At 43.1% G+C, this 230,686-nt stretch carries 212 protein-coding genes, 2 tRNA genes and 1 riboswitch (2 of these 215 only partly in view); of the genes, 93 read left to right on the top strand and 121 right to left on the bottom strand.

Translation table 11 applies throughout. The features are described 5' to 3' along the window. From FPZ43_RS04945 to FPZ43_RS04990, 10 genes are all read right to left on the bottom strand, one after another. On the bottom strand, positions 1 to 378 hold the 5' end (the start) of the coding sequence (locus tag FPZ43_RS04945; RefSeq protein ID WP_146380748.1) for a TIGR01777 family oxidoreductase. 549 nt of this gene lie to the left of the window's left edge; the window shows 378 of its 927 coding nt (coding positions 1-378); it begins with the start codon at positions 376 to 378; its stop codon lies beyond the left edge, outside the window. After that, a complete protein-coding gene (locus tag FPZ43_RS04950) occupies positions 368 to 1,204 on the bottom strand; it encodes a thiol-disulfide oxidoreductase DCC family protein (protein ID WP_146380749.1) in 837 nt (278 codons plus the stop codon). The genes FPZ43_RS04945 and FPZ43_RS04950 overlap by 11 nt, the downstream gene beginning before the upstream one ends. A gap of 60 nt (positions 1,205 to 1,264) precedes the next feature. Continuing rightward, complete coding sequence (locus FPZ43_RS04955; RefSeq protein ID WP_146380750.1) at positions 1,265 to 1,771, bottom strand: GbsR/MarR family transcriptional regulator; 507 nt, start codon at positions 1,769 to 1,771, stop codon at positions 1,265 to 1,267. 110 nt (positions 1,772 to 1,881) lie between these two features. Further along, positions 1,882 to 2,277 (bottom strand): GlcG/HbpS family heme-binding protein, encoded by a 396-nt coding sequence (locus FPZ43_RS04960; protein ID WP_146380751.1) that lies wholly within the window; start codon positions 2,275 to 2,277, stop codon positions 1,882 to 1,884. Positions 2,278 to 2,364: 87 nt separating this feature from the next. Next, positions 2,365 to 3,867 carry a cryptochrome/photolyase family protein gene (locus FPZ43_RS04965; RefSeq protein WP_146380752.1) on the bottom strand — a complete coding sequence of 501 codons (1,503 nt, stop codon included), beginning with the start codon at positions 3,865 to 3,867 and terminating at the stop codon, positions 2,365 to 2,367. A gap of 126 nt (positions 3,868 to 3,993) precedes the next feature. Then, positions 3,994 to 7,131, bottom strand: coding sequence for an efflux RND transporter permease subunit (locus FPZ43_RS04970; RefSeq protein WP_146380753.1), 3,138 nt, complete (start codon positions 7,129 to 7,131; stop codon positions 3,994 to 3,996). Positions 7,132 to 7,186: 55 nt separating this feature from the next. Beyond that, positions 7,187 to 8,281 carry an efflux RND transporter periplasmic adaptor subunit gene (locus tag FPZ43_RS04975; protein ID WP_146380754.1) on the bottom strand — a complete coding sequence of 365 codons (1,095 nt, stop codon included), beginning with the start codon at positions 8,279 to 8,281 and terminating at the stop codon, positions 7,187 to 7,189. Positions 8,282 to 8,314: 33 nt separating this feature from the next. After that, positions 8,315 to 9,589 (bottom strand): TolC family protein, encoded by a 1,275-nt coding sequence (locus FPZ43_RS04980; RefSeq protein ID WP_146380755.1) that lies wholly within the window; start codon positions 9,587 to 9,589, stop codon positions 8,315 to 8,317. Between the two features lie 87 nt (positions 9,590 to 9,676). Then, a complete protein-coding gene (locus FPZ43_RS04985) occupies positions 9,677 to 11,044 on the bottom strand; it encodes a sensor histidine kinase (RefSeq protein ID WP_146380756.1) in 1,368 nt (455 codons plus the stop codon). Between the two features lie 6 nt (positions 11,045 to 11,050). Continuing rightward, positions 11,051 to 11,728 (bottom strand): response regulator transcription factor, encoded by a 678-nt coding sequence (locus FPZ43_RS04990; protein ID WP_146380757.1) that lies wholly within the window; start codon positions 11,726 to 11,728, stop codon positions 11,051 to 11,053. An 80-nt stretch (positions 11,729 to 11,808) separates the two neighbouring features. Between FPZ43_RS04990 and FPZ43_RS04995 the strand changes: the two genes are divergently transcribed. After that, the gene (locus tag FPZ43_RS04995) at positions 11,809 to 12,795 is read left to right on the top strand and encodes an SDR family NAD(P)-dependent oxidoreductase (protein WP_146380758.1); all 987 of its coding nucleotides are present in this window, start codon (positions 11,809 to 11,811) and stop codon (positions 12,793 to 12,795) included. Next, the gene (locus tag FPZ43_RS05000; protein ID WP_146380759.1) at positions 12,792 to 13,580 is read left to right on the top strand and encodes an SDR family NAD(P)-dependent oxidoreductase; all 789 of its coding nucleotides are present in this window, start codon (positions 12,792 to 12,794) and stop codon (positions 13,578 to 13,580) included. The genes FPZ43_RS04995 and FPZ43_RS05000 overlap by 4 nt, the downstream gene beginning before the upstream one ends. A 304-nt stretch (positions 13,581 to 13,884) precedes the next feature. Here FPZ43_RS05000 and FPZ43_RS05005 read toward each other — a convergent pair whose 3' ends face one another. Beyond that, positions 13,885 to 14,682, bottom strand: coding sequence for a DUF3108 domain-containing protein (locus FPZ43_RS05005; protein ID WP_146380760.1), 798 nt, complete (start codon positions 14,680 to 14,682; stop codon positions 13,885 to 13,887). Between the two features lie 189 nt (positions 14,683 to 14,871). Here FPZ43_RS05005 and FPZ43_RS05010 point away from each other — a divergent pair, with 189 nt between their 5' ends. Then, a complete protein-coding gene (locus FPZ43_RS05010; RefSeq protein ID WP_146380761.1) occupies positions 14,872 to 15,891 on the top strand; it encodes a sensor histidine kinase in 1,020 nt (339 codons plus the stop codon). After that, on the top strand, positions 15,888 to 16,598 hold the full coding sequence (locus tag FPZ43_RS05015; RefSeq protein WP_146380762.1) for a LytR/AlgR family response regulator transcription factor: 711 nt from the start codon (positions 15,888 to 15,890) through the stop codon (positions 16,596 to 16,598). Before FPZ43_RS05010 ends, FPZ43_RS05015 begins: the two co-directional genes overlap by 4 nt. Before the next feature lie 17 nt (positions 16,599 to 16,615). Here FPZ43_RS05015 and FPZ43_RS05020 read toward each other — a convergent pair whose 3' ends face one another. Both FPZ43_RS05020 and FPZ43_RS05025 read right to left on the bottom strand, forming a co-directional pair. Then, the gene (locus FPZ43_RS05020; RefSeq protein WP_146380763.1) at positions 16,616 to 17,635 is read right to left on the bottom strand and encodes an asparaginase; all 1,020 of its coding nucleotides are present in this window, start codon (positions 17,633 to 17,635) and stop codon (positions 16,616 to 16,618) included. A gap of 35 nt (positions 17,636 to 17,670) precedes the next feature. Continuing rightward, the gene (locus FPZ43_RS05025; RefSeq protein ID WP_146380764.1) at positions 17,671 to 18,438 is read right to left on the bottom strand and encodes a TatD family hydrolase; all 768 of its coding nucleotides are present in this window, start codon (positions 18,436 to 18,438) and stop codon (positions 17,671 to 17,673) included. 109 nt (positions 18,439 to 18,547) lie between these two features. On the opposite strand from FPZ43_RS05025, the gene FPZ43_RS05030 reads away from it, so the two are divergent. Then, a complete protein-coding gene (locus tag FPZ43_RS05030; RefSeq protein WP_146380765.1) occupies positions 18,548 to 18,880 on the top strand; it encodes an SHOCT domain-containing protein in 333 nt (110 codons plus the stop codon). A 79-nt stretch (positions 18,881 to 18,959) separates the two neighbouring features. On the opposite strand, the gene FPZ43_RS05035 is transcribed toward FPZ43_RS05030, so the two are convergent. From FPZ43_RS05035 to FPZ43_RS05045, 3 genes are read right to left on the bottom strand one after another with little or no spacing between them, the layout of a single operon-like run. Beyond that, entirely contained in the window at positions 18,960 to 19,940 is a 981-nt protein-coding gene (locus tag FPZ43_RS05035; protein ID WP_146380766.1) for an FKBP-type peptidyl-prolyl cis-trans isomerase, read from the bottom strand. Positions 19,941 to 19,998: 58 nt separating this feature from the next. Then, complete coding sequence (locus tag FPZ43_RS05040; protein ID WP_146380767.1) at positions 19,999 to 20,961, bottom strand: FKBP-type peptidyl-prolyl cis-trans isomerase; 963 nt, start codon at positions 20,959 to 20,961, stop codon at positions 19,999 to 20,001. A gap of 8 nt (positions 20,962 to 20,969) precedes the next feature. After that, entirely contained in the window at positions 20,970 to 21,980 is a 1,011-nt protein-coding gene (locus FPZ43_RS05045; protein ID WP_146380768.1) for a DHH family phosphoesterase, read from the bottom strand. Between the two features lie 181 nt (positions 21,981 to 22,161). On the opposite strand from FPZ43_RS05045, the gene FPZ43_RS05050 reads away from it, so the two are divergent. Continuing rightward, positions 22,162 to 22,581 (top strand): nucleoside-diphosphate kinase, encoded by a 420-nt coding sequence (locus tag FPZ43_RS05050; RefSeq protein ID WP_146380769.1) that lies wholly within the window; start codon positions 22,162 to 22,164, stop codon positions 22,579 to 22,581. 182 nt (positions 22,582 to 22,763) lie between these two features. Continuing rightward, entirely contained in the window at positions 22,764 to 22,925 is a 162-nt protein-coding gene (locus FPZ43_RS19225; RefSeq protein WP_186461766.1) for a hypothetical protein, read from the top strand. Positions 22,926 to 22,927: 2 nt separating this feature from the next. Here the strand turns inward: FPZ43_RS19225 and FPZ43_RS05055 are convergent, their stop codons facing one another. Both FPZ43_RS05055 and recF read right to left on the bottom strand, forming a co-directional pair. Beyond that, entirely contained in the window at positions 22,928 to 23,218 is a 291-nt protein-coding gene (locus FPZ43_RS05055) for a DUF721 domain-containing protein (RefSeq protein ID WP_146380770.1), read from the bottom strand. Further along, positions 23,211 to 24,311: a DNA replication/repair protein RecF gene (gene recF / locus FPZ43_RS05060; RefSeq protein ID WP_146380771.1), complete on the bottom strand. Its 1,101-nt coding sequence runs from the start codon at positions 24,309 to 24,311 to the stop codon at positions 23,211 to 23,213. The genes FPZ43_RS05055 and recF overlap by 8 nt, the downstream gene beginning before the upstream one ends. 205 nt (positions 24,312 to 24,516) lie before the next feature. Between recF and FPZ43_RS05065 the strand changes: the two genes are divergently transcribed. The 6 genes from FPZ43_RS05065 to FPZ43_RS05090 all read left to right on the top strand — a co-directional run bounded on the left by FPZ43_RS05065 (position 24,517) and on the right by FPZ43_RS05090 (position 28,903). Next, the gene (locus FPZ43_RS05065; protein WP_146380772.1) at positions 24,517 to 25,188 is read left to right on the top strand and encodes a tetratricopeptide repeat protein; all 672 of its coding nucleotides are present in this window, start codon (positions 24,517 to 24,519) and stop codon (positions 25,186 to 25,188) included. 157 nt (positions 25,189 to 25,345) lie between these two features. Further along, entirely contained in the window at positions 25,346 to 25,846 is a 501-nt protein-coding gene (gene ribH, locus FPZ43_RS05070; protein ID WP_146380773.1) for a 6,7-dimethyl-8-ribityllumazine synthase, read from the top strand. Between the two features lie 227 nt (positions 25,847 to 26,073). After that, positions 26,074 to 26,403 carry a bacillithiol system redox-active protein YtxJ gene (ytxJ, locus tag FPZ43_RS05075; protein ID WP_146380774.1) on the top strand — a complete coding sequence of 110 codons (330 nt, stop codon included), beginning with the start codon at positions 26,074 to 26,076 and terminating at the stop codon, positions 26,401 to 26,403. A 198-nt stretch (positions 26,404 to 26,601) separates the two neighbouring features. Continuing rightward, positions 26,602 to 27,480 carry a lipoyl synthase gene (lipA, locus tag FPZ43_RS05080; protein ID WP_146380775.1) on the top strand — a complete coding sequence of 293 codons (879 nt, stop codon included), beginning with the start codon at positions 26,602 to 26,604 and terminating at the stop codon, positions 27,478 to 27,480. Positions 27,481 to 27,506: 26 nt separating this feature from the next. Beyond that, positions 27,507 to 28,058 (top strand): RNA polymerase sigma factor, encoded by a 552-nt coding sequence (locus FPZ43_RS05085; RefSeq protein ID WP_146380776.1) that lies wholly within the window; start codon positions 27,507 to 27,509, stop codon positions 28,056 to 28,058. A gap of 2 nt (positions 28,059 to 28,060) precedes the next feature. Beyond that, positions 28,061 to 28,903: an anti-sigma factor gene (locus FPZ43_RS05090; protein ID WP_261381005.1), complete on the top strand. Its 843-nt coding sequence runs from the start codon at positions 28,061 to 28,063 to the stop codon at positions 28,901 to 28,903. A gap of 251 nt (positions 28,904 to 29,154) precedes the next feature. On the opposite strand, the gene FPZ43_RS05095 is transcribed toward FPZ43_RS05090, so the two are convergent. From FPZ43_RS05095 to porV, 4 genes are all read right to left on the bottom strand, one after another. Further along, complete coding sequence (locus FPZ43_RS05095) at positions 29,155 to 30,660, bottom strand: NAD(P)H-hydrate dehydratase (protein ID WP_146380778.1); 1,506 nt, start codon at positions 30,658 to 30,660, stop codon at positions 29,155 to 29,157. Between the two features lie 155 nt (positions 30,661 to 30,815). Continuing rightward, positions 30,816 to 33,662, bottom strand: a complete 2,847-nt coding sequence (uvrA, locus tag FPZ43_RS05100; protein WP_146380779.1) for an excinuclease ABC subunit UvrA — start codon at positions 33,660 to 33,662, stop codon at positions 30,816 to 30,818. 178 nt (positions 33,663 to 33,840) lie between these two features. Then, on the bottom strand, positions 33,841 to 34,323 hold the full coding sequence (gene ispF, locus FPZ43_RS05105) for a 2-C-methyl-D-erythritol 2,4-cyclodiphosphate synthase (protein WP_146380780.1): 483 nt from the start codon (positions 34,321 to 34,323) through the stop codon (positions 33,841 to 33,843). Next, a complete protein-coding gene (gene porV / locus FPZ43_RS05110) occupies positions 34,323 to 35,489 on the bottom strand; it encodes a type IX secretion system outer membrane channel protein PorV (protein ID WP_146380781.1) in 1,167 nt (388 codons plus the stop codon). The genes ispF and porV overlap by 1 nt, the downstream gene beginning before the upstream one ends. A 226-nt stretch (positions 35,490 to 35,715) precedes the next feature. On the opposite strand from porV, the gene FPZ43_RS05115 reads away from it, so the two are divergent. The 10 genes from FPZ43_RS05115 (at position 35,716) to FPZ43_RS05160 (ending at position 43,446) form a co-directional block, all read left to right on the top strand. Beyond that, positions 35,716 to 37,341, top strand: a complete 1,626-nt coding sequence (locus FPZ43_RS05115; RefSeq protein WP_146380782.1) for an SUMF1/EgtB/PvdO family nonheme iron enzyme — start codon at positions 35,716 to 35,718, stop codon at positions 37,339 to 37,341. A gap of 204 nt (positions 37,342 to 37,545) precedes the next feature. Beyond that, entirely contained in the window at positions 37,546 to 38,019 is a 474-nt protein-coding gene (locus FPZ43_RS05120) for a ribonuclease H-like YkuK family protein (protein ID WP_146380783.1), read from the top strand. Between the two features lie 86 nt (positions 38,020 to 38,105). Continuing rightward, entirely contained in the window at positions 38,106 to 38,468 is a 363-nt protein-coding gene (locus FPZ43_RS05125) for a hypothetical protein (RefSeq protein ID WP_146380784.1), read from the top strand. Positions 38,469 to 38,494: 26 nt separating this feature from the next. Then, positions 38,495 to 39,334, top strand: coding sequence for a sulfurtransferase (locus FPZ43_RS05130; RefSeq protein ID WP_146380785.1), 840 nt, complete (start codon positions 38,495 to 38,497; stop codon positions 39,332 to 39,334). Positions 39,335 to 39,424: 90 nt separating this feature from the next. Beyond that, complete coding sequence (locus tag FPZ43_RS05135) at positions 39,425 to 39,892, top strand: SRPBCC family protein (RefSeq protein WP_146380786.1); 468 nt, start codon at positions 39,425 to 39,427, stop codon at positions 39,890 to 39,892. A 138-nt stretch (positions 39,893 to 40,030) separates the two neighbouring features. Further along, a complete protein-coding gene (locus tag FPZ43_RS05140; protein WP_146380787.1) occupies positions 40,031 to 40,711 on the top strand; it encodes an SIMPL domain-containing protein in 681 nt (226 codons plus the stop codon). A gap of 116 nt (positions 40,712 to 40,827) precedes the next feature. After that, the gene (locus FPZ43_RS05145; RefSeq protein WP_146380788.1) at positions 40,828 to 41,070 is read left to right on the top strand and encodes a hypothetical protein; all 243 of its coding nucleotides are present in this window, start codon (positions 40,828 to 40,830) and stop codon (positions 41,068 to 41,070) included. A gap of 86 nt (positions 41,071 to 41,156) precedes the next feature. Beyond that, the gene (locus FPZ43_RS05150; RefSeq protein ID WP_146380789.1) at positions 41,157 to 41,573 is read left to right on the top strand and encodes a hypothetical protein; all 417 of its coding nucleotides are present in this window, start codon (positions 41,157 to 41,159) and stop codon (positions 41,571 to 41,573) included. Positions 41,574 to 41,761: 188 nt separating this feature from the next. Next, the gene (gene bshA / locus FPZ43_RS05155) at positions 41,762 to 42,898 is read left to right on the top strand and encodes an N-acetyl-alpha-D-glucosaminyl L-malate synthase BshA (protein ID WP_146380790.1); all 1,137 of its coding nucleotides are present in this window, start codon (positions 41,762 to 41,764) and stop codon (positions 42,896 to 42,898) included. Positions 42,899 to 42,957: 59 nt separating this feature from the next. Continuing rightward, positions 42,958 to 43,446 carry a hypothetical protein gene (locus FPZ43_RS05160; RefSeq protein WP_146380791.1) on the top strand — a complete coding sequence of 163 codons (489 nt, stop codon included), beginning with the start codon at positions 42,958 to 42,960 and terminating at the stop codon, positions 43,444 to 43,446. Positions 43,447 to 43,574: 128 nt separating this feature from the next. Here FPZ43_RS05160 and FPZ43_RS05165 read toward each other — a convergent pair whose 3' ends face one another. Continuing rightward, on the bottom strand, positions 43,575 to 44,711 hold the full coding sequence (locus FPZ43_RS05165) for a lactonase family protein (protein WP_146380792.1): 1,137 nt from the start codon (positions 44,709 to 44,711) through the stop codon (positions 43,575 to 43,577). A 156-nt stretch (positions 44,712 to 44,867) separates the two neighbouring features. Beyond that, positions 44,868 to 46,289, bottom strand: a complete 1,422-nt coding sequence (locus tag FPZ43_RS05170) for a pseudouridine synthase (RefSeq protein WP_146380793.1) — start codon at positions 46,287 to 46,289, stop codon at positions 44,868 to 44,870. 235 nt (positions 46,290 to 46,524) lie between these two features. Here FPZ43_RS05170 and FPZ43_RS05175 point away from each other — a divergent pair, with 235 nt between their 5' ends. Then, entirely contained in the window at positions 46,525 to 47,322 is a 798-nt protein-coding gene (locus FPZ43_RS05175; protein WP_146380794.1) for a lytic transglycosylase domain-containing protein, read from the top strand. A gap of 90 nt (positions 47,323 to 47,412) precedes the next feature. Here FPZ43_RS05175 and FPZ43_RS05180 read toward each other — a convergent pair whose 3' ends face one another. The 7 genes from FPZ43_RS05180 to FPZ43_RS05210 all read right to left on the bottom strand — a co-directional run bounded on the left by FPZ43_RS05180 (position 47,413) and on the right by FPZ43_RS05210 (position 56,442). Beyond that, complete coding sequence (locus tag FPZ43_RS05180) at positions 47,413 to 50,820, bottom strand: glycosyltransferase (RefSeq protein WP_146380795.1); 3,408 nt, start codon at positions 50,818 to 50,820, stop codon at positions 47,413 to 47,415. A 53-nt stretch (positions 50,821 to 50,873) separates the two neighbouring features. Then, positions 50,874 to 51,032 (bottom strand): FeoB-associated Cys-rich membrane protein, encoded by a 159-nt coding sequence (locus FPZ43_RS05185; RefSeq protein WP_146380796.1) that lies wholly within the window; start codon positions 51,030 to 51,032, stop codon positions 50,874 to 50,876. A gap of 60 nt (positions 51,033 to 51,092) precedes the next feature. Continuing rightward, the gene (locus FPZ43_RS05190) at positions 51,093 to 52,286 is read right to left on the bottom strand and encodes a hypothetical protein (RefSeq protein WP_146380797.1); all 1,194 of its coding nucleotides are present in this window, start codon (positions 52,284 to 52,286) and stop codon (positions 51,093 to 51,095) included. 108 nt (positions 52,287 to 52,394) lie between these two features. Further along, positions 52,395 to 53,219: a type 1 glutamine amidotransferase gene (locus FPZ43_RS05195; RefSeq protein ID WP_146380798.1), complete on the bottom strand. Its 825-nt coding sequence runs from the start codon at positions 53,217 to 53,219 to the stop codon at positions 52,395 to 52,397. 76 nt (positions 53,220 to 53,295) lie between these two features. After that, entirely contained in the window at positions 53,296 to 54,393 is a 1,098-nt protein-coding gene (locus FPZ43_RS05200) for a carboxylate-amine ligase (protein ID WP_146380799.1), read from the bottom strand. A 121-nt stretch (positions 54,394 to 54,514) separates the two neighbouring features. Continuing rightward, complete coding sequence (locus FPZ43_RS05205; RefSeq protein WP_146380800.1) at positions 54,515 to 55,630, bottom strand: ATP-grasp domain-containing protein; 1,116 nt, start codon at positions 55,628 to 55,630, stop codon at positions 54,515 to 54,517. Positions 55,631 to 55,734: 104 nt separating this feature from the next. Next, complete coding sequence (locus FPZ43_RS05210; RefSeq protein WP_146380801.1) at positions 55,735 to 56,442, bottom strand: esterase family protein; 708 nt, start codon at positions 56,440 to 56,442, stop codon at positions 55,735 to 55,737. Between the two features lie 128 nt (positions 56,443 to 56,570). Between FPZ43_RS05210 and FPZ43_RS05215 the strand changes: the two genes are divergently transcribed. Beyond that, a complete protein-coding gene (locus FPZ43_RS05215; RefSeq protein ID WP_146380802.1) occupies positions 56,571 to 57,383 on the top strand; it encodes an alpha/beta hydrolase in 813 nt (270 codons plus the stop codon). Positions 57,384 to 57,518: 135 nt separating this feature from the next. Here FPZ43_RS05215 and FPZ43_RS05220 read toward each other — a convergent pair whose 3' ends face one another. Both FPZ43_RS05220 and FPZ43_RS05225 read right to left on the bottom strand, forming a co-directional pair. Further along, positions 57,519 to 58,031: a hypothetical protein gene (locus FPZ43_RS05220; protein WP_146380803.1), complete on the bottom strand. Its 513-nt coding sequence runs from the start codon at positions 58,029 to 58,031 to the stop codon at positions 57,519 to 57,521. Then, entirely contained in the window at positions 58,024 to 58,974 is a 951-nt protein-coding gene (locus FPZ43_RS05225; RefSeq protein WP_146380804.1) for a hypothetical protein, read from the bottom strand. Before FPZ43_RS05225 ends, FPZ43_RS05220 begins: the two co-directional genes overlap by 8 nt. Before the next feature lie 323 nt (positions 58,975 to 59,297). On the opposite strand from FPZ43_RS05225, the gene typA reads away from it, so the two are divergent. The 9 genes from typA (at position 59,298) to FPZ43_RS05270 (ending at position 72,104) form a co-directional block, all read left to right on the top strand. Next, complete coding sequence (gene typA, locus FPZ43_RS05230; RefSeq protein WP_146380805.1) at positions 59,298 to 61,109, top strand: translational GTPase TypA; 1,812 nt, start codon at positions 59,298 to 59,300, stop codon at positions 61,107 to 61,109. 175 nt (positions 61,110 to 61,284) lie between these two features. Beyond that, entirely contained in the window at positions 61,285 to 62,601 is a 1,317-nt protein-coding gene (locus FPZ43_RS05235; protein ID WP_146380806.1) for a flippase, read from the top strand. Next, the gene (locus FPZ43_RS05240; RefSeq protein WP_146380807.1) at positions 62,598 to 63,245 is read left to right on the top strand and encodes an FkbM family methyltransferase; all 648 of its coding nucleotides are present in this window, start codon (positions 62,598 to 62,600) and stop codon (positions 63,243 to 63,245) included. The genes FPZ43_RS05235 and FPZ43_RS05240 overlap by 4 nt, the downstream gene beginning before the upstream one ends. A gap of 24 nt (positions 63,246 to 63,269) precedes the next feature. Further along, entirely contained in the window at positions 63,270 to 65,693 is a 2,424-nt protein-coding gene (locus FPZ43_RS05245; protein WP_146380808.1) for a gliding motility-associated C-terminal domain-containing protein, read from the top strand. 10 nt (positions 65,694 to 65,703) lie between these two features. Then, positions 65,704 to 66,477 (top strand): class I SAM-dependent methyltransferase, encoded by a 774-nt coding sequence (locus tag FPZ43_RS05250; protein WP_146380809.1) that lies wholly within the window; start codon positions 65,704 to 65,706, stop codon positions 66,475 to 66,477. Positions 66,478 to 66,664: 187 nt separating this feature from the next. Next, positions 66,665 to 67,882 (top strand): acyltransferase family protein, encoded by a 1,218-nt coding sequence (locus FPZ43_RS05255; RefSeq protein ID WP_146380810.1) that lies wholly within the window; start codon positions 66,665 to 66,667, stop codon positions 67,880 to 67,882. Between the two features lie 27 nt (positions 67,883 to 67,909). After that, the gene (locus tag FPZ43_RS05260) at positions 67,910 to 69,211 is read left to right on the top strand and encodes an acetylxylan esterase (RefSeq protein WP_146380811.1); all 1,302 of its coding nucleotides are present in this window, start codon (positions 67,910 to 67,912) and stop codon (positions 69,209 to 69,211) included. 11 nt (positions 69,212 to 69,222) lie between these two features. After that, positions 69,223 to 70,065: a hypothetical protein gene (locus FPZ43_RS05265; RefSeq protein WP_146380812.1), complete on the top strand. Its 843-nt coding sequence runs from the start codon at positions 69,223 to 69,225 to the stop codon at positions 70,063 to 70,065. A 14-nt stretch (positions 70,066 to 70,079) separates the two neighbouring features. Beyond that, positions 70,080 to 72,104, top strand: coding sequence for a tetratricopeptide repeat protein (locus FPZ43_RS05270; RefSeq protein ID WP_146380813.1), 2,025 nt, complete (start codon positions 70,080 to 70,082; stop codon positions 72,102 to 72,104). Between the two features lie 203 nt (positions 72,105 to 72,307). On the opposite strand, the gene FPZ43_RS05275 is transcribed toward FPZ43_RS05270, so the two are convergent. The 3 genes from FPZ43_RS05275 to ileS are packed head-to-tail and all read right to left on the bottom strand — an operon-like array spanning position 72,308 to position 76,675. Beyond that, positions 72,308 to 72,913 carry a lipoprotein signal peptidase gene (locus tag FPZ43_RS05275; protein ID WP_146380814.1) on the bottom strand — a complete coding sequence of 202 codons (606 nt, stop codon included), beginning with the start codon at positions 72,911 to 72,913 and terminating at the stop codon, positions 72,308 to 72,310. Beyond that, on the bottom strand, positions 72,914 to 73,291 hold the full coding sequence (locus FPZ43_RS05280; protein WP_146380815.1) for a TraR/DksA family transcriptional regulator: 378 nt from the start codon (positions 73,289 to 73,291) through the stop codon (positions 72,914 to 72,916). Next, on the bottom strand, positions 73,292 to 76,675 hold the full coding sequence (gene ileS / locus FPZ43_RS05285; RefSeq protein ID WP_146380816.1) for an isoleucine--tRNA ligase: 3,384 nt from the start codon (positions 76,673 to 76,675) through the stop codon (positions 73,292 to 73,294). A 226-nt stretch (positions 76,676 to 76,901) separates the two neighbouring features. On the opposite strand from ileS, the gene FPZ43_RS05290 reads away from it, so the two are divergent. The 3 genes from FPZ43_RS05290 (at position 76,902) to FPZ43_RS05300 (ending at position 79,905) form a co-directional block, all read left to right on the top strand. Continuing rightward, a complete protein-coding gene (locus FPZ43_RS05290) occupies positions 76,902 to 78,542 on the top strand; it encodes a M28 family metallopeptidase (protein ID WP_146380817.1) in 1,641 nt (546 codons plus the stop codon). A gap of 85 nt (positions 78,543 to 78,627) precedes the next feature. After that, positions 78,628 to 79,695 carry a YbjQ family protein gene (locus tag FPZ43_RS05295; RefSeq protein WP_146380818.1) on the top strand — a complete coding sequence of 356 codons (1,068 nt, stop codon included), beginning with the start codon at positions 78,628 to 78,630 and terminating at the stop codon, positions 79,693 to 79,695. 18 nt (positions 79,696 to 79,713) lie between these two features. After that, positions 79,714 to 79,905, top strand: a complete 192-nt coding sequence (locus tag FPZ43_RS05300; protein WP_146380819.1) for a hypothetical protein — start codon at positions 79,714 to 79,716, stop codon at positions 79,903 to 79,905. Here FPZ43_RS05300 and FPZ43_RS05305 read toward each other — a convergent pair. Next, entirely contained in the window at positions 79,895 to 80,671 is a 777-nt protein-coding gene (locus FPZ43_RS05305; protein ID WP_146380820.1) for an SDR family oxidoreductase, read from the bottom strand. The genes FPZ43_RS05300 and FPZ43_RS05305 overlap by 11 nt on opposite strands. Positions 80,672 to 80,741: 70 nt before the next feature. Between FPZ43_RS05305 and FPZ43_RS05310 the strand changes: the two genes are divergently transcribed. Both FPZ43_RS05310 and recO read left to right on the top strand, forming a co-directional pair. Then, positions 80,742 to 81,098 carry a diacylglycerol kinase family protein gene (locus FPZ43_RS05310; protein ID WP_146380821.1) on the top strand — a complete coding sequence of 119 codons (357 nt, stop codon included), beginning with the start codon at positions 80,742 to 80,744 and terminating at the stop codon, positions 81,096 to 81,098. Positions 81,099 to 81,100: 2 nt separating this feature from the next. Continuing rightward, positions 81,101 to 81,826: a DNA repair protein RecO gene (gene recO, locus FPZ43_RS05315; RefSeq protein WP_146380822.1), complete on the top strand. Its 726-nt coding sequence runs from the start codon at positions 81,101 to 81,103 to the stop codon at positions 81,824 to 81,826. 89 nt (positions 81,827 to 81,915) lie between these two features. Here recO and FPZ43_RS19230 read toward each other — a convergent pair whose 3' ends face one another. Further along, positions 81,916 to 82,188: a hypothetical protein gene (locus FPZ43_RS19230; RefSeq protein WP_186461767.1), complete on the bottom strand. Its 273-nt coding sequence runs from the start codon at positions 82,186 to 82,188 to the stop codon at positions 81,916 to 81,918. Between the two features lie 61 nt (positions 82,189 to 82,249). Here FPZ43_RS19230 and FPZ43_RS05320 point away from each other — a divergent pair, with 61 nt between their 5' ends. Then, positions 82,250 to 83,476 carry a CotH kinase family protein gene (locus tag FPZ43_RS05320; protein WP_186461768.1) on the top strand — a complete coding sequence of 409 codons (1,227 nt, stop codon included), beginning with the start codon at positions 82,250 to 82,252 and terminating at the stop codon, positions 83,474 to 83,476. A gap of 17 nt (positions 83,477 to 83,493) precedes the next feature. Here FPZ43_RS05320 and FPZ43_RS05325 read toward each other — a convergent pair whose 3' ends face one another. The 5 genes from FPZ43_RS05325 to FPZ43_RS05345 all read right to left on the bottom strand — a co-directional run bounded on the left by FPZ43_RS05325 (position 83,494) and on the right by FPZ43_RS05345 (position 87,885). Then, entirely contained in the window at positions 83,494 to 84,249 is a 756-nt protein-coding gene (locus tag FPZ43_RS05325) for a hypothetical protein (RefSeq protein ID WP_146380824.1), read from the bottom strand. A gap of 72 nt (positions 84,250 to 84,321) precedes the next feature. Then, on the bottom strand, positions 84,322 to 85,416 hold the full coding sequence (locus FPZ43_RS05330) for an AI-2E family transporter (protein WP_146380825.1): 1,095 nt from the start codon (positions 85,414 to 85,416) through the stop codon (positions 84,322 to 84,324). Between the two features lie 65 nt (positions 85,417 to 85,481). Then, complete coding sequence (locus FPZ43_RS05335) at positions 85,482 to 85,724, bottom strand: hypothetical protein (protein ID WP_146380826.1); 243 nt, start codon at positions 85,722 to 85,724, stop codon at positions 85,482 to 85,484. Positions 85,725 to 85,980: 256 nt separating this feature from the next. After that, positions 85,981 to 86,886: a glycosyltransferase family 2 protein gene (locus FPZ43_RS05340; RefSeq protein ID WP_146380827.1), complete on the bottom strand. Its 906-nt coding sequence runs from the start codon at positions 86,884 to 86,886 to the stop codon at positions 85,981 to 85,983. Between the two features lie 48 nt (positions 86,887 to 86,934). After that, positions 86,935 to 87,885, bottom strand: coding sequence for a TIGR01212 family radical SAM protein (locus tag FPZ43_RS05345; protein ID WP_261380990.1), 951 nt, complete (start codon positions 87,883 to 87,885; stop codon positions 86,935 to 86,937). 143 nt (positions 87,886 to 88,028) lie between these two features. On the opposite strand from FPZ43_RS05345, the gene FPZ43_RS05350 reads away from it, so the two are divergent. The 4 genes from FPZ43_RS05350 (at position 88,029) to FPZ43_RS05365 (ending at position 90,846) form a co-directional block, all read left to right on the top strand. After that, a complete protein-coding gene (locus FPZ43_RS05350; RefSeq protein WP_146380828.1) occupies positions 88,029 to 88,421 on the top strand; it encodes a DoxX family membrane protein in 393 nt (130 codons plus the stop codon). Between the two features lie 104 nt (positions 88,422 to 88,525). Continuing rightward, positions 88,526 to 89,083: a DUF6932 family protein gene (locus tag FPZ43_RS05355; protein WP_391563960.1), complete on the top strand. Its 558-nt coding sequence runs from the start codon at positions 88,526 to 88,528 to the stop codon at positions 89,081 to 89,083. Next, a complete protein-coding gene (locus tag FPZ43_RS05360) occupies positions 89,080 to 89,994 on the top strand; it encodes a hypothetical protein (protein ID WP_146380830.1) in 915 nt (304 codons plus the stop codon). The genes FPZ43_RS05355 and FPZ43_RS05360 overlap by 4 nt, the downstream gene beginning before the upstream one ends. A 282-nt stretch (positions 89,995 to 90,276) precedes the next feature. Then, complete coding sequence (locus tag FPZ43_RS05365; protein WP_146380831.1) at positions 90,277 to 90,846, top strand: pentapeptide repeat-containing protein; 570 nt, start codon at positions 90,277 to 90,279, stop codon at positions 90,844 to 90,846. A gap of 65 nt (positions 90,847 to 90,911) precedes the next feature. Here FPZ43_RS05365 and FPZ43_RS05370 read toward each other — a convergent pair whose 3' ends face one another. Next, positions 90,912 to 91,976 (bottom strand): branched-chain amino acid aminotransferase, encoded by a 1,065-nt coding sequence (locus tag FPZ43_RS05370; RefSeq protein ID WP_146380832.1) that lies wholly within the window; start codon positions 91,974 to 91,976, stop codon positions 90,912 to 90,914. A 108-nt stretch (positions 91,977 to 92,084) separates the two neighbouring features. Beyond that, a complete protein-coding gene (locus tag FPZ43_RS05375; RefSeq protein ID WP_146380833.1) occupies positions 92,085 to 93,038 on the bottom strand; it encodes a tryptophan 2,3-dioxygenase family protein in 954 nt (317 codons plus the stop codon). A 158-nt stretch (positions 93,039 to 93,196) separates the two neighbouring features. Beyond that, positions 93,197 to 93,268: riboswitch (Fluoride riboswitch) on the top strand. 152 nt (positions 93,269 to 93,420) lie between these two features. On the opposite strand from FPZ43_RS05375, the gene FPZ43_RS05380 reads away from it, so the two are divergent. After that, positions 93,421 to 94,611, top strand: a complete 1,191-nt coding sequence (locus FPZ43_RS05380) for a voltage-gated chloride channel family protein (RefSeq protein WP_315897959.1) — start codon at positions 93,421 to 93,423, stop codon at positions 94,609 to 94,611. Positions 94,612 to 94,686: 75 nt separating this feature from the next. After that, positions 94,687 to 95,157 (top strand): universal stress protein, encoded by a 471-nt coding sequence (locus FPZ43_RS05385; protein ID WP_146380835.1) that lies wholly within the window; start codon positions 94,687 to 94,689, stop codon positions 95,155 to 95,157. Between the two features lie 145 nt (positions 95,158 to 95,302). Here the strand turns inward: FPZ43_RS05385 and FPZ43_RS05390 are convergent, their stop codons facing one another. Beyond that, on the bottom strand, positions 95,303 to 96,595 hold the full coding sequence (locus tag FPZ43_RS05390; protein WP_146380836.1) for an HAD-IB family phosphatase: 1,293 nt from the start codon (positions 96,593 to 96,595) through the stop codon (positions 95,303 to 95,305). A 252-nt stretch (positions 96,596 to 96,847) separates the two neighbouring features. Here FPZ43_RS05390 and FPZ43_RS05395 point away from each other — a divergent pair, with 252 nt between their 5' ends. From FPZ43_RS05395 to FPZ43_RS05420, 6 genes are all read left to right on the top strand, one after another. Next, a complete protein-coding gene (locus FPZ43_RS05395) occupies positions 96,848 to 97,393 on the top strand; it encodes a YciE/YciF ferroxidase family protein (protein WP_146380837.1) in 546 nt (181 codons plus the stop codon). 186 nt (positions 97,394 to 97,579) lie between these two features. Continuing rightward, entirely contained in the window at positions 97,580 to 98,038 is a 459-nt protein-coding gene (locus FPZ43_RS05400; RefSeq protein WP_146380838.1) for a ferritin-like domain-containing protein, read from the top strand. Positions 98,039 to 98,193: 155 nt separating this feature from the next. Beyond that, a complete protein-coding gene (locus FPZ43_RS05405; protein ID WP_146380839.1) occupies positions 98,194 to 98,928 on the top strand; it encodes an acyl-CoA desaturase in 735 nt (244 codons plus the stop codon). Between the two features lie 204 nt (positions 98,929 to 99,132). Next, positions 99,133 to 100,389, top strand: a complete 1,257-nt coding sequence (locus tag FPZ43_RS05410; RefSeq protein WP_146380840.1) for a pyridoxal phosphate-dependent aminotransferase — start codon at positions 99,133 to 99,135, stop codon at positions 100,387 to 100,389. 53 nt (positions 100,390 to 100,442) lie between these two features. Then, entirely contained in the window at positions 100,443 to 101,153 is a 711-nt protein-coding gene (locus FPZ43_RS05415) for an SAM-dependent methyltransferase (protein ID WP_146380841.1), read from the top strand. 4 nt (positions 101,154 to 101,157) lie between these two features. Further along, a complete protein-coding gene (locus FPZ43_RS05420) occupies positions 101,158 to 102,753 on the top strand; it encodes an FAD-dependent monooxygenase (protein ID WP_146380842.1) in 1,596 nt (531 codons plus the stop codon). Here FPZ43_RS05420 and FPZ43_RS05425 read toward each other — a convergent pair whose 3' ends face one another. The 9 genes from FPZ43_RS05425 to FPZ43_RS05465 all read right to left on the bottom strand — a co-directional run bounded on the left by FPZ43_RS05425 (position 102,754) and on the right by FPZ43_RS05465 (position 108,439). Beyond that, positions 102,754 to 103,452, bottom strand: coding sequence for a LytR/AlgR family response regulator transcription factor (locus tag FPZ43_RS05425; protein ID WP_146380843.1), 699 nt, complete (start codon positions 103,450 to 103,452; stop codon positions 102,754 to 102,756). A gap of 5 nt (positions 103,453 to 103,457) precedes the next feature. Continuing rightward, positions 103,458 to 104,669, bottom strand: a complete 1,212-nt coding sequence (locus FPZ43_RS05430; RefSeq protein ID WP_146380844.1) for a sensor histidine kinase — start codon at positions 104,667 to 104,669, stop codon at positions 103,458 to 103,460. A 73-nt stretch (positions 104,670 to 104,742) separates the two neighbouring features. Next, positions 104,743 to 105,342, bottom strand: a complete 600-nt coding sequence (gene miaE / locus FPZ43_RS05435; RefSeq protein ID WP_146380845.1) for a tRNA-(ms[2]io[6]A)-hydroxylase — start codon at positions 105,340 to 105,342, stop codon at positions 104,743 to 104,745. 38 nt (positions 105,343 to 105,380) lie between these two features. Next, positions 105,381 to 105,689 carry a type II toxin-antitoxin system RelE/ParE family toxin gene (locus FPZ43_RS05440; protein WP_146380846.1) on the bottom strand — a complete coding sequence of 103 codons (309 nt, stop codon included), beginning with the start codon at positions 105,687 to 105,689 and terminating at the stop codon, positions 105,381 to 105,383. Continuing rightward, entirely contained in the window at positions 105,680 to 105,859 is a 180-nt protein-coding gene (locus FPZ43_RS05445; protein ID WP_146380847.1) for a hypothetical protein, read from the bottom strand. Before FPZ43_RS05445 ends, FPZ43_RS05440 begins: the two co-directional genes overlap by 10 nt. Positions 105,860 to 105,888: 29 nt before the next feature. Continuing rightward, on the bottom strand, positions 105,889 to 106,464 hold the full coding sequence (gene nadD, locus FPZ43_RS05450) for a nicotinate (nicotinamide) nucleotide adenylyltransferase (RefSeq protein WP_146380848.1): 576 nt from the start codon (positions 106,462 to 106,464) through the stop codon (positions 105,889 to 105,891). A gap of 46 nt (positions 106,465 to 106,510) precedes the next feature. Continuing rightward, entirely contained in the window at positions 106,511 to 106,879 is a 369-nt protein-coding gene (locus FPZ43_RS05455) for a four helix bundle protein (RefSeq protein WP_146380849.1), read from the bottom strand. 24 nt (positions 106,880 to 106,903) lie between these two features. After that, positions 106,904 to 107,509 carry a guanylate kinase gene (gmk, locus tag FPZ43_RS05460; protein WP_391563962.1) on the bottom strand — a complete coding sequence of 202 codons (606 nt, stop codon included), beginning with the start codon at positions 107,507 to 107,509 and terminating at the stop codon, positions 106,904 to 106,906. 54 nt (positions 107,510 to 107,563) lie between these two features. Then, entirely contained in the window at positions 107,564 to 108,439 is an 876-nt protein-coding gene (locus FPZ43_RS05465) for a YicC/YloC family endoribonuclease (RefSeq protein WP_261380991.1), read from the bottom strand. Positions 108,440 to 108,625: 186 nt separating this feature from the next. Between FPZ43_RS05465 and FPZ43_RS05470 the strand changes: the two genes are divergently transcribed. Then, a complete protein-coding gene (locus FPZ43_RS05470; RefSeq protein WP_146380850.1) occupies positions 108,626 to 109,354 on the top strand; it encodes a hypothetical protein in 729 nt (242 codons plus the stop codon). A gap of 90 nt (positions 109,355 to 109,444) precedes the next feature. Here FPZ43_RS05470 and rnc read toward each other — a convergent pair whose 3' ends face one another. The 3 genes from rnc to FPZ43_RS05485 are packed head-to-tail and all read right to left on the bottom strand — an operon-like array spanning position 109,445 to position 111,691. After that, on the bottom strand, positions 109,445 to 110,170 hold the full coding sequence (gene rnc, locus FPZ43_RS05475) for a ribonuclease III (RefSeq protein WP_146380851.1): 726 nt from the start codon (positions 110,168 to 110,170) through the stop codon (positions 109,445 to 109,447). Between the two features lie 10 nt (positions 110,171 to 110,180). Continuing rightward, positions 110,181 to 111,434, bottom strand: a complete 1,254-nt coding sequence (gene fabF, locus FPZ43_RS05480; protein WP_146380852.1) for a beta-ketoacyl-ACP synthase II — start codon at positions 111,432 to 111,434, stop codon at positions 110,181 to 110,183. A gap of 20 nt (positions 111,435 to 111,454) precedes the next feature. Continuing rightward, positions 111,455 to 111,691 (bottom strand): acyl carrier protein, encoded by a 237-nt coding sequence (locus FPZ43_RS05485; protein ID WP_031266521.1) that lies wholly within the window; start codon positions 111,689 to 111,691, stop codon positions 111,455 to 111,457. A gap of 144 nt (positions 111,692 to 111,835) precedes the next feature. On the opposite strand from FPZ43_RS05485, the gene FPZ43_RS05490 reads away from it, so the two are divergent. Beyond that, entirely contained in the window at positions 111,836 to 112,261 is a 426-nt protein-coding gene (locus FPZ43_RS05490; RefSeq protein ID WP_261380992.1) for an IPExxxVDY family protein, read from the top strand. Positions 112,262 to 112,332: 71 nt separating this feature from the next. Then, positions 112,333 to 113,769 carry a pyruvate kinase gene (gene pyk / locus FPZ43_RS05495; protein ID WP_146380853.1) on the top strand — a complete coding sequence of 479 codons (1,437 nt, stop codon included), beginning with the start codon at positions 112,333 to 112,335 and terminating at the stop codon, positions 113,767 to 113,769. Positions 113,770 to 113,867: 98 nt separating this feature from the next. Here pyk and FPZ43_RS05500 read toward each other — a convergent pair whose 3' ends face one another. From FPZ43_RS05500 to FPZ43_RS05515, 4 genes are all read right to left on the bottom strand, one after another. Beyond that, positions 113,868 to 114,380 carry a thioredoxin family protein gene (locus tag FPZ43_RS05500; RefSeq protein WP_146380854.1) on the bottom strand — a complete coding sequence of 171 codons (513 nt, stop codon included), beginning with the start codon at positions 114,378 to 114,380 and terminating at the stop codon, positions 113,868 to 113,870. Between the two features lie 119 nt (positions 114,381 to 114,499). Then, on the bottom strand, positions 114,500 to 114,754 hold the full coding sequence (locus FPZ43_RS05505) for a hypothetical protein (protein WP_146380855.1): 255 nt from the start codon (positions 114,752 to 114,754) through the stop codon (positions 114,500 to 114,502). A 188-nt stretch (positions 114,755 to 114,942) separates the two neighbouring features. After that, positions 114,943 to 115,689 carry a class I SAM-dependent methyltransferase gene (locus FPZ43_RS05510; protein ID WP_146380856.1) on the bottom strand — a complete coding sequence of 249 codons (747 nt, stop codon included), beginning with the start codon at positions 115,687 to 115,689 and terminating at the stop codon, positions 114,943 to 114,945. Further along, positions 115,689 to 116,222 (bottom strand): serine acetyltransferase, encoded by a 534-nt coding sequence (locus FPZ43_RS05515; protein WP_146380857.1) that lies wholly within the window; start codon positions 116,220 to 116,222, stop codon positions 115,689 to 115,691. The genes FPZ43_RS05510 and FPZ43_RS05515 overlap by 1 nt, the downstream gene beginning before the upstream one ends. Positions 116,223 to 116,323: 101 nt before the next feature. Here FPZ43_RS05515 and FPZ43_RS05520 point away from each other — a divergent pair, with 101 nt between their 5' ends. Continuing rightward, positions 116,324 to 117,604, top strand: a complete 1,281-nt coding sequence (locus tag FPZ43_RS05520) for a glycosyltransferase family 4 protein (protein ID WP_146380858.1) — start codon at positions 116,324 to 116,326, stop codon at positions 117,602 to 117,604. Continuing rightward, a complete protein-coding gene (locus FPZ43_RS05525) occupies positions 117,601 to 118,350 on the top strand; it encodes a glycosyltransferase family 2 protein (RefSeq protein ID WP_146380859.1) in 750 nt (249 codons plus the stop codon). Before FPZ43_RS05520 ends, FPZ43_RS05525 begins: the two co-directional genes overlap by 4 nt. A gap of 98 nt (positions 118,351 to 118,448) precedes the next feature. Here FPZ43_RS05525 and FPZ43_RS05530 read toward each other — a convergent pair whose 3' ends face one another. The 4 genes from FPZ43_RS05530 to uvrB all read right to left on the bottom strand — a co-directional run bounded on the left by FPZ43_RS05530 (position 118,449) and on the right by uvrB (position 123,937). Further along, on the bottom strand, positions 118,449 to 120,941 hold the full coding sequence (locus FPZ43_RS05530) for a hypothetical protein (protein WP_146380860.1): 2,493 nt from the start codon (positions 120,939 to 120,941) through the stop codon (positions 118,449 to 118,451). 92 nt (positions 120,942 to 121,033) lie between these two features. Further along, complete coding sequence (locus tag FPZ43_RS05535; RefSeq protein WP_146380861.1) at positions 121,034 to 121,330, bottom strand: hypothetical protein; 297 nt, start codon at positions 121,328 to 121,330, stop codon at positions 121,034 to 121,036. Positions 121,331 to 121,339: 9 nt separating this feature from the next. Next, on the bottom strand, positions 121,340 to 121,600 hold the full coding sequence (locus FPZ43_RS05540) for a DUF4834 domain-containing protein (protein ID WP_146380862.1): 261 nt from the start codon (positions 121,598 to 121,600) through the stop codon (positions 121,340 to 121,342). A gap of 309 nt (positions 121,601 to 121,909) precedes the next feature. Continuing rightward, positions 121,910 to 123,937, bottom strand: coding sequence for an excinuclease ABC subunit UvrB (gene uvrB, locus FPZ43_RS05545; protein WP_146380863.1), 2,028 nt, complete (start codon positions 123,935 to 123,937; stop codon positions 121,910 to 121,912). A gap of 279 nt (positions 123,938 to 124,216) precedes the next feature. Between uvrB and upp the strand changes: the two genes are divergently transcribed. From upp to FPZ43_RS05565, 4 genes are all read left to right on the top strand, one after another. Beyond that, on the top strand, positions 124,217 to 124,861 hold the full coding sequence (gene upp / locus FPZ43_RS05550) for a uracil phosphoribosyltransferase (protein WP_146380864.1): 645 nt from the start codon (positions 124,217 to 124,219) through the stop codon (positions 124,859 to 124,861). A gap of 64 nt (positions 124,862 to 124,925) precedes the next feature. Continuing rightward, the gene (locus FPZ43_RS05555; RefSeq protein WP_146380865.1) at positions 124,926 to 125,621 is read left to right on the top strand and encodes a YjjG family noncanonical pyrimidine nucleotidase; all 696 of its coding nucleotides are present in this window, start codon (positions 124,926 to 124,928) and stop codon (positions 125,619 to 125,621) included. Next, positions 125,618 to 126,151 (top strand): DinB family protein, encoded by a 534-nt coding sequence (locus FPZ43_RS05560; protein ID WP_146380866.1) that lies wholly within the window; start codon positions 125,618 to 125,620, stop codon positions 126,149 to 126,151. Before FPZ43_RS05555 ends, FPZ43_RS05560 begins: the two co-directional genes overlap by 4 nt. 262 nt (positions 126,152 to 126,413) lie before the next feature. Beyond that, positions 126,414 to 127,268 (top strand): UDP-2,3-diacylglucosamine diphosphatase, encoded by an 855-nt coding sequence (locus FPZ43_RS05565; protein WP_146380867.1) that lies wholly within the window; start codon positions 126,414 to 126,416, stop codon positions 127,266 to 127,268. Here the strand turns inward: FPZ43_RS05565 and FPZ43_RS05570 are convergent. Continuing rightward, positions 127,265 to 127,690 (bottom strand): hypothetical protein, encoded by a 426-nt coding sequence (locus FPZ43_RS05570; RefSeq protein ID WP_146380868.1) that lies wholly within the window; start codon positions 127,688 to 127,690, stop codon positions 127,265 to 127,267. The two genes, FPZ43_RS05565 and FPZ43_RS05570, sit on opposite strands and share 4 nt — an antisense overlap. A gap of 147 nt (positions 127,691 to 127,837) precedes the next feature. On the opposite strand from FPZ43_RS05570, the gene FPZ43_RS05575 reads away from it, so the two are divergent. From FPZ43_RS05575 to FPZ43_RS05630, 12 genes are all read left to right on the top strand, one after another. Then, the gene (locus FPZ43_RS05575; RefSeq protein WP_146380869.1) at positions 127,838 to 128,824 is read left to right on the top strand and encodes a glycosyltransferase family protein; all 987 of its coding nucleotides are present in this window, start codon (positions 127,838 to 127,840) and stop codon (positions 128,822 to 128,824) included. Positions 128,825 to 128,885: 61 nt separating this feature from the next. Further along, on the top strand, positions 128,886 to 129,872 hold the full coding sequence (locus FPZ43_RS05580; RefSeq protein ID WP_146380870.1) for a DUF6427 family protein: 987 nt from the start codon (positions 128,886 to 128,888) through the stop codon (positions 129,870 to 129,872). A gap of 45 nt (positions 129,873 to 129,917) precedes the next feature. After that, a complete protein-coding gene (gene purQ, locus FPZ43_RS05585; protein WP_146380871.1) occupies positions 129,918 to 130,610 on the top strand; it encodes a phosphoribosylformylglycinamidine synthase subunit PurQ in 693 nt (230 codons plus the stop codon). Then, positions 130,610 to 131,353: a type III pantothenate kinase gene (locus tag FPZ43_RS05590; RefSeq protein WP_146380872.1), complete on the top strand. Its 744-nt coding sequence runs from the start codon at positions 130,610 to 130,612 to the stop codon at positions 131,351 to 131,353. Before purQ ends, FPZ43_RS05590 begins: the two co-directional genes overlap by 1 nt. Further along, positions 131,346 to 132,668 (top strand): hypothetical protein, encoded by a 1,323-nt coding sequence (locus FPZ43_RS05595; protein WP_146380873.1) that lies wholly within the window; start codon positions 131,346 to 131,348, stop codon positions 132,666 to 132,668. The genes FPZ43_RS05590 and FPZ43_RS05595 overlap by 8 nt, the downstream gene beginning before the upstream one ends. 20 nt (positions 132,669 to 132,688) lie before the next feature. Continuing rightward, positions 132,689 to 133,252, top strand: coding sequence for an LPS export ABC transporter periplasmic protein LptC (gene lptC, locus FPZ43_RS05600; RefSeq protein WP_186461769.1), 564 nt, complete (start codon positions 132,689 to 132,691; stop codon positions 133,250 to 133,252). A gap of 108 nt (positions 133,253 to 133,360) precedes the next feature. Further along, on the top strand, positions 133,361 to 135,457 hold the full coding sequence (locus tag FPZ43_RS05605; protein WP_261380993.1) for a peptidylprolyl isomerase: 2,097 nt from the start codon (positions 133,361 to 133,363) through the stop codon (positions 135,455 to 135,457). A 71-nt stretch (positions 135,458 to 135,528) separates the two neighbouring features. After that, positions 135,529 to 136,044 (top strand): DUF2480 family protein, encoded by a 516-nt coding sequence (locus FPZ43_RS05610; protein WP_146380876.1) that lies wholly within the window; start codon positions 135,529 to 135,531, stop codon positions 136,042 to 136,044. A gap of 44 nt (positions 136,045 to 136,088) precedes the next feature. Beyond that, positions 136,089 to 136,871, top strand: a complete 783-nt coding sequence (locus tag FPZ43_RS05615) for a DUF3108 domain-containing protein (RefSeq protein WP_146380877.1) — start codon at positions 136,089 to 136,091, stop codon at positions 136,869 to 136,871. Between the two features lie 8 nt (positions 136,872 to 136,879). Further along, complete coding sequence (locus FPZ43_RS05620) at positions 136,880 to 137,443, top strand: DUF3109 family protein (RefSeq protein ID WP_146381129.1); 564 nt, start codon at positions 136,880 to 136,882, stop codon at positions 137,441 to 137,443. Between the two features lie 76 nt (positions 137,444 to 137,519). Next, positions 137,520 to 138,656 carry a GDP-mannose 4,6-dehydratase gene (gene gmd / locus FPZ43_RS05625; protein WP_146380878.1) on the top strand — a complete coding sequence of 379 codons (1,137 nt, stop codon included), beginning with the start codon at positions 137,520 to 137,522 and terminating at the stop codon, positions 138,654 to 138,656. Positions 138,657 to 138,679: 23 nt separating this feature from the next. Beyond that, the gene (locus FPZ43_RS05630) at positions 138,680 to 140,296 is read left to right on the top strand and encodes a gliding motility protein RemB (RefSeq protein WP_146380879.1); all 1,617 of its coding nucleotides are present in this window, start codon (positions 138,680 to 138,682) and stop codon (positions 140,294 to 140,296) included. A gap of 339 nt (positions 140,297 to 140,635) precedes the next feature. Here the strand turns inward: FPZ43_RS05630 and FPZ43_RS05635 are convergent, their stop codons facing one another. From FPZ43_RS05635 to tilS, 3 genes are read right to left on the bottom strand one after another with little or no spacing between them, the layout of a single operon-like run. Continuing rightward, the gene (locus tag FPZ43_RS05635; protein WP_146380880.1) at positions 140,636 to 141,016 is read right to left on the bottom strand and encodes a hypothetical protein; all 381 of its coding nucleotides are present in this window, start codon (positions 141,014 to 141,016) and stop codon (positions 140,636 to 140,638) included. A 19-nt stretch (positions 141,017 to 141,035) separates the two neighbouring features. Further along, on the bottom strand, positions 141,036 to 141,524 hold the full coding sequence (locus FPZ43_RS05640; protein WP_146380881.1) for a hypothetical protein: 489 nt from the start codon (positions 141,522 to 141,524) through the stop codon (positions 141,036 to 141,038). Further along, a complete protein-coding gene (gene tilS / locus FPZ43_RS05645; protein WP_146380882.1) occupies positions 141,521 to 142,855 on the bottom strand; it encodes a tRNA lysidine(34) synthetase TilS in 1,335 nt (444 codons plus the stop codon). The genes FPZ43_RS05640 and tilS overlap by 4 nt, the downstream gene beginning before the upstream one ends. 51 nt (positions 142,856 to 142,906) lie before the next feature. On the opposite strand from tilS, the gene FPZ43_RS05650 reads away from it, so the two are divergent. Further along, entirely contained in the window at positions 142,907 to 145,477 is a 2,571-nt protein-coding gene (locus FPZ43_RS05650; RefSeq protein ID WP_186461770.1) for an OstA-like protein, read from the top strand. Positions 145,478 to 145,481: 4 nt separating this feature from the next. On the opposite strand, the gene FPZ43_RS05655 is transcribed toward FPZ43_RS05650, so the two are convergent. Next, complete coding sequence (locus tag FPZ43_RS05655; RefSeq protein WP_146380884.1) at positions 145,482 to 146,057, bottom strand: non-canonical purine NTP diphosphatase; 576 nt, start codon at positions 146,055 to 146,057, stop codon at positions 145,482 to 145,484. A 2-nt stretch (positions 146,058 to 146,059) separates the two neighbouring features. Then, positions 146,060 to 146,638 carry a hypothetical protein gene (locus tag FPZ43_RS05660; RefSeq protein WP_146380885.1) on the bottom strand — a complete coding sequence of 193 codons (579 nt, stop codon included), beginning with the start codon at positions 146,636 to 146,638 and terminating at the stop codon, positions 146,060 to 146,062. A gap of 154 nt (positions 146,639 to 146,792) precedes the next feature. On the opposite strand from FPZ43_RS05660, the gene FPZ43_RS05665 reads away from it, so the two are divergent. Next, positions 146,793 to 148,172, top strand: a complete 1,380-nt coding sequence (locus FPZ43_RS05665; protein ID WP_146380886.1) for a peptidylprolyl isomerase — start codon at positions 146,793 to 146,795, stop codon at positions 148,170 to 148,172. Between the two features lie 5 nt (positions 148,173 to 148,177). Beyond that, a complete protein-coding gene (locus FPZ43_RS05670; RefSeq protein ID WP_146380887.1) occupies positions 148,178 to 149,140 on the top strand; it encodes an AAA family ATPase in 963 nt (320 codons plus the stop codon). A gap of 17 nt (positions 149,141 to 149,157) precedes the next feature. Here the strand turns inward: FPZ43_RS05670 and FPZ43_RS05675 are convergent, their stop codons facing one another. From FPZ43_RS05675 to mutL, 6 genes are all read right to left on the bottom strand, one after another. Continuing rightward, positions 149,158 to 150,024 (bottom strand): hypothetical protein, encoded by an 867-nt coding sequence (locus tag FPZ43_RS05675; protein WP_146380888.1) that lies wholly within the window; start codon positions 150,022 to 150,024, stop codon positions 149,158 to 149,160. 78 nt (positions 150,025 to 150,102) lie between these two features. Beyond that, a complete protein-coding gene (cysS, locus tag FPZ43_RS05680) occupies positions 150,103 to 151,593 on the bottom strand; it encodes a cysteine--tRNA ligase (RefSeq protein ID WP_146380889.1) in 1,491 nt (496 codons plus the stop codon). Between the two features lie 185 nt (positions 151,594 to 151,778). Then, positions 151,779 to 152,900 (bottom strand): endonuclease/exonuclease/phosphatase family protein, encoded by a 1,122-nt coding sequence (locus FPZ43_RS05685; protein WP_146380890.1) that lies wholly within the window; start codon positions 152,898 to 152,900, stop codon positions 151,779 to 151,781. Next, the gene (locus FPZ43_RS05690; RefSeq protein WP_146380891.1) at positions 152,890 to 153,774 is read right to left on the bottom strand and encodes a rhomboid family protein; all 885 of its coding nucleotides are present in this window, start codon (positions 153,772 to 153,774) and stop codon (positions 152,890 to 152,892) included. The genes FPZ43_RS05685 and FPZ43_RS05690 overlap by 11 nt, the downstream gene beginning before the upstream one ends. Before the next feature lie 45 nt (positions 153,775 to 153,819). Next, on the bottom strand, positions 153,820 to 154,533 hold the full coding sequence (locus FPZ43_RS05695; RefSeq protein WP_146380892.1) for a rhomboid family intramembrane serine protease: 714 nt from the start codon (positions 154,531 to 154,533) through the stop codon (positions 153,820 to 153,822). 31 nt (positions 154,534 to 154,564) lie between these two features. Then, positions 154,565 to 156,424, bottom strand: a complete 1,860-nt coding sequence (mutL, locus tag FPZ43_RS05700) for a DNA mismatch repair endonuclease MutL (RefSeq protein WP_146380893.1) — start codon at positions 156,422 to 156,424, stop codon at positions 154,565 to 154,567. A gap of 267 nt (positions 156,425 to 156,691) precedes the next feature. Here mutL and FPZ43_RS05705 point away from each other — a divergent pair, with 267 nt between their 5' ends. Together FPZ43_RS05705 and FPZ43_RS05710 are read left to right on the top strand one after the other, a co-directional pair. After that, positions 156,692 to 158,323 carry an amidohydrolase gene (locus FPZ43_RS05705; RefSeq protein ID WP_146380894.1) on the top strand — a complete coding sequence of 544 codons (1,632 nt, stop codon included), beginning with the start codon at positions 156,692 to 156,694 and terminating at the stop codon, positions 158,321 to 158,323. After that, a complete protein-coding gene (locus FPZ43_RS05710; protein ID WP_146380895.1) occupies positions 158,310 to 160,133 on the top strand; it encodes a serine hydrolase domain-containing protein in 1,824 nt (607 codons plus the stop codon). The genes FPZ43_RS05705 and FPZ43_RS05710 overlap by 14 nt, the downstream gene beginning before the upstream one ends. Positions 160,134 to 160,304: 171 nt before the next feature. On the opposite strand, the gene serS is transcribed toward FPZ43_RS05710, so the two are convergent. Next, a complete protein-coding gene (gene serS, locus FPZ43_RS05715) occupies positions 160,305 to 161,576 on the bottom strand; it encodes a serine--tRNA ligase (RefSeq protein ID WP_146380896.1) in 1,272 nt (423 codons plus the stop codon). 110 nt (positions 161,577 to 161,686) lie between these two features. Between serS and rsmI the strand changes: the two genes are divergently transcribed. Further along, positions 161,687 to 162,406 carry a 16S rRNA (cytidine(1402)-2'-O)-methyltransferase gene (rsmI, locus tag FPZ43_RS05720; RefSeq protein ID WP_146380897.1) on the top strand — a complete coding sequence of 240 codons (720 nt, stop codon included), beginning with the start codon at positions 161,687 to 161,689 and terminating at the stop codon, positions 162,404 to 162,406. Between the two features lie 328 nt (positions 162,407 to 162,734). Next, entirely contained in the window at positions 162,735 to 164,339 is a 1,605-nt protein-coding gene (lnt, locus tag FPZ43_RS05725; protein ID WP_146380898.1) for an apolipoprotein N-acyltransferase, read from the top strand. 3 nt (positions 164,340 to 164,342) lie between these two features. On the opposite strand, the gene FPZ43_RS05730 is transcribed toward lnt, so the two are convergent. Genes FPZ43_RS05730 through FPZ43_RS05750 form a run of 5 tightly spaced genes read right to left on the bottom strand, consistent with a single transcriptional unit; the run spans position 164,343 to position 171,154 of the window. Beyond that, complete coding sequence (locus tag FPZ43_RS05730) at positions 164,343 to 165,197, bottom strand: N-acetylglucosamine kinase (protein ID WP_146380899.1); 855 nt, start codon at positions 165,195 to 165,197, stop codon at positions 164,343 to 164,345. Next, a complete protein-coding gene (locus tag FPZ43_RS05735) occupies positions 165,194 to 165,577 on the bottom strand; it encodes a response regulator (protein ID WP_146380900.1) in 384 nt (127 codons plus the stop codon). The genes FPZ43_RS05730 and FPZ43_RS05735 overlap by 4 nt, the downstream gene beginning before the upstream one ends. 40 nt (positions 165,578 to 165,617) lie before the next feature. Next, the gene (locus FPZ43_RS05740; RefSeq protein ID WP_146380901.1) at positions 165,618 to 166,937 is read right to left on the bottom strand and encodes a TolC family protein; all 1,320 of its coding nucleotides are present in this window, start codon (positions 166,935 to 166,937) and stop codon (positions 165,618 to 165,620) included. Between the two features lie 4 nt (positions 166,938 to 166,941). Continuing rightward, on the bottom strand, positions 166,942 to 170,064 hold the full coding sequence (locus FPZ43_RS05745; RefSeq protein ID WP_146380902.1) for an efflux RND transporter permease subunit: 3,123 nt from the start codon (positions 170,062 to 170,064) through the stop codon (positions 166,942 to 166,944). Between the two features lie 7 nt (positions 170,065 to 170,071). Beyond that, positions 170,072 to 171,154: an efflux RND transporter periplasmic adaptor subunit gene (locus tag FPZ43_RS05750; RefSeq protein ID WP_146380903.1), complete on the bottom strand. Its 1,083-nt coding sequence runs from the start codon at positions 171,152 to 171,154 to the stop codon at positions 170,072 to 170,074. A gap of 234 nt (positions 171,155 to 171,388) precedes the next feature. Between FPZ43_RS05750 and FPZ43_RS05755 the strand changes: the two genes are divergently transcribed. The 3 genes from FPZ43_RS05755 to FPZ43_RS05765 all read left to right on the top strand — a co-directional run bounded on the left by FPZ43_RS05755 (position 171,389) and on the right by FPZ43_RS05765 (position 174,207). Further along, on the top strand, positions 171,389 to 173,188 hold the full coding sequence (locus tag FPZ43_RS05755) for a M61 family metallopeptidase (RefSeq protein WP_261380994.1): 1,800 nt from the start codon (positions 171,389 to 171,391) through the stop codon (positions 173,186 to 173,188). Positions 173,189 to 173,361: 173 nt separating this feature from the next. Further along, positions 173,362 to 173,517 carry a lmo0937 family membrane protein gene (locus FPZ43_RS05760; RefSeq protein ID WP_146380904.1) on the top strand — a complete coding sequence of 52 codons (156 nt, stop codon included), beginning with the start codon at positions 173,362 to 173,364 and terminating at the stop codon, positions 173,515 to 173,517. Between the two features lie 9 nt (positions 173,518 to 173,526). Next, entirely contained in the window at positions 173,527 to 174,207 is a 681-nt protein-coding gene (locus FPZ43_RS05765; RefSeq protein ID WP_146380905.1) for a PAS domain-containing protein, read from the top strand. A gap of 64 nt (positions 174,208 to 174,271) precedes the next feature. On the opposite strand, the gene FPZ43_RS05770 is transcribed toward FPZ43_RS05765, so the two are convergent. Together FPZ43_RS05770 and FPZ43_RS05775 are read right to left on the bottom strand one after the other, a co-directional pair. Continuing rightward, positions 174,272 to 176,233 carry a M56 family metallopeptidase gene (locus FPZ43_RS05770; protein ID WP_146380906.1) on the bottom strand — a complete coding sequence of 654 codons (1,962 nt, stop codon included), beginning with the start codon at positions 176,231 to 176,233 and terminating at the stop codon, positions 174,272 to 174,274. A gap of 2 nt (positions 176,234 to 176,235) precedes the next feature. Continuing rightward, a complete protein-coding gene (locus FPZ43_RS05775; RefSeq protein WP_146380907.1) occupies positions 176,236 to 176,607 on the bottom strand; it encodes a BlaI/MecI/CopY family transcriptional regulator in 372 nt (123 codons plus the stop codon). Positions 176,608 to 176,740: 133 nt separating this feature from the next. Here FPZ43_RS05775 and FPZ43_RS05780 point away from each other — a divergent pair, with 133 nt between their 5' ends. Further along, positions 176,741 to 178,144, top strand: a complete 1,404-nt coding sequence (locus tag FPZ43_RS05780; RefSeq protein ID WP_146380908.1) for an MBL fold metallo-hydrolase RNA specificity domain-containing protein — start codon at positions 176,741 to 176,743, stop codon at positions 178,142 to 178,144. Positions 178,145 to 178,196: 52 nt separating this feature from the next. Here the strand turns inward: FPZ43_RS05780 and FPZ43_RS05785 are convergent, their stop codons facing one another. The 6 genes from FPZ43_RS05785 to FPZ43_RS05810 all read right to left on the bottom strand — a co-directional run bounded on the left by FPZ43_RS05785 (position 178,197) and on the right by FPZ43_RS05810 (position 183,463). Continuing rightward, a complete protein-coding gene (locus FPZ43_RS05785) occupies positions 178,197 to 179,141 on the bottom strand; it encodes a hypothetical protein (RefSeq protein WP_146380909.1) in 945 nt (314 codons plus the stop codon). A gap of 12 nt (positions 179,142 to 179,153) precedes the next feature. Further along, positions 179,154 to 180,614, bottom strand: a complete 1,461-nt coding sequence (locus tag FPZ43_RS05790; protein WP_146380910.1) for an MBOAT family O-acyltransferase — start codon at positions 180,612 to 180,614, stop codon at positions 179,154 to 179,156. 85 nt (positions 180,615 to 180,699) lie between these two features. After that, entirely contained in the window at positions 180,700 to 181,380 is a 681-nt protein-coding gene (locus FPZ43_RS05795) for an SGNH/GDSL hydrolase family protein (protein ID WP_146380911.1), read from the bottom strand. Beyond that, on the bottom strand, positions 181,377 to 182,024 hold the full coding sequence (locus tag FPZ43_RS05800) for an SGNH/GDSL hydrolase family protein (protein ID WP_261380995.1): 648 nt from the start codon (positions 182,022 to 182,024) through the stop codon (positions 181,377 to 181,379). Before FPZ43_RS05800 ends, FPZ43_RS05795 begins: the two co-directional genes overlap by 4 nt. Positions 182,025 to 182,080: 56 nt before the next feature. After that, a complete protein-coding gene (lipB, locus tag FPZ43_RS05805) occupies positions 182,081 to 182,818 on the bottom strand; it encodes a lipoyl(octanoyl) transferase LipB (RefSeq protein WP_146380913.1) in 738 nt (245 codons plus the stop codon). A gap of 6 nt (positions 182,819 to 182,824) precedes the next feature. Next, positions 182,825 to 183,463: a 4'-phosphopantetheinyl transferase family protein gene (locus FPZ43_RS05810; RefSeq protein ID WP_146380914.1), complete on the bottom strand. Its 639-nt coding sequence runs from the start codon at positions 183,461 to 183,463 to the stop codon at positions 182,825 to 182,827. A 382-nt stretch (positions 183,464 to 183,845) separates the two neighbouring features. On the opposite strand from FPZ43_RS05810, the gene dcd reads away from it, so the two are divergent. The 3 genes from dcd to FPZ43_RS05825 all read left to right on the top strand — a co-directional run bounded on the left by dcd (position 183,846) and on the right by FPZ43_RS05825 (position 187,244). Further along, a complete protein-coding gene (gene dcd, locus FPZ43_RS05815) occupies positions 183,846 to 184,382 on the top strand; it encodes a dCTP deaminase (protein ID WP_146380915.1) in 537 nt (178 codons plus the stop codon). A 71-nt stretch (positions 184,383 to 184,453) separates the two neighbouring features. Further along, positions 184,454 to 186,901, top strand: a complete 2,448-nt coding sequence (locus tag FPZ43_RS05820; RefSeq protein ID WP_146380916.1) for a TonB-dependent receptor plug domain-containing protein — start codon at positions 184,454 to 184,456, stop codon at positions 186,899 to 186,901. 61 nt (positions 186,902 to 186,962) lie between these two features. After that, positions 186,963 to 187,244 (top strand): ATP-dependent Clp protease adaptor ClpS, encoded by a 282-nt coding sequence (locus FPZ43_RS05825; protein ID WP_146380917.1) that lies wholly within the window; start codon positions 186,963 to 186,965, stop codon positions 187,242 to 187,244. A gap of 118 nt (positions 187,245 to 187,362) precedes the next feature. Here the strand turns inward: FPZ43_RS05825 and FPZ43_RS05830 are convergent, their stop codons facing one another. Then, positions 187,363 to 187,593 (bottom strand): hypothetical protein, encoded by a 231-nt coding sequence (locus FPZ43_RS05830; protein ID WP_146380918.1) that lies wholly within the window; start codon positions 187,591 to 187,593, stop codon positions 187,363 to 187,365. A 137-nt stretch (positions 187,594 to 187,730) separates the two neighbouring features. After that, positions 187,731 to 187,808 (bottom strand) — tRNA-Val (locus FPZ43_RS05835). A 127-nt stretch (positions 187,809 to 187,935) separates the two neighbouring features. Between FPZ43_RS05835 and FPZ43_RS05840 the strand changes: the two genes are divergently transcribed. Further along, positions 187,936 to 189,195, top strand: coding sequence for a site-specific integrase (locus tag FPZ43_RS05840; RefSeq protein WP_146380919.1), 1,260 nt, complete (start codon positions 187,936 to 187,938; stop codon positions 189,193 to 189,195). Positions 189,196 to 189,480: 285 nt separating this feature from the next. On the opposite strand, the gene FPZ43_RS05845 is transcribed toward FPZ43_RS05840, so the two are convergent. From FPZ43_RS05845 to FPZ43_RS05870, 6 genes are all read right to left on the bottom strand, one after another. After that, complete coding sequence (locus tag FPZ43_RS05845; RefSeq protein WP_146380920.1) at positions 189,481 to 189,984, bottom strand: hypothetical protein; 504 nt, start codon at positions 189,982 to 189,984, stop codon at positions 189,481 to 189,483. After that, positions 189,984 to 190,313, bottom strand: coding sequence for a hypothetical protein (locus tag FPZ43_RS05850; protein ID WP_146380921.1), 330 nt, complete (start codon positions 190,311 to 190,313; stop codon positions 189,984 to 189,986). Before FPZ43_RS05850 ends, FPZ43_RS05845 begins: the two co-directional genes overlap by 1 nt. A 2-nt stretch (positions 190,314 to 190,315) precedes the next feature. Next, positions 190,316 to 191,605: a hypothetical protein gene (locus FPZ43_RS05855; RefSeq protein WP_146380922.1), complete on the bottom strand. Its 1,290-nt coding sequence runs from the start codon at positions 191,603 to 191,605 to the stop codon at positions 190,316 to 190,318. A 21-nt stretch (positions 191,606 to 191,626) separates the two neighbouring features. Continuing rightward, positions 191,627 to 192,250 carry a hypothetical protein gene (locus tag FPZ43_RS05860; protein ID WP_146380923.1) on the bottom strand — a complete coding sequence of 208 codons (624 nt, stop codon included), beginning with the start codon at positions 192,248 to 192,250 and terminating at the stop codon, positions 191,627 to 191,629. A gap of 489 nt (positions 192,251 to 192,739) precedes the next feature. Then, positions 192,740 to 193,531: an N-formylglutamate amidohydrolase gene (locus tag FPZ43_RS05865; RefSeq protein ID WP_146380924.1), complete on the bottom strand. Its 792-nt coding sequence runs from the start codon at positions 193,529 to 193,531 to the stop codon at positions 192,740 to 192,742. A gap of 426 nt (positions 193,532 to 193,957) precedes the next feature. Beyond that, positions 193,958 to 194,152, bottom strand: coding sequence for a hypothetical protein (locus tag FPZ43_RS05870; protein ID WP_146380925.1), 195 nt, complete (start codon positions 194,150 to 194,152; stop codon positions 193,958 to 193,960). A 451-nt stretch (positions 194,153 to 194,603) separates the two neighbouring features. Between FPZ43_RS05870 and FPZ43_RS05875 the strand changes: the two genes are divergently transcribed. Next, positions 194,604 to 194,843 carry a helix-turn-helix domain-containing protein gene (locus FPZ43_RS05875; RefSeq protein WP_146381131.1) on the top strand — a complete coding sequence of 80 codons (240 nt, stop codon included), beginning with the start codon at positions 194,604 to 194,606 and terminating at the stop codon, positions 194,841 to 194,843. A gap of 263 nt (positions 194,844 to 195,106) precedes the next feature. Here FPZ43_RS05875 and FPZ43_RS05880 read toward each other — a convergent pair whose 3' ends face one another. From FPZ43_RS05880 to FPZ43_RS05915, 8 genes are all read right to left on the bottom strand, one after another. Continuing rightward, positions 195,107 to 196,315 (bottom strand): hypothetical protein, encoded by a 1,209-nt coding sequence (locus tag FPZ43_RS05880; protein ID WP_146380926.1) that lies wholly within the window; start codon positions 196,313 to 196,315, stop codon positions 195,107 to 195,109. A gap of 632 nt (positions 196,316 to 196,947) precedes the next feature. Further along, positions 196,948 to 197,640 (bottom strand): M48 family metallopeptidase, encoded by a 693-nt coding sequence (locus FPZ43_RS05885; RefSeq protein WP_146380927.1) that lies wholly within the window; start codon positions 197,638 to 197,640, stop codon positions 196,948 to 196,950. Continuing rightward, positions 197,633 to 200,809 (bottom strand): type I restriction endonuclease subunit R, encoded by a 3,177-nt coding sequence (locus FPZ43_RS05890; RefSeq protein WP_146380928.1) that lies wholly within the window; start codon positions 200,807 to 200,809, stop codon positions 197,633 to 197,635. The genes FPZ43_RS05885 and FPZ43_RS05890 overlap by 8 nt, the downstream gene beginning before the upstream one ends. Next, entirely contained in the window at positions 200,806 to 202,071 is a 1,266-nt protein-coding gene (locus FPZ43_RS05895; protein WP_146380929.1) for a restriction endonuclease subunit S, read from the bottom strand. Before FPZ43_RS05895 ends, FPZ43_RS05890 begins: the two co-directional genes overlap by 4 nt. After that, positions 202,068 to 203,648: a type I restriction-modification system subunit M gene (locus tag FPZ43_RS05900; RefSeq protein WP_146380930.1), complete on the bottom strand. Its 1,581-nt coding sequence runs from the start codon at positions 203,646 to 203,648 to the stop codon at positions 202,068 to 202,070. The genes FPZ43_RS05895 and FPZ43_RS05900 overlap by 4 nt, the downstream gene beginning before the upstream one ends. A gap of 88 nt (positions 203,649 to 203,736) precedes the next feature. After that, complete coding sequence (locus tag FPZ43_RS05905; RefSeq protein ID WP_146380931.1) at positions 203,737 to 204,456, bottom strand: hypothetical protein; 720 nt, start codon at positions 204,454 to 204,456, stop codon at positions 203,737 to 203,739. Between the two features lie 398 nt (positions 204,457 to 204,854). Continuing rightward, positions 204,855 to 204,932, bottom strand: a tRNA-Val gene (locus FPZ43_RS05910). 142 nt (positions 204,933 to 205,074) lie between these two features. Next, positions 205,075 to 205,386: a hypothetical protein gene (locus FPZ43_RS05915; RefSeq protein WP_146380932.1), complete on the bottom strand. Its 312-nt coding sequence runs from the start codon at positions 205,384 to 205,386 to the stop codon at positions 205,075 to 205,077. A gap of 427 nt (positions 205,387 to 205,813) precedes the next feature. On the opposite strand from FPZ43_RS05915, the gene FPZ43_RS05920 reads away from it, so the two are divergent. Together FPZ43_RS05920 and FPZ43_RS05925 are read left to right on the top strand one after the other, a co-directional pair. Then, complete coding sequence (locus tag FPZ43_RS05920; RefSeq protein WP_146380933.1) at positions 205,814 to 206,485, top strand: ferritin-like domain-containing protein; 672 nt, start codon at positions 205,814 to 205,816, stop codon at positions 206,483 to 206,485. Positions 206,486 to 206,507: 22 nt separating this feature from the next. Further along, the gene (locus tag FPZ43_RS05925; protein ID WP_146380934.1) at positions 206,508 to 207,347 is read left to right on the top strand and encodes a ferritin-like domain-containing protein; all 840 of its coding nucleotides are present in this window, start codon (positions 206,508 to 206,510) and stop codon (positions 207,345 to 207,347) included. 70 nt (positions 207,348 to 207,417) lie between these two features. On the opposite strand, the gene FPZ43_RS05930 is transcribed toward FPZ43_RS05925, so the two are convergent. Next, positions 207,418 to 209,367, bottom strand: coding sequence for a DUF6600 domain-containing protein (locus FPZ43_RS05930; RefSeq protein WP_146380935.1), 1,950 nt, complete (start codon positions 209,365 to 209,367; stop codon positions 207,418 to 207,420). Positions 209,368 to 209,545: 178 nt separating this feature from the next. On the opposite strand from FPZ43_RS05930, the gene FPZ43_RS05935 reads away from it, so the two are divergent. Continuing rightward, positions 209,546 to 210,508 (top strand): isopenicillin N synthase family dioxygenase, encoded by a 963-nt coding sequence (locus FPZ43_RS05935; RefSeq protein ID WP_146380936.1) that lies wholly within the window; start codon positions 209,546 to 209,548, stop codon positions 210,506 to 210,508. Positions 210,509 to 210,611: 103 nt separating this feature from the next. On the opposite strand, the gene FPZ43_RS05940 is transcribed toward FPZ43_RS05935, so the two are convergent. The 9 genes from FPZ43_RS05940 to miaB all read right to left on the bottom strand — a co-directional run bounded on the left by FPZ43_RS05940 (position 210,612) and on the right by miaB (position 220,836). Continuing rightward, positions 210,612 to 212,039: an L-serine ammonia-lyase gene (locus FPZ43_RS05940; protein WP_146380937.1), complete on the bottom strand. Its 1,428-nt coding sequence runs from the start codon at positions 212,037 to 212,039 to the stop codon at positions 210,612 to 210,614. Positions 212,040 to 212,130: 91 nt separating this feature from the next. Next, positions 212,131 to 212,919 carry a mechanosensitive ion channel family protein gene (locus FPZ43_RS05945; RefSeq protein WP_146380938.1) on the bottom strand — a complete coding sequence of 263 codons (789 nt, stop codon included), beginning with the start codon at positions 212,917 to 212,919 and terminating at the stop codon, positions 212,131 to 212,133. A gap of 346 nt (positions 212,920 to 213,265) precedes the next feature. Beyond that, entirely contained in the window at positions 213,266 to 214,903 is a 1,638-nt protein-coding gene (gene groL, locus FPZ43_RS05950) for a chaperonin GroEL (protein WP_146380939.1), read from the bottom strand. 74 nt (positions 214,904 to 214,977) lie between these two features. Continuing rightward, positions 214,978 to 215,265 carry a co-chaperone GroES gene (locus tag FPZ43_RS05955; RefSeq protein WP_146380940.1) on the bottom strand — a complete coding sequence of 96 codons (288 nt, stop codon included), beginning with the start codon at positions 215,263 to 215,265 and terminating at the stop codon, positions 214,978 to 214,980. Positions 215,266 to 215,503: 238 nt separating this feature from the next. Then, positions 215,504 to 215,851, bottom strand: a complete 348-nt coding sequence (secG, locus tag FPZ43_RS05960) for a preprotein translocase subunit SecG (protein ID WP_146380941.1) — start codon at positions 215,849 to 215,851, stop codon at positions 215,504 to 215,506. Between the two features lie 12 nt (positions 215,852 to 215,863). Further along, the gene (locus FPZ43_RS05965; protein WP_146380942.1) at positions 215,864 to 217,480 is read right to left on the bottom strand and encodes a hypothetical protein; all 1,617 of its coding nucleotides are present in this window, start codon (positions 217,478 to 217,480) and stop codon (positions 215,864 to 215,866) included. Positions 217,481 to 217,504: 24 nt separating this feature from the next. Beyond that, on the bottom strand, positions 217,505 to 218,029 hold the full coding sequence (locus FPZ43_RS05970) for an LptE family protein (protein ID WP_146380943.1): 525 nt from the start codon (positions 218,027 to 218,029) through the stop codon (positions 217,505 to 217,507). 7 nt (positions 218,030 to 218,036) lie between these two features. Continuing rightward, entirely contained in the window at positions 218,037 to 219,272 is a 1,236-nt protein-coding gene (locus tag FPZ43_RS05975; protein WP_146380944.1) for a sigma-54 interaction domain-containing protein, read from the bottom strand. Between the two features lie 157 nt (positions 219,273 to 219,429). Next, on the bottom strand, positions 219,430 to 220,836 hold the full coding sequence (gene miaB, locus FPZ43_RS05980) for a tRNA (N6-isopentenyl adenosine(37)-C2)-methylthiotransferase MiaB (RefSeq protein WP_146380945.1): 1,407 nt from the start codon (positions 220,834 to 220,836) through the stop codon (positions 219,430 to 219,432). Positions 220,837 to 220,980: 144 nt separating this feature from the next. Between miaB and FPZ43_RS05985 the strand changes: the two genes are divergently transcribed. After that, entirely contained in the window at positions 220,981 to 222,789 is a 1,809-nt protein-coding gene (locus FPZ43_RS05985; protein WP_146380946.1) for an AsmA family protein, read from the top strand. 65 nt (positions 222,790 to 222,854) lie between these two features. On the opposite strand, the gene sov is transcribed toward FPZ43_RS05985, so the two are convergent. The 3 genes in view from sov to FPZ43_RS06000 are tightly spaced (at most 58 nt apart) and all read right to left on the bottom strand, a layout consistent with a single transcriptional unit that may run on beyond the window. Then, positions 222,855 to 229,988 carry a T9SS outer membrane translocon Sov/SprA gene (gene sov, locus FPZ43_RS05990; RefSeq protein ID WP_261380996.1) on the bottom strand — a complete coding sequence of 2,378 codons (7,134 nt, stop codon included), beginning with the start codon at positions 229,986 to 229,988 and terminating at the stop codon, positions 222,855 to 222,857. Between the two features lie 58 nt (positions 229,989 to 230,046). Beyond that, the gene (gene ruvA / locus FPZ43_RS05995) at positions 230,047 to 230,631 is read right to left on the bottom strand and encodes a Holliday junction branch migration protein RuvA (protein WP_146380947.1); all 585 of its coding nucleotides are present in this window, start codon (positions 230,629 to 230,631) and stop codon (positions 230,047 to 230,049) included. Positions 230,632 to 230,634: 3 nt separating this feature from the next. Beyond that, positions 230,635 to 230,686: the final stretch of an NADP-dependent malic enzyme gene (locus FPZ43_RS06000; protein WP_146380948.1), read on the bottom strand. It continues 2,258 nt past the right edge of the window; only the last 52 of its 2,310 coding nucleotides appear in the window; its start codon lies beyond the right edge, outside the window; its stop codon occupies positions 230,635 to 230,637.

The following is a 230,686-nucleotide window of genomic DNA, read 5'->3' on the forward strand; positions in this document are numbered from 1 at the left end:
GTCTTCAGCATGGCGGTAAATAGTGGCAGATGTAATGTTGATCCACAAGGCGGGTGGTTGCCGTAAACCTGCAACAACATTCCCCAGCAATCTCGTAGGCACCAGCCTTGAGCTAAAAAGCTCGCCGCGATTGGCTTTGGTGTATCGGCAGTTAACATTTTTGCCGCACAGGTTTATCAGCAAATCGGCACCTTCCAATTCATCAACCCAGGCGCCTGCGGTTTTACCATCCCAAACAATGGTGCTGATATTACCTTCCGCAATTTTAGGCTTGCGACTAAGAATGATAACCTGCCCGGCTTTGTCTTTATAATAGTTAGCCAATACCCCGCCCAGGTAACCGTTACCGCCGGCAAGTATGATTTTCTTATACAGCATGATTAATAGTTTCTAGATAAAGAATCACGATTAAAATCAGGGCACGATAAAATGCCCAGCTAATGGTTGGCAACCAGCCTATTGCCAAAAGCTTACTACGGCGGATATGCTCTAAAAACATCAGCCCCGCCACCAGCATAAAGTAGCTTGCATACATCACAGGATGATTACCCGTTAAGCCGCTTATCATCACCACGGGCAGCAGCAGCAAGCCACCGGCAAAAGATATGGTCATCATATTACCTAAATATTCCCAGCGTTTTTTGGGATCAGCGAAGCTGATAACCATACCCTGAAAAAAGATCTGCCCGCCGCAAATTAAAGCTTCGCGATACAAACCGCCTACCGGCATAATGCCGCCAAGCAGTGGCGCATAGTATGTTAAAATTAATGAGGTTATTGCCCAGGTAAAAATTAAATAGGCCACGCGATAGTGCAACTTAAAAGTGGGTTGCAATGCAAATCCATCGCCTGCGGTGGGGATGATAACGCGCCGGTTGTATGAAATGAAACTGTAAACCTTAATCATTAAAAAGGCAAAGGGCCTGAAATTAAACAGGGGTTTTAATACCGGCAGGGCGTTTCCTATTACCTTAAAAAGGCTGTGCACGCCATAAGTTACTTCGCCGGTAGTTTTATTTACAAGTGCAATTTCGTTAACGGCACGCTGCCTGTCAACCATGGGGCAGGCTTCGGCCTGCAGGGTTTGGTAGGCCGCCCTGCCATCTTCATCAAGCATGTTTGCGCCTATAAAAGCGTTGGTGTAGAGCCTGCACATAGGGCATTCGGCATCAAAAAGTATAAGGTGATTTGCTAAGGTTTTCATTATATAATTATTATTATTATATTTTCAATAAAAAATGAAATATCAAATCATAAAAAAATGTTACTGGAACATTTTAAAAATCGAACCCCAAAACCAGTTTTCCTCTGCCTTAAGCATAGTTTCTAAAGTTTTGTCGACGTTTTTTGCCATCTTATTTATATCGGTAACTGATTTTTTAAATGTTTTGTAATCTTCATCATGGCTGTCGCCATCAACCTTAGCAAGCTCGTCAAGCACCTTTAATACCGGCTCCAGTTCGCGTTTGCGGCGCTCTTTTGCTACCTGGCGGGCAATGTTCCAGGTGTTTTTATCAGCATAAAAATATTCTTTGCGTTCGCCGGCTTTGTGGCGTTTTTCAACTAAGCCCCACCCCATTAACTCGCGCAGGGTCATGTTGGCATTACCTCTGGATATGCTCAGCTGTTCCATAACCTCTTCGGTTGTAAGCTCGGTAGGTGTAAGCAACAATAAGGCATGTACCTGTGCCATAGTACGGTTTACACCCCACTCAGAGCCTAATTTACCCCAGGTTTCAATAAACTTTAATTTTGCTTCAGGTAATTCCATATACAAATATAATAACAATATTAAACTTTCAAAACTTTTTGAAAGTTTATTTAAAAATAAAATTTATTTAATTAAAAAGGCCTCCCGTAAATCAGGAGGCCTTCGGTATGTTAAATTGCTTCGGCACCGGCAGTGGCCACTTCATGATCCTGATCTACCGACCCGCCAGATACACCTATTGCCCCGATAATTTTATCGCCGTCCTTTAACAATACCCCGCCCGGGAAGCTGATAAGGCCGCCGTTTGAGTGTTCGATGTTGTAAAGGGGACCGCCCGGCTGCGAAAGTTTTCCAATCTCGCCCGAGTTCATGTCAAAGAAACGTGCCGTTTTTGCTTTTTTAATAGCAATATCAACCGATCCAAGCCACGCATTGTCCATTCGGTGGAATGATACCAGATTGGCACCTTCGTCTACAATGGCAATATTCATTGGTACGCCAATGGCCGCTGCCTTCTCTTTAGCTGCCTGCGACAGTTTTTCTGCCTGTTCTAATGTAACGCTCATATAATTTCTCTTTTGGTATAGTTGTACATGAGCAACAGGCGCGGCGTTGCTATGTTTTTGGCATTTAACACCTTAATAGGGTAAATATCAATCCTTATCAAGCTGAGTAAGAAAATCTTCTGCTGCTTTCAGGTGTGCCTTTTGTTTTGATGCATCCATTTTATCGAATGTGTTAACCAGCATGCCCAGGCGCGGGTTTTGCGTGAAAAAGTTACGGTGCACGTGCATAAATCGCCAAAAAAGGCCATCCCAAATTTGCTGCCATGGCCCTTTGGCCCAATCGCCCATTTTAAGCAGGTAATTACTACCGCTTATATATGGCTTGGTCATCATGAGGCCACCATCGGCAAATTGTGTCATACCGTAAGTGTTGGGCACCATTACCCAATCATAGGCATCAATATACATTTCCATAAACCAGCGGTAAACCTCATCTGGGTCAAATTCGCAAAGCAACAAAAAATTACCCATCACCATTAGCCGTTCAATATGATGGCTATAGCCCGTCGCCAACACTTTTTTAATAACGGTATCTACAGGTAAAATGCCGGTTTCGCCTTTCCAGAATGATGACGGAATTTTGCGCTTAAAGCCCCAATAGTTTTTTGTGCGCTGCTTTACACTTTCGCGTTCGTAAACTATATGGATAAACTCGCGCCAGCCCATTACCTGCCTTAAAAATCCCTCAACCGAGTTTAGGGGAATGTTATTCTCGGCGGCGAAAGTAATGGCACCATCTATAACCTGCTGCGGGCTTAGCAAGCCTATGTTAAGCATGGGCGTAAGCACCGAGTGGTATAAAAAACTCTCTTTAGCCACCATGGCATCTTCATATACCCCAAAGTGATGAAAACGTTGCTTGTAAAATTGCTGCAGCCAGGTTTCTGCATCCTTAAAATTAATAGGGTAAAAACTTTCTCCGCCGCCGAAGGGCGATGCGGTTGTGCCGTAATTATCAGGATAATGCTTATTAACCCAAACGCGGGCATCTTTTATATATTCATCAGCGGCCGGCACATCCAAAACCGGTACCTGCTCGTTTTTGGGAAATTTTTTGCGGTTATCGCTATCGTATGTCCACTTGCCGCCAAGCGGTTTGTTATCTGCCTCCAACAAAAGATTGCGCTGCTTACGCTGTTGTATGTAAAAATCGGTTTGGAAGTATGTACGCTTGTTATCAAAAAAATCAGATACTTCATTTGCATCATTGAGCCAGTTAGGGCTGCGGTATTTGGTTAGCTCAATACCATGAGCTGCGGCGGCCTTGTTCAGGCGGCTATCCAGCCAATCATCAGCAACGTGGCCATAGTGTATCTGATCTACGCCCTGCTTTGCCAGGTAAGGTATTAACTTGCGGATATCGCATAACTTGTCTGTCGCTTCAATATAGTCAACCGCTACGTTTTTTTCGCGCAGGTAATCAGCGTAAAACTGCATGGAAGCCCGGTGCAGCACCAGCTTTTGCTTATTGAAGTTATACTGATTAAAAAACAACTCCTCCTCCACCAGGTACACCTTGCGCGAAGGCTTTACTGCCGGATGTTTATTAAATAGTTGATGCGGAAATATAAGGGTTACAGCAGTATCCATGCTGTATGCAACAGGCTAATTAACAAGCTTGTTTTTGGTGCAATAAAAAAGGGGAGTTGCTGCTCGCCAGCCCACTCCCCTCCGCTGCATACACACTAACAATACACAGCGCACATTTTTAATATTTTAAGCGTTAATAGCGCCTATATTTTTTAGAAGTTTGCGGTTTTTGCGGTTATGCATAAACCTGTAAACAACCGCATATATTACCGGCAATATCAGTAAAGTGAGTATAGTTGATGTTACCAAACCACCAATTACCACAATGGCAAGCGGCTTCTGAGTTTCGGACCCGATACCTGTTGATATAGCAGCCGGCATTAAACCTATAGCAGCCATCAAAGCAGTCATTACCACCGGGCGCACGCGCGATATTACACCTGTGAGGATAGCCTGATCGAGCTGTAAACCTTCTTCAAGATTTTTACGGAACACCGATATCAGGATTACGCCGTTTTGGATACACACGCCAAACAATGCAATAAAGCCAATACCTGCCGATATACTGAAGTTGATACCGGTAATGTGAAGGGCCAGGATACCGCCAATTAGCGCGAACGGCACGTTCATTACAACCAGGATGGCATCTTTCGCGTTACCAAACATGCTGTAAAGGATAAGGAAAATTACCAGCAAACATATTGGCACTACGTGAGATAGCGTTTTTGATGCCCTGATCTGGTTTTCGAACTCACCGTTCCAGGTAAAGCTGTAGCCTTGGTCAAGCTTAACGGCTTTGCCTACCTTTTGCTGCGCCTCGGCAATGGTGCTACCTAAATCGCGACCACGAACAGAGAATTTTACAGCTATGTAGCGCATGTTGTTGTCCCTGAAGATGAAGGCCGGGCCGGTTAATTCTTTAATCGTCGAGATCTCTTTGATGGATATTTTGGAGCCGCTAAGGGTTGGTACCATCAGGTTTTCAATTTCTTCCTGGGTTTCCCTGAATTGTTTTTGGTAACGAATACGGATATCAAACTTGCGTTCGCCCTCATACAGTTGGGTTGCAGCTTTACCGCCTATGGCCATTTCAATAACCGCGTTGGCATCGGCAGTGGCAACACCATATAAAGCCATTTTACGCTGATCGAGCTCAATCCGGAACTCGGGCTGGCCAAGGTTGCGCAATATGCCCAAATCTTCTACGCCTTGCACATGCTTTAACGTAGCCATTACCTGGTTAGCCTTTTTATCTAATACGTTAAAGTCAGAGCCAAAGATCTTCACTGCCATTGATGCGGGCACACCGGCAACTGCTTCGGCCACGTTATCAATAATTGGCTGCGAGTAGTTGAAAATGATACCCGGGAAAACGCTCAGCTTTTTATCTATCTGCGATATAAGCTGCTCCTCGGTAATTTTGCGTTTCCATTGTTTTTTGGGCAGCAAATCCACCTGGATTTGTACGTTGAAGAAACCTTTCGGGTCGGTACCATCATTGGTACGGCCAACCTGCGAGAGCGTTTGCTTCACTTCAGGGAAGGTTGATAATATCTCCCGCATTTTATCAGTAACCTTAACAGAATTTTCCAGCGACGTACTCATCGGCATTTGGGCGGTTACCCAAAGTGCGCCCTCGTTAAGCTGAGGCAAAAACTCCGTACCTAAAAACTTGGCCGAGAAAAACGTAAGTGCCATAAAGCTAATAGCAACTATAAGGCTAAGCTTTTGGTTGTGGTAGGTATAATTGAACATGCGGCGAATACCGTTCTCAAAAAATATCACCACACGGTTGTGTTTTTCTTTTACGTTTTTGCGAAGCAATATACTTGATAGCGCAGGCACCAGCGTAAGCGTGAAAAGCAATGCACCTAATAAGGCAAAACCAAGTGTGTATGCCAGCGGCGAAAACATCTTACCCTCCACCTTTTGGAAAGCAAAGATTGGCACCAAACAGGTTATAATGATAAGCTTTGAGAAGAAGATAGATTTACCCATCTCGGCCCCAACGCTTTTGAACAAGCCAAGTTTGGCCAGGCCATTAAACTTTTGCATGCCCACCTCTTTGGCCTTATGATCGAGCGCCACGAATATCCCCTCAACCATTACCACCGCGCCATCTATAATGATACCAAAATCTACCGCACCCATAGAGAGCAGGTTGGCTGTCATGCCCTTTATACGCATACACATAAAAGCAAAAAGCAAAGCCAGCGGAATGATAATGGCCACGGTAAGCGTTGTACGCCAGTCTGCCATGAAAAGGAATACAATAACCGTTACAAGCACTATACCTTCCAGCAAGTTGTGGATAACTGTTTCGGTACAAAACTCCATCAGGTTGGTACGGTCGTAAAAGGTGTCGATCTTTACATCCTTTGGCAACACGTTATCGTTCAGGTCGGCAACCTTGGCACGGATGCGGGTAAGCACATCTGCAGGGTTCTCGCCTTTACGCATCACCACAATACCTTCAATTACGTCATTATCTTTATCGCGCCCTACCTGACCTAACCTTGGCAAGCCGCTTTCTTTAATGTCGGCAACGTTGCGGGCAAGGATAGGCACATTGTTTACGTTCTTAACAATGATGTTTTCTATCTCGCTGATGTTGTTTATCAAACCTATACCACGTACCACGTATGCCTGGTCATTCTTTTCAATTACATCGCCGCCTACGTTAATGTTACTACGGTTAACGGCGTTGAAAACATCAAGCGCTGTGAGGCCGTATTTTTGCAATAGTGCGGGGTTAACACTCAGCTCGTAGCTTTTTTCCTCACCGCCAAAGCTGTTAACATCGGCCACGCCGGGTAATGATTTAAACTGACGATCGAGCACCCAATCCTGTATGGCAGTAAGCTCATGCAACGATTTGGTTTTGCTGCGTAATGTGTAACGATAGATTTCGCCTGTTGGGCCGTATGGTGGCTGCACCTCCGGCTTTACGCCATCGGGCAGGTCGGCGTTACTTAAGCGACTTAGTACCTGTTGTCGTGCGAAAGAGTCGTCTACATCATCATCAAAAATGATACGCACGTATGATAAACCGAAAGATGATGTAGTACGCAGGTTAGCCTTTTTTTGCACGGAGTTTAAAACGGTTTCCATCGGGATGGTTATCATTTTCTCCACCTCTTCGGCACTGCGCCCCGGCCATTGGGCTATGATGATTATTTGTGTATTGGTAACGTCCGGAAAGGTTTCAATAGGGGTATTTAAATAACTCCAGACGCCCAATACAGCCAGCACACCAGTCATGAAGAACACCATAGCACGGTGCCTCAGCGAAAAGTGTATTATATTTTTAATGAGCTTGTTCATTTACTTATATGTTGTAGTAATGATCTTAATTGTTGTGAATGCTGCGGATTTGCTATTACTCTTCTGTTAAAGCGTTGTAAAGCAATAGCTGGCTTTTTGATACTATCTTTTCGCCGGGTTTAAGGCCGCTGGCAAGGTAGGTTACACTATCAACCGTTTTAATGGGCACTACTTCGCGCACCTTAAGGTTGCATTTGGAGTTGTACAGCACCACAAAGTTTTTCGCGTTATCAAATATTACTGATGACGCCGGTACCGATACCGAAGTGCTTGGCTCCTTATTAGTGATCACCACATTGGTAAACATTTCCGGCTTGAGCAACAGGTCGGGGTTGGTTAGGGCTATACGCACCTTCATTACTTTATTGTCCGGATCAAGTACCGAACTTACCTCGTCAACCTTACCGTAAAATGCCTTATCGGGATAAGCTAATACAGTGATCTTGGCATCGTACCCCTTTTTAACTTTAGCAATATCGGTTTCGAACACGTTGGCCCAAATCCAAACATCTTTCATGTTTGAGATGGTAAACAGGCTGCTGCTGTTATCCGGGCGAATAAAGTTGCCCGTAGCGATATTCTTTTCAACTATATAGCCATCACTTGGTGCTTTTATAACCAGCGTGCCGCTAGCATTGGTGTTACCACCTCCGTTAATGGCTATCTGGTCGCGCACTTTTGAGTTGGCTGCTACAGATTTATTGTAGTTCTCTTTTGCTTCGGTATAGTCGCGCTCGCTTGATATGCCGCTTTTGTAAAGGTATTCGGCTTGTTCCAACTGGCGTTTAGCTATGGCAAGGTCGGCACGGGTTGATGTAAGGTCGGTGTAGTTACCGGCAACATCCGCACTGCGAATGATGGCAAGTGTTTGGCCCTTGCTTACCTTATCGCCCAGGGATACTTTTACGTCTGTAACCTGCCCGCTTGCAAACGGGAAAATCTTAACCACTTTATTTTCATCGAATGACACCTCGCCACTAAGCGAAAGTTCATCCTGCATGGCGGTGGTTTTCGCCGTATCTATCTTTATCATTTTAGCCAACGAGTCGCTCACGCAAACTTGTTTAGCTTCCATGGTACCGGTCTTTTTCTCCTGGCAGGCGCTCAGGCCAATGGCGGCAGCAGCAATATATATTAAAGGCTTTTTCATTATCGTATTATAATGTTGTTAGTGTTTTGCTTGTTATTGAGGGGTAATTATAGTAGTGCCAACTGCGTAGTTGACATCGGCAATGGCTTTTTGCAGGTTAACCTGCTGCTGCATCACCTTGATCTTGGTTTCGCGGTACGAGTCAAAAAAGTCTACAAACTCCTGCAAGCTTACCTGCTTAAGCTGATAGCCTCTCTGCATACTGATGTACAATTTGTCGTAGTTTTTTACAAAGTCAGTTTGGCTCTGGTTAAGCAGTTGCTGGCTTAAACGGTATTGGTTAACCGCCGAGTAAACATCATTTTTAAGCTGTAACTCGCTGTTTTTTAAGGTATATTCCTGACTTTGGGCAGCCAGTTTTGCGTTTTTAATATTGCCCTGATTGCGGTTAAACAAAGGAAGAGGCAAACTTACTTGCAGGCCCACGTAATTGTTGGCGTAACTGCTGTGCTGGTCAAAAGCGCTACCAATGGTAACATCCGGCACGGCTAATGCTTTTTGCAATGCCAAGTTATGGTTGCTTTGGTCTAACTGATAACGGTTAGCCAGATAATCGCCTCGTGTTGAAAGCGCTTGCTGCGTTAGGGCAGCGGCATCTAACGTAGTATCGGCGTTGTTATAAGTTACCTGCGGGGCAATAAACTGGCGCTCGTTTGCAACAAGTAACGTTTTAAGTTCGGCCTGTAAATCATTTATCTGGCGGTCAATCTCTACAAGATCATTTTCTAAACCAAATGCCAATGCCTTTAAGCGCACCACATCTTTCAAGGAGTTGTTGCCGGCCTCGTATGATTTCTGAATTGCATTTACCATGTTATTTGCCGATGCAATTTCTGTCTGGTAAATTTTGCGCTGATCTATGAGGTTGGCCACCTGTGTAAAATCAAGCAACAGGTTGTAGCGCAGGTTACGCATCAAATCGTTAAACTGGGCCTGTTGTATTTGCACCCCATCTTGTGCCACCTGCACTTGTTTACCGCGTTTGCCAGCAGTTACAAATACTTGGCTCAATTGCACAAATATTTGCCCCTTACCGTTGCTATGGTCAAAAAACTTTTTGTTGGCGTCCGTAATGTTCTGGTCGGTGCTTATTACAGGGTTGTCCCAAAGTTTGGCCTGCTGTATTAATGCTTTTGCAGCATCAACATTATACTTTTGAGCAATAAGCTCCAGGTTGTTGTCCAGGAAGCTTTTTTCGGCTTCCTTAAAGGTAACCCGTAAGGTATCTGTTTGCTGTGCGTAAGCGCCGCGGCCTGCAAAAATTGCTATGGCTAAAAGTGCGGCGAAACGGATATATTTAACTGACATCGGTTATAATAAGATTGATGATTCAAAATTATTTTAACAGAATTAGAGGCAGATTAAAACAGAATTAGAATGAGATTAGAATTTGAATTACCTGTTGCGAGCGGCAAATTCAATAATAAAGGTACTGCCTTTAAATCCGTTCGACAGTACTTGTATACTGCCGCCAAACAGTTCAATGATTTTGCCTGTGATGTATAAGCCAATACCGCTGCCGCTGATGGAGCGGTCTTTATTTACCCGGTAAAACGGGCGAAAGATTTTGGCTTTATCGGCTTCGCTTATGCCCGGACCTTGGTCTGCCACAGAAACTTTTACAGTGCCTGCACCAGCCTCAAAATTTAAGGTTACCGGCTGGGGCGCCGAATATTTAAAAGCATTATCAATGATATTGTTTAGGGCAATATATAACATTGATTTATGTGCAGATATGGTAAGCAACTCTTGATCTTCGGGCATGTCGCCAAATTGAACCTTGAGCATACCGGGGCCTTTTTTAACAGCCCAATATTCATCAAGCTCCCATATCAATTCATCAACACGCACCGGGCTTAATATGGCCTGCGTGTAGTGCAGATCAACCTGGGCAAGCTCCATTAAACTGGTAATTGTTTCCTGCAGGTGGGAGCCGTCAGCAGCTATAGACCGTAGCACACGCTCGTACTCTTTGGCATCGCGTGGCTTATCAAGGGCTACATCCACCTCGCCCATTATGCTGGTTAGCGGCGTACGCAACTCATGCGATGCATTGGCAACAAAGGTCTGCTGCAGCTCAAAGGCATTTTGAAGATGCTCGAGCAGGCGGTTAAAATTGTCTATCAACTCGTATATCTCGTCCTTGCTTTTTACCTGGCCTACCCTGAGGTGCAGGTTGCTTGATCGTATACTGCGGATCTCGGTAACTATCTTATCAACCGGCGACAGCGCCTTTTGGGCAAACATGCGCCCGGCAAAAAACAAGCCTGTACCAAAAATTATGAATAAGATACCTGTAAGCTGGCCAAGTTTTACCATACGCCGGGTAGATCCCTTGTCTACGGCAGATGCCAGTATAACAAAGTTTCCCTGGTTATCGTGGTAATAGTGCCCTACTACCTTCTTTTTTCCATCCTCGTATTGTATACTTCCCTCTTTACGTACCTGGTTGATAATATCTTTTGACCAATAGATATTATGTTTCATATCAAAGGCCGAGATATTATTATCGTCGTAGATACGGATGATCTCGTCGGGCAACTTTTCCAGGTATTTTTGCTGCACCTGTATCATGGAATCGGCAGCAAGTTCGTCGGCTTTAAGGTATAGTTGCGACGCAAGGTTGGTGCGGTCGGTAAGGCGCTTATAAAAATCGGCAGTAAAAAAAGAGAATACGGCTATGTAGATAGAAACCAAAACCAGCAACAAAGCCCCCGAACTGATGAGCGTAAAATATAACGATAGCCTGGTTTTGATTTTCATTAGCGCCTAATCTTTTAAGATATACCCCATACCTATAACTGTGTGGATAAGCTTTTTATCAAACCCCTTCTGGATTTTATTGCGCAGGTAGTTTACATAAACATCAACCATATTGGTGCCGGTATCAAAGTTAATACCCCATACGCGCTCCATAATAAACTCGCGCGACAGCAGCTTGTTAGGGTTTTTGATGAACAGCTCCATTAAACTGTATTCTTTGGCGGTAAGGATAATTTGTTTACCATCCCGCTCGGCGGTTTTATCCCAGGTATTAAGCTTAAGCCCGCCAAAGGTTATGATATGCCCGTCGCCGTCTGCCAACTTTTTACGCCTCAGCAAGGCTTCTATCCGGGCAAGTAACTCGTTAAAATGAAATGGCTTTACCAGGTAATCGTCCGAGCCGGATTGCAGGCCGTTTACTTTGTCGTCAATGGTACCAAGTGCACTCAACATCAGTACAGGCAGCTGCGGTTGGCCTTTACGCAAAATGCGGCAAAACTCCACACCGCTCATGCCGGGCAGCATTACATCCAATATAACAAGGTTATAATCCTTGGCGGCAACAAGTTCCATAGCGGCTTCTGCCGATGATGCTACATCTACCTCATAATCATGCTCGTTGAGCCCCTTCTTTATAAAGGAAGATACTTTTTCTTCGTCTTCGACCAGGCAAATGCTATTCATTTTTTACAAAACTCCCGTACCTATTTTGGATAAATTGTTGTAACTACGTAGCGGTAAAGTTAAACTTTATTACAAAGCTTATGAAAATATTAGTTACAGGTGCCACCGGTTTTATAGGCAGGCAACTGTGCTTAAAACTGGCACAAGCCGGTAACCACGTTATTGCGCTTTGCCGCAATACGCAGCACCCCTATCTTATACCGCATGCCAACATAGCCCCGATCAAAGGCGACATTTTAGATACAGCCAGCCTTAAAGCAGCTATACAGGATTGTGACCAGGTATACCACACAGCAGCTATGGCCAAAATGTGGTGCCGTAACCCAAACGAGTTTTATGATACCAATGTTACAGGCACTATTAATGTAATGGAGGCTGCAAAAGCTGCCGGCATAAAACGCATTGTATATACATCAACCTGCGGCGTTTGGGGGCCTACGCTAAAGCACCCCATGACGGAAGACGACCCGCGGGTAGTTGGTTTCCCGATAGCTTACGAGCGTACCAAATACCTGGCCGAGTTGGAGGTAAACAAATTTGTGGCTAATGGCCTGGATGTGGTTACGGTTAACCCTTCGCGCGTTTTTGGCGAAGGCCCCGTTACAGATAGTAACAGTGTAAGCAAAATGGTTGGCGGGTATTTAAAAGGCAAATGGCGCATCATCCCCGGTGATGGGTCGCAGATATCAAACTATGCTTACCTTGATGATGTGGTTGACGGCCACATCTTGTCAATGGAGAAAGGACTTACAGGAAACCGATATATTTTGGGTGGCGAGGACAAAAGCTTTGATGAGTTTTTTGCCACGTTGAAAGAAGTATCGGGCAAGGAACTTGGTATGATAAAAGTTCCGCAAAAGGTTATAAAGTTTTACAGCCGTATTGAGGCGCTAAAGTCACAACTGACCGGCCTGGCACCCTTCTTTTTACCTGAATTTGCCGACCGTATAAATTTCAACCAAAAATACAGTAGCCAAAAAGCTATCGACCACCTGGGCTATCGCATAACGCCATTTGCCGAGGGCATGAAACGCACTGTTAACTTTTTACGCAATAACGCCAATTGAAACCGCTACTTACCGCTATAGTTACCGGAGCCAGCGAAGGGCTGGGGAAAGCCTTCTCTGTTGAACTGGCCCGCCGTGGTATAAACCTGCTGATGGTTTCGTTACCGGGTACAGGTTTAAATCATTTGTCTACCTATCTGCAAAAAAGTTTCGATGTAAAAGCAGATTACCTGGAGCTTGACCTTACCTTGCAAGAAAGTTATACCGGGATATTTGATTACTTAAAACAAAATAACACCACAGCCCATATCCTGATCAACAACGTTGGCCTGGGAAATTGGGATTGGTTTATCGATAAGAGTACCGCCTTTTATAAAACGCAGCTTGAGCTTAATGTAATGACACCCGTAATGCTTACCCGAGTGTTTTTGGGCCAGGTTGATGATAGCGTAACATCGTACATTTTAAATGTGGGCAGCTTGGGCGGTTTGTTTGTTGTGCCTAAAAAAGCAACTTACGGCGCAAGCAAAGCCTTTATAGCCTACTTCACAAAATGTATGCAGCTGGAACTGCATGGCCGTAACGTTAAAATGAGCCTGCTTAGCCCTGGCGGTATCAATACCAAACCCGAGCTGCTAGTAATGAACCAAAAGCTGAAAGGCATAGCGGCCGCAACAATTTTTGAGGCAGAAGATGTTGCCCGCATAGCTATCGACGGTTTGTTTAAAGGCAAAAAAGAGATTGTACCCGGTGCCGCCAATAAGTTTTTAGTTACGCTGAATGGGCTGCTTCCCGCCTTTATAAAAAATGCTATTGTCAAGAGGAAGTTAAAGGATCATGGGTAAATAACATGTCATTGCGAGGAGCGCAGCGACGTGGCCATCTCCTCGCTATACATCTACCGGAATTATTTTCTGCTCGGCTCTAATACTCAATTTACGGACGGCAGTGCTACGACTCAAGCCTGTGATGTTACTTTCTTTTCTCTCAAAAGAAAGTAACCAAAGAAAAGTCGCGGCTTGGTAAAGCCCTTTCAAAGTTTCTGCGTTAGCAATGCCTGTGCTACCCGTGCGTTACACTATGCCGCATTCAGAACTGTTACGTTAAGCTTGTGCTCACAATAGCTATTACTCATATTATTTACACGACTTACTTTCCACTTATCCGCTGTAGTATATTAAAGGCCGTAGCAGGTAGCTTTACTTTGTAGCGGTAACCGCCGGGGAAAACATCTTCTTCCTTGATAAACTCATGTCCTTTTTTGGTGATCCAGAATGTTTGGGTGGCGTGCTGGCCTTTAAAATCACTTTCGTTTACCAGTTTCCAGCAATCAACTTTATGATTATCATATGTGGCAATCACTTCACTGCCCGATACTTTGTAAATGGTAAATTCGGGTTTGCCAAAGCCGGCATCATAAAAGTTTATGGCAAATGTTTTGCCGGCAGCAAGCGGCAGCATTTCAAAGGTTTCTATATCAAGGTTCCAGTTGTAGCAAGGCTCGGCAAAAATAATGGCAAATCCCTTTTTAGTATTATTGGCAACAGTATCGGCGCCGGTAACTTTATCTGCTGCCCAATTAAACGCTTTATTTTTCCCGGCAACGGTTTCCGAATGATAGATTGGCGAAAAATCACTCACTCGGTTAACTGAATATCCCGACCGATAGCTCAGCGTATCGCTGCCAAACCAATTTTGCGTTGTTACGAATACATTTTCGCCGTTGCGCTTTTGCACTTGTGTGTTGCGGAGCCATAGCCAGTATCGCAATGTTTTGGGAGATTGCGGCATTTGGAAATAAACCAGGTATTGGCGCATGCCAGGCTTCAGGGTTGATGTATTGAGGCGCTTGTCTTTTAGCCTGATGGTGTCTGTCTGGGCAAAGCCTGCCGATGCCGTTAAAAGTAAAAAGGCAACGGTTAAAAATTTAAATTGTGATGTGTTCATGTTAATGTGATGATTGATTACCGGTCGCAAATCTGCTTTTATTAGTAAGCAGTCGTGCATCAATTCAATTAAAGGGCATATATTTTTAACCATTGATCTGAGGATACACATTCAGCCATCCGTTGAATAATTGCGGCAAAGCGTTTAAGAATGTGCCGTGGCATATTAAAAGCTTTGTATTTTTAATACGTGAAAATTTTGAATAGCAAACCAACGCTGATACAGCTGCAATGGCTTATATGGGGATTTGTTTTTTTAGCAATTGCCCTATCGCTTATGCAAATGGATGGGTTTGGGCAAGCTGTTGTTTACGCTTTACTGAATACCTGCTTTTACGCGGCCATAGTTTATGGTAACATTTCATTGCTTTATAAACGTTTATATCAAAAGGGTAGAAAATTCATTTACGTCATTGCTACGGTTGCGTTTTTGTTGGGCATAGCAGCAATCAGAATGGTTGTTTCGTTGTGGGTTTACAATGCACTTTTTGCCAAACAGCCCGAGCATTTGAGTATAAAGGCCTATCTGAGTACTTTATTTGGCGGGCTTATGGTTTTTATTTTGAGCTTCGTGTTCAGGATTGCGATAGCATACTTTACGCTGAAGCGGCAGGCAGACGAAATTATAGCGCAGCGCACAGAGGCCGAACTAAATCTTTTGAAATCGCAGGTTCAGCCCCATTTTCTATTTAATACGCTCAACAACATTTATTACGAAGCTTACCTTGAAGCACCCCGCACCGCTGCACTGATTGAGCGGCTGAGCGACATTATGCGCTACTTTGTTGACGAAAGCCCCAGACAGCAGGTCAGTCTTGCCACGGAAGTTCAGTTTTTGGAAAATTACATCGCGCTCGAAAAAATCAGGATCAGGTTTAATGTAGACATCAATATTGCCGGGCAGTACCACGCCAGTACACTTGTGCCGCCCATGTTATTAATGACCTTCGTTGAGAACGTATTTAAGCATGGCATTGATAAAAGCAGTGAGTTGAACAAAGTAGACATTCGGCTTGATCAGAAAAACGACAGGCTGATCTTCAGCGTTGAAAATACATTATGCGCCAATCCCTCAACAGGCACCACAACCGGTTTCGGTTTAGCCAATTTGCGTAAACGCCTCGTATTACTTTACGGTAACAACTTTGAATTGTATACGTCAAACACCGGTAACACATTTATTGCTACCTTAAATATCCCGCTTGCATGAGCCTCCGCTGCATTATTATAGATGACGAACCAAATGCAGTAAACCTGCTGGAAGTTTTAATTGGCCAGACAACTCAATGGCAATTAGCAGGCAAGTGCTACAACGCTTTGGAGGCGCTCGACTTTTTAAGAAAGCACCCGGTCGATTTTATCTTTCTTGACATTAACATGCCGCATTTAACAGGTATGGAACTTGCCGGATTACTACCGCCCGTAACGAAAATTGTTTTCACTACAGCCTATGCCGAATACGCGGCGGAAAGCTACAGCTATAACACCATAGATTACCTGCTGAAGCCTATAACCCTAAAACGCTTTTTAGCAGCACAGCAAAAGATTGAAACTGCTTTTGAAAAAACCACACCAATGCAAGTGCAAATGGTAGACAATGAGCCGGGTTATTTCTTTGTAAAATCGGGCAAAACGTTGCAGCGTATTTTGCTGGATGATGTGTTGTACTTTGAGGGCGAAAAGGAATATGTGCGCCTGGTTACCCCCGCCAGCGACTTGTTGATATACCGCCGCCTTAAAGACATTGACGAGCAGCTAAACCTGCCTTTTGTAAGGGTACATAACTCTTATATTGTCAACTCAAAGCATATCAGCAAGGTTCAGGACAACCATATATACATCGGCACAAAACAGATACCTATAAGTGATAAGTTTAGGGATAGCTTTATGGATATCATAAAAAAGAAAATATTTTAAGCCGGGGTAAACGGTACCTATGCTTCGGTAAGTTCGCCGCGCAGGTCCATTTCCAGGTAACGCTTAACTTCTTTCGGGTCGTTCAGCTCGCCTAGCAGGTACATCATCTTGGTTACGGCCGCCTCAAAAGTCATGTCATAACCGCTGGCCACACCCATATCTTTCAGCTCCTTGCTGGTTTCGTAGCGTCCAAGTTCAACCGTACCTACCTTACACTGTGAAATATCCAAGATAACTTTACCGCTATCAATAGCCGCTTTCAGCAGGTCAACAAACCACTGGTCTGTTGTGGTATTACCTGCACCAAAAGTTTCCATAACAATACCCCGCACATCGGCAGATAAGATGGAAGATACTACCGTAGGGCTAATTCCCGGATACAATTTTAAAACCGCAACATCGCTCACCAACGTGTTATGCACTTTAAGCGTGCCCTCTCCGGGTTCACGGATATCGTTCACGCTAAAACGCAGGTGCACGCCCGACTCGGCCAGGATTGGGTAATTGGGCGAGCGGAAAGCCTCAAACTTTGATGAATTGTATTTGAACGCCCTGTTACCGCGAAAAAGCTTATAGTCGAAATAAATACACACTTCCGGTACACGAGCCCTATCGTTCTTTTTGGCTTTGGCAATTTCAATAGCCGTCATTAGGTTTTCCTTGGCATCGGTACGTACCGCGCTTATGGGCAATTGCGAGCCTGTAAATATCACCGGCTTGTTCAGGTTCTGCAGCATAAAACTTAACGCAGATGCACTGAAAGCCATCGTATCCGATCCGTGTAATATCACAAAGCCATCAACCTTTTCGTAATTGGCCTCAATCAAAGCAGCAAGCTCCGCCCAAACCTGGGGGTTCATGTTAGATGAATCGATAATCTGCTCAAACGAGTGTACCTTAATTTTACAATTAAGTTTCTCAAGTTCGGGCACGTTATCCATTATCTGCTCAAAGTTAATCGGCACCAATGTTTTGCTTATGGGGTCGCTCATCATACCGATTGTCCCTCCGGTATAAATGATAAGGATCTGGCTCATTAAATCAGGTTTATTCAATAAAAATACGCTTTTATTTACACACCAAATATCTTCTTTGAATTTTGGGTAGTAATATCAGCAACGTTATAAATTGTGGTTTGGTGCAACTGGGCCACTTTATCGGCAATGTAAGTTAGGTAAGAGCTTTCGTTAGGTTTACCCCTGTAAGGCACTGGTGTAAGGTAGGGCGAATCCGTTTCGAGCACAATATGCTCAAGGGCAATATCAGCCACAACCTTATCAAGCCCCGAATTTTTATAGGTAACAACACCGCCTATGCCAAGGTAAAAGCCAAGATCAATTATTTTATTGGCCTGCTCAAGCGTGCCAGTAAAGCAATGAAAAATACCGCGCAAAAGTTCGTCCTGCTCATCCAGCAATACCTGGTAAACCTCGTCGAACGCATCTCGGCAGTGTATCACAATAGGCAGTCGCAACTGCTTGGCCCACTTTATCTGCAGTTTAAATGCTTGTATCTGCTCCTGTAAAAAAGTTTTATCCCAGTAAAGGTCTATACCTATTTCACCGATGGCATAAATCGGCTGTTTGTGTAAAGCTGGCTGCATCAATGCCAGCTCATGCTCCCAATTTTCCTTAACAGAACATGGATGCAGGCCAAGCATAGCATAGCAGTTATCCGGATAGGCGGCTACCAAATCAAACATCAGCGGGATGGATGCAGTATCAACATTTGGTAAAAAAAGCCTGTTTACATTGCTATCAAAACAGCGCTGCATTAAAGCTGCGCGCTTTTCTTCAATGGTTTCATAATACAGATGGGTATGTGTATCAGTTAACAGCATGCTGCAAAAGTAAAAATATAGTTGTCTTTGTTTTAAAATAAACAGCTTAAACGATAGGGAATTTTAACGCAACACGTATTTTTAAGTACTTATCACTTAAGCTGCACTTATGAGCGGATTAGGAGCTCCGGAAATTATATTGATTATGGCTGCATTAGCCATATTATTTTTACCCGCCTACCTTGGCTATGTAGCAGGTTCGAAACGTACAATTGGCGGCCCGGCCGGTTTGTTGCTTGGCCTGTTCTTTAGCTATATCGGGCTCATTATAGTTTACATTTTGCCCATAACGCAACCTGTATATTATGATTTTGGTCATCGCCAGCCGCAGTCTTCATCCGCAGATGAGATAATGAAATACAAAGAACTTTATGATAGCGGTGCAATTACCGAGCAGGAATATAACACACAAAAAGCGCGGATACTTAATAGTAACAGGTAATTAAATAACTACAGATAATAAAAAAAGCCACAGCGTTTATAAACACTGTGGCTTTTGCTTTTACAGAACGCTAACGCTATTAATTTTTTCGTTTTACAGCACTGCGCTTTTTAACCGGTGCTTTGCCTTTAACACCTCTTTTTGTAGCCGGGCTAACCGCAGCTTTTTTAGGATGCGTTACCTTAACAAGTTCCACGTCAAAAACCAGCGTACTGTACGGTGCAATGGCACTGCCCCCGCCGCGCTCGCCATAGGCAAGTGCCGATGGGATGATCAACTTAGCTGTGCTGCCTTGATTTAGTAACAACAAACCTTCGTCCCAACCGGGTATTACGTTACCAGCACCTACAACAAATTTAATTGGCTCATATGTGCGGCCGGGCTGCTCAAGCCCGCCTGCCTTTGCAACAGATTCAATGCTTGAGTCGAACAGCTTCCCATCTGTAGTGCGGCCTGCATAATTTACCTCAACCGAGTCGCCGTTTACCGGCTTAATACCCGTGCCAACTTTAGTGATAACATATTTTAAGCCCGATGCAGTAGCTTTAGGCATTAGCTTTTGCTGTGCTATATAGGCATCAGCAGCTGCCTTTTCATCGGTCTTCAATTTTTCCAAACCTGCAGTACGCTCGGCCATGGCCTCATCAAGCGTTTGCACCTTCACTATCTTGATATTGAAAACTATGCTGCTGCCTTTTGCCATAAACGGCGGGCGCGCTTCTTCATGACCCTTAAAAACCGAATCGGTAGGTACGCGTACAATTGCACTATCGTTAACGGACATCAGCGGAAATATATCCATCAGGTCGCCAATGTTTGATGACGGGCGCACCTGTGTTTTTACCGGTTGGCCCTGCGCATAGGTGCTAAATAAGGTTGAATCCTTATCCGTTTTTTGAACAGCGTGGAAGGTGATCACATCATTCTGCTTGATCTTAACGCCCTGGCCCGATCCAATGATCTGGTATTGTACGCCTTTGCTTGTTTTGCCTGCTACCTGTGCATTTGCAGCCATGCCGCCAAGCAAAAGTAAAGCAATAGTATATATGGTATTTTTCATATGCAATAAAAAAGCCTTCCGGTTTTTACATCCCGGAAGGCTAAAATCATTTTCAAAATTATCTTACTGCCGGCGGCTGCGGAGCAGTTGTTTTTGGAGCGTTAGGGTTTGGCTTTACAATGTCAACCACTTCTACCTCGAACATAATAGGTGTAAACGGCGGGATAGCACCACCGGCTGCACCCTGCTCGCCATAGGCAAGCTCTGATGGTACTACGTAAGTTACTTTGGCACCTTTGTTAACCAATAGCAAACCTTCGTCCCAGCCTTTTATAACACGGCCGGCACCAACTGGTACGCGTATAGGCTCAAATTTACGCTGCGGATCAACCGGTTGTTTAGCCTTAACCAATTCATCTTTAATGTTGGTATCAAACACTTTACCATTCAGCATTTTACCAACGTAGTTTACAACAGCAGTGTCGCCAACTGCAACGTTTGCACCGCTTCCCGGTTTGGTAATAGCATAGTATAAACCGTCGGCAGTTTTGGTAGCCTTGATGTTTTTATCGGCAATGTATTTCTGGATTTTTGCCGGTTCAGCTTTTTTAATTGCTTCGGTTTGCACTTTGAAGTAATCGGAGATACGACCCTGGAAAACAGCATCAGACAAGGTACCTTTAGGAATAACCTTTTCTACCTTTACTTCATAAATAACAAATTTACCTTTGATACCCGGTGGCCTTGGGCCTTTTTTAAACATGGTATCAATGCTCAGTTTTATGGTTGCACTATCGCCTTCGCTTAGCAGCATAATACCCTGGCTGATGTCGCCTTTCTGAGCTGGTTTTTGCATCAACTGTGGCAACGGGCGGCCCATATCATAAGTGCTTCCCAAAACAGAATCTGCTTCGTTTTTAAGTGTAAGGTTTACTGCAACAAAGTCGCCTTCTTTTATAGTAGCGCCTGGCTTGTCGGTATGTATGTTATATAACAAACCGCCTTCGCCTTGTTTAAAACCGCTTTTGCAACTTGCAAAGCTTAAGGCTGCAAGGCCAATTAACATTAAGTTCTTTCTCATTTTATTTTTTACTGTATTAAAAGCTTTTTATACTCCGGTAGGATAGATTTAAATTTTGCAATGGTGTCATCTAAAGAAAGGGTTGACTGCCCGCCTGCCGCATTACGGTGGCCGCCGCCATCAAAGTACCTTTTGCAGATGTCACTTGCCGGGAACTCCCCTTTTGAACGCAGGGATAATTTTACCTTGTCGCGCCTGTCAACTATAAAGGCGGCAAGGCGTATGCTGCCAATTGATAGGGCATAGTTTACGATACCTTCAGTATCGCCGGTATTGCTATCATATTTTGCAAGGTCTTCTTTGGTAACCCAAATAAGCGCCGTATTGAACTCGGGCAATATCTCCAGCCTGTTGGCAAGGCAATGGCCCAAAAAGCGCAAACGGTTTTCTGAAGCGCTGTTGTATATCAACTCATGAATGCGCCAGTTTACAGCACCCGCATCAATCAGGTCGGCAACTATACGGTGCACTTCCGAAGTGGTATTTGGCAAACGGAACGATGCCGAATCCGTTAAGATACCTGTATAAAGGCACGTAGCAACATCTTTATTAACCAGTTCCTTTTTATGCAACGAGTTTACAATAAAATCATAAACTAGTTGTGCAGTGGCGCAGGCATTAATGTTCCAGTGGCGGTAATCATCAAAGTCTTCGGGCTCCAGGTGATGGTCAATCATTACCTTGTATGCAGCACTTGCACGTACCAGTTCGCCCATTTCGTTGATGCGGCTCAGGTTATTAAAGTCAAGGCAAAATATCAGGTTGGCTTCGGCAATTAACCGGGCCGATTGCTCGATAGTTTCGGTGTAAATAATAACGTTTTCATTACCCGGCATCCAGGCCAAAAAGTCGGGATAATCTGTAGGGGCAATAACCTGTACATGGTGGCCCAACTGAATAAGGTAGTGGTATAAACCTAAAGATGAACCCATAGCATCGCCATCAGGCTTATGATGCGTTGTTATTACAATTTTTTGAGGCTTATCTAAAAGTTCGGTAAGCGAGGTTAAATCTAACATCAATCTTTAAAAACGAGCAGCAAAGCTAAGTAAATTAATTAAATACGTGCATTATAATTACATTAAAAAGCTTTAAAATACTAAGTAAAAAACCTACTTTTGCGGCAATTTTAAGACAAATCATAATTAGCTGATTGCAACAACAATAGCAAACAGCATTACCCCAAATTATACGTAAAATATGAAAACCAACAGAACATTTACAATGATAAAGCCTGATGCAGTTGCAAACGGCCACATTGGCGCAATTTTAGACCACATAACCAAAGCCGGTTTTAAAATTATTGCACTTAAATACACTTCCCTTACGCCAGAAAAAGCCGGCGAATTTTACGCAGTACACCAGGAGCGCGGTTTCTTTAAGGATCTGGTAAACTTTATGTCATCAGGCCCTATCGTTGCTGCCATTTTAGAAAAAGATAATGCTATTGCCGATTTTCGCACGCTAATTGGCGCTACCGATCCTGCAAAAGCTGATAAAGGCACAATTCGTAACCTGTTTGCAAAATCTATTGATGCTAACGCGGTGCACGGATCTGACTCTGACGAGAACGCTGAAATAGAAGGAAACTTCTTCTTCTCAGCTTTCGAGCGTTTCTAAGCAGTACTTTTTAAAGCATAAAAAAAGAGGTTGTGACCAAGTGTTACAACCTCTTTTTTTATGCTTTATATTGTTTAAGATATAATATGTAACTAAATTTACGTTTACTAAGTAGTTAAGAATCAATTAATAGCCCCATTGTTATGAAGCTCCTTATAAAATATTTTATCTATTCTATAATAATGGTTACCCTTTTAACCATCTCGTTAAACATCTTCAGAGACCACCCCGAAGCGCAATTTGTGTTTATCTTTCCCGGGATATTCCTTGTTGTATTCTCGGAAATTATGGACGATACCTTTCGTAAAGTTAAGCAGCGTATACGTTTTTCACGAGGCAGGTAATTTTATAGAAAGATGATATCTGTAACCAATTCGGATTTTGCATCATCATTTATTTTCTGAACAATCTGGCTGCGCATCATTACCAGCTCATTCTTGATAACAGACGACTCTATCCGCAGAAATAACTTTTTATCGCGTATAAATAATTCCTTGGTACGGTTAGCTACCGATATTCCAACCAGATCTGGCCAGGCGGCTACAATACCGGTTTCATCAAACCTTCGCTTAATTTTATAAACGTTAAGCATTTGCTCAATAGCTTCCTTTATTGGCTTGTCGTTGGTTTTACGCATCAATGTTACCCTCCGCAACTTTAAACATTTGCACCTGTACGTTTATATCATCAAAAATAGTCTTCACCCGGCTTAGGCTTGTATCAGTTATCAGTACCTGCCCAAAATCATTGTTAGATACCATTTGCATCAGCTTGGTAACACGCTCATCATCCAGCTTGTCAAAAACATCATCAAGCAGCAGCAACGGTTTAAAGCCCTTTTTTTGTGTCAGAAAAGTATATTGAGCCAGCTTAAGCGCTATTAAAAATGATTTTTGCTGCCCTTGCGATCCAAACTTTTTCATGGCCATACCATGTATATTGAAAGCAAGGTCGTCTTTATGAATACCTGTGGTGGTGCGCTCCAGGATTCTATCGCGCTCAATATTTTTTTGCAATAAATTCGCAAAGCTGTCATTCAGCAACTGCGACTCATAAACCAGCTCTACCTGTTCGGCCTCGTTGGTAATAAACTTATAGTGCCTGTTAAATATCTCCGTGAAGCGTTGCATAAAGTTTCGCCGCTTTTCGAAAATACGCACGCCCGATGTTACCAGTTGCTCATCAAATATCGATAGCAGCGTTGGGTCATACCGGCCGGTATCGGCAATCTGCTTAAGCAACGAGTTGCGGTTAGCCAGCACCTTATTATACGCTATCAGTTCATCAAGATATGTACTATCCGTTTGTGATATTACATTATCAATAAACTTACGGCGCTCTTCGCTGCCTTCAATTATAATGCTGATATCATATGGCGAAACCATCACCAAAGGCAGCAATCCGATATGATCGGCCAGGCGCTGGTAATCTTTCCGGTTTCGCCTAAACTGCTTTTTTTGATTGCGTTTAACCCCGCATGCAACCACTTCCTTACCACCATTTTTTTCAAACACACCGTTTATCATAAAAAAATCGGTGCCTTGTTTAATCTGCTGGCTATCTATGGGGTTAAAATAACTTTTACAAAGCGACAGGTAATGCACAGCATCCAGTAAATTGGTTTTCCCGGCTCCGTTATTACCAACAAATGCATTTACACCCGGGCTAAGTGTAAGCTCGGCCTCGGCGTAATTTTTAAAGTTGATGAATGAGAGTTGCTGCAGATACATATATATGAGAAGGTACAAATTTAGCCTTTTTTGGGTAGATAGTTGGCCATACGCTATAGCAATATGAACGAACTGGCACAATGCCTTGATTTTGACGTTGAACGCTGGTGCTTACGCTACTCAAAATCAACTGAATTAAGGCCAAATTTAAATTTGCTTAAAAGGTTTTAAACCGTATTTTTGCAAACTTAATTTTTAAATAAAGATGTCAGCAACCGAGGTAAATACAAAGAACACTGAGCAGAAACCAATTGCTAAAACAGGTTCTTTTGTACAGGAAAACCAAAAAAGTTTATTGTTTATAGCAGCGGCCATTGTTGTAATGGTTGTTATTTATATAGCATACTTAAAATTATATCTTGCCCCGAGAGAAGTTACTGCTGCCAACCAAATGCACGTTGCACAAGATTTTTGGGCTAAAAAAGAGTGGGACAAAGCCATTAAAGGCGATGCAGGTTACCCGGGCTTCGAAAAAATCATTAGCGACTACAGCAATACAAAAGTTGCTAACCTTGCTTACTTTTACCTTGGCACAGCTTATTTAAATAAAGGCGAATACCGTAAAGCTATTGACAACCTTAACAGCTACCGCGGTGATGACAGCATGGTTGCTGCAGAAGCATTGGGCAGCATTGGTGATGCTTATGTTGAGTTGAAAGATTTTGATAAAGCAGAATCTTACTTTAAAAAAGCTGCTGATAAAGCTCAAAATAAATTTTTATCGCCTTTTTACCTTAAAAAGTTAGGGTTGGTTTACGAAGAGAAAAAAGATAAAAGTGCTGCTGCCGATACTTACAAAAAAATCAAAACTGATTATGCTGAAAGCCCTGAAGCGCAGAATATCGATGAGTATATTGCACGCGTAACGGTACAATAGTACTCAAATTACAATATTGATAGCCCGGTTTCGGGATTTATAAAATGGATATATTTATATTCACGGCGTAAATCAACTTAACCGGGCTTTTTATGTTACAGGTTTAGTACAGCTTGTAATTTATAGCAAGGCGTAAACTTGCGGCCCAATAAAACCTATGGCAACTCAATTAAAAAACCTTTCAGATTTTTCATCTGCATCAAACATACCGTCAGCAGCGGGATATACTTTTGGCATTGTAGTGGCCGAGTGGAACGCCGAAATAACCGGCGCTTTATACAACGGAGCATATCAAACACTGTTAAAATACGGTGCTGCCGAATCTGCTATACATACTTACCCGGTACCCGGCAGCTTTGAGCTAACTACTGGAGCCGAACTACTGTTAAAAACAGGCAAATTTGATGCAGTGATTTGCCTGGGTTGCGTTATACAGGGCGAAACACGCCACTTTGATTTTATTTGTGATGCCGTTGCAAATGGAGTGTCGAATGTTGCTATAAAATATTCGAAACCTGTTATATTTGGTGTACTAACCACTGATAACCAGCAACAAGCTATTGACCGTAGCGGCGGCAAACATGGCAACAAAGGCGATGAGGCAGCTGTAACCGCAATTAAAATGGCTAAAATGGCTGAGTTAACAGCCGCTTTATAGTACGTATATTTATAACTTAACACAATTATGAAAAAGGTAGCTTACATTGTACTTATTGCACTTGCACTCGGCAGCATGTCTGCCTGCTCTAATAAATTATGCCCGGCATACGGCTCTTATCCGCGCGGCAGGTAGTTGCTGATCCATTTAAGTATCTATAACTGAAACCAAGCGCAGTTTTACACTGTTGTTACTTTTAGTTAATTATATACTTTTATTTTTGTGACATGAAATGGACACCGCTTGACTCTGCCAATCAGATAGATGCAATAAAACAGCAGCAAGGCTATAGCCTTATATTTAAACATAGCACGCGTTGCTCCATCAGCATGATGGCTAAACGCCGCTTTGAGCTTGACTGGGAAAACCTGCCGGCAGATATGCCGCTTTATTTTCTTGACCTGTTAAACCACAGGGATCTTTCGGGCAAAATTGCTGCCGATTTCCAGGTACATCATGAATCACCGCAGGTATTACTTATTAAAGACGGTGAGTGCGTGTTAGACCAATCTCATGGTGCTATTTCAGTAGATGAGACATTGAGCGTAATGGCTTAATCAATTAGATAATATTTCACATCAAAATATTAAAACCCGCAAGTAGCTCTTGTGGGTTTCTTGTTTTACAGCAACCCGTAAAGGGTCTTTATACTCTTTGGGATTATATACTTTTCACTTTTCACTTTACAACAGTCAACCCTTTGTAAGCATTTTACAGCTTAATGCTTTTAAAACATTTTTACCTAAATTTGTAACATGATAGATTTGCCAGTAGTGCCGGTAAGCCAGCCGCAACGCAAGCCTGATTGGCTTAGAGTAAAGCTGCCTGTAGGAAAAGAATACGCCCACGTACGCGGATTGGTTGATACCCACAAGTTACACACCATTTGCGAGAGCGGCAATTGCCCTAACATGGGCGAGTGCTGGGGCGCCGGTACTGCAACATTTATGATATTGGGTAACATTTGTACCCGCTCCTGCTCTTTTTGTGCTGTAGCAACAGGCAGGCCGTTAGCTGTTGATATGGACGAGCCTAATCGTGTTGCCAACTCGGTAAAACTTATGCAGGTTAAACACTGCGTTATTACATCTGTAGACCGTGACGATCTCAAAGACGGCGGATCCACCATATGGGCAGAAACCATCAATGCTATCCGCCGTGAGAGCCCTGAAACTACCTTAGAAACATTACTGCCAGACTTTCGCGGCATTTGGGATAACCTTGATCGCGTAACTGCTGTACGCCCCGAGGTAGTATCACACAACCTGGAAACCGTGCGCCGCCTTACCCGCGAGGTACGTATACAGGCAAAGTATGATCGCAGCCTTGAAGCTTTAAAAAGAATTTCGGCCGAGGGGCTTCGTACAAAATCAGGCATTATGCTTGGCCTTGGCGAAACCAAAGCAGATGTGCTGGAAGCAATGCAGGATTTGCTCGACGCCGGTGTACATATACTTACACTTGGCCAGTACTTGCAGCCAACCCGTAACCATCACCCTGTGATTGACTGGATACACCCTGATCAGTTTGCGAACTATAAAGAATGGGGTTTAAAAATGGGCTTTAAGTATGTTGAGAGCGGGCCACTGGTACGTTCATCTTACCATGCCGAAAAACACTTGTTTGAAATGTAGTTAAACATTTCTATCTTTCAGACCTTTTGACCCGCAAAACCAAAATATCGCTTTCTGAAGACCAACTTGTCTTGTCGCTGCGCAATCGCGAGAAAATCGCTATTGAAGCATTGTACGACATGTATTCGGCATCATTGTATGGTGTGATTTCACGCATTGTGATTGACGAAGCCGTTGCCGAAGACGTTTTGCAGGAAACTTTTGTAAAAATCTGGCATTCGTTTAATGGTTACAGTGCCGAAAAAGGGCGTTTATTTACCTGGATGGTTAATATTGCCCGCAACCTTGCCATAGATAAAATCCGATCAAAAGATTTTAGAAATCAGAATAAAAACCAAGAGCTCGAAAATAACGTAACTTTCATAGACGAACAGAAAAACACCGTTTACAATCCTGAGTTGCTGGGCATCAAAGAATTAGTGCAAACACTAAAGCCCGAGCAAAAGTCGATTCTCGACCTTGTCTACTTTAAAGGTTATACCCATGTGGAAGCAGCTGAAGAGTTGAATATTCCGCTTGGCACCATAAAAACAAGGCTTCGACTGGCTATCCAACAACTCAGAAAACATTTTAATTGAAAGTGGAAGACATTAAGGCATATTTGGAGTCGGGTATTTTGGAACTTTATGTTCTGGGCGATGTAAGCGCAGAAGAAAAGTTACAGGTAGAAACTCTGGCTGCGCAATATCCAGTCGTGAGGCAGGAGTTAGACGAGATTGAACGGTCTTTAGAGCAATATGCCAATCAACACGCTATTACACCTTCCGAGAATCTTCAAAACAAAATATTAAACAGTACCCTTGTTAACCTTGGCGACGATCGTAGTTTTACCAAGCCGCGCAAGCACAGCGATGAGGAGATTTACGAGGATGACAACATTGTGAACATGCCGCAGCGCCAAAATGCGTTTTTCAAATATGCTTTTGCTGCCTGCCTTGCTTTGCTATTGGTTAGCGTTTATGCCATATATAATTTATACAGTAAATTACAGGATACAAACACCCAGCTCACCGCAATGCAGCTGGATAGGCAACGCATTGCCAACCAGGTAAACCTCCGCGATCAGGAACTGGAAATGTACCAGGATACCGCATTTAAAGTGTTAAGGCTGCAAGGCACTGCAAAAACGCCGCAATCGGCAATGATAGTTGCATGGAACCCTTCAAGCCAAAAGGTAATGGTTGATATGCGCAGCATGAAACTGCCAACGCATGACAAGGAACATCAATACCAGCTATGGGCACTTGTTGATGGCAAACCTGTTGATATTGGCGTATTTGACCTTCCTGCAAATGATTCTGCAGCGGTGGTTAAAGAGATGAAACCAATTGCAGCAGCACAAGCCTTTGCTGTAACACTTGAACCAAGAGGCGGTAGCATCAACCCAACACTTGACCAAATGGTTGTGTTAGGCAAATTTTAAAAATTAGAACACCCTATATCTATCCATAACGTAGAAAGTCCGGCTTGTTGAAACAGGCCAGACTTTTTCTTTTTAAGCAAGCGTGAGTTGCATAAAACTAAAACAAAATAATGTTGTTGTTGTAACTATAATCTATATGATGCGTCATATAGTCAATAGTTAGAAGTATTTAGTTCTTTATAAGATCAGTTAATAGTTAATTAAAAAATACGGATGTTTGATACTTACATCCGTATTTTTTTTGCCTTTTTTTAACTATTAAACTTTGCCATAGTTACGGGCAGCTGTTTTATTATAGCGCCCGGCAGCACTACCTGCATACGATTTGGTAAAGCCAGTTCGTCGCCAGCTTTGCCATGCAGATATACACCTAAAAGGCATGCATGCAAAGGGCTGTACGTTTGCGACAACAGTGCTGTTATAATTCCTGTAAGCACATCGCCCATACCACCGCTGGCCATAGCCGGGTTGCCTGTGCTGTTAAAATATAGTTTGCCGTTTGGCGCAGCAGTTATGGTAAAATCATTTTTAAGGATGATGTGCAAACCCAGCTCAATAGCTTTCTTTTTTGCAGTTTGCAAACGCTGCCACCAATTTTTATGCTCGCCAAAAAGCCGGTCAAACTCTTTCATATGAGGCGTAATAACACTGGCTTTAGGTAACTTTGCTAACAACTCATTATTCCCGGCCAGCACATTTAAGGCATCTGCATCTACTACAATTGGCTTGTTAAACTTTTCGCTAATGGCCTTTAGCAATGCCAGGGTATCATCTCCTTTGCCAATACCCGGCCCTACCCCTATTGTGGTAAACTTATCCCAATCCACTTCAGGTAACTTGTCCGATTCGCGTAGCACAACCATTACTTCCGGTTGATAGCTGTTAAGCGCCGTTAATCCGCGTTGCGGGATACAAGCAGTAGTAAGCCCCGCCCCTGCGTGCGCACAAGCTGATGAGGACAGCAAGGCCGCCCCCATGGTTTCATCTTTACCGGCAATAATAAGTGCATGACCATAGGTGCCTTTATGGCTAAAGCGCCCACGCGCTTTATAAATCTGCCTGATGTCCTGCTCCTCTATATAATAATAGGTCGTATCAACCTGACATAAAAAATCCTGACTCAAACCTATTTGCACTACCTCGCATTTATGCATAAAAGCAGCACTTTCGGGCAGCAAGAAATTTATTTTAGGCAGCTGAAAGGTAATAACCAAGTCGGCTTTCAAAACCGTAGCATCGTCTGGTATATCTCCCTCTGTATAAAAACCAGTGGGCACGTCAACCGCTACCTTTGTGGCATCAATGGTGTTTAAATGCTCAACCAGTTTTTTGTAATCGCCCGCTAAAGGTTTGTTTAAGCCACTTCCCAGTAAGGCATCTATAATGATTTCTGCAGTTTCGCTGGGTAATTCAGCACCCGATGTCAACTCGTTAACTTGTATGTTAGCTGCTTTAAGTCGTTCCAAATTCGTTTGAAAATTTGCTGTAGCCTTTTCAGAGAATCTTGCTACAAAAACCGACAGATTGCAAAAGCTGTGCTCACAAAGTAACCGGGCGATAGCCAAGCCGTCGCCACCGTTGTTGCCGGTGCCACAATACACGCTGATGGCTTGTTCCTTATCCTGAAAATGATTAACAAACCAGCCAACAAATGCCTTCGATGCACGCTCCATCAAATCTATAGAACTTATGGGCTCGTTAGCAATGGTATAAGCATCCGCCTCGCGGATTTGTGAAGAAACAAGTAAAGGTAACATATATCCTAAAGGTAGGACTTATGTGTTTTGTTTGGAATAGTTGCGGTTTGAGCCTGTAGAAGAACCATCAGCTTTCAATGTTTCGACAAGCTCAACAAGACGCTATTTTCAGTGTCAGGCTGAGCCTGTCGAAGCCCTGTAGCGCTTATGTTATCCTACTTTATCCCCATTTCCTTTTTAAGAAATCTGCCGGTAAAGCTGTCTTTAACTTTGCATAAACCTTCAGGTGTACCGCTGAAAAGAATTTTACCACCGCCAGAGCCACCTTCTGGGCCAAGGTCAATTACATGGTCTACTACTTTTATCACGTCGAGGTTGTGCTCAATAACAAGTACTGTATTACCTTTATCAACTAACTGATTAATTACACCAAGCAGTACGTTAATATCCTCGAAGTGCAAACCGGTGGTAGGTTCATCTAAAATATAGAAAGTGTTACCGGTATCTTTCTTGGAAAGCTCGGTAGCAAGTTTAACACGCTGCGCCTCACCGCCTGACAAAGTTGTTGACGCCTGCCCTAAAGTGATGTAACCCAAGCCTACATCATTAAGTGTTTTTACTTTACGGTATATAGACGGGATGTGCTCGAAGAATGGTGTGGCATCCTCAATGCTCATATCAAGCACATCGCTTATTGATTTGCCGCGATAACGCACCTCAAGAGTTTCGCGATTATAACGGCGACCCTGGCATTCTTCACACGGCACCTGCACATCGGGTAAAAAGTTCATTTCAATAACCTTCATACCGGCACCCTGGCAGGTTTCGCAACGGCCACCTTTAACGTTGAATGAAAAACGACCGGGCTTATAGCCGCGTATACGCGATTCGGGCAGAGCCACAAACAGGTTCCTGATATCAGAGAATACACCCGTGTAGGTAGCCGGGTTTGAGCGCGGTGTACGGCCAATAGGTGTTTGATCTATCTCTATTACCTTATCTATATGCTCCAACCCCTCAACTTTATCGTAAGGAAGCGGATGCTTTTTAGCGCGGAAAAAATGATGATTAAGGATAGGATACAGCGTTTCGGTAATTAAACTTGATTTACCACTACCCGATACACCTGTCACTCCAATCAGCTTACCTAACGGAAAATCGACAGAAACTTTCTTGAGGTTATGGCCGGTTGCCTTTTTAAGGCTTAATACTTTCGCGTTACCTTCGCGGCGTTTCTTAGGTATAGCAATCTCGCGCTCCCCGTTGATGTATGAGGTGGTAAGCGTATGCTTTTGCATCAGCTGCTCGGGCGTACCTTCGGCAACAACCTGCCCGCCGTGTACCCCTGCCGCCGGCCCCATGTCAATAACATGGTCGGCTTCCAAAATCATATCCTTATCGTGCTCAACAACCAGTACGGTATTGCCCAGGTCGCGCAGGTTTTTAAGGGCGTTTATCAAACGCTCGTTATCACGCTGGTGCAAACCTATACTTGGCTCGTCCAAGATGTACATTACGTTCATTAATTGCGACCCAATTTGCGTGGCCAGCCTTATGCGCTGCGCCTCACCGCCCGAAAGCGTTTTGGCCGTACGATCAAGCGTTAGGTAACTTAAGCCAACATCAAGCAAAAAGCCTATGCGTGCGCGTATTTCTTTCAGTATTTCTTTGGCAATAACATTCTGGCGGTCGTTAAGGCGGTCTTCCAGGCCGTTAAACCATTTGTCGAGCGTGGTGATATCCATTGTAGCCAGCTCGAAGATATTTTTTTCGTCAACCTTGAAGTGCAGCGACTCTTTTTTGAGCCTCGCACCATGACAGGTGGGGCAGGTTTTGAGTACACGATAGTTTTCCATATCGTCCATCCCCTCATCACCGCGACGCTCCTGCTGTTCTTCCAGCATCCTGATTATACCATCAAAAGTAATCTGGTAACTCTGTACGTTATACTTATTGTATTCAACAGCCACCGTAATTATATCCGCGGCTCCATTCAGGATAATATCAATGTGCTCGCGGCTAAGCTTTTCTACCGGGGTTGATAGCGAGAACTCGTACTTCTTACCAAGGGCCTTTAAAACCTGGAAAATCCATGTTTCGCGGTACTCGCCAATTGGGGCCAGGCCACCGTTAACAATACTCAGTTTTGGATTGGGAATTACAGATGCCTCATCAACCTCAAAAATATAGCCCAGTCCGTTACATTTTTCGCAAGCACCATAAGGCGAGTTGAAAGAAAACGTATTGGGCTGCGGCTCGTCATAAGATATGCCCGATACCGGGTCCATCAAAAACTTACTGAAGTAAGCAACATTGTTATCCTTATCAGCAATACGAATAATACCTTTTGCGGTTTTTAAAGCCGACTGTACAGAAGTATAAAGCCGTTTATAATCAGCCTGGCTTACCACAAGGCGGTCAACCACAATATCGATGTCATGGATCTTATAGCGATCCAACTGCATTTTAGGCTCTACATCAACAATAGCACCGTCAACATAAACCTTTAAATAACCTTGCTTGCGTATCTGCTCAAAAAGTTCACGGTAATGGCCTTTACGGGCCTTTACCACAGGTGCCAGGATATTTACCGGCTGCCCGTCAAACTTTTCCATGATGGTTTTAAGGATCTGGTCTTCACTCATGCGCTCCATCTTCTCGCCTGTGGTGTACGAGTAAGCATCGCCCGCTCGGGCAAACAAAAGGCGCATAAAATCATAGATCTCGGTGATAGTTCCTACTGTCGACCTTGGATTTTTGCTGGTGGTTTTCTGCTCTATAGCAATTACCGGGCTCAGGCCTGACACCTTATCAACGTCCGGGCGCTCCATGCCGCCCATAAACTGGCGCGAGTAGGCCGAAAACGTTTCCATATAACGGCGTTGGCCCTCGGCGTAAATTGTGTCGAAAGCCAGGGATGACTTACCGCTGCCGCTTAAACCGGTTATAACAACCAGTTGATTGCGCGGAAACTTAATGTCTATATTTTTTAAGTTATGCACCCGGGCACCATACACCTCAACTTCACTTTGCTCGCCCAGATCTAAAGGTTTTTTGCTCATATATCTCTCAGGAAACGTATTTAACCCGGCTTAGTTTGCACCCGGCATAATTACTAAAAAACTTGGCAAAGATAGGCAAAAGCAGCGGACTTTCATAGGGTTAGCTACGAAGCCACAAACCGGTAAATGTAAAATTTAAGGCGATCTAAATTTTAATTAGACGTTATGGAATATGAGCTTATGGCCGTTCTATCAGGCACACCGCATAGGCTACTACACCCTCTTCCCTGCCTATAAAACCCATTTGCTCATTAGTGGTAGCTTTGATGGAAATGTCTTCCTCGCTGATGCCTGCAGCCTTTGCAATGTGGGTTTTCATAGCCGGTATATGCGGGTTGATCTTTGGTGCTTCCAGGCATACCATTGCATCAATGTTGCCTATCACCCAACTCTTGTCGGCAAGCAGTGCAACTACATGCTGCAGCAATACAAGACTGCTTATGCCTTTCCAACGGTTGTCTGTATTGGAGAAATGAAAACCTATATCGCGCAGATTGGCTGCGCCAAGCAGGGCATCACATATAGCGTGCAACAGTACGTCGGCGTCCGAGTGTCCGTAAGCGCCAGATGTATGCTCAAGATGTACGCCGCCCAATATAAACGGATGTTGTGCTTTCAACTGGTGTACGTCGAAACCAAAACCAACTTTAATTTTAGCCATTATTTTTTATCTGCATTGGTTGTGCCGCCAAAACTGGCCGACAGCGTAAACCTGAGCGTATTTGCCAGCGGGCTGTTTTTTTGGCTGGCCGCCAGGTATGAAAAATCGAATTTAAAAACGTCGTACTTAACGCCTAAACCCATAGTGGCATAATGCCTGCCGCCCTTTGCAGGGTTTTCATAAAAGTAGCCCGCACGCAGGGCAAACAAATCATTGTACCAGTACTCGGCGCCAGGCGAAAAGGTTATTTCCTTAAACTCCTCGCTAAAGCCACCCGGTGCATCGCCAAATGATTTGAATATGCCCGATGGCACAGATACGCCATCATCACTAATGCGATTGCCGTTTGAATCGAAACGCGGCGTAGGCACAAGCAGTTTATTAATATCAAATGTTACGGTAAACTTATTTACATCATCAAGCAGCCAGGTATTTGCTGCACCTATCTTTAAATTTGCAGGTAAAAAGTAGCTTGGCCCAACATCGCTATAGCTTATTTTAGAACCTATATTTGAGATGTTTGTACCAAACGAGAAGATAGCATTATTACCGTAGGGCTTGGTGTAATACATGGATACACCGGCAGATACTGCATGCCCAGCATTACTTTGAATGGCCGAACTACCCCCAAAGCTACCGTTTGAGTAATTTGAATAGATATAACGAAGCGTTAAACCCAATGAAAGGTTGTTGCCAAACTTACGCGCAAATGATCCGTCTAAAGAAAACTCGCTTGGGCGGTAAGTACCCTGATCTACCTGCTGCTGGTCGATAAGCTGTATCGACCCAAGATTAAAATACCTTAACGACAAGCCTAAACTGTTGCGCTCATCTATTTTATGCGCATAGCTAAGGTAGGCGAGGCTTACATCGGGCACCAATTGGCGCAACCATGGACTGTAAGATAATGAAAGGTCGTGGTTGTTTTCTAAAAAGGCCAGCTTTGCCGGATTCCAGTAGTTGGCATTCACATCCGGCGATAAGGCAACACCTGCATCGCCCATAGCACCGGAGCGCGAGTCGGGCGCGATGTTTAAAAATGATACTACGGTTGATATTGCATTTGCACCGCTGCCATTGGGGTTTGCACCATTTTGTGCATATACGGCAACCGGCAACGTGACTAAGGCACAAAGGGTTAAAGCCTTGCTGTTAAAAAACTTCATTGGGTGCAATTTAGTGCTATTATTTAAATTAATAAAGACAATGCCTTTCGCAATTTATACAAATGCAGGGCAGATAGTGTGTAATATCAACAAATTAATGTAACTCAAATATTAATTATCTCGTTTAACAGTAGCATGGTAAGGTTGCAAACAAAATACACCGTTTAATGCGGTGTATTTATGATTGATTTTTTTAAATTTACCTCCAATATATTTTTGCAAGAATATGAAAGTACTTTTTACTAACACTGCTTTGGTGTTGTTGAGCTTGGGCGCAGTGCTTAGTGGCTGTAGCAAAAAGCAAACCTCATCAAAAACCGGGTTAGCTTATAACGACCGCACAAATGGTGGTTATGTGCGCTACAGGCAAACACACCCCTCGCCGGGCCCCGGCCTTGTGCCAATTGAGGGCGGTACGTTTGTGCTTGGCGGCAGTGCCGACCAGGACGTATCGTACGAATATAACAACGTGCGCCGCAGGGTTACCGTACCATCATTTTACATGGACGAAACTGAGGTATCAAACCAGGACTGGCTTGATTACCTGCACTGGATAAACATAACTTTCCCTGATGACAGGGAGCTTTACTACAATGCCATCCCGGATACACTGGTTTGGCGTCGCCCGTTGTCATACAACGAACCCTGGGTTGAAAACTACCTGCGTCACCCAGCTTTTCAGGATTACCCGGTTGTTGGTGTAACCTGGGACCAGGTACAAGATTATTGCGTTTGGCGTACCGACCGCACCAACGAAAATATTTTGCGTAAAGGCGGCCAGATGGTTACCTGGAAAGATGCCTCAAAACCGGGCTCGCCTGCTGTTGCCGGCAGCCAGCCATTTAACACCGATATTTACCTTAACGGGCAAATGCGTGGTGCAGGTATAGATGGTAAGAACATGCCACGTGACCTAAGCCCGTCAAGAGGAACCGGCGCTGCTGCAACTGGTAAAAATGGCCCAAGGCGCCCTGTACGTTTGGAGGATGGTATCCTTAAATCGGGCTATCGTTTACCTTCGGAAGCGGAGTGGGAGTATGCTGCACTTGCTTTAGCTGGTAATACACAATTCGAAAACATTAATGATGGTAAAATATACCCATGGAACGGCCTGGGTGTACGCTCACCAAATCGCAGCACACGTGGTTTAATATTGGCAAACTTCCGTCGCGGATCTGGTGATAATGCCGGTGTTGGCGGTGGCCTAAATGACAAGGCAGATATCACGGCACCTGTACGCTCGTTCCCTCCTAACGATTTTGGCTTGTACCAAATGGCGGGTAACGTAAATGAGTGGGTAGCCGATACCTATCGCCAAACCACATTTGAGGATGTGAACGATTTTAACCCTTTCCGTGGTAACGAGTATACCAATAAACGCCTTGAAGACCCTGCACGTGGCCTTTATGCAAAAGATAAATATGGCCGCCCTATAAAAGACCCGGCAAAGGCTGCCAAAAAACTTAAATACAGCGAGCTGCTTGCATTGCAAAACGGCCAAAACCCGGCTGGGGCTAACCAGGCTGCTCCGGGCACGCCAAATGCAGCGCCTGGCACACCTGCTGCCAACTCAATTGCCGGCAAACCATTTACTGCCGACTTAAGAGGCTATGGTGATACGGTGAATACGGCGCTTTACGGCAACACCACACTGGTAAGCGACCACTCAAAGGTTTACAAAGGCGGCTCGTGGAATGATATGGCATACTGGTTAAACCCGGCAACACGTCGATATATGAACCAGGATGATGCCAGCGCTGAAGTTGGTTTCCGTTGCGCCATGACAATGGTTGGTGCGCCGGAGATAAACCCTCGCGGTAAACCTCATTTCCAGGTAAAGAAAGCTAAATAGAAATTATAATTTATTTGAAAGCCGCCCAAAAGGGTGGCTTTTTTTATGCGATAGACCGAACCCATCAAAACAAGCTAACCTGTTAATAATCAAACTAATGTTAACAAATAAATCACTCCCTTTTAACGTTTATAAAATAGTTTATCGCTTATTTTTATAGACCGCAAAAAACGGTCATCAAAAAATTAACCTAAAACAATTTTTATGACCTGGAGAAAATTTAGCGGAGAGGTGATCCAAACACCCATCTTAGAAGAAGTAGAGGCAGCCATTGAGCGCGAAACCAACCTGGGCAACAAATTAAAAGTTTGCATTGGTACCGATTCGCAGGTAAAAGGCTCGGTTACCGATTTTGCAACAGTAATTGTTTTTATACGTGAGCAACGCGGCGCATTTATGTTTATACACCAGGAGCGCAGCACTCAAAAGATGACCATCAAAGAGCGTATGCTTAACGAGGTGCAAAAATCTATCGACATTGCCTATAAACTTTGCGACCTGTTGGACCTGTACGATGTAGACCTTGAGGTTCATGCCGACATCAACACCAACCCCATGTTTAAAAGTAACCAGGCCCTGCACGAGGCAATGGGCTATATTTTGAGCATGGGCTTTGTTTTTAAAGCCAAACCAGAAGCTTTTGCCAGCTCATGCTGTGCTAATAAAATGGTGCAGTAGTGTTTAGTGAGTGGTTGATTGAGTGAGTGGAGAGTGGTTGAATGGCCTGCAAATAAGATATGCTATTAAATTATTTATCTTGCAGCATGCCGCATAGATTTTACAGTAACCGTAGTAAATTAAAACGTATCCCTGTTTACTATTTATTAGTCATCATAGGCTCTTTATTCCCTTTATTTCTTGCTTCGCTGGCTGGATATATCGCCAAAACCAACTGCTGTACATTAAGTGAGGCCGGCGCTCATCCTTGTTTTATTGATGGAACTGATATTGGAGAATTGCTTTCTATAATGTTCGGTTTGGGATGGATGATGTTAGCAACTATCCCCACTGGAATTTGTCTTTTCTTAGTCCTCACTTACTACACCATACACGACATCCTATACTATAAAAGAAACCCCGATAGCGATTATGATGCTTGGATTAAAAAGATAAAAACTGATCTTTGACAACTGATATCTAACCACTGAAAACCATGTCTCCACTAATAGAAATTACCGACCCGAGGGTACTTGATCCCGAAACGATATTGATAGATGTTCGCGCAGGCGCAAATGCGCATGAGCGTTACCTGCAAGGTCACTTGCCAAACGCCATTTTTGCTACGCTTGATGACGACCTTGCCGCACATCCCGAAGATGCGGCCATTGGCGGCAGGCATCCGCTGCCTTCGCTTGCCGATTTTGCTGCTACCTTAACCCGTTGGGGTATAACGCCCAATAAACATATTGTTGTTTATGACGACAAAAGCGCGGCCATGGGCGGCGCACGCCTTTGGTGGATGCTACGCTCGATAGGCCACATAAACGTACAGGTATTAAACGGCGGTTTGAAAGCCGCTACAGACGAAGGCCTTGAACTGAGTACTGACGACTACCAGCCCAAGCCAGCAGCAACGCCCTACCCTATCCCGGCGGAGTATAGCGGCACGGTAGATATTGAAGAAGTAAAAAAAGCTGCCAGCGACGAGAACCGCGTGGTGATAGATGTGCGTGAGGGGCAACGCTACCAGGGCATAACAGAGCCTTTGGATTTGGTTGCGGGGCACATACCGGGTGCCGTAAACCTGTTCTACAGCAATAGCATGTCGCCCGAAGGTAAATATCTTACCTCGCAAGCATTGGCCAGCCTTTATAAAGATACTATAGGCAATACTAAACCCGAAGATGTTGTGGTGCATTGCGGATCGGGCGTTACGGCCTGCCATACCTTGTTAGGTATGGAGCACGCAGGCATTACCGGCCCAAAGCTTTATGTAGGATCGTGGAGCGAATGGAGCCGGCGCGACCTGCCCATTGCAACAAATACCAAATAGTTAAAAAACCGGGAGTTATTGCTCCCGGCCTTTTTAATGAATACTATTTTACAGATACAACAATAATCGCTGCCGTATGTTAATGCCATCGTGAAAACATACAGCTTAAAATTTGTGCAAAACATCCCCATCAGCATTGATGAGGCATGGGATTTTTTTTCGTCGCCGCTTAACCTTGAAAAGATCACGCCCAACGACATGAAGTTTGAGGTAACTTCAGATTATACCCCTCAAACCAAAATGTATGCGGGTATGATCATCACCTACAAGGTGACACCCTTGTTCGGTATCAAACTGGACTGGATGACCGAGATTACCCACGTGCAAGACAAAAAGTATTTTGTGGACGAGCAGCGCTTTGGCCCGTATGCATTATGGCACCATCAGCACCACTTTAAAGAAATTGAAGGTGGGGTGGAGATGACAGATTTGTTGCATTACGCCATTCCCTACGGTGTAATTGGCCGCTTGAGCAATACGTTGTTAGTTAAAAAGAAGGTTAAGCAGATATTTGACTACCGCGTGAAAGCAGTTGAAAATTTATTTGGAAAATATTAACCTGTAACTGCCTTTAATTTCAGCGCATTATAACTAATAACATCAGCATCTTACAGCTGCTGCCTTGCTACAGCTGTATCACATTAAACTATCGGTGCGTAAACCTATCTATACAATAAACACACATATATAACAGCCATGAAAAAATTATTTATTATAGCCGCTCTTATAACCAGTACCATTGGCGCATTTGCACAAAGTGTTGATCTTCGCCGTAAAATTGAAGTTACCGGCACAGCCGAGCAGGAAGTTACACCTGATATTATTAACGTAAGCATATCGCTTAAAGAATATATGAACGGCAAAACCAAGGTTAGCATAACTACCTTGGAAAAACAACTCGAGAAAGCCGTTGCAGAAGCGGGTATTGCCAAAGAAGATTTTACGGTAAACAGCCTATCGTCATGGAACTATGCTACGGAAAAGAAAAAGAACCCGGATTTTTTAGCCAGCAAAACTTACGGCATCAAATTTCGCGACCTGAATAAGTTTAACCAGTTGATAAGCAAGGTCGATGCGAAAGGTATCCAGTCTACCAATATCGACAGCTACGATTATTCAAAGATCAACAGCATTAAAAACGATTTAAAACTTAAAGCCCTGTTGGCTGCAAAAGAAAAAGCTACGTTTTTAGTAAACGGACTTGGCGATAAATTGGGCCAGGCGTTAAACATTACAGAGAATGATAACAGCAGCTTCCCATCGCCGCGCATGTATATGGCAAAAGCTTCGATGGCCGATGCCGTGCCTGAATCTGATATTGATGTGAGGAAGATTAAGATAAGCATACAAATACAAGCCGTATTCGAGATCAAATAATAAAGTCTACAATTTAAATTCCAGATAAAAAGCAGGCTAACACAGCCTGCTTTTTTGCTTTATAAAACATTTATCTTACCGTATTGTTAATATTTTGACATCAACTTATACCCATAATGAAGGCGATCAAAATATTTTCAGCAATACTTATAGCAGGTGCATTGGCAGCTTGCGGTGGCAACCGTAATGATGCTACACTTGGCGGCACACAGGATACCGTTGCAAAAGCAGGTAATGGCGACGATGGTTCATCAACTAACGGAACTGATACCAGCAAACTTGATAGCACCAATCGTGGAAATGCAGACCCAAGCGGCCGCGGCAGCAGCGATACATTAAACAGCAGGCCTGTACATTAAACGCTTAATTTATTGGGCTTTTGCCGGTTAGGTATTGATAAAATAATTTTTTGATTTTATCTTTACAGTCCCTAATTGATTGAAGCATGATTAAAGCCCGTGCAAAAAAAGTGCTATTGGTAGCCCCGCAAACGTTTCCCGACCAGCTATTAGCCGGTTATAAAAATGTTACGCATATATCTGCTGCCGGTACAATTTTTCCTTCTATACATGCGCTTAAGCCTGATGTTATCTTTTTTGATAATGCACATGTAGGTGCCGATCTTGAAAGAGTATTACGCCGTTTACAAACCAACCAGTTCTACAAAAACATCAAGATTTACCTGTATAAGCAAAGCGAGCAGGTAACGGTTGACAGCCTTTTAAAAACTTTAGGCGTAGATCACATTATCTATAAAGAAGATTTACAGCGAGCCACCAAGAGCAGTGCAACCCTTACGGCTATCAACAACGTTATTGATGCATCATTGGTAAGGATGCTGGCGGGCTTATCTACTACCTAAGCTCATACCTTTCCCTTTTACTTTTAATTGAGCCGGTGGCATGCATAAGCTTGTGCTATAATTTACACAGGCGTAACACTTTTACCGTAAATTGCTGTTAAACTTGCATGCTTATTATAAGTGGCAAAATTGCGTAGCCCTACATACCAAACAAGCCGCCCTATGGTACGCCTTAAAGCTTATTATAAATGAAAATAGGAATAGTTTGCTACCCTACATTTGGTGGTAGCGGCGTTGTAGCTACAGAGTTGGGTAAAGCACTTGCCGATCGTGGCCACCAGGTGCATTTTGTAACTTACAGCCAACCTGCAAGGCTCGATTTTTTTTCGGAAAACCTTTTTTACCACGAAGTTGCCGTATCCAGCTATCCTCTGTTTGATTATCCGCCATATGAACTTGCTTTAGCCAGCCGTTTGGTTGATGTGGTGCGATTTGAGCAATTGGATGTACTGCACGTACATTACGCTATTCCGCATGCTTCGGCAGCATTTATGGCCAAGCAAATACTGCTTACCTATGGCATAACTATTCCCGTAATTACCACCCTTCACGGAACTGATATTACTCTTGTAGGGCAAGACAGAACTTACAAACCGGTAGTTACATTCTCTATCAATAAATCTGACGGGGTAACCGCCGTGTCTGACCATTTGCGTAACGATACCTACAAGTTTTTTGACATAGAGAACGATATAAGAGTAATACCAAACTTTATCGACCTTAACCGCTTTAGCCTTAAACCTAAAGATCACTTCAAAAAAGCGATTGCCCCCAATGGCGAAAAGGTGTTGGTGCATACATCAAACTTCCGTAAGGTAAAACGTACCGAAGATGTGGTTAAGATTTTTGCCAAAGTGGTAGAAAAGATCCCATCTAAATTACTGATGGTTGGCGATGGCGGCGAACGCTCCAAATGCGAACAGCTTGGCCGTGATCTTGGTATATCAGAACATATGCGCTTTTTAGGTAAACAGGATGCTATTGAAGAGATCTTATCCGTGTCTGACCTTTTCCTGATGCCATCTGTATCTGAAAGCTTTGGTTTGGCGGCATTGGAAGCTATGGCATGCAAAGTTCCAGTGATAAGCAGTAACGCTGGTGGCCTGCCCGAGCTTAACGTAGAAGGAGAAACCGGCTACCTGCGTGATGTTGGCAATGTTGACGGCATGGCCGAACGTGCCATTTACATATTGGAAGATGAAGAGCGGCTTGCACAGTTTAAGGAAAACGCACTTGCCCGCGCCAGACAATTTGACCTGGCCAACATATTACCCGAATACGAGAACTACTATAAAGAAGTAATAGCAGCAAGTAAGCAGGCGTAACATTATTGCAACCTTTTGGCTTGATTTGTGTTAATAGCCTACACAAAACACAATCAACAATGAAAAGAATATTAAGAACAACCTTTGCAATATTAGCTGTTGCATTGGTTTTTAGTGCCTGCTCTTCTTCTAAAACCGTATCATCATCGTCAACCGGTGTATCACGCGGTAAATTTGTAGGCACGTGGACTCTAACCAACGTAAGTTACGATGGCTTGCTACCAAATGCAGTACAAAACGTATTTGACCAGGCAGCACCAAGCGCTTTTGTAGGCAGCACCTGGAAATTAACCAATAGCGGCAATGGTATTTATACCCTTACAAATGGCGCGTCGCAAACCATTTTCTGGTCAGTTTACAACGACCCGACTCTTGGTACCCAGTTCCAGTTTAAAAAGATATATGAAGGCGATAAAGCTAAAAACGTGCAGGAAGGTTACCGCTTAAACATTGCCAGCATCAGTGATAGCGGCATGACATTGCAAACCCCGGTTGCCGTAGGCAATGGCACAGGTTATGTAGTGTACACATTTACCAAAGCGAACTAATTCAAAAGTTAAAAATCAAAATTCAAAAAAGAAGTGCCCGGTGTTATACAACATCGGGCGCTTCTTTTATATAGCTAAAGTCGATTGCTTTGACTCAGAGTTTTGACTTTTGAATTTTAACTTTCAACTTATAAAGCCGGTGCAAATTGCAGGCATACCGGGCTGCCTACTTCTATTCGGTTATAGGTGTCGGTTAATTTGCCGGTATTCTTATCGATACGGAAAATCACTACGTTATCTGTATACTGATGTGCTACTAACAGGAAGCTACCGGTTGGGTCGATAGCGAAGTTGCGCGGGCCTTTGCCATTGGTTGACCGGCGCTCGATAAATGTTAACATACCTGTTTCCTGGTTAATTGCAAACAAGGAAATATCGTTGGCATCGCCGCGGTTTGTAGCATACAAAAACCGGCCATCAGGCGATACATGAATATCAGCCGCACCTGTAGCACCTTTAAAGCCATCTGCCAGCAAGGTAATATCCTGAATTTGTTTTAGTGTGCCGTTATTGTAATCATAAGCCACTACCGAACTGCCCATTTCTGTGATCAGATACAGGTGCTTTCTATCAGCAGAAAAAGCTAAATGGCGTGGGCCCGCACCCGGTGATACCTTTACAAATGGCGGCTTTACCGGTGTAATGGGATTATCTTTACCTGCCTTATATTTCGTTATGTTTATTTTATCATTACCCAAATCTGTGTAAAGCACAAATTTTTCATCGGGCGATAAAACAGCTGTATGCACATGTGCCTTTTCCTGGCGCTCTTTATCCGGCCCGTGCCCGTCATCTTTAATAGTTTGAACAGCCTGCCCAATCGAACCGTCGGCGTTAAGCGGCATTACCGCAATGTTGCCACCAGCGTAGTTGGCAATAAAAAGGTTTTTGTTGTTCTTATCAACCGATATATAGCAAGGTGCCCCGCCAAGCGTGGATTGCTTGTTAATGAACGTCAAAGTGCCCGACTTGGCATCAAAGCTGAACGAGCTTACTTCACCATTATCATTCTCATTCACGGCATAAACAAACTTATTGTTTTTTGAGACGCAGAGGTATGATGGGTTGCTTACGCCCTGCGCTTCATTTAAATAAGCAGTGCGGCCGCTTTCGGTATAAAAACGGTAAACGCCAATACCTTTCGCTTTACCGCTGTTGGTATAAGAGCCTATAACCAGATCGTATGTTTTTGGAGCCATATCTTTTTTTTGGGCAAAGCTTAGCCCTGGTAAAAGTACAACTGCCAGGAATAATAGTTTTTTCATCACTTCAATTTTAGTTTATAATGCAAGTTAACAAAATCATTAATACCCCCGCCAAATGTTAACTAAAGTAATAAGACACTAAAAATATCGCAACGTTGCAACAAAAAAAGGCAACGGTAAACCGTTGCCTTCATATCTATCATCTAACCTTGATAATTATACCAGGTGTTTTAATTGTATTACTTCTTTCTCGTCAAGATATCTCCAACGACCACGCGGAAGATCTTTTTTATTAAGGTTAGCGTAAACAGAGCGGTCAAGCTTTACCACCTCATAACCCAACGACTCGAATATACGGCGCACAATGCGATTTTTACCGCTGTGTATTTGTATGCCTATTTCCTTTTTGGTACCGCCGGTTACATAAGCAACGCTGTCCGGTTTTATAAAGCCATCTTCAAGCTCCAAACCGAAACCTATTTTGTTCATGTCGCCTTGCGTAAGGCTTTTGTTAAGCTCTACGTTATAAAGCTTCACTATGTTGTTACGCGGGTGAGATAGCTTATCGGCAAGGTCACCGTCGTTGGTCATTAGCAATAAACCGGTTGTGTTACGGTCAAGGCGGCCTACCGGGTAAATACGCTCGCGGCTTGCCTTTTCAACCAGGTGCATAACGGTGCGGCGCTCCTGCGGGTCGTCGGTAGTGGTTATGTAATCCTTTGGTTTATTTAGCAACACGTAAACCATTTTCTCGCGTTTAAGCGGCTCACCATTGTATCGTACAATATCTTTTACTGGATCAACCTTAAAGCCTAACTCAGATACAACTTCGCCGTTTACAGATACCACGCCTGCGCTGATCAGCTCATCAGCTTTACGACGGCTGCATATACCTGCGTTGGCTATGTAACGGTTAAGCCTTATCAGGCCATCGTCCTGAGTTTTCGCCGGGCCATTTTTACGGCTACGCATGGTACGTGCAGGGGCATCACTTGCCGGCCTGCTGTAGTCGCCTTCGCGTTTTTTGTATCCTGTTGTGGTGCTTTTAAAATCTTTTTTACCGGTGCTGTTGGCATAACCGCTGCGGCCTTCGCCACCAAAGTTGCTGCGTTTAGGGCGATCATCGCCTTCTGTTTGCGGCCTGCGGTTAAACGGCTTGTCTGTACCGGCCGAACGACCTTCGCTGCTAAAGCTGCGCTTTGGGCTCTCATCGCCTTGTGGCCTGCCACCGTAGGGTTTGTCTTTTGCAAACGGTTTCCTGTCGCCGAATGATTTCCTGTTTCCGGCTTGTTCGCCGTAGTTGCTCTTTGGCCTGTCGGCATCTGCTGGGCGACCGCTATATGGCCTGTCTTTAGGAGTAAATGGTTTTTTATCGCCAAATAATGGTGATGAAGAACCAAATCTCCTGCCCGAAGCGCTATCGCTACCAGTGCGGGATTTGTCAGAAAATGATCTTTGATTTGATGAAGCGGGCTTCCTGTCGGAGTAGCTGCTTTTATTACCACCATCGCGGGTACCGTAAGGTTTTGATGATGATGCGGAAGATGATCTTCCGGCTCTTTCATTGCCACTTTTTGAGCGGTCTGATGATCTGTTGGGTTTGTCGTCGCGACTACCTGCTGGTCGTTTAAATACCATAATTTTTTGTTTTGCGCTTTCGCAGCGTGAGGGTCAAAAGTACAACATTTTAACCAAAAAAGCAATTTTTTTGACCGTCCCGAAATCAACGTTTAAACCACTTTAAACGTCGATTTTTGCCCTTTTTCAGAACCCTCAAAACACTAAGCTATTGCCAACTATTTGACAATCTGCCTTATATAGCATACATTTGCCGCACATTTTACCTCAATGTTTAATTAATGATAGAATAGAAATGCGTAAAAAACACTTAATTACGTGCTCCGTAATCTTGGTGCTGGTTATCATTTCCAGGCTTAACATTTACAGTACTGACGCAGCAGTTGCCGCACATCCCATTGCTTATACACCTGCCGATCTGCTCTTCGCAAAACCAATTGAAGAAGCCGAAGCGGAGTATAATTTTGCTGATGAATTGCTGCCCGTTAATGACAAAAAAGTAGATTTTAAACTACAGCGCTCAATAGCAAAACACAAGTACAAACACGTTCAGTCAAACCTCTTACATGCTAAAGCTGATAAGATGTTTCCAATTATTGAGCCAATCTTAAAATTTTATGGTATACCTGAAGATTTTAAGTACATCCCGCTGGTCGAGTCGGGCCTTAAAGGCGGCACATCGCCAAAAGGGGCGCGTGGCGCATGGCAGTTTATGCCCGGTACCGCACGCAGCTACGGCCTTAAAGTAAGGCGCGGCGTTGATGAGCGGCTAAACCTTCGCAAATCAACCATAGCAGCCTGCAAATACATCAGGGAACTGTATGCCGAATTCAACAGTTGGACATTGGCAGCAGCGGCTTACAACAATGGCTCAATTAAATTGGAACGGGCCATTAACAGGCAAAATGAGGATAATTATTTCCGCATGAAGCTTAACCGCGAAACAGGGTCGTACGTGTACAAGATCATCGCGATGAAAGAGATCATCAACCACCCGAAAAAGTATGGCTATGATAATTACTATAGCTACTTACACAAATCGTCAGAATTACCGCTGGTAGCTATGCAGCCGCCAATGGTTTTCGACAACTAAAGTAATATTACATAATTACGGAGCACATTAAAAAACGCCATCTGCCAGACGCAGATGGCGTTTTTATTTGCCATCAATTCATGAGATTTATCAGCTCTTGTTATCAGGGCCAATACTGGTTTTTACATCTTCATCGGCTACCAGGTCATCTTGCTTTATAGTTACGTTACCCGTACGTTTAAGTACACCCCAACCGCTTAACTCACCCTTTAAGGCCTTGCGGATAGATTTAAACAGAATGTAATACATCAATTGGCGCCATATAAAACGCTGCGGTATGATGTAGATGAGCTTCCTGTAGTTTTCTTTTTCCATTTTGAAGGCGATTATACCGACCAGGAAATCAACTAATACAAAGGCGACGTAAAAGGTTAGTATTTTGCCCGGCTTATCGCTGAATAAACCGACAATCATCATCAAATCGGCCAATGGCGAAAACAACGGCAATATAATCTGGAAGATGAGGATATTAGGCATACCCACCATGCCAAAAAACTTGTACTTTTTGTTAAACAATGCATCCCTGTTTTTCCAAAAGCTTTGTATCACACCAAAGCTCCAGCGGAAACGCTGTTTAAGCAGCATATTAAGGGTTTCGGGCGCCTCGGTGTAAGCCAGCGCTTCGGCACAATTACGTACCACGTAGCCTGCTTTCAGGATACGCATGGTAAGGTCGCAATCTTCGGCAAGGGTATCATAGGTAAACCCGCCAACCTCGCTTATGGCCGCTTTACGGAAAGCACCAATAGCACCCGGCACAACGGTTATACTATTGATAAGATCGAATGCGCGCCTATCCATGTTTTGTGCAGTAATGTACTCTATCGACTGCCAGCGGGTAATCATGTTGGTTTCGTTAACAACTTTTACCGTACCGGCTACAGCTCCAATCTCGTTATCCGTAAAATAGGTCATGAGTTGATATACGGCATCGCTTTTTAACTGCGTATCCGCATCAATACAAACCACAAAATCATTTGCGGCCTGCGCTATACCAAAGTTCAGGGCCGATGCCTTACCGCCGTTTGGCTTTGTAAGCACTTTTACTAACGGATGGTTACGATACGCTGCTTCTACAACCGCATAAGTATTGTCCTTTGATCCATCGTCAACAAATATGATCTCGAAATCGGGATATTCGGTTTTGAGCAAACTATCAATGGTTGTAAGCGCAGTTACCTCTTCATTATAAGCAGGAACAATTATACTCACGGCAGGCATTTTGCGCTCACCGGCGTGTAGCTTCAGGTCTTTATTCTCGCTGAACTGCCTTACGGCCAAAATACCTATCAGCACAATACGACCTATTGCGAGGAATATGGCCGACAAGAACAGGTAAAAAATAAACTTGTTACCTATAAAAAAGCCAACAACAACTATATCATAAAACTTACCCCAAAAGCTCTTATCCTCACTTGGGGGCAGCGGCATAAGGTCGTCTTTGCTTTTTCCTAAAATATCTGCAATGGTGGTGAACTCGTATCCCTTGCTTTTAAAGAAACGAATAATCTCGGGCAGAGCCTGCACAGTAGCCTCGCGGGTATCGCCTCCTGCATCGTGCAATAGTATCATCGATCCATTTCTGTACTGGCGTTTGGTACGCGCAATAATACTATCAGCAGTTACCCCTGGCTCCCAGTCCCACGGGTCGATAGATTCGCCTATAGTTATATAGCTTTGCTTTCGGCTCTCGGCTACCGGGATAACTTCTGCAAGGGTTTGAGGTTCGGCATCGGCATTAAATGGCGGACGGAAAAGGATAGTGCTCCTGCCTGTAACCGACTCTATCAGTTTACGCGTAGCATTCAACTCCAGGCTAACCCGCTCCAACGGTATGGCAGAAATATCCGGGTGAAAATAAGTATGATTGCCAATTTCATAATTCTCTTCATAAATACGCTTAAGCAATGGTATATTCTTCTCTACCATTGTACCTACCACAAAGAATGATGCCGGCACTTTTTCGCGCTTTAGGATATCAAGTATTCGTGGGGTGTAATTAGGGTCGGGGCCATCATCAAATGTCAATACCACTTTACCGGGTTTATAGCCATAGCGGCGTATAACATATTTGGTTGGCAGGTCTACATACTTTTGGTTGGTAATGGTGTACGTGCTGGTATCCATAGCTACCTGAATCTTTCCGGGCGATGGCTGGGTTATCAAATCCAGCACCTCGCCGCCGTCACCTGCGTAGTCAATTTTATTGTTAAGGCCAACGGTATCTAACCTGGTTACATCGAACCCTGTTTTACGGAGCGAGTCCATCGAAAGGTTTTTCTGGAAATATGTCCATAACCTTGGGTCTTCAAAACCCATGCGCCATAGCGCTACACCACCGGTGGCCCAATCATCGGCCATGCGGATAATGTTGAAGTTTGTGGCTGCATCAGCAAAATAAACAGTATGGTTAAGGCTATCGGGCCCCAAATAGGTATAATGTGAGTTGGCCGACTGCTGGTCATAAATAATTTTTTTATTTGCCTCTTTAGCAGTACTGATGGCCTGAGGATAGCCAATGGCTTTACCTACACTTCCCTCGCGCCAGTCGAACCCGCCACCGGCAAACATCAGGATAACCTTCTCGCTCGGGATAACCGAACAGGCATAATCTAGTATTTCTTCTACCCAGTGCTGGTGCGATACATCGCCGGGGTTACTTTGCTCGTTATGCTGGTCAATAGCCATTACAAACAAAAAGTCATTAACCTTTTGCAGTCGTTTTAGGTCGTACCCCTCATCAAAAGCAACTGCGTTTTGCGCAACCAGTAAGTTTTTGGCTTTAAAGTTCGCATAAAGCTCGTTCTCAAAAGCTATTACGTCGGCTCCGTTCCGGTTGGGTAAGTCTTCAATATCAACATGCACACCGCTAAACTTGTACTTTTGCAGTTGCGCAGCCATTTGGTTTATAAAGCTGGTACGCAGCTTTTTATTTTTTAAAATACGCTCTACATCCTTGCGGTTATAGCCGCCGGTAACGTTATTGTAGTTAACATAGTTTGATAGCGTAACCAGTACCTGCTTTTTATATTTTTTGTTAAGGTTGATGAGCCCCGTATCAAGCACGGTTTGCAAAGAGTCTGAGCCGGGCATAAATGAAAAACCTTCGGTAACAACCATATCAAGCCGGCCTATATGGTCAACCAATGAGTTGTAGGCCTGTGGCTCCCATGCACGGTAAAAGCCTGCGTTTATACGGTTATCATTATTAGGGTGTTTGGCCTGGTGCAAACGCCTGGCACGGGCAAGTGCCTCGATCTCGGTTTTTTCGATACGAAAGTCCTTATAACGCTTGGATTTTTTAAGCGCCTCAAGTTCCTTTTTGGATAGCTTTTTTGGTGCTGGATCAAGCACAGGCAGAACAGGGTATTCGCTTGAAGTAACGGTTACAATAGCGGCAACAAAGCCGGCAATAAAAATGATGAGTAAAATCCGGCTGATCCATTTAAAACGGTTCCACCTGCCGGGATTGTCAGCCTGAAAGACCTGCTTAGACATGAAGAAAATTTAAAAATTAATGTGACAAGGCACGCTGCGTAAACCAAGCCCCACTACTTCTGTTTTGGGGCTTCGATATCGGAAAAATCCACGCCGCATTTGCAATCTGTTCCGCAACCTTTTTTAGCAAACAGGCTGTTATACATTTTGCGCCCTATGTAATATACGGCAGCAACAAAAACTATAGCTATTATAATTACCTGTGCGTTCATCTTTAGTTTACAAAGTTAGTACAATATATTATACGTATACAGTGCAAAAATAGTATCGCCTTACTTGTGCATAAAGGCCACGGTGCCGCCTACCCAATCAAAGTCCTTGTTATAGCGTACCCCAATCATTTTGCCCCGGCTAAGCCTTGCAAGGTTAATGGCAAGCGTTGGCTTGGCATCACCATCGGGCCAAAGGTATAGCAGGCGCAGCTCTATTTTAACGCCGCCATCCGGTGCTTGCAGCACAGGTACATAATCTACCTTTTCCTGCAATATCCAATTCTCAGGGTCGGGTAGTTTTTCAATGTCATCATCCATAACATCTATTTTCACCCCCTGCCCTGCAAAGCTAAACAGCGGCTTCAACACATAATTATGCAAATCATCCGGAACCTCTTTTAACTTACTTACAAACTGCGTTTTTGGCACATAATTACCGCTCAAATAGGGCATAGTATATTTGCTGATGCGGTAAAACCAGTTAGGATGCGTTATCCATTCCACATCGAGCGGCTGGCGTATATCAACTACCTTTTTAAAGATATCCGGGTCGGCATCAATTTCATCAAATATCAAGCGGTTATAAATCCTGCGAATCTGTATTTTTTGTCCGTCCGCTTTGTAATAAAGCTTGTCGCCTTCCTGTATCAGATCGGACAGGGAAACCACCGGCGTACCGATGTACCTTTCCGTCAAGTAAAAATCAATAGCGGTTTTCTGGTTAGGCGCGTCCACATCCATCAGCACTACCTGCTCCGGCTTATACGGGCCTAAAATTGTTTTTTTAAGCAGGTTGATGTATCCTGCTTTGTCGAACCCGTTAAAAAAAATGGTTTGGTTACCCGGTATATTGTAGGTATGCCTGTAGTTTTCGCCAAGGTGCAGCTGAAAACAATAAAGCGAAGGGAAACCCTGCAGTTCTATCAGCTTGGGTACAATGTTACCTGCATCATCTTTACAAACACCAAAATCGAGCGCTACACAATGCGGGTGATCGTTCTCATTAGGAACACGCCATTTGCCGGGGATTGCATTTTCGGTAAGCTCCTTGAAATTGGGCTGAAGGATCGTTTCAATAATCTCCTCTCCTGCTTGTATCAGCCTATCTCGAAAATCATCCGTAAGAAACACAGGCGTTTCGGCAACACGAAATTGCACCGGATTTTTAAGCCCCTGGTTTACATCAACCAAAAAATCAGCATACTTCTCCTCAGTGAAGTTTTGGTTAAATACTGTTCTGAGAGATGAGTTCATAAAGCTTATAATTTAGTTAGCAAATTATTGTCATCCTGAATTTATTTCAGGATCTCAAATCCAATTAAACACACCCTGTGAGATGCCGAAACAAGTTCGGCATGACTGTTAAGCTTCTGCGTTTAACCGCTTCAATATCGCTTCATCCAAAAAATTTGGAATCATGGTTCTTTGGGTATGGACTATCTTGTCGGGATCTTCCAGGCGCTCCAGCATTTCATTGTACTTGGCTTCGCCGTGCTCGGCAATTACGTCGGCTTTTTTGTCATCGCGTTGCAGCAACATGCTCATGCCATGGGCATCGGCCTCGGGGTGAAACTGCGTGGCAAAAAAATACTCGTTAAAGCGGATGGCCATCATGGCGCGCGGCAAATCAACATAGGGACGCTCTTTTTCGAGGGCCAATAGTTGCATACCTAGGGCGTTCAACTTTTCCATATCCGGGTTAACTACCTGCCAGCTTCGCGAATCAACCGTATAGAACGGATCTGCAAGGCCATCAAAAACATGATCTTTTAAACCATCGGCTGTTTGATGAACGGGCAATACACCAAATGATGGCGAACGCCTCAAACTTATGTCGCCAAGGCCGTACTTGCGGCACATTAGCTGGAAGGAATGGCATACAAAAAATACATGCTTTTTATCCGGATTGTTGCCAAGATTATGGTCTTCCAGCTTATCTATCAATCCGAAATATCTATTTTCCCATTCTGATCCCTCACTATCCAGCGGACTGCCGGGGCCACCGCTTGATATGTAAGCATCAAAACTTGTATCGGGCACCTCGGCCTTTCCGCGAACGTCAAACACCTGATAACTGAGATCGAGATTGTGTTGTACCTTGTACCGCTCTAAAATATCACGAAAGCCGCGCATCCCTTCGTTAGCCACGCCATCATACAAATCTAATATGGCTACTTTGATTCCCATAAGCCCCTCTTTTAATAATTCGTTAAGCCACCTTTATCGTATAAGCCCTCCCCTTCATGGTAGAGCTAGGTGGGGCTTATACCCCTTTTAATGTTTGTGATGTGATATAATCTACCACATCAACAAAGCTATTGTTTTGCTGGTAAATGGCTAGCTGCCTGTCGGCACCGGTTCCGTTCTCCAACATCGTGTGTACATATTGCAAATCATCGCGGCAGCCAAGATCATCTACTACGTCGTCAATAAAATCGAGCAGTTCCAATATCAGTGCGCGGGTATTAACTTCAAGTTCCTTACCAAAATCAATCATTTTACCATCGATACCGTAACGTGCCGCGCGCCATTTATTTTCATTAATAAGTGCGCGGTTGTAGGTAATAAACTTCATGTTTTGCTGGCGCAGCTTATACAACTTGGCACAAATGCATTGGAATAATGCCACCATTACCATTGTTTCATCAATTAGCATAGGACAATCGCAAATGCGAAACTCAATGGTTTCATAAAATGGGTGTACCCGCAGGTCCCACCATATTTTTTTGGCGTTATCTATACAATTGGTTTTTACCAGCAGCTTTACGTAGTTGTCATAATCTTCAATACTGGCAAAAAAATCGGGGATACCAGTACGCGGGAACTTATCAAACACTTTCGTGCGAAATGATTTGTAACCCGTATTCCTACCCTCCCAAAATGGCGAATTGGTTGATAATGCGTAAACGTGCGGCAAAAAATACCGCGCCTGGTTGGCAATATGGATGGCCATATCACGCGATTGTATACCTACATGCACATGCAGCCCGAAGATAAGGTTGGAACGTGCGGCTTCCTGCAACTCATCCACAATCTCAAAATACCGGGGATGATCTGTTATCAGCTGATGCTGCCAGTGCGAAAACGGATGCGTACCGGCAGCCCCAATGCGCAGCCCTAAATCGCCGGCTAACTGGGCAACGGTGCCCCTTAGCTTGGTAACTTCCTTGCGGGCTTCCTCGGTATTGCGGCAAATATGCGTACCCACCTCAACCACGGCCTGGTGCATTTCGGCCTTTACCTGGTCTTCATGGATCTTTTGCGCCCCGTCAACAATTTTTTGCTCATGCGATTTCAGCTCCCTTGTAACAGGGTCGAGCACCATAAATTCCTCTTCAACACCTAAGGTGAATTCGTTCATAACTGGATAGGGGTTTGATTGATTTTTATTCCTGTCATTCTGAGCGTAGCGAAGAATCTATTTCGCTAACTGTTCTGTCGGCTATCAGATGCTTCACCCCGTTCAGCATGACAAGGTGGTTTTATTTCTTAGCCGCTTTCTTTGGCGCAGCCTCTTTTGCGGCTGCTTTTTTTGGCGCTGCAGCTTTCTTTTTCGGTTTCGCTTCGTCGGCAATGGCGTGGTCAACCTCGCCAACGCTTACATCAGCAGCAGCGGCTTTTGGTGCTTTTGCTTTTGCAGTTGCTACCAAAGGTTTACCCGCTACGCCGGTGCGTACAAATTCGCCCCAGGTAAGGTTGTCCTTGTCGTCTTTTTGTGCCTGTGCACGCTCAATGGCGTAATTGGCTGCGGTTTCAACCACCCAGTCAAAGTTTTCCTGGCCTACGCTGGTAACCTCTGCATCGGGTGCCGGGTTGCAAAAGTCAATAGCGTAGGGTATGCCATCGCGTACTGCAAATTCAACGGTGTTAAAATCGTAACCCAGGTACTGGTTAAGCTTAAGCACGTAATCGGTAATGGTATCCAGCATTTTTTTAGATGCAGGGGCCTTACCATGCTCGTAACGCAGGTGGTGCGGGTTACGCGGCTCGTACTGCATAATGCGCACATGCTTGCCGCCAATGCAATAGCAACGGAAGTAATCATCAAAAATAATTTCTTCCTGCAAAAGCATCACCAGCTGCTTGGTTTCTGCAAATTTTGTCCAAAGGTCTTCCTTGTCGCTTATTTTGTAAACATCGCGCCAGCCGCCACCATCAAACGGTTTCATATATGCCGGGAAACCAACATAATCAAATATTCCGTCCCAATCTAACGGGTAAGCCAGGTTGCGAAACGAATTTTCGTTGGTATCTGTAGGGTGATCTTTCGAGGGCAGCAACACCGTTTTAGGTACCGGTACGCCAAGCTTAACGGCTAAGGCATTGTTAAAAAACTTTTCGTCGGCGCTCCACCAAAACGGGTTGTTAATAACTGCCGTACCTGTTATGGCTGCGTTTTTTAACGATGCACGGTAAAAGGGAACATCCTGCGATATGCGGTCAACTATTACCGAATAGCCCAGTGGTTCGCCCTGCAACATCTTGTCGATACGTACAAACTCTGCCGATATATCTTTCAGCCCCTTCTGGTTAATCCTGTCAACAAATGCCTGGGGGAACGAATTTTCCTGTCCAAATAAAATGCCTATTTTTTTCATGGTAGATTATATATAAATTCTGATTTCTAAATACTAAACTCTAAACAAAAAGCGCTAATTCCATACAGCAAAATCGCTAATCTCTTGTCTCCAACCCCTAATCTCTATTTTATATTGGATAAATAATGCGGAAACATTTCGCGCCATATCGGCCAGTCGTGGTTGGCAAAGGGGCGTATATCCAACCAGTGGTTGATGTTTTTTGCCGCCAATATGCGCGACATTTCCTCATTATATCCTTTGCACATATCATGCTCGGACGTGCCCAATATAATGTTCATCCGCCACAGCCATTCGTTATTACTGCCGGGTACAAAATCCACCGGGTTGTTGTAAAATATGTTGTCGTCGTAATAGCCGTCGGTAAACATTTTGATATCAAAAGCGCCGCCCATGGTAAACAGGTGGGCCACCTTTTCAGGGTGCTTAAAGGCAAAATTGGCCGCATGGTAACCGCCAAAACTGCAACCGGCCATACATACGCGCTCTACCCCTGTTTCGTGCTGCGCCCAGGGCACCAGCTCGTCGGTAAGCATGCGGTCATACCAGGTATAGTTGCGGGCACGGTCGGCGGGGTGTATGTCTTTGTCGTACCAGCTTTGCGCGTCAATAGTATCGGGGCAGTATATCTTAACGAGGCCCTGTTCAACAAACCAGCGTGCGCTGTCTATCAGTCCAAAATCTTTATTTTGATGAAAGCGGCCCTTGGTAGTCGGGAAAAGTATTACAGGATAACCCCTGTCGCCAAATACCAGCATCTCCAGTTCGGTATTTAAATTGGGCGAATACCAGCGGTGATATTGTTCTGTCAATGTGGTTACGTTTTATAGTGGTAAGTTAAGTGCTTTGCGTGTAAATGTCAACAACATGCCAAAAATTGTGTTTTACCTGTCTAAGTAAAAGTATAACCCTACTTTTGTACCCTTAATTATTTTTTTATATGTACTACAGTACAGCAACAGAAATGAAGATTGCCCAAAAGGATTTACATATAACATCGGCCATGTTACAGCGCAACGTAACCGTTACCCTGCTGATGCCCGAAGAGGGCAGCATTGCCGAGCCGCTTAACCTGCTTTTACTTAACGACGGGCAGGAACTTGAGGCGCTGAAGCTAACTGAATCTTTAGAGAACTTATACGAGCGCAATCAGCTTAAGCCCGTACTTGTGGCTGCTGTACACGCCGGCGACGAACGCCTGCAGGAATACGGCGTAGCGGGCAGGCCCGACTTTAAAGACCGGGGCAACAAGGCCGACCTTTACACCCAATTTATTATTGATGAGTTGCTGCCGCAGATAAAAATGGAAACAGGCGTTGACGATTTTGACGCTACTGCTTTTGCAGGATTTTCGTTAGGTGGGCTTAGCGCCCTTGATATTGCCTGGCATAATGCGGACGTGTTTGATAAGGTTGGCACCTTTTCGGCATCGTACTGGTGGCGCAGCAAGGATTTGTTAAAGGGTTATACCGATGCCGACCGTATTATGCATAACGTTATAAGGGAAACAAGCGGCAAACCCGAGCTCAAATTTTGGCTGCAAACCGGCACCAAAGACGAAACGGCCGACCGTAACCAAAACGGCATCATCGACTCGATTGATGATACCATAGATGTAATTAAGGAATTGCTTGCCAAAGGTTACGAGCGCCCTGCCGATATCCAATACCTCGAGATACTAAATGGCACCCACGATACCGAAACCTGGGGCAAAGCCATGTCCAAATTTTTGTGCTGGGCCTTTGGGCGATAAATGTGGCTCACGCTGATTGATAGATACCGTGTCATTGCGAGGAGCGAAGGGATCTCCGAATGGAATAATTAACAAATGCTGCGATGATAAATACTTCGTAGGCTCAAACGCTTTAATGATAAAAATAACATTAATTCAATCTTCTTTTTTCATAATAATATAAACGCGATTTAGAATCATGACCATGGTAAGCGTAAATAGTATTAAAAAAAAGTAAATTAAGGGACTAACTATATAATCAAACAATCTAAAACAAGAATCCTTTGGTTGATAAGAATAAATAATCAGGATCAACAGTAATACTAGAGAAAGGAGGATATTAAAGGAAATATTGACATGGATTTCTTTTACAAATTTCCTTTTAAGCGCATTTTCTTGAGAATCAGTTTTAAGCTTATCCATTAAGCCATATACAATTGCTAAAAAATTAAATAGAAATCCACCCAGAATAGAGACTGCTGTAATTAAATCCGTAGTATGATCAATTAATTTAACTCTCTTATAAGTGAGAATCGCAGAAATTATAATTGGAGATAAAAAAAACAGCAAGGCATCACCTCTGGAAATCCAATTTGAATCAGAATTATTACTTCTTAAAGTTTTAAGATGGTCTTGAACGATCTTAAAAATATTAATTCTGCTAAGCATTAACTGGTTTCAACGTTAAGATATCATTTATTAGCCCTTGAGAGACCTCAATCAAAGATTCCGTTGTTGGCTGATTATCAATAATTTCTACTTCACCTGTCACATCAATATCTGGCTGTGTTCGATGCTTCTGTAAGACATGAAAAGTTTTTATTTTGCCTTTAAATTCTAATTGAAATTCAACTTCATCTACACTATCATTTTTGGAATTTAATTCTATCACTGAATTTTTATTTTCCCCTACAAATAAATTATGAATTACGCTTTTCCAATAATTTGAAAGTGATGACCTTGACTGTATTGTAGTTGTTAGAGTTCCTTTATCTGAATACTCCTTCTGTTCATTATCATAAAGTTCTTCAATTGTATTAGGAATACTTCTTTTAATGAAGTCGATTTTTTTCAAATTACCTAACAACATCATTTTGTCATAGACGCGTTTATTTAATAAGTTAGATATTACCACATTATAATCAGGGTATCCCCGCTCCCTTAAATACAAATTCAAGGACTTAGATAAAAGCCCTTTCGCACCTATGTCTCTTTTCTTTTGAATAATCAAGTATGCGTAAGTTTTACCTATTGGAAATTCAATATAAAAAAAAAGATTTCTGTAAGTAACGTGTTTAACAGGATCAGACTCAAATTTTTTATCATCTCCTTCTCTTACGGTGAACCTATCCTCGTTAACACCACTTGATATAAAACCGTAAATCGCCCTCTTTTCAGCTAACACCGTAACCGGTTCATCTAAAGCTAAATGTAATATGCTTCTATCATTTAGTGATGGTGCTGCCTTAATGTTTGTGAACACGTCATCCATAAAACCTTTGAAAAGTTCTAAAAAGTCGTTACTCCCGTCAAATTGACTTAATATCGCATCTGAAGATGCGTTTACACTGACTTTTAGGTTATAGGTTGATAATAGAATTCTATTTGCCATTATTAATTATGATTTGGTTAGGAGAAACTAATTTACAACATTAAAATCATTAACACAATCAGATGAATTTAATATAAAAATGAGTCTACGTGGTGGTTATCTGACACCAAATTCGAATACTAGCCCAAACGATCAATTCCAACCTTTTTAAAAACCCATACATTTTCGACAATGCACATTTAACATCATCTGCATAACTATCTGCCACCCCATCAACATTAACTTACAATTACATAATAATCAAACATTTGTAAAAACATGGCTTTGCTTTTTTATACCGTAAATAAAGCGTATCTTTGCGCCAAATTTAGAAGAGCATTTGCATGCAAAAAATTAGAAATATTGCGATCATCGCACACGTTGACCACGGTAAAACCACATTGGTTGATAAAATTTTACACAGCTGCGCCATATTCCGCGACAACCAGGAAACAGGAGAACTGATACTGGATAACAACGATTTGGAGCGCGAGCGTGGAATTACCATCGTATCTAAAAACGTATCTGTACACTACAAAGATGTTAAGATCAACATCATTGATACTCCTGGTCACGCCGACTTTGGCGGCGAGGTGGAGCGTGTATTGAAAATGGCCGACGGCGTTTTATTATTATGCGATGCTTTTGAAGGCGCCATGCCACAAACACGTTTTGTTACCCAAAAAGCTTTGGCACTTGGCCTTAAGCCTATTGTGGTTGTAAACAAAGTAGATAAAGAAAACTGCCGCCCTGAGGAGGTTTACGAGCAGATCTTCGAACTTTTCTTCAACCTTGAAGCTACCGAAGAGCAATTGGATTTCCCGGTTGTTTACGGTTCATCAAAACAGGGCTGGATGAGCACCGATTACAAAAAACCTACAGATAACATTTTCCCGCTGATGGATGCCATTTTGGAGAACATCCCTGCTGCGCCGGAAAATGAAGGTACTTTACAGATGCAGATCACTTCGTTAGATTATTCATCTTTCGTTGGTCGTATCGCTATTGGCCGTGTTGCACGCGGTACCATCAAAGAAAACCAGCCGGTATCTTTGGTAAAACGCGATGGCAAAATTGTAAAATCACGTATCAAAGAACTTTACACTTTTGAAGGTTTAGGTAAAGTAAAAGCTACTGAAGTAAAATCTGGCGATATCTGCGCTGTTGTAGGTATCGAGGGTTTTGACATTGGCGATACAATTGCTGATTTTGAAAAACCGGAACAACTGGAGGTAATCAAAATTGATGAGCCTACCATGAACATGTTGTTCACCATCAATACGTCTCCTTTCTTTGGTAAAGAGGGTAAATTTGTTACCTCACGCCACCTGCGCGACCGTTTGTTTAAAGAGATGGAGAAAAACCTGGCACTTAAGGTTGTTGAAACCGAGTCGCCAGATTCATACCTGGTTTATGGTCGTGGTATTCTTCACTTGTCGGTATTGATCGAGACCATGCGTCGCGAGGGTTACGAGTTACAGGTAGGCCAGCCACAGGTTATTGTTAAGGAAGTTGACGGTGTTAAATCTGAGCCGGTTGAAACCCTTATTGTTGACGTACCGGGCGATGTTGCAGGTAAGGTAATTGAGTTGGTAACACAACGCAAAGGCGACTTGCTTATCATGGAGCCAAAAGGCGATTTACAGCACCTTGAGTTTGAAATTCCTTCTCGTGGTATCATCGGTTTACGTAACAACGTATTAACTGCTACTGCCGGCGAGGCCATCATGGCACACCGCTTTAAAGCTTACGAGCCTTGGAAAGGTACTATCCCCGGCCGTTCGGCTGGTGTATTGGTATCAATGGATACCGGTAAAACTACTGCATTCGCTATTGATAAATTGCAGGATCGCGGCCGTTTCTTTATCGATCCGGGTGTTGATATTTACGAAGGTCAAATACTGGGCGAGCACATCCGCGATAATGATTTGGTTATCAACTTAACCAAAGGCAAGCAGTTAACCAACATGCGTGCATCTGGTAGCGATACCAACGTACGTATTGCTCCGGCCATCAAATTCTCTTTAGAGGAGTCAATGGAGTACATCCAGGCCGATGAGTATATCGAGGTTACACCACAAAGCATCCGTTTGCGTAAAATCTTCCTTAACGAAGGCGAACGCAGAAACAATGCTAAGAAGTTTGTTAATCAGTAATTATTAGTGATTAGAGAGCGGAGATTAGAGATTAGTTTTTAATAGCCGCATTAAATATCAAAAGGCATCCGTAGTACGGGTGCCTTTTTTTATTGCAGTCACCAATAACTAATCAGCAAATAACTAATCACTGCACTCAAATCTCTAATCTCTAAAACCTATCTTTACGCCCCATATGCGCATACCCAGCATCCCCGGTTTCAATCAGCAGGCTTTAGAAAAGTATTTTAAGAATACGGGGATGTCTTTTATAGGAAAGGTTGGCAGCCTTTTAATTAAAATGCTTGTTGGTATTGCAGTAGCCCGATACTTGAGTAAAGACAGGTTGGGTATCATAACAGGCGGCGTAACATATGTTTACTTATTTTCGGCAATAGCCACCCTGGGGCTCGATCAGTTTATTGTTAAGGAACTGCACCAGTATCCGGATAACCGTGATCGCATTTTGGGTACATCCTTTTGGATGAAGATACTGGCCAGCCTTAGTTGCATACCTCTGCTGTGGCTGGCATATCATGTTTATCCTGCCAAAGACACGCCTTTTACTTACATCCTTATTTTATCAGCAGTTGGCATAGTGCAAGCCTTTAATGTGATCGACTCGTACTTTCAATCTCAGGTACAGTCTAAATACATTATGCAGGTACAGGTTATAGGCAATCTGGTATCAGCAGCCATCAAATTTGTTTTGATATACTTAAAAATGCCGCTTATAGCTTTTGTATTTGCTTACTCGCTCGACTTTTTGTTAGTCGCATTAGGCTATTGCCTCACTTATCAGCGCAAAGGCCGCAGTTTGTTCAACTGGTCGTATCAAAACAGCTTAGCAAAAAAGTTGATCACACATTCTTGGCCGCTCATTATATCGGGTATAATGGTGTCTTTATATATGAAGATAGATCAGTTGATGATCCAAAACATTTCGGGAATTGACGAGGCAGGTGCATATGCTACGGTTGCCAGCTTAAGTGAAGCCTGGAATTTTATCCCTACCGTTATTGTAACCACCCTTTTCCCTGCAATATTGAATGCCCGCCGTGATGATACAGCCCGATACAAAAAACGTATCCAAAACCTGTACGATTTGATGGTTTACCTAAGCCTGCCCGCAGCAATCGTAATTACATTTACATCGCATTTAATTTACAAGCTTTACACGCCCGAGTATGCTTATGCGGCACCTACTTTGTCGGTACATATATGGTCGGGGGTGTTTGTATTTTTAGGGGCCGCAAGCAGTCAGTATTTAATTGCCGAAAACCTTACCAAACTTACTTTTATAAGAACTGGCTTTGGTGCCTTAGTAAATATATTGCTTAATTTGGCTTTGATACCCAAAATGGGTATGATGGGCGCTGCAATTGCCACACTGGTAGCTTATGCAAGCTCGGCCTTTGTAATAGTATTTATACCTAAAGTTAGGGAGCAGGCAGTAATGATGTTTAAATCATTATTTTTAATTTCACTTTTTCAAAAGATCATAAAACGTTGAGTACAATTTCATCGCTTATAAAGGTATTGTTTAAGCCGGCACATCTGCGGGCACTGCTCTCATATGATAGCAAGGGTTATTTAACTGATATCGGCTGGTTCAATGCCTTTGACAGCAAATCGCCGGTTGATGAGCAGGGCAACCCGATACCGTGGGTAACTTACTCTTTTATCGACTTTATTAAAACCCGCATCAGTAAAGAACATGCTATTTTTGAGTTTGGCTCAGGCAACTCAACCTTGTTTTATGCCAAATACGCGGGCATAGTAGTTTCTGTTGAGCACGATAAAGAATGGTACGAAAAGATCTCGGCTACCAAACCCGATAATAGCGAAATGATTTACACCGAGCTGGTACGCGGTGGCGAGTACTGCCAGGTACCCGTAAAGCTGCAGGAAAAATTTGATGTGATTATTGTTGATGGTCGCGACAGGGTAAACTGTTGCATACAAGCCGTTAACGCTTTGTCGGATAATGGTGTAGTTGTCTTGGACGATTCGGAACGCGCTGACTATAAAGACGGGATAGAGTTTTTAGTAGCGCATGGCTTTAAAGAACTGCCGTTTAGCGGTATATCGCCGGGTTTATTCTACCGTAAATCCACCTCCGTATTTTACAAACCAAACAACTGCCTGGGGATATAAATAAACCTTATATTTTTATTTCAGATGGCGCTCTGGAGATATGCCTTATCAGTTTTTTTAACATCCGCTACAATTATTTGTTTTCCAGGCTGGTCAATAGCCAATAACACGCGCTACACACTCAATTTAACAGATTCATTACCCATAATAAAACCAAAAAATATAAGTGCCGTTAATTGCTATGATATCAATTGGGCAACCTGGGGCACTTTTAACGACGTAAATACCACCACCGGGAGTGTCTTAGACGCTGATGGCAGCCCCATTAGCATCACAATGTCAGCCAATTACAGCTTTGGCTCAACTCCGTCTATTTACACGTATTCCAGATTTAGTTCCTACCCCTCAAATATTCCTAATTCAACAGTACCCAAAACTACTTGGGCTGCAGGGGCTGGTGGTACCACTACAATGTGTTTTTCTAAAACGGTAACTAACCCCGTACTATTGCTATCGTCGTTAGGCAGCTCGCTACCAACCAGTTCAAAGCTGCAATTCTCAACACCATATGTGGTTTTATTTGATGGCGGCGGGATGGTTTATAATGACAGCAAAAACATTACAGGCACAGAAGGATATGCCATCATTATGTTTCCCGGCGATTTTACCTGCGTAACTATAAATTCGTCAACACCAGAAAACTACACTAATTTAACTTGGGGCATAAGGCCCCAACCATTTAATATTGCCATAACAGACCTGCCAAGCTCATGCGGGAGCGCCGTAGTAACTGCTAATGGTGGCATAAAATATAAATGGGATGGTGGCGATACCCCCGATCAGGCAACAAATACATTTCATCAAAGCGGCACATACTTATTAACTGTGACAAACGCAAGCGGATGTGTTACATCTGTATCAAAAACTATAAATGTAAACACAGCTGCCACCCCTACCATCACAAGCTTTAGTTTCCCTCAACAAAATTATGCAGCTGTAATAAACCAAGCAGCACATACCATAAATGTAGAGGTTTCGTCAAAAGCCGATATAAAACGCCTGATACCTGCTATCACTATCAGTAACGGTACAATTAGCCCCGCATCGGCAAGTGAGCAAGATTTTACTAACGACGTTATTTACCACCTAACCAGTACATGCGGGGTAGCTGACTATCGCGTAACAGTAAAAGTGGCTGTATCGAATGTAATGAAGATTTGCCAAACCGAGCAAAATATACTAATACCAGGCAGTTTAATTAGCGGCGCAACCTATCAATGGCAAAGATACTCGAACGGGACATGGCAAAGTACAGGGTTAAGTGGAACTAATTCATCTTACATTGCGCCGGTATCAACAGGTAGCGCAGAGATAGTTGATAGCTATCGCAGGCAGGTAACAGTTAACAATATAATTTCTTATGATAATTATACGGACGTTTATAACGAACCATCAATTCTCAATAATCTCGTAACAGCCGATAAACAAACAATTTGTGTCATTGGGGATAAAACCCTAAACATTACAGGCAATATACCTAGCGGCAATAGCGTAATTTATCAATGGCAGTCAAGTACCGATAACAACGCATGGGCAACTATTACTGGTGCTACCCAAAAGGACTTGCAGATTAATTTCACAAGCACAGTGTCACTATACTATCGCAGGCTAGCCAACAACAGCACTTGTAATGCAATAAGTAATGTGGTTAAGGTCGATTATTCGGGGCCGGTTACCGTTGCCAACGCAGGCAGCAGCCGATCAGGCTGCGACCAAGTATTGATTACATTAAACGCAAATATACCGGCAAGTTCCGAAATCGGCACCTGGACAGTTGTGAGCCCATCGAGTTATAGCCCTTTTAACAGCACTTCTGTACATGACCCTAATGCTATACTAAACAATTTCCCTCAAGATATAGATGTATTGTTAAAATGGACCATAACTAAAACTGATTGCAATCAGCAATCAGAAAGTACTATTAATTTACACAGTGTAAGCTCTCCTACTGTAAACGCCGGAACTGACAAGTACATAGAGCCGGGGGAAAGCGTAACTCTTCACGCAGAGATTAGTTCATCAAACAGTTATTCTTATCAATGGAGCCCTGCTACCGGCCTGAATAATCCTTCCTTGAAAGACCCGGTAGCAAAACCAACCGAAACTACAACTTATACACTTACAGCCCTAGCAGACAACGGAAATTGTGAAAAAACAGATATGGTTACGGTATTTGTAAATAACACGTTAGAGGTGCCTAATACATTTACGCCAAACGGAGATGGCTACAATGATATATGGAATATAAAAAACATTATTAGTTATAAAAAAGTAAGTGTAACCATATTGAATAGGTGGGGTAACCAAATTTATTATTCAAACGGCTATGCAAAACCTTGGGACGGTACATTTAATGGAAAAAAAGTAACACCAGGTACTTACTATTACATTATTGACGTTACCGATACGCATATAAAAAAATCGGGTTCCATTACAGTAATTTACTAATATTGCATTAATGCAAACATCCAACCTTAGCGGCAATGTAAAAACCGCTTACGACGAGTTTTATACCAAGCACAGTGAAGACTGGCGTATGCTAGGTGCCAAATACAAGGCCCAGCATATTGTAAATGTTTGCAGCGGCCAATCGTTCAAAACCGTTTTGGAAGTTGGCGCTGGCGATGGTAGCATTCTTAAATACCTATCAGACTGGAACTTTGCGCCCGAATATCACGCTGTTGAAATTTCGGACAGTGGCGTGGCTCACATCCGCTCAAGGCAAATCAAGAATCTGGCTTCGGTGCAAGAGTTTGACGGCTATACCCTGCCTTTTGCGGACAACAGTATCGACCTGATTATCCTCTCGCATGTATTAGAACATGTGGAGCATGAACGTATGCTGCTACGGGAGTTAAAGCGGGTAGGTAAACGTTTTGCTATAGAAGTACCTATAGATTATAAGCCCAATGTTGATAAGCGTATAAAGCATTTCTTGGCTTACGGACATATAAATGTTTACACGCCAACTGCACTACGCTATCTTTTGCAAACTGAGGGCTTTGTGATTGAAAAGGGCCTCCCCTCGATGATTGAACCTGAGGTAACCCGCTTTAATACCTTTAACAATCAAAAAAAATCAAAGAGCTTTGCAGCCAGCCTAAAAATCGCGGCCGAGTATCTTGCCAAAAATACGTTAGCCAAACTTGGAGGCACCAAATGGCAGGAAAAGCTGGCCAACGCCTACACTGTGCTTTGCACAAAAACAAACAAGCAGGCCGACATCTTTTAGGCTGATAGATAGAATTGTCCCCTCAAAACATAAGCTTATAAAGCGCGTATTCTTACAAGTTTTAACCTGTATTAAACAAAAATCGCCTAAAAACATTAATTCTGTAAATTTTGATTCGGATATTGGTATCTGATTTGCAAACTACGGCTGATAGTATGCTTTTACATCGTTAAAAAACAGTACAGCTTTGTCACAAAAACCTGCATTAAACTATATACCTGCCCTTACAGGTGTGCGCGCATTGGCTGCATACCTGGTTTTTATATCGCACTACTCGTACGCATTTGATGAAAATTTTCCTCATGCTGTGCAATGCTTTCTTGGCGAATTCCATATTGGAGTAACCATCTTTTTTGTACTGTCGGGTTTTTTAATTGCATTCAGGTATTTCGACACATTTCAACTAACCGGCGACTGGTTCAGGCAATATTTTAAGAATCGCGTGGCGCGTATTTACCCCATGTACTTTTTACTTACGCTGGCTGCCTTTATAAGCTATTACTTTACCAAAGATCCAAAAACCACAAACGGCTTTGGCAGCCCCATAGGGTTGTTCTTTATGCACATAACCTTTGTACGTGGTTTTTTTGATCAGCTTAACTTCACCGGCATTGCACAGGGCTGGAGCTTAACTGTTGAGGAGTGCTTTTACTTTACTGCACCGTTTGCATTTTACATTGCCCAAAAGTACCGCAAATTTTACATACAGCCTGTGGTAATTACATTAATTGGCGTAACACTGGTGTTGATATTTCGTAATGTAAATTGGTATGGCTTCTTTGGCAATTTTAGCTTCATGTTTCTTTATACGTTTTTGGGGCGCTGTTTCGAGTTTTATGTAGGTATACAATTAGCGCTTATTGTCCGTAAAAAAGAGCTTACCGGGCAGGCCAAAAGCTGGTATACGTATTTAGGTTTTGCACTCATATTTGTTTGCGTTTGGATCATATCTTTAATGCCCATACCCGAAGGTAAAATTGCGGGCCTATACCATCCTGGCGGCATATTTACCAATAACTACTTGCTGCCAATAGCAATAGCCCTGTTCTTTTACGGGCTGCTTACCGAAACGACGATCCTTAAAAAAATCTTATCGAACAAGTTTGTTGAGCTGCTGGGCAAAAGCTCTTACATATTTTACCTGATACACTTGGGTTGGATGTATGACCTGCTGCACAAAAACTTTAATAAATGGAACGACGACATTTTTGAGCTTTATGACAAATGGGGCAAAGACTGGAATTCGCCTTTTCAATACGATTGGCTAAATGTGGTTTATGCTTTTATCATCTTAAATGCGGTATCAATACTATTATTCAGGTGGATTGAAGAGCCGATGAACCATTATATACGTAAGTCAAACTTTCTGATCAAGTACAAACAAAAAACAACCATTAGCGGCTAATAGCCGTTTAAGGATATTATTTACGCAATGCAACTATCAAAAAGTATAAAATTTTGCCTGCTCTCCTTAGGTCTTGTTATGGGCGCCTGCTATGCCGTATCAGCCCAGAACGAGGAAAAAGAAATATCAACCGTGCTTACAGCGGGTAGTAAAAACGCCATTTTTAGCAATAACGCAAAATATACTTTCGAGGTTAAAAACCCTACCGGTACCGAGCAAACGGGCACGGTATCTTACGTCATCAGTCAGCATAATAAAAATATCGATTCAAGTGTAGTTAAGGTAAAAATCGGCAAGCATAGCTCAGAAAAATACAGCTTTGATATGCCCGCTTTTAAAGCCGGCTTTTACAAGGTTAACTTTATGGTTAACATAACCGAGTATGATGATACTACCCGTCGTGTCTTCGGTATTCGTCCTGAAGAGATACGTTCGCAATACCCCAAACCGGCAGATTTTGATGCATTTTGGCAAAAAGCAAAAGATGAGCTGGCGCAGGTAAAGCCACAGTTTAAGGTAACGCCCATGCCTAAGCTTAACACAAGCAACCGTAATGTGTACGCCATCGAAATGAAATCATTAGATAACATGACCATTCGCGGGTGGATGACAGTACCAATGACAAAAAGCAAAAGCCGCAAATTTTCGGTATTGCTGGGTTTGCCGGGCTACCAGGTAAACCTGTCGCCCATTGTTGGTAATGACGAGGATTTGGCTATTATAACGCTAAATGTAAGGGGCCAGGGTAACAGCCGCGGCCCTATTGATACCCGCCGTGATGAGTTTATTTTTTATCGGGTTGAAGACAGGGACAACTACGTTATGCGCGGCGTAATTATGGATTGCCTCCGCGGTGTCGACTTTATATTCTCGCGTCCCGAACTTAAGCATGATAACATCCTGGTATCTGGTGGTAGTATGGGCGGATGGCTGGCTATGGCTACAGCATCTTTAGACAAAAGGGTAAATCTATGCTCCACCCAAAACCCTATTCTTTGTGATGTTTACAACCTTGATGGGGAAGTTACCTGGCCAATACGCGACATTAAGAAATACGTACGAACCCAGCCCGGCCTTACGCTGAAAAAAGTGTTGGATAACCTTGCGTATTACGATGGTAAAAACTTTGCCTACAACATTAAATGCCCCCTTATAATGGGTATTGGCTTGCTTGACCCATATGCCCCGCCTGCTGCCGAATATGCTACTTACAACGTGCTTACCGATAGCAAGCGCATAATGGTGTTTAAAGACCTTGGTCATGAGATAAGCCAATCATACAAAGAGCTTGAAGGGCGCTGGATGCGTGATACTTTTGCATTATTTTAACAGTTACCAGAATGAATTACACACTTACCCGAACAAAGTATTTGCTTACCCTTTTGGTGCTGCTAACCGCCGCAGGCAAAAGCTTTGGCGGCGGTTTCCCCGTGCGGCCAAAGCGCTTATTGCTGTCGCCCTCTTTTACATATTTCACTGCATCAAAAAACTGGGATTCGCTACGTGTTAAAAACAGCTTCCCCGATAACGGGCGTTTTACCTCATTGGGCTTCCAGTTATACGGCGAGTACGGCCTTAGCCGCCGGTTTACCCTTGTGGGCTTGCTGCCCTATGTTAACAATACTTATGAGGATGATAAAAGCAAAACCGTAAGCCGCGGCCTTACCGATCTTGAGGTAGGTATCCGTTACTACGCCTTTAATATCGACTATCGCTATTATTTTACGGTACAAGGCACTTACGTTACGCCATTGTATAATGACCCATCGTTAGGATACCGCCAGCAAGGTGCCGAAATTAAGCTTGCTTTTGCGGGTAGCGGCAAGGTGTTTGGCAAAAACTATTACTTCACTGCAGAGAATGGCTTTCGCCAGTATTTTGGCAACCAGGGGCCGTTTCAGGACAGGTATAACGCCACCTTTGGTTTGACATTGGACAGGAAGTTTAGGCATCAGATTTCGGCTTCTGTAAGTGGTTTTTACTCAAAAAGTAACTTCACAAGATTTTCGCCTATCCAAGCAACCAATAAAAATTTTGCGTTTAACCAGGTTTCGCTTACTTACGGCTATACCTTTAGCAACAGGTTCTCAACATTTTTTTCAGGTGGTAAATTTGTAAGCGGTCGTAACACTGGTGCAGGCACAACCGCATCTGTATCGTTTTTGGTAAAACCATTCAGATAATAGCATTTAAAAACATGGGTAAACTACTTATAGCCTTTATACTTTTTCCGTTTTGCTGTCTGGCACAAAGCGCCGAAACTTATATTAAGGTAGGCAATACCGAAGCGGGTGCTAAAAATTATACCGGCGCCATTGAAGATTTTAACAAAGCCCTACAACTAGAGCCGTCAAACAGCAAGGCCTTTTTTTATCGTGGCAATGCATACAATAACCTTAAGCAGTACCCTAAAGCGGTGCAGGACTACGATAAGGCCATTTCGCTTGATCCTAACAATGCCTACGCGTATTTTTATCGTGGTAACGTTAATAACGAACTGCAGAAATATAACGAGGCTATAGCCGACTTTACCAAAGCTATTTCGATATCACCCATTGCTGATATGTACCATTACCGGGCCAATGCTAAAGCTAACCTGGGCGATAACGCGGGTGCCGTGGCCGATTTTAACGAGGCAATAAAGCTGGCACCAAACAAAGCTGCTTTGTATGAATACCGTGGCGTGGCCAAAGCCAACCTAAATGACAACCAGGGTGCCATTGCCGATTATGACACCGCCGTTCGCCTTGACCCTAAAAACTCCGACCTTATTTATTACCGGGCCAACTCAAAAGGCAACATTGGCGATTACAGGGGTGCTATTGCTGACTATACCGCTGCCCTGGCCATCAACCCCAAAAATGCTGAGGCAGTTTTTTATCGCGGTAACGCATACGGTAATATCAAAAACTACACTGCTGCCGTTGCCGATTATAAAAAAGCTATAACTCTTAACCCTAAGCTACCTAACCTTTATAAGTACTTGGCCAACGCTTTAAGCAACAGCGGTAATAAAAAAGATGCGCTTTCTTACTTTAACGAGGCGGCAAAAACCGACCCTAACAATGCCGATGCATATGTGCTGCGCGGTACGGTTAAAAATAACCTTGGCGATGCCGAGGGTGCCCGTGCAGATCTTGATAAAGCCATTGAATTAAGCGGTAAAAGTTCTGAAGCCTATCAAAACCGTGCGGATGTTTTGCTTAACGCCAAAGATTTCAACGGCGCTAAAGAGGATGCGGATAAGGCAATTGAGTTGAGTAGTAAAAACGGTTATGCTTACATAACCAGAGCAAGGGCAAACCTCGAATTAAAGGACACCACAGGTGCGCTCGCCGATATTGCGCAGGGCATAAAACTAATTCCGACTTACGATTACCAGTACGTGGTACTGGGTAATATACAATTTGACAGGCACGATTATGCAGCTGCCGTAGCAAGCTATACCAAGGGTTTACAATATTCGCCTGCAAATACTGAGACATTTTTAAAACGCGGAACTGCACGTTTAAAAAATGGCGACCGAGCCGGAGCCATAGCCGACTATAAAAAGATTGCCGAAATAGGTACAGATAACGACAACTTGTATGCACGCATGATTAAAGCCATTACTAAAGGTGGCTTTTATAAAGAGGGTTTACCGCTTTTTAATGATTTGGTTGCTAAGAACGGCAGGAATGCAAACTTTTTGGTTGGACGGGGATGGGCAAGAAAAAACTCGGGCGATATAAACGGAGCTTTGCTCGATTATAACGCGGCTATAAAGATTGACAGCACCTCGTCTGATGCGTACAGCTACCGTGGCAGCGCCAAGCTCGAACTGAAAGATTATGAAGGCGCACTGGCCGATGTTGCTAAAGCCATTAAAATACACGAAGGCGAAGAAGAGCCTTATATCATTCGTGCCCGCATAAGGCTGGCCATGAAAAATTACCAGGGAGCTGTTGATGATTACAATACGGTAATTTTTATCAACCTCAATAACACGGTGATGTTTGCCAATCGCGGCTATGCACGCAGCTTTTTGAACGATGTAGAGCGCGCTAATGCCGACTTTAATTATGCGCTAAAACTCGAACCCAACAACGCCCAGATTTATTACCAGCGCGGCAGGGCACGAATCAACTTTAAAGACACTACGGGCGCCTGCGCAGATTTTCAGAAGGCAATATCACTCGGCTCGACACTTGCCGCTGATGAAGCTAAAAAGTACTGTAAATAGTGAATACTGCCCTTATTGGTAATTTTAGTTATTAAGCGATCCTTGCGAGGAGCGCAGCGACGAAGCAATCGCGCCGTGTATATAAACAAGCGACGAGATTGCCACATTACAGTTCATAACGACATGTAGTTGGAGATTAAGTGAAATAAAAAAAGCGCCCTGTTTCTGCAGGGCGCTTTTTTGGTATCTGGGTTTACAGCAAATTATTCCTCAACCATTTCGCTGTTGGGGTTGCTTATTTCAGGTTCTTCCTGTTTAAAGTAACGCTTCTGATTTATCAGGATCATGAATACGCCAACGGAAATAGCAGCATCGGCCAGGTTAAACACCGGGCGGAAGAATATATACTCTTCGCCCCCCCATACAGGGAGCCATTTAGGGAAGTGACCTGTCAACAATGGGAAGTAAAACATATCAACTACGCGCCCGTGAAACAGCGGTGCATAGTTGTAAATAATACCGTAAAAAGCAGAATCAATAATATTACCAACGGCTCCGGCAAATATCAGGGCTACCATCATAATTAAGCCGCGATGATATTTGTGCTTAATAAGGTGTACCAAACCGTAACCAATACCGCAAACAGCAACAATGCGAAAAAGGGTTAAGGCAAGTTTGCCCAGTTCGCCGCCAAGCTCCATCCCGAAGGCCATACCATTATTTTCGGTATAGTGCAGCATGCCACGGTTGCCAAGCAAAGGTATCTCCTCTTGCAATTGCATGTGGGTACGTACCCATATTTTAATTGCCTGGTCAAGTAGAATAATAAGAGCAGCAATAAAAAAAGGTTTAGTGTAGGCAGCCTTCATCTATTGCTTCAATTTAGCTTCCATGGTCATGGTAGTGTGAGGCACGGCACGCAGGCGCTCTTTTGGTATCAGTTTGCCTGTTACTTTGCAAATGCCGTATGTTTTGTTCTCGATACGTACCAAAGCCGCTTCCAACTGCTCAATAAATTTCTTTTGGCGCGCAGCAAGCTGGTTTATTTGCTCTTTCTCTAAAGTAGCAGACCCATCCTCAAGCGTTTTATAAGTGCCGGCAGTATCGTCGGTACCGTTTGCATTGGGGTTGCTTAACGAGCTTGCCAATGAGTTTAACTCCTCTTTTGAGCTACGAAGTTTATCTAACAAAAGCTCTTTAAATTCTTTTAATTCTGCGTCAGAATATCTTGTCTTTTCGTTTTCCATTTAATTTTTACTTATAGCAATCAAAATTTTGTTTCCGTCTATCTCAGTTTCGTCGCCCTGTGTAATGGCTTCATTCTGAGTAAGGCGCTCGGCCAAAACTTCGGCGCTGATGTAAATTATGTTTGATTCAACAGCCTGCCAAATTCCGGCATCGCAGCTGGTCTCCACCACAATTTTATCTGTTACGTCAAATCCTTTTGCCTTGCGCAGGTTTTGTACGCGGTTAATAAACTCACGTGCAATACCTTCCTGCTTCAATTCTTCGGTTATCGTAACATCTAAAGCAACAGTTAGTTTTCCCAAATTTGCAACCTGCCAGCCCGGTACATCTTCGGCTATAATTTCAACATCGCTAGGTAGTATCGAGTATTTGTTATCAAGTACCTGTATGCTGCCGTTTGTTTCCAGTTCGGTTATATCATCCTGCGTAAAGGCATTTATAGCGGCAGCAACATCCTTCATATCCTTACCCACTTTAGCACCAAGAGCCTTAAAGTTTGGTTTGATCTTCTTTTTGATGAAGCCCGCAGTATCGGTAATGTACTCGATATCCTTAATGTTGGTTTCGGACAGGATAAGTTCTTTTACCTTCTCAACCTGTTCTTTAAAGTTATTATCAAGGATAGGCAACAAAATCTTGCTTAGCGGGCGGCGTACCGGGATCTCGATCTTTTTACGTAGGGATAATACCAATGAAGATATATCCTGCGCCATTTGCATACGCTCCTCAAGCGCTTTATCAACCACATCGTTATGATACTCGGGGTAGTATGCCAGGTGTACCGATTCAAACGCCTCCTTACCGGTAACGCTGTTAAGATCCGTATACAGACGCTCAGCAAAAAATGGCGCAATCGGCGACATCAATTTGCTGATGGTTATTAAACAGGTGTAAAGTGTTTGGTATGCCGATAGTTTATCATCAGAGTTGTCAGATTTCCAGAAACGGCGACGGCTCAAACGGATGTACCAATTGCTAAAATGCTCGTCAACAAATTCCTGTACCGCACGGGCAGCTTTAGTAGGCTCAAAATCGGCGTAGTAACCATCAACCTCTTTGCTTAACGTATTTAGCAGGGAAATGATCCAACGGTCAAGCTCTGGGCGTTGATCGATAGCTATTTCCGCCTCTTCATATTTAAACTTATCAATGTTGGCATAAAGCACAAAGAACGAGTAGGTGTTATAAAGCGTTCCGAAGAATTTACGGCGCACCTCGTCTATACCGTCGACATTGAATTTAAGGTTATCCCATGGTGCAGCATTGCTGATCATGTACCAACGGGCCGCATCGGCACCAAACTGCTCAATAGTTTCAAAAGGATCGACACCATTGCCCAAACGTTTAGACATTTTGTTGCCGTTTTTATCGAGCACCAAACCGTTGGAGATTACGTTTTTAAAGGCGATACCTTTGTTGCCTACTTTTTCGTTAACGGCTTTAATTTCGTCGCTGGCTTCGCTAAGCATTACCGCTATTGCATGCAGGGTAAAGAACCAACCGCGGGTTTGGTCAACACCTTCAGCAATAAAATCTGCCGGGTAAGCCGTTGCAAACTGCTCCTTGTTTTCGAAGGGGAAGTGCCATTGTGCATAAGGCATGGCACCGCTGTCAAACCAAACGTCAATAAGGTCTGTCTCGCGGATCATTTTATTGCCTGCTGATGAGCATAAGATCACATCATCAACATAAGGGCGGTGCATATCTTCCAGCTTAAACCCTTCGGGCATAAAACCTGCAGCAATTGCTTTTTCAATTTCAGCATTCAGTTCAGCTATCGAGCCGATGCATTTTTCTTCGGTGCCATTTTCCTCGCGCCAGATAGGCAGCGGGGTACCCCAGTAACGTGAGCGCGAAAGGTTCCAGTCAACAAGGTTTTCCAGCCAGTTACCAAAACGGCCTGTACCAGTGCTCTCCGGCTTCCAGTTGATGGTTTTGTTAAGCTCAACCAGTTTCTCTTTTACCGCGGTGGTGCGGATAAACCAGCTATCGAGCGGGTAGTAAAGTATAGGCTCATCGCTGCGCCACGAGTGCGGGTAGCTGTGCTCGTATTTTTGTACGTTGAAGGCCTTGTTCTCTTCCTTAAGTTTTATCGATATCAAAACATCCGTAGGCTTAAAGTCGGCAGCGGCGCGTTCATCGTTATTGTAATACTCTTCTTTAACATAACGGCCTGCAAAATCACTAACCTCTTCAACAAAGCGACCCTGCTTGTCAACCAGCGGTACTTCTTTGCCAAATTCATCCTTTACCATTACAGATGGCACGTTGTTTTCCTTACATGCCCTAAAGTCATCCGCACCAAAAACAGATGCAGTGTGTACTATTCCTGTACCGTCACCGGTGGTAACAAAATCAGCCGGGATAACACGGAAAGCATTTTGCTCCAACTCCGCATTGGTTACATAAGGCATCAATTGCTCATAGTGTATGCCAACAAGGTCGGTACCTTTGCACTCGCCTTTTATTTGCCATGGGATGATTTTATCGCCGCCTTTGTAGTCTTCAAAAGATGCGTTCTCGCCATCGGCTTTAAAGTATTTACCAACAAGCTCTTTAGCCAACACCACGCAAACAGGCGCGTATGTGTATGGGTTGAACGTGGCAATTTTTACGTAGGTAATATCCTCGCCAACGGCCAGTGCGCAGTTTGATGGCAATGTCCATGGTGTGGTTGTCCACGCCAGGATATAAACGTCGGTATCAACGCCATCAAACAGGAAAGCCGAATCGCCATCCTTTTTAACCTTAAACTGAGCGGTAATGGTAGTATCCTTTACCATTTTGTAAGTGCCGGGCTGGTTAAGCTCATGCGAGCTCAGGCCCGTACCCGATTTTGGCGAATATGGCTGTACAGTGTAACCCTTGTATAAAAAGTCCTTTTTATACAGTTCCTTCAGTATCCACCAAAGGGTTTCGATGTATTCGTTTTCGTAGGTCACGTATGGGTTTTCAAGGTCAACCCAGTAACCCATCTTTTCGGTAAGGTCGTTCCACACGTCGGTATAACGCATTACCTCCTTGCGGCAGGCATCGTTATACTCTTTTACAGTGATCTTTTTACCAATATCGTCTTTAGTGATGCCAAGGGCTTTTTCAACAGCAAGCTCAATAGGAAGGCCGTGGGTATCCCAACCGCCTTTGCGCTTAACCTGGTAACCCTTAAGGGTTTTGTAACGGCAAAAAATATCCTTAATAGAGCGGGCCATTACGTGGTGTATACCCGGCATACCATTGGCACTTGGCGGGCCCTCGTAAAAAGTATATGGATTACTGGCCGGCCTGCTGCTGATGCTCTTCTCAAATATGTTGTTCTGTTGCCAGAAATCAAGAATTTCTTTGCCTGTTTGCGACAGGTTTAACTGTTTATATTCCTTGTACATCAATATGTTCGCGTCGAATTTTAAAGGTTGCAAAAATAGGTAATTTTATCTTAAAAAGGTAGCAGTAGGGTAATTATGACACCCCTGTTGTGCTATAATGATGCTGTTTGCCTGCCCATTGCCTCTTCTATACCAAGCCCAATTAAACAAAGCTTTAAATTGACGACTTCGACGCAGGATTTGTGATAATGCAAAATTTATATATTTGGATAAATACGTCGAACTTATGAAGTTTAAATACGCCCCTATACTTGCCATTACCGCCTTGATTGCAGGATGCGCAGGTAACGATAAAAAAGCAGCAGAAAGCACTACTGATACTGCAATGGCTGCCGATATTAAACAGCATATAGCAGTGCTGGCTAACGACAGCATGCTTGGCCGCAAACCATTCGGCCCGGGCGAAACCAAGACCATCAATTATATATTAAATGAGTTTAAAAAACTGGGGCTCGAGCCTGGCAACAACGGCAGCTATTACCAGGAAGTGCCTTTGGTTGAGATAACCAGCACACCCGCTGATATGCATATAAGCGGAAAGGAAACGGCAGACCTAAAGCCCGGAGTTGACTTTGTTGCCGCTACCCGCCGCGAGGTTGATACGCTGAACTTAAAAAACTCGCCGCTGGTATTTGCAGGCTTTGGCGTGGTAGCACCAGAGTATGGCTGGAACGATTATAAAGGACTGGATGTTAAAGGCAAAACGGTATTGGTTTTAGTTAACGACCCTGGCTTTAAAGCCAAGGAAAAACTATTTAAAGGCGATACCATGAGTTACTATGGCCGCTGGACATACAAATATGAGGAGGCTGCCAGGCAAGGCGCGGCAGGTGTGATCATCATACACCAAACTGAGCCCGCAAGCTATGGCTGGCAGGTTATACAAACCAGTTTTATGGGCGCAAAACTGCATTTGCAACAGGCCGATAAGCACATGAACCGCTGCAAGGTTGAAGGCTGGATAACCGAAGATGCCGCCAAAAAGTTATTGGCCGCAGCAGGCATCACGGAAGACATGCGCGACTATGCTCGCAAAAAGGACTTTAAGGCTGTGGCGCTTAACAGCACTGCATCGGTAGCTATTACAAATAAGTTGAAATATGCAAAATCGCATAACGTTATCGCAACGCTTAAAGGCAGCACCCGGCGAAACGAGTATATTTTGTACAGCGCCCATTGGGACCACCTGGGCACCGGCAAGCCCGACGCCAAAGGCGACAGCATTTACAACGGCGCTATTGATAATGCCAGTGGTGTAGCCGCCGTTTTAGCGGTTGCCAAAAAATTTGTAAGCCAAAAAGAAAAGCCTCAGCGTTCCATAGTTTTCCTGATGGTAACGGCAGAAGAACAGGGATTATTAGGGTCTGAATATTATGGAACGCATCCTGTTTATCCGCTCAATAAAACGGTTGCCAATTTAAATCTTGATGCCCTGTCGGACTTTGGCGAAACCCGCAACCTGAGTATTACAGGAAAAGGCCAAAACGACCTGGATGATTATGTGGAGGCCGATGCCAAAGCACATGGCTGGACGGTTGAGGGCGATGGCAACCCCGGCTCGGGCGGTTATTACCGGTCAGATCATTTTAACTTTGCTAAGGTTGGTGTGCCCGCCTTAGATATGCATACAGGCAATGACGCCGTTAATGGCGGCAAAGAGCTTGGCGAAAAGAGAGGCAATGAATATGGCGACACTAAATACCATCAGCCTGCCGATAATTACTATCCCGAAATGAATACAAACGGTATGGCACAGGCAGCTGATATACTTTACCGCATCGGGCTAAAATTAAGCAATGAAACCACCTTCCCCGGCTGGAAACCAGGTTCCGAATTTAAAGCGATAAGGGAAAAATCGATGAAGTAAAATTTTAAACATCAAAAGGCCGAAACGTTTTGCTTCGGCTTTTTGTAATTTGTGATCGGGTTATTATATTTAACAAAACCTTATCATGAAAAAAATTTTGGTTACCACCACCGAAACACTTCAAGGCTACGATATTGTTAGCTACATAAAACCCATATTCTCGAACCTTGTGGTTGGGGCAAACTTTTTTAAAGATTTCGGAGCTTCTTTTTCTGATTTTTTTGGAGGTCGATCAACCCTTTACGAAAGAAACCTGCACTTGCTCAACGAGCAGGCAATGCAAACTCTAATTGTGAAAGCTAAAGAGATCGGCGCAAATTGCGTGTTGGGCATGAAAGTGGATGTGGATGAAATTAGTGGAAAAAACATGCAGATGTTTATGGTTACCGCATGGGGTACTGCTGTAATTGCAGTAAAAAGTGGCGATACCCGTTTACAAGAAAACTTCAAGGAGGTAGATAAAGAATCTATCAAGGAAAAAGCAAGACTGCTAGTATTGATAAATGAATCTGCTAAAGAAGGCTTTAAGCTGACATTAAAGGATCTTGAATTTATCGTAGAGACTAAGTCCCCGGAATTTCGACACTTGCTTATAAATAAATATAAACGGCTGGACCCGGCGAACTTTGATGATGCTCAATACAAAAGCATAGTTGCCTTGTATCAAGATTACTTTGCCACACTTGATGCAAATTTGGCAGTTCCTATTGTATATGATGCATTGTTAAAGGAGACAGATAAAAAAGCTATAGACAAAATTACTGAGCTTATTAAAGCAAACGATTTGTTAGATTACGCTTACATCAATCTATTATTGGCTGGCGACAGGGACAGACGACTTATAGCTTTAAACCTTCTTACCGGCGATAAAAAGACTTACGTTACTAACGATATTAACGAACTTAAAAATATCAAAGAACAGTTGGCCAGCGCCTTGCCAATACAAACTACAAGAGGTACTAAAAAAGGATTCCTGTCATCAAACGAAAAGGAGGTTTGGATATGCAGCTGCAATACATCAAACCCACTGGATCAACAATACTGTAGCAACTGCAATAAAGATGAATACGGCTTTAAACCGGGCGAGGTTTCGGTAACTGCAGTTTTACCAATGCTTGAAAATAAAATTCAGGCTTTGAGCAGTCTGTTGTAAATTTGTTTCCTTATGGTTATGTCTAAACAATTTAAGCGCACGGTTTATATGCTGCTTATTGCCATTATTCTTTACTCCGGAACAATGGCAATACCCGAGCTATACTACTCAAAGTACAGGGATTTAATTCAGGGTGCATCGTTTGGATTATTTGTGGCAGGGATATTAAGTGCGGGGATGCTTATCTATAATAAGTATTTTAAAAAATAGCCCGGTTTGCACCGCCATCAACCTGTATAGTTGTACCCGTAATGTACGATGCCTGTGCCGATGCCAGGAAGGCGACTAATGCAGCTAATTCTTCGGGTTCGCCAATGCGCCCCAATGGTATGTTCTTAGCTTTTTCCTTTATTGCTTCTTGCGGGTCGACACCTTGGGGTAGGGTGTGTTTTATACGGTCGGTAAGGATCATGCCGGGTGCAACGTTATTTACCGTGATGTTGTAAGGGCCAAACTCATCGGCCATCAGCTTTGCCATACCAACAACGCCCATCCGCATTGCGGTTGATAGCACCGACCCGGCCAGCACAGCCTTTACAGACCCGCTTATAATATTAATGATTCGCCCTGCACCAGCTTGTTGCATGTATGGCAATACCTGCCTGCTGGTGCGCGCAACGCTAAGCAGGTTAAGGTCAAAGGCTTTTTGCCATTGCTCGTCGTCAAAATTCTCGAACTTGTCAAACGGCGGGCCGCCTGCATTGTTAACCAGTATGTCAATCCTGCCGTAAACAGCCGCTGCTTTTTCAATAAAGGCCTGTAGCTGCGCGGCATCGCTCACGTCAACATCAATTGCCGTAACGTTGTTACCTGTGGCACGGCTTATCTCGAGCGCTGTGTTGCTTAACGCTTCCTGGTTGCGTGAGCCAATAATTACTTTTACACCTTCGGTAGCAAGGGTTGTTGCAATGGCCCTGCCAAGGCCTTTACTGGCAGCAAATACAATGGCAACTTTACCGCTAAGTTTTAAATACATGCAAGTACAACAATGCAAGTTGGTAGCTTGTTCATGATAAGTTATTTGTTATTAATTAAGTTTGCATTTAATGAATAAACTCGTTCGAAGTTTTGGCTTTGCTATTAAAGGGTTGCGGTATGCCCTGGCTACCCAGCAAAATTTCAGGATCCATTGCGTTGCAGCAGTTTTAGCAATTGGGCTGGGCTTGGCTTTACATGTCAGCAATAATGATTGGCAGTGGATAGCCTTATGCATTATGCTGGTTTTGTTAACCGAACTGATAAATACCGGTATTGAAGCCTTGGTTGATCTGGTTTCGCCGGGATACAACGAACTTGCCGGGCGCGTTAAAGATGTTTGTGCAGCAGCCGTACTGCTCACGGCTATATTTTCGCTGGTGACAGGACTTGTCATTTTCGTCCCCAAATTTATATCGCTGTTTTAATTATGCTACATAAAACAAGGGGCATAGTTTTTAAAACCACCGATTACAGCGAAAGTAGTGTAGTGGTACAGATATTTACCGAAAAATTTGGACTGCAATCGTACATGGTTAACGGGGCAAAAAAGCCCAAGGCCAAAATAGGGCGCAATATGTTGCAGCCCCTGGCATTGGTTGATATGGTTGTTTATCACAAAACATCGGGCAGTATACAGCGCATAGCCGAGCTTAAGAATCTGCCGCTATTGCAAACCATCCCCTACGACATTATAAAAAGCTGCCTCGCCATGTTTCTGAATGAGGTACTTTACAAATCAATTAAACAGCAAACGGCAGATGAGCGCACGTTTGATTTTGTGTTTAACGCTATCGAATTGCTGGATAACACCACCACCGGGTTAGCAAACTTCCACCTGATATTCCTGATACAGCTAACACGCTATTTAGGCTTTTACCCCCACGGTAATAACGCTCAAACAGCTGATTATTTTGATATGAAAGATGGCGTATTTAGCCGCTATCGCCCCGAAACACTGAATTATCTTTCGCCTCCGCATACCCGAAATTTTTACAACTTACTGCAAAGCGGCTTCGGGCATATCGCAGATATCCGTTTAAGCAACGACGAGCGACGATACCTTATCAACAAACTGCTGGAGTACTACGCCCTGCATATCGAAAGTTTCGGCAACATTAAATCGCATGAAGTTTTGGAAGAGGTCTTGAGCTAACTTGTTAATTTACTGTAATTTTAATATTAAGTACGTTAATTAATAGTTATCTTCGCGTGCTTTTTTTGCACTCCTAATATCTTTAAACGTTACTTACTTATAATTGCCGTCCTGGCTGCACTATTTATATATAGTTGTAAAAAGGAAACTATCATAAAAACGCCGCCTGTTGATAAGCCGGAAACGCCTGCCAGCCCGGCCACTATAGCCGCAGTAAAAATTGAAGCCAAATACAACAAAGCCTTAACTGAAGATATTGATGCAACTATTGGTACAAATGATACCATAACGGCTGTTTTACCTGCGGCAGATGCCAAAAAGAAACTTGTCATAACATACACACCTACAACCACCGGCCGCATTGTTAGGCTTAATGATACCCTACAGATTAACGGTAGTACTGTTATAGATTACTCCAAAGGGGTGAAGTGCGAAGTAACGGCAAGCAGCGGGGACATTAAGAAATATGTATTAATAGTAAAGGTATTTACCGGCCTGCCGATATTATACATTAACACTACGGCCCCTGTCACCTCTAAAGACAATTACGTAAAAGGCAATGTTACCGTTGATGCAAACACGGGTTTAAGTACCGACAAGGCAAGCCTTTCCACACAAATTAAAGGGCGCGGCAACTCAACCTGGGCACTGTTCCCCAAAAAACCATACAGGCTTAAGCTTGATGCTAAAGCAAGTGTGTTAGGTATGCCGGCTGCAAAAAACTGGGTGTTGCTGGCAAATTATGATGATAAAACCTTAATGCGAAATTACATTGCGCTTAAACTGGCTCGGCGGTTAGGATCGAGCTATGCTGCCGATTGTAAGTTTGTGGAGGTTGTTTTAAACGGCGACCATATTGGCAACTACCTGCTTACCGCCCAGGTGGAGGTGCATGAAAATGGTGTTAACATTGCCGAACTTAAGCCGCAAAACACATCTGCTGATGATATTACGGGCGGATATTTATTGGAGCTTGATACCCGCCTTGATGAGAAATACTGGTTTAAAACCGCCAAAAATCTTCCCTTCACTATTAAATCGCCGGAAGATATTACGCCTGCGCAGTTAAACTATATCCAAACGTATGTGCAAAACGCCGAAAACGCTTTGTTCTCCCCTACCTTTGGCGACCCTAATACTGGCTATGCAAAATATTTTGACGTGGATTCCTTTATCAACTGGTACTTTACCGAAGAGGTTGTTCAAAACCAGGATGGCCGCGATTACAGCAGTATGTTTTATTACAAAGACCGTAATGGCAAAATAGGCATGGGGCCTGTTTGGGATTTTGATTTGAGTGCAGGCAATGTTGATTATTCACCCGCTAAAAATCCTACAGGGATATGGTATATAAGGGATGCTACCTGGATGATGCGCCTTGCCCAGGACCCGGGCTTTATTACGAAGGTGCGTAACCGTTGGGCACAGATAAAGGACCGTGAAGTAAAACAAATATTTACCGATATCGACCAAACAGCCGCTTACCTGAAACTATCTCAACAAAAAAACTTTACAAGATGGCCGATACTTACCAAGTATGTTTGGCCAAATGCAGTTGTGCTGGGCAGTTACGACCTTGAGGTTGCTTACATGAAAGACTTTATAACGCAACGGGTTGGCTGGCTTAACAATAACATGGCTTCGTTTTAGTCGGCAAAGCAATGCTGTTATAAACCGGCGGTTTGCTTTTGCGGAACAATAACGTCATTGTAAATGCTGGCAGCTATTTTAGTGCAAAGTATTTCGCGCTGCTGGCGGTCGTACTGTTCGTTGCCGCAGGCAAATTCAAAAATACTGCTCAGGTATGGGTCGTACACTTTTGTGTTTCCAATTTGCCATGGCAGTGCATAAGGGGTAGATGCAGGCCCCGCCTCAATAGTGTATGTTTTTTGATCTTTTGTTATGATTGTAAGCAAGTGGCTTGCTTTGCTATCGCTACTACTGCCTGCAACATTCTTTACCAGCGCCTTGTTAAACAGGCTGTCAACTTTGAAAAGCTTAAGCATCTGCAACTTATCGTCGGGAGCTATTTTTACGCTCACGGCATTTAAACCCTTAGCCATGTCGGGCTGTTGTATCCTAAAAAGTGATGCATCAATACCCGAGTCCTTTTTGGCAGATAGTTTCACCAAACGGTTTACAATAAACGGAGGTATAGCTTTTACCAGCCGACGCGTGTTATCAGTAACTTTGGTACCTTTTGCATCAATAGTTTCAAGCGCTACCTGGTAACAGTTCCAGTCGGAATGTTCATTTATAGCCTCGTACTTTTTTACCGTGCCTTGTTTGCCATTGCCCCGTATCTCAAACTCGAAACGGCTTACATCGCCAAGCTTAATATTTGATTGTGAAAACGCCTTATTAGTTATGACAGTGAACAATAACAAGATTGTCCCGATGGCAAATTTTAATGTGCGTTGCATATTCTTTAGGCGTATATAGGTGATCGTATAAATATTTCCCGCTTATTTATACGCTTTGCAACTGTTAAAAGGTTACTTATTTTTTTTGAAAAGCCGTGTAAAAAAATTACCCTCTTCGCCTTTCTTTTCTTTGGGTGGGCCAATTAAAAATCCATAGTCTTTAAGCGGCTCACAATGGTCGCAAATTATTTTAAAGATGCCCAGCAAAGGCACCGCCAGTATCATACCCGGTATGCCCCATACGGCTTCGCCAACAACAATTATAAGAATGGTAAATAGCGGGTTAATATTCAGTTTATCGCCTACAATAAGTGGCTCGAGCACGTAGGTTTGGAAAAGCTGGACACAGCCATAGGTTATTATCACACCTACAACCACGTTGGTATTGCCCGTTTGGGCCAGCGCCATCAACACAGTTATTGATGTGCCTGTAATATTGCCGGCAAAAGGAACCAGCTCCAGCACGCCGCAAAGTATGGCAAAAAAAATGGCGTTTTTTACACCTGCTATGCTAAAACCAATGCCGTACAAAATCCATAACATTACTATCATCATGGCCAGGCCACCCAGGTAGCTTTGAGTTACTTTTCCTGCTTCGCTAAGTACAACTTGGGCCTTGCCGGTGTTTTCCCTGTCTACCAGGCGCAATACAAATTTTTTAAAATGCGAGCGGAAGTAAATGAACAGGAAGGTATAAACCAATACTAATATGGCATCAACGGCTATACCGGCCAATGAGCTGGCCAGGGTGGTAACCATACCTGCAGCCTTTTCCATCCCGCCGGATTGCTGCTCTTTTATCATCTTTTGCTGCTCACGGTGCGATATGCCAAAATGCTGCTTCACATAATCTTTCAACCCTGCTACAAGCTCACCTACACGCTCTTCAATCTTTGAAAGATCTTCGGCCAGCCCGGCTATCTGGTACTGCAGCAGGGCCACAACACCTGCTATTAAAAGCACCAACGCTACTATGCTTAATGCCGAAGCCAGGCCGTTGTTAAGCCCACGTCGTTGCAGCCAGCGGCAAACAGGTAATAGCAACATGGCCAGCACTACACCAAATGTAAGCGGCACCAGTACTGCTTTTCCAAAAAACAGGATTACAAATGTGAGGATAAAAAGGGCAAGTACTTTTAGCGTATTGTTCAGGTAAATTGTATTCATAAGCGTTGGGTTAAATAAAAAAGCATGGTAAATGTTACCATGCTTTTAGTAGCGATAGCTAAGTGCTATCCTAATATGCGTTTCTTGATATATTCAATGGCCGAGTCTGGCAATTCCGAACCGCCGGTTTGTTTGATTGTTCCGTCTGATAACAATTCCAGATCGGCAAAAATCTTGTCTTCAATTTGTACCGAGATCCTGTTTTGATTTTTCTCTACCAGGCAAGGAACTTCACGACCTGAATAATGCAGTTGAAATTCATATTTCCCGTCTTTATCTGCTGGCGAGGTGTCTTTTTCGTCAATCATTGGTTTAGTTTTTTAGTGATATATATTACCCTTATAACCTAAAAAGCATGCCAATGTTTGCTAAACAAAAAAAGAGAAAACGACGGTTTCCTCTTTTTCAGAATTTTTACTGACCTCATTATTTATCATAAAGAACGAGAGGTTTGTATTAGATAGATAACAATTAAATCAAATATATTATATGTACCGAATTGGCAGACTTTATACGACCTATTTTTTACTAACAATGAGGGCGTTATGTTGAAAACAACTATTATTAGCGCTTTAGCCAGGTTTGTTTCAGATAGCGCACACCCCTGGCAAGCAAACTGCCCTTGCGATTTTTGAAAAAACGTTTAATTGATTGAAAAGCTTCCCGGCTTTCTATTATCTGGCTCGGAAAGTAGGTTACGGGCTTCACTGCCAACTGTACCTGGTAGGTATTTTCGATATTGGAGTGCGTGCCGCTGCCATCGTGCCCGATGTTATGGATCAAGGATTGGCTTGGATTTAGCGTAAGGCCACCTTTTAAGAAAACAGACGCGTACCACCTTATGGCCCATGAATTATTTTTACGCGCCTTAAAATCCTGCATCTGTTTCCAAAAATTCATGCTGCCCTCTGCCGAGAACTCGTGAATCTTTTGGGCATCAAATTGCGCCATCAACCTGTCGACATCTGTTTCGAGGTGCTGCCATGCGCGTGCCCATGTTGCCCAACCCCAGCTAAATGCCACCCTCGAAAAAAATGTTTCGGGCAGGGATTTATCATCCAGATCAAACATATATGCACCAATATGCATCACTTTTTCCTGATCGGCATAATTATCAAGAGCATCGTTAAAAAACTTAAGGGCATACGGCGACGATACCAGGTCGTCTTCAAAAACAATTACCCGCCCGTACTCACTAATCAGTTTGCTAACTCCACTAATTATTGAGTTGGCAAGTCCAAGATTGCTTTCGCGTTCAATAATTTCCACCGATTTAAAGCCCGTTACAGTTTTGGCTAGTTCTTTTACCCCGGCTACTGCTTGGTAATCAACAGCGGTTTTGGCGGCGTCACAAAAAATAAACAAAGGTGACTCCTGCGCCAGTTCGTTCTTTTGCAGATAGGCAATAGTTTCCCGGGCATGATCGGGCCGGTTATACAGGAAGAGTGCTATGGGTGCCGGAGAATTCAATACTGATGTGTGATGAAATTAATTGAGCTTTTGATCGGGCAGGCAATATTACAATGCGCTGCCCTGCACTACGCCGCGCTGCAATATGCGCTGATCTATAAAATACTGTATCTCGCTTTTTTTGAGGCCCCAGTTTGGTGCAATCAGTAATTCGCGATCGCTAAGGCCAAATAAACGCTGTATCACAATGTCCGGCCTCACCAAAGGTAATAGGTCACACAAGAAGTTGGCATACTCATCCAGACTGAAAAGTTTAAACGGCTCCCGTTTATACCTTACGCCCATTACGCTACCTTCCACAATGTGCAGGTGGTGGAATTTTACAAATTTTATCTGGTTAAAACGGTTTATTTCCTCGGCATAGGCCAGCATCATATCCCTGCTTTCGCCGGGCAGGCCAAATATGGTGTGTACGCAAATATCAAGCTTGCTGTTCTCCACCAATGCAAGGGCTTTAACCAATTCATCGTGCGTGCAGCCGCGGTTTATCTGGGCAAGGCTATCGTTATAAATGCTCTCCATACCCATTTCAAGGTCAACATCAAAACGGTCGGTATAGCTTTCAAGCAGGGCAACCTTTTCGGCATCTATACAATCGGGCCTGGTGCCTACGCTAAGGCCAACTATATCTTCGGTGCCATAGCTTAACGCCTCATCATAAAGCATTTTAAGATAATGTGCCGGGGCGTAGGTGTTGGTGTTGGGCTGAAAGTAAATAATAAACTTATCGGCCTTGTTACCCTTGCGGGCACGCTCCATCCCCTCAATTACCTGCTGGCGAACGGTAGGCGCGTTCCGGCTCACACTGGGTGTAAACGAATCTACATTACAATACGTACACCCGCCATAGCCCTTTGAGCCATCGCGGTTGGGGCATGTAAAGCCACCATCTACAATCACCTTAAAAACCCTGTGGCCTTTATATTTTTGCTTAAGCCAGGGGCCGTAGTTATTGTAACCCTTTTCCCACTGTACCCCCGCCTGATTAGTTAACATCATGATAACCGCAAAGATAGGGATTTTTGGGGATGGGCTATTAGTTATTGGGGAGTGGTTATTTGTTATTAGCGTGATGTGACAAACCTTGCAGATGCCAGCCGAATTGACAAGCTTTGAGCGAAGCAAAATTATATAGCCATAACATGAAAGCAACTGTACTGGCATCCCGCATTATACTTGGCCTTTTATACCTCATATTTGGGCTCGACTACTTTTTTAAATTCATCCCCTATCAACCGCCGCTACATCCTGGCGCCGCAGGAGCTTTTAAGGCCGGACTAATGGCCGCCGGATACTTTTACCCCATGCAAAAAACCATACAGATACTTGGCGGCCTGGCGCTGTTAAGCAACCGCTTTGCACCACTTGCAGCCGTGGTATTGTTCCCGATAAGCTTAAACGTTTTCCTGTTTCATACCCTACTGGCACCGGAAGCATGGCAAATGGGCGTTTTGTTACTGTTGCCCAACTTGCTTTTGGGCTGGGGTTACAGGAAGTATTATGCGGGAGTGTTTACGGTGAAGGCGGTTGTATGAAGATTTTTGTAGTGTACACAAATTTAAGCTGTTACACTTTTAGATAGGTTTATATTTTTTGTTCTAAAATTTGTACTTTTAGCTATAACCCTTATCGCAATTTGATGTCCTTACCAGATTTCAACCACAATCATGTACTACCTCCACATTTAGGAGATCCAACTAGTGAAGTAGATTTGTCTCCATATCGATGCTCAATACTCGACTTATGTCATAGATTTGCGACTTCTCAAAAGAGAATAAAAATACTTCGGGGGCTAATTTCGTTTAGGAAAAAAATGGACTCCATAGGAATTGTAAATGGCTTTCAATGGATAGATGGTAGTTTTTTGGAAAATATTGAGGTTTTAGAAAACCGAGATCCAAATGATTTAGACATAGTTACATTCCATGGTTTTTTGGACACTCATATTTTACACAACATAACTACAAGCTTTCCAGAATTTTCCAGTTCAATTCAATCTAAAACAAATTTCTTGTTAGACCATTATCCTGTAGACTTTACATACCATCCAATTGTGACTGTTGAGGCTACAAGATATTGGCTTCAATTATTTAGTCATAATAGAAAAGGCGTCTGGAAAGGAATAGTTCAACTGCCCTTAAACACCTCTTCAGAAAATGAATTGGCGTTAGACTTTTTAAATGGACTTGGCATATGAGTTTATTTAGGGAAAGAAATAGTATCAAGTCACAGATTATTGATACAGAAAAAATGCTTGAATTGGTCAAGGACCATCCACTTATGTCAATAAGTTTGACAGAGCGTTTGACACTTCTTAAAAACAAGCTTTCTGAGATATCAGCAGATATCATTGAACCTTCCATTACCCTACTGTTTAGTGGAAACGCTGTAAGGGGATCTGTGGGGATAAAATCGTCTTTTGTTAGCAAAATTTTATTACCGTTTCAAGAGATAGTTAAAACCCAATCAGCACTTGTTAGATTTGGAAATGTCGCAAGAAGAGGGCAAGCCAAAAGTAGCCCTTACACAGAACTCTTTTTATCAAGCTTGCCTGTCGGATCATTTGGCATTGAACTACGAAAACTCGACAGTCAAGATTTATTCGCTGAAATTGACGTGGCATACGCCATGAAAGAGGTTATACAGTTAATTAAAGACACTTCAGAGAGCGATGAGAAATTTGAAAAAGTCCTTTCTAAAACGCCCAAAAGGAATTTATCAAATCTTAAAAAATTTTTAAAGGAAGTGTCAAATGAGCAGTCCTTTCTCGAAATGGAATCAGGGGAATTACATGCCGAGATTTCTAAAGAAAGCGTGACTGCTGCTTACTTTAGGGTAGCCGAAGCAATTGATAGTGAAGAGGAAATTCAGATTGAGGGTATTTTGCGAGGTTTTTTATTAGACTCTTGGAAATTTGAAATACAAGATTCAAATGGCAAACACATATCTGGATCTATAAGTGATGATTTAAGCGAAGCAGAACTTATCGAATTTGACCAAAGATTTCTAAACAACGATTGTAAACTACATTTAAGAAAATTTACAACGAAATTTAAGACGGGAAACGAAAACGAAGAATACGAACTGTTAGGAATTTCTGAAATGTAATCTTAGATATTCTCGTCATGGCTTGACTAATATTAAAGGGCGTCGGCCCTGACGAAAAACCGGGGCCAACGCTCGGGACATGTGGGCAGAAGGATTTTTTCGTCTTGAACTTTTGCTTCTTTTCTTTCAAGAGAAAAGAAGTAGCCTCCGCGGCAATGAGCGGACTGACGTTCATAAAGCACAGCCCGTTAATAAACGCGAGGAAATTGCCAAGTAGCTCCGATCCTCGCAAAACATAAATTAAGTTCTCAGCTAAATCCTTACGTTATTATCTTTACCACCATGCAAACCATCGAGGATAAAACCTTTAGCAGGGCTACTTTTGAGGATATAAAAGGTAGCAACCTAAGCTATGAGAACTGCATTTTTGAAGCTTGTGATTTTGGCGGGGCTTATCTTGACGGTTTGATTTTTATTGACTGCACATTTATTGATTGCAACCTGGCGCTGGCTGGAGTGAGTAATACAGGCTTGCAGAACATTCGGTTTAAAGGCTGTAAGCTAAGCGGGGTAAACTTTGGCAAAGCGCGCGATTTTTTGTTCGAGGTGCACTTTGAGGGATGCAATCTCGACAATGCCGTTTTTTACCAAAAGAAAAATAAAAAGGCCTGGTTTAACGATTGCACCATGGTGGAAACAGATTTTACCGCTGCCGACCTAACAGAAGCTAAATTTAACAACTGCAACCTTCACCGGGCGTTTTTCAGCAACACCATACTGAAAGGTGCCGACCTGCGCACATCATACAACTACACCATCGACCCGGACGATAACCAAATTAAAAAGGCAATGTTCAGCGTGCATGGGTTGCCCGGGCTGCTTGGCAAATACGATATCAAGGTACAGGGTTAAAGCCCAACCAACGCAAAAAAAAAGCCCCGCACATCATGCAGGGCTTTGCTATTTTATGGCAGCTATTAAACTGTATAGTTCCAGTTGTGCGTGTCTTCGCTGCGGCCATACTTGATATCATCAAGCGTAGCAAACAACTTGTTCGAAAACTCGCGGGTTTTAGGGTCGCTCAAAAAGTATTCTTCACCATTGTAGCTTATTGAGGCTACAGAAGCAATTGTAGCAGCCGTACCGGCACCAAAGGCATCGGTAAGTTTGCCGTTTTTGGCACCCTCAATCAACTCGGCAACTGATACGCGGCGTTCTTCAACCGGGATACCCCAATCTTTAGCCAAAGCAATTACCGTATCACGGGTTACCCCATCAAGTATGGTGTCTTTGGTTTCGGCGGTTATCAGCTTGCCGTCTAACAGGAACATCGCGTTAGCGGCACCCATTTCTTCGATGTAAGCGTGCTCTTTGGCATCTGTCCAAAGCAGCTGGTCAAAACCTTCTTCGGCCGCTTTACGGGCAGGCAGCATTGATGAACCGTAGTTACCGGCAGCTTTCGCATAACCCATACCACCTTCGGCAGCGCGGGTGTAGTGCGTTTCGATCTTAACACGCAATGGTTTTGAAAAGTATGGTCCAACAGGGCCAACTATCACCATATATTTATAAGTTGCCGATGGCGTTACACCTAAAAAGGGATCGGTAGCAAACATAAACGGACGGATATATAAGGCATGGTTAGCCTTTGCCGGGATCCAGTCGCGGTCAAGGTCAACCAGTTGTGCAATGGTTTGTACAAAAATATCCTCTGGCAGGGTTGGCATGCAAAGGCGCTCGGCTGATTTGTTAAAACGTACCGCATTTTTATCAGGGCGGAAGATAGACACTGTACCATCGGCATGTTTGTAGGCTTTAATACCTTCAAAAAACGCCTGTCCGTAGTGCAGGGCAGAAATCGCCGGGCTCATTTCAATAGGCCCATAAGGCAAAATCTCAAAGTTTTTCCATTCGCCGTTGGCATAGTCGGCAACAAACATGTGGTCAGAAAAAACCTTACCAAAAGGCAGGTTGTCAAAGTCGGTTTCGGCTAAGCGCGAATGAGCGGCTTTGGTTATTTTGATGTCCAGTGTATCGGTCATTGTATTAGATATTATATCAGAAAACGGCAAGGTATGAATTTTTGATTTATTATTTATTTTTTCGACTTAGCTGATGGTTTAATATTTAATAGTTACCTATTACAACAGCTACAGTTCGCCTAGCACCTTATCTACCCAGGCCTTGCCCCAGTTCTCAAGCTCTTCATCACTCCATACCGACGGGAAGAATATTCGTTTTTGAAAGCGCGGAGGCAGGTATTTTTGCCAATTGGTACCACCTGTTGCCCGTATCTCCTCGGGCTCGCGATGCAGATAACGCACGGCAGATTTATAGTGAGATAACGGCCAGTTCACGTTTACATTTACATCCAACTGGCGCAGCTGGCTTATCATAGCAGCGGTTGCCTCCCCCTTATTCTTATATTGCTGAAACAGGTAGTTAAAGTTGGTGTGTGTAACACTTTTAGCAAGCTCGATAAATGCTTTGGCGTACTTTTTTTCGAACTGATTTAACGTTAAAGTCTTCTTACCGGTAGATAGTTCGGTAGCGCCATACTTCCAGTAGATCTGCTCGAACTGCTCTTCGATGCTCGCCCCGGCAAGTGCCTCGCGATGACCTGGCGCAACAAGGTTCATAAAATCGGTAGCGTAAATCTCTATCATGCGGTACTGACCGCTTTGGAAACCACTGGCTGGTAACAACGACATCCGGAACTGCAGAAACTGCTCCTTCTCCATCCCGTCAACCATAATTTCAAACGAGTTGGTAAGGGCCTCAAAGTACATGTTTATACGAGCCAAACGTGTCGTAAAAAAGTCGGGGGTAAGGTTAGCATGTTCGGTTATCTGCCTGCACTCATGTATCGAAAGCTTAAAGTAAAGCTCGGTGATTTGGTGGTACATGATGAATATCTCCTCGTCCGGAAAAGGCGTTTTAGGGCTTTGCAAGCTTAACAGCGTATCCAGATGTATGTAGTCCCAGTAGGTTAAAAAATCGGCATGCAGCAAGCCATCCAGGTATGATGTCATATCCTGGCCCATTGCATCGTATTTTTCCTGCAACAGATTTAAGCGCTTCTCTATCTCGGGCGATATACTCATATAATAAAAAATTCTAAGTCAAAATTAGAAATTCAAAAGGGAAATGAGAAAGTCCGGAAGTTAGAATGTCGGGAAGCCCAAAAAGGCAGGACAAAGGTCTCTCTAATTGAAATACAACAGCAATTGATTTTTGACTTTTTAATTTTTACTTTTGACTTAACTCAAAAGGCAATGGTGTCCTGCCTAATCGAACCGCTTTTTTTAAGAAAGCTGATGGCGCCTACCAATAAGATATTTATTTTGTTACAGGTAGGTTATGCTTAAATCCATTTTTTTAAAGCTTGTTTTTTCAATCAAATATGCAGTTCGTTGGCTATTTTATATTCTACCAACCAGCATAGTCATCGGCACTTTTATAGCATTATTTTTATGGTTACTCAACATGGCTATCCATTATCGCTTCGCGCATCCGTGGCTGTTATATTTGCTGCCGTTGGCCGGTATTGGCATACATTTTTTATATAAACTTTACGGCCAAAGCGCCGAGCGGGGAAATAACCTCATTATTGATGAGATACACAAGCCAGGTGCCGGGGTGCCCAAGCGCATGGCGCCGCTTATCTTGATCACCACCGTTATCACGCATTTGTTTGGTGGATCAGCCGGGCGTGAGGGTACCGCTGTGCAAATAGGGGGTAGTTTGGCCAACTTTTGCTCGGGCTTATTTAAGCTGAATGAGGCAGATAAAAAAACCTTACTGACTGCCGGCGTTGCAGCCGGGTTTGGTGCGGTGTTCGGCACACCTGTTACAGGGGCTATTTTTGCGGTTGAAGTTTTGGCTATCGGCCGGATATCTTACAAAGCTTTTTTGCCATGCCTGCTTGCCGCCTACGCAGCGGACACTACTGTAAATTTTTGGCACATCAGGCACACCCATTACCATATTGACATTGTAAATACGGCTACCGGTGTCTTTAATATGCAATTGCCAAATGATTTATGGTTGCCTGCAAAAGCCATACTTGCTGCTATTGCTTTCGGGCTAGTTGCATATGCCTTTACTAAAACTGTGCACGGCGTAAAAACCTTCAGCCTTAAACTTATTAAGGGTTGGCTGATACCTGTAGCAGGCGGTATAGTTATTATAGCCCTTACGTTTGTTTTGGGCAAGCCCGATTACCTGAGCCTTGGCGTTGATGCCGAATATCCGGGAGCTGTTACAATAGTTTCGGCATTTAAACAAGGCGGCGCCGATGCAATAAGCTGGCTTTGGAAATTGATTTTTACGGCCATAACACTCGGCACAGGCTTTAAAGGCGGCGAGGTTACCCCGCTGTTTTACATTGGCGCTACGCTTGGCAATACTCTGGCCGGTTTGCTTAACGCACCGGTGAGCCTGTTTGCGGCACTTGGCTTTATTGCAGTATTTTCTGGTGCCACCAAAACACCGTTGGCCTGTACCGTAATGGGGATGGAACTTTTTGGACCGCAATACACCATTTACTTTGCGCTGGCTTGCTTCACTGCCTACATTTTCAGCGGGGAGCAGGGCATTTACTCATCGCAGCAGGTGATAAAATACAGGTTGCCCATTTTTAAGATTAATGCCCTAATAAAAAAGCTAAAACGTTAAAAACTAATTAAAAATCGAAGCTTAGGCAAACATAGCCGGTAATGTTTGTTTATAAGTAAACCAACCTTTGCACCCATGAAGATCAGCAAAATACTTATAGGCATAGATGACAGTAAATACGCCGAATATGCCGCAAGCTATGGCTTTGATATTGCCAAAACGTTTAACGCCCACGTTGGGCTGGTGCATATTGTTGAACCAACCGTTGCCCCTATCACCACCACAGATACTTTGATGGGTGTACCGATGGAGAACTCGCTTATTGCGGATGAAACCATCATGGATATTCAAAATGAGCAAAGCGAAAGCCTGATTGTACGTACAGCTAAGAAATATGGCGAGGGATTGCAGGTAACGCACTTTAATGAATTTGGTGCAACTGCCGATGGCATTTTACAATGCAGCAAAGATTTCAGCGCCGACCTTATCATCATCGGCACTCATAACCGCAGCGGAATTGACAGGCTGCTGATGGGCAGCGTTGCCGAAACCGTTGTGCGCGAATCTCGCATTCCGGTACTCGTTGTGCCAATGGTGGAAGAGTAAATGGGTTATAGTTAATAGTTCATAGATCAAATAGCCTATGGTTAATGGTTCATAGATCATAGCGAAACACTGCTTAACAATTGAGCATTTGATTACCAATAAGGCTATGAACGATTAACTATGATCTATCGACTAACGCCAGCTATTAATACAACAGCCTGAACTTAATGGTATTATCAATAGCCTTTAACTGGTTAAGTACCTGCGCATCGTAACCGGTATTTACATCGGTTATTACGTAGCCTATCTGGGCGTTGGTAACCAAAAACTCGCCAACGATATTAATGTTGTGCTGGGCAAATACCTCATTTATTTTGGCCAGTATCCCGGGCACGTTCTTGTGGATGTGAATTAAACGGTGTGCGTTACTTACACGCGGTGGTTGCAAATCGGGGAAGTTGCAACTCATGTGGGTTTTACCCTCATTCATGAAGCCAATTACCCTGCGTGGGATGAAGTCAACGTTCCGCGGATTTTGCTTAGGATCATCAAAAATAATAATGCCTTTATCACAAGCGGCCTCGGCTAGTTTACGGTTTTGTACTTTCCCAAAACAGCCAATAACCTTTAACCGGCCCGCGTTCGCCAACTGCTCGGGTGTAGGCTGGTGGTGCTCATCACAAAATAACACGCCGGCTTCCTGCAGGTATTCTTCTTCAATAACCTCTTTGTGCCTGATGTTGTACCCTTCCTTTTTCATTTGGGCCAGGGCTTCATCGTCAACATTACCTACCACAAGGCACTTTATCCTGTTTTTAGGATATGATATTGCGCGCGGCAGTTTATTGATGTAAAGAAATTCGTCAAAGCTTGGGGTTATATGATCGGCTTTTTCGGCAACAGATTTGCGCTCTATGTTTTCTGTAAAGGCAAAGAATTTCTTGATCATTCCCGATTCCTTTAACTGGAAATCAGAATACCCATCGCCAATACCGAAAATTTCTCCCTGAAGATTAAGTTCCTTAAGCAACTTTACTTTACCACCCTCCTGCGACAGCGGGTTTTCGGTATCGTAACCTATAATGTTGCCTTCCTCGTCAAATACAAAGGTATTGGCATAAATATTATCTTTTTTAATATGATACTCCGTTACTACCGGCGTAATAAATTCCTTAAAGCCACCCGAAACGATTAATACCTCGTTCTGATGGTTTTTAAAAAATATGGTGTTACGCGAAAATGAGGTAGAAACCTTCTTTTTCAAGTGTGATATCAGCTGCTTAAGATGATCGCGGTTCGCACATAAAAGCTCTACCCGTCGCTGCAAGCTTTCGGTAAAAGAGAGGCGGCCTTCCATTGAAGCGTTGGTCAAGTCCTCAATTTGTTTATAAATACCTTCGCGATCCGGATGATTTTTTAATGAGATGCGGGCAAGTTCATCTAAAGCTTCTACCTGCGTAAATGTACTATCGAAATCTATTATGAAATACTGATCCATGGTAAGCAGTTTGGCAGCATTAAATCGCTACCTATGTTTGATGCGGCAAGATACAGGTTTTATAAAAACTGTGCTGTGCAAATTTCGGATAAATGGACCAGAGGCAAACATTGATCGTTCTTTCGACAACTTAGCTTAAGCAAACTGCATGCTTAAGCAAAATAGCAATTAAATTATTTCTTAATAGGATAAAACTTATAGCTATGGTTAGTGTTTAATGTGTACTAAACAAATTAAAACAGATCATTTACCATGGCAACAAAAACTAAAAAAGCACCTGAGACAACCGAGATTGTCGAGGAGTCGGCATTGAACGAATTGTTTATTGACGAGTTAAAAGACATTTACTGGGCCGAAAAGCACTTAGCGAAAGCATTGCCAAAACTAGCAAAAGCGGCAACGTCTGACGAGTTAAAACAAGCTATAGAGCAACACATAACAGAAACTGAAGGCCAGATAACCCGCCTGGAAGACGTTTTTGAAGCTATAGGCGAAAAAGCAGCAGCCAAAAAATGCCTTGCAATGGAAGGCTTGCTAAAAGAAGCCGATGAAATAGTATCAGATACAGAAAAAGGCAGCATAACCCGCGACGCAGGTATCATATCGGCCGCGCAAAAGGTTGAGCACTACGAAATAGCATCATACGGCACTTTAAGGACACTTGCCCTAACCCTTGGCCACAACGATGCAGCAGATTTACTGGAAGCTACACTTAACGAAGAGAAAAATTGCGACAGCCTGCTAACACAAATTGCTGAAGCCGGCATCAATCAAAACGCCGTAAGCGAAAAGGAATAATAGCTTATTATATATTAAAGAAATGCCGCGCAACTAACGCGGCATTTCTTTTTTTAATTTAAAACACTTCATTATCAACGCATTATGATATATGATGTTAAATTTATAATTTAATTAATTACAGATTAATTATTGGCAAGCGATTTGCAATGCTGCTAATACATTAAATTAAAAATGTTAACTACCATGGAAACTACAGAAAAATCAATTGAAGTATTAAATGACCTTATTGAAATTAATAACGACCGTATAGATGGTTTTAACCGCGCAGCAGAAGGCTTAGGCGAAGGCGATGCAGATTTAAAAGCTGTATTTGAGCAATTTGCAAGCGATAGCCGCGAAAATGTACAGGAGTTAAGCGCAGCCGTAGGCCAGGCCGGCGGCGATGTTGACACAGGTAACACTGTAACAGGCTCGCTACACCGTGCATGGTTAAATGTAAAAGCTACATTCAGCGGCCATGACCGTAAAGCAATTCTTGAAGAATGCGAACGCGGCGAGGATGCCATTAAAAAAGCATACCGTGATGCACTATCAGAAGACAATGGCCTATCTGTAGAGCAAACACAGTTGATCTCGAAACAGCAAGGTGCTATTAACGTTGGTCACGACAGGATCAAAGCGTTAAGAGATAGCCAGGCATAATTAATTTTTGCCAATAAATTTTGAGCCGCTCCGTAGCTACGGGGTGGCTCTTTTTTATAAAATACTTTCTTAGTTGTGCCGAATTAAAACCCTGGCCACCTTTAAATACGTATATTTGTAACCATTATAAATAAGTACAATATAAATTTACCCGAGTGATCATATTAATTTTCTTTTTGGCCCACTGGTTTCTATCGCTGTTTTTTCAAACGTTCTTTTTACACCGGTATGCCTCGCACAAAATGTTTACTACAAATAAATTTTTTGAGCGTACATTTTACATCATGACCTATGTTTTTCAAGGTTCATCATTTTTAAACCCGCGTGCATACGCAATTATGCACCGCGAGCATCATGCATATAGCGATACAGAGAAAGACCCGCATTCACCGCACTTTTTTAAGGACGTTTTCCAGATGATGTGGTACACTGCCATGAGCTATAAATTGCACGTTAAGCGCCTAAAAGAGCCCGAAGAGCGCTTTAAAGGCAACTACCCGGAGTGGCGCTTTCTTGATTTTGTAGGGTCATCTGCCGTATCACGCATTTTGTTCGGCTTGTTTTACATTGCCTTTTACGTTTACTTTGCTACTGCCTGGTGGATGTTTTTATTATTGCCTATACACATAATAATGGGCCCTATACACGGTGCAATAGTAAATTGGTGCGGCCACAAATACGGTTATTCAAACTTTGACAATAACGACAAATCAAAAAACACTACACCGTTTGACTTTTTGATGCTTGGCGAATTGTTCCAGAATAACCACCATAAACGCCCCAACAATGCAAACTTTGGTGCAAAATGGTTTGAGATCGATCCTGTTTACCCGGTCATGAAACTGATGCACTGGGCACGCATTATTCGCCTCAGAAAAAACTACGCCTGATTTTAGGCTGACAGAATTTAGCAGAGAGCGAAAAGCATTGCCCAATTGGTAAAGCTTTTCGCTTTTTTGTTTTTATATACTTCGTGAGATGCCGATGTGCATGGGCATGACTAGTGTAAAATGTGTTTTAAAGTACAGCAACGACAATCTTGTCCGGCCGGGATAATTATATAATCTTATCTTTGCCATCCTAAAATTCAACGTATGAAAGTATCCGCATTAGCCGAAAATTTAAGCGGGTCGGAAATCATCAAGATAGCCGGCGAAATAAACGAACTTAAAAAACAGGGGCAGAACATTGCCAATTTAACCATAGGCGATTTCGACTCGAATATTTATCCTATCCCCACTGAATTAAAGGAAGGGATTATAGACGCATACAATCACAACCAAACCAACTATCCACCTGCCGACGGTGTGTTAGCCCTGCGCGAAAGTGTATCAACCTTTCTTAAAAACCGCATGGGGCTGGAGTATGCGCCCAATCATATCTTAATTTCGGGCGGCTCGAGGCCGCTAATTTATGCAGCTTACCTGGCACTTGTTGATCCCGGAGATAAAGTGATTTTCCCTACTCCATCATGGAACAACAACCATTATTGCGATTTGCTTAGTGCAGAAGCGGTACTTGTTGAAACCAAGCCCGAGAATAATTTTATGCCAACGGCAGAGGAACTGCGCCCGCACTTAAAAGGCGCAACCTTACTGGCATTATGCTCCCCGCTTAATCCAACGGGAACTATGTTCAGCAAAAAGGACCTGGAAGAAATTTGCGACCTGGTAATTGCCGAGAACAAAAGTCGCGGCGACGACGAAAAACCGTTATACCTGATGTATGACCAGATTTATTCGCAGTTAACGTTTGGTCAGCACCAGCATTTTGACCCGGTTACTTTAAGGCCCGAACTAAAAGATTACACCATATTTATTGATGGTGGATCGAAATGTTTTGCAGCTACCGGTGTACGTGTTGGCTGGGGCTTTGGTCCGTCTTTTATAATCGACAACATGAAGGCCATTGTAGGTCACATGGGTGCATGGTCGCCAAAGGCAGAGCAGGTTGCCATGGCTGCTTACCTTAAAAATGAAGAATTTGTAGATACTTACCTTGACGAGCTGAAAGGCAACGTACAAGCCAGCCTGAATACCTTACACCAGGGTTTTCAAAAACTAAAAGCCGAAGGCTATAGCGTTGACTCAGTTGAGCCAATGGGTGCCATATATCTTACCATTAAAATAGATTACACCGGCAAAACTACGCCAGACGGACAGGTTTTAAACAATAGCGCCGATGTAAATTTTTACCTGATCAAACATGCCGGTGTGGCCTTTGTACCGTTCTCGGCATTCGGTACCGGCCATGATGTAAATTGGTTCAGGGCATCGGTAGGTACGGTAACTTTAAGCGAAGTAGAGCAAATGATGCCGCGCATTGGCGAAGCACTTGCCAAACTGAAATAAGCACATTAAACCAAAGGGCGCAAACTTAGCGCCCTTTTTTGCATTATAATATTATGCCCAATGGAACCCTTTTTTTAATCCCGGTACCTCTTGCTGACGACGCTGCTGCAAAATCTTTTACCCCGTATCTGGTTAATACCATCAATAGTATTAAAGAGTATATTGTAGAAAATGAAAAAACAGCGCGCCGTTTCCTGAAGGAAGCGGGCCTAAAAACTCCGCAAAGCGAATTGATTATCCATGATTACGGCAAGCACAACCGCGACCAGGGATTAAAAGCATTTTTTAAGGGCCTGCTGGCCGGCAACGATGTTGGCCTGATGAGCGAGGCTGGCTGCCCCGGCATTGCCGACCCGGGAGCAGATATTGTTGCCGAAGCGCATCGTAAAGGTATAAACGTAGTACCATTGGTAGGGCCAAGCTCGATATTGCTGGCATTAATGGCTTCCGGGTTTAACGGGCAAAGCTTTACCTTTCATGGTTACTTACCAATTGATAAGGCAGAACGAGCAAACAAAATTAAACAACTGGAAAACCTGGCCGAGAAGGGCAAGCAAACCCAACTTTTTATTGAAACGCCTTTCCGTAACGATAGTATGCTGCAGGATGTATTAAAAACCTGCAAGCCCAACACCCGTCTTTGCATAGCCTGCGATATAACCGCATCTACAGAATTTATCAAAACAAAAACAATAGCCGAGTGGCAAAACCAAGTGCCTGATCTGCGCAAGCGGCCGGCAATTTTCCTGCTATTCCACGCCTGATGATATGCTTACCCTGCCGCAACATACCAGTGTATTAATTGTGGGGGCCGGGCCTTCTGGTTTAATGATGGCTGCGCAGTTGTTGCGCAATGGCATACTACCCGTTGTCATCGATGCTAAAAAGGGGCCCACAGATCAATCCAAAGCGCTTGCAGTACAGGCCCGCTCAATTGAAATATACAGGCAAATGGGCATTGCGTCTTCCGTTGTTGAGAACAGCAAACAAGCCGGTGCATTATCTTTTAATATGGATGGTAGCGAGCTTGCACATTTCAACCTGATGGAAATGGGCAACAACCAAACGCCGTTCCCTTACATCACGCTGTATCAACAAAGCAAGAACGAACGCCTGCTGCTTGATTATCTTACCCAAGGTTGCCTGCCCGTTTATTGGGAAACGTCGCTTTTGTCTTTAAGTCAAGACAGTAAGTTAGCCACCGCTGTTTTACAACACGCCGGGAATAACTATACTATAACTTGTGATTATGTTATTGGTGCCGATGGTGCCCACAGCCTTGTCCGTAAACAGGCAGGAGTGGCCTTTAACGGCGATACTTACCCGCACCGCTTTTACCTTGCCGATGTAACGCTTGCCAGCAATATGGACGGGCAAACCATTTCACTTTTTTTAGCCCGGAACGGCTTTGCCGGATTTTTCCCGCTGCCCGAAGAAAGGAGCTTCAGGATTGTGGCGAGCCTGCCGCCAGGATTTGAGACGAAAGAGGAGATTGAACTAAATGAAGTGCTACCACATTTGCAAAATATTACAGCGCGCGATGTATCGATCAGCCATGTAAATTGGTTCACAACATACAAGTTACACCATCGCATGGCCGATAAGTTTAACGAAGGCAGGTGCTACCTTATAGGGGATGCGGCGCACATCCATTCGCCGGTTGGGGGGCAAGGAATGAATACCGGTTTGCAGGATGCCTATAACCTTGCCTGGAAATTGGCAGCTGTTATAAAAGGCGAAATCAAGCCAGCTATATTGCAAACATACGCGCAGGAACGCATGCCGGTAGCCAAACAACTCCTCAACACAACCGACAGGATCTTCAATCTCATCACATCTGGCAGTTGGCTCGGCAATTTTGTAAAAGGAACAATTATGCCCAGGGTGTTGAAGTATGCCTGGAAAAAGGAGAAGATACGCAACCAGTTTTTTAAGCGTACATCGCAGCTCATTATCAGCTACCGTGACAGCAAAATAAGCCTGCAACTAGGGCACGATACCAGAGTTAAAGCCGGCGACCGACTCCCCTACCTCGAAATATTTGACGAGAAAAAGCAAATTAAAACAGACATACACGCATGGTGCAGCAAACCAGGCTTTACGTTGATAACGCTTGGTGATATCAGGGAAGAGTTTCTATTTACCATAGCCAAGTGGATAACGCAAAACTACCAGGGTAGCCTTAACTTTTTCCACCTGCCTCAATCGGCCAAAAACAAACATGTGTTTGATGTATTAGGGCCTATGCCCGGCGGTCGCAGGGCTTTAATAGTTCGCCCGGACATGCATATTGGCTTTGCAAATGACCTGGTTGATATTGGCCAGATGGACAAATACCTTAAAACCATAGTAGGCTTTAATTAATCACTTGCCCATCCATCTGCGGGCGAAATCAATATAGGAATCGCTAATTGGCAGCTCTATAGTGGAAAGCTTTACCCGCCGGTTTTGCATAGAAATGATTTTGCCTACCGGCACGATGTAACTGCGGTGAATACGCTGAAATTTATCGGCAGGCAACTTTTCCAATACTCTTTTCAGCGGCATAAGGGTGAGTATAGTTTTTGAGAACTGAAGATGTATCTTAATATAATCTTCCATACTTTCGATATACTCGATATCCCGCAGGTTTATCTTAACCATGCGGTACTCGGAGTATACATACAGGCTTTCGTCATCCTGATTGCCAGCGATTGCATTTTTATATTTATGATAGTCAAGGGCTTTTTCAATTGCCTTACCAAAACGTTTTACATCTATGGGTTTAAGTAAATAATCAATTGCCTCAAGCTCAAATCCCTCAAAAGCAAAATTTTTGTATGCTGTAGTAAAAATAATCATCGGCGGGTTTTCCAGTCCACGCGCAAGGTCTATTCCGGTGATATCAGGCATATTGATATCCAAAAAAAGCAAATCGACGGTATGTCTTCCAATATACTCAGCACCAGACACGGCATCCTCAAACGTTTGTACCATTTGCAACGCCGGAAATTTCAATACGTAATTTTTAATCAGCTCAAGGGCCAAAGGCTCGTCATCAATAGCTACACATTTTAATTGCATATTATTTAGCATGGCAGTTTTAACAGAACGCTAAATTGCTTTCCGTCATTATCAATATAAAGTACATGTTCTCCGGGGTATAAATGCTCCAGGCGCTTTCTGGTATTAGCAATGCCGATGCCTGTGCGTTCAATATTTTCCTTGCGGTCAAAAACAGGGTTAACGCAGGTAAATAACACATGGGTATCTTCTACCAAAATATTTATATCTATATCGCCGTCATGTTGCTTGCTTACGCCATATTTAAAAACATTTTCTACAAATGTCATAAATAGTAAAGGCGCAATTTTTTTATTACCAGTATCGCCGTTAACAGTGTAAGTCACTGTAGTTTTATCGCCGAGGCGCAAGCGCTGTAAATCAATATAATTCTCAATACAATCTATTTCGGCCTGTAAGCTTACAAAGTTGGCACTTACATCATCGGTAACATAACGCATAATGTTTGATAGCTTCATGATGCTTTCGGCAGTATTGGTATTGTTTGTTACAGCCAGCGTATAAATGTTGTTGAGCGTATTAAACAAAAAATGCGGGTTTATCTGCGCTTTTAAAAAAGATAATTCGGCGCTGGCCTTATCAGCTTCCGCGCTTAAAACGCGCTGCTCAGTAACCTGCCACTGTTGTACGGTTTTGGTTGCAGTGCTTAGCGCCATAATCATCAGGAATATAAACAAGCTGTTAATGTCGAGGTGCTTCCTTCCGTTTGGCGGCATCATCCCCGGGCCAGGCGGCATTCCGTTAGGCCAGGGTATATTATTTGGCGGCGTATTACCCGGCGATGATTGCTGCACTTTGTTATTGATTGAAGGTGGCGGAGGCGGAGGCATTGTACCACCGTCGCGTTGACCAGGCGTCATAGGACCCATATCGGGCGGCATATTTGAACCTTGCATACCAACCTTAAATACTTCCATACGGCTACGCAAAAGTTTATCATAAGGTTTCACGTTAAATACCAGGGCAAACAATATAACAAGCACCAAGGCATAATTTAGGTACTGGCGCGTAAGAAAAAAACGCGGTATAAGTACTAAGGCGTTTAAGTAGAAAAGAGTAATATAGGTAATAGAAAAGAGCCAATAGAAAGGTGATGTAAGCAAAACAAATATACTGGTTGAGCCATCCCTGCTATTTAAAAACAACAAGGGCAGCGCCATAAACAGCAGCCAGCCAGCTATATGGATTATTACCGAAAAGGTTTTTAAGCGTAACATATTCAAAGTAAGCTATTACTACTTAATTCGTTAGCCAGTGTATCGGTAATGAGGTGGTTTGTATAGATAAAACTTAACCGTGTATGGTTTCGCTTTTGCCGTAGTTTTGAATTACGGTTGCTTCGAATGCTAAAAACTCGGCCCAGCGCTTATCAACATCTATTTCAACAGCATACTTTTTAGCCAGTCGAATAAACATCGCATAATGTGTTGCTTCGCTTACCATCAATTCGTGATAAAATGCAGACAATGCCTCATCATTAATGTTTTCAGACAATACTTTAAACCGCTCACAGCTGCGCGCCTCAATCATGGCCGAAAACAACAGTCTATCTATCAACTGCGCCTCACGGCCGCCGCCAATGATTATAAACTTGCGCAGCTCGTTTACATAGTTGTCTTTACGTTCGCGACCAAGGGTAAAGCCCCGCTCAATTATGATATCATGCACTCGTTTAAAATGATCCATTTCTTCCTGCACAAGCATGGCCATCTCCTGCACTAGGTCGCTCAGGTTTGGGTTTTGCACAATAAGCGTTATGGCATTGCTGGCAGCCTTCTGCTCACAAAAAGCATGGTCGGTAAGTAGTTCTTCAATATTACTTTCTACCACGTTCTTAACCCAAAGCGGGTCGGTAGGCAGTTGCAGTTTAAGGATGGTTTTCTCGCTCACAGTGCAAAGATAGGAAGAATGGGAATATAGTTTATTGTCTATATATCAATAGCAGAGTTGCGGCCTAAGCTTCGAGAATGGTGATGGATAGTTAAAATTATGATAGTTTTATTATCGGCAATATCGTAAATAATGCGATAATTTTTAAATACAAGCTCACGTGTAAACTCATCGTCCGAGTATTCGAAAACCTTACCCCGATATGGATGCAGCCGCAATTTTTTTATTGCATATCTAATGTCATCGATCTCCTTTTTAGCATACCTTACAGAATCTCGACTAATAAACTGATAGATATCTTTAAGATCGCGAAAAGCTATACGCGAGTACTTGATCTTTAGTTCCACTTGTCAATTTCAGCATCCAATTCCTCGTCGGTCAAATAATCACCACTTCCAACTTGTTGCCGAGCTGATTCAATTTTTTGTAAAAGGATCACCTCTTCAACTAATTCATCAACAGAGAAATTTTCAGGCATATGATCAACCAACTCTTTTACTTTATCTTTCGAAAGCATCGTAAAACTCCTTTTAGTAAATATACAAACTAACGCTTATACAAGCTCTTGCTTTCAATAAATTTCAGCACAGGGTCTGGCACGAAGTATTGAACGTTCTTCTTTTCGAGAATTGATTTTCGGATGAAAGTAGCCGAAAGTTCCATCTGCGGGGTCATGGTAATGGTAACCGCAGGTTCAGACGCTAGCTCGGCATTTTCATAACCGGGGCGTGGGTAAACGTAAATTTTATAATCGCGCAGTATCAACTTATAATTTTTCCACTTGTGTAACGTAGCAAGGTTATCTGACCCCATGATCAAAGCAAACTCATGCTCGGGATGCTTCTCCTTTAAAAATGCCAGCGTATCAATGGTGTATGATGGTTGCGGCAATTTAAGTTCAACATCGCTCACGCTAATATTTTCGGCATTCTCGGTGGCCAGCTTAGCCATTTCTAACCTGTCGTAAGTATTTATAAGATCACCAAATTTTTTGAAAGGGTTCTGCGGTGATACAACGAGCCATACCTTGTCAAGCGAGGTGTGATTAGCCATGTAGTTGGCGATAATTAAATGCCCTATATGTATTGGATTAAACGAACCGAATAGTAAACCTATCTTCATAGTTTGCAGTTTTTAGTAAGCAGTTTGCAGCATTTCTATTTTAAACTTACATAGAACCGAACTTTTCCGGATTATTGATCATGTAATGAATAAGTTTACCCACTTCATTAGATTGATCATTCATTCGTGTAAATTCCTCTTCAGAAATATAGTTACAAGCAAGAGAAAATTCCAGCCATCCTTGTGTTTCACTATTTTCCATATCAGCATCAGTTAGTTTACTGATGAAATGATTAGGATATCGACGTTTTCTGTATGCCTCTACGGTACAAATATTCACAGACCTTGACGAACGCCTGATTTGATCTGTTAAAGAAAATGTTTCTTCTTTAGGAAACTGCTTAGTTATGGCAAATACTTCCATAGCTAAGGCGAAGCTCTTTTTATATAGGATAAGATCTTTGTAGGTTCCCATTCTCTAACAACGCACACTGCAAACTTAAAACTGCAAACTGCCTTCTACAAAATCGCTAACCAGCTCCTCAGCTTCGTTGCAAGCTGTTTGAAGATCGTAATTTTTAAGGATTATATCAAATTGGGGTGCGTAATTCAGCTCTTTTTCGGCTTTTACAAAGCGTTCGGCCAGTTTTTCGGGGCTATCGGTGCCGCGACCGGCAAGGCGTTCCTTCAACACGTCTAACGATGGTGGCTGCACAAATATAGCTAAGGCTTGTTCCTGGTATTTGCGTTTAAGGTGCATGCCGCCTTCAACATCAATATCAAATATTACAACTTTGCCCGCTGCCCAAATGCGTTCAATCTCTTCGCGCAGGGTGCCGTAAAAAGTACCAGAATAAACCTCTTCAAACTCGACAAATTGCTTCTTGGCTATTCGGTGCAAAAACTCCTCTTTGCTAATAAAGTAGTAATCTTTGCCGTCTTGCTCATCGCCACGGGCAGGGCGTGTAGTGGCCGATATAGAAAACTCCAGGTTGGGTATTTTACCCAGCAGGTGGTGTACAATAGTTGTTTTACCTGCGCCCGACGGGGCCGAAAATATAATGAGTTTACCGTTTTGGCTCATGGTTAATAGTTCATGGTTCATAGTGGTTGATAGTGTTGCTGCTCGCTATTAGCTATAAACCATTATCTATGATCTTTATAATACGTTCAATAATTGTTCTTTTATTTTTTCAAGCTCTTCCTTCATGCCCACTACCAGTTTCTGCATGTTGGCATCGTTGGCTTTTGAGCCAAGGGTATTAATCTCCCTGCCTATTTCCTGCGATATAAAGCCAAGCTTTTTGCCGTTTGCATCAGCATTGGCAAGGGTTTCTATAAAATAGTTGCAGTGCGCTTTAAGGCGTGTTTTTTCTTCTGTTATGTCCAGCTTATCTATGTAGTAAATAAGCTCTTGTTCGAAACGGTTCTTATCCACGGTTTCTGCACCAACAGCCTCGCTTAAAAACTGATTAAGACGTTCACGTATAGCCGGTACACGGTTCGGCTCTTCCACTTCAACCAATTCCAGGTTTTTCAGGATGATACCAATACGATGCTTAATATCCCGCTCAAGTACGTTACCTTCCTGCGCCCTGAAATCCTGGAAAGCCGATAACGCTTGCTGAAAAGTTTTATCTACCGTTTTCCACTCATCATCAGATATGGTATCCTCATCGTATTTAACAACTTCAGGCAAACCCAAAGCCAATTGAAGTAAATTACCCCCTGGCTCGTTAAGTTCTTCACTTACGGATTTTAACTGGTTATAATAGTGTTTCAATAACTCCCTGTCAATACCGGCTGCTTTAATGGCCGAGCCGGTTTGCTCAACATTAATGGAAAGATTTACTTTACCACGTTCAATCTGCTTGCTGCACTCGGTACGTAACTGAAATTCTTTTTCGGAAAATATTTTGGGCAGACGTAACGAAAGTTCAAGAAATTTGCTGTTAAGGGACTTTATCTCAACGGTGTATTTAACATTGCCTGAGTTGGATGTGGCAATACCATAACCGGTCATGGATTTTATCATGCGCAAAGATAATGATTTTGCCCGATTGGTAAATTGCACATCTTGCTTTAGGCATTCATCCACAAGGCATTGTTATTTAGCCAACGGTGCTAACGTTAGCTTATACTTTTAAAGCTCAATCAATCTTAACACTTTTTTACATTTCGAAACCAATACAATGCATAGCTTTGGCGTTATACAACTGTATTGAAACATATCATTCTCATCATATCAATCATTTGCTTCAGCATAGCACGCCTAAGCGCACAACAGGCCGCAACAGCGAAAGGCTCGATATTTAAAAAAATATCAAACGATCGCCTTGGCGGAGTGCTCATCAGCAACAAAAACAAAAAAACTGCTACCATTGCTGATAACCTTGGCAACTTCACTATCAAGGCCGACAAGGGTGATAGTTTACAATTTGAACTGAACAGGTTTACACCGCAGATACAGGTTGTTAACGGCTATGACATGATAGTGTACATGCAACCACAGGTAAGCCTTAACGAAGTTGTAGTACGCGGGCAAACCAAAAAGCAGGGACTAAACGAGGTGCAGGAAATTTACCGCAAAAAGGGTTTATATTACGATGGCAAGCCACCCGTATTTTCTTTTTTTACAAACCCCATAAGTAGCTTTTACGAACTATTTAGCAAGGATGCAAAAAACTTACGCCGCTTCCAGGCATTTGCTAAAAATGAAGCAGAGCAAACTGCTGTCGACAGTAAATACAATAAGTCGCTGGTGAAACGTATTACAGGCGCCAATGACTCTGTTGCCACAAAGTTTATGGAATATTATCGCCCACACTACGACGAGGTAAAAACCTGGAGCGATTACGACCTGATTAAAAGAGTAAAGCGTGCCTGGGACGGTTATTTGAAAAACAAAGCCAGGGTAGTTGAGAAACCACTTAGTTTAGAAGGGCAATAGATTAGTGGGCTGTTATTAGTTATGTGTTAACTGTTAAGGTCGGTAATGATTTTAACATTCATCAAACAATAATTAATACCTGATACCAAACTATATCCCTAATGCGGTGCAGGCTCGCTCGGCAGCCAATTTCTCGGCATTCTTTTTACTGAACTCTTTACCCGCTCCCATTACTTCGCTATCAATAATAGCCTGCACGGTAAACAATTTGGCGCTCTCCCCTTCCTCATTGGTTACCACATCAAAGCTGATATCCTTACTATGGCGTTGACACCATTCAATAAGTTTGCTTTTAAAGTTGGTTTCGGTTTGCTCAAGGGTGTGGATATCGATATGCGACTTGATGATGTAGTTTACCAGGAAGTTTTTAGTAAAATCATAACCTTTATCCAAGTAAACAGCACCAATAAGAGCTTCGAAGGCGTCGCCCAACAATGAACCCTGGCGGCCCGACTGCATTATTTTGCTATCAAACTCGATAAGCTTATCAAAACCAAGTTTACGTGCGAGTGCGTTAAGATTATTGCGGCTTACAATTTTAGAACGAAGCTCCGTCAAAAAACCCTCGTCTTCATAAGGGTACATTTTAAAAAGCACTTCTGCCACTACGCTGCCCAAAACGGCATCGCCCAAAAACTCGAGGCGCTCGTTACTGTTCTTTACACCCTTCTTGATGTTTTGCGCAACAGATTTGTGCCTGAAAGCCAAACGGTATAAAGACAAATTGCCCGGCACGAAACCGAGCAAATTCTTTAAAACCTTTACATACTTCCTGTTGGGAGATAGATATAGCTTATAAAAGCGACTTATAGGCATTCAAGACTAATTATTCCTGATACTTTTTAAATATAACAGAAGCGTTGTGGCCACCAAAACCGAAGCCATTGCTTTGCGCTACATTTACCACGCGTTTTTGCGCCTGGTTAAAAGTAAAGTTTATTTTAGGGTCAAAAGCCGGATCATCGGTAAAGTGGTTGATGGTAGGCGGAATAATATCATTTTTAATTGCCAGGATAGCGGCAATAGCCTCAACAGCACCTGCAGCACCAAGCAAGTGGCCTGTCATAGATTTTGTTGAGCTGATATTTATCCGGTAAATTTCATCGCCAAATGCATCGCTGATGGCTTTTACCTCTTGCGGGTCGCCAATAGGGGTTGACGTACCGTGCACGTTAACATAGTCAATATCAGCCGGTGTTAAACCAGCATCTTCAAGTGCAGCTTTCATTACCAATGATGCACCCAAACCATCCGGATGCGGCGCTGTCATGTGGTAAGCGTCGGCACTCATGCCACCACCCACCATCTCGGCATAAATTTTTGCACCGCGAGCTTTCGCGTGCTCCAACTCTTCCAGGATAATAGTGCCTGCACCTTCGCCGGCAACAAAGCCGTCGCGGTCAAGGTCAAACGGGCGCGATGCTGTAGCAGGATCCTCGTTACGGGTACTAAGGGCGTGCATAGCATTAAAGCCGCCAATACCTGCTTCGTTGATGATTGCTTCAGACCCGCCGGTAATAAACATATTGGCCTTGCCTAAACGCAAATAATTGAAAGCATCAATTAATGAATTGTTTGATGATGCACAGGCCGATACTGTAGTAAAGTTAGGGCCGCGCAAACCGTATTTTATTGAAATATGACCCGGCGCTATATCGGCAATCATCTTGGGGATAAAGAACGGATTAAATTTTGGTGTACCATCGCCTTTGGCAAAATTTACTACCTCATCTAAAAATGTTTTTAAACCACCAATACCCGAACCCCAGATAACACCAATACGGTTAGTATCGAGTTTTTCAAAATCAAGACCGGCATCTTTAACAGCTTCCTCTGTCGAGAATAAAGCGTATTGCACAAACGGATCCAGCTTACGAGCCTCTTTGCGGCCCAAAAAACCTTCCGCGTCAAATCCTTTTACCTCACAGGCAAATTTGGTTTTGAAGTGGGCTACGTCAAAACTCTTAATAAAGGCAGCGCCGCTTACCCCATTGATCAAACCGTTCCAGTAATCTGCAACAGTGTTACCAATCGGAGTAAGCGCTCCAAGCCCGGTTACAACAACTCTTTTAAACTCCATTTAACTTTTTTAAGGAGTTCTTATTTAACGTTTTTTTCAAGGTAAGCAACCGCTTGACCTACAGTGCCGATAGTTTCTGCCTGATCGTCAGGAATGGCAACGTTAAATTCTTTTTCAAACTCCATGATTAATTCCACGGTGTCTAACGAGTCAGCACCAAGATCGTTAGTGAAGCTTGCTTCAGGTGTAACTTCACTTTCGTCAACACCCAGTTTTTCTACGATAATAGCTTTTACTCTTGAAGCGATATCAGACATAGTCTTATGATTTAATGATTAATAAAATTTCAGTGCAAAGAAAAATAAATTCTGTTAAATATCAAATCTAAAATCTTCGCATAAAGTTTGCAACAAAATTTACTCGCAAAGGTTTGGATTAGTAATTTTAACGCCGTAAAAGTAATGATTTTGAACAGGAAAAATTTAAAGTTTGAGATCGATTTTGATTTTGTTCTCATAGCAGTAACGTCATCACTGAAAGATTATCGAATTTGTTACCTTATTAACAAGTATTTAAACTTTAATTTTAGCCGAGATACCGACCTTGAAGTTGATATTAGCAACCAGGGGCGCGTTTTGCATTTTTCGCTTTTTCACCACAGTTGGGAAAGCACCGAAACAGATTTTTATTTTATTGCAAATAAGGGATCAGAGGGGTACCTTGTACCCGAAATGCGCGAGGCCGACTATTTTTTCATGATCAAAAACTATATTGATGATGATGACCTTGAGGGCATCATATCAAACCTAAACAAGATACCTGAAATTGTTGCGGCCGTAAAGATTGATCCGAAAAAAGTAAAATCCCGTGAAAATCTGTTATTTTAGCGGGCGTTTAAAAGAAGTGTTACTGATACACTATATATAATGTATAGTATTGCCATAATTAACCTGAGCATATGAGTTTTTATTATAATCGAACAAAGATTGTTGCCACAATGGGGCCGGCTTCGGCTAAGAAGGATGTTTTATTAGCTATGGTGCGGGCCGGCTTAAATGTTTGCCGCCTTAACTTTAGCCATGGTAAACCCGAAGATCACAAAAAAGTGATTGATGTAATTCGCGAGATAAATGCGGAATATAAAACAAACGTTGGTATCCTTGCCGATCTTCAGGGCCCTAAAATCCGTATTGGCTTGGTTAAAGATGGTGGCATACACTTAAAAAATGGCAGCCGCATCAACATCACAACGCATGAAAGCATTGGTGATGATAACCAGATATACATCACCTACGAGACCTTCCCGCAGGATGTACAGGCAAATGAAATTATTTTGCTTGATGATGGTAAATTGCAGTTACGCGTTATTGAAACCAACCGTAAAGACACTGTTGTTTGCGAGGTTGTACACGGTGGTATTTTAACATCACGTAAAGGTGTTAACCTGCCAAACACCAAAGTATCTATCCCAAGCTTAACACCAGAAGATATAGTTAACCTACACTTTGCCCTTGAGCAGGATGTTGATTGGATAGGTTTATCATTTGTACGTACCGGCGAAGATATTGTTGACCTTAAACGCATCATAAAAGAAAGCGGAAAAGGTGCACGCGTTATTGCTAAAATCGAAAAACCTGAGGCGATAGAAAATATCGACTCAATTATAGCTGCTACAGACGGCGTGATGGTTGCCCGTGGCGACCTTGGTGTTGAAATGCCTTTAGAAGAAGTGCCGTTGCTGCAAAAAATGATTGCACGCAAATGCCGCGATGCTTCAAAACCGGTTATTGTAGCTACGCAGATGCTTGAATCAATGATCACTACCCCGCGCCCAACCCGTGCCGAGGTGAATGACGTTGCCAACTCTGTACTTGACGGTGCTGATGCAGTTATGCTAAGCGGCGAAACATCTGTTGGTGAGTTCCCGGTTATCGTTATTGAAACAATGGCTAAAATTGTTCGTAACGTTGAAGACCTGGGCTATCCGTACCATGCACCTAAAGCCGAAAGAGAAGACCCAACATCTCCAAACTACTTAAGTGATGCACTTTGCAGCTCGGCAGTATATTTGGCTAAACAAACAAATGCTGCAGGTGTAGTTTCCATGACAACGTCTGGCTACACTGCATTTGAGATATCTAGTTTCAGGCCTAAAGCTGCCACTTACATCTTTACATCAAACAAGCAACTGCTTAATGCGCTTAGCCTTGTTTGGGGTGTAAGAGCATTTTATTACGACCAATTGGAAAGCACTGATAAAACCATTGCTGATGTTAACAATATTCTTAAAGAACAAAGCCTGATCAACGTAGGTGATGTTATTATCAATACGGCAGCAGTGCCAATTGTTAAACAAGGCAAAACCAACATGATAAAAGTAAGCGTGGTTGAGTAATTAACCGGGCTTGTAAGATAGAAAAGGGTTAGGCATTGTGCCTAACCCTTTTTTATTTTCATAGAAATCGCCGTTATTACAAAGAAATCAATTTCCAATTATTTAGCTTTAGGTGCATATGTTTTAGGATCTAATGCTGTTGGCGACCAATTCTGGAAAAATTCCATTACCTTGGCTTTGCTGTGGCCTTTACCTTCCTCAAGGTATGATGAGTTTTGGGTATGCAGGCGGTTGCCTTTCCCGTCGAGTATTACAAAAACCGGGAATCCGAAACGTTGCGGATATCCCAAACCGGCAAGTACTGCATCATTGGTATTTTCTTTACTATAGTTTACATGCAGCACGACATAATTGTCGTTCATGTGTTTATTCAATTCTGCATTTTGAGTGACCAGATCGTTGAACAAATAACACCAGCTGCACCAGTTACCACCAATTTGCAGCAATACATTTTTATGCTGGGCCGATGCCGTTTTAACAGCGGCAGCAATATCAGCCTTGGCGTTTGCTTCCGGGTTATAAATTTTTGGCTTCTCGACTTTGCCCGCTTCCTGCGCTTTTACTGTAACGCCAAGGGTAAGTATGGCGGCTATTAATATCAACTTTCTCATATCCTAAATTTTATCTTTCTAAATATAAAAGATAAATAGGGCCTTAAGGGTGTTTGCAAAGTAAAAATGTTGTAAAAAACAAAAGCCCCTGATGGGCTTTTAAAGATTTTGGTTAAATTTTACGAAGCGTAACGCCTATTGTATGTCACCGAATCTTTGTCGGGTTTGTTTGCAACATGCGGGGCATCGTGGTTATTGGGCGCTTTGGCCAGCATTGCACGTTGCCTTAAAATTCTGCGCTTACGTCTTTTAATTTGAAAGCGCTGGCCCCAGTGGTCAAAAGAACCTGTAATAGCCAATATACCTCCTATTACAAATACTGCTATCATAACTATGATGAAAACGTGCAGCAGGTTAGTGAACAAATTTGTCATAAAGTTATATTAAGTAATACAATAAACTAATAGGCAATAGCTATGCCTTTATTGCTGAATCCTAATAATAACGCCTAAAAGGCAGATATTTGCTACTATAGAAGGGGTATTATAAACTACATTACTAAAATACTGAATACATTGGATATAAACGCAGCATTGTACCTGTTTTAGTACAAAACTCCCATTTACATAGTTGCCTTTACTACTATATAAGGCGACAAAGCTTTACTTTCCACAGGTATTAGCTTGGTAAATACTTTGCCGGCTACCCAAATGGCTTTGGTTATAAGCTTAGCTGCACCTGTTTGCTCTGATTTATTTTCGAGCCAAACCGAAAATTTACCGTGGTAATATGCTTCTGTATTTTTTAACCCAAGGTCTGCGCAAGCTTGCTTTAACATAGCAAGATCCATACTGTTTATATTGTGCTTGTCGTAGTTTTCTTTATCAAAGTTCTTTTGTACCCAGCCGTTAACGCTTTTAAAATTAGGTAACGTGATAAACAACGTACCGCCGGGCTTTAAAAATTTGAGGTGCTCGTTTATGATAAACTTTGTATCGTTAAAATGCTCTATCAATCCAAAGGACAATACCATATCAAACTTTGCAGGGGGCTGATAAGTGAAAAGATCAGCCTCCACTATGTTGATGTCGCAAGGCTGCATATCATTAGCAGTTAGCAATTGTTCAACAAGTCCCTGGTGTATAAAATAATCGAGTAGTGTAGTTTCAATGTGTTTATACTTTTTAAGGTAGATAGAGTAATAACCCGGAAACCCACCAAGTTCAACCGCATTTTTCACACCTTTTTCCTTAATGATATTTCCCAAAATGTCGCCGAAGACATAATTAGGCTTCAATTTAAAAATCAGCCCTTTTCGCGACTCCCAAAACGATTTCCAAAAAGCACGGTCGGTTAAATTATTCTCCATTAAAGTACTATGGTCGGCTTTGCCGTGTCAAATCTTGTTTCTAAAATACGTGCAGGGTTACCAACTGCCACGCTGTTATCCGGTACATCTTTTACAACTACAGCCCCTGCACCAATGCTCACGTTATTGCCTATGGTTATGTCGCCAATAATACATGCATTTGCGCCAATAGTAACATTGTTACCAAGGCGCGGACTGTTACTCAAAGTACCATCGGCGAGCTCTTTATGGCCTATGGTTACACCGTTGCGCAGTGTGCAATTCTCGCCAATTATGGCTTTGTAATTCACCACCAAACCTTGCCCATGATAAAACACCATGTTTTTGCCAACCTTAAGCTTGCGGGGCAATTCAATGCCAAGCACCCATTCTACAAAGAAGCGGTAAAACATCAGGTACCAAAAAAATAGCACTTTTAGCAGCATGTAACGGTCAATAGCGTTTACCAGCCTAAACATGGGCAGCACAAGCAAAGCCTTAACGTTGCCACGGTTGGCACGCCAGTCTTGAAATACATATGCAAAAAAGTTCATGCTTGGGCTGTTATTTGCTTTTAATGCGCTTTGCAGCGTTCAAAAGTAAAATTTTTAATTTTAGTATCATTATACTTGCCCGATAATTGCGCTTAAGCTTGATGAAGGTTGCCTTGATAAATACATCTGATGCAGGCGGCGGTGCCGCCGAAGCCTGTATGCGCTTGTTAAAAGCATTGCAACAGCAGCATGTTAACGCTAAATTGGTAGTGCAACACAAAACCCGCGCTAACGACAACGTTTACACTATTGAACGATCATCCGTCGACAAAGCATTATCTAACTTCAATTTTTTTTATGAGCGCCTGCCTTTTATTGCTTTTCAAGAACGTGATAAGTTGGTGAGGTTTGCTTTCTCAACAGCCAACGCCGGGACAGACATAAGCAACCAAGCAATTATCAGGGATGCTGACATATTGCACATCCACTGGACCAATTCCGGTTTCCTGTCAATCAAAGATCTTAAAAAACTATTTCTGCTAAATAAGCCAATAGTCTGGACCCTGCACGATATGTGGGCATTTACCGGAGGTTGCCATTATGCCGGCAGTTGCAATCACTTCATAAATCAGTGCGGCAACTGTTACTTTTTACGCAATCCGTCATCCAATGATATATCCCATCAGGGCTGGCTGCGCAAGCAGGACATGTACAGTGCAGTAAAAAACCTGAGCATTGTAACCTGCAGCAACTGGCTGGGGCAAGTGGCTAAAAAAAGCTCATTATTGGATGAAGCCAACATACAAGCCATTCCCAACCCTATCGATACGGATTTATTCTCACCAAAAGATAAAATCGCTGCGCACAACAAATGGGGTGTCGGCACAAATGCAAAAGTTATCTTATTTGGTGCTGCCAACATTAACGACAGGCGCAAGGGTATTACATATTTGGTAGAAGCTTTGCATATCCTGAAAAAAGAATATGATATGGGCAATCCTGTGGAGATAGTTATCTTTGGTAAGAACAAACACTTTGATACATCAACGCTGCCTTTCCCGGTTCATCAATTAAACATTATTACCTCCGCTGCCGACCTTGCAGAAATTTATAGCCTTGCCGATGTATACGTATCACCATCTATAGAAGATAACTTGCCTAACACCATTATGGAGGCTATGGCCTGCGGTACGCCCTGCGTTGCTTTCAATACCGGCGGCATACCAGACATGATAGTTCACCAGGAACACGGTTACTTGGCCGAATTTAAATCGGCCGCCGACCTGGCAAACGGCTTGTATAGCATATTAAATGCACCTAACTGGCAGGCACTATCAGTTGCAGCAAGAGAAAAGGTATTGGCCGACTTTAACAACGACAAGGTTGCTAACCAGTATATCGATGTATATAAAAACGCCTTAAGTAGAAAGGGCGATAAATGAAACCGACCCTTAGCGTCATAACTGTAGTGTATAACAACGTACGCGATATCGGTATAACCTTGCAATCGGTAACCGGGCAAACTTACGACGCCATAGAATATATCGTAGTAGATGGCGCCTCAACAGACGGTACACTGGTTGTAATTGAAAGATATAGCAACCACATTAGGAGATTTGTGAGTGAGCCCGACAAAGGCATTTATGACGCCATGAACAAAGGGCTTAAGCTGGCTACAGGAGATTATGTGATCTTCATGAACTCGGGTGACGAATTTTATGATAATAATACTGTCGAAAAAGTTTTTGCCACTGCAGATGATGCAGATATTTATTACGGCGAAACCGAAATGATTAACGATGCCCGCCAAAGCCTGGGCCAGCGCCGCCATACTGCACCCAAAACATTTACCTGGCGAGGTTTTAAATATGGCATGAGTATTAGCCACCAGGCTATTTATATCAGGAGAAGTTTGGTTGAGCCTTATAATCCGGCATACCAGCTGAGTGCCGATATCGACTGGATTATAACGGCCGCAAAAAAGGCCCGCAAAATTATTAGGGTTGATGGTTACGTTGCCAAATACCTGGTGGGTGGTATGTCAAAAGCTGAACATAAACAAAGCCTATTGGAACGTTTCGACATCATGAAACGCCACTATGGTTTGCTGCCAACCGTTTTTAACCATTTTATTATCGCTTTTAATTTGGGCTGGTACTGGCTGAAGAACAGAAGAACGAATGATTGAGTGATTAGATTTTAGATTACCATGTACCAAATGTGATGATATAAAAAGAGCGATGAGTTTATACCCATCGCTCTTTTGGTATCGGCTAAAGCGTTTACTTACGCTACTTGCTTTTTCTTTTTAGTTTCCAGGAAAATAGCACCGGCTAATGCCAACACCAATAGTATCGAACCTATTAACGAGATCTTTTCGCCTGCATAGTAAGATGTGGGGTGGAAAACAAACTCGATCTTGTGGTTACCCAATGGTATGGTAGCTGCACGCAACAGATAATCTGCACGGAAATACGGCTGCTCCACGCCATCAATTAACATTGTCCAGCCTTTGTTATAGTATATTTCCGAGAACACGGCTACCTGGTTGGTAGTTGAGCCCGATTGGTAAACCATGTGATCCGGGTTGTAACTTACCAATTTAATGGTTGCATTAGGGTCTGAAGCGGTAACCGGTAAACGCTCAACAATTTTTTTGTACTGCTGGTCAACCATTGCCTCGGCCTTAGGGTCAAAGCTGCTTATGGCGTTCATCTCCTGGTCGGCATCTTTCACATAGTTTATGCTGTTTACAAACCATGCATTACCGCAAGCCGTTCGATTAGCCTGCATATTTGCCGTACCCGTTTTTTGATCTGGCGTAATGATGTATTTGGCGTTCAGCATATCCAATACATCATGGTTAACAGTGCTGCTTAATTGGTTAAGATAAAGCTCTTCGTAACGTTTAAGCCTTGCAGCCGAATAACCTGTGATTGACTTGTGGAAGAACGGGTTGTAAGTATCTGATCGGAAATCAGCACCGGCATCAAATACACGGAAGTGCGGATCCTTATCTTTCAAAATAAACTCATCAACTTCACGGGGTTTAACTACCTGCTCAGCGTCAATTTTATCCTGAAATTTCGAATCTTTTAAATAGCGCTTGTCTATCTGCCAAAGATCAACCAGGGTAATGGCGAACAAGATGATAGATAATACTTCTGCCTTTACCCTGCCTTTTATATAGGCGAATAAAACGCCAAATGTAAGCGCCAGGAAGAACAGGGTGCGTATAGCGTCGGTACGTTCCAATGAGATCCTGTCCTTCACTACAGCGTTGGCAATCTGGTTGGCCATTGCTGTATCGCCTTTAAATGCTTGCGACAGGTAATTGATGCCGGCAGCCTCGTCAGCAGCTTTAAAGCTGAAAAGCAAATCTGGCAGGGCAATCATCAGGAGGGTAAAACCACCTGTAATGTAGCCGGCAATTAAAAGTTTCTTTTGGATGATTTTTTTATCAGCAGTATTGATCAGCTCCTGTACGGCAAGGAATGCCAGGATAGGGAAACAGATACTTGCAACAGCCAATATCGACTCAACCGCTCGGAACTTGTTGTACAGCGGAAAGTAGTTGAAGAAAATGTCTGAAACATAAGGCCAGTTGCGGCCAAATGATAATAATAAGGTTAAAACAATAGTGCCAACCAACCACCATTTAACACGGCTGCGGATGATGAGCAAGCCAAATACAAATAGGAAGCAGATTACAGCACCAAAATAAAACGGACCAGAAGTACCCGGTTTGTTACCCCAGTACATAGTTAAACCCGGGATTGATCCTGTAATTTGCTGTGCGTAATTAAGCGCCTGATCGGCCGGTACCTGTTTATCTAAAAACACCTTTGTAGTAGCCGAGTTAGCGTCAATTTGTGGTGCCTCTGCGCCGGTACCGCCACCGTATGCATTGGGGATAAGGAAGGTAACAGATTCTCCCACGCCCTGGCTCCATTGGTAGGCATATTCTTTATCGAGGCCGTTGCTTGGCTCTTTGGTGGTTTGTTTTAGGTTTGATTTGCCACGGATAGTCTCAGTACCATAGTCATACGTACTCCACAGTATTGATGCGTTTACAGCAACAGCCAACAAAGTAGCACCCGCTAAAAAAGCAATGGCTTTGCCAAACTGTTGCAATCTTTTACCCTTTACCGCATGGTACAATTCAATACCCACCAATATCAGGATAGACAGCAGCAGGTAATACGTCATCTGGATGTGATTGGCGCGGATCTCCATCGCCAGGAACAAGGCGGTTAATGATCCGCCTAAGAAGTAGTTTCCTCTTAATGTGAGGATAATACCCGCAAGTATGGGTGCAAAAAATGCAATGGCGAAGGCCTGGTTGGAGTGCCCCGCCACAAGCAAAATAATATTGTATGACGAAAAAGTGAACGCCACAGCACCCGCAGCAGCGAGCCACGGCCTTATCTTTAACACGTTAAATAAAAGGTAGGTACCCAGTAAAAGCAGTAATACGGTATCAACTGGGTTAGGGAACACGGCTTTAACAACATTAACAACATGCGAGGTAATATTATCCGGATATGGAGCCCATATCTGAAAGGTAGGCATACCACCAAAGATCTGGTTGGTCCAAAGTATGGTTGTGTGCTTGGCGCGATATTTCATGATCTCGCCCTGGGTGGATTGTGCGCCTATAACATCGCTTTGGCCTAAGGTTTTACCCTGAAATGCCGGGGTAAGGAAGAAAAAGCAGATGGCAACAAAAATTGCAATAACAGCCAGGTGTGTGCCATTGCGTTTAAACCAATTGTTCATTTAAATCTTTTAAGGGATAGTTAATACTCTTTTAAACCTCAAAAATAGAAATTTGCATGAGATTAAAACTATAACTTTTACAAGATTATGGCTTAACAGTTATGCGGTTGGCTATCAAAATGGAAGAAAAGGAATACCATAAAGGCTATGCTTAAGACATAGATGATAATGTTCAGCCTGTTATATTCCTCGCGGTTTCGGCGAATGGTGTAGGCATTGTAAAGGGCAAGTACACCTACAACTATCCAAAAGAAGTTATTGATACGGTTACACCCGGTAAAAGCCTGTATAAGCAAAGCAACAATAATAAAATTAGTTATCAGCAATATAACCGATGGCGGCGTATTGTTATGATTTTTGCGACGTTTATAAAGCTCCTCGGGTATCATTTGCTGGTACTATTTTTCTTTGATTTCCTCGTATTCAACAAAATCGCCTTCGGTATCGGGTATTGAGCTTTTGCGGCTATCGGCAGGGATGTGATCAACCTTTATACGGCCCTCTGGCGGGCGTTGCTGGTAATAGTTTTGTTGCTGGCGCGCCTGCTCCTGTGCTTTATTAACAAAGCCTTGAAAAAGCATTGGCAAAAATATACGCACAAGGCTGCGTATAATGTATAATACACAAATAGATATGATGAGAAACCTTATCAGGACCATTGATTTTTAATTTAAGCTTACAAATATAAGTATATAACGAATAAAAAGTTTCGTTATGATGACACGCACTTATAATGGATTTACGTCGAATGTATTTGTTACAGTTTGCCTTTACCGTATGCATTAGCTATCATTTGCATATAAACAGCTTTTTACCTTGCATGTGGGATGCCGAAATAAATTCGGCATGACCCGCTAAAAGATGTGACGGTTCTAAATCAAATGCTATTTCAAGAAAATGCGGTAGCTAAACCCTAAAACACAACTATTAACGGGTAATTAATACCCGATAACAAACCCCTAAAAACCTTAACTAAACTTCTCCTCCATCATTTTCTCTAAAGCAAACATTTCATCACGAAGCTTGGCAGCCAGCAGGAAGTCCATATTTTTGGCGGCGGCAAGCATATCCTTCTTGGTGCTGTCAATAGATTTTTTGAGATCCGCTTTGGTCATGTAATTTACGATCGGATCAGCAGCCAGGGTTAACACATCTGTTTCAACATACGCTTGCTGTACACCGCCCTTAAAGTCAACCACTGATGTTTGCTCCATAATCTCGCTTTTGGTTTTGCCAACCGTGCGCGGCGTAATGCCATGCTCTTCGTTGTACTTGATCTGCTTTTCACGACGACGACTGGTTTCGTCAATCGTTATCTGCATGGATTCAGTTATCGTATCGGCATACATAATAACTCGTCCCCTGTCATTACGGGCCGCACGACCAATGGTTTGTATCAACGACCGCTCCGAGCGCAGGAAACCTTCTTTATCAGCATCTAATATGGCCACTAATGAAACCTCAGGTAAATCAAGCCCTTCACGTAATAAGTTAATACCTATCAGTACATCAAACTCGCCAAGGCGCAATCCGCGCAAAATTTCCACGCGCTCCAAGGTTTTTACCTCCGAGTGGATGTAGCGGCATTTGATACCAAGCCTATCCATGTATTTAGCCAACTCCTCGGCCATGCGTTTGGTAAGGGTGGTAACCAGCACGCGGTCGCCGGCTTTTATTGTTTTGTCTACCTCATCAAGCAGGTCATCAACCTGGTTAATAACGGGGCGTATCTCAATTATCGGGTCCAGCAGGCCGGTTGGGCGTATAACTTGTTCAACAACTATACCTTCAGATTTTTCAAGCTCAAAATCGCCCGGCGTAGCGCTTACATAAATAGTTTGCGGGGCAAGGCGCTCAAACTCCTGGAAATTTAACGGGCGGTTATCCATCGCCGCAGGCAAACGAAAACCGTAATCCACCAGGGCAATTTTACGCGACCTGTCACCTCCATACATTGCACGTATTTGCGGCACAGTAACGTGGCTCTCGTCAATCACCATCAGGTAATCATCAGGGAAATAATCTAACAAACAGAATGGCCTTGCACCCGGCGCGCGGCCGTCAAAAAAGCGCGAATAGTTTTCAATACCGCTGCAATAACCCAGTTCGCGTATCATCTCAAGGTCGTAGTTAACCCTTTCTTCTAAACGCTTGGCCTCCAGGAAACGCTGATCGTCTATGAACTGCTTTTTACGCACCTCCAACTCTTCCTGTATAGCCCAGATGGATTGCTGGAAACGCTCGCGCGGGGCTACGTATAAGTTGGCCGGGTAAACCACCAGATGGGTTGTTTTTTCAATAGTTTTACCGGTGGTTATATCAAATGAGCTAAGCTCCTCAATATCATCTCCAAAAAATGAAACCCGATAAGCATAATCAAGGTATGGCGGGAAAATATCAACCGTATCACCTTTAACACGGAAAGTACCGCGCTTAAAATCGGCCGTTGTTCGGGCATATAAAATCTCGACCAGGCGATGCAAAAACGCATTACGGCTTACACGGGTGCCCACCGCAAACTTAAATACCGAAGCTGCAAAGTCCTCAGGATTACCCATACCATAAATACACGATATGGATGATACCACAATTACATCGCGGCGCCCGCTCATTAATGCCGAAGTGGTACGCAAACGCAACTTTTCAATCTCCTCATTTATTTGAAGATCTTTCTCGATATAGGTATTTGACGAGGGAATAAATGCCTCGGGCTGGTAATAATCGTAATAGGATACAAAATAGTTAACCGCATTATCCGGAAAAAACTGCTTAAACTCGCCATACAATTGCGCCGCAAGCGTTTTGTTGTGGCTTAGTATGAGTGTAGGTTTTTGAGTTTGCTCAATTACGTTGGCAATACTAAACGTTTTTCCCGACCCTGTAACCCCCAAAAGAGTTTGAAAAGGATCGCCGTTGTTTACACCCTCAACCAGTTGCTTGATGGCACCTGGCTGATCGCCTGTAGGAACGTATTGAGAAGTTATTTTAAAATCCATTATTCAAAAATAGTGATTACTGGTCAAACATTTGTGATCGGGCTGTCAAGATTGCTAAGTATTTTAGTCAGAATACAGCTAACCGCTAAGCAATATAACTTATAAAAGCAGGCAATGTTCGCAGCTTGTTTCAAAGTAAGTAACCCGGCATGACAACCCTATGTCAGCAGCAACACAATGCCACACTTTTTTGTTAATAATGCTAAGCATTGCATTTAATACCACTAACTTGACCAAGCTTTTGCAGGTTGGTGTTTCAAAAATATAACACCCATTACCATGCCGTTTATCTTAAACAAAACAGACAGTATTGCAAACCAATTTTTGGCCGAACTACGTGATGCCGAAATACAGCAAGATAAAGGGCGTTTTAGACGCAACCAACAAAAACTTGGCGGGATACTGGCTTACGAAATAAGTAAAACCTTTCCCTATACCGATAGTGAAATAACAACACCGCTTGGCATAGCCAATATTAACCTGCCAAACGTGCAGCCGGTTCTGGTAACCATTTTAAGAGCAGGCTTGCCGTTTCACCAGGGCTTTATGGATGTATTTGAACAATCGGAGTCGGCATTTATAACTGCATGCCGCAAAACCAACAAAAGCGGCGCGTTTACAATCCAGGTAGATCACATATCTGCACCCAATCTTGACGGTAAAACTTTAATCATTATTGATACCATGCTGGCCACCGGGCAAAGCATTGTTCGCGTTTGCAAAGAACTGTTGGCACAATACCAGATAGCCGAACTGCATGTGGCCGCCATTATTGCCAGCACCGAGGGGATTGCGCATGTGCGTGCAAACCTGCCCAAGGTTAAAGTGTGGGTTTGTGCCGTTGATGAGGAAATGACCAGCAAGAGCTACATAGTGCCCGGTTTAGGTGATGCCGGAGATTTGGCGTTTGGAGAGAAAGCATAATAATTGTAACCCCCACAAACAGCTACAAAAACTATACATAGCTTTACGGCGTTACTTTGCCAGAATGAAATCTTACAAACACATCTTTTTTGACCTTGACCATACCATTTGGGACTTTGATAAAAACGCGGAGGAAACGCTTAACGAACTTTACTGTACTTATAATCTTGGTGACATAGGCATTGTATCATGTGCAGATTTTATTGAAAGTTACACCCGCAATAACCATCAGCTTTGGGCAGATTATCACTTGGGTAAAATTAGTAAAGAAACCCTGCGCGGAACCCGTTTCAGAAAAACCTTTTTAGAAATGGGCGTACTGCCCGATCTTGTGCCTGACGCATTCGAGGATGATTATGTAAGGCTCGGGCCGTATAAAACCAACCTGTTTCCGCATGCGCATGAAACGCTAAGCTATTTGCAGGGTAAATACACGCTGCACCTTATTTCCAACGGGTTTAAAGAGTCGGTAGAAACTAAGGTTAGTAATACAGGAATTGATAGATATTTCGACCAGATAATTATATCTGAAATAGTTGGTGTAAATAAGCCCGACCCGGCCATTTTTGAATATGCGGTAAACGCCGCCAATGCCAAAGCAGATGAAAGCGTTATGATAGGCGACAGTATTGAGGCCGACATTCGCGGTGCACTGGGATATGGTATGGATGCCATTTATTTTAACCCGATAGGCCTTGAAAAACCTGCTGATGTACCGAAGCAAATTGCTCATTTAAAAGAACTAACTTTAATATTATGAACCTGGGTAAAGAGCGCCGCCTTATTGATGATGCCCTGAGCAATTACCGCGCACAGCTGGATAGCTTTACGGATGAGCAGTTTACCAAAACGCCGCCAATGGGTGGCTGGAGCCTTGCCGAAGTTTACGAGCACATTATGAAGGCTACGCTTAGCTCGGGCATTGCGCTTGAACGGTGCGCACATAATGTGGCCGAGCCAACAAAAGGCGGCCTTAACTTTTGGGGATATTATACAATGCTCACAGGCAAAATCCCGCCAATAAAGGTTACCGCGCCCGAAAATATGACCGGCATAAACCCAACCGGTAAAATATCTATCGAGGAGGCTAAAAACCTCATCATCAAAACCCGCAAGCGGATGGATACCATTGCCCCGCTCGTAAAAGATGCATCACCAAAAATTAAATACAAACACCCCCGTCTGGGCATGTTAACCGCGCCGCAATGGTACAAGTTTATACGGGTGCATCTGCTGCACCATCTTGATCAGTTGGACAGGATAAAAAATAATTTTTCATCAGGCCGGTAACCTTTTACATTTAACAGTGTCTTAACGGTATAATAATTTAATTGTTAGACCTTTGTAAAAACAATACAAGATGAATTTCGAATTTACTTACTTGTTTGTAGTTGGTTTACTGGTGCTGTTGGGCGTATTTTATTTAAGCCCCTATGAGCTTCGGGTTAACGAGGAAGAGGACGACGAATAACAGTTGTACTAAAACCCTGTGGCCTTGCCATGTAACCAACATTTGTTTTTTATTTAGACCGGATGTACCGCCAATAAATTAATGGCAAAACGCGAAGTAGATATAGTAATCATATCTGATGTCCACCTGGGCACTTATGGCTGCCACGCCAAAGAACTTTTAAAATACCTTAAATCCATCAAGCCAAAAATGCTGATCCTGAATGGCGATATTATCGACATTTGGCAGTTCAGCAAATCATACTGGCCCGAAAGCCACATGAAGGTGGTGCGCCGTATACTCAAGTTTGTTACCGAAGGCGTTCCTGTTTACTACCTTACCGGCAACCATGATGAAATGCTACGCAAGTTTACCGATCTTAACCTGGGCTCGTTTCAACTGCTTAACAAAGTTGTGCTCAACATTGATGGCAAAAAGGCCTGGATTTTTCATGGTGACGTATTTGATGTTACCATGCAGCACTCCAAATGGCTGGCCAAATTAGGCGCCATAGGTTATGATACATTGATACTCATCAACAGCCTAACCAACTGGCTGCTCACCGCTATGGGCCGCCCTAAAATGAGCTTTTCGCAAAAGGTAAAAGCTAAGTTTAAGGATGCCGTTAAATTCATTAACCAGTTTGAGCAAACCGCGGCCGACCTTGCTGTCGAAAAGCAGTATAGCTATGTTATTTGCGGGCACATACACCACGCCGAGATAAGGGAAATAAAATCTACCGAAAACACAGGCTCGGTGCTCTACCTTAACAGCGGCGACTGGGTGGAAAGCCTTACCGCCCTTGAGTACCACAACGGCAACTGGGATATTTTTAAATACAACCCAACCGATTTCGCCCAGGAAGTTTTGGACGATGATGTTACCGACGCCGAAGACCTGGACGCCAAAATGGATGTACGCAGCCTGTTAGAGCGCTTTAGGCAGGAGGCGCATTAGTAGCCAAAGCCTTCCGATTGATTTTGCAAATGGAGTTTCATCGACCAAATTAAACTTTCCACTTGTGTAAGGGCTTTGAGTTGTTCTTCTAAACTTTTTGTCATCGATGCAAGCATAATTTTGGAGGGATTTAGTTGAATCGTTTTTTTCAACAGATCATCATGAAGGTTTTTTTCAAATGAGTCATTCATCATAATCAGATAAGATTGAATAGTTATTCCGTTGAATATTTCCAATGAATAAGCTTTATTCTCATCAGCATATTGTTTTAACATCTGTCTAACCTTAACGGACATTCCCTGAGTTGCTTTAAACTGCGTAACGAAATGCTCAATTTCTTCATTTGGCTTATCTAAATAAGTTTTTTTATACGTTAGCCAAGCGATTAGCAATCCAGCAAGTCCAATTATCGTTTCGATCATTTTAACAAAGGTTAGGAGTTATAACATAATAAAGTTAATTAATTCCGACACACTTCATCCCCTTTGCGCCTCTTTACCTATAATTTACGTGCATTTAATTTGCAACACGCATTTGTTTGCTAAATTGCCCCGTCATTTCTGCTCGCTATGAAAATATTGTTTGGTATACAGGGTACAGGTAACGGCCATATAAGCCGTGCGCGCGAAATTGTTCCCCTGTTGCAGCAATACGGCGAGGTAGATCTTTTGGTAAGCGGTACCGAAGCCGAGGTAAGCCTAAGTCAGCCTCTTAAATACAAAATGCATGGCTTTAGCTTTGTATTTGGTAAAAATGGTGGGGTAGATAAATGGGCTACTTTCAAAATAATGAATACCCGGCAACTTTGGCGCGACATGCGCAGCTTGCCGCTTAAGCAGTACGATCTTATTATAAACGATTTTGAACCGGTAAGCGCCTGGGCATGCAAACTTCAGGGGGTACCATCAGTTTCGTTAAGTCACCAGTGTTCGTTCGTTTCAAAAAACACACCGCGCCCCCGCAAGTGGAGCGCTGCAGAACTGATATTTAAGTACTACTCGCCCACCACTCATCACGTTGGTTTTCATTTTGAGCGATACGATGACTTTATCCATACGCCCGTTATCCGCAGCGATATCCGAAAAATGGAAACCAGTAACCTGGGCCACTACGCTGTTTACCTGCCGGCCTACAGTGATGATAAGCTGTTAAAATATCTTGGTCAGGCTAGAGATGCCCAATGGCAGGTCTTCTCTAAACGTACCAAAAAGCCTTACAGCGTTGGCAATGTAAAGGTGTTCCCCGTAAATAATGAAGCATTTAATACAAGCCTGGCGAGTTGCGCAGGCCTGCTTACCGGCGGTGGTTTTGAGGGCCCGGCAGAGGCGTTGTATTTAGGCAAAAAAGTAATGATGATACCTATGCGCGGCCAGTACGAGCAGCAATGTAATGCGCTGTCGGCATCCAAATTAGGTGTATCAGTTATTCATTCCATCAGCCGCGACTTTTTAAACCGTGTTAACGGATGGCTTGCCGAAGATAAAAGGATCGTTGTTGATTTCCCTGATGAAACCGCGCAGATTGTAGATACGATGATAAAGCAGTACGCGCGCTAATAATCAATTGCGCTGTAAAAGGTTTTTCTGCTAATTTTACCGCGCAACAAGCAGCCCGTAAATGATAAACCTTTTTAAAGTCTATAATCCGCTTAACGTAATATGGCTGGCTGTGCTGTTGTTAATTACCCGCATTGGTTACGCCCTGCAAGCTCCTGATAAAATCCAGTTTGTTTTTGTTGAGCCATTTGCGCGCCTGCTTATCCCTGCATCGTACGAGTACACCTTTTCGCCAGGTATGAATATCTTTTTGGCGGCCGTGCTGGTATTGGCACAGGCCCTGCTCATCAATTATCTTGCAAATTTATATAACCTGCTTAGCCGGCCAACATTTTTGCCGGCGCTAATGTATGTAACGCTATCGGCATTGTTTACACCATTCATGGTATTAAGCGCTCCTTTGTTTTGCAACTTCTTGGTGATTTGGATGCTGTTTAAGCTATTGAGTCTTTACAAAAGCGATGATGCCAAATCTACCGCATATGATTTAGGTATAATCGTAGCAATTGGCTCGCTAATATATCTGCCTTTCATATACCTTTTTTTATGCATCTGGATTGCCCTAATTATTTTCAAGCCTTTTAACTGGCGGGAATGGATTTCGGGCATCTTAGGCTACCTTACGGTCTTTTTCTTCCTGGCCGTTATCTATTACCTCAGCAATCGCCTGGGCTATTTCTTTAAGATATGGGCACCTTTAGGCACGCGATTTCCGAACAGTATCAACATCAGGTATATCAATTATTTGGTACTTGTACCGGTGGTATTGTTGTTGATACTCTACTTTTATAAACTGCAGCAAAATTACCTTAAGAGCTATGTGCAGGTACGCAAATCATTCCTACTGCTATTTTTCCTTTTTCTGATTGCCGGCATGTCTTTTTATGTGAAGAGTCAGTTCAACTTAAACCACTTTTTGCTTTGTGCAGTGCCCGCGTCTGTCTTTTTTGCCTACTATTTTTTAAACGGCACCAAAAAGTGGATCTACGAAAGTTTGTACTTCCTGCTGCTTATCAGCATTATATACTTTCAGTTTAACACTTTTTAACTTTTACATTCGTTCATATTTCGGCGGTTATGTTAGTTTTGTAGCATGAAATTTGGCGTAGTAATTTTTCCGGGTTCTAATTGCGATGAAGATATCATCCACGTTCTTGAAAATGTAATGGGCCAGCAGGTTGTAAGGTTATGGCATAAAGACCATGATTTACAAGGTGCTGAGTTTATAGTTTTGCCGGGAGGCTTTTCCTTCGGCGATTACCTTCGCTCGGGTGCTATTGCCCGCTTCTCGCCTATTATGCAAGAGGTTATTCAATTTGCGGCAAAGGGCGGCAAAGTAATGGGCATTTGCAATGGTTTCCAGATCCTGGCCGAGGCTGGTTTGGTACCGGGAGCGCTGCTGCACAACGAAAACCGCAAATTTATTTGCCGCAATATTTATTTAAAGGCACAAACCACCAACTCGCTGGTAACCCGATCTATTGATCCGCAACGCGCACTTAAAATACCTTTGGCCCATGGCGAGGGTAACTATTTTGCCGAGCCTGATGTATTGAAAGCCATTAATGATAACGATCAGGTATTGTTCCGCTATTGCGACGAGGCCGGTAACATCACTACCGATGCCAATCCAAACGGTTCGGCAGAGAACATAGCAGGTGTTTGTAACGAAGGCCGCAACGTGTTTGGCTTTATGCCACACCCGGAGCGTGCTGCCGAAGCATTGGTAGGTAACCAGGACGGCCTGGCCATATTTGAATCAATTTTATCGCTGGCTAACGCCTAATGGCAAACCTGGTTATTGATATTGGTAACACGTTTACAAAGGTGGCCATATTTGATGGCGGCCATATGTTAAGGGTTGAGCAATACGATGACGCAGAACAGGCCGATGTAAACAGCTTTTTAACAAATTACAATATTGAAAAGGTAGTGATTGCCACTGTGAAAACAGAAAGGCAAAGCTGGCTGCACATACTTGAGGCACGCTTTAATGTGCTTTATTTTAACAGCCTTGTACCTGCCGGCGTAAATAACCACTATAAAACACCACAAACATTAGGGGCCGACAGGTTTGCTGCCGTAGTTGGCGCACACCACCTGTACCCCGGCAACAACAATATGGTTATTGGCGGCGGCACCTGCATTACCTATGACTATGTTGACGCTGATGCAAATTATTTTGGCGGCAGTATATCGCCGGGGCTAAAAATGCGTTATAAAGCCGTTAATTATTACACAGCGGCTTTGCCCCTGTTAAGTGCAGACGAGGGCTTTAACGAAGCTTACGGGCATGATACTCGAACAGCCATTACATCCGGCGTGCAAAACGGGATAAAATATGAGCTTAAGGGCTTTATTGAAAACTATATAAAAACAGCTAAAGAGTACAACATTATACTGCACGGGGGCGACAGTATTTTTTTTGATACTCTATTGAAAAATAGCATCTTTGCCCCCTATATTAAAATTGAGCCTTACCTGGTTCTCAAAGGATTAAACGCAGCTATACAAAAGCATAATGATTAAATTTATAAGGTTCGGTGTATTAGTATTACTTACTGCAGCTACGGTTACTGCAAACGCACAAAGCACAGCAACAACCAGTTCTCCGTACTCGCGCTATGGCCTGGGAGATTATAACCCGGCAGTATTACCAACCAACATTGGTATGGGTGGTATATCAACAGCTATAAATACAGTTGGCCTTTTTAATAACATCAACCCTGCTAACCCTGCGTCATACTCAAAAATAGGTATTACCGTTATTGATGCTGGTTTGCTTGCACGTATTACCACGCTAAATAAAACAGGGCAAAACAGCCAGTCAAACAATTCATTCAGGTTGAGCCACCTTGCATTCGGTATCCCGGTAAGCAAGCGCTCGGCGTTAGCTTTTGGTTTAATGCCATACACCGAAATGGGTTACAACTACCGCCAAAAGTTAAACAACTTTGGCACCGGCCTCCCCGCAGATACAAATGCTGTTAACTACATTTACTCAGGCGATGGCGGCTTGTCAAAAATTTACCTTGGTTACGGTTTTGGTATAGGTAGCCACTTGTCAATCGGTGCCAATGCATCCTATATCTTTGGTAACTTAAAAGAAACCCAATCTACCGAGATACCAAACATTTCATTAGGTGTACTTAATTCAAGGGTTGAAGAAAGCAATGCCATCAATGGTTTTAATTATGACTTTGGTGCACAATACTCTATAGATTTTTCGCTGCGCAGGCACCTTACCTTTGGTTACTCGGGCTCGGCAAACACCAAGCTCAATACACAAAGCCGTTATATTGTAAGTAACTATTATAGCGATAGCAACGGCGACGCGGGACTGGCTACAGACAGTATCGTAAACCGCACTAACCCAAAGGGCAAAGTACAATTACCGCTTATGCAGCACTTCGGTATATCGTACCAAAATGATGGTAAGTTTTTAATTGGTGCAGATTACAGCATGGGCAAATGGTCGGAGCTAACTGTTGACGGTGTTAATAGGGGCCTAAGAAACAGCCGCACGGTAAACGTGGGTGGCCAGTTTACGCCAAACATCAATTCGCTTTCAAACTATTGGGCATCTGTAGATTATCGCCTCGGATTTATCATGGACGATACTTACATGGTAGTTAATAACACTAATATCAAACGTTACGCAGGTACCATAGGCTTTGGCTTACCATTGCGCCCCAATAACAGCAGCTTCTACAAAATTAACCTTGCTGCCGAGGTTGGGCGTCGCGGTACATTAGCAAGTGGCCTAGTTAAAGAAAACTACATAAATCTGCACCTTTCGTTCACACTTAATGATAAGTGGTTCCAGAAATACAGGTTTGATTAATAGTACCTGCAATGTTAAACATGGGTAAATACACACGTTTATATTTGCCTGCAATACTAAGCAGCGCACTTTTACTTGGTGCCTGTGAGAATGACCTGAACAAGGTGCGGGCCGTAACTGCCGCCGACGCTACCAAGGCCATCACTATCACCAAAAACGTGAGAATTACATACAGCGATTCTGCTTATGTAAAGGCTGTATTAACGGCGCCTGTGCGTTACGAATACGCAAAAAAGCCACCTGTCGACCAAATGCCCAACGGGGTAAAAATCATCTTCTACAATAAAAACCTGACGGTAGGTGGCGATGTCATTGCCGATTCATGCACCCGCTATGAAGATAAAAACCTGGTAGTCTTTAGGCATAATGTTATAGCAACCAACACTGAAGGAGTTAAATACCGCTCTGAAGAACTGATCTGGAACTCAAAAACCAAAGAAGTTTACTCCAACCAGTCCGTAGTAATGACCAAGCCAGATGGCCAACAAATGACCGGTACTAAATTCACCAGCCAGGAACTTCGCAACCCCAGGTTTGAAAACGCAACGGCCATCGTTCACATGGATAACAGCGTGGCCGAATAGTTTTTTACTGAGATAATTACGCAATATTTTGTGCTATAGAATTTTAGTAAAAATTGTATCTTGCGCCTCTTTTTTGAGTATATAAAATTATAAAGTTATATGGGTATAATGGGTTTTTTGCGAGAGCGAATGGGAAAGATTCTCGCAATTGTTATTGGATTGGCACTTTTTGCTTTCATTATTGGTGAGGTAGTAAAGTCGGGCAGTTCATTTTTCAGAGATAGCGCTAATGAAGTGGGCGAAGTAAATGGTAAAGCCATTTCTTACCAGGAATTTAACGAAAGGCTTGATGCTTCTACACAGCAGTTCCGCCAGCAATCTGGCCAGGAGCTTACTCCTCAAATAAACAGCTACCTGCAGGAAACTACCTGGAACCAGCTATTAACCCAGCAACTTTTGGGTAAAGAGATGGATAAATTGGGTATTGTTGTAGGCGATGCCGAAATACAATCAATGATATCAGGTAACAACCCTGACCAAGCCATTGCCCGCCAGTTTGTTGATGAAAAAGGCCAGTTTGATAAATCAAAACTGAACCAGTTTTTACAATACATCAACAGCGGTAAAGCTGATGCTGCACAAATGGACCAATGGGCCAACTTTGTTAAGCAGGTTATTGAAGGCCGCAAATCACAAAAATACATGGCTTTGGTTACCAATGGCCTGTATGTAAACTCACTTGACGCAAAAGATGATTACCTGGCTAAAAACAAGCTGGTAAACTTTAAATACTCAACTTTACCATACGCGTCTATACCAGACAGCCAGGTAAAACTTACCGATGGTGATTACAGCGCTTACTACAACGATCACAAACACGAGTTTATCAACAAACAGGAAACCCGTAATTTCGACTACGTAAGCTTTAATGCTGCTGCTTCAAAAGAAGACTCGGCTGCTGTGAAAGCGCTTGCAGAAAAACTTGCTGCTGATTTCAAGGCTTCAACTAACGATTCGCTCTTTGTACAGGTTAACGCCGAAACTAAAGCCCCTATTGCGTCTGTACGCAAAGGCCAGTTAGAGCCAACGCTTGACTCAGTTATGTTTGGTGCTCAAAAAGGCTTCATCTACGGCCCTTACCTATCAAATGGAAGCTACAAGGTTGCCAAGCTTGTTGCAAGCGAAGTTGGACCAGACTCTGTTAAAGCACGTCACATCTTGATTAACCCGGCTACAGAAGGTGGTATTGACAAAGCTGTTGCTAAAGCAGATTCATTAAAGAAACTTATTGCAGGCGGCAAATCATTTGCTGACCTTGCTAAGATATACTCTGTAGATAAACAATCTGGCGAGAAAGGTGGCGACCTTGGTACTTTTGGCCGTGGCGCCATGGTGCCTGCGTTTGATGAAGCAGTGTTTAATAGCAAACCAAACGAACTTAAAACGGTAACTACCCAGTTTGGCGTGCACCTTTTCGAGGTACAGAGTCAAAAAGGTTCATCTAAAGTGGTTAAAGTAGCCGTGGTTGATAAACCTTTACAACCAAGCAGCAAAACACAGGCAGCTGTTTACAGCAAGGCTCAATCTTTCCTGAGCAGCCTAAACAAAGATAATTTTGATGAGCAGGCTAAAAAATCAGGCTTAACTATTAAAAAAGCTGATGATGTAACTGCTACTGCAGCAGCATTGCCAGGCCTTGATAACGCACGCGACGTTGTTAAATGGGCGTATAAGGCAGAACAAGGTGATTTTTCTGATCAGGTATTCACAACCGGCGATCAGTTTATAGTTGCCCGCTTAACAGCTGTAAAACCTAAAGGCCAGTTATCATTAGATAACGTTAAAAAACAAATTGAGCCTGCTGTTATGAACATGGCTAAAGGCAAAAAATTAACCGAAAAGTATAATGCTGCTTTAAACGGTGCCGGTTCAATTGACCAGGTTGCCCAAAAAGCTGGCAGCACAGTAGTGCCTGTACAAAACATAGTGTTTGCTAACCCGGTTATTCCAGGTTCTGTTCCGGAGTACAAACTTATCGGTTCAATCTTTGGTTCACAGCCAAACAAATTGTCAAAACCGGTTGAAGGTGCTGCAGGTGTGTACGTGTATGTTGTTGACAGCTTTGTTAACCCTGCACAGCTTACCAACGCGGTTCGTGAAAAACAACAGCTATCACAAGCATTGGTACAACGCTCGGAAGGTTTGATACTTGACGCCCTGAAAGATAAGGCTAATGTAAAAGATAACCGCGCTAAGTTCTACTAAGCTAAATTTAAAGTAATTTTACATCCGGCAATTGCGTTATAGCATTGCCGGATTTTTTATTTTAAGGCACCATGGAAATACAGGAAAACATTATAAATAAAGTTGCCCAAAGCGGGCTGGTTACGTTAGACCCTGCCCAGTTTTACGTTGCGGGCGAGCGCGTTGTATATGATATTACCGATAACCTTTTTCATGGCCTTATGCTGCGCGAAAAAGATTTCCGCGAGTTTGTAAAGGGACACGACTGGAGCCAGTATCAGGACAAGTATGTGGCCGTTACCTGCACCGCTGATGCCATTGTACCCGCCTGGGCATATATGCTTTTAGCTAACCGTATGGCCCCTTATGCCAAAGAAGTTGTTTTTGGGGATGCAGAATTATTGGAAACTGTTTTATTTTTAAAACAGATGGCTAACCTTGATGTAGAACAGTACCGCGACCAACGCCTGGTAATAAAAGGCTGCGGCGATATAGATGTCCCAACATCGGCTTATGTGGAGCTTACCAAGAAATTAACTCCCGTGGCCAAAAGCCTCATGTTTGGCGAGCCATGTTCAACAGTACCAATTTATAAACGTAAGGATTAAACTGTTTAGGCATCTTACTGTCTATGCGTTTTAAATAATTTTAAATGACGAAACACTTTATCGCCCTGTTAACAACAATTATTTGTTTTACTGTGGCGGCGCATAGCCAGGAGGTTACTAAAACTGCCAATAACGCATTTCAGCCCGGCGAACAAATAACTTACAAACTTAAATACGGCATCTTTTCGGCAGCCGAGGCCGTGATCAAGGTGGAGAATACGCCTAACAAATATGAGGGTAAACCTGCCATGCATATTGTTGCCGATGCCAAAACTTTAGGCACCTTTAACTTTCTATTCAATGTGCGTAACAAATACGAAAGTTTTATCGACACCAAAACACTTGAGCCGTACTACTACACCGAAAACCGTAAAGAGGGCGGCTATAAACATAGCGATAAGGTTACGTTTGACCACCAGACTAATAAAATAACTGCCGACAAGGGCGTGTACCCTTTCACCGGTAACGTGTTCGACTTTTTATCGGCATATTACTATACCCGAAATATTGATGTATCGGGCCTAAAAATAAATGATAAACTGGAGTTGAGATACTTTCTCGAGGATGGTGTCCACTCGCTCACCGTAACATATTTGGGAAAAGAACAGGTTAAGTGCGGACTTGGTACGTTTAATTGTCTTAAATTTAACCCCACAATTATCCCCGGTCGTATATTCCGTAAAAACAGCAAGTTGTATTTATGGATAACTGATGACGCTAACCGCATCCCTGTAAAGGCACATGTGGAGCTAATTGTGGGTAGTTTGGTAATGGATCTGTCGCAGGCAAGCGGATTAAAATACCCGCTAAATCCTGTAAAAAAATAAAAGCAATGATGATTGAAGTTGGCAACGTGCTGTTGCATGAAGATGTTGTAAAGGAAAACTTTGTTTGTAATTTAACAAAATGCAAAGGTGCCTGCTGCCTTGAGGGCGACTCTGGTGCGCCGCTTAATCATGACGAGTTGGGCATACTGTCTGAGATCTACCCGAAGGTAAAACCATACATGACCGCCAAAGGTATTGCCACCATTGAACGTGAAGGCACCCATGTTACCGATTTTGAAGGCGATTATACCACACCTTGTGTAGACACCAACAAGGAGTGCGCTTATGTAACCTGGGAAAACGGCATCACCAAATGCGCAATTGAGAAGGCATACGAGCATGGAGATATTACCTGGCAAAAGCCCATATCATGCCACTTATACCCTATCCGGATAACGGCATACCCTGAGTTCGACATTTTAAACTACGACCGCTGGAGTATTTGTAGCCCGGCTTGCAGTTTTGGTAACGAGCTTAAAATATCTGTACACCAGTTTTTAAAGGGCCCGCTTATTCGCAAATATGGCGAAGAATGGTACAGCGAGTTAGAAGACACAGTTGCAGGCATCTAAAAAACTGAAGCTTTTTCAATTTATTTGGATAATATTGTAGATTGTAAGATCCCCCGATTTTATCCATATAAGAACAATGAAAAAAGCGCTGATTACAGGTATTACCGGGCAGGATGGTGCATATTTAGCCGAATTTTTACTCAAAAAGGGTTATGAGGTACATGGCGTAAAGCGCCGGTCATCGTCATTTAATACCGACCGTATAGATCATTTATATCATGACCCGCATGAGCAGGGTGTAAAGTTTCATTTACATTACGGCGACCTGAGCGACTCTACCAACCTTATCAGGCTGGTGCAGGAAATACAACCCGACGAGATTTATAACCTGGGTGCGCAAAGCCATGTTAAAGTGAGTTTTGACACACCCGAATATACCGCCAATACCGACGGCATTGGTGTATTACGAATACTTGAGGCAATACGCATTTTAGGATTAACCAATAAAACACGTATATACCAAGCGTCCACATCGGAACTGTATGGTTTGGTGCAGGCCGTTCCGCAGTCAGAGTCCACTCCCTTTTACCCACGGTCGCCATACGCCGTTGCCAAACTTTATGGCTACTGGATAATTGTAAATTACCGTGAAGCTTACGGTATGTATGCCTGCAACGGTATCCTTTTCAATCATGAAAGCCCTATCCGAGGCGAAACTTTTGTTACCCGCAAAATTACACGTGCTGTGGCAAAAATCGCTTTGGGCTTGCAGTCTACACTTTACCTCGGTAACCTTTCGGCTCAGCGCGATTGGGGGCATGCTAAAGATTACGTAGCTGCCATGTGGCTTATGCTGCAGCAGGACGTTGCCGAAGATTATGTGATAGCTACAGGCATTACCACCACAGTACGCGACTTTGTGCGCATGGCCTTTGCCGAACTGGGTATCGAGATTGAGTATAGCGGGAAAAATGAAAATGAGCGCGGGGTAATCATAGATATTGATGAAGAACGCACCCGTGAGTTCGGCCTGAACCTGGAGGCGTTGAAATTCGGCCAAACGGTTGTTAAAGTTGACCCGGCTTATTACCGCCCTACCGAGGTTGAGCTGTTAATTGGCGACCCGACCAAGGCTAAACAAAAGCTTAACTGGCAGCCCAAATATGATTTGCAGGCATTGGTTACCGATATGGTTATAGCCGATTTAAGCCTGGCCAAAAAAGACGAGCACCTGCGTAAAGGCGGCTACTCAACATTAAATTATTTTGAATAAAAGGCCTCGGCCAAAAACTACATATGAGAAAAAGTTTACTAAGCATAGGTGTACTGCTGCTGGCAGGCGGAATAACAAAAGCCCAATCGGTATACCAGCCGTACTCTTATGATTTTTATCAGAAATTTAATACTGATGCCTACTCAACCAAAACGCGGCTGCATACCGCTATGAAACCGTATTTGGTTGACGACTCTTTACTGCGCGCCCGTTACGATTCGCTGATGGATGTTAATAAAGAGTATGCAACAAAGCATCCTGCTTTACGGCCATTTTTTTATGGCCACACGGCGGAAGTACAGCGTAATGGCTACACTTTTTACGGTGATATACTCCCTGATTTTGTGATTGGACGCGACTTTTCAAATGACAGAACAACTCACCTGTCATCCTTAGGCATACAATTAGGTGGTACCGTAGGCAGTAAATTATCTTATAACATTAGCGGTTTTTTAAATAACAGTATCTTCCCGGATTACATACAAACTTATGTTAACCAGGTTGGCGTGATACCGGGCATGGCACAGGCCAGGGTTTTGGTTGATAATCCGAACTCATATAACTGGCGATACATTACCGGAACGGTATCATACACGCCAAACAAATATTTCAATTTCTCTGCCGGGCGAGACAAAACGTTTATAGGCGATGGCTACCGCTCGGTGTTGTTGTCAGATTATGCGACGCCTTACCCATTTTTTAAGGTAACAGCTAACGTGGGCAATGTTAAATACATGTCTATGTGGGGCTATTTTAACGACCCGGCTTTAACAAGCGATCATTTTATTGATCGTAAAAAATGGGGCGTTTTCCACTACCTGGATTGGAACGTTAACAACCGCCTGTCGTTTGGTTTCTTCGATTCGGTAATATGGGCAGATACGGATGATGCCGGCAACAAACACGGCTTCGACTTTAATTATGTAAACCCATTCATATTCCTAAGACCTGTTGAGGCTTCTAATGGTTCGCCGGACAATGCTGTTATCGGTATAACAACAAAATATAAAATAAGCGATATGGTAACTGCCTATGGGCAGTTTTCGTTGGATGAGTTTCAGGCCAAAGAGTTTTTTAATATCCCGGGCAGCTCACGCAACAAATTTGGATACCAGGTGGGCTTAAAGGGCACAAACCTGTTCAAGGTAAACAACCTGAACTTTATGGTTGAAACCAATACCGTAAGGCCATATACATTTTCGGAAAGAGCATCAATCATTAATTACTCTGCCAACAGCGAGCCACTTGCACATCCATGGGGTGCCAACTTACGCGAGGTTGTGGGTATTTTGAACTACAGTTACAAACGCTTTGACTTTATGGCCGAGGCAGATTACGGCCGTTATGGACTTGATAATAACGGTGCCAACAACGGTAAGGACATATTTTTACCTTACACCGAGCCGGTTAACCGCGATAATAACAACATTGGCCAGGGCTTAACAACCAACATGGTGTACCTGCAAGGTAAAGTGGCCTATGTACTTAACCCGCGTACCAACCTGCGTATAGAACTTGGCGGCATTTACCGCAATGAAAAAAACGCGCAGTTTAATGATAAAACCTCAATGATAACGCTCGGCCTTCGCAGCTCGTTCCGCCAGATATACAACGACCTGGCGAGCTATAGGCCGCATTAATCAATTAATTAGTTCTTATACTACAAAGGCTCTGTGAAACGCAGGGCCTTTGTTATTTAGACAATATGCTCACTGTCGTGCTGAACTTGTTTCCGCAACTCATCAAGCAGGCTAATTAAGCATGTGGGATGTCGATATGCACCGGCATGACTGAGGTTGAATTGAATGGGGTACAAAGTATTTTTAGGCATCCTCACTGTCATGCTGGACTTGTTTCAGCAACCCATCAAGCATGCTAACCAATGATATAAGATACTGATATGCATCTGCATGACCCGCAAGTTATTTAAGTTTAAAATATATTAGAGATTAGCTTTACGCTAAACAAGGCGTTTAAATCTATTGAGTAAGCGTAAATTCAACCCGAGCATCGTAAATAAAGTACTGGTAAATCTTCCTGTACACTTTATCTAACTCGTAAAATCGCATTTCAATCACATCAACTATCTGATCGTCTTTTTTTATTCGACCATCAATAGCAACTACACCCAATATTATCCGGCCACTTTGTATATCTGTAACTATACTTTTTTCTAACATTTCAATTAACTCTAATGATGGGGGACAATCATTATCATCATCTATATAGGCAGCTCTTGGAACGATTTTATGATCAGCATTAATGCTGGCGCCAAACGGAAAAAATTCTCCCGCATCTAACAGGAACAACTCAGCTTGCTCTTTAATAATTTTAATTAATTGACTTTTCTTTGAGTCCATCAACGGCATTAGTAGTAGACTAGTTCGCTCTACTCATCTCTTCCTTGATGGCGCGCAAAAACTCGTTTGCGTGTTGGGAACCAATAATATAAAGCAACCCGTCGCGGTCGGTAAGGTGGATGGCATCTTTGCCGGCAGTATAAAAACGGATAGTACCTTTGGTATGCAGGTTGTAAACCGGGTTATTCACAAAGTATCGGCTGTAAGTGCCCTTTTCGGCTTTAACTATGCTGTTGAGGTCAATTTTCACCAGGCGGGTTGTCCACAAGCCATCAAGCAAGATACTTTTATTGATAACCCTTGTGCGAAAGTGACGCACAAACCCCAATATGATAGATATGGTAATGATAACAAAGCCAACAACAGCCAGCAAATCGCCGTTGCGTTCGCGGCCATCCGTAAAAAGGTAAGCAGCAAAGCAAAACATGGCCAGCACCAGGCGTATGGTTATAGGGATCCATTCGCGGCCCAGGTACTGCTTTTCGCAAAATACTTCGTTATTACTCATATCTTAATTAGTTCGAATATAGCAACTTTTTTAGTGTTCTTGTCAACTTTATAGCGGTCGTCGGGCCGATAGCCGCATACCCATACAACGTCTCCATTGCCGTTTATCAATAACGGCAATTCATGCTTTTTATGCAATGGCACCTTTTGGTGGATAAAGAAGTCGCTTAATTTTTGCCTGGTTTTCATGCCCAGCGGCCTGAAGGTATCTCCCTGCCGCCAGGGCCTTAACGTAAGCGGATAAATCAACTTATCTGCATCAATTGAAACAGCCATTGGGTTGCCTTTTACAATAAGCCCGCTATCGTCATGCAATACGGTTACATTGTAATTGCCGTAAATTACTTCGCGAGTATCAGCATCTATAAATAAATCACCGACTAAATTCTTATTGGTCTTCGTCAGAATAAGCACCTCACGATCAATTACCGCCGTATATCCTATGCCATGAAACTGCCTCCCCGAGTGCTTATCAAGCGCAGATATAATATCATCTACAACGTTGCCGGCAAATCCGTAGGGTTGCAATAACTTAAATAATAACAAATGCTGTGGGTTGAGCTTTCTTATCTGCTCAAGCGATATGTGTAGTTCATCCTGAACTTGCACTATGATTTCGCGTTTCAAGCTATCAACCGTATTATTCAACAGAATCTCCAACTCCCTGAAGTGGCGCAGCGTATGCTCAAACGTATCCTCGAGCGATGGGTTGAGCTCCTGCAATAGTGGCACTACTTTATGCCTGATCTTGTTGCGGGCATATTTGATTGATGCGTTTGAACTATCCTCCACAAATTTTAAACCATCCTGCTCAACGGTAGTCTGTATTTGTTGACGGGTTAAAAACAACATTGGCCTTACCAATTTGCCGTTTATGGGCAAAATACCGTGCAGGCCCGCAATGCCTGTCCCGCGAGTAAGGTTTAACAATATTGTTTCAATTGTGTCGTTTTGGTGGTGCGCAAGGGCAATCACGTGGTAACCTGCGGTTTGTGCAATTTCATCAAACCATTGGTAGCGCAAGTTGCGCGCTGCCATTTGTATAGATACCTTGTTATCAATAGCGTATTGCTGGGTATCAAAATTGGTCGTATGAAACGGAACGTTAAGCTCCCGGGCCAGGTTGGCAGTAAATTGCTGATCGGCCATGGCTTCGGAACCACGTAACATAAAATTGCAATGAGCTATACCAAAGTTGTAGCCGGCCTGTTTAAGCAAATGAGCCATCAAAACCGAGTCGATACCGCCGCTTACGGCAGCAAGCACTTTGGTTTGTTTGGTAAAAAGCTTGTTTTGTTCAATAAAATCAACAAATTGATTAACAGGGAGCATAACCCAAAATTATTAATTTAATAACCCCTGCAAAAAACTAATTTTGCCATCGTGATAAAATATCTGTTCAGTTTTTTCCTGGTGCTAATATGCTTTACGGCTTTTGGGCAAAAAAAATCCATAATAAGGGTTACAAAGTCCAAAAGCATATATTACACGCAACGTAACGGAAAAAATGTAGCCATTGTTTACGATGGTACTTTTGTGCACCAAAACTCGGTAATGCAGGCCGACAGCGCCTTTCTTAACCAGGTAGAGAACGTGATGGATGCCTACGGCAACGTGCATATCACACAAGGCGACACCCTAAACATTTACTCGGACAAGCTTAATTATAACGGCAATACCAAAATTGCAACCCTTACCGATAATGTGCGCATGATTGACAGGGACGCCATTTTAACCACAAACTATTTAACTTACAGCACAGCCACCAAAATAGGCACCTACACCGGTGGCGGTAAATTGATTAATAAAGACAACACCCTCACAAGCAAAAACGGCTATTACTTTACTTCAACACGTGATGCCTACTTCAGATACAACGTGGTAATGGTAACGCCCGAAGCACTTATTAAAACAGATACGCTGCGCTACAACGCCGCCAGCAAGCTGGCTTATTTCCTGGGGCCATCAAACATTTATGATGCAAAGGATAAAAAGGATACGCTTTATACCGAAAACGGCACTTACGATACAGCCACCGAACAGGCGTTTTTTGGTAAAAACAATCTTTATAAATCGGGTAGTAAAAGCCTGAAGGGCGACAGCTTGTTTTATGATAAAATAAAAGGTTATGGCCGCGCCATAAAGCATGTTATATTCCATGATAAGGAGCAAAACATAACCCTTTACGGCGACCTGGCCAATTATTACAAAGCGCAGGAACTTACCGTTGTAACCCGCGACCCATATGTTGTAATTGTAACCGAAGAAAAGGACACCACAAAAACGGATTCGGTAGCCTCAAAACCACAGCTCGCAAAAAAAAGTGGTAGTAATGCGGTAAAATCTGCCGATACAAAGCAGGAAATTGCAGACGCGCCCCCGGCCGGCACCATGCCTGTTAAAGCATTGCAAAACATACCGGCAAATGTTTCGCTGGCAGATACCAGTAAAATTAACGATGCTAAAAAAGCGCTCAAGAACATGCCCACTTTGCCGGTTAAATCTGTGTCAGGCGTTCCACTCAAGATTTCGGCGGTGGATACGGCAAAGTTAGATAGCGCAAAAAAAGTACTGAAATCCATGAGCCCGGAGCAAATAAAAGCTGCGCAGAAGAGCGCTACTGCTGCTGTTAACAAAGCTGCGCCAAGTGTTATAAAGAGTATGCCTGGCTTACCCATACCCACAGGTAGCAGCGTTAAAAAGCTCACCAGTAATTTAGAGCCTGTAAAGCCGATCGGCAAGGAAAAGGTAAAGCGCGATTCGATATTCCTGTCAGCCGACTCATTAAAAACCCAAATAGTAACCTACAAGGTTTTGAAAGAAATGCAAGCTCGTGCGCGCATGCCTCGTACGCGCGATACCAGCATAAAAGCCAAGACAACCACCAAGGCGCCTGCAAAAGTAAATTCGAAGTTTTTAACTTTGAGGCACCCCGGCACAGGCCCCGACAGCAGTTACCTCCATCGTGACTTTTTTGGCAAACCGAAGCCTGTTACTGCAGCTTCCAAACCGGGCGACACTACCGCAGCCAAAGGACAGAAAAAAGCCAAACGTGTTGAACAGGAAGTTGAGGATCCTGTATTTATGTTTAGCAAGGTTAACCTGGCAGATACGGCACGGATAAGAATTGTGATAGCCTATCATAGTGCCAAGCTCTTCAAATCTGACCTGCAGGCCAAGGCAGACTCAATGTTTTACAGTTATGCCGACTCGACCGTTACAATGTTTGTGCAGCCTATTTTATGGACACAGGGCTCCCAGCTTTCGGGGGATACTGTTGCGCTGCAGATGAAGAATAAAAAGCTGAATAACCTTTACATGTATCCTTCATCTTTCATTGTAAATATCGAAAAAACCGACTCGACGCATTTTAACCAGATAGCGGGCAAGCGCATGAGAGGCTTTTTTAAAGATGACAAGCTCGACCGCATGTATGTAACCGGTAATGCCGAGAGTATATATTTTGCAAGGGATAGCGGGATTGTGAAGGAAATGGTAAGATCATTAAGCAGCCGCATGCGGGTTTCGTTTAAAAACAACAGCGCGTCGCAGGCTTACTTCTTAACCAAGCCCGAACACAGGTATGGCCCGTTGAATAAATTTGGGCCTGATGAGCAGATTTTAAAAGGCTTTATCTGGAAACCAAAAGAGCGGCCGGTATCTAAAGAATCGATATTGCCATCATACAACCGCAAGTATAATCAGCAAACACAAAAGCCGACTATTGTTAAGAAACCGGGCACAACAAATGGGTTGCCGCAAAAAGGCGGTGCGCAAAAGCCTACAACAGATACTTTAAAAAACAAACTGCCAACGCAGCCACTGCTTAAAACAAGCAAGGATAGCTTAGGCAATAAATCTCAACCCGTGAAAACTCAAAAGGATAGCCTGCCTGTAAAATCGCAGCCCGCAATTAAGCCAAAGGCCGATAGCACTGCTGCTAAAAAGCCGTAGGCTCTTATTTATTTAAGAAAGCAATAAGTTGATCAACAGCACGGCCCCGGTGGCTGATGCTGTTTTTTTGTTCCATGCTCATTTGCGCAAAGGTGACATCGTAACCAAGGGGCTCAAATATAGGGTCGTAGCCAAAGCCTTCGTTGCCGCTGCGTTCTGTACGGATATTGCCTTCTACCACACCCTCAAAAAAGTGCTCATGGTTATCCCAAAGCAATGATATCAAGGTTTTAAACCGGGCCGAGCGGTTTTTTACGCCCTTAAGCTTTTTGAGCACCAAATCGATATTTGCCTGGTGGTTACCATGTGTGCCGGCATACCTGGCCGAGTAGATGCCCGGTTCGCCGTTAAGCGCATCTATCTCCAGCCCGCTATCATCACCAAAACAGTTCAGCTTGTATTTATCAAAAATGTAGTGGCTTTTTAGTGATGCGTTCTCCGCAAAGGTAAGCCCGGTTTCTGCAATGTCATCGGTACAGCCAATGTCATCAAGGCTCAATAGCTTTATTTGACCGTTTATGCGGGCTTGCACCTCTTCCAGTTTATGGCGGTTATTTGTGGCAAATACTAATTGCTGCATCGTTATAAGTTTTTCATCTGTTCCCAAAACGCCTTTTTCAGCTCGTTGCTTGGCATCATCTCTTCAAAGTCGACACTAAACAAAGTATCCCCTGCCGATGATTTAAATACTTTGTTTACCGGCGGCCTTCGGGTACCTTCAGGCAACGCCTTATCGCCCATTATCAGTAACTTTTGCGGTGCAAAAAAAGCATTGAAATCTGCAATTGCTGATGTTGGGTAATTATTGACGTTGAGTATGGCCACATCAACCAGGCCCAAGCCTTTGCGCGTAAGCATACTTTCCAAAGCAGCTAAGTGTGCCGGTGCAATAAACTCTGCATCGGTATATTTTACCAATATCAAAAACTTTTTATTGTTGCTACCCAGATAATTAAACGTTGCAGCAGGCGTTTCTACTGGAGTTGGTGCTACGGTTGGCGGTTGTGATTTAGGAAGTTCTGGTATGGCTTCTGCCTCAGGTGCAGTTTCGGCAACCTCTTCGGCAGTGTTGGGCATAGCTTTCAAACCTCTATCCTGCGGTAGCAGGTAAATGTCATCCGGCATAATAAAGCGGTAGGCATTAGGGTTTTCAACTTTCATATTTAACATTTTTTAACCAAAAGTAAGTAAAGCAATTAAGGCATTATAGGCATATTAGTACACCGGTTTTATCATGCCTTATTATTGATAAATTTTACCGAAATTCGCATTTTAAAGGCTTTACAAAAGTCCGCATTATTATTTTATAAATTCAATGAAGAAATTATTTCTGTCGTTTTTTAGTGCTGCTCTGATGCTCTCGGCTACCCAGGCCCAAACTATTGATAAAATTGCTGCAAAAGTTGGTAGCGGTATTATCCTGCAATCAGACATCGAACTGCAATACGCGCAATATATCATAAGCGGCCAACCGCCAAGCCCGAGTGCAAAATGCCAGCTACTGCAAATGCAGCTTACACAAAAGTTACTGGCGCAACAGGCTGTAATTGATAGCGTGCAGGTAAAAGACGAAGAAGTTGACGCGGACGTGGAAAGGCGTATGCGTACGTTTATTGCCAGAGCAGGCGGACAGGAAAAACTCGAGCAGTTTTTGGGCCGTTCGGTTATCCAATACAAAGATGAGATACGCCCGGACATTAAGGAGTCGCTTATTGCGCAGCGTATGCGTGGTAAAATCACCGAGAACGTAAACACTACTCCGCAGGATGTTCGTAATTACTTTCAAAGCATTTCTAAAGACAGTATCCCAACCTATAACAAAGAAGTTGAAATTGGCGAGATCGTTTTTCAACCGAAACTGAGTAAAGAAGAAAAAGCTTTTTACCGTGAAAAAGCGGAAGAATTACGCCAAAGGGTAAAGAAAGGCGAAGATTTTGGTGCTTTAGCAAGGCTTTACTCGCAAGACCCTGGTTCGGCCCCCGAAGGTGGCGACCTTGGCTTTTTTGACAGGCAGCAGATGGTGAAGGAGTTTACCGCAAATGCATTTAAACTTAAGGCAGGTGAGATTTCGCCGGTGTTTGAGTCGGACTTTGGCTTTCACTTTTTACAGGTTATTGAGCGCCGCGGCGAACAGGTACATGCCCGCCACATATTAATTGCACCTGTAATAACGGAAGCCAGCCTTGACCGCACAAAGAAAACTGCCGACAGCGTTTACCGCGCGCTTACAACAGCGCCTAAGTTTGATTTCTCGAGTGCAGCCTTATTTTACTCGGACGATAAAGAAACCAAGTACAATGGTGGCATGATGCTTAATGCAGACAATGTGCAAACACGCACAACGCTTATACCTACCGATAAGCTTGACCCGCAGGTTGCACTTGTTGTTGACACCATGAAAGTGGGACATCTTGCCAAACCAATTTTATATACCGATCAGCAAACCGGTAAAAAAACATACAGGATACTTTACCTAAAATCTGTAAATGATGCGCACAAAGCCAACCTTGAACAGGATTTTGCAAGGTTAAAGGAAAAGGCAATGGATATGAAGTTGACCAAAACCGTGTCTGACTGGTTTGACAAACGCCGCAAGGAAACTTTTATAGAGATTGATCCTGAATACAGGGACTGTGAAGTACTTAAAAACTGGATCACACCTAAAGTAACAGCACAAGCCACACCGGCCCAATAAAGCCTATGCAATACAGCTCTGAAGTTGAAGCCGCCGATGCTTTAAGGGCGGCTTACCGGCAAATACGCGGGGAAATTGGCAAAGTCATCATCGGGCAGGATGAAGTGATTAAATATGTGCTGATTTCTATTTTTAGCAACGGACATTGCCTGTTAGTAGGCGTTCCCGGCCTTGCCAAAACTTTGCTGGTGCAAACTGTTGCCCAGGTGCTGGATCTTGATTTTAAGCGCATACAATTTACCCCCGACCTGATGCCGACCGACATTATCGGAGCGGAGATTTTGGGCGAGGACCGTAACTTTAAATTTATACCCGGCCCTGTTTTTTCAAACATCATCCTGGCCGATGAAATTAACCGTACCCCACCAAAAACCCAGGCTGCACTTTTAGAGGCTATGCAGGAAAAAGCGGTAACCGCCGCAGGGCTTACACACAAACTGGCTAAGCCATTTTTTGTATTGGCTACGCAAAACCCAATCGAGCAGGAAGGCACATACCCGCTACCGGAAGCACAGCTTGATCGCTTTATGTTTAACGTGGCATTGAGCTACCCTTCATTTAAAGAAGAATTGCAGGTGGTAAAAAACACTACAGGCACAAGCAGTGCTGATGTTAAAAAGGTTTTAAACGCCGAGCAGATAGTTTATTTCCAGCAATTGGTGCGCAACATCCCGGTGGCCGATAATGTACTGGAGTATGCTGTAAAATTGGTGGCTAAAACAAGGCCCGGCAGCGAGTTTGCTACCCCACAGGTAAAACGCCTCCTTAACTGGGGCGCAGGGCCAAGGGCATCACAATTTTTAGTATTAGGAGCGAAGTGCCACGCTGTACTAAACGGTAAGTATTCGCCGGATATTGAGGATGTGCAGGCAGTGGCTAAACCAATATTGAGCCACCGTATTGTGAGAAGTTATCACGCCGAGGCAGAGGGCCTCAGCGCGAATGATATTATAGAGCAGCTGTATTAAACAGCTGCTTTTTTGTTTTATTCAACTGTAGAGAAGATCTCAACCAACAGGTTCCATTTGTGGTCGGCACCTATTTCCCAAATACGCACATAGTTGTAGTTGTTAACGATGTTGCCTTTTTTGATGCGGGCTTTACCATAACTATAAGCAAGGTCGGCACTGCTTGAGCGGCCTGCATTGATAGTTTCGGCACTAATGCTTACACCCTCGTTGTCCAGGAATTTCATGATCTTGTCCGGGCCAACTATAGGCTCAAAACCAGGAAAGTAAAAGTGCGCCTCTGGGCTTAAAAACTCTTTGTAAGCAGCCAACGCAGGGTATGTTGCAAGGGCTTTGTTAAGCAGGTTATCGGTACCCACAATAATATTTTTACCGGCGAAAGGGTCTTTACTTGCCGCTTTTTGTTTGCTCAAGTCAGGCTCTTTAAAATCAGTTTGCATTTCGCCTTCGGGCTCCGGGTGCGGCATACCAACGTTTATAAGCAATTTCCACTTGTTCTCGGTGTCCAGGCGCCATATGGAAACATACTGGCCAAATACTTTATCGTCATCAGTTTTACCGTTTTGGTAAACGTATGGGCCGGCAGTAAAACCCAAATCACCGTTAGCTGATATGCGGGCAAACTTAGGCTCGGCAATCAGCTTGCCTGGTTGCTTATCGATTGATCCATAAAACTCAGTTATTTTAACCGGCTGTGGTTTAAATACGATTCCTTCATAGTCGGCTACAGCCAGAAAACCAGCCTTCATACCTTTCTTTTGAACTATGTTGTCAAAGTTTTGCTCGGCCTTTACTACCTGGTCAACCGTTACCTGTTTGTTTTGTGCAAATGCAGCCGACGTTAGTGCGGAAGCGATGATAGCTGAAAATATTAGTTTTTTCATTTGTATAGTGCGTAGATTTAAGCGGGCAATATCATTATGTAATGCGCCGGCTGCCCTACCGGCATGTTTCTTTCAGTATTATATTCGTACCCAATCTGTGGTACCCTGCTTGCTGTCATTCAATTGGAAGCCTGCATTTTTCAGCCCCTCGCGGATCTTGTCAGACGTAGCGTAATCTTTATTTGCCTTGGCTTCGTTACGTAACTTTATGATAAGTTCCAGCAACTGATCGGTATCGCCGCCGCTTGCGTCTTCCTGTTTCAAACCTAAAACATCGAAAAAGAAATCGTTGTAAGTTTTCTTCATCCTGGCAAAGGTATCAGCAGAAACCTCACCGGCTTTCCGTGTGCCCACAGTAAATGTGTTGATCCACTTAGACAGATTATTTAATGCCTCTAACGTTTTGGGCGAATTAAAATTGTCATTCATTCCACGATAGCAATCATCACAAAATGTATTGATTGCTGCATCAACTTCGGCATCAACAGCCGTTGTTTCCTTTTGTTCGAGCGCGGCTAATTTTTTAGCAGATTCTGACAATTTCTTGTAAAAACTTTCTGCAGCCTCAATAGCATCGTTCGAAAAATCGATTGTACTGCGGTAGCTTGCCTGCATAAAAAAGAAACGTACCACCATTGGGCTATAGCCCTTTTTAAGCAACGGATGGGTGCCTAAAAACAGCTCATGCGGCAAAAAGCTGTTGCCTAATGATTTCGACATTTTTTGCCCGTTAATAGTAAGCATATTGGTATGCAGCCAATAATTAGCAGGCACCTTACCGCAACTTGCTATGTTTTGGGCAATTTCATTAGTATGATGCGTTGGCATCAGGTCGATACCGCCGCCATGTATATCAAACTGGTGACCAAGATATTTATTACTCATGGCCGAGCACTCGAGGTGCCAGCCCGGGAAACCCATGCCCCAGGGCGATGGCCATTGCATCAGGTGCTCGGGCTTGGCTTTTATCCACAGCGCAAAATCAAGCTTGCCATGTTTGTCGTCCTGGCCGCCAAGGCTACGGGTATTGTTAAGCATATCCTCCAGCTTGCGGCCGTTAAGCATGCCGTAATCTTCTGTCTGGCTGTATTTCTCCACATCAAAGTAAACAGAGCCATCAACCTCATAAGCAAGCCCTCGTGCCATGATATCCTTTACCAGCTCAATTTGCTCGATGATGTGGCCGGTAGCGGTAGGCTCAATGCTTGGTGGCAAGGCGTTAAATATCTCCATCACTTTATGGAAATCAACTGTGTACTTCTGTACAATTTCCATCGGCTCTAATTGAGCCAGCTTAGCTTTTTTTGATATTTTATCTTCTCCGTCGTCGGCATCGCCCTCAAGGTGGCCGGCATCTGTAATATTACGCACATAACGCACCTTATAACCTAAGTGGTTAAGGTAACGGAAAATCAAGTCGAAAGAAATAAACGTGCGGCAGTTGCCTAAGTGCACATCACTATATACTGTTGGGCCGCAAACATACATGCCTACATGGGGCGCTTCTAGCGGCTTAAATTCTTCTTTAGAACGGGTTAAAGTATTGTAAACAAATAGTTTTTGTTCCATGCGGACAAACTTACGATTTTTTAGATTTGAAGCTGAAAGGATATATTGGTTTATATAAATGCCTACGTTTGTATGACTGTTTAAAACGGGGGGCGAAGTGCAAGTTTTGCTCTGTCAGGCACAAGCTCAACGGCATTTTGGCAAGGTGGCACAACATCGGCAAATTAAACAGACTGACAGCACAATCATTTTGAAGGGTTTAATAAAAGCTCTGTTACAACCGGGAAATGATCGGATAGTTTGCGCACCAGCACCTGATAGCTACCTACATTAATTTGCTGGCTTGCCATCACAAAATCAATTTGGTAATTGGGGAAAGCGCCGTTATACGTACGGCTTAGGCCACCGCCTTTTTCCCTGAAAGCGTTTTTCATGCCCTTGCTCATATAATTAACCGCAAAAGATGCAGGCGTGTCATTAAAGTCGCCACAAAAAATATACGGATAGGGGCATTTTGCGGCATGAGCCTTTACTATTTTAACCTGTGCGCTGCGCTTTATAAATGCTTTTCGCAGCTTTATAAAAACATCTTTTGTACCTGTGTAATTCACCTTAAAATGCTTGGTTACGCCTTCGAGATAAGCGTAATTGGGCGGCTTAAAACCAACCGACTGCAGGTGGACGTTATAAATCCTGAATATTTTTCCATCCTTTTTTATGTCGGCATAAATGCTTTGGTTGCCGCTACTGAGCTTATTTAGCTGCACCATGCCATGAGCTACAATAGGGTACTTCGAAAAAATTGCCATGCCTGCCGATTCACCCTCTACCGACTCAAAAGGTTCATAATAATAATCATCGGCATGCAGTACGGCCTTTATGGAATCGATCATATCATATTGGCCGCGCGTTTTAGTGTAAAACTCCTGTGCGCAAAACACACCCGGCTGCTGCTCCTCAATCAGTTTCAAAAACTGGTGCTTGGTATTTGGGTCGTTATCATAACCCCATGGTTTAAAATTATGAACGTTATACGTCATTAACGATACCATATTAACCTCAGGCGGGTAGCTGGCACCACTTGGTGGGCGTATGCCAACATTATTAAGCAGCACGTTCCAGCCTGCTAAAATGCATATCACCGGTAGCAGCACATGCCATCTTTGCCTGATTAACCAGTAGGCCACCATCACCAAATTGGCAACCAGTAAAATTGGAAATGCTAAACCAAAGAAAGCGAACAGCCAAAACTTTGCCGGATCTACAACAGGAGCTAAATAACTTAACAGTAAACCTAAACCTAACGCGCAAGTGAAAAACAGGAAAATTTTATCAATTAACGGTAAGCGTTTGTTATTAACTTTCATTACTGTTGCTTGCCCTGAAAAGGGTATCTTTTTCTTGTTTGCTTAAACTATCGTAACCCGAGCTGGAAATTTTATCTAAAATACGATCTACCTCTTCCTGCCCTGGCTTGCCCGATGATTTCTTTTGCGGGGAATTGCGCGATACAACCTTCATGGCAGGCTGTTTCTTTTTAAATATTTTACCGGCAGATGTTACCCAGTCGCTCCCCTTTTGCAGTTGCCTAATATAGGCAAATCCCATTAAAGCTCCGCCCAGGTGCGCAATTTCGCCGCCAGGGTTGGAGCCTGCAATCATTAAAAAATCAAACACTACTAAAAATATAGCAAGCCATTTAAGTTTTACAGGACCAAATAAAAATAGTTGAATGGCATAGTCGGGCAGCAGGGTTGCCGTTGCAATTACAATAGCCATTACACTTGCCGATGCACCTACTACCGTTGCCCCTGCAGCTGAATTGCTGTTTGTAAACGCAGGTATAAGATTGTATGCCGCTATGAACAGTATGCCCCCGGCTAAACCGCCCATAAGGTAAAGGCCCACTGTACGCTTGTTGCCAAGGTATTCTTCAAAGATTTGGCCCATCCAGTAAAGCCAAAGCATATTGAATAATATATGCAGCACGCCGGCGTGCATAAACATATAGGTGAAGGGTGTCCAGAAACGGTATAAAAGTTTGGGTAGATAGGCCGGCAGTAGCAGAAAGTCATTAGCGTAACTATCTATTACGCTGCCGCCAAAACCTGTAAACAATTGCTCAACTACTGACGAAACATTTATCAGCAGGAAAACAATTACATTGATGCCAATAAGCGTATTAATACGACTATCAGACTTTGATATTTTGTATTGAATATTTTGCCAAATGGTACTCATGGCCTGTGTGTCTATGAAATATTATTTATCATTTAACTACCATTGCTAATAAAAATTGTTTGGCTTTTTAACCCCCCAAAGCTTAATTAACAAAAAGCCGAACAATGCCCCGCCAAGGTGCGCAAAGTGTGCCACATTATCGCCAGAGAAACGGCCCACGCCCGAGAATAATTCTATAGCCACGTAACCTATTACAAAGTATTTTGCCTTGATGGGTACTGGTATAAACATAACCATCATTTCCAGATTTGGGAACAGTACGCCAAAGGCAACCAGCAAGCCAAATATAGAACCCGATGCACCCAGCATAGGGAAATTGTAGAGCGCGTAAAGTGCCTGTGCATTGGCTGGGCCACCGTAGTTGAAGTATGATGCTTCCACGCCAGGATTCGGAATGGTGTATGAACCTGCTATAGCATGTATTTGCAAAGCCTGTACGGCCATGTATAACACGTAACCACCAAGCCCGGTTATGAAATAGTAATTGAAAAAGCGTTTTGAACCCAAAGTGTACTCCAGTAAAGGCCCGAAAGAAAACAGCGCAAACATATTAAAGAATATATGCGCTATGCCGCCATGCATAAACATGTAAGTTATGGGCTGCCATGGCTTAAATAATGGCGAAGCCGGATAGTAGGCCGCCAGCAGTACGGTTAAATTAACTATACGCTCTAAAGCAAACGTTGCTATAAAAAAGATGATATTGATTATAAGTAAATTTTTAACAACGGGCGGGGTATTGGCAAATGGCGACTGCATAGGTTAAATATAATTCTTTTAAGCTTAAAAGCTATTTTTCAAAACGTTCGGCCAGTTCGGCCAGCGTCACGGTACTTATAACGGGTTTGCCGTTAAGGGCAAGGTTTGGCATCTGGCAGGCAAAAAGCTGGTCAACCAGCTGGTTCATTTCTTCTAACGATAGTTTGGTGCCTACTTTAATGGCAGCATTACGCGCCAAAGAACGGGCAAGGTTATCACGCTTATCTAACTTTAAAATCTCGAGGTTGTTTTTAAAGCCTTCCAATAAATGCTCAAGCAATTCATGCTCATTGGCGTTGCCTATATCTGCCGGTATGCCCTCAACTACTACCGTGTTGCGGCCAAACTCGCGTATGTCAAAACCTAGGGCGCGAATGTCCGGCAATAACTGGCGCAAAAGCTCAAAATCGCTGCTATTTAACGTGACAGATTGCGGAAACAGGCTTTGCTGGCTAATACCGCTATGGTTTTGCAATTGCAGTAAAAACCGTTCATATAATATCCGCTCATGCGCAGCCTGCTGGCTTATCAGCATAAAGCCCGATTTTATCTGCGACATAATATAACGGTTATGGATCTGGAAAAATTGGCGTTCGCTGCTTTTGGTTATCTCCTGTTCGTCAACTGGTATAGATTTCTCAGTATGTATCTCGTGTTGCAGCGTTTCTTCCTTTTTAGCTATCTCATAAAGCGTGTCCCAATTACGGGGAATAGCCGACCGATGACCACCCGGGTTGGCATCACGTAAAAAGGGTATTTCCCTATCGGCCTTTTTCTCGTTAGAAAATGGGTTAAAATCGGGATTGAAGGCAATAGAGGGTTGCACAATTTCTTCGAAAGGTTTGTGCGTTATCAGGTGCCCTATACTGTTCTCCTGGTCAAAATCAAGTGTTGGCGTGATATTGTACTTACCCAACGAGCGTTTTACCGCCGAACGGATAATCGCATAAATTGACTTCTCGTCCTGGTATTTGATCTCCGTTTTTGTAGGATGTACGTTGATATCTATCTTGCTCGGGTCGATATCGATAAAAAGCACATACAGCGGGTAGGTTTCGTCGGGCAGTAGTTCTTCGAAAGCCGTTAGCACCGCATGGTTAAGGTAAGCATCTTTGATGAAACGATTGTTTACGAAAAAGAATTGCTCGCCCCTGGTTCGGCGTGCAAACTCAGGCTTGCCTACAAAACCACGCAGATTAATGATGGTGGTATCTTCCTCCACCGGCACCAAGCGCTGGTTATAGTTATTGCCCAACAGGTGCACAATACGCTGCTTAAGCGATGCCGAAGGCAGGTGGTAAACCTCCTGCCCATCATGGTGCAGCGTAAAAAATATTTGCGGGTTAGCCAGCGCCACACGCTGAAATTCGTCAATAATATGGCGCATCTCCACCGGGTTGCTTTTTAAAAAGTTACGGCGGGCAGGTGTGTTATAAAAAAGGTTTTTGATTGAGATAGATGTACCAGTTGGTGCCGAACATGCCTCCTGGCTCAACACTTCAGATCCTTCGATAAGGATACAGGTACCTAACTCATCTTCGTGGCGGCGGGTTTTTAACTCAACCTGTGCAATAGCCGCGATTGATGCCATGGCTTCACCCCTGAAGCCCATTGTACGTATAGCGAACAGATCGTCGGCCTTCCGGATCTTTGATGTTGCGTGGCGCTCAAAGCACATGCGTGCGTCGGTAACGCTCATACCGCAGCCATTGTCAATTACCTGTATAAGTGCTTTACCGGCGTCTTTAAGTATCAATTGTATCTTGTCGGCACCGGCATCTATTGCGTTCTCCACCAATTCTTTTACCGCCGATGCCGGCCTTTGCACAACTTCGCCTGCGGCTATCTGGTTGGCTACGGCATCCGGTAAAAGCTGAATTATGTCTGGCATTAAAGTTCCCCTCTGCGCCTGTCAAGGCGTATCAAATTAAAGTTGCTAAATTAATTATTTGATTGCATAACTTTATTGTTCAGCGCCCGTATAGTTGCGTTTATGAGACAGGGCAGATATAAGCATGCTTTTAAAAATGGCTCATAAAACCGCAAAAAGGGCTATTAGTGAGTTATGCCAAAAGGAAATATTTTTTTACGCCCATAACTTTATCTTTACATCCTTGTATATACTATTTATCACATCTACCCCCGCCTGTAAAAACATATGAAGAAATTATGGCCTTTGTTGTTACTACTAACAGCAGCCTGTAAGAAAAAAGAATATAACGCCGACCTACTGGTTAAAAATGCGGTGGTTTACACGGTCGACAGCAATTTCACAACGGCAAATGCCTTTGTGGTAAGCGGCGGCAAAATCATATCTGTTGGGAATATAGATACCATTGAGAAAAAATACCTGGCCCGTGAAGTTGTTGATGCCGGTGGAAAAGCTGTTTACCCGGGGTTTATAGATGCGCACGCACACTTTTATGAATACGGCATGGGCCTGCAGGAAGTTAAGCTTGCTGGTACAAAAAGCTGGGAAGCCGTTTTAGATACGGTAAACTCATACTCGCGCACGCACACCGAAAGCTGGATAATTGGTAACGGATGGGACCAAAATCAATGGACCGAAAAATCATTCCCTAATAAAGCAAAGCTCGACTCATTGTTCCCGGTGCGCCCGGTTATTTTGAGCCGTATAGACGGGCATGCTGCTATAGCAAACCAGGCAGCGCTCAACATAGCAGGTATTACCCCCGGCCAAACTATAATTGGCGGCAGTATTGAAACAGTAAACGGAAAACTTACCGGTATATTGATTGATAATGCCGTTGGTATTGTTACCCGCAAGATACCTGCTCCTACCGAGCAGATTATTCAGGCTGCGTTGCTTGATGCGCAACGCAATTGCTTTGAAGTTGGCTTAACTACGGTTGATGATTGCGGCCTGCCTTATACCATGGTAAGCACCATTGCTGCACTGCAACACAAGGGCGACCTTAAAATGCGCATGTACCTGATGCTGGCCGATCAGCAGGAAAACTACGACTACTTGTTTAAACGAGGTGTTTACAAAACGCCGAGCCTAAATGTACGGGCATTTAAAGTTTATGCAGATGGTGCGCTGGGATCGCGCGGGGCATGTTTGCTTAAACCCTATGCCGACCAAAAAAACTGGAACGGGTTTTTACTGAGCCAAAAAACACATTTTGAAGAGGTAGCCAAAAAAATAGCTGCCAAAGGTTTCCAGATGTGTACGCATGCCATTGGCGACTCGGCAAACCGCGTTATGTTAAAAATTTATGCCGATGCGCTTAAGGGCAAAAACAACAAGCGCTGGCGGATAGAACATGCGCAGGTGGTATCGCCCGACGATATCAAATACTTTGGCGAAAACAACGTTATCCCATCTGTACAACCTACGCATGCCACATCCGACATGAGTTGGGCGGTGAAACGCCTTGGTGCCGACAGGCTTAAAACGGCATATGCCTACAAACAATTAATGCAACAAAACGGTTGGATTGCGCTGGGTACAGATTTCCCTGTAGAAAACATCAACCCGCTATATACATTTTATGCCGCTGTAGAGCGTAAAGATTTAAAAGGCAACCCACAGGGTGGCTTCCAGATGGAGAACGCACTTACCCGTACCGAGGCTTTAAAAGGCATGACCATTTGGGCTGCCAAGGCCAACTTTGAGGAAACTGAGAAAGGCAGCATTGAGACAGGCAAATACGCCGACTTTGTAATATTGGATAAAGATATAATGAAAGCTAAAGGCAGCGAACTGCCAAATGTTAAAGTGATAAAAACATATATAAATGGTGCTAAGGTTTATGAAAAGAAATAAGCGGGGCTGCTACAGCCTGCTTTTGTTGGGATTTATATTAGTTAATTCGGCTTGCGCGCAACAGCCACCATTCGTATTTACAGGTAAAGCCTATGTACAGGAAGCAAAATCTGCCGAGCAGGAAACATTTTTATTTAATAACGAAAAAGGTATTGTGCCGTTGCGCAATCTTGATAATAATAAGGTAGCCAGCATTCACTTTTCATCGGTTTACGCTACAGCTTTTGATAGCCTGCTTAATAAGTACGCCAAAATACAATCTTTTAACGGTAGCGAATACATGGGCGTAAAGCCATTTGATATGCTGGCGCAGGATACCAAGTTTTACAACACACTTGTTGTCCAATTAACAGACGCAGAGATTAATAACCATCAGATCATAGGTTTTATAAACGAAACCAATAAGGTGAAAGATGTTGTAGTATCGTACCTGGGCAACAGTACTTTTTTGAGGCAGCTTGATAACGTCACAGCCCCCATTATCTGGTCGTCGCGCCTGTCTCCTGTATCCGCTATGTTTAGCGCACAGGCAATTTTTGGCGGTGTAGCTGTTACCCAAAAGCTTAACAAAACTTACACTGGTAAATATGTAGCCAATACCGGTTTTACTACAAGTAAAACGCGTTTGCAGTACACTGTGCCCGAAGATGCCGGTATCAATAGTGACAACCTCAAGGAAATAGACAAGATAGCAGCCGAAGCTATTACCAACCGTGCTACGCCGGGCTGCGTAGTTTTAGTTGCAAAAGATGGCAAAGTTATATACAACAAGGCATACGGCTATCACGAATACAATAACCAGATCCAAAACAAGATAACCGATATCTACGATGTGGCATCGATGACCAAAATCTCGGCCACTACGATGGAGCTGATGCAATTATACGATCAGCAACGGCTCAATCTTGATTCTACATTGGGTACATATATGAGCATGACCCGCAATACCAACAAAAAAACTTTGAAGGTAAGTGAGTTGCTGATGCACCAGGCCGGGTTGATACCCGATATATCTACCTTTGAGGTAGTAAAGCCGTCGGACCATAGTGTAGATTCGTCTGCCGCATTTCCGACCAAGGTAAACCAGGGATATTACCTGCGCAAAAACTATTTTGATGACGTAATGCTGCAGGCCATGCTACGATCTGCTGTTAAAACCCGCGGCCAGTACGTTTACAGCGATGTAGGTATGCTGTTTCTGCAGCAAATTGCCGAGGCTATTACCTCAACACCGCTTAATGTTTACGTACAGCAAAAGTTTTATAACCCGCTTGGTATGCAAACTGCCGGCTTCTTGCCGCTTTACCGTTTCCCGGTTGATCGTATCCCGCCTACAGAAAATGATGTTAAGGATCGCAAAGCTTTAATTGATGGTTACGTGCACGACCCAACTGCAGCCCTTATGGGTGGCGTTGCCGGCCACGCCGGCTTGTTTGCCAGCGCAAATGATATTGCGATACTTTATCAGATGATGCTTAACCGCGGTACTTATGGTGGCGTACAATACATCAAGCCCGAAACGGTTAACATGTGGACAGCCAAGCAATCGCCGATAAGCCGTCGCGGCTACGGTTTTGATCGCTGGGACCCGATAGCCGACAGGCATTACCCATCGAAACTTGCATCAGACCAAACCTACGGCCACACCGGTTTTACCGGTACCTGCGTTTGGGTCGACCCGAAATATAACCTGGTGTATGTATTCTTATCCAACCGTGTATATCCAAACGTTGGCAACAAATTAGGCAGCATGAATATTCGCCCGCGCATACAGGATGCTATTTATGATGCAATACTAAAGGGAATGTAACCCATACTGATTCAAATGAAGAAAGCCCGATATGCCGGGCTTTCTTCATTTGAACCATGTCATTGCGAGCGTTAGCGTGGCAATCTCGTCGCGTTTATATGGCCGGCGATGAGATTGCCACGTCGCTGCGCTCCTCGCAATGACGCGGTTAATCGTGCGCTGATCCCAATCTTAATCAATCCACTCAAACTTAGTATAAGGCACCAAAACGTCGGGGATTTTGATACCTTTTTCAGTTTGGTTGTTCTCTAACAAGGTAGCCACAATGCGCGGCAGGGCCAGGGCGCTACCGTTGAGCGTATGGGCCAATTGCGTTTTACCTTCCGCATTGCGGAAACGAAGTTTTAGTCTATTGCTTTGAAACGTTTCGAAGTTGGATACTGATGATACCTCCAACCAGCGTTGTTGTGCTGCGCTCCAGGTTTCCATATCGTAGGTTAGTGCGCTTGCAAAACCCATGTCGCCGCCACAAAGGCGCAAAACACGGTACGGCAAGCCCAACTTTTGTAACAAGCCCTGCACGTGTGCACTCATGCCTTCCAACACATCGTATGAATTATCAGGGTGCACTACCTGCACAATCTCCACTTTATCAAACTGGTGCAAACGGTTTAGTCCACGCACATGCGCACCGTATGAACCAGCCTCACGACGGAAGCATGGGGTATGCCCGCAGTGCTTTACAGGCAATTCCTCACCTTTCAATATCACATCACGAAATATGTTGGTAACAGGTACCTCTGCAGTTGGTATCAAAAATAACTTATCCTCACCTACAAAATACATCTGCCCTTCTTTGTCAGGTAGTTGGCCGGTGCCAAAGCCCGATGCCTCATTAACCATAAGCGGTACGCTCACTTCGCTGTAACCGGCTTTCTCGGCCTCGTCAATAAAAAAGTTTATTAGTGCGCGTTGTAGTTTGGCGCCTTTATTTTTGTAAACAGGGAAGCCCGCGCCGGTAATCTTAACGCCTAATTCAAAATCGATTAAATTATACTTGGCAGCTAATTCCCAATGGGGTAATGCGCCTGCAGGTAATTCTGGTTTGCTCCCATTTTCGAGTACCACTTCGTTTTCTTCCGGCGTTAAACCTTTGGGTACTGATGAGTGAGGCAAGTTGGGCAATAAAACAAGTTTGTCCTGCAGCTCAACCTCTACGGCAGCAAGCTCCTCACCTAACTGTTTTATTTCCTCTTTCCATTTACCGGTGTTGGCTTTAATGGTTTCGGCTTCGTCTTTTTTACCATTGCGCATCAACTCGCCAATTTGCTTGGCAGCTGCGTTAGCCTGCGACGATACGTTATCTAACTGGTTTTGTGTTTGGCGGCGTTTTTCATCCAATCCAATCACGTCCTCTACCAATTCGGGCTGTTTAAAATTCTTAACAGCCAAACGTTCTAAAACCTTTTCGCGGTTATCGCGGATATAACTAACTTGCAGCATTGTTTTTTATTTAACAGGCAAATATAACAGTTTGCAGTTTGTAGCAGGCAGTTTGCAGTTTTTTTGTAGGCGCACCGGCGAACTGCAGACCGGCAACTGCAAACACAAAAATGACCGGAAAACTTTACTTAGTGCCCACTCCTATAGGTAATCTTGAAGACATGACCTTCAGGGCTATCCGTGTTTTAAAGGAGGCTGATCTAATTCTTGCCGAAGACACACGCACATCGGCACCAATGCTTAAGCACTTTGATATTCAAAATAAGGTGTTTGCACACCATCAGCACAACGAGCATCAATCCAGCAACGAGATCATCAAGTTTTTGCTTATGGGCCAAAACATCGCGCTGATTTCTGATGCAGGTACACCGGCTATTTCGGATCCCGGTTTTTTCCTGGTGCGCGAGGCATTGAAGTTTAACATAGCTGTTGAGTGCCTGCCTGGTGCCACCGCCTTTGTGCCTGCGCTGGTAAACTCAGGTTTCCCTACCGACAAGTTTTGCTTTGAAGGCTTCCTACCATTAAAAAAAGGCCGCCAAACACGTTATAGACAATTGGCTACAGAAGAACGCACGCTGATACTGTATGAGTCGCCGCACCGTTTATTAAAGACACTCGATGAAATGGCCGAGCATTTCGGGGCCGACAGGCAGCTTTCGGTATCTCGCGAGCTTACCAAAATGTTCGAAGAAACGGTACGCGGCACCGTAACCGAAGTAAAAACACACTTTGAGAACAACCCGCTAAAAGGCGAGTTTGTGATATGCGTAGCCGGCGCAGAGCCGGTCGAGAAGAAAAAGAAAAAATACGTGGATGATGAGGATGAGTAATATGATCAGCCAGTTATATGTCATTGCGAGCTGCAGCGAAGCAACCTTATCGCTTGTTTAATTAACGTAAGGCGATTACTACTCGCTATGACATTATAGAGATATAAATAAAAGAATGTCATTGCGAGCGGCAGCGAAGCAATCCCGTCGCTTGCTTAGTGCACGCCAGGATTGCCACGTCGCTACGCTCCTCGCAATGACATTAAAGGCAAAACATAGAAACCGTGTCATTGCGAGCGGCAGCGAAGCAATCCCGTCGCTTGCTTAGTGAACGCGAGGTGATTGCCACGTCGCTACGCTCCTCGCAATGACATATTTATATAATATAATGAAAAAAAACATACTCCTTTCTATACTCTCCGGGTTATTGCTTTGGATAGCCTGGCCGCCTACGTCATATACCACTATCCTGCTGTTTGTGGGGCTGGTGCCTATGCTAGTGGCGATAGAAAACATCATAAAATCCACCGCGGCTAAAAAGGGCAAAAAGATCTTTAATATCACCTTTCTTGGCTTTTTTATATGGAACACGCTATGCATTTACTGGGTTTATAATGCACTTAAAATGATAGGGCCAATTGTGGCGGCCCCAATTACGCTTATACCTTACGCGCTTGGGCCTTTGCTTATGAGCACCGCATGCTGGCTTTATTACCGTATGAGGCTGGCTAGTAGTCGGCCTATATCTTTAGTTGCACTAGTTTGTTTTTGGATAGGTTATGAGTACCTGCACCAAAGTTGGGACCTGAACTTTCCCTGGATGACACTTGGCAATGGTTTTGCCGTTTCGCACCAATGGATTCAGTGGTACGAATATACGGGCGTTTACGGTGGCACCATCTGGATATGGACAGTTAACATCCTTGCATTCCTTATATATATTGGCTTGCGCGAGGCGCAAACATCAAAGTTGCGTATTAAGCTTTTTACCGCTTTAGCGCTCGTATTGATATTACCGCTCGGCCTGTCGCTTTACAGGTATTATAATTACCAGGAACAAACCAATCCGTCAAACGTGGTGGTTGTGCAGCCCAATATCGACCCATATGAAAAATCGGGCAGCATTCCGGTCTACACGCAAATACAAACGCTTACCCAACTATCCGACTCACTGGGCCAGCGCAACACCGAATTTTTCATCTGGCCCGAGACTGCCATACCGCAGTATATCGACGAGGAGCATATGCTAACCGACAATAACTATTTGCAGGTAAAGCGCTTTTTAAATAAGTACAAAAATGGCAACGTTATAACCGGCGGCGAAACCTACCGCACATATGCAAACCGCGTTAATGCAACGGCTTCACCAATGCCAGGCGGTGGTTTTTGGGATCACTACAGCTCGGCCATTAATATCGAAAATTCATCAAAACTACAGTTCTACCATAAATCACGGTTGGTGCCAGGTGCGGAGTCGTTACCATTTGGCAGCACCTTTTCGTTTTTAAAACCGGTATTTGAGCATTTGGGTGGGGCAACCGGCAACTACACCATGCAGGACAAACCGGGTGTTTTTTACAGCCAAAGTGGAATTGGTGCGGTACCTGTTATTTGCTACGAATCTATCTGGGGCAACTGGGTGGCCAGCGCCGTAAAAGACGGCGCGCAATTTATTGCCATAATCACTAACGACGGTTGGTGGGAAAATACATCCGGAAAAGATCAGCACCTAGATTATGCCAAATTACGCGCAATCGAAACGCGCAGATGGGTATGCCGCTCGGCCAACACCGGCATTTCGGCATTTATCAATCAGCGTGGCGACGTGGTTAAACGCTCAGAGTGGTGGGTTAAAACAGCCCTAAAGCAGGATATTAATTTAAGCAGCGATATTACCTTTTACGTTGAGCATGGCGACTACCTGCCAAAAGCAGGTACAATCCTGGCGCTAATGGGCATTGTATTCGTAATCATAAAACTGAGAAGAAAATAAGCCTTATGCTTCCTGCCGGTTGATGATGAATTCCAGCAAATCGTTGATAGGCTGTTTCATGATCTTACCAACCTGCACATTGTTGATACCACATATGGCCTTAAGCTCATCCTTAAAAACAGATGCAATCGAGCCTACAAAGTGGCACTTATATTTATCGTAATTGGAGTAGCATTTTATATTAGTATCCACAAACTCCTGTAGGGCATTTTGCAGTAAGTCCTGCCCGTAAGATGTATGTCTTATATCAGAGAGAAATTTTGAGAACGAAGCCAGGTAAGAATTGGCGCGCTGTTTTTGGTAAACGTTTTTTATGACGGTTTCCTTGTCCAGGTGATAAGCGTCTTTGAAGCGCTCATTGATATCAGCAGGCATCCTGCCATACAAATAATCAGTAATCAACGCCTTACCAAACCAGGTGCCCGAACCTTCGTCGCCCAAAACATAACCCAGGCCATGCTGCCCGTCATGTATTTCCTCACCGTCGAAAAAAGATATGTTTGAGCCGGTGCCCAATACGCAGCAAAAGCCTTTTTCGTGCCCGCAGGTAGCATAGGCTGATGCCAGCAGGTCGCTATCGATACTGATGTATGATTTGCCAAAAAAAACGCTTAGCGCGTTCGATACTATTTCGTGCCTGTCGGCGCTTGAGCATCCTGCGCCGAAAAAGTAAATTTCGGTAATATTGGGTGCATACGCTATCATATCCGGCAATTGCTCCTGTATAATCTTGGCAATTTCCTTTTCTGTTAAAAAGTAAGGATTTAACCCGGCAGATTTAAACGCTATAGGTTCGCCGTTGGGATTAGATAGTAACCAGTCTGTTTTTGTTGATCCGCTGTCTGCAACTAAAATCATGCAATAAGTTCTTCGAGAGCCTGGTGTGTTAGTGGCTTATGAATGAATTGAGCAACGTATTTGTTTTGAGTGGATTTGCTCATGTCAGTTGGGTCAAGGGATGACGAAAGCATGAATATTTTCACAGCTTCTTTGTTCTCCATGTGGATCTTTTCAAACTCATGCAAAAATTCAAACCCCGACATTTGAGGCATACGTATGTCCAAAAAAATAACATCAGGTACAACGCTGCCATTTTGTAAAGCTTCAATAGCCTCTGTTGGCGATTGATGCACTACAATAGTTTCGGCAAAGTTGCCGCTTTCCAATATCTTGCGCGTTACAAAATTATCGATGTAGTTATCATCGATGAGCAAACATGTTTTAAAGCGCACAGGCATCCTTTAACTTAACTTAAACTATTTAACAAGTATAAATATTTTATTGAATATTTATACTATTTGTTATTTGTTTCAGTGTGATTTCGGCCATCTTTGACTGGTATAGTGCAGAGTAAAATACCGACTGTGCATTTAAAAAGTTACGCTGTGCCTCGCGAATTTCTAATGGTGTAATATTGCCTAAGCGATACTTTTCAAGAGATATTTGCATGCTTTTACGGGCAAGCTCAACATTGCTGCGGCCAAGCTTTATAAGGTCGAGACCTGACAGATAAGCTACGTAAAAATTACTGATCTGCGCCTCAACATCCAATTGGGTTTGCTTGGCACTCAACTCGGCATTGCTTATCTGCAGTTTTGCCACACGCTCGCGCCGCCATTGGTTAAAGCCATCAAAAATATTTATAGAAGCCGTAAAGCCGTAATTTAAACCACGCGCATTTTGCCTTAGTGTAAAGCCCGCAGGTGTGCTACTATTGCTAAACTGGTAGCCCGATGTTAACCCTACAACGGGGTACCGGGTAGATTTTACCTGCCTTAAATTGATTTCGGCAAGGCGCTTGTTTATTTGCGAAGCTATAATAGCCGGGTTTTGCGTTTGTGCCTTGGAGATAACGTCGCCTAACAAAAGCTTGTCATCAACAATGATCGTATCGCCCACCTCAAAATCTGTTTGCAGGTTGCGGATAAGCAACTGGTTAAGTTGAATTTTAGTTGTTCGATACTGCTGTAACTGGCTTATCAATGCAGCTGTATCTGTGTTTAAATTTACCTGCGCGGTGTAAACATCCAGTTTAGATACCCTGCCTACTGTAAACTTATCGTTAGTGTAACGCAATTGCGTGCGCGATATATCAATAGCACCCTCAAGCGCCCGTATTTGCCCGCGCTGGCTTATCAGGTTATAATAGGTGTTAATTACGTTAGCAATGGTACTTTGTATCGTGTCCCGCAGACGCACGCCGCCAAGTTTGTCCAGTTGTTTAAGCTGATCGTAATTGGCAAACATGGCAAAGCCGTCAAAAACAGTCCAGTTAAGGTTTACGCCATAATTATTATTTGTGCTATGGGCGTTACTTATGTTTCGTGCGGTACCGTCTGTACGGGTTTGGTTAGTAGTTTGTATACCATTGGTATTGGTGTAATCACCAGAAACTACCGGCAGGAAGCCGGCATTACCTAACGTTACGTTGGTAGATGCAATAGTTTGGTTATTTTGCGATAGCTTAATGTTGTAATTATTCTGTAAAGCAATTGCCACCGCATCTTTCAAACTAAGCTTTGGCAACTCCTGTGCGCTTGCTGTAAATGCCGTACTTACAGCGCAAAAAATCAAGCAAATGGTTTTATTGATCTTCATGTGCTTAAAGTTTTTCAATTAGTAAAGGCTGTTTTGGTTCTTCAACCTCTTCCTGTTCGTGATCAGGGTCGCGGCGCGTTTTCGCTGCAAATACCATGTACATAGTTGGGATAACGTAAAGCGTTAGCACCAGCGAAAATAACATACCGCCTATAATTACAATACCCAAGGATACACGACTTTTGGCACCCGCCCCAAGGGCAAGCGCAATTGGCACCGATCCTAATACAACGGCTAAACTGGTCATCAAAATAGGGCGCAAACGTGCTGTTGCCGCCTCTACCACCGCCTCGTACTTGCTTAGGCCGTGCTCCATACGCTGGTTAGCAAACTCAACAATCAGGATACCGTTTTTGGTAACAAGGCCAACCAAAGTTATAATGCCTATCTCACTGAAAATATTAAGCGTTTGGTTAAAGAACCATAATGAAAGAAACGCCCCCGACACCGCCAGTGGCACGGTTAGCATTACAATAAATGGGTCAATGAAGCTTTCAAACTGTGCGGCCAGTACCAGGTATATCAGCAATAGTGCAAAGCCAAATGCGAAAAGAATGTTTGATGAACCTTCGGCGTAATCTCGTGACGGGCCGGTAAGGTCGGTGCTAAAAGTGTCATCAAGCAGTTTTGCCTTGATGCGTTCCATCTCGGCAATACCATCACCAACAGTGTTGCCCGGCGCAAGCCCGGCCTGTACCGTGGCCGACTTGTAACGATTAAAGTGATAGATGGATGGTGGCGTAGCGCTTTCGGCAACTTTAACCACGTTATCTAACTGCACCAGCGTTCCTTTCGAGCTGCGCACATAAACTGATTTTAAGTCAAGCGGCTGATCGCGGTTGGCACGATCTACCTGTGCAATTACCTGGTATTGTTTACCATTTATCAGGAAATAATCTAACCTGCCGGCGCTGTAATATAGTTGCAGTGTTTGGGCAATATCCGCGACTGATACCCCTAAATCCCGCGCACGGTCGCGGTCGGTTGTAACGCGTAGTTCGGGCTTTGTAAACTTCAAGTTTACGTCAGATCCCTGGAAAACCGGGCTTTTAGAAACCTCTGCAAAAAACTCGGGCAGTACCTTACGTATCTTTTCAAAATCCTGGTTTTGAATTACAAACTGCACGGGCAATGACGTACGCGCACCGCTACCACCGCCGCTAATGGTTTGCTCCTGCACCACAATGGCCCGTGCATCGGGCATTTTTCTTAATTTTGCATTCAGCCAATCGGCAATTTGCTGCTGGCTGCGTTCACGTTTATCCGGCGCTACCAAACCTATACGCCCGAAACCCGAGTTGGCCGAACCACCACCGCCGAAAGATGGCGATACAATTTCGATGTTAATGTTTGATTCAGGAATAGAGTCGGTAACCAGCTGGGCAACCTTATCCATGTAATTGGTCATGTACTCGTACGTGGCACCTTCCGATCCCGTAACAGAGTAACGTAGTAAGCTGCGATCGTCAAGCGGGGCAAGCTCTGAAGGGGTCACCTTTACAAGAATGCCCGTGATCAAAAACGATGCTGCCAGAATAACGAAAGACACCCAGCGCTTTTTCATAAAGCTTACCAAGGTTTCGGTATAACCATTGGTCATGGCTTCAAAGAACGGTTCGGTTTTCTCGTAGAATTTTGATTTCTTTTGATTTTTACGGATCAGCTTAACGTTAAGCATCGGCGTTAAGGATAACGATACAAAGGCCGATATCAATACCGATCCAGCTACCACCACCGCAAACTCCCGGAACAAACGGCCCGTGAAACCCTGTAAAAATATAATGGGCAAAAACACGGCAGCCAGCGTTACCGATGTGGAGATTACCGCAAAGAAAATCTCTGCCGAACCCTCAAACGCCGCCTTACGGATAGCCATGCCATCCTCTATTTTTTTGTAGATATTCTCTGTGACTACAATACCATCATCCACCACCAAACCTGTGGCCAGCACTATACCCAACAAGGTTAGGATATTGATAGAAAAGCCGAACACATACATGATAAAGAATGCCCCTATCAATGACACCGGTATATCTATCAGCGGGCGGAAAGCAATAAGCCAATCCCTAAAGAAAAGATAGATGATGATAACCACCAATATAAATGATATCAGCAAGGTTTCCTTTACCTCCGTTATGGAGTTGTTGATGAAGCGGGTATTATCAAGTGCTACCTTAACGGTAATGTCCGGTGGTAAATCTTTTTTAATCTGCTCGAGGCGGATGTAAAAGTCTTCCGCTATTTGTACGTAGTTGGCGCCCGGCTGCGGCACAACGGCCAAACCCACCTGCGGCACGCCTGATTCCTTAAAGGATGTTTCCTCGTTTGCCGAGCCCAATACGGCATATCCAATATCGCTCAGCCTTATCACACGGTTGCTGTCGGCACGGATGATCAGGTTATTAAAATCCTTTTCATTGGTTAACTTACCAAGGGCGCGTATGGTAATCTCGGTATTGTTACCTTCAATTTTACCTGCAGGCAACTCCACGTTTTCACGGCCCAAAGCAGTGCCTATGTCTGTAGCGGTAAGCCCTAACGCCGAAAGCTTGGCAGGATCAATCCATAGGCGCATGGCATACTGGCGCTGGCCCTGTATATTTATTGCACTTACGCCGGGTATGGTTTGTAAACCCTCCTGCAAAACGTTCTCGGCAAAATCATTAACCTGGGTTATGTTACGGGTTTTACTGCTAACTGTAAGGGTAATGATCTGATCGGCATTTGCATCAGCCTTTGTTACAACCGGCGGCGCGTTAATATCTTGCGGCAGCTGGCGCTGGGCCTGGCTTACTTTATCGCGCACGTCATTGGCCGCCGTTTCCAGGTCGGCATCAAGATTAAACTCCACCGTAATGTTACTGCTACCTACCGAACTCGTTGAAGATATGTTACGGATACCCGGCACACCGTTTATGGCTTTCTCCAGCGGCTCTGTTATTTGTGACTCAATTACATCGGCGTTGGCACCCGAGTAACTTGTTGATACCGAAATAATAGGCGGATCTACAGACGGAAAATCCCTTACGCCCAAAAACTTGTAACCAATAATACCAAACACCACAATAACAACAGACATTACCGTTGCCAGCACAGGTCGTTTTATACTTACCGACGATAAACTCATAGTTTGGTTATTTGATAACTTTTAAAACTTTAAGCGGCGACTTATCGCGTATTTGTATCAAGCCGGATACTACCACGCTGTCTCCCGGCTTAAGGCCGTCGGTAATTTGAATTTGGGTATCGGTACGCAAATCTGTTTTTACATCACGCGCAGCAGCAACGCCATTCTTGAGTACAAAAACTTTGCTGCTCTTTAAATCAGGTATCACGCTTTGTGTAGGTACCATAATGGTATTAGGTATCTGATCGAGCGTTAGGTTGATCTTTGCAAACGCACCAGCCGTAAGCTGGTTGTTAGGGTTAGGCGCCTTAGCCCTAACCGTAATGGTGCGAGATGCAGCATCAAGTTCCGGCTCAACAGCATACACCGTGGCTTTAAAGTTATCGCGTGAGCTGGCAATAGTAAACTGCACCTGGCTACCTTTACCTATAAGCGGTAGGTAACGCTCGGGCACAGAAAAGGTTAGCTTAGCCGGATCGATATTTACCAATGTGGCGATTGGCGTAGTAGGCGAAAGGTAGCCGCCCGGGCTCACACTGCGCAAACCTATAACACCACTAAATGGTGCTCGTATTTCGGTGCGGGCAATTTGCGCTTTTACCACATCAGCCTGTGCCCTCAAAGTAGCCAACGACGATTGCGACGTTTCATACTCCTGCTTACTTACTGCTTCTTTCTGGTAAAGTATCTTATTACGATTGTCGATATCCTTTGCCAATACAATTTGCGCCTGCACCTGTTGAAGTGATGATTGCAGATCGGCATTATAAACTTTTACCAGCAGCTGCCCTTTTTTTACGCGCGTGCCTTCGTCAAAATAAATACCTGTTATACTGCCGGCCGTTTGGCTAACCAGGTTTACCCGTTCGTTGGCATCAATACTACCGGTTATATCTATCTGGTTGCGCACCGCGGTATCTTTTACTACAAGTATATTTACTGCAACCGGGCCGTTGTTGCCCCTGCCTTTTCCTTTACCACCGGTAGCGGCGGCATTGGTTTGCTTTGCTTTCGAGCCAAAAAACTTATTGTAAAACAAAAACGCAACTACCAGCGCAATAAGGGTAAATACTATGTATCGTTTTTTCATGTGTTTATATGGGCGGGGCAGCTATATTTTTATCTTTTGTGTCGTGTTAAATTAATCTGTTTAATTTCAGACTTTTAATTGGTTACGTTAATAATAATTGGTTTTACGGGGGCGAATAACCTTGTAACAAAACTAACCGCCGAAAATGTATTTTGATTGCTTGTATCAACGATTTTACATCTTTAATTAAAAAGGCACCCTTTACTAACTTTAAATAAAATTATACCTTGCCGAATGAAAAATTTTCGAATTGCAGCGCTGGCTGCTTTAACACTACTTTTTATGAGCACTATTCCTGTCAGCGCAGCTGTACCGGCTAAAATTTCTTACAAAGTTTCATTTCCTGATGCGCAGGCACATTATGCAGATATAGAGATGACCGTCAGCGGGTTGCAGCAGCCATCCCTTGAGGTTAAAATGCCTGTTTGGGCTCCCGGCTCATACCTAGTTAGGGAATTTGCAAAAAACATCGAATCGCTATCGGCCACGGCTAATAACAAGGCTGTTACAGCAACCAAAATATCAAAAAACACCTGGAAAATAGCAACTGCTGGAATTGGCTCGGTAACTGTTAAGTACAAGGTTTACGCGTTCGAGCTGTCGGTGCGTACAAGCTTTGTTGATGCATCGCACGCGTTTTTATCAACCACAGGTATTTTTCTGTACCCAAAAGGGATGATTAACCAGCCATCAACCATTAAAATAATACCTTATAAGGATTGGGATAAAGTATCAACCAGCCTTGAAAAGGTAGGTGGCGATGCCTTTACCCTTACTGCGCCTAATTATGATATCCTTTTTGACTCGCCTATTGAGATAGGCACGCAAGACATTTTTGGCTTTGAAGTAAACGGTGTTAAATACGACGTTGCCATGTATGGCGGCGGCAATTATGATAAAGCGCGCCTGTCTGCAGATATGGCCAAAATAGTTGAAGCCGAAACCGGCGTATTTGGCGAAAACCCCAACAAACACTACACTTTTATAGTACACAACCGCCAGCGTAACGGCGGTGGTTTGGAACACTTAAGCTCTACCGTATTAGGCGCATCGCGCGACCAGTATGGCAGCGAGCGCGGCTACCAGGGCTTTTTAAGCCTGGTGGCTCATGAGCACTTCCACCTGTGGAATGTAAAACGACTGCGCCCTATTGCATTAGGCCCGTTTGATTACGATAACGAAAATTACACCACCAACCTTTGGATTGCTGAAGGCTTTACCGCTTATTACCAAAACCTGATGCTGCGCCATGCGGGTATTGTGCCGGAAGATGGTTTCTTATCAGCAATGGTTGGCGACATCAATACTGTTGAAAATACACCGGGTACTAAGGTACAACCACTTGCCGAGTCGAGCTTTGACGCTTGGATCAAAGGTTATCGCCCTAACGAGAATTCGGTTAACACCGGCATCTCCTACTACGATAAAGGTGCTGTTATAGGTATGCTGCTTGATCTGGAGATCATCAATAGCTCGGCAGCCAAATCATCGTTAGATGATGTAATGAAGTACATGTACAATACCTACTACAAAGGCAAAGGCCGCGGATACACCGATGCCGAATTTAAAGCCGGTTTTGAAAAATTTGCAGGTAAAAAATTAGATGCTTTTTATGCCGATTACATTAATGGCCTCGCAGCTATCGATTACAACAAATACCTGGGCTATGCCGGTTATAAACTTACTGACGAGCTTGCCGGCACCAATGAGCCTACGCTTGGTGTAAACCTTGGTAAAGCCGGAAGTAAAATAACCGTAATGGCCGTGTTGCGCGACGGGCCAGCCTGGAAAGACGGTATAAACGTAGGCGACGAGATTGTTGCTGTTGACGGCACACCGGTTACTGACCAGGCCGAGATTATGAAAAACAAAAAAATAGGCGATAAGATCAATATAACTGTTAACCGTGATGGTAAAGCTTACATTTTACCGGTTACGTTGCTGCGTAATCCTCGCCAAAAAAACAAAATAGAATCATTATCAGCACCTACAGAAAAGCAACTTGCCGTACGCAAAAAATGGCTTAAATTATAAGCTACGCGCTTAGCTGGCAAAAATCCCCTTATGTCACAAACCTTAAGGGGATTTTTTATGCTATAACAATTCACTTTATGGTTGACGAAAGTGTTATCTGGTATTAAAGGTGAACAAGCTAATTATGGCACGGTTATTAATATACTATATACCTAACACTAAAATCAACCTTTATGAACAACCTATTGTACGTTATCGCCGTAATATTAGTAGTATTTTGGGCACTTGGCCTTGTTTTTTCAATAGCAGGCAATCTTATTCACCTGTTGTTGCTTATTGCCGTTATCATGGTTTTACTTAAAGTTATTCGCAGGCCAACCGCCGTTTAATGTAAGGTTATGCAAGTTTCGTTAACACCTCAGTTACTTGGCGACCTTATTGAAAAGGGCTACAGTTATATGCTGGCGAATACTGTAGCAGGTAATAGCACCGAAACTACAATTGTGCTTAAACCTGTGCGCAAGAAGCCATCGTTATTGAGTTTACCTAATGGATATGAAGCCTACTACCGTATTACAAGAGAGCCTATGCAGTTGGCTTGCGGTGTGGATGCTACTACCGTGCTGGTAGATTATGAAACCATCAGCGGCAATATTACCGGTGAAGACATATTCGAGGACAGTTATTTTAGGATGAGCGAGGACTTTTTTAAGCAGGTGCTTGATAGCCTTGAAGACTATGCCGTGATAACGACCGACAAAAATGGCGATGTTAACAGCTGGAACCATGGTGCGCAACATGTACTTGGCTACAGTGAGCATGAGATAATTGGACATAGCGCTCAGATTTTCTTTACGCCTCAAGACAGAGAGAAACGCGCACCCGAAAAAGAGCTAAGCACTGCTTTAAAAGATGGCCGTGCAGTTGATGAGCGCTTCCATTTGCGCAAAGATGGGTCTCAGTTTTGGGGAAGCGGCCTGGTATTCCCTTTGTATGATGAGGAGGAAAAACACCGGGGTTACACTAAAATAATGCGCAACCTGCGCGAAGAGCGGGAAGCAAGAAAAAGTACTATTTGATATAAAACAAGAGCGCCCGTTTTTTTAACGGGCGCTCTTGTTTGTAAGGTATAGGTTAATATTGTTACAGTTTGAATTTAGCATTTTTGGTTTCAACCAAAACAACGCCGTTTAAGCCCTTAGCTCCATATTTCAAAATTGCATTCTTATCCTTTATTACGCTAATGCTTTTGATGTCATTAGGATTGATTCCCTCAATACTTGCTGTTTCTTTTCCGTTAAGTATGTAAAGCGGCGCAAACTCGCCGTTCTTATTTCCGCTGATAATAACCGTATTTTTTTTGCCGTCTGCGGTATCAATAGTGCTTGCCGTAAATGCGAATGACTGATTTGTAGCGGGCACTTTGCCAACCCGTTGTACTGGTTTACCGTTCGCTTCTGCTAATGAGAAAGTTATAGGTACAGTATATTGCACCCTAACCGGCTTACCACTTTGCATACCTGGCTTCCATTTAGGCGAAGCGGCTAAAACCCTTACTGCCTCTTCGTCCGTACCGCTGCCAACACTCCGTACAACCTTCATGTTGCTAAGGGAACCGTCCTTCTCAACAACAAATGTTATAATAACCCTACCCTGCACATGATTATCTCGTGCCTGTTGTGGATAGTTTAAGTTTGTGACAATGTATTTTTCAAATGCCTGTTGCCCGCCGGGAAAACCAGGCGATTGCTCAACTGCGGAAAATACGGCTCCGCTTGCAGGCGATGCAGCCTTGTCAACATTATTGTCGGCGCTTAATGCAAATTGGATAGGTACGGCATATTGAACCCTAACCTTGTGTTTGTTTTGAATGCCCGGCTGCCATTTAGGCGATGCTTTCATTACACGCAGTGCCTCGGCATCTATATTTCGGCTAACGCTTTTCGCAACTTTAATATCAGATAACGAACCGTCTGCTTCAACAACAAACGTAAGTACCACCCTACCCTGTACGTTATTTTCACGCTCGGCTTTTGGGTATTTTATGTTTTTGGCTAAGAACTTACCAAATGCCTCGTCGCCACCCGGAAACTCTGGCGCATGCTCAACCTCTGTAAAAAGCTCCCTGCCCGGCACCGTGTCAAGCTCGATTTCTTGAATGCTTTTGTCGGCGGCAATCTCCTTGTTTGTTGCGTCCTTAGCATTTGCATCAGGTATTACTGATTGCGCGGTACGGTCAAACACCTCATCGGCCCTGTCATGAATAGCAACAACAGCCTTACTGTTATTTATTGTGGCTGATGATAAGATCAGCATCAGCATAAATAATGGTGCAGACAAGCCGTATTTAATCAGCTTGATGCGCTGCGATTTATTCTTCTGTAACATAACAATACGTTTTTTTAATAAGCTATGGTTAAAGAAAGGGTTGATGAGGCTATGGGCTGGTGCATTAAAAGTTTGGTTAAGCAGCAGCATCGCATAGTCGGCTTTGCTTGCGCCGGCTTTTACTGCGTAGCTATCGGCAATGTACTCGTGTATGTGCTTTATGGCGTAGCGGTACAGATAAACAACAGGGTTAAACCAATTAATAATCATCACAGCTTCAATAATCAATATATCTGCCGAATGCCACTGGCGTGCATGCACTTCCTCATGCTGCTTAATCACATCGTTACCTTCCTCATGCTCGGTTAAGCGAATGGTGCTGAAGAAAGAATAAGAAACCTTTGACGGGCGCTTGATCATCTGCTTCACCTCGAACAACTGCCAAACCAGCCTAATGGCGAGGAATACCGCACCGGCTGCATATAGCAGGGTAACTATTTCGCCAATGGTTATGGGGTTATTTTTAAGCGGTGCAAAGGTGACAATCATATCCGGCGACGTTGTGCTGTATATGGTTGTTTGCATTTGCTTTGTTATAAAAAGATCCTGCACCCAGCGGGCCTGTACCAGCGGGATGATGAACGATAGCGTAGCCGCACCCACCAAATAAATGCGGTTTAATTGAAAAAATGTTTCCCGGCGGAGCAATAGTGCATAGAACCCGAAAAACAATATCAGGTATATGTTTACCAATAATAAATAATGCCACCAGGTCATGATTATTTTTCTTTAAGTTTTTCAATCAATTTCATGATATCATCGGCCTCTTTCAAATCAATTTTCTCTTTCTTCACAAAAAAGGAAAGCATCCTGTTTACAGAGTTATCGAAATAGCCGGTCAGCAATTTATCTGCCGCGAAGGTTTTGTATTGCTCCTTGCTTATCACAGGGTGGTACTCGTGGCTTTTGCCATAAGCCGTATGCCCTACAAAGCCTTTGGTTTCTAATATCCTGATGATAGTTGATACCGTATTGTAGGCTGGTTTTGGCTCAGGCAGCACATCAAGCACGTCCTTAACAAAACCTTTTTGCAACTGCCAAAGCACCTGCATTATTTGTTCTTCGGCGCGGGTTAATTCTTTAATTTCCATTTGAAATACAATTGTTTGTTCTAATAATTATCTAAGGTAGAAGATGTATTTCATAATAACAACTAAATATTTAGTTTTGTTTAAAATAAACTTTATCTATGCAGCTTGGTTTCCTATCACAACCAATTCACAAATGGAGATTATTTTTCACGGCGCTGCCCGTAATGTAACCGGCAGCAAACACCTTTTAAAACTCGAAAACGGCACTACTATATTGCTCGACTGCGGCATGTTCCAAGGCTTGGGCGAACGCACCGAAGGCATGAATGAGCATTTTGGTTTCCAGCCAAAAACTGTCGACTATCTTATCTTATCGCACGCACACATAGATCATTGTGGACTGATACCCCGTTTGGTTAAAGAGGGCTTTGAAGGCCAGATATTTTGCACACCTGCCACAATGGACCTTGCACGTATCCTATTAATGGATGCTGCCAAAATACAAACGCAGGATACCGAATATAGTAACAAAAGCCGTGAGGGTAAGGGCCTCGAGCTTGAAGTACCGCTGTTTGATGAAGATGATGCCATTGCTGCGTTAGGATTATTTAAAACAGTAGAGTACCACGAGGAATATCATCTTAACCCTGATTTGAAGTTTAAATTTACAGACGCAGGGCATATCCTTGGAAGCGCGGCCGTGCACATCAAGATAACCGAGAACAATAAGGACTTTTACATAACCTTTAGCGGTGATGTTGGCCGCTACGGCGACTTATTACTTAAAAGCCCTCAAACGTTCCCGCAGGCTGATTATATCTTACTGGAATCGACCTATGGTGACAGCCTGCACAAAGACGCCGGTTCCATTGAAGACGCCTTGCTGGAAATTATAACTGAAACTTGTGAGCGGAAGCGCGGCAAATTAATTATACCGGCTTTCAGCGTTGGCCGTACGCAGGAATTGCTTTATGCTCTCAACGCGCTTGAGCTAAAGGGTAAACTCCCGGATGTAGCTTACTACGTAGATAGCCCCCTATCGGCACAGGCAACGGAAGTTTTAAAAAACCACCCGGAAGTATATAACAACGGCGTTAAAGAGGTATTAAAAATAGATGATGATCCGTTTGGCTTTAAAGGCTTAAGGTTTGTTGAGTCAACAGCCGAATCAATTGCTTTGAACGATGATGCAAGGCCTTGCGTTATCATTTCATCATCGGGCATGGCCGAGGCCGGACGTGTGAAGCACCATATAAAAAACAACATCGGCAATCAAAAAAACACCATACTGATGGTGGGCTATGCCGAGCCAAGTTCATTAGGTGGCCGCCTTGCCCGGGGCGAAAAAGAGGTTTACATTTTTGGCGATCAGTACCAGGTAAATGCCGAAGTACGCTCCTTAAAAAGCATGAGTGCCCACGGCGACTATGAAGACCTACTTCACTTTATTTCATGCCAGGATCCGGCTGTAGTAAAAAAGATTTTCCTGGTACATGGCGAGTATGAGGTACAACAAAGCTTTGCGGAGCGGCTAAAAGAAAATGGGTTCCAAAATGTCGAAATTCCTTACCAGCATGAAAAGGTAGTACTGGAATAGGGCAAAATATACTTAAGCCGGCGTTTTATAAAGCGCTGGCTTTTTTGCTTAATTATCTCCTGGCTATCTTCTCTTTTCTTAACAGCTCTATTATCTTATCTGTACGCAACTCACGTCCCTGGGGAACAAGGTGATACTCGGTATCGTAAAATAAGCTATCTGCAAACAGCGCATCTTTGGGATGATTGAGTATTTTGATCTTTATGCCCGACTGCATATCGCGTTCATAGGCGTCAATCACTTTTGCATTGGCGTTGTAGAGCGACTGTGGAAAGCTTGGGTAGATGAAATAAACCGCCATGCCGTTTTTATCAGCATAGTCCTTAAAATCATTCAGCAATTGAATGTTGGGGTTGAGCTTGTATTTAAGATCGAACGTTTTAAGAAACTCATGCGACGGATGCGGATCAAAACTGCGCACCACATCGCCATTCTCGTTAAACGATGACCGGGAATAAACAACGTTGGTTGGAAAGCCCTTCCTTTGAACGTGCAGCAAAGTAGATAAAGTGACGGTAAGGTTTCTTTGCAGATCTTCTACAAAAAAATCATGCAGCCATTGCTGTGGTGTTTGCTTAAAGTATTTTCCTGCAGGCGGGTAAATGCGCAGCGCTTCTTTTTTAGCGGCGTAGGAACCATCATTACTTAAATAATACTCGCTTGAAATGATGATGATATCCTTCAGCCGGGCAGTGCGCCTGGCCTCATTCAATATAAAATCAAGCCCGAGGCTTCCAGTTGTGCCCAGGTTTACGGTGGGCAGGCCCGTACTATCCTGTATACGCTTGCTGTTTATACCGAAGGCAATATTTGAGCCGCCGCAAAAAATAATGCGCGGCGATTGGTGGCTGTCGGCAAAGTGATGTTTATCAACCATGGCCCCCATATAGCCATCGTTACCTTTGGCCTTGGCGGGAAAATAATTGCGGTTGCAGATAAATACAACCGCTGTTAGGGCAACTGCAAAGGCAAACAAGGTTGTTATAAACTTTCTCATCCTTCTGCTGACCTAAAATTGAAAGTAAACAAATTGTTGCTGCACACCGGTAAAGTAAAACGTAAGTACGGCTATGCTTATATAAAATGCCCATCGCGCCGGTTTGGGCCAACGCATGCCGGTACCGGCTATGGCAAACTGTTCCTCACGACCCAACCACTCCATCAACATGAACATGATTGACAAGATGATTATGGCAACCACATGAAATGATGCGCCCTCGAAAGCCTCGCCGGAAGGAACAGTCAGTATTGATCGTGAGAAGATTTTGCCAATGTAACTAAATGCCTGCCCAATGCTTTCGGCACGGAAAAAAATCCAGGCAAAAACTGTCAGGCTAAATGTCAGTAGCATTTTAAGAAACTCCGAAAGCGATGGTAGCAGCCTGCCTTTGGCAACAATTTCCATATTACTACGGTTGCGGTTGGTCAACAGCAGGGGCAAAAAGTACACGGCGTTTAAAAAGCCCCAAGCTAAAAATGTCCAGTTGGCGCCATGCCAAAATCCGCTTACCAAAAATATAATAAACGTATTGCGGATGCGCTGCCACAAACCGCCTTTGCTGCCGCCAAGTGGTATATACAAATAATCTTTAAACCATGAGGATAGCGAGATATGCCATCGGCGCCAAAACTCGGCAATATCACGGGAGAAGTACGGGTAAGCAAAGTTGCGCAACAGCTCCATGCCAAACAGCCTTGCCGTACCCAATGCAATATCTGAATAGCCCGAAAAATCACAATAGATCTGGATAGTAAAAAACAAAGCGCCCATTACCAGTACACTGCCGGGGTACTGCTCGTGGTGGTTAAAAATCATGTTGGCAAACTCGGCGCAATTATCAGCAATGGCAATTTTTTTGAAAAGCCCCCATAGTATTTGCTTTAAGCCATTAACGGCCTGGCTGTAGTTAAACCTGCGCTTTTGCTGTATCTGAGGCAGTAAATGCGTAGCCCTTTCAATAGGCCCGGCAACCAACAACGGAAAAAAACTCACAAAAACCGAATACTCGATGAAGCTTTTTACCGGCGTAATGCGCCCGCGATAGATATCGAACACGTACGACAAACCGTGAAATGTGTAAAACGAAATTCCCACCGGCAATATCACGTTGATTGTGTTAAAACCGGCCCGCATCCCAAAGTGCGAAAGCAAGTCAGAAAAAGATCCGGCAAAGAAGTTATAATACTTGAATACCCCTAGAAACCCAAGGTTGATACCTACACTTAGCCAAAGCCAAAACTTTTTGCCAGCCGTAGTTTTAGCTGCGAAGATTTTTGAACCTGTAAAAAAATCTAACAGGGTCGAAAATATCAGGAGAAATAGAAAACGGTAATCCCAACAGGCGTAGAAAAAATAGCTTGCCACCAGCAACAGCAGGTTTTGCAGCGTCAGGTTTTTTTGGGTAACAAACCAATACAAGGCAAATACAACCGGTACAAACAGCGCAAAATTAAGGGAATTGAACAGCATAATAGTGCCGGCAGGTTGGGTTAATTGCTGCTAATATACATCATTGCTTTTACCGCCTAAAATACCTTGCTTATCGGCACTTACGCTACTTCTTTAGTGCCGACTTTACCGCCGGGAAGATCTTATCGACCCACCAGCGGTAAGCTTTGCCCGAAGGATGAAGTTTATCCATGCTAAGCGTTTCTTGATCCTCGGCGATATCACGGGAGAGGCCGGTAATATTTACGTACGTGGCACCGGCGGCTTTAGCTGCATCCTTATTTATTTGGTTATAGGCATCAATCTCGGTAGCAATTTTTTGCAGGTTGCGGCCGTTTGCAAATGGCGTAACACCCCAGTCGGGTATGGAAATCACAATGACATGTTTGGCCACGCCGCCCGCGTATACAATAGCAGAATCCAGCAGTTGGGCAAATTGCGTGCGATAGTCATCAATATTTTTTTGCTGGTATTGGTTATTCACGCCGATAAGGAGGGTAACAAAATTGTATTGCTTGCTTACCTTGTTATCGTTTAAGTTTTTCAGTATTTCGTCTGTACGCCAGCCATTTTGAGCAATTAGCGCCGGGCTTGCTGTTTTAAAGCCTTTGGCATTTAAGCGCTTTACAAGTTGATACGGGAAAGTTTGCGCCGTAGCAACGTTACGGCCAACGGTATAAGAGTCGCCGAGAGCCAGGTAAGTAAGCGAATCTGTGGGCATAACCTGCCCCCTGCCAATATTGACAGTGAGTAAGCAAACCAACAAAATCAGCCAACCACGTTTCATTTATTTAGGTGTTGTTTAACAATTGGCAAAAGCGCATCTACCCAAAGCCTGTACATTTTCCCGGATGGATGCAGCTCGTCGTCAGCCGTTAATGATGCGTCATTTGCTGCTTTCTTGGATATAGGAGTGATGTTTACATAAGCCACACCTGCCCTGTCGGCCTCCTGTTTATTTATATAATTGAACTGATCAATCTCAGCACTAATCTGCCACCTGTCGCGCCCTTGCGCAAACGGTGTTACACCCCAGTCGGGTATGGATAGTACAAATACATGCTGCACGTTACCGGCGGCATAGTCAATGGCAATATTTAGCAACTTTATAAATTCGGCCCGGTAGGTTTCTTTACTGTAACCACGGTACTGGTTATTAACACCAATAAGCAAGGTTACGATACCAAACTTTTTGCCCTTTGAACCACTCGCATTAATGGCCGCCAGCAATTCATCGGTTGTCCACCCTGTTCGGGCTATTATTACCGGATTTTCAAACGCTTTTAACTGTGCGCCCAACTGGTATGGAAAACTGTTTGCAGGCAATACAGATTCGCCTATGGTATAGGAGTCGCCAAGCGCAAGATACCCCGAACCGTTACCCGCTGTTGTTGGTGTATTTACAGTTGTATCCTTGCCTGGTTCTGTCATTGCTTTGGCGCAGCCCAATAAGCTCAGTGCTGCCAATAAAATTAAATGGACTATCCTCATCCAATCATCTCCATACCAAAAAGTACGGAAATATGCTTTTTAAGGATTTGTTTCGTTTCGTTTATATCAACCGGGCGACCAAGCTCCTGCTGTAGTGAGGTAACCGCCTTATCATCTATCCCGCAGGGAACGATATTTTTAAAATAGCTAAGATCCGTATTCACATTCATGGCCAGCCCATGCATGGTAACCCATCGGCTGCAGCGTACGCCCATTGCACATATTTTACGGGCGCGTTCGTTATCAGCATCAAACCATACACCGGTGTAGCCCGGGTAGCGGCCTGCGGTAAGGCCGTAGTCTGCAAGGGTAAGTATCACGGCTTCCTCAAGGGTACGCAGGTAAAGGTGTATATCGGTAAAAAAATTATCCAGATCAAGTATGGGGTAACCCACAATTTGCCCGGGCCCGTGATAAGTGATATCCCCACCACGGTTTATAGGGTAATAAACAGCCTGTTTGTCCTTAAGCCCCTGCTCGTCAAGCAACAAGTGCTCGGGCTTTCCGCTTTTGCCAAGTGTGTAAACGTGTGGATGCTCACAAAAAATAAAATAGTTTGGCGTAATAATCTCTTCCGGATCGGAATCTGTTGCGCCCGCCAGTGTGGCTACCTGCCTGTTGCGTATTTCCGATTTCAGTTTTACCGTTTCGCCAAAAATAGCTTCCTGACGGTTCCATGCTTCCTGGTAATCGGTTAAACCCCAGTCCTCAAAAAAAACCTGTTTGTTCTTCATCTCAAATTATCCCTTCACGTAACCAATCATGTAATCTTCGTACTGCAAATAGCTCACTTCGTAATTGATGTCCGTATTACCTTTATGCAGACGCGCATCTAAAAACCCATGGCCTTCAAAATCAAACGGCTTTAAATGAATATTATCCGCAAATGATACTTCTTTTTGGCCATAGCATTTATAAATGGCTTCTTTGGCGCACCAGCAAACATAAAGCTGATTTATTTTATGGCGGGGATTTATAAATGCCAGTTCTTCGGGCCGCATAAATTTATTGGCAATCCTTTCCACCTTTTGCTTCACCTGTTCTATATCAATACCAACGGGGCGGCTTTTGCTTATCATCACGGCAGCATAATCAAACGAGTGACTTAGCGATATATGGTAAGGCAGGCTTACAAGGTAAGGTTTGCCATGAGCGTCAACCTTGCAATCAATATATTCCTCGGTACCAAGCATTTTACGGAGCAGCACGCGCGTTCCAAGCCAGTGCAAATAGCGCTTGCCTTCGCTTAGCTGCCGGGCAAAGGCCTTCTCGGCCTCGTCCAGTTGTAGTTGTTTATAAAGGTCATCGGCGCTTTCTTCAATGCGCCAAAGAGCAAATTCGGTATCGTCATCAACCTGTTGCCTGAAAGCTATAGCCATGACGGTAAAGTTGCGAAAACGTTAACAAATTTATATCAACCAAATATAATAATTAGTGGCAGGCTCTCAGGCTACTTAAGGGCTCCATAAAATGTGCGGGCACCTGTAACAATGCGTAAAAAAATTACGTCAAACTAGTAACCAAATCACAATTTTAAAATGAAACGAATTTACATAGCCGCGGCGATTTTAATAGCTGTGGCCTTAACAGAAAGCTGCATGAAAATGCGCCTGGCCACTACAGGCAGGGTTAACAAAAGCCAGGAAATAAGATAACCCGACTTGCCGAAGCCAGAATACAGGCGTACTTATTAACCTTTGTGCGCAACACTTTTTTGCCTGCTATGCTTATTTATGATAATTTTAGCGCTTTAAAACGGCAATGATATTATCTGATAAACGCATTCTTGAAGAAATAGAAAAGGGCACCATTATTATTGAACCCTTTAACCGCGATAGGCTTGGTACCAACTCGTACGATGTACACCTGGGCAAATATCTGGCTACTTATAAGGACCGCGTTTTAGATGCCAAGCTACATAACGAAATCGTAAGCTTTGAAATCCCTAAAGAAGGCTACATATTACAACCCAATACGCTTTACCTTGGTGTAACGGTTGAGTATACCGAGACACATGCCCATGTGCCTTTTTTGGAAGGTAAATCGAGCACCGGGCGTTTGGGTATTGACATACATGCCACCGCCGGCAAGGGCGATGTTGGCTTTTGCAACACCTGGACATTGGAGATATCATGCGCGCAGCCGGTTAAAATATATGCAGGCATGCCTATTGGTCAGCTTATTTATTTTGCGGTTGAGGGCGAAATTGAAACCCTTTATAATACCAAGAACAACGCCAAGTACAATAACAAAACCACGCGCCCTGTTGAGAGCATGATGTGGAAAAACAAGTTTTAATATTTCAGGTTAGTATAAGAGACACAGGCGTTTACCGTTATTGTTAAACAGCCTCCTTTATATAAACCAATATGTTTAAACGATTTGCCTGGTGCATGGTAGCTGCAATTAGCAGCCTGGCCATATATAGCTTTGTTATTGCCGACGACCCTATTGCCAAAATACGGCAGCAGCTTGATAAATGGACCGACAAGCATCCTATTGAAAAGGCTTATGTACATTTTGATAAGCCTTATTATGCTGCAGGCGATGATATATGGCTAAAGGTTTACGTAACAAGCGGCAGCTATAACCAGGCAACTACCATAAGCGGCATAGTCAACGTCGACCTTATTGATGCCCGCGATTCCATCAAACGATCCTTAAAACTCCAGCTTAAAAACGGTGTAGCCTGGGGGGATATAGCTTTGCCCGATACCCTTAGTGCCGGCAATTACCGCCTGCGCGCCTATACCAATTACATGCGCAATGCTGGCGGCGAATACTTTTTTGAAAAAGCAATTCTCATCATCAATGCTGTTGGCAAGATATACGCCAAACAACCTGTTGCAGGCGCTGTAGGTACGCAGGTAGCTACAGCTGCCAATAAAATTGATATCCAGTTTTTCCCTGAAGGCGGCAGCCTGGTTGCTGGTGTACCCACAAAAGTTGCGTTTAAGGCTGTAAGTAGCTCCGGCCTCGGTGCCGATGTAAGCGGAACCATAATAAGCTCGCAAGGCAGGCAGGTGGCAACCTTTAGCAGTACGCACCTGGGTATGGGCTATTTTACCATTACCCCGCAAGCCAGCGTTACCTACACGGCTAACGTAAGCACGGCGGACGACATGCAAACAACTGCTGCATTGCCTAAAGTCGCTTCATCCGGTTACGTACTCAACATCATGGATCAAGGCAACGCTATACAGGTTAAAGTATCCGGCAGCAATAATTTGCTAAATCAAAACGCTTCGCTTACCCTGGTGGCGCAAACGGCAGGTAAAATATATTATGCAGGCGTCATAAAACCGGGTACTGTCACTATCGAAAAAAATAAGTTTCCTACCGGTATAGCGCAGTTTACGCTGTTCTCGGCAACGGGCGAACCTTTAAATGAACGACTGGTATTCATCAAAAACGCAGACAGGCTGAATCTTGCGTTGTCTACAGATAAGCCAACATACTCACCTCGCGAGAGAGTAAGACTTAATTTATCTGCCTTTAGAACGGGACAAAAACCTGCCGCTGGGAGTTTCTCGGTATCTGTTATAAACGAAACAAAAGTGCCGGTAGATGAAAGCAACGAGAACAGCATTTTTGCAAGTTTGCTGCTTACATCAGATATTAAAGGCTACGTTGAGCAACCTGCATATTATTTTAATAACCCGAACGAAAAGACAGCGGCAGATCTGGATTTGTTGATGATAACACAAGGCTATCGAAGATTCGATTGGAAGCAGGTATTAAATAGCAGCGCAGCTACAGATACATTTACTCCCGAGCAATCATTAAAAGTGTCGGGCACAATCACTACAGACAGTGGCAAGCCTGTACCAAACGGCAAAGTACAGCTAATTGATTTCGACGATGCTGCAAATGTATTGGATACCGTTACAGATGCGCAGGGGCGCTTTAATTTTGACAACCTTGAATTTGCCGATAGCGTGCGTTTTATTGTGCAGGCGCGCAACGCAAAAAACAAACGCGATGTAGTGATCCACCTCGACTCTATTGCCCCCGCGCCTACCAATAGCAGCCATGTAAAACCCGACTTTGAAATTACAAGCAGCGACAAATTATCCGTTTATGCGGAAAGCAGTAAGGCACTTTACTCGGCACAACTAAAATATGGGTTAGGTAACCATGTGATATCATTACGCGAAGTGGTGATCCGTGAGAAAAAACAGGCGCTAAAACACTCGGCCAATTTAAACGGACCAGGCAACGCGGACCAGGTAATTTACGGTAAAGATCTAAGACTGATGGGCTGCATTCGCATAGGCGATTGCTTACAGGGGCGCATACTGGGTGTGGTGTTCAGGAACGGCATCCCCTTCTCTACCCGTGGCGGCGGCCCCATGCAGGTTATTATTGATGGTGTATATGTTGATGCAAGCTTTATAAACAGCATCAACAATAATGATGTACAATCTATTGAAGTTTTACGAAACGTGGGCACCATAGGCGTTTACGGCGGCAGGGCAGGCAGCGGAGTATTGCTCATCACCACCAAACGCGGCGACGAGCCCGAAGAGTATACTGGCCCTGTTAAAGGTCGCGGGATTAAGCCATATTACCCTAAGGGGTTATATAAAGCGCGTACTTTTTACTCGCCTGCCTACAATAAGAGCGGCGTAAACAAAGAAATTGCCGATCTGCGCACCACTATTTACTGGAACCCCGATGTACAGCCCGGCACAAATGGTAAAGCCATACTTGAATATTTTAACGCAGGTTCAAAGGGCACCTATCGCGTAATTGCCGAAGGTATTGACAGCGATGGTAACATAGCCAGGAAAGTTTACCGTTACAGGGTTGAGTAACAATGCACAGGGCGTTTTTAAACTGTATTAATCAAGGTTTTTAATTAAATTTGCCTTTGATATGCCAACTGAAGTACAGGAAGAAACGTTTACCCTTGAGGAAGTACTGGCGGGGCTTAAAGAAATGCACCGCCTGATTTTATGGAACGATGACCATAATACTTTTGAACATGTAATTAATTGCATGATTAAATACCTTGACTATACCGAACCACAAGCCGAAAAAATTGCCTGGAAGGTACATAACGAAGGCAAATGCGCCATACTTGAGGGATCCTTTACCGAAATGGAGGTTTACCGCAAGATATTAAAACAGGAAGGCTTAACTGTTAGCGTGGAGTAACTGATTAATATTTTCCTCTATTCCAATTTACGTTTTTACGTAATTTAGTTTAATCGACAACTTGATTATATAAAAAGAGCCGGTAATAATCATTACCGGCTCTTTTGCATGAATAGCATTATTTATGCTCTTCAATAATATCCTCAATATCGCTTTTATGCTTTTTTAGTTTAGCCTCTTTCTTTTTAAGGTAATCTTGCGCATGCGATTTTAACTCGTCAGCAGCTTCTTCAATTTCACTTCTTTTTTTGATAAATAAGTAAGTGATTGCACCCGCGAACATTGCCCCAATCAGCAGCCCGGATATCAAGATTCCACTATTGTCTTTGTGTTTGAATGGATTTTTCATAATGTTAGCTTTATTTGAACAACGCCATTATAGCCATTTGGTTTGTGAAAACAACATTTGGTGCATGGCGGATTTGGTTGATGAGGTAATTATCTATAACAAAAAAGCCTCTCAGATTTCTCTAAGAGGCTTTTCAATGGTGGGAGTTACTGGGTTCGAACCAGTGACCCTCTGCTTGTAAGGCAGATGCTCTGAACCAGCTGAGCTAAACTCCCTTGTAAAAAAGGGACTGGTTAATTGGTAGTTATGGGGCCAGTCCAGACAGCTACTGGCCATCATTCAATGTGTTGTGGTAAAATTTGCAAGCATTTGCAAGCAACCAAGCCATAAAGACACTTTTTTATGGTTTTCCCGCATTTAGTTTTAGATGACCGCAGAGCGAAATCAAATGGAACGTACCCGATAGTTATCCGGGTAACTCACAATCGTAGAACCGCAGCATTTCCAGTAGGTATCTCGGTAAAAAAGGAACATTGGGACGAACACAATTGTACGTTGCTCAAATCACATCCTAATTATAAAAGTCTGCATACTGCTATAAACAACGCTTATCACAAAGTACAGAAGTCCACAGAAGAATTATTAAACAACCAGCAGTTTACTTTAAAGGCGTTAAAAGAGAAAATTAGAGTACAGCCGGTAATTGAAGTTGAAGCTACCAAGCTGCTTACTTTTAATGAATATGCTAACCGGCTAATAAACGACCTATACCAGAATAATAAAGTAGGGAATGCCATAGTTTACCAAACAGCAGTAAACCGCCTCATATCGTTCGCTAACTTTACCGAATTGACGTTTGAGCAAGTAAATTATCGCCTACTTGAAAACTTTAAGAACAAGCTGGTTAGCGATGGTGTAAAACCAAATACCGTAAGCAACTATTTCCGCACACTTCGGGCCATCTTCAATAAAGCTATAAAAGAAAAGCTGGTGAGCAGGGACGCTTATTACTTTACTGATATTGCATTTAAGCCTGAACGCACGGCCAAACGTTCAATAAGTAAGGAAGCGGTAATAAAATTTGTAAACTACAGTCCTGAAACCAGTAAACAGGAGTGCAATGCAAAAGATTATTTCATTTTAAGTTTTTCGCTAATAGGCATATCCTTTACAGACCTTGCGTATCTAAAGCCATCAAATATTAAAGCAGGTCGTTTGGTTTATAAGCGGCGCAAAACTGGCAGAACTTACGACATTAAGCTAACCACCTCAGCTGTAGCAATTTTGAAAAACTTTGAAGATGTAACCAGCGGATATTTATTGCCCATACTTCCAAAGGCTATTAAAGAAGACAGCTTACAGGCTAAAAATATTATTTTACAATGGATAAAGACCACTAACAAGTATTTGAAAAAAATATCCGGCAACCTTAAAATTGGTAAAGTTACCACTTATGTCGCCCGGCATACTTGGGCTACCTTAGCTAAACGGATGGGATACTCAAACGAATTAATTGCTGAGGCGATGGGGCACCAGTACGGGAACCGGACAACTGCAATTTACTTGGATGATTTTGAACAGCATGTCATTGATAATTTAAACAGTGCGATACAAGAATTTGTAACAAAAGCAAATGACTCTTTCTTAAAAGTGGGGCGGTAAAAACTTTACGTATTAAAGAGCTAAAAATTGCAAATTGAATGCGTAAACAGTATAAATGCTTGAAATAACGTTAAAAGAAATTGCCGGATTTTCAAGCATTTTTGTTTAAGTGACGCAATCGGTGACATTATAGTAAGCTATATAGTGCAGGAAAGACTTACATCGTTTTAGAATAAAAACCTTTTCAGCAGTATTAAAATTTAATTAGTTTAATCAAAATTAGATTAACGTATAAAATGGTGGCAAATAATAAATAAAACAACACCATGTTGATGTTTCAGCATATCACTTAAAAAGATAAAACCAAAGTTTTTTAAAGATTGAAAGCTCTTCTATAATCGCATATTTCAAAAGTTCAGAAAGCACTACTTGTTTGAGTTTGAAAAATTCTATTTTTTTGTCCGCTACAGTGTTTTGTTCGTAAATGCAATCAGAAAAACCATCAGTAAGTGTCTCAAATTTTTGGGAGTCGATTTTGGGGTAAATTCTGACCAAACTCACCAAGTAAGTAGTTAAATCTGTTAAAGAATTAACAACATCATTTTGTTGATTTGACCCAAAATTGCTTTCGTTAAGTTTTCCATCAATGTAATCAAGATAAGTTTCAATTGGTTCAAAACATACCTTATTGAACATTAAAATCTTAACTTCAATTTGTTTCGAAAGGAAAAGAGAGTAATAAGTAAAAACTATAGAAATAGCAGAAATAATAATAGCGAGCCAAGCTACGATATCAGAAGTCGAAATACCCGAAACTACCTTCTCATACTGGAAACTACTAGATTCCACTACAAATTAATATTGTATATCGCCTCCAAAATTCCCCAATTTTTGTAAAACAAATTTTTGAATGGCTCTGGCGCATCAATTGCGAAACGATTTTGAATGATATCTTTCTTTTTGTAAATCTTGAAAATGTCGCTAAACATTCCTTTGATAAAAGAATCGTTAATAGATTTGACTCGTGTTGAATCAATCTTAATTATAAAAGAATTGTTTTGCTTTAACTCTTCAAGCAAATGAAATTTTTCAGCATAATCATTTCCATTATACCTACCGAAAATAGCATCAGTGTCTGGAGGTGACACTAGCTTATTTAAATCTAATATTTTTTCCATCTTTAAAGAGTCTGCAAAGATACATCATTTAAAGGAATAATTGTTTCAATAAGTACGCCGGGAAACTGATATTTCAAATGCTTCAAATTTTCTAAATTTGGACTGGAAAGTAAATTCCCTTCTTGATTTAAGGTAATTTGTTTTCTTTCTCTATCAATTAAGAAGCTCTCAGACATCGCTGAATTATTGTTTAAATAAATGCCAGTGTTTCCGCTTATAACAGAAATTTGCGAACGTGGATTTAATAATTTGACCTTTTCTATAAAATCTATCAATCCATGTCCTCTGCTTTCATCCTCTTTTAGCTTGGAACTTATCCCCTCTTGGAGTGCTAATAACGTATAAATTGATTCTATCGTATGGTTTTGTCTTTGTTTTCTTATGTCGTCTTTATTACTAAACCCAAAATTCAATTTAACTGTTTTTATGTATTGTATTACATTTTGCGGCAATTCCGCTAATGACAATGTCTGATATATTGTTGGACCAAAATTAAATATCAATATTGATATTTCTTTTTTTGCCTTGCTGTAAAATCCACATAAGGTACCCAAATCAGTTTCCGTCGCATGTAAATTAATGTTGTCAAATTGCTCTCCCACAGTAGAATTTATGGCTTGAGCGATATCAAACGGTAACTGGTAATTGTTATCATTCAAACTGATTCCAATCGCCTTTTGAACCATATCAGTAATTTCTTTAGCCCTCGCATAATATGGTTGATTACCGGCACTCCCAGTAGTTCTGTTGATTCTTACTCTTTCGTTTATTAAAAATTCGTGCTCATTTTCCACCGAAGAAGAAACATTCGATTTTAGGCTTTTTAGTATTTCGATTTCCTCATCTGGCAGATTAGGGTGACTAACAACCCACTGACGTCGCTTGCCAATTTCCCAACATAGGGTATCAATTAGATATAATGCTCCAAATGACACATGTCCATTGAATGTCAGCCTTGGATTCTGATTTAAAGTTTTCGCATGTCTCAACAGAATCAGCAAATCTTTTAATACCCTATCCGTGTTGCTGCTAATTGAAAAATCGTTATCAAACTTTATTACAGATGATTTCAATTCCCAAAAGTGGAGGTTATTAACAGCACAAAACACTTCGATATCATTATTGAACTTTATTTTTGAGCGTTTATATCGTTCTATACTGCTTTTACCTACGCTGAATTTTAAATTTCCGTTATGTAATTTATCCTTACGTTTCGTTCTGTTAAATAAACTTTTCTTAGCTTGTCTTATTTGAATTGAGTCGCTCTTATTGAGTTTGTGGTAAACCGCCATTTTAAATTGATAGCTCGAATATTATTGTTTTTGATTACACATTCTGAATACCTTATAATTAATGTCAAGGTATAAAGTATCAATTTGCAACTTATTGTCACCATGCATGTTAATTCTATACTTATGTATCAACTTATATACCATGGCCAAATCTTCCTTTGTAGATACTGCAATGGAATCGGCAAATGTCGTGTAAGTTGGCAGATTGTAGTACTTTGTTTTTAAAAGCTTATAATAATAAGCTGTCTTCAAAGCGATGCTCTTAATTTCATTCGATGTTATTTTTTCGCTTCTTTTTTGCCCACAAAGCACAACAATCTTTTTCCCATAAGAACTTAAATTTACAGCCTTTAAAGCATAATTAAATTCCTTCTTAGATGAATCCGATAATTGGCTTTCGGTATTTTTTCCAAAGAGTTTGAACGTCGAATCATTAGACGGACTTAATTCGTCTATAACATCCATTTTCAAAATTGTATCTACAATCCTGTAAGAAATCGGCTTATAGTTGTTCATCACTGGGAGGTTTTCATCCAAATAATCTCTTACATTATCAATTATTACCTTGTGCCTATTATCACAACCGACAAGCGCTAACAACGAGATTACAATAGAAAAGTGCTTAGGTTTTTTAATAATCATCATCTTGTTATTTCAAATTTAATGATAAAATCTGATTGTCCTATATGTATCTGTCTTAAATTAAAACATGGTTAAAGTAACACGTGTTTTTTAATATGTAACTACAAGTAACTTGTAAATGTAGACTTTTGGTTATACTTTAATGTGAGATTAAAAACAGTACAAAATGCGTATAAAATATAATCGCACATCGACTTTAAAACAATCAGGCACACGCTTTACTGCCGATAGTGAAGATATGATTCGGTGTTAATGGTAAGGTTTCAGCAACAATTGCTTTTAAAGGGAGTCCTAAAAAAATTGATTTAACTAAGTTGATAGAAGATGGAAAGGTTGCTGAGATTTTAACTGATGAATTAGTCGCATTGGCCGTAATACCGGCTACGTAATAGATACTCTTCTTTGATTGGACGAGAGAAAGATTAATGTTCCTTTACGTAATATTGGTTTGCAATCTTGCTCAAACGGATACGTACATTTTCGGTGTACTGCTTAATTGTTAACGCCTTTTACTATCGGTAGTGCTTTATTAACATCATATTGGTTAGAACAGATAAAAGATAGGAGTTTAAAAATGTTGGTTTTTGCTTCTAAATAGCCATTGCTCCTTTCATTCGTGCCGGGCATCAAATATAAATCCCGGTTAATCTCAATCGCAATAGACATCACTCGTTTATCTTGCTGATAATAAACTCTTGGGACTATCGGATAAGAATATGGCGTGATTATCTTTACGGTATAGCCGAGCATTTTTAAGCCTACAATCGTAAGCTTATATAAGCTTCGCGGTGTATGATAATCATCTAAACCAATATGGAAGTCAAAGCGGGGCGTATCGTGGTTTACATAGCGTTTAAATGGCTCATTGGTAAACGAGCGGCAATCTATTATTAAGGCTTCGCCATTGATAGATAGTTTATCGGCTACTGCATTAGACAATTTTAAATGATGAGGGTAATAGTAATCGTTTAATATTTTAGTATTAACCTCATGAGTTACTTTTCTAAGGTGGATTTCGCCAACTTTAGCAGTTTGTGTACTCCCTATATCTAATTCCCCCAACACTTCATTTTTTTCGTTTCCAAACCTTTTCACATCGCAGAACAGCCTGCTAAAATTAGCCTTAACAGTTATTGAATCAGGTAAATAAAAAAGGTCGTCAATAAACCAATCTGTTAACCCTAACATCTCATTTTCTAAAACCTGATTTGTCACTAAGTAGCCTGTGTAATCAGGGATGTTAGTTGAAGCATAAGGTATATGAAGAATGGTATTTTTTGTCATAACAGCTGCCTTTGAAAATTTTTCAAATTTGATTACTTAATTAATTGTCGGATTATGTACTAAGAATCTTTTGAGTGGGGCTAATTTTGCCTAATTAAGTATCAAATTCATTATTAAATTTAATACTGACAGGTATTAAGGATTTAATAGGGACATGTTTAAGGCCGTTATGGGTAAGGTAAAGTGGGGTTTTGGAACATATAAAATTAGTGGGCCGTATTCTTGGGCCTTAAACAAAAGTCAGTTCATCTTTTTAAATTTATTAATTAATAATGCCAATTGACAATTAGCTTTCGTTTAAGTGTGACCGTTTTGGATATGCTATCAGGAAGTTTTTCATTTTTCAAAAGTTGCCTTTGGGATAGGTAAACATCCTGCCATTATGCTAAATATAATAGCAGGAAAATACTTATGAAAGAATGATAGTTAAACGTCTTTTAGCGATTTTGCTAAAAGTGCATAATACAAAGTTTCATAAATCGCCTGCCCCCTGTTGTCATGTTTAAAATGAAACGAGTTTGACGCAACGACTTTGTATCCGTCCTCTGATGCTTCATCTAACTTTTCAGTAAAGGAGTTAATGTCGTCGTCCTCAATTACAAGATGTTCCTTGGCATTCATATATATATATTAATTGTTGTAATACGGCTGCATAAATAAACTGTAGAATAAGTATCCTATGATGAAGATAATGGGCAACACCACAGACAGTACTAATAAAATCAACCATATCCCTAAAACGAGATGTAACGCTCTTTTATTAAACATCATTAGTGCCCCGAGTAATATTACGCCCAATCCCATTAGTAAACGTAATGCTAAGTCAATTTTGTAAGCTCTTATAGAAACATACAAGGTCGTTAACATCAATATTATCAATAGCAATAGTCCGCCAATAAAAAACAACCCGTAACCCGTTTCTTTAAGGTCATATTTAATATTCTGATACGAATTTTTATTATTAAGCATAATGTTGATGATATGGTCGGCTAACACAATATTAATGATAGTATTTGGCTTTACCAAGCAATGCTTAGTAAAGCAATACTAAGGGATGTCGTCCTTAGTGCTTATGCGCGGCGGCCCTAAAAGTGAAATAGATTTGTTTGTAATAGACACAGTTAAGAAGCTGCGTCTTGAAAACAAAATGAGTCAAGCAGTTCTCTCTATTAAGTTAAATGTTTCGGATGCTTTCATAGGACAAATTGAAAATCCAAAAAACAGGAGTAAATACAGCATTGAGCAATTAAACAAGTTAGCAGCAATATTTAATTGTTCCCCAAAGGATTTTTTACCTAACAAACCAATTTAGTATTACCATCTAAATATGGCCCATGGCTCGACTATTAATCTGTTGAGTCAATTTCGGTAATTAATTATCGGAAAAATCAAGCGTCAGGCAAAGTATAACATAGCGAGCTTTACGAAACTTGATAAGGTATTTAACTATAGTCTACGAAACTTTTAGTCTGGAATTACTATTTAACATCGCCTTGTAATTACTGTACCCCCGGATATAAATTGTTGCTTCAATCAACACCGGGGGGCGTATAGTATTAGGTAAAATAGGTTAGCTTATGCGGCTATCATCTTTTGATAAGTAAATTCAAATCCCTCTGGTATCTCTTTCCTTAAAAATTGAAATTTTGTATGCTTATTTACTTGAATGTTACTTATTTTACCCTCTGCGGTCAAAAGTTGATAATAAAAATCTTGCTTTGCAACATCGGACATTAGCGAACACCAAGTCTCAATTTCTTGGTAATTTACAATGCAACCTGCTTTATCACGATAGCTAATGCACATCGTATCTTCGTAAGGAAACATTTCTACCGTGTCGGTTAAATCAACTTCAATTTCAGTTGTTCCGATACTTTCAAGCTTGGCGTCAGAGCCTAAAGCTTGTTCAATCAGTTCGTCGTTTATTTTATCGTATTGGTTAGTTGTTGAAATTATTTCTGCCATGGGTGATAACCTTGCTTTTTCCTCGGTGTGGAGTCTTTCATCGCCATTAAAAACAGATAGTAATTCGTTTAAGTCTTCTATATTCTTTGCCGAAAAATCAGTTAATGTGGCGTTGTCAAGTACCGATTGGGGCGTTGTCAACCCCTCGGCGATTGTTATTAAATCGGCTTTCATAGGTAAATCAATTGTTGGTGATTGAATGCCCAGTTGTCCATCGCTCAGGGTTAAATCTATTGATGATGAAAAATCTGATACAGCAAGCACCTCGCGATTTCCAATTGGCAGACTTGTCGGTACAGTAACGTTCAATTTCCCTAACACCTCAAACAAAAGAGCTTTTAACTCCTCAATCTCTTTTTGTTGAGAAGCAATTGTACTCTTCGTGCTATTTGGTTTTACAAACTTTGAAGTAGCGGCGCTCTTTACAATAAATCCATCTGCTGCCCACTTTTTGATGAACAGTAATTCGTCAGGGTGATAAAAGGATTTTTGTGAGGTAGCAATGTCAAACGATTGAACCATCCGATAAACATTGCTTGTATTACCGGGATAATAGTTTCTTGCCTTGGTTATAATGCCGCTATCAATCAACCTGTTGATAATAAGCGCCAGTTCACTACCCTTAATTCCAAAAAACCAGCAATGATTTTTTGAATGTACTTGGTATCCTCCATCCTTGTGGTAGTAGTTTATTTGGTGAATGATAAATTCTGCCTTCGGTTTAAATTTTATCGAAAGGTCAGCAAATAATAAATCTAAATTTAACCCTAGTGGGGTATTTAAGACGATTTTCCCGCCCGCTTTTTGTTCTGTATTCATGTCTGTTTAATATTATCTTTTCCTACTAATCCGTTACTTGATTATTAAATCAAGCAAGCTCCCACGTTAATATAAACACCGTATTAAAAACTTTATAAGTAATTTAAATTCAGCTAATTGTATTATTTTGTGTAAACCCTTTTAAGCAAAAATAATCCGAAAATCCCCAAAGTCAAGTTTTTTTTCAAATAAATAAAGACGACAATGATAGCGGGGAGGGGCGGTGGATGAATACCTTAAAACCTCTGATTAAACCCTTTTGAAAACCATCACATATATAGTTTACAGTAAATAGTAATAGAAATAATAATTAATATTAAGTATTATATGAGGAGGTTATGTTCTTTGTATTATTGATATAATTTGCCACTTAATATTAAGTACTATATGAGGGCCTTATATTCTTTGAGTTATTAGTATAATTCTACCTAACATTATAAACTTATAACAATTGATAAAAAATTGAAATTGTTTATTTAAAAAAATGGGACAGAGCTAATTCTTTATTATTGGATAGAAGCCAATACAATTTTTCCTTCTAAATAGCGAAGCTTAATACGTAGGAAGGTATATTCTCAACTTGCGAAGCAGAACGTTTTGTGCAGCAGACTAATGCCTGCTCGGCTTTTAAATTATATGTGGAAACTAAAAATTTTTTCATCAAGTTCTTTCCAATTACCAATATGCTTGGATACTTCTGCCCAATACTCTTTAGAATGATTTTTGATTTTAGTATGTACCAATTCATGTACTAATACATAATCTATCAATGAGAAAGGGAGTTTTACGGTATCAATGTTAATGATAATGTTGTTAGTATCTGTACAGCTACCCCAACGTTTGGTAAGTTTTAAAAACTTTAGTTCATTATAAGGTAAACCAGTGGTTTTAGACCATTTTTTTATCCGTGGTGTAATCTTCTCAACGGCTTTAGCCCTGTAAAAATTCTGTAACGAAACTTTTATTACTGCTTGTATATCAACAAAAGGATTTACAGTAAACTTGAATTGAGAATGATTAAATTCTATGTTTGCATCGGTAACACTATTATCAAAAACTATTTCTGTGTAGTACCTTCGGCCTAAGTACATTATCCTTGACCCGGTAACGATTTCTTCTTCATCAGTCCTTTTTACAAGATTTAGTTTACTTAAAATCCAACGTGCTTTTTTTAGTATCAATTGGTCAGCTTTGTACAATGGCACAGATTTACCTTTAAGGATTACACCAGCACTCTTCTCAACCACGATATAATGCGATTTAAGGCCATCCTTTTCAAGGATAGTATAATCAATCACGCCATTACCATACGTAACTTTAGGCATCCTTATTTCGCTTTAAAACCTCAACTAATTCTTTACTCTTAACCTTCGCCGTAGGTCTATCCACTTTGTCTATCAGGATGGAAATTATCTTTTTCTCCATTTCGTGCAATACCAATCCTTTACCTTCCCAACCAACTATACCAAGCTCGCCATCTATCATGTCAAATAACGAATTGGTAGCGGCTTCCGCATTCAGTTCTCCATAAATAGTTTTCATGGTGTTGTACACTGCTATCTGCCGCTCGGTAACAAATCCTTTAGCTGCACCTTCCCGGTGCTCGTTAACTATTGCATCCTGTATGTCAGCAAACGCCTTTAATAAGTTGATTTGCGTTATCCGGTCATCTTCCCGCTCCTTCAATAATGCTTCCAGCCGTTCGGCAAGTGGTTTATAGAAATCAGGATTTTTATCTAAACCAACCTTAATTACGTGAATCAGGTTGTTATGCATCTTTAGCTCTTTGGTAGCCGGGGATGCGTTCATTATTTCTTCCTTAAATTTATCCTTGTCAATAATAGATATTGGCTGGTTTAACAAGCTCTCAATCCCCTCTGACTGCAAATGTGCATCTATCAAAGTTTGCAACATCTGGCTTTCATCTTTGGTTACTTTCAACTCTTCGTCATCGGGATAAGCATTTCGTGCCCGGAGTTTAATTTCGTTGTAAAGCTTAAAGTCATCAAAAAACTTCATAGACTTAACGTCAGGTAATACGATGGCTACCGATTTGTTAAAGTGCTTTAATAATTCTTTAAAGTTATCTCGCTTATCCACCGGCTCAATAAATCGCATGGCCTCATCAATGTATTTATCCCGGTTTAAATGCCTGTCGGCTTTGAGCGGTCTAAAAAAGTCCACCAGTTTTGTGTGGTTCAATTCCAGCTTAGGGTATTCTTCGTTGATATTCTTTAAAATATCATCCGGGCGCAGGTCGCCAGAGAAGATTTCCAAAGCCTGAATAAGAAAGGCTGATATGCCGTAATAATCTACAATGTAACCCGCCTGTTTACCTTTGCGGCTACGGTTTACACGTGCTATCGCTTGTAGTAGGTTGTGTTCTTTCAGCGGCTTATCTAAGTATAGGCATGATGCTATCGGTGCATCATAACCTGTTAAAAGCATGTCTGAAACAATAAGGATAGCAGTGTTATCAAACTTCTTTTTACCTGACTTCTCTACCTCTGAAACATCACCAAAAGGTAGTTTATAGTCTTCGGTTACGGCATTAATATCTTCTGGCGCAACTACCCAAATAGGCTTCAAATCGTTGGGGTGGTTTTTATTCCAGTCTATAGTTTTATAATACTCTTCTGCTATCTCGTCGGTTTTAGGTGAACCAATGCTAACTACCACTTTAGTATCAAAGTCATGGTAACCCTCGGCCTTCAAATCCTCAAAAGCTTGCTTATATCGTATTGCACCAAACCGGCCATCGCAAACCAATATAGCCTTGTTGCCATTGAAGTAAATTTTATCCCGGAAATGGTTTATAACATGCTTGCTTATCTCGTTGACCCGGCTGGTTGAGAACTGATAAGTTTTGAGACCTTTGTTTTTCAAGAGCTCCTGTTTTTCCTCTGATTCGTGCCCGAACTTTTCGTTAAATTCAGCATCAAGTTCCTCTTTTTTAATGTCCAGTTTAGCTATGCCTTCATCGTATAATAACTCAACTGTTGCACCGTCAGAAACCGACTCTTTGATAGTGTAAACATCTAAATAATCACCTCCATAGAACTCGCCTAACGTACTTTTATCTTCTTTTGATATTGGTGTGCCGGTGAACGCTACAAACTTAGCATAGGGCAGCACAGAGCGCATAAACGAGGCTAAAAAGCCGTATTGAGAGCGGTGCGCTTCGTCTACTAACACATATAGATTCTTTTTGCTGGATAACTCTTCAAGTATTACTTCTTCCCGTTCAACTTCTTCCCAGCGGCCATCTTTAGCCACCTTGGTAATTTTGAAAAGCACATTGTTTTTGATATGCTTTTCAACCCTTTGTCGCTCTTCTTCGGCTTCTGTCTGGTCAGGTGTGTCGGTGGCATCTTTATCAACCTCCTGAAACTTTTGTATGGTTGTGGTAATGATACCGCCGTAGTCATTTCTTAATAATCTATCCAGATTCCTTACAGAAGTTGCTTGCCTAACGTTCTTTAGACCAACATTCCTGAACGTCCCGGTTATCTGTACATCTAAATCCTTACGGTCGGTCATAACTATTACCGTCGGGTTGTCAAAGCCGTATTCCGGTGCCTGTAGTTTACGGGTAACGTAAGCCATAGTGATAGACTTACCGCTGCCTTGGGTGTGCCAGACTACGCCCCCTTGCCCTCCTTGTAATTTCTGTATGGTGTTATTAGTAGCCCTGATTTGCTGGTAACGTGGTAGTTTTTTAATTATCCTACCTTCGTCCACTTCAAAAATTACGAAGTGCCGAATGATGTCCAGCAACCTCTGCTTTTGAAACAGATTGTATATTAATTTATCCTGCTCAGTGGTTATACCGGCAACCTCTTCATAGGGTTTCAGGCGATACACTGAATAAAAGGCGGCTGGTGACTTAATTGCGCCATACTTCCCGCCGACCTCCCAAATAGCTGCGCATATCTGGTTGTAGTAAAACAGTTTTTCAGAGTTGCGCTGGTAAAAATCCAAGTCGCTGTAGGCATTCTCAAAAGCATTATGGGAGGTTGGCGACTTGCATTCGATAACCCCCACCGGGAGGCCATTAACATACACCACCAAATCCGGTACCGAATGTCGGGCGGTTCCATGAAACTTTAACTGGTTGACTATTAAGAAGTCGTTATCATCAATTCGCTCTGTATCGTATTCAATATATTTAACTGGGATAAACTCCTCTTTACCTCTTACAATTTGCTTAACTGAAAATCTGGCACTTTTTGATAGCTCCCAAAAGTTCTGGTTTATTTCTATAAGAGATGTACCCTGAACATCGGTAATCTTATCATAGGCCTTATTCAGGTTGTCATCGTCTATCCAAGGGTTAAGGCGTTTGATAGATTTTAGTAGCCGGTCTTTTAGGACTATTTCGGTAATGCCGGTGCGTTCATCTGTACCGCTGCCATCCCAATACTGATAGCCGAGCTGCTGGAACAGTTTAATAGCTGGTAGCTCGCTAAAAGTATATTCCGGGGACTGGTTCATGCTACTGCGCTTTCAGGTTGGTAAGTATTTGCTCTGATTTTACCGGTAAGAAGTTGTTGCATCAAACCGCTTTTTAATTGCGTATATAGTATTTTCTTTTCTTGTAGTAATTCCAATTTTCTATCAATAGCAGTTAAAAGTTCACATATTTTGAGCTGTTCACTAAGCGGAGGAAGTTTAATTTTAAGGTTTTCCATGCCCGTTTTAGTAACGTGTAACATAGTTGAACCATGTGATTGATTCTTCATCCTTGCAGTCACATCAGTTAATAGATAATAAAGATATGTTTTATCTAATTGCTCGCCATTCACTTCAATTTTCCAAATATGATAATGATAAATTGCTTTACCGCCTTTCCACCAAACCGCTCCGAAGGTCGCTGACCACATATATAGTAAGTCTCCATTAAAACAGTATTGATGTTCAGGGAGCGACAAATTTGAATAATAGTAATCCTTACCTGAACCTGTTAAGTTTTGCAGTCTAATAACTGGAATCCCCGACTCTTCCCATTCCGATAATTTGTAAGCCCGCCCGTTAAAAAATCTAGCAACTGTGCCTTGCTTAACAACTTCCCAACTTTCAGGTATTTCACCCAACTCAGAACTTTTAAAATGAGTATGCCCAATGCCCTTGGTAAGTAATTGTTGCATTAGGCCTTGTTTAAGATTCTCGTTTTCAGCTACTTGGCAGGTGATAATATTTATTTTATCATCTACGGTGGACAGGATTTCTGCTATCTTTTGTTGCTCGATAATCGACGGAAGAATTACCTTAAAATTTAGCAAGTCCCGGCTATAAATTGCAGCAACGCTTGTCGTACCTGTCGCAAAACTACGTAACTGCTTCACACCATATTCCGAGTTAAAAACATAATTCATAAACTCGTTACACGCAACGAAATTTCGGTCAAAAGTTAATCTTAACAGATTTGAATTGAATAACGCTTTAGCCAATTCATTGCGCCAAATGGACACCTTTCCCACCAAATCCAATGTATTTCTGGTATTTAATAGCAAATCACCGTAATTCAACAAATACTCGTTGGAGTAAGTAAGGTCTTCTGGAATATATTCAATTTTATTGACGTTAATTTTACCTCTGCCAATATTACCCATCTTAATAAGAGGTAGTCCTCTTTCAGATTCGCCATTTTCATAATTGCCACCTAATTGGGCTTTAATCAAGATTTCTTTAATGGGGAGGATATTCCAATTATAAGGAATAGAACTTATTCCGGTGATTTTAAGATTGTTATTCATATTCCTAACTCATTCAACAACCTTGTAAGTTTTAAATCGATAGCGTCCTCTTGGGATTCTAATTCTAATAATTTTAACTTCACCGCTACTAAATCAATTTGCTCCTTATCAAGGTGCATGTCGATATATCTACTAATGTTAAGGTTGTAGTCATTACCGGTAATCTCGGGTTCCGGCACAAGCCTTGCAAAACTTTCCGGCACCGGTTCAGCAATTGATTCTTGAAGGGCGAAGTGGTTATAGGCAATTAGGATAGCCTTAACATTGCCATCTGTCAACTCGTTCTGGTTACTGCCTTCCTTGTACTTCTTACTCGCATCAATTATAATAACCCTGCCTTTTAAATGCTCCGGCTTGCTTTTATTGATAATCCAAACCGAGGCGGGGATACTGGTATTATAAAATAATGCGGGAGGTAAACCAACAATGCCTTCTATCAGGTCTTCTTTCAAAAGTTTTTCCCGGATTGAGCCTTCCGCACCACTTCTAAATAGTGTACCATGCGGTAACACCACCCCGGCCTTACCATCTTGTTTTAATGAGGCAATCATGTGTTGTAAAAATGCTAAGTCGGCGTAACCACGTGGTGGGATACCATAATGAAAACGGCCATGCTTATCAACCACTTCTTTGGTATAATTTGGGGTAGACTTCTTTTCTTTGCCACTCTTATCTAACTGTACTTCCCGGTTAGCCTCTATCAATCCCCACCAAGCATCCTGAGAGAATGGTGGGTTGGCAATAACACGGTCAAACAGCATTAGACTATCGTTTTCTAAATGCTGCGGGCTGGTTAGGGTGTCACCTTTACGAAGGTCGGCTTCAACAAAATTGTGTAGTATCATGTTCATCTTGCCGATAGCCCATGTACCAACATTTTTTTCTTGTCCGTAGAGCGACACGTTAATGTTGTTATTAACCTTACCACCCGGTAACTGCGCCACATACTTTGCAGATTCAATGAGCATACCACCGCTACCAAATGTAGGGTCATATATTTTGTGCTTAGGCTGTGGCTTAATTAACTGTACAATTGTTTTTACCACGCCCTGTGGTGAATAGAACTCGCCCCCTTTTTTACCTGCATCGTCAGCAAATTGCTTAATCAGGTATTCGTAAGCATCCCCTAAGATGTCCGGGGTGTATAAATCCTTATTAGCTAATGAATGCTGGTTGAAGTGGCGCAGTAACCTTTGCAGTACTTCGTCGCTTAACCTGTCCTTATCACCAAACTTGGTAGTAGTTAGCACCCCTTCCAGATACTTTGTGTTTTCACGCTCTATCGCCGCAAATGCTTTGTCTAAAGCTACACCAATATTCTCCGTTACTTTTTTCAGCGAATGCCACCGGGCTTCGGTTGGCAGCTTTAAAAATGGTTCGTCTTCTGCATCTTCCCGGCTTAAACCGTCACGCTCTATGAAGCTCGTTACCTCTTCTTCAAAAACATCATTAGCTCGTTTAAGGAATAGTAAACCAAATATGTAGTTCTTAAAATCAGAGCTATCAATACTGCCCCTCAGTATGTTGGCAGAATCCCAAAGCCACGATTCCAGTTTATCAAGTGTAAGTTGAGCCATTGTAAAATTTAGTATCTTCCGGTTAAAAAAGCGGCAAAGCTAATCTAATTTTTTAAAATGATTTTAAGGTGTATTTTTTGCACCCTCTTCAACAGTGATTCTGCTTTCGTTTCTCAATATATTCAAGCAGTGAAGTTTTATACTCATCAAAATGCAAAACGTTATGTTGATTGTAAGGCGTTCTCACTGGTTTATTAAATCCGATTGCAGCTGACATTTCGCTAAGGTCAATATTCAAATAAGCTACATCGTCCCACTTTTCAGGGTTCGCTACCACATAGTTACTATAGGTTTTTTCTTTGATTGATACACCTGATTTTTGGCAGTAGAGATTGCTTAGGCAATTAGTAAACTGATTTTTATTGCAATGGAATATTCGTCTGCACTTCCAGTTATCTAATTGATGTTCGTCTGTTTGGCTTTGATAGTACACTCCTTCCTTAACGTCAATTTCCTTTAAGAACCGAAGCTCGTTAGTATTCTCTGGTGCAAAAATATGTCGCCAAGATTGATTTGCTTTGTTTCGATGTTGATTACCTATAATGACGTTTGCTCGCTTTGGAAATCGGGACAGGGCAGATATGTAGTCAATTTTTTCGCCCACCTCAAACCAGCCTTTTAAAATATAGACATTATTGCGCTTACCTAAAAAGAACATGGTATCGCCAACTTTTAACATACGGCGTGTCGGCGGCCTGCAAATGCCCCACGTAGGTGGGTTTGCAAAACAGGGGTCATCACCGACATCTTTAATCAATAGGTCGTCAACCTCAGCAATAAAAACCGCCAAATAAGATTTAGATTCCATGCTTCCTAAAATATTGAAAAAAAATTCAAAAAAATATTTTTGAAAAACTCCGTCGTTTTAAAAGAAGGGTCGTGTTTTAAAAAGGCCTTTTATTTTAACTCAAAAAAATTGCTACGATTGTCGGAGTATGTCGCCGTCGGGTAGGGTGGGATGCCGGTGGGGGGTTAAGGGGGATACTCCCCTGTACCCCCCATGCCGGGGGGAGTAAGGTAAACTTTAAGTTTGCCTTGCTAATCCCGGTAATTTTTAGTACATTGTAGGTAATTAATCAAATCATTAATAAGTTTGGTTGCTTGCAAAATTTGCAAGCATTTGCAAGCAATTTGCAAACACATTGATAGAGGATGAAAGTTGAGAGCAAAAAAAAGCCTCTCAGATTATCTCTAAGAGGCTTTAAATGGTGGGAGTTACTGGGTTCGAACCAGTGACCCTCTGCTTGTAAGGCAGATGCTCTGAACCAGCTGAGCTAAACTCCCTTTTGTTTCCCTTTTCAAAGCGAAATATCTCGTTTGTTTTGGGACTGCAAATATAGAGTTTGATTTTATTTCTTCAAAAAATATTTTCAAAAAAAATTACAGCTATCTTTTAAGTTGCAGATGTTCAGTTAATTATTTTTTATCACATAGCTATGTTATGCCCCGGGCGCGGGTCTTCAGGCAATATTTCCATCTCCGGGTACTCAATGTACTCGGCATACCATTGTATAGCGCCTACAACGTCAAGGGCATCATCTGCCGAAATATTTATAGTTTCAAACGCGTAAAGTTTGTTGTGCGCATAGCCGTAAAGCTGAATTTCATTTTCATCGGCGCTAAAACGTTCTTCGCTCAAACAATACACACGCACCTTTAAACCTGTATCTCTTGAATGGATAACATCCCGGCATGGGTCGCCCGGATCTGTTGCCAATAAATAAACGTTATGCTCCATATCAGTTTAACATTGCTTATGGTATTTAGTTTACAAAAGCTTATATATCATAACTATTTAAAAATATCTGCTATAAATCGCGTAACGAAAAACTGAGAAAGATTATTTATACCCATGTTGAGCAGCTATTTCCACAGAAAAATTTCCCATTTAAAGCGTAGCACCCATTTTGAGTATAAAAATGTCGGTTTCTAAATAGGCACAGCAATTGTATTAGTATCAATACCCCTCCCAAAGGGTGTTTTTCATAGGTAGATGTAGGGCCGGAATACTGCGAGAGTCTTTCGGCCTTTTTTATGCGCAACAGTCCAATTTTCGTTACACTCCAATTTGCTCTACTTTAAGTCAAATAATTTAAATCTAATTCATTCTGTAATACGTTTATCATATTATTAAATAGTTGATTACTATAACACCTATCAATTTTATGAAAACAGAATCAAACGTAATTACAGGCGGAGCAAATATGGCCAGAAGGTCGTTTTTGCGTTACGCCGGCGCAAGCGCTGCAACAGTAGCCGTTTTAGGAGCTGCCTCATGTAAAAAAGACCGCGCAGTTGGCGGCGGTACAGATGTAGGCTCAGGAGATATCGGCATTCTCAATTTGGCTTATGCACTTGAGCAATTGGAAGCTGCATTTTACATACAGGTGGTAGCCACTCCTTACAGCGGCATGTCATCAGTTGAGCTTTCTTACTTTACTGACATTCGCGACCACGAAGTTATTCACCGCGATTTCTTTAAAACAGCTTTAGGCACAAGCGCAATCAAATCATTAACGCCAGATTTTTCTTCTATCACATTTGGCGACCGTAAAGCAGTGCTTACCGCTGCTAAAACTTTTGAAGATTTGGGTGTAAGAGCTTACAACAGCGTAGGTTATCTTATCCAGGATGTTAACTATCTGTTAGTAGCAGGCAAAATTGTTTCGGTAGAAGCACGCCATGCGGCAACTATTTCAAATCTTTTATCATCAGGTAGCTTTGTTGCCGATGACCAGGTTGATGCAAATGGATTAAACAAAACCATCAGCGTAGCTGAAGTATTATCTGCTGCAAATAGTTACTTAAGTACTAAGATCACAGCAAACTCATTTTAATTACCATTAAATCAACATCGCCATGAATTTATTTGAAATAGTTGACCAGATTGAAAAAATCGACCCGGAGATACACGAGCGTTTAAACCCACGCCGTGCCGCTATAAAAAACATAACTAGCTTTGGCTCGAAAGTAGCGCTTGCTGCTATGCCTTTTGCTTTAGGTAGTTTATTCAAGAAAGCGTACGGTGCTGCACCGGCAAACGTTGTAGAGGTTTTAAACTTCGCTTTAACCTTGGAGTATCTTGAAGCCGAATATTACAACCAGGGTACTGCCAAAAATGTGATCCCTGCTGCAAACGCAAGCTACATTGCTTACATAACACGTGACGAAAATAACCACGTTAAATTTTTACAAACAGTAATTGCACAACTAGGTGGCACTGCTATATCAAAACCAGCTATCGACTTGTCAGGTGGTAACGGTAGCGGTACAGGCCCTTATGCATCAGCACTTACAGATTATGCTACCTTCCTTACCGTAGCGCAAGCGTTTGAAGATACAGGCGTACGTGCTTATAAAGGCCAGGCAGGTGCTTTGAAAGGTAACCAAACAGTATTAACTGCTGCATTATCAATTCACGCGGTTGAGGCTCGCCACGCGGCTGCTATCCGCCAGTTACGTCATGACCTTGGCGCTACAACCGTTAAGCCTTGGATTGTGAGCTCGGCTGGTAAAGGTAACGATACCGGTGTAGCCGGTGTTGATGGCAATTACGCAGGAGAAGAAAACACTACCCACTTAGGTATTAACTTAGCTGGCGCAGGTGCAATTGGTACTGTTAGCGCATCATTTGATGAGCCGCTAAGCTATGACCAGGTAGTTGCCCTGCTTGTTGGTACATTCTTAGTTAAAAAATAACCAACAGTAGTTTAACAATAAAAAAAGCGGCCTGCATATTCGGGCCGCTTTTTTTTATGACCTTATCTGGTTAAGGCCTGCCGGGGCGGCCTTGCCTTTGCTGATCTTGTTGTTGGCGTTGCTGCTCCTGCTGCTGGCGCTGTTGTTCTCGCTGTTGCTGCATTTGCTGGCGCTGTTGTTCTTGCTGCTGACGTTGCTGCTCTTGCTGCTGCTGACGTTGTTGATCAGCCTGCTGCCTTTGCTGTTGTTGCTGCTGACGTTGCTGCTCTTGCTGCTGCTGACGTTGTTGATCAGCCTGCTGCCTTTGCTGTTGTTGCTGCTGACGTTGCTGCTCCATTTGTTGCCTTTGCTGCTCGCGTTGTTGCTCCATCTGCTGGCGTTGCTGATCGCGCTGCTGCTGTTGTTGCTGGCGCTGTTGCTCCATTTGTTGCCTTTGCTGCTCGCGTTGTTGCTGCATTTGCTGACGTTGCTGATCTGCCACCTGCTGATTTTGCTGCTGCTGACGTTGCTGTTCCACCTGTTGGCGTTGCTGGTCACGCTGCTGCTGCTGTTGCTGGCGCTGTTGTTCCATCTGTTGCCTTTGCTGTTCGCGCTGTTGCTGCATTTGCTGGCGTTGCTGATCGGTTGCCTGCTGATTTTGCTGTTGACGCTGCTGATCTTGTTGTTGCCTTTGCTGCTCACGTTGCTGGCGCATCTGGTCGCGCTGCTGCTGCATTTGCTGGCGTTGTTCATCGGTCATCTGCTGGCCGTTTTGCTGCCTTTGCTGGCGCATCTGGTCGCGCTGCTGTTGCATTTGCTGGCGTTGCTCATCAGTCATTTGCTGGCCAAATTGCTGGCGGTTGCGCATTTGTTGGGTTTGCCCAGTAGCTTCCTGGCGTGCTTGCCTGCGTTGCTGCATTTGCTGATCGCGCTGTTGCTGCTGTTGCAATATTTGCTGCTGGCGCTGCTGATCGGCTTGTTGCTGCTGGTTATTATTGTTAACAGCTTGGCCATTTTGCCTGTTATTATCGTAAAAACCACCCGGCCTTTGTGCATCGGGGCGGTTACCCGGATAGTTTGGCCTGCCGCCCGCAGCCGGGCGCTGATTGTTATTCACTCTTACAACACCGTTATCCGGGTTGTTATCGCGCGCTATTTGTGCCAGTCGGCTCGCATTTGCACGGTTATACCCGCCGTTGCGGCTATCATTAATACGCTGACCCGGGTTTTGGCGTTGATAAGCTGCACCGTCTACCACACGGGCAGGGCGTGCGTTGTTGTTGCGCCTTATATCCGGGCGGTAAATATTTACCACATTATTTTCAATGCGGCCACCGGTTGGGCGGTTAACGTTGCGAATGTTATATACATTGATTGGCTGGCGGGTAAAGCGCTGCAATTCATCGCGGCGCGGGCCAACATAATAGCGGTGATTATTATAAGTATTAACGTTTCGTATATAGCTGGTACGCGGTATTATATTACGCACCCGGTTGTATGGTACACGATAGTTATACACCTTTACACTGGTTACATATGCTTGCGGCGCAAATACCCAGTAATTATCGGGTATGTAATAGTTGCTACCGTATGATACATCAAAGCTCAAGCCGGGAGTTAAAGGTGCCCATCCATAATACTCATCGCCACCTCTCCAGCTTACCCATGCAGGCGCCCATTCGTTACCAGGTATCCATTCCCACCCGTAGTAATCGTCAAAATTCCAGCGGCCGTAGTGGAAGGCTGCCCAGCCCCATGGGTAGTCAGATACCCAGGTATTGCCATAGTCGGTCATTACCCAATGCCCGTTGGTAGCATATGGTCTAAAACCGCCGTCAACATCAGGCACCCAAACGGTACCATAACGTGGGTCATCAACCCAGGTGCCGTAGGGCGATAATTGGTCGTAAAATTCCTGGTCAGACACATATTGTCCATCCTGGTAGCCGCCGTCATCGCGGGCTGTATATTGCATCGCAGAGCATGAGCTTAATACTAAAGCTAATATAAACATGCCCAATATTTTGTCTACTAATCTCATTACAGGGTTGGTTTGTTAGGTTATACCTTATTGACAATAAAAGCTTTAAAACGTTTAAACAATTATTGCTTTAAAAACTATTTATATTCAGCTGCGGCAACATAATTTATTTTTTGACCGTTGTTGATGTATCTACCTGTTTTTTAAATAATTTTGATTGTTATTTCAACCTGATATTATGAGTACAGTAAACATTCCCCGCCTTGATCTTAACACTTATGTAAATGGTAGTGCCGAAGAGCGTAAAGCATTTTCTGACGCTATTGGCAAGGCATTTAACGAAACCGGTTTTGTTACTATAACAAATCACGGCTTAAGCAAACAACTTATAGACGACTTATACACACAGGTAAAGGCATTATTTTCTCTACCCGAAGATGTAAAGCAAAAATACGAAATACCCGGCCTTGCAGGTCAGCGTGGTTATACCGGCAAAAACAAAGAGACTGCAAAAGGCTTTAAAGTGCCGGATTTGAAGGAGTTTTGGCAGATAGGCCAAACCGTGCCTGACGGCGCTCCGGAAAAGGAGTTATACCCGGACAATGTGGTTGTAGATGAGCAACCGCAATTTAACGCCGTTACGCTTGAGGTATACAAGAAACTGGAAGCAGCAGGTAAACACTTACTGCGCGCCATTGCTGTTTACCTTGGGCTTGATGAGCAATATTTTGACGATAAGGTAGAGAACGGCAACTCCATATTGCGCACGTTGCATTACTTCCCGATAACAGACCCGGATGCATTACCAGATGATGCCGTACGTGCAGGCGCACATGAAGATATTAACCTGATAACTTTACTTATTGGTGCCAGCGCCGATGGCCTTGAGTTGCTTACCCGCGATAATACGTGGTTCCCGGTAAAAGCCTATGGCGAAGATTTGGTTGTAAACGTTGGGGATATGCTGCAGCGTTTAACAAACAACAAATTAAAATCAACAACGCACCGTGTGGTAAACCCGCCACGTGAGGAAATGAAAAATTCGCGCTTTTCGGTGCCGTTCTTCCTACACCCCAAATCAACCATGGATCTTACCAGCCTGCCATCAACCATTGATGCCGAGCATCCTAAACTTTATACCGATACTACCGCCGGCGAATACCTCGACGAGCGACTGAGAGAAATAGGGTTAAAGAAATAATGAGGAAGCCGGCTATAAGCCGGCTTTTTTCTTGTACTACAATCTATGAAGCCAACTCTGCCGTAACGTCGCGCCAAAGATATAACAACGGCTGCCCATTTAATTAACACTCAGGCAAGCTGATCGGGATGTTTATAGCCAGGCCACCGTCTGAGGTTTCCTTGTATTTGGAGTTCATATCGAGCGCGGTTTGCCACATGGTTTTAACAACTGCATCAAGGCTTACTTTAGCTTTGTCGGGGTTGCTTTGCAAAGCCAGCTGGCTGGCAGTAATCGCCTTAATGGCGCCCATGGTATTACGTTCTATACAAGGCACCTGTACAAGGCCGCCAATAGGGTCGCAGGTCATGCCAAGGTGGTGCTCCATTGCTATCTCGGCAGCCATTAAAACCTGGCGCTGGCTACCGCCAAGAACTTCTGTAAGCGCAGCAGCAGCCATAGCCGATGACACGCCAATTTCAGCCTGGCAACCGCCCATTGCTGCTGATATGGTTGCACCCTTTTTAAATATGCTTCCAATCTCCGATGCGGTAAATAAAAATTGGATAATACGCTGTTCATCAAATCCGTCGCAAAAACTTATAAAATATTGCAGTACAGCCGGAATAACGCCAGCCGCCCCATTTGTTGGTGCAGTTACCACACGGCCAAATGATGCGTTCTCCTCATTTACGGCCAGCGCAAAGCAACTAACCCAATCCAATATGTTTTGGAAGCTGTTGCCCGTTTGGCGCATTGCATATACCCACTCAGCGTAATTGTTATAAGTACGCGCGCCCATAAGGCGTTTGTTAAGAGCAGATGCACGGCGGGCAACGTTGAGGCCTCCCGGCAAGTTCCCTTTAGTATGGCAACCACGGTAAATGCACTCCTCCATCACCTTAAAAATATTGAGTACACCCTGGCGTGTTTTGGCTTCGCTGCGCCAGGCCAGTTCATTCTCAAGAACTACTTCAGATATTTTAAGGCCTGTTTTACGACACCAGTGCAATAACTCGTTAGCGGTATCTATCGGGAAGGGCAAATCAACTTCAGCGCGGTGCTGGGCAGGTCCGCCTTCCTTTACAACAAAGCCGCCCCCAATAGAATAATAGGTTTCTGACACGGCTGTCTCGTTACTCAAAAACGCCTGGAAGGTTACGGCATTAGGGTGATAAGGCAAGCTCTCTGTAAATAAAAACAGCATGTCTTCATCTACATAAAAACTTATTTGCTTTTCGCCACCCAATGTTAATCTATGGGTATTTGTAATTTCAGCGATCTTGCTATCAATCTTGTCAACCTCAAAAGTTACTGGGTCATCGCCACTCAGGCCAAGCAAAATGGCTATATCGGTACCGTGGCCTTTGCCTGTTTTGGCTAACGAGCCGTAAAGCAACACTTTAATTTGCACCACCATGCCAAACACATCACGCTCGCGCAGTAGTTCAACAAATTGCTGCGCAGCACGCCAGGGCCCAAGCGTATGCGAACTTGATGGGCCAATGCCTATCTTAAACATGTCGAATACAGAAATTTGCTCTCGTTGCATAGGCGGCGGTAGTTGTACAGGTATTAATATTATAACAACAAATATGCTGTTAATAGTTTAACGGCGTTAAAATTTACGGTACTTATTTGCGCTATCCGGCTTTAGGAAAATTAACGCCATTTGCCGAAAAATCCTTAAAGATCTTTTCCATCAGCGCTATTTTAGCGGTAAGGAAATTGGCAGGTTCTACCCAAACATTCACGGTAATGCGCACCGAATCTACTTCCATAGAAGTAACCCCTACGCGCGAACTTGGCTCCGTTAGCACGTTTGGCGTTGCCTTTACAGCGTTTTGCACTATCGTTTTAACTTTTTCCAGGTCATTTGCGTAGGCCACTTTTATTTCAAAATCCAGCCGGCGTCGCCCCTGGCGGGTAACGTTAACAATTACCTCGTTAAACAACTTACCGTTGGGTATAATAACCGTTTTGTTATCAACAGTTAATAGTACAGTATAAAAGATTTGGATAGATGTTACCCTGCCATCCTGCCCTTGGGCAATTATATTATCATCAAGCTCGAAAGGTTTTAAAAGCAAAATAAGTACACCGCCTGCAAAGTTTTGAAACGTGCCAGATAGTGCCAAACCAGCAGCCACACTAAACGCCCCAATAATGGTGGTAAAAATGGTGAGCTCGAACCCGATAATATTCATCACGGATATTATCAGCAATACGTAAAGTGCAGTAATGCTAAGGCTTAAAAAGAATGGCTGTAACGATGAGTGTACCTGGCGCTGCGCCATACGCTTTACCAAGCGCGACCTGAGCAGCTTTATAAACCATAACCCAACAAAAAATAATATGATCCCGAAGGCGTATTTTGGCCCCTTGTTTACCAGCCAAGAATGAAAAGTAGCGTAGAATTCCTTAAGCTCCATACAGGAGCCAAAAGTATAAATTTATTAGCTATATAAAGTAACGAACAGCTCTGGGCCTTTAAACAGCACCCACTCCACTATCCTGCTCTTTATCTGTTTATGTTTATTGTTTACCAAGCGTTTCATAATCGGCATTAGGCAAATGCTATGCCTAATATTGCTTTTTATATCAATACGTTACAAAACAGCAAAAACGCTACACTCACTTAACATTTACATTATAAAGTAGGGCACCCAAGGTTAAATATCCACTTTAAATGCTTTTAAAACAATAAAGCCCTGTATGAAAAAACATACAGGGCTTTACTTTGTAGTGCGATATCTTGTAGGATACCGGCGATTGATATTACATCATGCCGCCCATACCGCCGCCGCCCATTGGAGGCATACCGGCACCTTTTTCATCTTCAGGCTCGTCTGCCAATACGCACTCTGTTGTTAACAACATAGAAGCGATTGAGGCAGCATGCTCTAAAGCTACACGGCTTACTTTAGTTGGGTCGATAACACCAGCACCGATTAAGTTTTCAAATTTATCGGTACGTGCATTGTAACCAAAGTCGGCAGTGCCTTCTTTAACTTTTTGCACGATGATTGAACCTTCAATACCTGCGTTTTCGCAAATTTGACGAAGTGGCTCTTCAATAGCACGACGGATGATCTGGATACCAGTATTCTCGTCATCGTTAGCACCTTTAAGATCTGTTAATGAAGCAACCGCACGGATGAAGGCAACGCCACCACCAGCTACGATACCTTCTTCAACTGCAGCACGTGTAGCGTGCAAAGCATCGTCAACACGATCTTTTTTCTCTTTCATCTCAACTTCAGATGCAGCACCAATATAAAGTACAGCAACACCGCCAGATAATTTAGCTAAACGCTCTTGTAATTTTTCTTTGTCGTAATCAGATGTAGTGGTTTCTATCTGTGCACGGATCTCGCCAACACGGGCTTTGATCAATTCAGCTTCGCCTGCACCGTTTACAACAGTAGTGTTATCTTTATCGATAGTGATACGCTCTGCCTGGCCTAACATTGAAAGGTCAGCGCTTTCAAGTTTGTAACCTCTTTCTTCAGAAATTACAGTACCACCTGTTAACACAGCAATATCTTCTAACATTGCTTTTCTGCGGTCGCCAAAGCCAGGAGCTTTAACAGCAGCAACTTTCAGTGAACCACGGATTTTGTTAACTACTAAAGTAGCCAATGCTTCGCCATCAAGGTCTTCAGCAATAATCAATAACGGTTTGCCTGTTTGTACTTGTTTTTCCAGGATAGGAAGAATTTCTTTCATTGAAGAAATCTTCTTGTCGTAGATCAGGATGTATGGGTTTTCCAACTCTGCTTCCATTTTCTCTGAATTGGTTACAAAGTACGGAGAAAGGTAACCACGGTCAAACTGCATACCTTCTACAGTTTTAACTTCGGTTTCGGTACCTTTTGCTTCTTCAACAGTAATAACGCCTTGTGTACCAACTTTCTGCATTGCTTCAGCAATCAGCGCGCCGATAACTTCATCGTTATTTGCAGAGATAGAGCCTACCTGTTTAATTTTATTGTTGTCTTCGCCAACAGTTTGCGACTGCGACTTAAGGTTTTTAACAACCTCGGCAACTGCTTTATCAATACCGCGTTTCAAATCCATTGGGTTTGCACCGGCGGCTACGTTTTTAATACCTGCAGTAACAATAGCCTGTGCTAAAACGGTAGCAGTAGTAGTACCATCACCTGCAATATCAGCAGTTTTTGATGCAACTTCTTTAACCATTTGCGCGCCCATGTTTTCGATAGGGTCTTTCAATTCAATCTCTTTTGCTACAGTTACACCATCTTTGGTAACTGAAGGTGAGCCGAATTTTTTGTCGATGATTACGTGACGACCTTTAGGGCCCAAAGTAACTTTTACAGCGTTTGCCAGGATATCCACACCGCGTTTTAAAGTATCGCGTGCTTCAACATTATATTTAACTTGTTTTGCCATTATCTTTTTAAGTTTCGATTTTTGATTTTAACGTTTAACAGTTTTGCACGTTGGCCATAAACCAACTTTAACAATTACAATACTGCGTAAATGTCAGATTCGCGCATTATAAGGTATTCTTTACCTTCATAGTTAATCTCTGTACCGGCAAATTTACCGTATAAAACAACGTCTCCGGCTTTTACAGAAGGAGCTTTACCTTCGCCATCTTGCTCAGAAACAGATATAACGGTACCTTTTTGAGGTTTTTCTTTAGCCGTTTCAGGGATATAGATACCTGAAGCAGTTTGAGTTTCAGCAGCTGCAGCTTCTACAATTACTCTATTGGCTGTACCAGCAATAGGTTTAATGTTAATTGACATAGTAATGCTATTTTGAATTTATAATTTTAAGTTTTCGGTTAGTGTGTTCACATCAATTATGCCAAGCGGCTTTTACGGCTACTTTTGGCATGTTCACTGTTGTATTGTCACAGTTTAACGGCGGGCAAATATATACTTAACATTACAAATGTCAGCCTGTCAGTATCGGTTTAACATTAACAAAAAAGGCTTCGGGTATTATATATCCGAAGCCTTTTTATATAAAAATACTTTGTGACTATTTTTTTGGAGCAGCCGCCGGTGCAGGTACGCTAAGCGGAGCTGCTGCAGGTGCAGTTGCTGAAGGTTTAGAAGCTTTTTTAATTTGCTCCATTAATGCAGGGTCGCCGCTTTGTTGCTGGCCGCCTTTTACAGTAACATTCATAACAAGGGCTAAAACCATAATGGTTATTGCTAAAACCCAGGTACCTTTTTCAAGGAAATCGCCGGTTTTTTGCACACCCATTAATTGCGATGAGCCCGAGAAGTTTGACGATAAGCCACCGCCTTTAGGGTTTTGAATAAGCACGATAAGACCTAAAAGCACGCAAGCAATAATCGTTACTATTAATATTACTAAATACATTTCTTTATAAAATCAATTGGTTTTCTTTTCTAACTGTTCAATCTGGGCTGCAAAGTAAAGCTTTTTTTCCGGGAATTTCAACTGCAATTTTTTATAAGTGGCTATGGCTTTATGATATAGCATCTGGTCGGCATATATACGGGCCAGCGTTTCTGTCACCATTACATCCTGATCTTCCGAGCTCTTTTTGGCTTTATTTTCGGTATCCAGCTTATCTGCAGCAGGCGGGCGTATTTGTGGGTCGGTTGTGATAAACCGCTCAATAATCACGTCCTCTTTTTTATTATGGTCAAACTCGATCTTGGCTGCATCGGGCTCGGCCTCAATATTATTTACTGATGTTGTACTGAAAATATTTTCGTAATACTGATGCTGCAAATTATCTGATACGCCGCGCTGAACAGGTTTGGCCTGTGTTTGCTCGACATTTTGTACCGGCTGCTGAAATGCGGGGTTAGCTGCATACGGCTGCGATGCACTCGCATGCTCTTTACGCGTTTTATCGAGCCACCACATAAAGCTGTAAGGCATTTTGTCGTCGTCGTATTTCGATACGTCCTGCTTTTCGGCAGCAACGGCAACCTCTGCAACAGGCTGCGCCTGCACTACTTCGCTATCTGCCGCTGGCCCGGGCTGGCTACGCAACTCATCTATCCTTTTGTCAAAGGCAAGGTAGTCGCCACCCACAATACCGCCAATAATCAGCTTCTCTTCTTCCTTACGGGTTTCAGCGTCATTTAGCACATCATTTTTCGGCGCTGCAGGCTCATCAGGCGTTACCGTTTCAATCTCCGGCGTTTGCTCTGGCTGCGCCGCTATTGCAGCAGGTGTAGGTTCAACTATACCTATCTCATCAATACCAACTATCTCGTCGTAAACTTCCTCGTCAATATCATGCCATTGGTATTCCTCTATAGGAGTATCAGAATCGCTGCCAATTCCTTCTTCTTCCTCGGGTAATTCGTCAATGGCAAACCAGTTTTCAACCAATACTTCTTCGGCTTTATCTTCCTCTGTTTCGGTTTCTGCAGGCACAACAATGGTTTCGGGCTGGTCGCTTACACTATCCGATTCTTCTGCAGGTACAGTATAAGTTGGGTTATGGTTTGTTTGGATTTCTTCAGGTTGATTTTCCTCTCGGTGATCTTCTTCAGTCTGGCTTTCTTCTACCTGTTCGTCCTCCTTAAACTGCTCAGCCGGCAATAAAGGCGCATCGTCTACCTGCAGCATCACCTGCTGCTCTTCTGTCTGCGGTTCAAAGTTAAACTCGCTGGGCTCGGCTGTTACTCCGGGCAGCGCTTCGGCCAATGGTTCTGCAACTACAGTGTTTTCTGCCACAACACCGCTGTTAGCATTTTTGCGGGTTATAATTTTAGCTGCATCCACTTCGGCAAGGCCGTTAGGATTGTTTACCAGCTTAAATAAAGTTTGTGGGTTAAAATAAGCGGCAGCAGCCTGGTAGTTTGGGCTTCCGGCTGCGCGGGCATACATTACCTGTAAAATGCCGCTTTGCGAATTTTCATTTACCAACCTTTGCAAGGTGCTAAGATACGCCTGGCCATTGTCTGCCGGGTTCGACAGCAACTTCCAAAATATCTCTTTATGCCTGTTATCTAAATATTGATCCACTCTGGTTATAAAACTATGAATTGCTTACCAATTGGCAAAGGCCCTGTTAAAAATATCGTCTGTTAATTGTCTAACAATATCCGGAATTAAAGCTTGTTCCTGTGATGAAATATCGCCGGTAAAGTCTTTTGACTTTGTGAACGACTCTTCAAAACTAAGCTTTTTATCGGCATCGTAAACATATTTTACATTAACCGTTATGGTTAAACGGCTTAACCCCGCTATAGGTGCAACGTTACCAGCACCTGCCTGTACAGATACCGGCACTATGCTGTAACCGGTGATTGAGCCAGTCATTGAGCCGTCTGCCTCGCCCCTTGTAATACTAAGGCTGGTTTGCGTACGGATACGGTTTTTTAATGCCTCGGTAAATGTCTGGCTCAAGGTTGGCACTACTAAAGGGGCATTATTTTCAAAAAAACCAATATCAATGGTTTTCATTCCCTGCGGGATAGATGAACCGTTTAATGATAGTTTATATGAGCATGAGTTAAACAACATTAATACCGTGCCCAAAAGCACAATATTTAAAATTAACCGTCTTGTCATTTTATACTTATAAGTCTAACTCTTTTATTTTGCGGTATAAAGTACGCTCGGATATGCCCAACTCATTAGCCGCCAGCTTGCGCTTGCCTTTATGCTTTTTAAGCGCCTTGCGTATCAGGTCAGATTCCTTATCTACCAGCGATAATGATTCTTCCACCTCTTCTGCATCGTGCGTTATGTTATAGGCATCGGCAGATTTGTTGTTATTAACGGGTTGTTGCAAGGTAAATTGCGCCTCGGTATCATTTACCGGCAGTTCAATATCGCGGTATAGCTGGTTAAGTGTTTGATGATTTTGATATGCCGGGCTTACTCCACCATGTTCAATGATATCGGCCACCAGTTTCTTTAGCTCTATCATATCACGCTTCATGTCAAACAACACTTTGTAAAGAATATCCCGTTCCGAAATATCTTCTTTAGGCTGATTATCCAGGCGCATTGGCAAATTACTTCTCCCTGCTTCATGCGGTATGTATGTAAGCAAGGTGGCTGCTGTTATCACACGGTCGCGCTCGAGCACGGCTAATTGCTCGGCCATGTTTTTTAGCTGGCGCACGTTACCCGGCCAGGTGTAATTTGTTAACACCTGCTGCGCATCGTCATCTAACTGTATAGGCGGCGTGCGGTACTTATCGGTAAAATCTGAAGTAAACTTTCGGAACAATAAAAAGATATCTTCTTTGCGGTCCCGTAGTGGCGGTATGCGCAAAGGCACCGTGTTTAACCGGTAATATAAGTCCTCCCGAAACTTGCCTGCTTTTACGGCATCGTACACGTCAACGTTTGTAGCAGCAATAACGCGCACATTGGTTTTCTCAACCTTTGATGACCCAACCCTAATATACTGGCCAGATTCCAACACCCGGAGCAACCGCGCCTGTGTGCCAAGGGGCATTTCGGCAATCTCATCTAAAAAGATGGTACCGCCGTTAACAGTTTCAAAATAACCTTTACGTTCGCCAACGGCACCAGTGTAAGCACCCTTCTCGTGACCAAAAAGTTCCGAATCGATGGTTCCCTCGGGGATAGCTCCACAGTTCACGGCAATAAATGGCCCATGCTTACGTGGACTCATCTGGTGGATGATTTGCGAGAACACCTCTTTACCGCTACCACTTTCACCGGTTATCAGTACAGATATATCTGTAGGCGCAACCTGGTTGGCAATATTTATAGCCCGGTTAAGCAACGCCGAGTTGCCAATAATACCGAAGCGTTGTTTTATTTCTTGTATATCCATGTTGGTTAGATGTGCAGATATGAAGATGTGCAGGTGTGCAGATGAACATTCTGTTTATTGTACTCCGTGCATTTGCTTCATATTAAATATCTTACTATTGTGCCTGTATGCAGATAAGCAAGCACTGAGCTCATTTGCACATCTGCACATTTGCACATTAAATTATCTTTCCTATCAATGTAGCTGTTGTGCAGCGTTCAACCAATACGTTGGCGTATTGGCCTGGCTTGTAGCCTTCCTCTACCGGGAAAACTACCATTGCGTTTTTATCGCTGCGGCCGCAGTAGTCCTTGTCAGATTTTTTGGAGTAGCCTTCAATCAGCACTCTTTCAATTTTGCCCAACTGCTCCTGCATGCGTATGTGCGAGTGTGCCTGCTGTTTGGCCACTACCTGCTTAAGCCTGATGTGTTTTATTGGCTCGGGTATATCATCTGCATAGCGTTTTGCTGCCAGCGTGCCCGGGCGCTCGCTGTACATAAACATATAAGCAAAATCGTACTTCACATAATCCATCATGCTTAGCGTTTCGTTATGCTCTTCCTCTGTTTCGGTACAAAAGCCGGTTATCACATCTGTAGAGATAGCACAACCCGGTATAATGCGGCGGATAGCATCTATACGGTTCATATACCACTCACGAGTATAAGTGCGGTTCATTAAATCCAGCACGCGGGTGTTACCGCTTTGTACCGGCAGGTGTATGTAATTGCAGATGTTATCATATTTGGCAATGGTGTATAGTACCTCGTCGGTAATATCTTTAGGGTGCGAAGTAGAGAACCTTACACGTAAATCCGGATCAATCAGGGCAACCATCTCCAGCAGGTTGGCAAAATTTACGTTGATCTCATCATTACTCCATTTATAAGAGTCGACATTTTGTCCAAGTAACGTAACCTCGCGGTAACCACGGTCAAAGAGATCGCGGCACTCGGCCACTACCGAGTATGCATCGCGGCTACGCTCGCGGCCGCGTGTAAACGGCACCACACAAAACGAACACATGTTATCGCAACCGCGCATAATAGATACAAATGCATTGATGCCGTTGCTGTTTAAACGTACAGGGCTGATGTCTGCATAGGTTTCTTCGCGGCTAAGCAATACGTTTACCGCACGCTGGCCATCGTCAACCTGGTCTATTAAGTTTGGCAGGTCACGGTAGGCATCGGGGCCAACTACCACGTCAACCAATTTTTCTTCTTCTAAAAATTTAGCTTTGAGGCGTTCGGCCATGCAGCCCAGTACGCCAACCACCATGCCCGGGTTCTTAAATTTTGCACCGGCAAATTCTTTAAGGCGGTTACGCACACGTACCTCCGCATTTTCGCGGATAGAGCAGGTGTTGATGAAAACCACATCGGCGTTATTAAAGTCGTTTGTAGTTTCGAAACCTTTTTCGGCCAATATCGATGCAACTATTTCACTGTCAGAAAAATTCATGGCGCAGCCATAGCTTTCAATATAAAGCTTACGGCCATTGTTTTTTTGGTTAGGCTCCAATAATAAAGCCTCGCCTTGCCTGCTTTCGTCGTGCGTCTTATCCTGAATAAGCAAATCCATGTATCTTAAAAATTGAACCGCAAAAATACACAATTTTATATAAAGGCGTGACAGTTTGGCAGCGTTTAACAAAATAGCTTCTTGGTTGTTAACGTATCTTAACTTTATAAGCAGTGTAGCAGCCGCTTTAAACGCATCCTTAACATGGCTTTAAACTTTCTGAAACACCGCTGGCAAAAAACATTACTGATATCTGTCGCATCATTACTGCTTATTATTGGCATTGGTGCACTATTCATTAATAAAATTGCCGAGCCTATATTATCCAACAAACTTAAAGAGGGTATTTTAAAAGGAACCGACAGCCTTTATAGCATTAACTTTAGCGACGCTGATGTGAGCATCCTGCAGGGCAGGGTAAAGCTCTACGATGTGTCGCTCAATGCAGATAAAACTGTACTCGACCAATTGAAAAAGCAGGGCAAGCTACCCGAGCGTGTTTACGCATTAAAAGTAAAAAGCCTTGACATAAGCGGGCTAACCTTTGTTAAATTTTACTTGCACAAGGAGCTGGGTGTAGGCGAAATTACCGTTAAAGACCCAAGCGTAGTGTTAAGCCGATACGCCAATAAAAAAGATGCATCACCCAAGGACGACCGCCCACTTTACGACAAGATAAAAAAGGACATACAATCCTTGCATGTTGATAAGATCAAGCTGGTTAACGGCAATTATACTATTCATAATTATACACAGGCCAAGCCGACCAAATCTGTATTAAATAGAGTGAACGTTGAGGCGAGTAACCTGCTTATTGATTCGACTACCCGTAACGACACTACACGGGTACTATTTTGTAAAGACATTGACCTGAGCTTACGCAACTATTTCGCGCGTTCGGCAACCGGACTGTATACTTACAAAGTACGTTCTGCAAGATTATCAATCCGTAAATCACAACTTGATATTGCCGGTATTGACCTGATACCGGTTGCATACCCTACCTTTTTTGCAAAAAGCAAAGGCGACCGTTTTACCCTGCACCTTGACAGTGTTAAACTTGCAAATTTTGATTACCAAAGCTACCGTGACGATAAAAGCCTACTTGCGGGCAAGCTTACCTTATACAAGGGTTATTTTGAGGTGATGAGTAATTATAACGGGCAGGTACAAGCCACAAACAGGATTGTTACCTTCCCTCACTGGGCGCTGCAAAATCAAATTAAGGATGCAATTAATATTGACACACTTGTAATAAAAAACCTCGATGTTGCCTACAAGGAACGTGGTGGCACGTCTTTAAAAATGGGCGTGGTAAAGTTTGATAATACAAGCGGCCGTATCCTGAATATTACCAATAACAAAAAGCTTATCAGCCAAAATAATAACTGCGCGGCTTCGCTTACAACATATTTTATGGGCAAGGGCAGGCTGAATATAAACTTCAATTTTAGACTTGGCGACCCGCTTTTTGGCTACAATTTTAAGGGGCACCTGGCACCTTTGGATATGGCAGTGGCCAATCCTGCTACCATACCGTTATCGATGGTGAGAATAGTTCAGGGACGGGTAAAAAGTTTGGACTTTGCCATAACAGGCAATAAAGATATTTCTACCGGCAAAGTTAATTTCCTTTACAATAATCTTAAGGTTGATGTATTGCGGAAGGATGATGAAAAGGGCTATACCAAGAGGTCAATACTTTCATTTCTGGCAGGTTCGCTGGTTATTAAAGAAAATAATCCGGATAACCCCGGCGAAACCCCGCGCGAAGCCAAGGTAATCTTAAAGCGTCCCTGGAATTACCCTTTCTTTAAAACCGTGTGGCTATCTGTACTTAACGGCATTAAACCTATAGCCGGGGCTGGGGATACAAAAGAAGATCTAAAACTCAATAAAAACCTAAGCGAAAAGGATCGCAAGAAAAAAGAAAAGGAATTGAAAAGAGCCGAAGAAAAGAAAAAGGAAGAGGAAGAAAAGCAGCGCGAGAAGCTAAAGGAAAAGAAGAGTTAGCAAGATTATACATTGCGCTCATCTGGGACGAGTGCTTAATATCTTTTTGCGTTTGAACGCAAGCTCTACTGCAAAAACAACTTCAGGTTGATACCAAACTGCGTAAAGGCCGTGTTGAATGTTTGCGAAGTGTATGGCTTAGTGATGTTGCTATCGTAAAACAGGTTTAGATTGAAACGCTGGTTAATCATGTAGTCCATAGATGGGCGCATGGTTATGTTTTTAGACCCTGACGATATTTCGGCTCCCTCCACATCGGCACGATAAATAAGCGTTTTGTTGTCTCGCACGGCAACGTCAAGCTTGAAAGTAACATCGTTATTTTGGCGGCCACGTGTAGCGAATAAACCAAAAGGCATCCTGAAATTTTTAGGGCGGTAACCAAAGCCGAACACCATTATATTTTCGTTTTGCTGGGCAAGCTGGCTGTTTAGTAAGCTTAGGCTTAGGCCACGTGTTCTTCGGTACTCAAAATTGGCGGTCATGCTGTTACGGAAACGCATATCCAGGCCAAACAAAGGCGCAAACTGTTCAAATACACTTATCTGTGAGAACTGGTAATACGGCAAAAAGTTATTATTGATATCCCTTGTTGCAACACCGCCATTAACTTCCTGGTATTGCAGCAAGGTTGTGTAACCGTTTACGTTGTAGGTAGAGCGGTAACGGTGGGTAAGATCAACCGTCTCGAAAAACTCTTTTAATAGCGGCATCTTGGCCAGGCCACGATAGGTGATGTCCCAGTTTGGTATTGGCGTGCTCGGGAACTGGGTTAGGCTGATAGTATTTGCATCCTTACCTGAGTATGCCGCTAAAAACGCCGGCACCAAAACGTTTTGAGCACTTGGCCCGTACCCATCGGCAAAGCCATTTGCACCCGCGCCAGAGTTTGGATTGCCCTGCCCAAGCCTTTGTGAGATAATAGCCCGGTTATCTAAAAACTTTTGGAATGTAGGTGATGAATTATTTATCCCTCCCGATTTTACAAACGATGTAGCCAGCGTTAAAAATGAAATGCTGTATGTTCCTGTTGTTACCGGACTCAGGTTTTCGATATTGCCGGAAGACGGCGAGTACTTGAAGTTGGTAGAATAGTTGCGATCCTGCAGGCGGGTTGCTATCAGCTGTATGCGCAAATCACTGAAAGGCTCAATAACACTCCGCAGGTTTATATCTTCATTAAAGCTTTTTACATACAACTGGTTTTGTAGTGTATCGGTTGTTATCCAGCCATTGGCAACAGCTCGGTTGCGTATATCAGCCTGGCTGCCCAGCAAAAAGCCTAAGCCCGGCGCGTCGTAAGTTAAGTCCTGCCCAAACAAATTTGACTTTGGTAAATAACCGGGTAAATACGTTCCCTCGGTGCGGGTGTAAGTACCGCTTATGGTTTTTACAGATGTTAACATGCCCAACAGAAACTTACCTGCCCCGCCCTTTTCATCCCTGCCACCGCGACGAAGTGCCTTAAACTTATTGTAAAGCGTTGTAAAAGTAAGCGTTGGGTTAAGCTGTATACTGCGCGAGTTTTGGATGGTGTTACCTACGTTGTAATCAGCATTGTTAATGGCGAACTCCGGCTGGGTTTGCCAGTTAAAATGGGTACTGTAACGCGTGATCAGGGCTGTCCAATCAAGGCCGGGTATCTTGTGTATTGGCGTGGTATAATTAACGTTTAAAGTGTGATTATAGTTGGTGGTGCGCCCCAGTTTCCATAGGTTTTGCCAAAGGGTATCACGCTTTAGTCCGTTTAACCGCCCGGCAGGTTCATCCACTACCGACAGGTTTGTAGCGTCGATATCCATCTGCAGTGATTTGGATAAGTTCCAACCAATACCGTAAACCCGCGTAATATTGAAGTTTTTGTTGAAGCTGGTTGGAATAGGTATGTAGTTATTAGGGTCGTTGTTACGCAGGGTATTTTCCGAATAAAACCTATCAAAATTAATGCTGAAGTTTAACCTTGACGGCAATATGCTGAAGTTAAAATCACGGGCAAGGGCAAGCAGGTTACTCTTAATGATCTTCTCGAACGGTGAGTAATATTTAGGCTGATTAGTGTAATTATAGGCCAACGCCACCCGGTAAGTTTTGGCCATATCGTTTTCCACGTTGAAATCGTGATGGCGGTATTCGGTATATGCATAGCTGGCAGCAAAGTTTTCGATATCCCATACATGCGGGGTAGCGGCAGGGTTGGTGCGCTCTTTATGCACGTTGGTAAAGTTTATGCTTTTACGTGTGGTATAGTCAATAGAAACATTTTTGATCGAATCTCTGGCTTTTGCCGTCGGCGCGGCAGCCAGTGTTTTCTTTAGCTCCACATCGGGCGATGCTGGATCAAATTGCGGCGTGCTTACCTGGGTAGATACATTGATATAGGCAGGTATGCGCAACCCAGCCTTCTCCGGGAAAAACTTACCAAGCTCCACACTGCCCGATACGTCAACCACCTGGTTATCGCTTCGATTACGCTCATTCACGCGCGAATCCAGTGATCCAAAACCAATGGTGCTTTTACTACCGGCAACGGTTATGTTACCAAAGTCGGCCAGTGCGGCATCAAGGCGGGCAGTTGCAGCCCATCCGCCACGTTGGTCAAAATCGGTAAGGCGCAATTCGTCAAACCAAACCGTACCACTTTTTTCAATACCATCATCGCCAGGGTTGGTTGGCCGGTATGGGTTGCGCACACCAAGCATTATGGCACGCAGGCGGCTCAAGTCGGGCTGGCCTTTTATGGTTACTTTGTAAGTACCATCCGTGTAAATAAATGGTACGGTAAACGGCCAGGGCTGTCCATTAAGTTTTGCATTGTTACGTGCCAGCTTAGCTGTTGTAAGCAGGTCGAGTTGTAAATTAAGTTCGTTAGCCGCCGGCCATATTGCATCCGCATCACGGGTACCGGGCTGGGTTATATACAGCGGCAATTCATACTCGTAATAGTTATCAATATAATCTACACCCAGGCGCACAAATGCATTCAGGTCCTTGTCGCGCAGTTGCTCACCCTCAGCATGTATAAACATCTGGATCTTTTTGTAAGATCGCAGATCGTTATAAAACGTACGGAATGCTGCTCTCGAATAACCGTCCCGCAGGTTGGTTACTTTCAGCGCTAACGATTGCTCGTTAAGCTGGCTATTGGTTTGCAGGTTATTGTAATTGCGCTGGCGATTAATACCCGGCGGCACCACGTAAGGCACAGGTGTACGGTTACCGTTTTCCTCGATATTTACCGCCTGTACATCAAGAGTTGAGTTATCTAAAGCAGGGTTTGGAATGGCAGGATCGGCTATGACATTAAGCGGGTTATTTTCCGCATTGAATGATCGCCATTCGCCACGCACCAACTGCAAAGTAGCAAAGCGGATAACGGAGGTATCGGCAAAGTTAGTCATGAACATACGCATAAAGCGGATGGCCTTGAAATCCTGTATGTTGCCTACCTTTGATGCATAATCATTAATCGGGATCCTGAATTGGTACCAAGTAACCGGCTGGGTGGTACCATTGGCCAGCTTTACGTTTGACGTTACCTTATCGGCAATAAAGTTTTGCCCTACCACAAAATCCTGCGGACGAACGGATACGCGGTATTGGAAATACTCATCCGTTTGGCTCATGTTATTATCGCGGTTGATATCCTCGCCATCGGGCAGTGAGGTAGACGCCGAAGTTTGCAAACCCAGCTCAGCCTGCGATTGCTCGGCTGTTTTGGAGTTACCCTCGGTTCCGTTGTAACGGCTGTAACGCTCCATAATGCCTGCCCGTGCCTGGTCAAGCTCAGGCCCCTGATAGTAGCGATAATTATCAGACGATGGATCGGCAGTAAAGCTTTGTGCTACCTGCGGGCTGGTTACCGCCTGCACCTGTTGTACAACATTGGCAAACTTGGTGCGCTCGTCGGCATCATTAATACCATCCAAACCTATATCCTGTAATGTACGGGCGGCGGGGTCATTGTCAAATGCATTGATAACCGGTTGCAGTTTTGATACACGACCCCAAACCGTTTCGTCTGTTTTATCGGTACTGCCATCAACAGGCAGGCCGTTTTCAAGGCTCTTACGGCCGTCTTTTAAGATATCTTCAGATATGCTACCCAAGTTAAAGTATAAATCACCACCCTGCGAGTTTGGCTTGTAAATAAACGGATCCATCATCCAAAACTCGATGTAGCCCACATTCAACGATTCAAAATCGTTTGATTCCAGCTTGCGGAAGATACCACCCCACCGGTTGCGCGGATTTTGCAGCGTACCATCGGCGTTGAGGCCGGTAGTGGTATAGTTGTAAGGCCCACGTTGCATTGGGTAATAAGCAAGGTTGAGCGTAGGTAACATGAGCGGCTGGCCGGTTACCGACTGCCTGTATGGAAACACCTCCTGCTCTATAATCTGCCTTACGTAGTGGTTAGAAAGCTCGGCCCTTGATACCGGGACAGTGCCCGAATTAGTATAAAATATAGGGTCGATATTGTAAAACGCCAGGCGGGCACGGTTGTAGCCGTAGCTTAAATCATTAAACAACTGCGCCTCGCTAAACATTTGCGGTGTACCCGCAATTTGCCAGTTGGCAAAGCTTTTAATATCTATAACGGTACGGCTGTTCTCAAAATCATCAAGGTATGATGTTCCCTTTTTTGATCCCGCAAAGTTCAACGCTCCCGGCGTACCCGGCATCAGCTGCGCAAACTCTCCGCTAAAATTTATAGTGGATGGAGCCTTGGTATTGATAAAAGGAATCCTGTCCACCAGTCGCGTTAACCAGCGCGACTCGGTGCTGTAGTTAACATCAAATCCCCATATAGTATTGGAGATTGACTCGTCGCCAACAACTTCGTTTTGCGTGAGGGGCTGCTCTGTTAAGTGCATAATGGTTGCACCCAAAGCCAACTTAGGGTTAACCCGGTAATCGAACCGGCTACCTATTAATGATTTTTGCTGTACGCCAAACAACTCATTGTTCTCAATCTTGATATTTATTGGCTGGCCCGACGACAATATGGCCTGGTTAAGCATACGCAAACGGCCAGCACTGTAGTCGATAGTATAATCTGAACCCTCGGTTAACTTAAGCGCGCCCGCCGTTACCACCACCGATCCCTGCGGAATATTCACGGCATTTAACTGGTACTCCGAGCCACCGGTAGATGAGTAAGTTCCTTTGATGAGATACCTGTTTAGCTTAGGGAAAAATTGCTGGGCAATAGTTTTGAGTGAGTCGTAAAGCGGCTGATACGTATAACGGTTAACCAAGTCCGTTTCAGCAGGGGTGAACTGCCGGGCCAGGTCGCTGCCGAAAGGCTCAATCACAGGAAACATAATCCGGCCCTGTTGCGAGTCGATAGTAATACCTTCCAGGAAATCGAAGAAACCATCGGGCCTTTTATCATTTTGCTGATCAAGGTTATCGACGCCTGTAAGCTGCATCCAGCGCTTACTGGCTGTGTTCTGCCCCTCGTCCATTATCGTTTTTTCGATGCCCGATTTGTCATCCAACCGGCTCACGTTTAGTCTGAAGTTATTAGGGCTGATCTGGAAAGCACCTAAGGAATAGATGTTTTTCATCATCAGATCCCAGGTTGGCAGGTTGGTTTTAAGCAATTCGTTCTTCAGCAACTTTACAAATAGCGATTTTGGGTTGGCCGGGTCAACAGCCACATCGCTCGAAAACTCGCCCACCTGGAAGGTTTGCCCATTGTATGAGTATTGGTAGGCCACCGCCAGCACCTCGTCATTATTCATGGGGTAATTAAGAGATATATAACCCAATTGCGGATGCAGCGTAAACTCCTTATCGGTTAGCTTACGTGCATAGGTAAGTTTGGCATAGTTATCTGTGCTGCCCGTGCTCCTGAAGTAGTTTGCAACATCATTAGAGTTGGTTTGGCGCACGCCCGCGGGCAGGTTAGCCAATAAGTTGTTTGATTGCTGGCTAAAGCCCGGCCCCTGAAAACCGGCGGGCAGACCGCTAAAGCCGCCACCGCCTTGTATAAGCGTAGTATTGTAAGGCCTGTTTTCACCCAGATCCAGGAAGGCTAAGATATCTCTCGAATCGGCAACTACGTTACTGCGGTTGGTTGTCCAAACCTCAATTTTAGTAATATTAATGCTCGAGCTGATGATTGGGATATTGGCCAATGCCCGGTTGTAATTGTTCCGGAAATATTGCGATAAAAAGAAGTGCCTGTTGGCCTCGTAATCGGCAGCGGTAATGTTGATGTTGCCCTGTTGCGCGCCACTACCCGGCACTATGGTAATATTCTTCGACTCCGACCGCTGTTGAGAAAATATACTGGTTATATCAAGGTTGCCAAACTTAAGCTTGGTTTTGATACCGAATAATGCCTGGCTCCCGTTAATAAGCGTAGTATTTAACGGCATGCTTACCGTACCCGCTTCAATTTTTTGAATAATTTCGTCGGCGTGGCCGGTGTAATCAAGCTTTATCTGGTTATCAAACTGAAACTGGGCCTCGGTATTGTAATTGGTTGTGATCTTCAGCTTATCACCAATATTACCGGTTACGTTAAGCTGTATACGCTGATCAAAATTAAAGTTGAACTGCTTGCGCTGGCGGGTATTGAATAAAGGGTTCTCGTTGGTATTTACCTGACCGGCCAAAATCATTTCGGCCGATCCCTGCGGACGGATATCAATAACCGAGCTGCCAAAAATCTGTTCGAACGTTTTGCTGCGCACTTTTATCTGCGGCACAAACCCTTCCTGTTGCGACTCATAAGCGTAATTATCCGCAAGTTGCTGGAAATAGCCACGCTGTATACTCTTGCGCTGCAGCGCCAGGTACTCATCAAACGTCAGATATCGCGGAGCACGGTAAAACAGATTGCCCAGTTTTTCGTATAGTATATAGCGGTTTGTAAGCGGGTCGTATTCTATAGTGCGGCTCAGGCCCGGCGGGTCGGCATTAAACAAACCCTCACGTGCCATTTGGTTGCGTGTACGGTTAAGCCTCAGCGGCGCATTGGTACGCATACTGTCGCGCCGCACAGGTTTTGCAGGTGATGTATCACGCCTTACCTGCGATGTGTTGGTTGCCCGGGGTTTGCGTATTGCAGGCGGAACCGTATTATTACCAAGGGGGCTTTGCGGCGACTGCGGCGTGTTTGGCTGCTGTGGCTGAGACACTTGCGCGCGTACTTCCCCTACCCCGCAAAAAGCAGTAAGAAGTAGCATACCTATAAAAATTATATAAGTAGAGAGTTTAGTCAAAGGGCCTTATAATTACATGTAATTATAAGCTTTTTAACGCAAATTTTATTAATTGTTCAACCGTTAAAACATCACTATTTTTTGCCATATGTTGCTCAATAACCTTCTCAGCGGCGTTTTTAGCAAAACCTAAGGTAACTAAAGCAGACAAAGCCTCTTCGCGCACAGTAGCATTTGCCGGGGCGGCAGTAAGGCTATCCGGGCCTTCTTTTTTAAGCTTATCCTGCAATTCAAGTATAACCCGCTGTGCAGATTTAGGGCCAATGCCTTTAATTTTTTGAATGGTGGCTACATTGCCCTGCACAATTGCGGCCTGTATTTCTGTTGGCGTTATGGACGACAGCATCATGCGCCCGGTAGACGGGCCTATACCTGAGATAGACACTAGGTGCAGAAAAAGGCGGCGCTCGCCCTCATCGGCAAAGCCATAAAGGGTATGCGCATCCTCTTTAACGTGCAACCATACAAACAGCTTGCAGCGCTCGTGGCTGCCAAGCTGTGAGTATGTATTTAATGAAATATTGATATGATAGCCAACACCGCCGGCATCTATTACAACATAGGCGGGGCTTTTAAAGGCCAGTTTGCCATCAATATAATCGTACATAATTTATTTAGATCTTCTTTTTTTTGACTGATCTGCTGATTGTGCACACTTAACC

Source organism: Mucilaginibacter pallidiroseus (assembly GCF_007846085.1).
In the GTDB taxonomy this organism is placed as follows: domain Bacteria; phylum Bacteroidota; class Bacteroidia; order Sphingobacteriales; family Sphingobacteriaceae; genus Mucilaginibacter; species Mucilaginibacter pallidiroseus.

Bases quoted from the DNA above. Each gene is read 5' to 3' on its own strand.
- FPZ43_RS04950 (WP_146380749.1), bottom strand. From the start codon at position 1,204: ATGAAAACCTTAGCAAATCACCTTATACTTTTTGATGCCGAATGCCCT.
- FPZ43_RS04955 (WP_146380750.1), bottom strand. From the start codon at position 1,771: ATGGAATTACCTGAAGCAAAATTAAAGTTTATTGAAACCTGGGGTAAA.
- FPZ43_RS04960 (WP_146380751.1), bottom strand. From the start codon at position 2,277: ATGAGCGTTACATTAGAACAGGCAGAAAAACTGTCGCAGGCAGCTAAA.
- FPZ43_RS04965 (WP_146380752.1), bottom strand. From the start codon at position 3,867: ATGGATACTGCTGTAACCCTTATATTTCCGCATCAACTATTTAATAAA.
- FPZ43_RS04970 (WP_146380753.1), bottom strand. From the start codon at position 7,131: ATGAACAAGCTCATTAAAAATATAATACACTTTTCGCTGAGGCACCGT.
- FPZ43_RS04975 (WP_146380754.1), bottom strand. From the start codon at position 8,281: ATGAAAAAGCCTTTAATATATATTGCTGCTGCCGCCATTGGCCTGAGC.
- FPZ43_RS04980 (WP_146380755.1), bottom strand. From the start codon at position 9,589: ATGTCAGTTAAATATATCCGTTTCGCCGCACTTTTAGCCATAGCAATT.
- FPZ43_RS04985 (WP_146380756.1), bottom strand. From the start codon at position 11,044: ATGAAAATCAAAACCAGGCTATCGTTATATTTTACGCTCATCAGTTCG.
- FPZ43_RS04990 (WP_146380757.1), bottom strand. From the start codon at position 11,728: ATGAATAGCATTTGCCTGGTCGAAGACGAAGAAAAAGTATCTTCCTTT.
- FPZ43_RS04995 (WP_146380758.1), top strand. From the start codon at position 11,809: ATGAAAATATTAGTTACAGGTGCCACCGGTTTTATAGGCAGGCAACTG.
- FPZ43_RS05005 (WP_146380760.1), bottom strand. From the start codon at position 14,682: ATGAACACATCACAATTTAAATTTTTAACCGTTGCCTTTTTACTTTTA.
- FPZ43_RS05015 (WP_146380762.1), top strand. From the start codon at position 15,888: ATGAGCCTCCGCTGCATTATTATAGATGACGAACCAAATGCAGTAAAC.
- FPZ43_RS05020 (WP_146380763.1), bottom strand. From the start codon at position 17,635: ATGAGCCAGATCCTTATCATTTATACCGGAGGGACAATCGGTATGATG.
- FPZ43_RS05025 (WP_146380764.1), bottom strand. From the start codon at position 18,438: ATGCTGTTAACTGATACACATACCCATCTGTATTATGAAACCATTGAA.
- FPZ43_RS05030 (WP_146380765.1), top strand. From the start codon at position 18,548: ATGAGCGGATTAGGAGCTCCGGAAATTATATTGATTATGGCTGCATTA.
- FPZ43_RS05035 (WP_146380766.1), bottom strand. From the start codon at position 19,940: ATGAAAAATACCATATATACTATTGCTTTACTTTTGCTTGGCGGCATG.
- FPZ43_RS05040 (WP_146380767.1), bottom strand. From the start codon at position 20,961: ATGAGAAAGAACTTAATGTTAATTGGCCTTGCAGCCTTAAGCTTTGCA.
- FPZ43_RS05045 (WP_146380768.1), bottom strand. From the start codon at position 21,980: ATGTTAGATTTAACCTCGCTTACCGAACTTTTAGATAAGCCTCAAAAA.
- FPZ43_RS05050 (WP_146380769.1), top strand. From the start codon at position 22,162: ATGAAAACCAACAGAACATTTACAATGATAAAGCCTGATGCAGTTGCA.
- FPZ43_RS19225 (WP_186461766.1), top strand. From the start codon at position 22,764: ATGGTTACCCTTTTAACCATCTCGTTAAACATCTTCAGAGACCACCCC.
- FPZ43_RS05055 (WP_146380770.1), bottom strand. From the start codon at position 23,218: ATGCGTAAAACCAACGACAAGCCAATAAAGGAAGCTATTGAGCAAATG.
- recF (WP_146380771.1), bottom strand. From the start codon at position 24,311: ATGTATCTGCAGCAACTCTCATTCATCAACTTTAAAAATTACGCCGAG.
- FPZ43_RS05065 (WP_146380772.1), top strand. From the start codon at position 24,517: ATGTCAGCAACCGAGGTAAATACAAAGAACACTGAGCAGAAACCAATT.
- ribH (WP_146380773.1), top strand. From the start codon at position 25,346: ATGGCAACTCAATTAAAAAACCTTTCAGATTTTTCATCTGCATCAAAC.
- ytxJ (WP_146380774.1), top strand. From the start codon at position 26,074: ATGAAATGGACACCGCTTGACTCTGCCAATCAGATAGATGCAATAAAA.
- lipA (WP_146380775.1), top strand. From the start codon at position 26,602: ATGATAGATTTGCCAGTAGTGCCGGTAAGCCAGCCGCAACGCAAGCCT.
- FPZ43_RS05095 (WP_146380778.1), bottom strand. From the start codon at position 30,660: ATGTTACCTTTACTTGTTTCTTCACAAATCCGCGAGGCGGATGCTTAT.
- uvrA (WP_146380779.1), bottom strand. From the start codon at position 33,662: ATGAGCAAAAAACCTTTAGATCTGGGCGAGCAAAGTGAAGTTGAGGTG.
- ispF (WP_146380780.1), bottom strand. From the start codon at position 34,323: ATGGCTAAAATTAAAGTTGGTTTTGGTTTCGACGTACACCAGTTGAAA.
- porV (WP_146380781.1), bottom strand. From the start codon at position 35,489: ATGAAGTTTTTTAACAGCAAGGCTTTAACCCTTTGTGCCTTAGTCACG.
- FPZ43_RS05115 (WP_146380782.1), top strand. From the start codon at position 35,716: ATGAAAGTACTTTTTACTAACACTGCTTTGGTGTTGTTGAGCTTGGGC.
- FPZ43_RS05120 (WP_146380783.1), top strand. From the start codon at position 37,546: ATGACCTGGAGAAAATTTAGCGGAGAGGTGATCCAAACACCCATCTTA.
- FPZ43_RS05125 (WP_146380784.1), top strand. From the start codon at position 38,106: ATGCCGCATAGATTTTACAGTAACCGTAGTAAATTAAAACGTATCCCT.
- FPZ43_RS05130 (WP_146380785.1), top strand. From the start codon at position 38,495: ATGTCTCCACTAATAGAAATTACCGACCCGAGGGTACTTGATCCCGAA.
- FPZ43_RS05140 (WP_146380787.1), top strand. From the start codon at position 40,031: ATGAAAAAATTATTTATTATAGCCGCTCTTATAACCAGTACCATTGGC.
- FPZ43_RS05145 (WP_146380788.1), top strand. From the start codon at position 40,828: ATGAAGGCGATCAAAATATTTTCAGCAATACTTATAGCAGGTGCATTG.
- FPZ43_RS05150 (WP_146380789.1), top strand. From the start codon at position 41,157: ATGATTAAAGCCCGTGCAAAAAAAGTGCTATTGGTAGCCCCGCAAACG.
- bshA (WP_146380790.1), top strand. From the start codon at position 41,762: ATGAAAATAGGAATAGTTTGCTACCCTACATTTGGTGGTAGCGGCGTT.
- FPZ43_RS05160 (WP_146380791.1), top strand. From the start codon at position 42,958: ATGAAAAGAATATTAAGAACAACCTTTGCAATATTAGCTGTTGCATTG.
- FPZ43_RS05165 (WP_146380792.1), bottom strand. From the start codon at position 44,711: ATGAAAAAACTATTATTCCTGGCAGTTGTACTTTTACCAGGGCTAAGC.
- FPZ43_RS05170 (WP_146380793.1), bottom strand. From the start codon at position 46,289: ATGGTATTTAAACGACCAGCAGGTAGTCGCGACGACAAACCCAACAGA.
- FPZ43_RS05175 (WP_146380794.1), top strand. From the start codon at position 46,525: ATGCGTAAAAAACACTTAATTACGTGCTCCGTAATCTTGGTGCTGGTT.
- FPZ43_RS05180 (WP_146380795.1), bottom strand. From the start codon at position 50,820: ATGTCTAAGCAGGTCTTTCAGGCTGACAATCCCGGCAGGTGGAACCGT.
- FPZ43_RS05185 (WP_146380796.1), bottom strand. From the start codon at position 51,032: ATGAACGCACAGGTAATTATAATAGCTATAGTTTTTGTTGCTGCCGTA.
- FPZ43_RS05190 (WP_146380797.1), bottom strand. From the start codon at position 52,286: ATGAACTCATCTCTCAGAACAGTATTTAACCAAAACTTCACTGAGGAG.
- FPZ43_RS05195 (WP_146380798.1), bottom strand. From the start codon at position 53,219: ATGGGAATCAAAGTAGCCATATTAGATTTGTATGATGGCGTGGCTAAC.
- FPZ43_RS05200 (WP_146380799.1), bottom strand. From the start codon at position 54,393: ATGAACGAATTCACCTTAGGTGTTGAAGAGGAATTTATGGTGCTCGAC.
- FPZ43_RS05205 (WP_146380800.1), bottom strand. From the start codon at position 55,630: ATGAAAAAAATAGGCATTTTATTTGGACAGGAAAATTCGTTCCCCCAG.
- FPZ43_RS05215 (WP_146380802.1), top strand. From the start codon at position 56,571: ATGTACTACAGTACAGCAACAGAAATGAAGATTGCCCAAAAGGATTTA.
- FPZ43_RS05220 (WP_146380803.1), bottom strand. From the start codon at position 58,031: ATGCTTAGCAGAATTAATATTTTTAAGATCGTTCAAGACCATCTTAAA.
- FPZ43_RS05225 (WP_146380804.1), bottom strand. From the start codon at position 58,974: ATGGCAAATAGAATTCTATTATCAACCTATAACCTAAAAGTCAGTGTA.
- typA (WP_146380805.1), top strand. From the start codon at position 59,298: ATGCAAAAAATTAGAAATATTGCGATCATCGCACACGTTGACCACGGT.
- FPZ43_RS05235 (WP_146380806.1), top strand. From the start codon at position 61,285: ATGCGCATACCCAGCATCCCCGGTTTCAATCAGCAGGCTTTAGAAAAG.
- FPZ43_RS05245 (WP_146380808.1), top strand. From the start codon at position 63,270: ATGGCGCTCTGGAGATATGCCTTATCAGTTTTTTTAACATCCGCTACA.
- FPZ43_RS05250 (WP_146380809.1), top strand. From the start codon at position 65,704: ATGCAAACATCCAACCTTAGCGGCAATGTAAAAACCGCTTACGACGAG.
- FPZ43_RS05260 (WP_146380811.1), top strand. From the start codon at position 67,910: ATGCAACTATCAAAAAGTATAAAATTTTGCCTGCTCTCCTTAGGTCTT.
- FPZ43_RS05265 (WP_146380812.1), top strand. From the start codon at position 69,223: ATGAATTACACACTTACCCGAACAAAGTATTTGCTTACCCTTTTGGTG.
- FPZ43_RS05270 (WP_146380813.1), top strand. From the start codon at position 70,080: ATGGGTAAACTACTTATAGCCTTTATACTTTTTCCGTTTTGCTGTCTG.
- FPZ43_RS05275 (WP_146380814.1), bottom strand. From the start codon at position 72,913: ATGAAGGCTGCCTACACTAAACCTTTTTTTATTGCTGCTCTTATTATT.
- FPZ43_RS05280 (WP_146380815.1), bottom strand. From the start codon at position 73,291: ATGGAAAACGAAAAGACAAGATATTCTGACGCAGAATTAAAAGAATTT.
- ileS (WP_146380816.1), bottom strand. From the start codon at position 76,675: ATGTACAAGGAATATAAACAGTTAAACCTGTCGCAAACAGGCAAAGAA.
- FPZ43_RS05290 (WP_146380817.1), top strand. From the start codon at position 76,902: ATGAAGTTTAAATACGCCCCTATACTTGCCATTACCGCCTTGATTGCA.
- FPZ43_RS05295 (WP_146380818.1), top strand. From the start codon at position 78,628: ATGAAAAAAATTTTGGTTACCACCACCGAAACACTTCAAGGCTACGAT.
- FPZ43_RS05300 (WP_146380819.1), top strand. From the start codon at position 79,714: ATGTCTAAACAATTTAAGCGCACGGTTTATATGCTGCTTATTGCCATT.
- FPZ43_RS05305 (WP_146380820.1), bottom strand. From the start codon at position 80,671: ATGTATTTAAAACTTAGCGGTAAAGTTGCCATTGTATTTGCTGCCAGT.
- FPZ43_RS05310 (WP_146380821.1), top strand. From the start codon at position 80,742: ATGAATAAACTCGTTCGAAGTTTTGGCTTTGCTATTAAAGGGTTGCGG.
- recO (WP_146380822.1), top strand. From the start codon at position 81,101: ATGCTACATAAAACAAGGGGCATAGTTTTTAAAACCACCGATTACAGC.
- FPZ43_RS19230 (WP_186461767.1), bottom strand. From the start codon at position 82,188: ATGCGGCCGGTGGTTGTAGGTGTGTATGTTATGACAAGTTTCTTTTTG.
- FPZ43_RS05325 (WP_146380824.1), bottom strand. From the start codon at position 84,249: ATGCAACGCACATTAAAATTTGCCATCGGGACAATCTTGTTATTGTTC.
- FPZ43_RS05330 (WP_146380825.1), bottom strand. From the start codon at position 85,416: ATGAATACAATTTACCTGAACAATACGCTAAAAGTACTTGCCCTTTTT.
- FPZ43_RS05335 (WP_146380826.1), bottom strand. From the start codon at position 85,724: ATGATTGACGAAAAAGACACCTCGCCAGCAGATAAAGACGGGAAATAT.
- FPZ43_RS05345 (WP_261380990.1), bottom strand. From the start codon at position 87,885: ATGATGTTAACTAATCAGGCGGGGGTACAGTGGGAAAAGGGTTACAAT.
- FPZ43_RS05350 (WP_146380828.1), top strand. From the start codon at position 88,029: ATGAAAGCAACTGTACTGGCATCCCGCATTATACTTGGCCTTTTATAC.
- FPZ43_RS05355 (WP_391563960.1), top strand. From the start codon at position 88,526: ATGTCCTTACCAGATTTCAACCACAATCATGTACTACCTCCACATTTA.
- FPZ43_RS05360 (WP_146380830.1), top strand. From the start codon at position 89,080: ATGAGTTTATTTAGGGAAAGAAATAGTATCAAGTCACAGATTATTGAT.
- FPZ43_RS05365 (WP_146380831.1), top strand. From the start codon at position 90,277: ATGCAAACCATCGAGGATAAAACCTTTAGCAGGGCTACTTTTGAGGAT.
- FPZ43_RS05370 (WP_146380832.1), bottom strand. From the start codon at position 91,976: ATGACCGATACACTGGACATCAAAATAACCAAAGCCGCTCATTCGCGC.
- FPZ43_RS05375 (WP_146380833.1), bottom strand. From the start codon at position 93,038: ATGAGTATATCGCCCGAGATAGAGAAGCGCTTAAATCTGTTGCAGGAA.
- FPZ43_RS05380 (WP_315897959.1), top strand. From the start codon at position 93,421: ATGGCTATCCATTATCGCTTCGCGCATCCGTGGCTGTTATATTTGCTG.
- FPZ43_RS05385 (WP_146380835.1), top strand. From the start codon at position 94,687: ATGAAGATCAGCAAAATACTTATAGGCATAGATGACAGTAAATACGCC.
- FPZ43_RS05390 (WP_146380836.1), bottom strand. From the start codon at position 96,595: ATGGATCAGTATTTCATAATAGATTTCGATAGTACATTTACGCAGGTA.
- FPZ43_RS05395 (WP_146380837.1), top strand. From the start codon at position 96,848: ATGGCAACAAAAACTAAAAAAGCACCTGAGACAACCGAGATTGTCGAG.
- FPZ43_RS05400 (WP_146380838.1), top strand. From the start codon at position 97,580: ATGGAAACTACAGAAAAATCAATTGAAGTATTAAATGACCTTATTGAA.
- FPZ43_RS05410 (WP_146380840.1), top strand. From the start codon at position 99,133: ATGAAAGTATCCGCATTAGCCGAAAATTTAAGCGGGTCGGAAATCATC.
- FPZ43_RS05415 (WP_146380841.1), top strand. From the start codon at position 100,443: ATGCCCAATGGAACCCTTTTTTTAATCCCGGTACCTCTTGCTGACGAC.
- FPZ43_RS05420 (WP_146380842.1), top strand. From the start codon at position 101,158: ATGCTTACCCTGCCGCAACATACCAGTGTATTAATTGTGGGGGCCGGG.
- FPZ43_RS05425 (WP_146380843.1), bottom strand. From the start codon at position 103,452: ATGCAATTAAAATGTGTAGCTATTGATGACGAGCCTTTGGCCCTTGAG.
- FPZ43_RS05430 (WP_146380844.1), bottom strand. From the start codon at position 104,669: ATGTTACGCTTAAAAACCTTTTCGGTAATAATCCATATAGCTGGCTGG.
- FPZ43_RS05445 (WP_146380847.1), bottom strand. From the start codon at position 105,859: ATGCTTTCGAAAGATAAAGTAAAAGAGTTGGTTGATCATATGCCTGAA.
- nadD (WP_146380848.1), bottom strand. From the start codon at position 106,464: ATGAAGATAGGTTTACTATTCGGTTCGTTTAATCCAATACATATAGGG.
- FPZ43_RS05455 (WP_146380849.1), bottom strand. From the start codon at position 106,879: ATGGGAACCTACAAAGATCTTATCCTATATAAAAAGAGCTTCGCCTTA.
- gmk (WP_391563962.1), bottom strand. From the start codon at position 107,509: ATGAACCATGAACTATTAACCATGAGCCAAAACGGTAAACTCATTATA.
- FPZ43_RS05465 (WP_261380991.1), bottom strand. From the start codon at position 108,439: ATGATAAAATCCATGACCGGTTATGGTATTGCCACATCCAACTCAGGC.
- rnc (WP_146380851.1), bottom strand. From the start codon at position 110,170: ATGCCTATAAGTCGCTTTTATAAGCTATATCTATCTCCCAACAGGAAG.
- fabF (WP_146380852.1), bottom strand. From the start codon at position 111,434: ATGGAGTTTAAAAGAGTTGTTGTAACCGGGCTTGGAGCGCTTACTCCG.
- FPZ43_RS05485 (WP_031266521.1), bottom strand. From the start codon at position 111,691: ATGTCTGATATCGCTTCAAGAGTAAAAGCTATTATCGTAGAAAAACTG.
- FPZ43_RS05490 (WP_261380992.1), top strand. From the start codon at position 111,836: ATGATTTTGAACAGGAAAAATTTAAAGTTTGAGATCGATTTTGATTTT.
- pyk (WP_146380853.1), top strand. From the start codon at position 112,333: ATGAGTTTTTATTATAATCGAACAAAGATTGTTGCCACAATGGGGCCG.
- FPZ43_RS05500 (WP_146380854.1), bottom strand. From the start codon at position 114,380: ATGAGAAAGTTGATATTAATAGCCGCCATACTTACCCTTGGCGTTACA.
- FPZ43_RS05505 (WP_146380855.1), bottom strand. From the start codon at position 114,754: ATGACAAATTTGTTCACTAACCTGCTGCACGTTTTCATCATAGTTATG.
- FPZ43_RS05510 (WP_146380856.1), bottom strand. From the start codon at position 115,689: ATGGAGAATAATTTAACCGACCGTGCTTTTTGGAAATCGTTTTGGGAG.
- FPZ43_RS05515 (WP_146380857.1), bottom strand. From the start codon at position 116,222: ATGAACTTTTTTGCATATGTATTTCAAGACTGGCGTGCCAACCGTGGC.
- FPZ43_RS05520 (WP_146380858.1), top strand. From the start codon at position 116,324: ATGAAGGTTGCCTTGATAAATACATCTGATGCAGGCGGCGGTGCCGCC.
- FPZ43_RS05525 (WP_146380859.1), top strand. From the start codon at position 117,601: ATGAAACCGACCCTTAGCGTCATAACTGTAGTGTATAACAACGTACGC.
- FPZ43_RS05530 (WP_146380860.1), bottom strand. From the start codon at position 120,941: ATGAACAATTGGTTTAAACGCAATGGCACACACCTGGCTGTTATTGCA.
- FPZ43_RS05535 (WP_146380861.1), bottom strand. From the start codon at position 121,330: ATGATACCCGAGGAGCTTTATAAACGTCGCAAAAATCATAACAATACG.
- FPZ43_RS05540 (WP_146380862.1), bottom strand. From the start codon at position 121,600: ATGGTCCTGATAAGGTTTCTCATCATATCTATTTGTGTATTATACATT.
- uvrB (WP_146380863.1), bottom strand. From the start codon at position 123,937: ATGGATTTTAAAATAACTTCTCAATACGTTCCTACAGGCGATCAGCCA.
- upp (WP_146380864.1), top strand. From the start codon at position 124,217: ATGCCGTTTATCTTAAACAAAACAGACAGTATTGCAAACCAATTTTTG.
- FPZ43_RS05555 (WP_146380865.1), top strand. From the start codon at position 124,926: ATGAAATCTTACAAACACATCTTTTTTGACCTTGACCATACCATTTGG.
- FPZ43_RS05560 (WP_146380866.1), top strand. From the start codon at position 125,618: ATGAACCTGGGTAAAGAGCGCCGCCTTATTGATGATGCCCTGAGCAAT.
- FPZ43_RS05565 (WP_146380867.1), top strand. From the start codon at position 126,414: ATGGCAAAACGCGAAGTAGATATAGTAATCATATCTGATGTCCACCTG.
- FPZ43_RS05570 (WP_146380868.1), bottom strand. From the start codon at position 127,690: ATGATCGAAACGATAATTGGACTTGCTGGATTGCTAATCGCTTGGCTA.
- FPZ43_RS05575 (WP_146380869.1), top strand. From the start codon at position 127,838: ATGAAAATATTGTTTGGTATACAGGGTACAGGTAACGGCCATATAAGC.
- FPZ43_RS05580 (WP_146380870.1), top strand. From the start codon at position 128,886: ATGATAAACCTTTTTAAAGTCTATAATCCGCTTAACGTAATATGGCTG.
- purQ (WP_146380871.1), top strand. From the start codon at position 129,918: ATGAAATTTGGCGTAGTAATTTTTCCGGGTTCTAATTGCGATGAAGAT.
- FPZ43_RS05590 (WP_146380872.1), top strand. From the start codon at position 130,610: ATGGCAAACCTGGTTATTGATATTGGTAACACGTTTACAAAGGTGGCC.
- FPZ43_RS05595 (WP_146380873.1), top strand. From the start codon at position 131,346: ATGATTAAATTTATAAGGTTCGGTGTATTAGTATTACTTACTGCAGCT.
- lptC (WP_186461769.1), top strand. From the start codon at position 132,689: ATGGGTAAATACACACGTTTATATTTGCCTGCAATACTAAGCAGCGCA.
- FPZ43_RS05605 (WP_261380993.1), top strand. From the start codon at position 133,361: ATGGGTTTTTTGCGAGAGCGAATGGGAAAGATTCTCGCAATTGTTATT.
- FPZ43_RS05610 (WP_146380876.1), top strand. From the start codon at position 135,529: ATGGAAATACAGGAAAACATTATAAATAAAGTTGCCCAAAGCGGGCTG.
- FPZ43_RS05615 (WP_146380877.1), top strand. From the start codon at position 136,089: ATGACGAAACACTTTATCGCCCTGTTAACAACAATTATTTGTTTTACT.
- FPZ43_RS05620 (WP_146381129.1), top strand. From the start codon at position 136,880: ATGATTGAAGTTGGCAACGTGCTGTTGCATGAAGATGTTGTAAAGGAA.
- gmd (WP_146380878.1), top strand. From the start codon at position 137,520: ATGAAAAAAGCGCTGATTACAGGTATTACCGGGCAGGATGGTGCATAT.
- FPZ43_RS05630 (WP_146380879.1), top strand. From the start codon at position 138,680: ATGAGAAAAAGTTTACTAAGCATAGGTGTACTGCTGCTGGCAGGCGGA.
- FPZ43_RS05635 (WP_146380880.1), bottom strand. From the start codon at position 141,016: ATGGACTCAAAGAAAAGTCAATTAATTAAAATTATTAAAGAGCAAGCT.
- FPZ43_RS05640 (WP_146380881.1), bottom strand. From the start codon at position 141,524: ATGAGTAATAACGAAGTATTTTGCGAAAAGCAGTACCTGGGCCGCGAA.
- tilS (WP_146380882.1), bottom strand. From the start codon at position 142,855: ATGCTCCCTGTTAATCAATTTGTTGATTTTATTGAACAAAACAAGCTT.
- FPZ43_RS05655 (WP_146380884.1), bottom strand. From the start codon at position 146,057: ATGCAGCAATTAGTATTTGCCACAAATAACCGCCATAAACTGGAAGAG.
- FPZ43_RS05660 (WP_146380885.1), bottom strand. From the start codon at position 146,638: ATGAAAGTTGAAAACCCTAATGCCTACCGCTTTATTATGCCGGATGAC.
- FPZ43_RS05665 (WP_146380886.1), top strand. From the start codon at position 146,793: ATGAAGAAATTATTTCTGTCGTTTTTTAGTGCTGCTCTGATGCTCTCG.
- FPZ43_RS05670 (WP_146380887.1), top strand. From the start codon at position 148,178: ATGCAATACAGCTCTGAAGTTGAAGCCGCCGATGCTTTAAGGGCGGCT.
- FPZ43_RS05675 (WP_146380888.1), bottom strand. From the start codon at position 150,024: ATGAAAAAACTAATATTTTCAGCTATCATCGCTTCCGCACTAACGTCG.
- cysS (WP_146380889.1), bottom strand. From the start codon at position 151,593: ATGGAACAAAAACTATTTGTTTACAATACTTTAACCCGTTCTAAAGAA.
- FPZ43_RS05685 (WP_146380890.1), bottom strand. From the start codon at position 152,900: ATGAAAGTTAATAACAAACGCTTACCGTTAATTGATAAAATTTTCCTG.
- FPZ43_RS05690 (WP_146380891.1), bottom strand. From the start codon at position 153,774: ATGAGTACCATTTGGCAAAATATTCAATACAAAATATCAAAGTCTGAT.
- FPZ43_RS05695 (WP_146380892.1), bottom strand. From the start codon at position 154,533: ATGCAGTCGCCATTTGCCAATACCCCGCCCGTTGTTAAAAATTTACTT.
- mutL (WP_146380893.1), bottom strand. From the start codon at position 156,424: ATGCCAGACATAATTCAGCTTTTACCGGATGCCGTAGCCAACCAGATA.
- FPZ43_RS05705 (WP_146380894.1), top strand. From the start codon at position 156,692: ATGAAGAAATTATGGCCTTTGTTGTTACTACTAACAGCAGCCTGTAAG.
- FPZ43_RS05710 (WP_146380895.1), top strand. From the start codon at position 158,310: ATGAAAAGAAATAAGCGGGGCTGCTACAGCCTGCTTTTGTTGGGATTT.
- serS (WP_146380896.1), bottom strand. From the start codon at position 161,576: ATGCTGCAAGTTAGTTATATCCGCGATAACCGCGAAAAGGTTTTAGAA.
- rsmI (WP_146380897.1), top strand. From the start codon at position 161,687: ATGACCGGAAAACTTTACTTAGTGCCCACTCCTATAGGTAATCTTGAA.
- lnt (WP_146380898.1), top strand. From the start codon at position 162,735: ATGAAAAAAAACATACTCCTTTCTATACTCTCCGGGTTATTGCTTTGG.
- FPZ43_RS05730 (WP_146380899.1), bottom strand. From the start codon at position 165,197: ATGATTTTAGTTGCAGACAGCGGATCAACAAAAACAGACTGGTTACTA.
- FPZ43_RS05735 (WP_146380900.1), bottom strand. From the start codon at position 165,577: ATGCCTGTGCGCTTTAAAACATGTTTGCTCATCGATGATAACTACATC.
- FPZ43_RS05740 (WP_146380901.1), bottom strand. From the start codon at position 166,937: ATGAAGATCAATAAAACCATTTGCTTGATTTTTTGCGCTGTAAGTACG.
- FPZ43_RS05745 (WP_146380902.1), bottom strand. From the start codon at position 170,064: ATGAGTTTATCGTCGGTAAGTATAAAACGACCTGTGCTGGCAACGGTA.
- FPZ43_RS05750 (WP_146380903.1), bottom strand. From the start codon at position 171,154: ATGAAAAAACGATACATAGTATTTACCCTTATTGCGCTGGTAGTTGCG.
- FPZ43_RS05755 (WP_261380994.1), top strand. From the start codon at position 171,389: ATGAAAAATTTTCGAATTGCAGCGCTGGCTGCTTTAACACTACTTTTT.
- FPZ43_RS05760 (WP_146380904.1), top strand. From the start codon at position 173,362: ATGAACAACCTATTGTACGTTATCGCCGTAATATTAGTAGTATTTTGG.
- FPZ43_RS05765 (WP_146380905.1), top strand. From the start codon at position 173,527: ATGCAAGTTTCGTTAACACCTCAGTTACTTGGCGACCTTATTGAAAAG.
- FPZ43_RS05770 (WP_146380906.1), bottom strand. From the start codon at position 176,233: ATGACCTGGTGGCATTATTTATTATTGGTAAACATATACCTGATATTG.
- FPZ43_RS05775 (WP_146380907.1), bottom strand. From the start codon at position 176,607: ATGGAAATTAAAGAATTAACCCGCGCCGAAGAACAAATAATGCAGGTG.
- FPZ43_RS05780 (WP_146380908.1), top strand. From the start codon at position 176,741: ATGGAGATTATTTTTCACGGCGCTGCCCGTAATGTAACCGGCAGCAAA.
- FPZ43_RS05785 (WP_146380909.1), bottom strand. From the start codon at position 179,141: ATGAGAAAGTTTATAACAACCTTGTTTGCCTTTGCAGTTGCCCTAACA.
- FPZ43_RS05790 (WP_146380910.1), bottom strand. From the start codon at position 180,614: ATGCTGTTCAATTCCCTTAATTTTGCGCTGTTTGTACCGGTTGTATTT.
- FPZ43_RS05795 (WP_146380911.1), bottom strand. From the start codon at position 181,380: ATGAAACGTGGTTGGCTGATTTTGTTGGTTTGCTTACTCACTGTCAAT.
- FPZ43_RS05800 (WP_261380995.1), bottom strand. From the start codon at position 182,024: ATGACAGAACCAGGCAAGGATACAACTGTAAATACACCAACAACAGCG.
- lipB (WP_146380913.1), bottom strand. From the start codon at position 182,818: ATGAAGAACAAACAGGTTTTTTTTGAGGACTGGGGTTTAACCGATTAC.
- FPZ43_RS05810 (WP_146380914.1), bottom strand. From the start codon at position 183,463: ATGGCTATAGCTTTCAGGCAACAGGTTGATGACGATACCGAATTTGCT.
- dcd (WP_146380915.1), top strand. From the start codon at position 183,846: ATGATATTATCTGATAAACGCATTCTTGAAGAAATAGAAAAGGGCACC.
- FPZ43_RS05820 (WP_146380916.1), top strand. From the start codon at position 184,454: ATGTTTAAACGATTTGCCTGGTGCATGGTAGCTGCAATTAGCAGCCTG.
- FPZ43_RS05825 (WP_146380917.1), top strand. From the start codon at position 186,963: ATGCCAACTGAAGTACAGGAAGAAACGTTTACCCTTGAGGAAGTACTG.
- FPZ43_RS05830 (WP_146380918.1), bottom strand. From the start codon at position 187,593: ATGAAAAATCCATTCAAACACAAAGACAATAGTGGAATCTTGATATCC.
- FPZ43_RS05840 (WP_146380919.1), top strand. From the start codon at position 187,936: ATGGTTTTCCCGCATTTAGTTTTAGATGACCGCAGAGCGAAATCAAAT.
- FPZ43_RS05850 (WP_146380921.1), bottom strand. From the start codon at position 190,313: ATGGAAAAAATATTAGATTTAAATAAGCTAGTGTCACCTCCAGACACT.
- FPZ43_RS05855 (WP_146380922.1), bottom strand. From the start codon at position 191,605: ATGGCGGTTTACCACAAACTCAATAAGAGCGACTCAATTCAAATAAGA.
- FPZ43_RS05860 (WP_146380923.1), bottom strand. From the start codon at position 192,250: ATGATGATTATTAAAAAACCTAAGCACTTTTCTATTGTAATCTCGTTG.
- FPZ43_RS05865 (WP_146380924.1), bottom strand. From the start codon at position 193,531: ATGACAAAAAATACCATTCTTCATATACCTTATGCTTCAACTAACATC.
- FPZ43_RS05870 (WP_146380925.1), bottom strand. From the start codon at position 194,152: ATGAATGCCAAGGAACATCTTGTAATTGAGGACGACGACATTAACTCC.
- FPZ43_RS05875 (WP_146381131.1), top strand. From the start codon at position 194,604: ATGCGCGGCGGCCCTAAAAGTGAAATAGATTTGTTTGTAATAGACACA.
- FPZ43_RS05880 (WP_146380926.1), bottom strand. From the start codon at position 196,315: ATGAATACAGAACAAAAAGCGGGCGGGAAAATCGTCTTAAATACCCCA.
- FPZ43_RS05885 (WP_146380927.1), bottom strand. From the start codon at position 197,640: ATGCCTAAAGTTACGTATGGTAATGGCGTGATTGATTATACTATCCTT.
- FPZ43_RS05890 (WP_146380928.1), bottom strand. From the start codon at position 200,809: ATGAACCAGTCCCCGGAATATACTTTTAGCGAGCTACCAGCTATTAAA.
- FPZ43_RS05895 (WP_146380929.1), bottom strand. From the start codon at position 202,071: ATGAATAACAATCTTAAAATCACCGGAATAAGTTCTATTCCTTATAAT.
- FPZ43_RS05900 (WP_146380930.1), bottom strand. From the start codon at position 203,648: ATGGCTCAACTTACACTTGATAAACTGGAATCGTGGCTTTGGGATTCT.
- FPZ43_RS05905 (WP_146380931.1), bottom strand. From the start codon at position 204,456: ATGGAATCTAAATCTTATTTGGCGGTTTTTATTGCTGAGGTTGACGAC.
- FPZ43_RS05915 (WP_146380932.1), bottom strand. From the start codon at position 205,386: ATGGAGCATAACGTTTATTTATTGGCAACAGATCCGGGCGACCCATGC.
- FPZ43_RS05920 (WP_146380933.1), top strand. From the start codon at position 205,814: ATGAAAACAGAATCAAACGTAATTACAGGCGGAGCAAATATGGCCAGA.
- FPZ43_RS05925 (WP_146380934.1), top strand. From the start codon at position 206,508: ATGAATTTATTTGAAATAGTTGACCAGATTGAAAAAATCGACCCGGAG.
- FPZ43_RS05930 (WP_146380935.1), bottom strand. From the start codon at position 209,367: ATGAGATTAGTAGACAAAATATTGGGCATGTTTATATTAGCTTTAGTA.
- FPZ43_RS05935 (WP_146380936.1), top strand. From the start codon at position 209,546: ATGAGTACAGTAAACATTCCCCGCCTTGATCTTAACACTTATGTAAAT.
- FPZ43_RS05940 (WP_146380937.1), bottom strand. From the start codon at position 212,039: ATGCAACGAGAGCAAATTTCTGTATTCGACATGTTTAAGATAGGCATT.
- FPZ43_RS05945 (WP_146380938.1), bottom strand. From the start codon at position 212,919: ATGGAGCTTAAGGAATTCTACGCTACTTTTCATTCTTGGCTGGTAAAC.
- groL (WP_146380939.1), bottom strand. From the start codon at position 214,903: ATGGCAAAACAAGTTAAATATAATGTTGAAGCACGCGATACTTTAAAA.
- FPZ43_RS05955 (WP_146380940.1), bottom strand. From the start codon at position 215,265: ATGTCAATTAACATTAAACCTATTGCTGGTACAGCCAATAGAGTAATT.
- secG (WP_146380941.1), bottom strand. From the start codon at position 215,851: ATGTATTTAGTAATATTAATAGTAACGATTATTGCTTGCGTGCTTTTA.
- FPZ43_RS05970 (WP_146380943.1), bottom strand. From the start codon at position 218,029: ATGACAAGACGGTTAATTTTAAATATTGTGCTTTTGGGCACGGTATTA.
- FPZ43_RS05975 (WP_146380944.1), bottom strand. From the start codon at position 219,272: ATGGATATACAAGAAATAAAACAACGCTTCGGTATTATTGGCAACTCG.
- miaB (WP_146380945.1), bottom strand. From the start codon at position 220,836: ATGGATTTGCTTATTCAGGATAAGACGCACGACGAAAGCAGGCAAGGC.
- FPZ43_RS05985 (WP_146380946.1), top strand. From the start codon at position 220,981: ATGGCTTTAAACTTTCTGAAACACCGCTGGCAAAAAACATTACTGATA.
- sov (WP_261380996.1), bottom strand. From the start codon at position 229,988: ATGCTACTTCTTACTGCTTTTTGCGGGGTAGGGGAAGTACGCGCGCAA.
- ruvA (WP_146380947.1), bottom strand. From the start codon at position 230,631: ATGTACGATTATATTGATGGCAAACTGGCCTTTAAAAGCCCCGCCTAT.